This is a genomic window from Dermabacter vaginalis, assembly GCF_001678905.1.
Lineage (GTDB): Bacteria > Actinomycetota > Actinomycetes > Actinomycetales > Dermabacteraceae > Dermabacter > Dermabacter vaginalis.
On the sequence record NZ_CP012117.1, the window covers coordinates 1153432 to 1384117 of the forward strand.

Below are 230686 nucleotides of genomic sequence, written 5' to 3' on the forward strand. Positions count from 1 at the left end.
GTGGCACCTGACGAGCATGACGCCGGAGCAGTCTCAGGCGTGGCTTGAGCGCCAGCGGCGTAAGCGTGAAAGGGAAAACCGTCGGCTTGATTTAGCTTTGGAGCGCTAGAACCCCTGGAAGGCCGGAGGTTGTGAAGCGTCCTGGATTTAGTTCTTACCTCAGCTAAGGAAGGATTGAACTATGCCTAGAAGGTATTCCGTCGAGTTCAAGGAGAAGGCGGTCCATCAGATCATCGAAATGGTCCGCTTGGAGTCTTGCTCACTGCAACGCGCCTACACGGAGGTTGGTGAGCTCCTTGGAGTATCTCACCACACGTTGCGGGCTTGGTACCGTGACAGCGCTTCAGTACGTGATGACTCTGACGCTTCAGGCGGCGAGACAATGGAAGAAGAGCTCAAGCGTCTGCGCCGTGAAAACCGCGAGTTGAAACGAGCAAACGGGATTCTTAAGACTGCTTCGGTTTTTTCGCAGCGGAACTCGACCGACCCACGACCAAATGATCTCCTACATCGACACGTATAAAGATCAGTTTGGGGTCGAGGCCATCTGCCGAGTCCTTAAACAAGCAGATCGTGGATTCATTACTGGCTCTTCAGAGCTGAGTGTGGGCGCGCCGGTGGTGCGGGGTAGCTGGAGGTAGGCGTCGAGGTCCCCGATGATGAGCGGACTCTTACCTCTGCTCGCACCAAGGACCTCGACAATGCTGAACTCTACGTGCGCTACACCCTCATCTGGGAAGAGCCTCTTAAGGGCGTGGAGGTTGGAGGTCTGACGGTGGGTGGGCTTGGATGCCTCGAGCCCGGGGCGCTCGACGCGCCAAAGTCCGCGGCCGCCGGCCTGGATCGCTCACAGGTCACCGGAGCGGACGAGTGCGTAGGGCTGGGAGCGGCCAATGGACATGATGGTCTGCACGCCCTCCAGCGTCATGAAGAGGGGCGTGGCGGTCACCGGCTCTCTGGAGGGCCTGATTACTCGGGGATCTCGCTGAGTTGGGCCTCAATCCGATCCAACCGCTCGGTGATGTTGCTTAGGTGCTCCACGATGAGTTGGTTCGAACCATCGATCGCCGTCGCTGTTTCGCGTCGTGCGCTGGTGACGGTGCCTACCACCCAGACGGTAAGAACAACGAAGATCGCGAGTGGTATTGCGGCGGCGAGGATGACAACAAATACGGTAGTGGTAAGTGTCATGAAGATTCCCTTTCCTATTCTTGATTAATCAGGCGCACAATGTGGTCTGGAGTTATTTCAAGCTGAAACGGAGCGACCCAGTAGTGTTTCCTCACTCGGCTCTCTCCGAGCTGTTCCAGGCCGCTCTCGATGAGTCGAGCAGCTTCCAAGCGGTTGAGGTGCTGGTAGAGCAGTGGCCGAGACATCCCGAGTCGGCGGGCCAGCTCACTGACATGGGTCGACTCCGTCTCTAGAGAGGCGATAATTCGCAACCGAGGCTCACTTCCGAGAGCGCTGAGTATCTGAGCGAGCCGTGCTGCGTCCATTACCCCTCCGGATCGTAATCGAACGATGTCAGGTGTAAGTATATGCTTACAGTCAGCGGTGCGCAAGTTCTGCCGGGTCTGGCGGAGACGCTGGCTGCTCACCCGGGGTGGCCGGTCGGACTGCGGGCCGGCCTGCACCGCCGGCGAGTACGGGAGGGGTCGACCTCATGGGGTCGCCTCCTCCTTGCGCGCGACGAGCTGCGAAGTCTCCTGGGGCCTGACCCTTGTTCGACTCTTCACCGTTGCGGTGGGGAGTGAGGGGTTCGGCGGGTTGAGCGGCGGGTAGGGGTCGAGGTCCCCGAGGATCAGGAGCGACCAAGCTGCCCGATTTGTTCGCGAGGACCTCGACGTGTCTCACGCTACGGGGTGCGCCGACGCGCGCACGACCACCAATCCCTGCGCTCGCTGCGATCTTCTGTTCGGGCTCGATGGCGTTCGAGTCGAGCGGGTTGATCGCGACCCGATCACCATGCGGGTGACGGTCTCGACGCCCTGGCAGCTGGCGTGCTGCCCGGACTGCGGGGTCGTCGTGCTCAGCCGCGGCCGGCGGGTGCGGGTGCTGCGCGACGTGCCGCACGGCGACGTTCGGGTCCAGATCGTCTGGCGGCAACGACGTTGGCGCTGCGGCGAGGTCGAGTGCCCGCGGGGGACGTTCGCCGAGCAGGTCCCGACCCTGGTCGCCGCTCGCGGCGTCCTGACCCGCCGCGCGGTGTGGTGGGCAGTCGGACAGCTGCGCCGCGAGCACGCCACGATCGCTGGGCTCGCCCGCCGGTTGGGGGTCGGCTGGGCGACGCTGTGGCGCGCGGTCAAGCCCGAGCTCGAATGTCTGGCCGGTGACCCGACCAGGTTCGCCGGTGTGACGTCCCTGGGGGTCGATGAGCACATCTGGCACTACGGTGACGTGCGTGAGCGCGGCCCGAAGGAGTTGACCGGGATGGTCGACCTGACCCGTGACCAGGCCGGACGCGTGCACGCCCGGCTCCTGGACTTGGTGCCCGGCCGCTCGAAGAAGGCCTACACCGACTGGCTGCTCAACCGCGGCGTCGACTTCCGCGCGCGGATCGAGGTCGCTGCCCTGGACCCGTTCGGTGGCTACAAGTCCGCGATCGACGCCGAGCTCGCCGACGCCACCGCCGTCCTGGACGCGTTCCACGTCGTCAAGCTCGGCACGCAGGTCGTCGACGAGGTACGCCGCCGAGTCCAGCAGGACACCACCGGGCACCGCGGCCGCAAGGGCGACCCCCTGTTCGGAATCCAGACCATCCTGCGCGCCGGCGCCGAGAACCTCACCGACCGCCAGCTCGCCCGCCTCGAGACCGCGATCTTGGCCGATCCCGCCCACGAGGAGGTCTACGTCGCCTGGCGCTGCGTCCAAGACCTCCGAGCCGCCTACCGCGCGAAGGACACGACCAAGGGCCGTCGCCGCGCCGAGAAGATCCTGGACGCGTTCCACACCTGCCCGATCCCCGAGGTCGCCCGCCTGGGACGCACCCTGCGCCGCTGGCGGCAGGCGTTCTTGGCCTACTTCGACACCGACCGCGCGAACAACGGCGGCGCCGAGGCCGTCAACGGCATCATCGAGCTGCACCGGCGCCTCGCCCGCGGCTACCGCAACCGCGACAACTACCGCCTCCGCGTGCTCCTCGTCGCCGGCGGACTGATCACCTGATCCCTATCGGAACGGCGAAGAGCCTCATTACTTCACGCGGCTACCGCAAAGCCTCTACACGTGTTCCCAGTGCAAGGGCCTTAAGCGATAGCCTGCTTATCCCAGAGATTCAGCGTGTGCATGCGCAGAATTTCTCGGTCTACGGCATCCGCAAGATGTGGCACGCGATGAACCGTGAAGGCTTCCATATTGGCCGCGACAAGACTGCACGACTGATGAAGCTCGCTGGTGTTTGTGGCCGCAGGCGTGGACGAACCCCTGTGACAACGATTAGCCCGAAGGCACCGGATCATCGCCCAGACCTTGTACAGCGAGACTTTCGTGCACAAGCGCCAGGCAGGCTTTGGGTTGCCGACATTACCTATGTTCACACCCCTGTCAGGATTCGCCTACACCGCGTTTGTCGTGGATGTCTACAGCCGAAAAGTTGTTGGTGTTGCTACACGCTCGACGATGCGTACCGATGCGCTGCCCATGGAGGCTTTGGAGCATGCGTTAACGACTGCACGGCGAATTCATGAAAACCAGTTAATTCACCATAGTGATCGGGGCAGCCAGTACGTGTCACTGAAGTATTCCACCGCGCTAGCGGAATCCGGAATCCGTCCGAGTGTGGGAACAGTCGGGGATTCTTATGACAATGCTCTAGCCGAAACAGTCAACGGCCTCTACAAGGCGGAACTGATTCATGCTCAAGGTCCGCGGACGTCGGTCGGAGAAGTCGAATTGGCCACCTTGCGGTGGGTGCATTGGTGGAACACCAAGCGTCTTCACGAAGCATTGGAGTACGCCACCCCACAGGAAGTAGAAACCGAGTACTATCTCACCCAGCCCATCAACACAGGGCCGTAAAAGAAGCGGAACCAAACCCAGGACGCTTCAATCGGGAGCGTACACGAGCCCATTGTTGATGAGGTTGGCACGGGCGGGGCCTTTTGGAACACTGCCGCTACGTCAGAGCCCGAAGGCTCCGCCGCTGACGAGGATCACGATGCCGAGGCCGATGAGAACGATGGGAAAGAGGATGTCCTCCCAGCGTTCGAGCACTTCCGCGATCGGGGGGCGGGTGGCGACGAACTTTGCCAGGGCCACCAGGACCCCAACGAGCACGAGGAAGATAACGATGTAGGTGACCACTGCGAGAGGTTCCACGCTAAGGAATACAGGGGTGTAGACACCGATGTTGTCGCCGCCATTGGCAAAAGTGACGCCTGCGACTGTCCAAACGCCGACCTTCTTGCCGGCAACCTTGGCCTCGTCGTCATCGTCGTCATCGTCTCCGCGCCAGGCTTGCCATGCGGACCAGAGGCCGATGCCCAGCGGGATGAGACCAAAGTATGGAATGACTGCCGGGGGCAGAAATGCTCCGGCGCCGATGGTCACAAGGATCGCGGCGACGAGGATGCCGGCAAATCCGAGGTACTGGCCGGCCAAAATACGGGCGGTGGTGCCGCTCTGGCGTGCCCCTCGCGCGAAGAAGAGGGAGAGCACGATGATGTCGTCGATGTTGGTAGCTGCGAACAGGCCTATCGCCTGCAAGACCGTGGTGAGGTTCATGCGTCCACCCCAGCTACGTTGCATTCGGGAAGCGAGCAGGCGGGGTCGATGCACGGGGCGTCTTCGTCTACTGCCAAGGTGGCATCGACCAATGTAGTCAGCGCCTGCGCCAAGTGTGGATCGGCGATCTCGTATCGTGTCCGACGACCCTCGGGCTCGGAGACGACGATCCCACAATCGCGCAAGCATGCCAGGTGGTTGGACACGTTCGAGCGTGTCAGGTCCAGATCTCGGGATAGTTCCGCCGGGTAAGCGGGATGGTCGAGCAGGGTCAAGATGATCCGGGATCGAGTAGGGTCGGCCAGTGCACGACCCAGGCGGTTCATTACGTCGAGACGCGAAGCAATAGTCAGCATGTACTGAACTATACAGCGAGCACTGAATTAGTCAAGTTCCGGGTAGCGGTGCAGCTGTGTGTGCTGCTCAAGAGACAGTGGAAGGAGCAGAGATGGCAGAGATTCCGGCAAAGTTGCAAAAACTGCGTCGCCAGTTCGAGATTCTAGTTGCGCACGAGCCTGGCGTAGTTCGGGAGATCGGTTTTCAGGCCCCAAGCAATGATACGAACGGGACAAAACTCGATGGCCTCATCATCTTGAACCGGGAAGGCTCGAACAAACTTATCTACCTCATCCGCAGCCTCGACTCGATTCCCGTTTGCAGCGGGGACACCTCGGGGTTCGACGACGGTTCGCGCCGCCAAGGAGAACCTTGCCGGATGGATTGCCGAGAGGGACAACGAGGGAGACAACACTGGCGACGGTGCATACTTGGTTGCACCACGCTCGTTTCTGATGATCGGCCCATGTGCGATTTGTGCCGCGCCCAAGGAAACCGAATTGGCTCGAATTTCCGTAGCTTTGAAAGTTTCCGCTCGAACCGCAAGTCACCGGAGGTGCTCACCTTTGACGAGCTTGTCGAGCGTTCACGGTGGAGCGTGGAGCTTGCCGAGAGGCAGGAAGAGGCGGAAGCGGAATTTCCTGGCTTCCCGTTATAAGGAGCGCTTCTGCTCACGTCAAATAATTGACTTCTGTCGTGTAATCGGAGTCGGAACCCGGTGTGACCGGGGAGTAGTCACGAACCCGGTACAACTGGTCGGGGAGTTTACTGAAAGCTCCCACCGGGGGAGTAGGGGTTTCGTACGGGATCCATCGGTACTCCTCAAAACTAAAGAAATCTGCTCGCTTAAAGCATTTTGCTGCACGAGGTTATGCGCCCTCGTATTTCGGGCTCGGGCTCGGTCTCGGGTGGGTGGCGTGTGCATGGTTCGGGTTATATGCCCACTCAAGGAAAGCCGGTCATGGACGCTAAGACCCTCACGCACGCCAAACGCCTTAGCCGCTTCTCTGTTATCGCGGCGGTGATCTTTGTGCAGCCCTCACACTTGTCATTACTCCGGCGCGGGCGCTTGCCCACGGTGAAGGTGTGCTCCAGATCGGGAACGAAGCGCTCACGGGCGAAGGGCATGGTGGCCGTTGGTGAAAGCACGCCGGTGCTTCGAGGGTCAGATGGGTCGGTCGTCTTGGCAAATGGAACGTTTGATTCGTCCACTTCGACGACCTCAAAGTGCTATGGCAACGTGAGCAGTCAAAACAGGTTCGTGCCGGTGATCCGGTAGACATCCAATAACGCGATCAGGAAGTTCCAAACGAAGCCGCCGAGCGGGTTTTTCGAGGACATTCAAAACACGATCGACTCTGCTCTCTACATGGCCGCGATGATCCCCGCGCTCGTTGGTATACCTGCGCAAATGCGATGTATGCGATTTTGGTTGACTCACACACGGGCATATCCGTCGGTCGCGGGTTCAAGCCCCGCCGGGCCTACATCTCACTCCTCTGTGCGGCGAAAACGGGGCCCGACAACCGTCGGACCCCGTTTTTGTGTGTGTATAAAGTGCGCGAGTTACGCGCTTGCGAACACGACCGACATGTCGTGGCCGCCGAAGCCAAAGGCGTTGTTGATTGCAGCGATGTCGCCGCTCGGAAGTTCGCGCGGCTGGCCGTTCGCGATGTCCATAGTGACGCCCTCGTCGAGGTTCTCGATGTTGATCGTGGGCGGCACCATGCGGTTGTGGAGTGCGAGGATTGAGAAGATTGACTCCACGGCGCCCGCGCCGCCGAGGAGGTGGCCCGTCATCGACTTCGTGGAGGTGACGACGACCTGGTCGGTTTCGCCCTCGAGGGCGATCGAGATGGACTCGAGTTCGTTGAGGTCGCCGAGCGGGGTCGACGTGCCGTGCGCGTTGACGTGGACGACGTCGCGAGCGGTCAGACCAGCATCAGCGAGCGATTCGCAAATCGCGCGAGCTTGGCCTTCGGTGCTCGGGGCGGAAATGTGGTGGGCGTCGGAAGCCATGCCGCGGCCCGCGAGGTAGGCGTAGATCTGGGCGCCGCGGGCCCTTGCGTGCTCCTCGGTCTCGATGACCATGATGCCCGCGCCTTCGCCGAGCACGAAGCCGTCGCGGTCGCGGTCGTAGGGGCGCGAGGCGGTCTCGGGCGAATCATTGCGAGTTGACAGTGCACGGATGTTCGCGAAGCCCGCGAGGGGGAGTGGGTGCACGCAGCCTTCGGTGCCGCCGACGATCGCGATGTCGGCGCGGCCGCTGCGGACGAAGTCGAGGCCGTGTGCGAGCGCCTCGGCGCCCGAGGCGCACGCCGAAACGGGCGTGTGTGCGCCGGCCTTCGCCCCGAACTCGATTTCGATGTGGGCCGCAGCGGAGTTCGCCATGAGCATGGGAACGGTGAAGGGATTGACTCGGCGTGCGCCGCGTTCCTTCACGGTGTCCCACTGATCGAGGATTGTCCACACACCACCGATGCCGGTGCCGACCACAACGCCGAGGCGAAGTGGATCGACCTCGGGGCTACCCGCGTCCTTCCATGCCTCGCGCGCGGCGATCATCGCGTACTGGCCGTTCGGGTCGAGTTTCTTTGCCTCGGGCTTTGAAAGGTGATCGAGCGGATCGCCCGCAACCGTGCAGGCAAAATTCACGGCAAGGCCGTAGCGCTCAGCCCAGTCATTCTCGAGCGTGTGAGCGGTTGAGGTTCCCGCAAGGGCAGCCTTCCAGGAGCTTTCAACGTCGACTCCAAGCGGGTTGAACGTGCCGAGGCCGGTGACAACAACGCGAGGGCTCTCGCTCATGGGTTCTCCTTGCAGGCGTGAGGGAAAAGGGCGAAAAGACTACGGTGCGCACCCGCCGCACAAGGGCGAGCGCGCACCGGCAAAAAATCAGGCCTGAGCGTTCTCGATGAACTTCACGGCATCGCCAACGGTGACGAGGTTCTTGACCTCTTCGTCGGGGATGCGCACGTCGAACTTCTCTTCAGCGTTCACGACGATGGTCATCATCGAGATCGAGTCGATGTCGAGGTCGTCGGTGAACGACTTGTCGAGCTGAACGTCAGCGGTCTCAACACCGGTCTCCTCGTTCACGATCTCTGCGAGGCCGGCGAGGATTTCGTTTTCGGTGTGTGCCATGGAGGCTCTCCTTTGTGCTTTACGAATTAAATCAGCGGCATTAGCCTACAGCGCAAAACCTGAAGGTTCAGGTTCCGACGGCTGCAAGTTTGACGCGTGTCTCGCTACTACCGGTCGCTTCCTGCCCCGGGTTCTTCTTCAAAGAACCTCCTCTTTGGGCGCGGCTTCGACCAAGCAATACGGGGCACGCGTTACGGCAAAACGACGATCTGGCACGCGTAAGCGAGCCCGGCGCCGAAGCCGATTTGCACGCACACGTCACCGGACTTCGCCTGTCCCTCGTCGAGGAGACGATGAACGGCGAGCGGAACAGACGCGGCAGACGTGTTGCCCGTGTCGGCGATGTCGCGGCCGATCACGACGCTCTCGGGAAGCTTAAGCTGCTTGGCGAGTTCATCAATGATGCGCATATTGGCCTGGTGCGGCACAAACACGTCGATGTCGTCAACGGTGAGGCCTGCTTCGTCGAGCGCCTTGCGGACGATCTCGGCGGTGTGCCACACGGCCCAGCGGAACACGGTGCGGCCATCCTGCTCGAGCGTTGGGAAACCGAGCTCCGGCTTGTCCCGATACTCGAGAAGCGAATGGGTCATGCGGATCGTTTCCCAGTGCTCGCCGTCACTGCCCCAAATCGTGGGGCCGATCTTCGGCTCGTCGCTCGCCGAGATGACTGCTGCGCCCGCACCGTCGCCGAGAAGGAACGAGATCGAACGGTCGGTGGGGGAGATGAGGTCCGACAGCTTCTCGGCCCCCACGATGAGCACGTTCTTTGCCGCGCTCGAGCGCACGAGAGCATCGGCCTGGCCCACCGCGTAGCAGAAACCCGCGCATGCCGCCGAGATGTCGTAGGCAACGGCATCCTCAATACCGAGACGAGCGGCAAGCAGAGTTGCCGCCGAGGGAGTCTGATACTCGAACGAGATCGTCGAAACGATGACCGTGTCGATATCCGCAGCGCTGATTCCGGATTTTTCGATCGCCTCGCGCGACGCTTTCTCGGCGAGGTCGATCACGTGGGTGCCTTCACTTGCGCGCTTGCGGGTCACGATGCCCGTGCGGCGACGAATCCATTCATCAGAAGAATCAATCGGTCCGGCGATGTCGTCATTCGTGACAACGAGGTCGCCGCGTGCAGCGCCATAAGCGAGGATCTGGGAGCCCGCAACGGGCTTTGAGGGGCGAAGTGTCACCACCGAAATTACGCCTCCTTTGAGGTCTGGCCGGCGTGCTCGCGGACGAAATCGCGCGCGGCATCGAGCTGGTCGGGAGTATTGAGATCGAAACGCGCGATGGACTTCGCGTCGCGCTTGACGAGACCCGTGAGGGTCCCGGCGGGCGCGAGCTCGAGCATGCCCGTAACCCCCTCGGCCTCGAAGGTGTGCATGCACGCGAGCCAATCAACCGTGTGGGCAACCTGCGTCACGATCGAGTCCAAGAATGCCTGGCCGTCGCGAACCACGGCACCGTCGGCGTTCGAAATCACGGGAATCTGCGGCTGACGTACCGAGTAGTCGCTCATGCGCGCGGCAAGCGCCTCACGGGCACTCGCCATGAACGGCGAATGGAACGCACCGGCAACCTGAAGCGGGATCACTCGCGCCTTAGCTGGCGGATTCTCCCTCAGCGTTTCGAGCTGTGCGAGAGAACCCGCGGCAACGACCTGGGCAGCCCCGTTGATGTTGGCGGGCACGAGACCTGCGGCCTCGATCTTCTCGAGCACCTCCTCGCGCACACCGCCCACGACTGCAGCCATACCGGTTCGTTCCGCGGCAGCAGCTTCGGCCATGGCTTTCGATCGGTCGCGCACAAACTCCATCGCATCGGTCTCCGTCAGCGCGCCGCTGAGGCCCGCGGCGGCGACCTCGCCCACCGAGTGGCCGGCATAGAAATCGGGGCGTGGCACATCGAGAGCGCCGAAGAGAACGCTATGCACAATGAGGCTGGAGGCGACAAGAAGCGGCTGTGCGATAGCCGTGTCGCGGATCGTGTCGGTATCCGACTCGGTCCCGTGCTTCACAATGTCGACGCCCGCGGCCTCACCGAGCGAGCCCGCGTATTCGGCCACGCTATCGATGTCGAGCCACGGGGCGAGGAATCCGGGCTTCTGGGCGCCCTGTCCGGGCGATGCAATGACGAGCACGCCACTGTCCTTTCACATGTCTATCGGGACGAGGCCGCTTCCGTACGGAGCGCGGCCTCAAACATTGCGAGGGAGGCGTCGGACCCCACCCCCGACGAAACTGCCAGGTGCGCGGCGTGCGCGAGAGCCGCCTGAAGTGAGCGTTCCACCTCGCCCCAGGCTTTCACGTGCGTGCCGCGTCGCCCGTCCGTCTCCACAATACCCGCCGCTGCGAGCGACTTGACGGCCTTCGCGGCCGTGTTTGGCGCGACGTTGCAGGCCTCAGCGAGCGCGCGCACGGAGGGCAATCTCTCACCCGGGGCGAGAGTGCCCTCCGCAGCGGCGTTCGCTATCGCATCGTGGAGCTGCGCCGCAGCATTCGGCGCAGAAGCGTCGATGTTCAGCCAGGGCAGATCAGCGGTCACGACGCTCAGGCGTCCCCGCCCGCACCGCCGGACGTGCCGGCATTGACGTTGAGCAGGTCGTACTTGTCGATAGCCTGCTTGACGACCGAAGGATCAATCTTGCCCTGGTCGGCGAGCGACTTGAGTGCGCGCACGACGAGCGACTCGCGGTCGATGTGCAGGTAGCGGCGACCGGCGGCGCGGGTATCGGAGAAGCCCCATCCCTCGGCACCAAGCACGGCGTAGTCGTTCGGGATCCACGGGCGGATCATGTCGGGAACGAGGTAGTCGAAGTCCGTCGTTGCCACGAACGGGCCTTCCGCACCCTTGAGCTTCTCCACCATCCACGGGGTCTTCGGCTCTTCCTCGGGGTGGAGGAAGTTGTGCTTGTCGGCCGCAAGGGCGTCGTTACGCATCTCGCTCCACGACGTCACCGACCACACGGCCGAGCGCACGCCCCAGTCCTCATAGAGCAGGTCGCGAGCTTCGCGAGTCCACGGAACCGCGACACCCGAAGCCATGAGCTGCGCGACAGGGCCATCGCCCTCCTGGACCTCGTCGACCTTGTACATGCCCTTGATGATGCCCTCGACATCAACGTTTTCAGGCTCAACGGGCTGGTGAATCGGCTCGTTGTACACGGTCAGGTAGTAGAAGACCTCCTGGAGGCGCTCCTCGTTATCGCCGTACATGCGCTGGAGACCATCGCGCACGATATGGCCGATCTCGTAACCGTAAGCGGGATCGTAGATGATCGCCGCGGGGTTCGTGTAGGCGAGAAGAGGCGAGTGGCCATCCATGTGCTGGAGACCCTCACCCGCGAGGGTGGTTTTACCGGCGGTCGCGCCGATCACGAAGCCCTTGGCCATCTGGTCGCCCGCGGCGTAGAAGAAATCGCCGGTGCGCTGGAAACCGAACATCGAGTAGAAAATGTAGAACGGCACGAGCGGCACTTCATGCGTCGAATACGAAGTACCCGCGGCAGTGAAGGCAGCGGTCGAACTGATTTCGTTGATGCCCATGTGCTTGATCTGTCCCTGCGCCGACTCCTTGTAGGCAAGGAGAAGATCGCGGTCCACAGAAAGGTAGTTCTGACCCTTCGGGTTGTAGATCTTCGCGGTCGGGAACATCGCGTCAAGGCCGAACGTGCGCGCTTCGTCGGGGATGATCGGCACCCAATACTTGCCGGTCTCCTTATCGCGCATGAGGTCCTTGAGCAGGCGCACAAGCGCCATGGTCGTGGCGACTTCCTGCTTGCCCGAGCCGCGCTTTGCGACGGCCCAGGTTTTTTCGCCCGGAACGGTGAACGTTGCCTTCTTGTGGCGGTTGTCGGGAACAACGCCGCCAAGTTCAGCGCGACGCTCGCGCATGTACTGCATTTCGGGGGAGTCCTCCGCCGGCATGTAGTACGGCTGATCGTAGAGATCCGCTTCGAGTTGCTGATCGGTGAACGGAATATGCAGCGTGTCGCGAAGCTGCTTGAGATCATCGATCGTGAACTTCTTCATCTGGTGCGTGGCATTGCGGCCCGCGAACTTCTTACCGAGCACGTAGCCCTTGATGGTGTGCACGAGAATGACGGTCGGCTTGCCGTTTTTCACGGTCGTCGCGTGCTTGAACGCTGCGTAGATCTTCTTCGGATCGTGGCCGCCGCGCTTGAGACCCCACCAGATATCGGCATCGCTCATGTCTTCGACGAGCGCCTTCGTGCGCGGGTCTCGGCCGAAGAAGTTGTCGCGGATGAAGCCGCCAGATTCGGCGCGGAAGGTCTGGAAGTCGCCATCCGGGGTCGTGTTCATCAGGTCCACGAGCGCACCCTCGGTGTCTTCGGCGAAGAGCTTGTCCCAGCCCTCGCCCCACACGACCTTCACGACATTCCAGCCCGCGCCGCGGAACTGAGCTTCGAGCTCCTGAATGATCTTGCCGTTGCCGCGCACGGGGCCGTCGAGGCGCTGAAGGTTGCAGTTGACGACGAACGTGAGGTTGTCGAGTTGCTCATTCGCAGCGATGTGGAGGGCACCGCGTGACTCGACCTCGTCCATCTCGCCATCGCCAAGGAAGGCCCATACGTGCTGTTCGCTCGTGTCCTTGAGGCCGCGGCTGTGGAGGTAGCGATTGATCGAGGCCTGCTCAATGGCGTTGACGGGGCCAATGCCCATCGACACGGTCGGGAACTGCCAGAATTCCGGCATCGCGCGCGGGTGCGGGTAGCTCGGAATACCGCGTGGGTTCGACTTTTCCTGGCGGAAGCCGTCGAGATCCTGTTCGCTCAGGCGGCCCATGAGGAAGGCACGCGAGTAGATGCCGGGGGAGGCGTGGCCCTGGAAGAAGACCTGGTCGCCGCCACCGCGATGCTCGCGGCCGCGGAAGAAGTGGTTGAAGCCCACTTCGTACACGGTGGAGATCGAGGCGTAACTCGAAAGGTGGCCGCCTACCCCGATCTCGGGGCGCTGGGCGCGATGCACCTGCATCGCCGCGTTCCAGCGCACGGCTCGGCGGATCGACTTTTCGATCTCGAGGTCGCCGGGGTATTCGGGCTCGTCCTTCGCCGCGATCGTGTTGACGTAGTCGGTGTTTTCCACGCTTGGGACGTCCAGGTCCCGCTCGCGTGCGTGCGTGAGGAGGTTGCCGACGATGTGCGAGGCGCGCTCAGCGCCGCCGTTCGCGACGACCGCGTCGAGCGATTCGAGCCACTCCCTCGTCTCTTCGGGATCCACGTCGTTTGCGTGGCTGGGAAGACCGATTCCTTGACGCCCGGTGATGTCGTTCGAGTTCACGCTTTTGTTCTCCCTCATGGTGTGGGTGAAAAAGGGGCTGTGCCTTTGGGCCCGCCTTTGTGTTCATCTAGCGTATAGCGTGCGCCCGAGAGGGACGTGAGCGCGTGAGAGTGAAAGGTGCCGTGGGTCTCACCGAGTACGGTTGTTTCTCGTATCGTTTTTTGTGAGTGACACCGCCATGGACCTTCGGTACAGTTGGAGCGTCCCGAGATCCCCATCTCATTTTCCGACCTCCGAAGGAGTCGCCCCTTGTCACCGGTTGCAGCTTCGAGCGACAACCTTGCCGAAGTTTTTGAGTTCCACGAAGGCCAGCTAGTGCAGGAGTTCGGGTACGACGACGATGTAGACCTTGACCTTCGCGATGCCATCGAGGATCTCATCGATGCTGACCTCGAAGACGAGTATTCACGCGAGATCGTGGATGGCGTCATCATGTGGTGGCGCGATGGCGATGGCGACCTCACCGACGGTCTCGTGGATTGCCTTTCGAGTCTCGTTGCGGGTGGGCCGGTGTGGCTTCTTACGCCGAAGCCCGGGCGCCCAGGTCACGTGGATCCCGCCGACATCCAGGAGGCGGCGAACACCGCGGGCCTTCGCGGCATGAATGCGGTATCGCTTGGGCCGGATTGGTCGGGTACGCGTCTCGCCTCGCGCTCCTAAGTGCTGTGGGGCAGGCGGCGTGATTCTTGGCTGCCTCTCGTTTTGCCGAATCCTGCATGTCGTGGGATGATGTCCCGCGCGGGTCTTTAGCTCAGTTGGTTAGAGCGCCACGTTTACACCGTGGATGTCGGGGGTTCGAGTCCCTCAAGACCCACGTAAGATGAGAAAATCGAAACTTGCCCCGCCTGATGGCGGGGCAGTTTTGTTTCTGCGGTGACGTGCGCCGGGGCGTCGATGCTGGTGTGGGCGTGGACGGTGGGGGTGGTCTGCTCGGGTGTGTAGGTGGCGTTTTCTTCGTCGTCGATGGTGATGCGGGTGAACAGGGCGCGGTTGAGGATGCAGCACCCACGCGTTTGGAGAGAAGGCTGCGAGTAGGGAAGCTCTCCCGAACGCGCTGATGCCAATCTGGAACACCAGCTTGTGTCCGAACCTATCCCCGAGCGTCCCGGTGCCCAGCAGTAGGCCAGTCATGACGAGGGGTACATGTTGATGATCCACAGCGACTCACTTACGCTCGCCGACAACTCGTCCGTCAGAAGAGGCACGACCACGTAGAGAATCGAAGTGTCGACCGTTGCAAGCAGCAAACCGAGAGAGATGGCGGTGAGCACGAACCACCGTGTGCGCTGCGAGGCCGGCGCAGGAGGGGATCTTGAGTCATCTCAGCTTTTCAATATGCCGATACGTCGTCAGAGCGCGGTAGGTCCGGGAGCCGCGTACAGGGCGCATGAAAGTCAGACTCCCGATCATTGGCGCATGTGCTCGGAGGCAAGTCGCGCGAAGGTGAGGGTGTCTGTCCATTCGCCCTTACTGAACCAGTCCTGGACGTGATGTGCTTCGAGCCGGAGCCCGACACGACGAGCCAGTGCTGCCGAGGCGCTGTTGCGGGCATCCATCTGCGCGGTGATGCGGTGGAGCTTGTAGTGGTCAAACCCGAGGGCGAGTACTGCTCGGACGGCTTCGCTGGCGAAACCTTGCCCACCGTGCGCTGGGTCGAGAACCCACCCGATCTCGCCTTGACGGTGCTCGTGATCGGTGAGCCACAACGCGACGTCTCCGATTGGGACGCCGTCATGCTCGATGACCAGCGCAAGCGCGCCAGTCTCGCCATCGATGTCAGTCTTCGCTAGACGTTCGGTGAGCTTGTCGTGGGTGACTTCCGCGGTCCATGGCTCGTCCAGCAGGTAGCGGGCAACGTCGGGTCGCGAGTACAGCTCGTGAAGCCATTCGGTATCGTCGGCGTTATGCGGACGGAGCCGAAGCCGCTCCGTCGCCAACGGCCACTGGGCGGTGGGCTTGAGATCGCGCCGGTAATGGAAAAGTTCCTCGCGCTGTCCTGCGGGCGTGGTCCCGACGGCTCGCTCGACCTCATGGAACCCTGCGTTCGTCAAGCACCGCTGGGAGGCCTTGTTCTCCAGGAGCGTGCGTGCTGTTAAGGTTCGCAGTCCACTGTTGCGTGCGAAGCGCGATGCCAACTCCAGGCCCCGACGAGCGTGCCCTGCTCCCCGCGCATCCGGATGAATCCAGAACCCGACCTCGGCAGCCTCGGAGCTGACGTCGAAGAGCACCAAGGAGCCCACAAACCGGTCCGTCTCGGCGTCGGCAAGTGCGAGAACTGCCAGCGTGCCGGACGACAGACCCTCAGCAACCTCGTCACGGATCATCCGTCGCACGGACTCGGGGGTGTAGTCGGACTCGGGCAGGTGGCCGAAGCGCCGCACAGCTTCATCCTTGGTGCCGGCTGCATACGCGTCTGCGTCCAGCTCAGAGAGGGGACGTAGGCGAGTGTTCTCAAAGGTGATCGGGAGGGTGGTGGCATCCAGCATGCGCTAAACCTAACATAGAATGGATAGCTAACGGAAGCGTGTTTGGTTAGGCTGGTGGGGTGAGCTACTGGGAACATCGCAAACCTGTGCGACGCCTCCGCGCAGTGGACATCGGGGAGGTTGCGAGGGCATCGGTGAGGCTGCTGGACGAAGGCGGGTTGAGGGCCCTCACCCTGCGATCTGTGGCACAACAGGTGGGTGTCGCTCCAGCCAGCCTGTACTCCCGCGTCGAATCCGTCGACGACCTGTTCGACCTCGCCCTCGACACAGCGCTTGCAGACGATCCCGTGATGTCCGAGTCGATCCGCAACGCCGACCTGTCTGCCCTGATGCACGCCTTCTTCGCGCACCTCACGACCCACCGGTGGGCCGGTCAGGTCATCGGTATGCGCGCTCCCAGGGGCCCGGCGTACCTGGCTCTTTCCGAGCGGATGTGCGTCCTGCTCGAACAAGCGGGTACCCCGGATCCGCTGGGAACTGCCTACCGATTGTCCAACCTGGTGATTGGCGCCTCGCTGACCGCACCCATGGCGTCTGACGAGAAGCGCGTCGCCATTGACCCTGACCAAGCTCCTACCTATGCGCGGCTCCACGCGACGCACCACGTCAGCCCACGCGAGATTCTCTCCGACGGCCTCACGGCACTCCTGTCGTGACGGGGCCTTTTGATTCGGGGCCGCCCTGCGTTGCTGATGGCCACGGACTGGTCTCCGTGAGAGTGCGCCCCTTCGCAGTGCGCCGATAGTCGGACTGGCGGATCCCGACATCGTTCGCGATCGCGCGGAGCGCCTCGCTATCGTGATATCGCCGTTCCAGAGACTCGACTGCCTCGCTAGCGATGCTGCGGTGCGGACTTACCGGTTCTGGCTCACGTTGGGTAAGCCGCCCCGCGCGACTGCGGATCGTTCGGTGCAGTGATCTCATGTAGCCCACCGGTGGGGCGAGTTTCTACAAGCTTTCTGCTAGGTCCACCATCGCCACCCTCAATCTTCGCGAAGAGTGAGGGTGTTGTGACGTTGTGTTCTGGTTGCTCAGTCGCGGTGAGCGCACGGCGTGTCGACAATGCGGGCGCAGCGCTTGTATCTTCGCTCCGGACGAAGGGCGGGGCCCGTGGCCCGAACGGCTCGTGTGAGGCTCTGACATATTCCCCACAGATTTGCGCTTTCGGTTTTGCAAAATTCCTATACTGGAGTGCGCACGCTCGATCGGTCGACAAGGAGCATCAATCCATGACACCTGAAGCGCCCATGTCGGGTACTGCTTTCGACGTTGAGGCAATCCGCCGAGACTTTCCGATCCTCAATGAAACTCTCGCGGATCAGAAGCCACTCGTGTACCTCGATTCAGGGGCGACTTCTCAACGCCCGCAAAGCGTGATCGACGCCGAGAGGGAGTTCCTGACTTCGACTAATGCCGCGGTCAAGCGCGGCGCCCATCAGCTTGCCGAAGCGGCAACGGACCGATACGAGAGCGCGCGTGAATCGATCGCGGCTTTCATTGGCGCCACGGACCCACGCGAGCTCGCCTTCACGAAAAACGCAACGGAGGCCCTCAACCTTGTGGCGTACGCACTCGGCAATGGCGATGCTTCGACCCCGGAGCATTTGCGCGTGCGTGAGGGCGACGAGATCCTCGTGACGGAAATGGAGCACCATTCGAACCTCGTGCCGTGGCAGGAACTTGCTCGGCGCACAGGAGCGACGCTGCGCTACCTTCCGCTCACGGACGATTTCGAGCTCGACCTCACCGACTTTGAGTCCCTTCTCAATGACCGCACGAAGGTTTTCGCTTTCACGCATCAGTCGAACGTTCTGGGCACGATCAATCCCGTGCGTGAGTTCGTGAAGCGGGCCCGCGAGGTCGGCGCGCTCACGGTTCTTGATGCCTGCCAATCCACTCCGCACATGCCGATTGACGTGACCGAGCTCGACGTCGACTTCCTCGCTTTCTCGGGGCACAAGATGCTGGGACCCACAGGTATCGGCGCGCTGTGGGGGCGGTACGAGCTTCTCGCAGAGCTGCCTCCATTTATACTTGGCGGTTCGATGATCGAAATCGTCCACATGGATCGCACCACTTTTGCGGAGCCACCAGCACGTTTCGAGGCCGGCACCCCAATGATTTCGCAAGCGGTGGGCCTCGAGGCGGCCGTCGGATACCTCCGGAACCTGGGCATGGCGAACGTTGCCGCCCACGAAGCTGCGCTGACCGCGCGGGCCCTGGACAACCTCTCGCAGATCGACGGCGTACGGATTATCGGCAAGGGGCCGAGTACCGGCCGCGTGGGCGCTGTTGCCTTTAGCGTCGAGGGACGCCACCCGCACGATATCGGGCAGGTTCTCGACTCACTCGGTGTCGAAGTACGCGTGGGGCATCATTGCGCGTGGCCGCTTCATCGTCGATATGGTGTTCATGGAACGACTCGCGCGAGCTTTAGCGTGTACAACACACTCGACGAAGTTGATCGCCTCGCCTCCGCGCTCGAGGAAGCCATCTCGTTTTTCAAAGGATTTGATCGATGAACCTCAACGCTATGTATTCCGAGCTCATTTTTGAGCACGACAAGCGGCCCCAGAACTTCGGGCTGCGCGAACCGTTCCAATCTGAAGTACACCATGTGAACCCCTCGTGCGGCGACGAGATCACGCTGCGAATCGAGCTCGAAGGCGATGCCGATAACCCGACCATCAAGGATCTTTCCTACGACGCGACTGGCTGTGCAATGAGCCGCGCGTCCGCCTCGATCATGAGCGACCTGCTCATTGGCGAGAGCCTTGAGGACGCGCAGAAAACCTACGCTCACTTCGACGAGGTCATGCATTCGCGTGGCAAGAACGAGGGTGATGAGGAGATCATTGGCGATGGCATCGCGCTCGTGGGCGCCGCGAAGTTCCCGGGGCGCGTAAAGTGCGTGCTCATGCCGTGGAAGGCGTATCAGGCGGCGCTTGCCGAAGCCCAGACAGCGCGCGCAGCTAACGCCTGATCCCTTATTCCTCACTGCACCAAGGAGCAACCCGTGACAGCGATCAACCGTGTGACCTCTTTTCTCGAAAATCTCTACCCGCTGGCCTGGGCGGAGGAGTGGGACCGCGTGGGTCTCGTACTCGGGGATCCGGCCTGGGAGGTCGCTCGGCTGCGCCTCGCCGTGGATCCGACGGTTGCCGAGGCTCGTGAGGCTGCTCAGAAGAACGGGACGCTTCTCATCACCCACCATCCACTCCTTTTGAGGGGCGCGAGCTTCTTGCCCGCGACGTGCGGTAAGGGTGCCGTCGCCACCGAGCTCCTGCGCTCCCAGGGCGGCCTGTGGTGCGGGCACACGAACAGCGACCGCTCGCGTCACGGCACCGTTGGGGCATGGATCGATCTTCTTCGCCTCAAGGAAGCGAAGCCTCTTGAACCCGGAAAGCCCGAGGAGAGCGAGTCATTCTTCGGGCTCGGCGCCGTAGGTGAGCTTCCCGAAGCGTCGACGGTAGGCGAAATCGCCGAGCTCATCAGCAGGGCTGTTCCCGCGACGGCGCAGGGCGTTCTTCACACGGGGGATGCTGGGCGAAAGGTGCGCCGTGTCGCCGTGTGCCCCGGCGCAGGTGACTCGTTCCTCGAGACCGCGACGGCCGCAGGCGTGGACCTGTACATCACGTCTGATCTGCGCCACCACCCGGCTCTCGAACATCTCGAATCCCGCGCTGATCATTCTCGCGTGCCCGCGCTCATCGACCTTCCGCATTACGCGAGCGAATCGCTGTATCTTCCACACCTCGCTAGCCTCTTGCGCGAAGAGTTCCCGGAGCTCGAGGTTGAAGTGTCCTCGCTCTCGAGCGATCCGTTCACGGGCGCCGCGCGATGAAGTCCCTCGTGCGTCCCGTTCCCGTGCGCGAGGGTGACAAGGTTGCTGTTCTCTCGCCCGCGTGGGCCGCGCCCGCGTATTTCCCGGCGATCCATGAACAGGCTATGCGCCGGCTCGAAGAGCTGTTCGGTGTGGAGGTTGTCGAATACCCCACGACCAGAGCGCTCGGAGCAAGCCCCGAGGAACGCGCCCGCGACGTCAATGCCGCCTTCGCCGATCCCCACATCCGTGCGCTTTTCTCGACAATCGGGGGCGACGACCAGATAAGGATTCTTCGCTACCTGGACCCGACGCTTCCTCTCGCCGACTCAAAACCGTTTTTCGGCTACAGCGACAACACGAATCTGAGCGCATGGCTTTTCGCGCGCGGGATCGCGAGCTTCTACGGAGGCTCAACCATGGTGCACCTCGGTAGTGGTCCGACGGTCGATGCCGAACACCTCGCCTCACTTCGCGCGGCGCTCTCGGGTGAAGGGGACCTGACCTACGCTCTTCCGGCCGATAGCCAGGACTACGGCTTCGATTGGAGCGAGGAGCGCGCTCTCACGGAGGCCTCTCCTCGGGAAGCGGCAGCCCCGCTGGAATTTTACGGCCCTAAGGTTCGTGTTCGGGGCGGTACCTGGGGTGGGTGTCTCGAAGTACTCGATCAGCTCGCATGGGCAAATCACCTGCCCGATCCCAGCGAGCTCGACGGCGCCATTCTCATTTTCGAAACCTCCGAGGTGCTTCCGAGCCCCGACCTAGTGGGTCGCTGGATTCGGGGCATGGGGGAGAGGGGCTACCTCGAGGCTGCCGCGGGCGTGCTCGTTGCCCGCCCGGTCGTTGATGATCGCGACAATCCCGCACCCGCGAGCGTACGCGCGGCTCGCCGCGCGGCGCAGCGTGATTACGTTTTAGCCGAGCTCACACGCTACGCCCCGGATACGCCCGTCTGCTTTGGCCTTCCCTTTGGCCACACGCGACCCCAATATGTCATTCCCTACGGCGGCGAGATCACGCTCGATTCCGAGCTCGAGACGATTACGGGTCACTACGGCGCTTAGCGCTTAGTGGCGCTCCCAATCGTCCACGACGGTGAGCGTCGAGCGGGCTTTGCCTGAGCTGAGTTCAAACCCGAGGGAGTCCCCGAGGCCATTCATGAGGATCTCGAGCACGTCATCGGCCGTTTCAGCAGGAGAGGTCGCCTCGCAAAGAGCACGCGCCACGAGCCCGCGATAGCGCTTCGCGTCGTGGCTAATGACGCGGCGTTTTCCCTCGCGCACTGCCACGGGGGAGACCTCGAGTACCTGCGCCCCCTTGAGCGGCATCATCGAGCGATAAGCCCCTGAGCGGCAATCGATCACGATCTCGCCGCTTTCCTCGATCGCTTCAGCAATGTGCTTGAGGCGAGGCTTCCACCACGCAGCGACTTTCCCCAGCCTTTCAACTTCGCTTCCTGCCGAAAGCCTGTAGGCCGGAATGGCATCGGCATGGCAGTCCACGATTCCGAAAAGCGCGGAGGCGGCAAGGAGCCGGCAACCGTCGGAAACAGAAGGCTGCCCGAGAGCATCGAAAAGCACACCCGAGTACACCTCGAGCGGTGCTGCGACCGGCTCGTTCTCAAGGTGCGCCATGCGCTCGCGAAGCTCCGGCTGGGAGGCCGGAATCTTGAGTTTCTCCATGGCCACATCACCCCGCGCCGTGCGCCCGGCTGCCGCGATCATCTCTCGTCGAGACTCGGTTAGCTCGGGGAAAGCCATGGAGGAAAGCTCTAGGGTCGGCGCATCCGGAGCATGCGGGCGCGTTTTCGTTTCAGAAGGGGGTAAGAGGATTAACATCTCTCGCGCGCTCCTATCGCTTGGCAGTGGAGTAAAGTTGAGAGCTGGACCAGTCAGCTGGACAGTTGCGAGGCATAGCCTCGAGGAAAGTCCGGGCTCCCCCTGGCACGGTGGTGGGTAACACCCACCCGGAGCGATCCGCGGGCCAGTGCCACAGAAAGCAAACCGCCTGCTACGGCAGGTAAGGGTGAAAGGGTGGTGTAAGAGACCACCGCGGCCCCAGTGATGGGGCCGGCACGGTAAACCCCACCGGGAGCAAGGTCATGCAGGAGGCGCTAAGGCTGCCAGGCCGAGCCTCCGGGTAGGCCGCTCGAGGTCACTGGTAACGGTGATCCTAGATAGATGACTGTCGAAACAGAACCCGGCTTATAGGCTGGCTGGTCCGCGCCTTAGGCGCCTCCCATGCCCCTCCGCCTCAGGCCTCTTCGACCGACTCGGCCGCGAGATCCGCAGCGGAGGCGTTTTTCTTGTCCTTCTTGGCCTTCTTTTCGCCCTTGTCCTTCTTTATTTCGAGCTTGCGTTCGGCGTGAGCGAGCGCGGCCGCACCGATAATGCCGGCCTCGTTGCGAAGTTTCGCAGGCACGATTTCAGTGTTCAGATCGAGGAAGTGCAGGTACTTCTTTGAATCCTTCGACACGCCGCCGCCCACGATAAAGAGGTCGGGGGAGAAGAGGAACTCCACGTGCGAGTAGAACACTTGGAGGCGTTCCTTAGCCCATTCCTCGTAGCTAATGCCAAGCTTGTCAAATACGGAACTCGCGGCGAACTTCTCGATGCTCTTGCCCTCGTAGTTCAAATGGCCGAGCTCTGAGTTCGGAATAAGCTTGCCATCGATAAACATGGCCGACCCGATTCCCGTGCCGAGCGTCGTCATAATGACGAGGCCCGACTTGTCTTGACCGACGCCGAACTCCATCTCGGCGATACCGGCAGCATCGGCGTCGTTCACCACGAACACCGAATGTCCGGTGGCCTCTGAAAGAAGCTGATCAACGTTCACGCCGATCCAAGAATCGTCCACGTTGGCGGCCGATTTCGCCACACCATGCTGGATGATCGCCGGGAACGTGACGCCCACGGGCATGTCGGCGGGAACATCAAACGAATCGATAAGCTCCTTGACAGTCTTCGCGACCGCTTTTGGAGTTGCCGGCTGTGGCGTGGGGATACGCACGCGTTTTGCGGCGAGTTCACCCTTCTTCAGGTTGACGGGAGCGCCCTTGATGCCGCTTCCGCCGATATCGATTCCGAATGCTTCCTTAGCCATGGTGAAATGCTTCTCCTTGCGAGGTGACAACGTCGTTCAGTCTACGCGGAAATTTCGGCATCGGGATCGGTGAGGATCTCATAGCCGTCGTCGGTAATAAGGAACGTGTGCTCGAACTGTGCAGTGTACCCCTTATCGCGGGTTGTGATCGTCCAGCCGTCGTCCCACTGATCCCATGCGCGTGAGCCGAGCGTCACCATGGGTTCAACCGTGAAGATCATGTTGGGCTCGACCACGTCGTCATAGTGGGGCGCGGAATCGTAGTGGGGAATGATGAGGCCGTTGTGGAATCCCTCCGCGACCCCGTGGCCCGTGAAGTCGCGCACCGAGTCGTAACCGAAGCGCCCCACGTACTTCTCGATCACGCGGCCCACAACATTGACCTCACGGCCCACCTTCGCGGCGCGGATGCCGCGGAACATCGCCTCTTCTGTTCGCTCAATGAGCTCGGCAGCTTCAGGCGCGATCTCTCCTACGGGGAACGTCGCGTTGGTATCACCGTGGACACCGTCGAGGTAAGCGGTGACGTCAACGTTGAGGATGTCGCCCTCTTCCATGACAGTCGAATCGGGGATGCCATGGCATACCACTTCGTTGAGGCTCGTGCAGCACGACTTGGGGAAGCTCAGGTACCCCAGGGTCGACGGGTACGCGCCGTGATCGAGGATGATCTCGTGCACGAGAGCATCGATCTCATCGGTCGTCACGCCGGGCTTCGCAGCCTTGCCTGCCTCGCGAAGGGCGATCGCGGCGATCTTTGAGGCGCGGCGCACGCGCTCGATGACCTCGGGCGTTTGCACGTAGGGCCCGCAATTATCGGATTGTGCCTCATCTTTGAACGCATACTCGGGCCGTTCAATCGAGGCGGGAACCGGGCGGAGCGGGCTTATAGTACCGGGCTCGAGCACGGCACGGTTTTCGGGGCGAAGCCAGTGGTCTACAGTCATGACTACCAGTCTTGCAGGTTCTTCTGGATATCGATTAACGAAAGGCCGCGCCGTGAGCGAGTTCTATTACAACACCAAAACGAAACAGATCGAAGAGGGAAGCCAGAGCCCGGCGATCGAACTCATGGGCCCCTACGCGACGCGTGAAGAAGCCCAGCACGCGCTCGAGCACGCCGAGGAGCGCAACGAGGAGTGGGACCAAGCGACCGAAGAGTGGAACGAGTACTACGAAGACGAGGACGACTCCGAAGAAGAGGAGCTCTAGTTCGTTCCCGTGCGCGCCTTGCGCACTATTTTTCAAACGTGTGCTCGGGGGAAGGAAACTCCCCTGCACGAACAGCGTCGCCGTACTCACATGCTGCGCGCATGAGGTTCGAGCGGAGATCGGCGAACGCTTTGACGAAACGCGGCTTAAAACCGCTCAGCCCCGCCATGTCTTGCCACACGAGCACCTGGCCATCGCATCCCGCACCTGCACCGATGCCGATCGTGGGCACGTCAAGCGTTTCGGTCACGCGCGCGGCGAGAGGGGCGGGCACGAGTTCGAGCACAACGGCGAAAGCACCGGCCTCCTGAAGGGCAACGGCGTCGGCGAGGAGAGCGTCGGCCTTCTCTCCGCGCCCCTGCACCTTGAACCCGCCAAGCTGATTGACCGATTGCGGTGTGAAGCCCAGGTGACCGCACACCGGGATGCCCGCGCGCACGAGCGCCTCGACCTGGGGGAGAACTTCGCGCCCGCCCTCGAGCTTGACAGCCTGCGCGCCTGCCTGCATGAGTTCGACTCCGTGGCGGACGGCTTCCTCAACGCTTACCTGATACGTGCCGAACGCGAGGTCGGCAAGCACGAGCGGGCGCTCACATGAGCGGGCGACAGCACCCGTGAAGCGCACGATGTCCTCGTGCTTCGTGTAGACGGTGGAGTCGTAACCGAGAACGGTGTTGCCCGCAGAATCACCCACGAGAAGCACGTCGATTCCGGCCTCGTCAAAGATGCTGGCGCTGAGAGTGTCATAGCTTGTCAGCATCGTGATGGCCCGCCCCTCCTTCTTGAAGTCGCGAAGGGTGTGGGTTCGGATCTTGCGCGGGGTGACGCTCTCGCTCACGTGATGTCCTTTCGTGCGCGCCAAGTGCAGCGCGTTCGTCATCAGCGTATCCGGCCAAGCGCAGGACTTCAGAGGCGAGGCGGAGATGGGGCACAATTGATGTATGGAACGCCACCAGGATTCAGTGCTTCGGCAGGTCGAAGAGCAGGGGATTGACTACATCCGCCTATGGTTCAGCGATGTGGTGGGACGCCTCAAGTCAGTCGTGATCTCGCCGCATGACCTCGAAAAAGCGTTCGATGAAGGCATTGGCATCGATGGCAGCGCGATTGAAGGGCTCACGCGCTCGTATGAGTCAGACATGCTGCTTCGCCCCGATCCCTCGACTTTCCGCGTCATGGGTGCACCGCCAGGCGGTGAAACCGGCGTGATGATCTGTGATGTGTTCACCCCCGATTCAGAACCCGCGGCATCGGATCCGCGCCGAGTCCTTCGCGACGCCCTCTCTCGCGCCGAGGCCAAGGGGCTTGAGTTCCTCACTCATCCCGAGGTGGAGTTCTACCTTTTCAACCGGCGCTATGAAAAGGGAGTTCCCCTTGAGCCCGTCGATCAAGGTGGCTATTTCGACTACGTGCAACGGATCGATGGCAGCCGCTTCCGCCGCGAGGCGATGCAGGAACTCGAACGCATGAACATCCATGTCGAGTATTCCCATCACGAAGGCGGTCCCGGGCAAAATGAGATCGACCTCCGGTACGCTGATGCGCTCACGACCGCGGATAATTTGCTCACCCTTCGCGCCGTCGTCAAAGGCATCGCCCTTGCCGAAGGGAAGTTCGCGAGCTTCATGCCGAAGCCCATGATCGAACACCCCGGTAACGGCATGCACACGCATCTCTCGCTTTTCCATAACGGTACGAATATTTTCCACGAGCCGGGAGCCGAGTACGGGCTATCGCGCACCGCGCGTCACTTCATCGCGGGGCTCCTTGTGCACGCTCGCGAATACTCGATCCTCACGAACCAATTCGTCAACTCTTACAAGCGTTTGTGGGGCGAACAAGAGGCTCCGAGCTACATCGTGTGGGGTCACAACAACCGAAGTGCCCTCGTGCGCGTACCGTTCCACAAGCCAACGAAGGGAACCAGTTCTCGGGTGGAGTTTCGAGGTCTCGACTCGGCAGCGAATCCTTATCTCGCGTTCGCTGCGCTTCTCGGCGCTGGCCTCAAGGGCATCGAGGAGGAATACCCCCTCCCCGAAGGTGCGGAAGACACGGTTTGGGAACTCACCGAGCGCGAACGGCAAGCGATGGGCATCAAACCGCTTCCCTCCGACCTCTTGCGAGCCATCGAAAGTTTCGAGACTTCCGAGCTCATGGCCGAGATCCTCGGTGAGCAGGTGTTCGAGTACATCCTGCGCGATAAACGCCGCGAGTGGGAGGGCTATCGCCGCCAGGTGACCGAGTCTGAGCTCCGCACGACATTCGATATTTAACAACCACATGAGGCTTGAGACCGGCGCGATCGAGGCCCTCCAATCCGGGGAGGCCGGGGGCGAGTTCACGCACTTTGATCTCGCACGCCTTGGTTTTGTTCGAACGGACCGGAGCGCTGCGCTCCTCGCGAGCGCTTCACTCTCGTGTGTTCCGCCACAGCTCGTGCGGGCGATGGGGGCAGCGGCAGACCCTGACGAGGCTCTCCTCGGGCTCACCCGCCTTGCCGATGCGGCTCAGGCGGCGGGCCAGACCCACCAATTCGCGCGCGTCATTGGCGACGAAAGACTCGGGCGCACCCTGGTGCTTGTGCTCGGCAGCTCGATCGCGCTCGGGGATGCTCTCGCGCGGCAGGTGAACGAGCTGGAGGAAATTCTTCAATGTCCGACGCTTGACGGGCCCACGCGCGAGCGTTTTCGCGAGGTGATGCTGGCCGCCGTCGGCTCTGCCCCCTCGGCCGCGGTGCCCGTTGCTGCTCCCGGCCCCGAGCCGCGTAGGGCCTTTCGCCGCGCCTACTATTCTCTGCTCGCTCAAATAGCGGCCCGAGATGTGGGGGCGGAAGCTCCCGCGGACAGCCAAGCCGAGATTTCGAGACTCCTTAGTGACCTCGCCGATGCCGCGCTTGAGGGCGCGCTCGCACTTGCCCGCGCCGCAACCGAGGGGCACGAGGCAGTGCGACTCGCGATCATCGCGATGGGGAAAACCGGGGCGCGCGAGCTCAACTATGCTTCCGACGTCGACGTGATGTACGTTGCGGAGCCGGCACACGAGGGTGTGAGCGAGGATGAGGTGACGAGGGTGGGAAGCGCACTCGCACGGGAACTCGCTCGAGTGTGCGAGGAGCGCACGGCCGACGGCAGCCTTTGGGCGATTGACGCGAACTTGCGGCCCGAGGGGCGCGATGGGGAACTCGTGCGGACGATCGATTCCTACGCTCGCTATTACCGAAAATGGGCCCGGACGTGGGAGTTTCAAGCGCTTCTCAAGGCTCGCGCCTGCGCGGGGGATCGCTTACTCGGTGAGCGATTTGAAGAGATCGCCACGCCGCTTGTGTGGCAGGCCTCCACACGCGAAGGGTTTGTTGACGACACACGCGCGATGCGCGCACGGGTGCTGGCACACGCCGATGCCGAACGCGATCTCAAGCTCGGCCGGGGTGGTCTTCGCGATATCGAATTTACGATTCAATTGCTCCAAATGGTGCACGGCCGCGCTGATGAAAATATCCGTGAGGCTGGAACACTTGACGCCCTCGACGCTCTCACGCGAGGCGGATACGTGGGCCGTGAGCATTCGGCCGCGCTCGCCGAAGCCTATCGATTCTTACGGGTGTGCGAACACCGGCTCCAAATGTGGCGCCTGCGGCGAACCCACATGCTTCCCACCGGGGAGCGCGACATTCGGCGCCTTGCGCGCACAATCGGGGCGCAGCCGGCAAAACTTCCTGCCGAGATCGATACCGTGCGCCGGCGCGTGCGCCAGCTTCATGAGGAGATCTACTATCGCCCTCTCCTTGCGACCTCCGCAGGTCTCAGCGACGGGCAAATCGCCCTCAGTGCCGAAGCTCAGCGCGATCGGCTCGAAGCGATCGGCTACCGCGATCCCAAGCGTGCTCTGCAACACATTGACGCGCTGACGAGGGGACTCAGCCGTGGGGCCGCGATCCAGAAACAGCTGCTTCCGGCCTTCCTCGAATGGTTCGCGGGGGGCGTTGATCCAGATCTGGGCCTACTGTCATTCCGCAGGCTTTCCGAGACTCTTCGCGAAACCCATTGGTTTCTCGGCATGTTGCGCGACTCGGGGGTTGCTGCCGAACGGCTTACGCATATCCTCTCGAGTTCACGCTACGTTGGCGAACAGCTCGAACAGCACCCGAATACCGTGCGCTGGCTATCGAACGATGCCCAGTTGCAACCCCTTACGCGGGCACAGATCACGCAAGAACTCGACTCGATCGCGGGCCTGGCCACGAGCGACGAACACGTGATTGACGCCCTTCGTGGTGTGCGCGCACGCGAGATCGTCAGAATCTGCCTCGCCCACCTCTCGGGCGTCCTTGATCTGCGGGAACTCGCCCGGGCTCTGACTGACCTCGCGGAGGCGATCCTCGCCTTTACCGTGACCCGCGTAAGTGCTGAGGCGGACGTTGCGCTTTGCGTGATAGCCATGGGCTCCTTCGGCGCGGGGGAGATGGGCTATTCTTCCGATGCCGATGTGCAGTTCGTGTGCGAAGGCAACCTCGAGGTCGCGACCCGGATCGCCGCCCGCGTGCAAAAGATCCTCAATGCCCCCGCCTCGGGCATCAACATGCGCGTCAATGCCGATCTGCGACCGGAAGGCCGCTCAGGCCCACTCGTGCGCACGCGCACGAGTTTCGAGGACTATTACGCGCATCATGCCGAGAGATGGGAACGCCAGGCGCTTTTGCGCGCTCGGTGCGTTTCCGGCCCCAAAGACCTCTGTGAAACGCTCACCGCGATCATGGACCGCGAGCGCTATCGCCCCGGTGGGATGGACGCGCACGAGCGCCGAGACTTCGCTCGCATGAAAGCCCGCATCGAAGGAGAGCGACTGCCGCGTGGCGTGAGGCCGAGCCATCACCTCAAACTGGGGCGGGGTGGAACGACCGACGTCGAATGGTGCGTACAGCGACTACTGCTTGAACACGCGGGAAACGACGAGAGCCTGCGTACCGTCGGAACCCTCGACGCCCTCGCAGCCCTCGAGAGCGCCGGGCACCTCACTCCTTCCGATGCACTCGCGCTTCGCCGCGCCTGGCTGCTGGCATGGGAGTTGCGGCGAGCGCTCTTTTTGTGGCGCGGTCGCGAGAGCGATGTTCTTCCTACCGACCTCGTTGACCTGAACGCTATCGCCACCCTCGTCCGCGAGCCCGTGGAGAATGCCCGTGCGATCGAGGAGAGATACCTCAAAGTGACGCGCCACTCGCGCCAGGTCGCCGAACGCCTGATCTTTGACGAGTAGCCTGAAAGGGCTATGACCTCACCCGAACTGAGCGCTCAAACCCCGCGCGGCCGCATGTACCGGATGGAACCCGGAGGGAAACTCGTCCACCCATCCATCACCACTGTCGCCGGGATGCGCGCGAAAGACCACCTTAATGGCTGGTACGCGCGTATGGCTTCGAAACGCGCGCTTGAGATGTTCTCGTATCTCGATCGCAACCCCTCACGCGCCTTTGACGAAATCCGGCGCGTGAACCGCAACAGCTGGACCACCCAAAAGCGCATTGCCGAAGCAGCACCCGACTACACGAAAACAACCGCGGATTTCGGCACCTACGTTCACGCGCTATGCGAAGCATGGGAACGCTCGGGAGAGCGGCCCACCGAGTCCGACATGCGTGAACTCGCGACAGAGATGCGCAGCGGGGGAGACCTCCTGAGCATGGAAACGAACCTCGGTGAGCTCGTGGGGCGAGCGAACGTTCGGCTCGACGGCTTTGCGGGGTTTCTCGAGGATTTCCAACCGGAATTCGTCGAGATCGAACAAACAGTGGTGAACCGCACCGTCGGCTACGCCGGCACTACCGATGCCATTGTGAAAATCGGGAACACGCTGCTCACGGGTGACATCAAGACGTCGAAGAAGGTTCGTGGCGACTACGCTCTCCAGGGCGTTGCCGTCATGAGGGCCGAAAACCTCCTCGACAATGACGGAACCTTGCGCGAGATGCCCGAACTCACGGGCGCGTTCATCATTCACCTGCCGGAAACGGGCGGGTACAGCGCGGTGCCGCTGCGCACATCCGACGCTGAGTGGGAAACGTTTAAAGCCCTGCGAAAAGCGTGGGACTTCGAGCCCGACGACTGCGCGCTCAGCGAAGCACAGAGCCCGAAGGAACTGCTGCTTACGCTCCTAAACGCGAAGCTCTAGCGCGAAGCCCCACTTATCCACTTGCGGTCTAGAGATCGTAGTAGAGCTCGAACTCGTAGGGGTGGGGGCGAAGCCTGAAGGGCTCAACCTCAAACTCGCGCTTGTAGGCGATCCACGTGGTAATGAGATCCTCCGGGAACACATCGCCCTCGGTCAGGAAGTCGTGATCACGCTCAAGCTCATCGAGCGCTTCCTCGAGTGAGGCCGGGAGGGTCTTGATGTCCGCATGCTCTTCCGGCGGAAGCTCGTAGAGGTCTTTGTCGATCGGCTCGGGAGGTTCGATGCGGTTCCTGATGCCGTCGATGCCAGCCATGAGTTGGGCAGCAAAAGCCAGGTACGGATTTGCCGACGGATCCGGGGCACGGAATTCGAGGCGCTTGGCCTTCGCAGAGTTGCCCGTGACCGGGATGCGAATCGCCGCGGAACGGTTCCTTGCCGAATACACCATGTTGACGGGGGCTTCGAAGCCCGGCACGAGGCGCTTAAACGAATTCACCGTGGGGTTGGTGAAGGCCGTGAGAGCGGGGGAGTGCTCGATCAAGCCTCCAATGTACCAACGGGCGAGATCCGAAAGCCCGCCGTAGCCACTCTCGTCGTAGAAGAGTGGCTCACCGTTCTTCCAGAGCGACTGATGGCAGTGCATTCCCGAGCCGTTGTCTCCAAAGATCGGCTTCGGCATGAACGTTGCCGAGCGCCCATTTTCCCACGCAACGTTCTTGATGACGTACTTGAACTTCATGACGTCATCGGCAGCCTGCAAAAGCGTGGAAAAGCGGTAATTGATCTCTTGCTGGCCTCCCGTGCCAACCTCGTGGTGGGCGCGCTCCACCTCGAGACCCACTTCGTCGAGCACGCGCACCATCTCATCACGCAAATCGGCCATTTGGTCTACGGGAGCCACGGGGAAGTAACCGCCTTTCATTGCGGTTTTGTAGCCCTGATTCCCAAACTCTTCTTCGCGGCCCGTGTTCCACGCGGCCTCGTTCGAGTCGATCTCGTAAAACGCGCCGTTCGCTTCCGTCTGATAGCGGATAGAGTCGAAAATGTAGAACTCGGCTTCGGCGGCAAAGAAGGCGGTGTCGGCAATACCGGTTGAACGAAGGTATTCCTCAGCTTTCGCAGCGACGGTTCGCGGGTCGCGGCTGTAAGGAGCATCGGTGAAGGGATCGACGATCGCGTAATTGATCACGAGGGTCTTCTGATCGCGGAACGGGTCCACGTAGGCCGTGCTGAGGTCCGGGATAAGTTTCATATCGGATTCGTGAATGGCCTGGAACCCGCGAATCGAGGAACCGTCGAACAGCTGTCCCTCGGCGATTGCTTCTTCGTCAAAGGTTTTCGCGGGAACATTGAAGTGCTGCATGACGCCGGGGAGATCGCAGAAGCGAATATCAATGAACTTGACATCCTCTTCCTCGATGAACTTCACGGCTTCGCTGGGATTGCTGAACACGTATCCTCCGTCCGTGCTGAGCGCACGTTAACTTTGAGCAGTTGCCTCTCCTAGTTTACGTCCACCCACGTCGGGGTTTGCCTCACGCACGGCCGCGAACGTACGGTTTTGGAATGAATCGCCCCATAAATAGTGACGAGTCAGTCGAAAACGACGCCCAAGCAGGGGCGCATCCCGGCGACGTTTTTGGCCTTCCCGACCGCGGCAGACAATCCATTGCGCCGTTGCCGCGGCGTTTCCTCTCCATGTGTCTCGACTGGGCAGCCGCGGCAGCCGTGTCCTTTCTCGCCTTTCACTATGACCCGCTTGCCACTCTCGCGCTGTTCCTCGCACAGGTCATCGTGATGCAGACACTTTTTGGCGCAAGCCTCGGCCAATTCCTGACCGGGCTTCGCGTTCTGCCCGTGACTGGGCGCTCGCCCATGCTCCTGCGCGCCCTCGTACGTAGTGCCATCATGCTGAGCGTGATCAGCGCGTTCGTGGTGAACGAGAACAGGCAGACTCTCCACGACCTCGTCGCGGGGGTCGTTGTCGTGCGCTCTCAATAAGCATCGCCCCCAGCGGCCTGTGCCGAAGGGGGCGAATACGCAGGTGCCGGTCGGCTCAGCGACCGCGCATAGCCTTGCGATTGGGGCGAGCGCGCATGGGATCGACGCCTTTGGGGATGGCCTGACGAACGGGATTGGGCAAGGCCCGGAGGCGTCGGCCAATCTCGCCGGCTTCCGCTTTCGTGAGCTCATTCTTCATGGCGGTCAGGTGCCGGTTGAGCTTCGGAAGCGGCACTTCGCCCTCGCCGTGGCCCACATACACCGCGTGCACCGGAACGTTCGGGAACATGCGGTTCATGCGCTTGACTTCCTTACTCATGAGCTTTCGCGAACCACCGCCGGAGCCCTCCGACACGAGTGCAATGCCCTTGCGGCCACTCGCACGAAAAAGCATCGAACGACTGCGAGCATCGAATGCCGCAGGATCCTGCTCAACATTCCACCCTCGCGAAATCTGCTGCATCACGGCAATCGCGGCACCGGGCTGATCCTCGATCTTCGAGTACGTGGCTTTCTGTGCCCTGCGGCCAAGGATGATCATCGCAAGGAGAAGGCCGAAACCGAGACCGATGAAGGCTCCGTAGATCGGGTGGCCGAAGGCCCCGAAAATGAGAGCGAGCAGGACGGTGAGGCCCACGATCGAGAGAATCATGAGCGGTGCCGTCGAGCGATCGTACGCCTGAGTTTCTTTGAAGACGTCGATCGTCTGCCGGATGCGGCCGGGCTTCTTCGTCTTAGCGGGGGCGTCGGTCGTGTTCTTGCGTGCCATTAATCCTTGTCCTTAGCGCGGTGCGGGTGGTTCGAAAACCATCCTCAAGCATAACCGGGAAATGAGCCTAAGCCGTTGCCGAAACCTTCCGCTCAGCACGCTCCCTGTCACGCTTTTCACGTGCGGCCTGGCGCTCCACCACGCTCGTGGCTTCCTGGAGGGCGGGCGCCGAGGAATTGAGGTGCGAGAGTTCCTCGGGAATCTCGCGGCCAAGTTTCTCCATCGCCTGAGCCCACAGCCGGCCGGCGCGATACGACGAACGCACCATGGGCCCGGCCATGATCCCCGCGAAGCCCATTTCATAACCTGCCTCGGAGAGTTCGAGGAACTCTTGCGGCTTCACCCAGCGATCGATCGGGTGATGAAGTTTCGAGGGGCGCAAATACTGGGTGAGGGTGAGAATCTCGCAACCGTTGTCGCGAAGATCCTGCATAGCTGAAAGAATCTCGCTCGTTTCCTCCCCCATACCAAGGATGAGGTTCGACTTCGTGATCATCCCGTTCGCCTTCGCATCGGCGATGACGCCGAGGCTGCGCTCGTAACGGAAGGCCGGACGAATCTTTTTGAAGATGCGAGGCACGGTTTCGAGGTTGTGACCGAAGACTTCGGGCTTCGAGTCGTAGACCTGCTGCATCGCGCTCGAATCACCCTTGATGTCGTCGATGAGGAGTTCCACGCCCGTACCCGGGCTGATGGCGTGGATCTGGCGGCAGGTCTCGGCAAAGAGCCCCGCGGCACCGTCTTCGAGATCATCGCGGGCCACCCCTGTCACGGTCGCGTACTTGAGGCCCATTTCCTTGATGGAAGTGGCGACCTTGAAAGGTTCGGCAGGGTCGATCGCTTGTGGTTTGCCGCTTGCGATGTCGCAAAAATCGCAGCGGCGCGTGCACGTGTCGCCGCCGATCAAGAAGGTCGCCTCGCGATCCTCCCAACACTCAAAGATGTTGGGGCATCCCGCTTCTTCGCACACCGTGTGCAAGCCGCGTGAATGCACGCGCTTCTTCATATCGGTGTACTCGGGGCCCATGTTTGCCGTGGTTTTGATCCAGCTAGGTTTGCGTTCGATCGGGGTTTCCGCATTGCGGGCCTCGACCCTGAGAAGGCGTCGTCCTTGGGGTTCAACTGCCACGTCACACTCTCCTTGCGAGTAGGGGTCTCAAGATTCTAGTAGGCGTTGCTGCCAACTCCCGCACAACGCTCATGTGATCTCGACGGGTGGTGATTGTTTATTCGAGGCCGCGTTCGGCTTCGAGTTCCTTCATGGCGTCTTCGACATCAGCGAGCACATCCTTCGGGCGCACAGTACGGCCGCTTTCAACGGAAAGTGAGCTCACACCTGCGTCGTCGATTCCGCACGGGATCACGTTCATGGCCCACGAAAGGTCATTCTCGCAGTTCAGTGCGAAACCATGCATCGTGCAGCGCTTGGCGACGCGCAGCCCAATTGCGCACACTTTTCGGTCCATCCCGAGCTCATCGAGGACCCACACGCCGCTTCGCCCTTCAACAGGAGCCGTAGGGACGCCAGCCTTGGAGCACACGCCCATGATGGCCCGTTCGATGCCCCGTACGAAGCCCACGACATCGATGGGGGCAGGAAGCTTGACGATCGGGTAGCCCACGAGCTGACCAGGACCGTGCCAGGTGATCTTGCCACCCCGATCGACATCAATCACGGGGGCGCCGTCACGTGGACGCTCGACCTCGAGGGTGCGCCGACCAGCGGTATAGACCGGCTGATGCTCGAGAAGAAGAAGCGTATTTGGGCGTTCGCCCGCAATCACCTCCGCGTGGATCTGTTTTTGCACATCCCACGCGGCGTTGTAGTCAACGGGACCGGGCGGAAGATTGAAATCTTCGTGAGCGGATTCAATCCCGGAATCTTCGGAAAAAGCGAGGTGAATGATGTCGAGCACCTCACCATGCTAGTGGTCGACGTGGGTAGGGAAAAGTTTCCGCGGGCGAGAGCACACGTTTGACGAGCGGGTTATCCACAATTTCGGATCAGCCCTGGGATTGGCATCGTCAAAGGGTTGAAATGATCTCATGAGACTTGACACCTCGCGCCTGACATTAGTTTTTGGCACAGGGCTTCAGCCCGTTCGACTGGTTCGCTCGGAAAATGGCCGGCAAGTGTGGCAGGCCCGGGATCACAGGGGCCGACGCTTGACGCTCGTCCGTGCTCGCACACTTCGCGCGGTGAACCAGGTGCGGCGCGAGATCGCGCTGCTTCGAGCCCTCGAAGCGGGCAATATTTCGGCGGTTCCTTCGCTTAAATGGCGCGGCTTCGCGGCCTACGCGTTTGCGGAGGGGCCCAGTGCACTTGCGCCGCCACGCGGCAAAAGGGCCGCGCGGAGTGCGAACACACGAAGTGGCGGCACGGTGGCGGAGATGGCGTCGGACCTCGCAGTTCTCCTGAAAGCACTGCATTCACGAAACCTCACGCTTGGCCTCCCCGGGTTTCGCGGGCTAGAACTTTCGCCGCGCGGCCGTGTTGTCGTCACGGACTTTTCGCACGTGGCGCAGCTGAGTCCAGTGAAAAAGCGCGGTGATGAGCAATGGCTTGCGCGCCTCACAAGTGGTGCGGGAACCTACCGCTACGCGCAGCGCAAAGCTGAAGAGTTGGAGGAGTGGACATGGGAGGCGGGGAGTGAGGCCCCGGCAGCCGTATGCCCTACTCTATCCGGGCGGGGCGTGCCGGCTGGCGCTGCTCTTCGGCAGGGCAAAGGAAAGCCCGGGCGAAACCGCCCCCGAACGCGTAGCAAGCGCTCTTTGACGTTCGTCGCGGTGGCAGCACTCGCGTGCACGGTGCTCGTGGGCGGAGCCATGCGGGCTTCCACCCCTCAACTGGCACCCTCCGAGGCGGCTGCGGTCCCCGCTGAACGCAACGACCCGGTCGAAATCATCACAGCCCTTGCCCACGCCAGGCACCGCTACCTCACCGGAAAAACTGAGCTTAATGACTCAGCGGTTCCTGGAAGTGAAGCGGAACTGGCCGACCGGAAGCTCCGTGCAGCTCTCGAAGGAGTGCAGGTTGAGGGCGGTGAAGTGCGCGTTCTCGAAGCACACACTCTCGAACAGAGCGAGAATGATGCGCGCGTGCGCGCTCGGCTCAAAGACACCCCCGCGCGCATGGGCGAAGGCGTGCACTCTCTAGAACTTGACCAAAGTAGGCCCTATGAAGTTGACATCCGCCTTGAGCGCATCGCGGGGTCGTGGCGGATCGCCTCCACGACGCCCGTCGGTGAGGGAGGGGAGAGCGCTTAAGAAAAACCCGGGCCGGGCTTTCTCGCGAAAGCACGGCCCGAGTTCTTGTCAGAGGAACTCGATCAGAGTCCGAGGTCCCCCTCGAAGGCGCCGTCCTCGAGGCGTTTCTTCATCGTGGAGAGGAAGCGGGCAGCATCGCCGCCATCAACGAGGCGGTGATCGTAGCTGAGGAACAGGTACATCATCGAGCGGATCCCGATCGTCTCATTGCCGTCGGCGTCCTTCACGACAGCCGGGCGCTTGACGATCGTGCCGCAGCCGAGGATGCCAACCTGCGGGTTCGGAACGATCGGGGTATCGAACAGCGCGCCACCCGAACCCGTGTTCGTGATGGTGAACGTCGCGCCCTGAAGATCGTCCGGCGTGAGCTTGTTGCCCTTCGCCTTGGCGCCGAGCTCACCAATCTGGCGGGCAAGACCCGCAAGGTTGAGATCGCCCGCGTTCTTGATGACCGGAACGACGAGGCCACGCTCGGTGTCCGCTGCCATACCGATGTTCTCGACACCGTGGTACTTGATCATGTCGCCCGCAATCTCGGCGTTCAGCTTCGGATGCGCCTTGAGCGCTTCCACAGCCGCCTGCATGATGAACGGGAGGAACGTGAGCTTCGCACCTTCACGCGCGAGGAAGTCGTTCTTCGCCCGGCCACGAAGAGCCGCAATGCGGGTCATATCGACCTCAACGGCGGTGGTGAGCTGCGCCTGTGTCTGGAGCGACTCGACCATGCGCGACGCAACGATCTTGCGCAAGCGGGTCATCTTCTCCTCGGTACCGCGCAGAGGCGACACCTCGACCTTGGGGGCTTCCTTCTTCGCGGGAGCCGCGGCGGACGGTGCCGAAGCGACAGCGGGAGCGGGAACCTCCGCCTTCTTTTTCGCCTCGATAGCTTCCTGCACATCCTGCTTACGGATACGGCCGCCGATGCCCGAGCCCTTGACCGAGCTAAGATCAATGCCGTTATCCGACGCGAGCTTGCGCACGATCGGCGTCACGTACGCCTGCGCATTGCCGCTCGAGGACACCGTTTCCGAAGCCGTGGCGGCGGGAGCAGTGCTCTGTTCAGCCTTGGGGGCCGGCGAAGCGCTTTCCGCAGCGGGAGCGGCGGGGGCCGGGGAGGCGTCGGAAGGAGCACCCGAGCCGATCACGGCAATGGCCGCGCCAACCTCGGCCTCCTCATCCTCCTGCACAAGAATCTTTTGGAGGGTACCCGCAACGGGGGAGGGAACCTCGGTGTCAACCTTGTCGGTCGACACCTCGAGGAGAGGCTCATCGGCCTCGACCTGTTCGCCAACCTCCTTGAGCCAACGCACCACCGTTCCCGAATCAACGGACTCACCGAGTGCGGGCATCTTCACTTCTTCGCCATCGGCGCTACCGGAGTTGCTCGATGAGTCACCGGGCGCTTCGCTTTCACCAATGGGGGCCTCCTGCGTTGTCGAGGGGGCAACCGTAGGATCCGAGGCGAGGTTCTCACCCTCGCTTGGCTCCGCGGAGCTCGATTCAACGCCGGAACCATCGCCGACCACGGCAAGGTCAGCGCCGATCTCGGCGTCCTCATCCTCATTCACGAGAATTTTCTCGAGAACGCCGGCAACGGGGGAGGGAACCTCGGTGTCGACCTTATCGGTCGAGACCTCGAGAAGCGGTTCGTCAACGGCGATTTCCTCGCCCACTTCCTTGAGCCAGCGAACAACGGTGCCCTCGGTGACGGACTCACCGAGCGCGGGCATCTTGACGATTTCAGACATAGGTATCTCTCCTCGTGATCAGGCGTGAGCGTGGAGCGGCTTGCCAGCGAGAGCGAGCGCAGCCTCGCCCATCGCCTCGTTCTGAGTGGGGTGGGCATGGATGAGCGAAGCAACATCCTCAGGCTCCGCCTCCCAGTTGACGATGAGCTGTGCCTCGCCGATCTGCTCCGACAGGCGTGCACCGATCATGTGGACACCGACAATCGGGCCGTCCTTCTCACGCACGAGCTTGATGAAACCCTGAGTGCCGAGAATCTGGGACTTTCCGTTGCCGCCGAGGTTGTAGTCGTAGGTCGCGACGTTGTCGTCGCCGAACTTCTCTTTTGCCTGCTTTTCGGTGAGACCCACCGAGCCAATGTTCGGCTCGCAGTAGGTGACGCGCGGGATGCCCGACTCGTCGATCGGCTGGGGGTCGAGACCCGCGATCTGTTCGGCCACGAAGATGCCCTGCTGGAAGCCGCGGTGAGCGAGTTGGAGGCCCGGAACGATGTCGCCCACGGCGTAGATACCGGGAACGTTCGTTTCGAGGGTGTCCTTGTTGGCGAGCACGAATCCGCGATCCATCTCGATGCCCTGCTCTTCGTAGCCGAGGCCCTTCGTCTGCGGGCCGCGGCCAACAGCGACGAGGAGGTAGTCACCCTCGTAGGTCTTGCCGTTCGCAAGCGTGACCTTGACGCCAGTCTCGGTCTGCTCCGCCTTTTCGAAGAACACGCCGAGCGAGTAGGCGATCTTACGCTTTTTGAACGCGCGCTCGAGATTCTTAGAAATTGCCTCGTCCTCGTTAGCAACGAGGTGGGGGAGGCCCTCGATGATCGTGACCGATTCAGCGCCGAGCGACTTCCACACGGAAGCGAACTCGACACCGATCACGCCGCCGCCAAGAATGATCGGGTTCTTCGGAACTTCGGGGAGCTGAAGAGCGACCTCGGAGTCAATGATGCGGCCGCCGAGTTCGAGGCCCGGGAGGGTCTTGGAGAAGGAACCCGAGGCGAGGATGATGTTCTCACCCGTGAGGGTCTGTTTTGAGCCGTCTTCCGCCTCAACCTCGACCGTGTTCTTACCCGTAAGGCGGCCGAAACCGTTGACGAGGGTCGCACCGGAGGAACCCACGAGGCCCTGGAGGCCTTTGTAGAGGCGCCCGATGACTTTGTTCTTGAAGTCGAGCATCTTCTCGGTGTTGATCGCGGAGGCGGTCATCTCAATACCCACGGCCTTCGCTTCGGCAGGGGTGTCGGCAATCTCGCCTACGTGAAGCAGCGCCTTGGTGGGCACGCAGCCGCGGTGGAGGCACGTGCCGCCGAGCTTGTCTTTCTCGACAAGGGCAACGCTCTTTCCAAGCTGGGTGGCGCGCAGCGCGGCCGCGTAGCCGCCGCTGCCACCTCCCAGAATCACGATGTCGAACTTCTGGTCTGTGGAGGTATCCGCCACGTTCAGCTCCCTAACTGTTGAGGATTGGGGGCATGTCGCCGAAAGTCCCGGCCTCGAACGCTAAGCCAGCCGGTGCGGCATGCACGCCCATTATCGTAAGACACGCCCCTGGATGTCGCCGTGGGCCGACCGTAAGTGGGGCCAGAGTGTGGGAAAACCCCCAACTCCGCCCGCGGGTGCGGGGCAAAAGCGGGGGCTTTCCGACGGTTGCTACGCATGAAGTGCGCAACCTTTTTACTTGGTGGCTTCGCGCTCAATTACTTCGACGAGCGTGCGCATGCTCATGCCGGTGCCGCCGATGTTGTTGTAGCCGAAAGGCTTCTGCGTGAAAGCGGGGCCGGCGATGTCGACGTGTGCCCACTGCGTCTCGCCAACAAACTCCTTGAGGAAGATGCCCGCGCTCAGCGCGCCGCCGGGGCGTTCGCCGATGTTGCTGAGGTCGGCAACGCGGCCGTTCAATCCCTCGCGAAGCTCTCCCGGGAAGGGAAGCGGCCACATGGGCTCGCCCGCGGCCTTAGATGCTTCCCACACCTCGTCGCGGGCTTCGTCGGTCCCCATGACTCCCGCAGTGCGGTTGCCAAGGGCGACGATCGCCGCCCCCGTGAGGGTCGCGACGTCGATCAGGAGGTCGGGCTCAAGCGCCGCGGCATCCACAAGGGCGTCGGCCATGACCATGCGGCCCTCGGCGTCGGTGTTCAGCACCTCGACGGTCTTACCGTTGCGCATCGTGACGACATCGCCGGGGCGCTGCGCTCCGCCTCCGGGGAGGTTTTCCGCGAGCGCAAGGAAGGTCGTGACGTTGACGTCGAGCTCAAGGGCTGCAGCGGTGATGGTCGTGGCGAGCACGGTTGCGGCGCCACCCATGTCCATCGTCATCTCGTCCATTCCGGCGCCGGGCTTCAGCGAAATGCCGCCCGAATCGAACGTGATGCCCTTACCGACAAAGGCAACGTGCCGCTTGGCACGCTTCGGTGCGTAAGAAAGTTTGACGAGACGGGGCGGGCGGGTCGAGCCCTGGCCCACACCCACGATGCCGCCGTAGCCACCGTCGGCAAGGGCCTTCTCATCGAGAACCTCGACGCTCACGGGAAGCTTCTTCGTGAGATCCTTCGCGCGCTTCGCGAAGGAATCGGGGTAAAGCAGGTTCGGTGGGGTGTTCACGAGATCGCGAACGATGTGCACGCCCTCGGCGATTTTCTCGGCGCGGTTCGCGGCACCTTCGAGAGCTTTGAGCTCCTTCTTATCGGCCACGGCGAGAACGATCTCCTCGACGGGTTTTTGATCGTCCTTGAGGTCACTCTTGTATTCGCCGTAGGCGTAGGCGCCGAGAGCTGCGCCTTCGAGAGCGGCGGCGATGTGTGCCTCGGAGGCGGCCGGGAAGGCAAGGGCGATGCTTGTGTGGCCGGTGAGGGTTCGCGAAGCGGAACCAAAGGCGTATCGGATGTCTTCGCACGTGACATCTTCAAGGGCCTCGGCGCCGAGGCCAACGCCGACGATTGCGTGAGCGCGGTAGGCAGCGGGCGCCGGGATCGTCGTGAGCGCACCCTTGGCGCCACTGGCCTTGACGGCAGTGAAGGATTCTTCGAGCGATGAAAGCCCAACCGGGCTTGCCGGTGCATCCTTTGCACCCTTAAGGAGGGGGACCACGAGGACGTCCGTCGTGATCGAGTCAACGTTGCTGATGCTCAGAGTTATATGTGCCATGTGTTTATCGTAGGGGAGTCACTCGAGTTTGAGGTGGGAGTGGGCAAATGCTGATCGCCCTGTACGTTGTTGCGGCTCTCGTAGCCGTTCTCGGCGCGGTCTATGTCATCAAGGACCTTGCAGCAGACCTGTTGCTCATGGGGGCCTCACTCGCCCTAGCGCTCGTGTGGCTCATCGGAGCTCTTGCGTGGTTACTCGCTCCGGTGAGCCCTGGCGATGCCGTGATTTTCTGGGGCTATGTTGCCACCGCAATCGCGCTGCCGATCGCGGCCGTGTACATCTCGTTCCTCGAACGTACCAAGTGGGGGTCGTTCGCCATTGCCGCCATCGCGCTCACATGCGTCTTTCTCGCCTACCGGCTGCCCCAGATCTGGCCCGCGGGGTTCGCGAAATGACGCACGCCGGTTCGACGAAATCGTCGATAACGCAGGAGAATCCACGCGGCTTCCGCATGGCCCTGTTCGTGGTGTACGGGGTGTTTGCCGTATCGGCGACGGCGCGTGCACTCGTGCAGTCGATTCGCGATTTTTCCGAGGCGCCGCTCGCCTTTTCCCTCAGCATTGTCGCTGCGCTTACGTACGTCGCGATCGCGGTCTTGCTGTTTCGGAAGGCTCCCCACTGGCGAGCGATCCTCGCTCTCGTTGGTGTCGAACTCGTCGGCGTTGTCGGCGTGGGTGCTTTGAGCTTCGCGCAGCCCGAGTGGTTCCCGAAAGCGACGGTCTGGTCGCACTTCGGCGAGGGATATGGGTATGTTCCCCTCGTGTTGCCCCTTGTCGCGGGTATCTCGATCATCGTTGCTCGGCGGCGCGAATCCCGCGCGCCCTCGCTACGCTAGACGTGTGGACGACGATCTTTTTTCTCTCAAACCAGGCGTGCAGGCCCCAAAGACTCTCGCGGACCGCAACGTCGATCACCGCGCGCCGCTAGCCGCTCGTATGCGGCCGCGTTCGCTCGACGAGATCGTCGGTCAAGAGAACGCTCTTGCAGACGGCTCACCCCTGTTTCGTCTCGTGGGGGAGGACGATTCACATACTGCCCCGAGCTCAATCATCTTGTGGGGCCCACCCGGAACGGGCAAAACGACGATCGCTTACGCCGTCGCGCGGGAGGGCGATCGCGAGTTCGTCGAGGTTTCAGCGGTGCTTGCGGGAGTCAAAGATATCCGTGCCGTTGTTGATGCCGCGCGGTCCCGCTTGCGCACGACTGGTCGCGAAACGATTCTCTTCGTCGATGAGGTGCATCGGTTTAATAAGTCGCAGCAAGATGCGCTTTTGCCGTCGGTTGAGAACCGGTGGGTGACCCTGATCGCCGCGACGACCGAGAACCCCTATTTTTCAATCATCACCCCGCTGATCTCGCGCTCGATTGTGCTCACCCTCGATTCGCTCGGTGGCGAGGAGATTGATGCACTGCTGACGAGAGCGCTCGCCGAGGAGCGGGGGCTTGGCGGTTCGGTCGAACTTGAGAGCGATGCCCGCGAGGCGCTCCTGCGTCTCAGCGGAGGCGATGCCCGCAAGGCCCTCACAGCGCTCGAGGCTGCTGCTGCTTCAGCACTGAAGACCCCAGAGAAGCGGATCACGGGCGACATCCTCGCCCACGCGATCAACCGTTCGATGTTGACCTACGATCGCGAGGGCGATCAGCACTACGACGTCATCAGCGCGTTCATTAAGTCGATGCGGGGAAGCGATCCGGATGCGGCCCTGCACTATCTGGCCCGCATGATTGAGTCGGGTGAAGACCCGCGGTTCATCGCGCGGCGAATCGTGATCGCAGCGAGTGAGGAGGTCGGCATGGCCGACCCGACCGCGCTTCAGGTTGCCGTTGCCGCAATGCAGGCAGTCCAGATGATTGGGATGCCCGAGGGGCGGATCCCGCTCGCCCAAGCGGTCGTGCACATCGCAACTGCCCCGAAGTCCAATGCGAGTTACGCGGGGATCAATCGAGCGATCGCCGATGTGCGCGAAGGAAAAGGGCGTTCGGTTCCCGCACATCTTCGCGATGGGCATTACAAGGGAGCGGAGAAGCTCGGGCACGGTGTTGGTTACGTGTACGCGCACGACGAGCCTCGCGGTGTGGCGCGTCAGCAGTACGCACCCGATGACCTCGTGGGTGTCAACTACTACGAGCCGACCGATCGAGGATTCGAGGGGCGCGTGAAGAGCTCGCTTGAGATTTTGCGCTCGCTCACGCGCGGCGCGGGTGGGGTGCAGGGGCCGATGGTTGACGCGCGGTGAGCGATCCCACAGAGGCTTGAGTCTCCCAAGCCTCCGAAACGCTTGAGGCTCGGCACTCGGCACGGTAAAGTTTTGCGCTGAATCCGCGGCTGCCAAATGGATTCATCGCATCGAAATTGAGGTAACTTACGTGACCAGTGTCACCAAAGCACGTCGTACCGCACGCCTTTCGCGTGCGCTCGGTATTGCGCTTACCCCGAAGGCCGTCAAGTACTTCGAGAAGCGCCCTTACCCGCCGGGCCAGCACGGTCGTGGCCGCCGTTCGAACTCGGACTACGCGGTTCGTCTGACCGAGAAGCAGCGCCTGCGCGCTCAGTACCAGCTTCGCGAGAAGCAGCTTCACCGCGCCTACGTTGAGGCCAAGAAGCTTCCGGGTCTGACCGGTGAGTCGATGGTCGAGCTCCTCGAGACTCGCCTTGACGCGCTCGTTCTTCGCGCGGGCTTCGCTCGCACGATCCTTCAGGCTCGTCAGTTCGTCTCGCACCGCCACGTTCTCGTGGATGGCGAGATCGTCAACATCCCCTCGTACCGCGTGAAGCCTGGCCAGACCATCCAGGTCAAGCCGAAGTCGCAGACTCTCGAGGCTTTCGCGGATGCCGCTGAGGGTTCGAACTCCGATGTTCAGGCGTCGGTCCCTTCGTACCTCTCGGTCCAGCTCGAGGAACTCAAGGCTCAGCTCGTTTCTCGACCGAAGCGCTCCGAGGTCCCCGTGACTTGCGACGTCGCGCTCGTCGTCGAGTACTACGCTCGCTGATTTCTTTATGAAGGAGGCCTCACGGTCTTCGTGTCAGGCGGCCCCGACCAGTACGAGAACGTACACTTGGTCGGGGTCGTTTGTTATTAAATGCCCAGCCCAGTCCGTGCCCGAGAGGGCTTAGGGAAGGAAGAATCCATGCAGACAGCCGAGGTGTCACGCCGCTGGCTCGACTTCTTCAAAAACAAGGATCACGAGATCGTCCCGAGCGATTCGCTCGTCTCGTCGGATCCCTCGATCCTTTTCACGGTTGCCGGCATGGTGCCGTTCATTCCCTACATTGTGGGCACCGATCAGGCGCCGTGGCCGCGCGCCGCGAGCGTGCAAAAGTGCATTCGCACAAATGACATCGACAACGTTGGCAAGACCACGCGTCACGGCACGTTCTTCCAAATGGCGGGCAACTTCAGCTTCGGCGATTACTTCAAGGAAGGCGCGATCGACTTCGCGTGGGAACTGCTCACGAGCAGCGTTGAGGATGGCGGCTACGGCCTCGAGGGTGACCGCATGTGGATCACCCTGTGGGAAAACGACAAAGAAGCGTTTGACCACCTCACTCGCGTGATCGGCATCGATCCGAAGCACATCGTGCGACTCCCGAAGGAAGAAAACTTTTGGTCGACTGGCCAGCCGGGACCCGCGGGCCCGTGTGCCGAATGGCACTACGACCGTGGACCCGAGTTCGGGCCGGAAGCCGAAGGCGGCAACGTGGATCCGGGTGGCGATCGCTACCTTGAGATCTGGAACCTCGTGTTCGATCAGTTCATGCGCGGCGAAGGCAGCGGCAAGGACTACCCGCTTCTCGGTGAGCTCGACCGCAAGGCTATCGATACGGGCCTCGGCGTCGAGCGCCTCGCTTATCTTTTGCAAGGCAAGAGCAATATGTACGAGACCGACCAGGTCTTCCCCGTGATCGCGCATGCCCAGGAACTCACCGGCCGCCGCTACGGCACTGGCGATGAAGAATCCGACGTTCGCATGCGCGTCGTCGCTGATCACGTCCGCAGCGCGATGATGCTCGCTTCGGATGGAGTACGCCCGGGGAACGAGGGGCGCGGCTATGTCATGCGCCGCCTTATTCGCCGCGCCGTCCGTTCGATGCGCCTTCTCGGTTTTGACAAGCAAGCGATGCCCGAGCTGCTGCCGGTATCGAAGAACGCCATGGTCGCCTCCTATCCCGTTCTTGAGGAGAAGTTCGCGGCGATCGAAGAGGTGCTCTACACGGAAGAGGAGGCTTTCCGCCGCACCCTGTCTCACGGCACGCAGATTTTCGAGGGCCTCAGCTCCAATCTCAAGAAGAGCGGCTCCGATCTCCTCGCGGGCGAAGATGCCTTTACTCTCCACGACACCTATGGTTTTCCCATTGACCTCACTCTGGAAATGGCGGAAGAGGCTGGTCTGCGCGTTGATGAAGCCGGTTTCCGCGCCGCCATGCAGGAGCAGCGTGAGCGTGCCCGCGCCGATGCTCAGGCAAAGAAAGCCGGCCACACGGATACGGCGCTTTTCCACGACATCGTGAATGCGAATGGTCTTACCCGTTTCGTGGGCTACACGGACGACACGGTCTCGACGACAGTGGGTTCGATCCTCGTGAATGGCGCTCTCACCGAACAGGTGAGCGCGCCCGCAGATATCGAGATCGTTCTTGCCGATACTCCGTTCTACGCCGAGATGGGCGGACAGCTTGCCGATCAGGGCACCATTAGCCTCGCCGGAGGCGGCATCATCGAAGTTGACGATGTCCAGGCGCCCGTGAAGGGCCTTTCTGTTCACCGCGGCCGCCTCATCGAGGGGAGCGCCCGCGCCGGCGAGGCGGCGATTGCGCGCATCGACACCGAGCGCCGCGGTGCCATCGCGCGCGCCCACACGGCGACCCACATGGTGCACCAGGCTCTTCGCGAGGAGCTCGGCGACGGCGCAACCCAGGCCGGTTCGGAAAACTCGCCCGGTCGCATGCGTTTCGACTTCCGCTACGGCCAGGCCGTACCTCAGAGCTCCCTCGCACAGGTCGAAGGCAAGGTCAATCAGATGCTTCAGCAGAACCTTGACGTCACCGACGCGCAAATGCCCATCGATGAGGCGAAGGCTCTTGGCGCTCAGGCACTCTTCGGTGAGAAGTATGGCGATATCGTCCGTGTCGTGTCGATTGGCGGCGACTGGTCTCGCGAACTGTGCGGCGGCACTCACGTCCCGATTACGGGCAGCCTCGGCTCGGTTCAGCTCGTGTCGGAATCATCTATCGGTTCAGGCGTGCGCCGCGTGGATGCACTCGTGGGCGAAAGTGCGTACAAGTTCCACTCGAAAGAGCACGCGCTCGTGTCGCAACTCGCGGAAATTCTCAAGGTGGGTGCGGAGGATATTCCCGAGCGCGTTCAGGCGCTCACAAAGCGCGTGAAAGAGATGGAAAAGAACCTCCAGCAGATGCGCGGCCAGCAGCTCCAAGCTCAAGCGAGCTCGCTCGTCCAATCTGCGGCAGTCGTGTCGGGTGTTCGCGTCCTTGTTCACGATGCAGGCGAGGGCGTCGCCGCTGGAGACCTGCGTACTCTCGCCACCGATTTGCGCGCAAGGCTTGGCGAGGCCGAGGCGAGTGTGGTGGCGCTTGCAGGGGAGTCCGACGGTCGCGCGGCTCTCGTCGTGGCCACCAATGCCGCGGCGCGCGAAGCTGGCCTCAAGGCAGGCACGCTCTTGCGTGACGCTGCCGCTGTGATGAACGGCCGCGGAGGCGGCAAAGATGATCTCGCGCAGGGCGGTGGCGGCGACCCCGCGCTCGTGTCTGCCGCGCTCGAGTCGATCACGACCGCGCTTCGTGACCGCGCCTCATGAGTCGTCGCTTTGTGCGAATTGGCGTCGACGTGGGTGATGCCCGCGTCGGCGTCGCTCGAAGCGATGCCGACGGCCTACTCGCGACCCCCGTGGTGACCCTTCCGCGGGAGGACTCCGCGGCTCGGCTACAGGAACTGATCGTTGAACTCGGTGCAGAACGCCTGTACGTGGGGAAGCCTCGCCTCTTGAGCGGGAAAAACGGTTCGGCCGTCGAGAAAGCCAATGCTTTCATTGCGGAACTCGCCGAACTCGAGCCCCTTGCGGAAGAACCCGAGTACGACGTGTACCTTGTAGACGAGCGCATGAGCACCGTGAGTGCGCACCGTGCCCTGAGCGATTCCGGCCGCAAGCACCGCACGCATAGGCCGGTGATCGATCAGGTCGCCGCGGTCATGATTTTGCAGACCGCCCTTGACTTTGAACGCGCGCGCGGCGCAGCGGCCGGAGAGCCGTGGATCCCAGGCGATTCCCACTAAGGAGTATTTGTGCCAGATTCTTCACTTGAGGACCTGCTGGGTTCGTCAGGCGAAAGTCAGTCTCGATCGGGGCATGGCAAGCGTCGGAACGCAAAGCCGAGCAAACTCAAACGTTTCCTGCCCGCCTTTGTGGTGGTCGTGGTGCTCGCAGCGCTCATCGGCGGTGGATGCTTTGCCTACTCGTGGGTTTCACACAACGTGAATGTGGCGAGCGCGTCGAAGGATTTTGATGGCCAAGGTAAGGGCGACGTCGAGATCATCGTCAACAGTGGTGATACCGGTTCAGACATCGCGAGCACGCTCGTCGACGCCGGAGTGATCAAGACTAAAGGCCCGTTTGTGAAGGCGTTCTCGGCGAGCCAGGATGCTTCGAGCATCACTCCCGGCACGTACAAGCTTCGAAAAGAGATGAGCGGAGCCTCTGCCCTGCGCTTACTTCTTGACCCCGCTAGTCGCGTGGGCATTCGTGTGACGTTCCCCGAAGGACTTACCGCCCACAAGATGTACGAGCGTTTGAGCGAAGCCACGGGGTTGCCCGTCGAGGACTTTGAAAAGGCGGGCGCTGACTACGAGGCGCGCGGTGTTCCACGTAATCCGGCGAAGTCGATCGAGGGATACTTGTGGCCCGGTACATATGACTTCCACCAGGGAGATTCCGCCGAAGACATTCTCGATGAGATGGTTTCGCGCATGACAACCCAACTTGAGAAGAAGAGCATCCCGAAAGAGAAGTGGCACGAGACCCTCACGATCGCCTCGATTGCGGAGAAGGAAGCTCGCAACCCTGACGACTACGGCAAGGTCGTGCGAACGCTTGAGAATCGCCTCGCGGGCGTGGGGGAAGCGGGTGGAAGGCCCATGAACCTCCAGCTGGATTCGACCGTGGCCTACTTTACGAAGAGCGAAACGATTTCGACGACCCCCGAGCAGCGTGCGACCGATTCGCCCTACAACACTTATAAGCATCCCGGGCTTCCCGTGGGGCCGATCGCCAATCCTGGCGATGCCACACTCGATGCCGTGGAGAACCCTCCAGAGGGGCCGTGGCTGTACTGGGTGACGGTCAATACCGACACCGGCGAAACGAAGTTTGCGAGTACCAAGGGCGAGCATGATAAGAACGTGCGGGAGTGGCAAGAATGGGCGAAAAACAAGTAGGCGAGAGCGGGCGGCGATTTGCCGTGATCGGCGATCCCATTGCGCATTCGCTCTCGCCCGAACTGCACGCGGCGGCGTATCGTGCGCTCGGAATTGAGGGCGCGAGCTACGAACGAATCCACGTGCCTCGCGGCGAATTCGCGAAGTTCGTGCACGAAACGCTCCCGACGCTCGATGGCGTGAGTGTCACCATGCCGCACAAGGCTCACGCTCACGACCTCGCCGTGGCGCATGGCCCGCACGCGGAGCTCGGCATCGCGAACACCTTGATCCCTCTCGGTTCCGGCCACTCGCGCCGCTACGCTGCCTTCAATACCGACATCGCAGGTATCACCGGAGCACTCGCAGCGGCCGGCATCCGTGCTCTCGAGAGTGCGACGCTGCTCGGATCAGGGGCGACGGCGCTTTCGCTTGCGACGGCCCTGTGCGAGTCCGGTTGCACGCGCTTCACACTCCTCGCCCGCTCACGCGAAAAGCTCGCCGTACTCGAAGGACTCCTCGCGCGGTACGGAGCACAAGTTCACATAGGGGAGTGGGAGCGACCCGAACTGAGCTTCCACTCCGACATCGTGGCGAGCGCGCTCGCACGTGACGGTGCCGAAGCCTTCGCCGAACGCGTTTTCCACAAGATGCACGATGTGGCGCGGGTACCGTCAGCCTTTTTTGACGCCCTGTATTTTCCCGATCCCACCCCGCTGACGCGCATTCGAGACGCGTTTTGCCGTGAACGAGCAGTGCACGAAAAGCCCGCGTTCGCGACCGGCGCCCACATGCTCGCGCATCAAGCTGCGAGACAGGTCGAGCTCATGTGCGGTGTTGAGCATGCACCTGCCGAGGTCATGTACGAGGCCGTCTTTGGGCAGGAGCTCTAGAGCGCTCCCGTGTACCCAAGCTGTCGCCACGCTTCGTACACCGCAATGGACGCGGAGTTCGCGAGGTTGAGCGAGCGTCGTCCCTCGAGCATGGGAATCCGGACCGATTTCGTGATGCGTGGGTGGTCGAGAACCCATTGGGGTAGGCCCGTGTCCTCGCGACCGAAGAGGAGGACGTCGGTGTCTTCGTAATGCACGTTTTGAAAGTGGGCATCGCTGTGACCCGTGAAGGCGAAAATGCGAGAGTCGGGAAGCGCTTCGAGCGCATGATCGAAACTTTCGTGCACAGTCATGACGGCGAGGTCGTGATAGTCAAGGCCGGCGCGCTTGAGGTGAGAGTCATCGAAGTTGAAGCCGAGAGGCTCGATGAGGTGCAGGGGCGCACCTGTCACAGCAGACAGGCGTATGGCATTGCCGGTGTTGCCGGGGATGAGCGGCTCAAAAAACATGATGTGGGGCATGGATTCGAGTCTCTCACGTTGCGCATCCAGGCCCCGTAGAAGGACCGTGCGTGATTCCGTTCACGAATAAGCAAAAAATGGCCTCTCAATTTCCCCCGGAGCAACCACGGTGGTAATCTCATTGAGTCGCAAACGAAGAGCGACAAAAACCCAGTCCGGGTGGCGGAATAGGTAGACGCGCTAGCTTGAGGTGCTAGTGCCCGCTTAAGGGCGTGGGGGTTCAAGTCCCCCCTCGGACACCACAAGACCCCGTGCAGGAGAACCTGCACGGGATTCGTTGTTAATGCACCCTGATAAACAGGCCGACGGCGGGGAGGGCGGCGGCTAGTTCGTCAACGTTTACTCAGAGTTATCCGCAGTTCAGATAAAAGTCTGCCCCTTGTCCTTTTGCTCTGCTTAGTTTGTGATGGGCGTCTCGTGGGGCGGAGAGACGAGTCCCAACCACGCGGAGCGGGCATGCACTAACGCGTATGCAGCAGCGCAGAGGAGGCGGGGGCCTCGCTGCGCCGTCTCAGCCGCGGCATGAATGAAGACTGGTTGGGACCGCGGGCGAAGCCACGCATCGCGATATGCGGGATGCTTCGCCCGCCCCGCCCGCACCACTCGCAAGAATTCTTATGCGCCGGCATCAACGTGACTTCCCTCATGACGTTCGCCACATACCCCCGGATTGCGTGACAGTGTTGCGTTTAGAGGACGTCCGTCCCACGCGAGTGATGACGTTGTTATGGTAACTTCGTTTTGCCCGGCTACTGCCTTACGCCCGCGACGACTTGTAGGCCTCCTCATGAATGCCTTGCGAACCGTGGGGCGCACACGAGCCTGGTTATCCGGTCCCAATCGAGATCGGTCCTTTCCCTAGCTAGGAGAACATCATGAAAGCTCTTTACCGCATGAGCGCGGTCGCTGCTGCCGCAACCCTGACCTTTGGCTTCGGCGCAGCCGCCAACGCTGCAACCGTTGACTGCAACGATCTCACCGCAGAGCAGAAGTCTGAACTCGAGTACGCCAAGATGGGCATCATCGAGGTCCCCGCTGACCTCCAGAAGTGCGTCATGCCGGAGTGGGACACGCCTTCCAGTGACGAAGCTGCTGCCGCCGAGAACGACCACCTCGACGCTGCTGAAGCGGAGTACAACCGCCTCAACGCCGAGCAGGATTGGGACACCCCGACCCGCGATGAGGCTGCCCAGGGCGAGAATGACTACCTCGACGCTGCTGAAGCCGAGTACAACCGCCTCAACGCCGAGCAGGATTGGGACACCCCGACCCGCGATGAGGCCGCTGCCGCTGAGAACGACTACCTCGACGCTGCCGAGGCTGAGTACAACCGTCTCAACGCTGAGCAGGATTGGGACACCCCGACCCGCGATGAGGCCGCTGCCGCTGAGAACGACTACCTCGACGCTGCCGAGGCTGAGTACAACCGTCTCAACGCCGAGCAGGGTGCTGAGGGCGATGCAGATGACGTTTCGGATGACGCGGTGGCCAACGGGGAAGAGGGCACCGCTGCAGCCGATCCCGAAAACAGTGACAACGCTCCTGTTGCCGAGGGTGAAGAGGGCGACGATGCCAGCGAAACTGACGCTGCTGCCGCACACAGCGGTTCGAGCCTCCCTCGTACCGGTGCTTCGGTAGGCATCCTTGCAGCTCTCGGCGCTGGCGTCGCTGCCGTTGGCGGTGGCCTTAGCTACCTCCGCAAGCGCGCCTGATTTCCCGCGCAGAGTTCTTTCCTCACTCTGACTATGAAGGGGCACCCCCGCGGGGGTGCCCCTTCTTCTTTGTCACAAAGCTGCGACGGTGCGGATGTGTGCCAGCGCATCCTTTTGCACGGTCAGCAGACCCGCGACACAACACAGAGTGGAGGGGCCCCGTGGACTTTGCTGCTTTAGAAGATCCCAAGGAGAGTAAGAGCGAGGCCACCGTAGGGCGCACTCAGGATAATGGGGCCAAAGGCAAAGCGCGTTTTTGTACTCTTCGTTCGCATGAGGACCCACAGCGCAGAAATGGCGCCCGCGCCACACACCCAGGCAAGGGCTCCGAGCAGAACTGGTGCGCCGCCTAGGGCCGCGAGGAGCACGGTCGCGGGCGTCACCTTCGCGTCGCCCATGCCGAGGCTCGCGGGGAAAAAGAGAGCGACGCTAAAAGTGAGGGCACCCACGACGAGAGCGATGATGCAGGCGCCGAGCACGCGGGTGTCGAGTTCGGGAACGATAAGGGCACCGATCGCCGCCGTGCTCAGGACAGCCCCGTTAAGGGCGAGGGTGAGCTTGTTCGGAAGACGATGCTCGCGAATGTCGTAATAGGAAAGTGGTACGGCGAACGTGAGGTGCGCGCACGTCACGAAAATAAAATGCATGACCGCGACGGTTGATTCGAAACTGCTGATCACGTCTCACAGTCCATCACATCGGTGGTGAACCCGGGCCTTAAACGGCATGGTGTGGAGAACTTTTAAGGTGCACTCACACGCATGATTCGTCGGCGCAACCACACCTTCTTACCGCCGCCGATGAATTTTTGTGTGCGGGCAAGTTCCCAGCGCCCATACTCCGCTTCATCGGTGAGCGCCTGCCGCGCGAGACCGATCGACGTGCCCTTCGGAATTGTCAGCACCTGAAACTCGTAATCACGCACGGAGCGCCCCCGGGTCACGGGAGCGTCGCTAAGGTTCGAGGGCTTCGAGACCTTCCACTTCGGAGGAAGTACGGAGGTGCGCGAACGATCCGGAATGTTCGTCATGAGAGCTCCTTTCTCAGGGCGAGTCTGCCACCTTGTGCGAGCCTCGGAAAATTGGCGACGAAATCCGGGCAATCGGCTACCGCTCACTTCTTTTTCGGGGTATTTTCGTTCCATGAACACGAAAGATCCTCGCGCCGCACTGACCGCACTGATTGCCGCCCTTGAGCGCCACTACGATGTCATCGCCGCCACCAATGGCGAGGATGAAGATCAACTCGATGTGGCGACCGAACGCCTCTCGATGGCCTTCGAAAATTACGACGACGCGCTCTTCGACGCGTACAGCGTCGCGACCCCGTTTATCATTTTCGACGACGAGGACGATGACTACGACGACGATGATGACTTCGACGACTTTGACGACCTCGACCTGGATGAGGACGACTACGACGATGAGGATGACGAGGACTGAGCCCATGAGGCGCATCCCGTAACCGATCACACACCGCGCGGTGCCTTCCAAGTGGGGAGGCACCGCGTAGTGTCGCTTCGTGGCGCCAATGTCGCGCGCCGCGCATTGAATCGCCGGGCGTGCATGTTCTTAAGGAGTCGTTGAGTTGAGTTTTCTCGATGCGGTTATTTTGGGCATAGTCCAGGCACTCACCGAGTTTCTTCCCGTATCTTCAAGCGCACACGTGCGCGTCGTGGGTGAACTGCTGAATCCTGGGAAGGATCCGGGCGCGGCCTTCACGGCGATCATGCAGCTCGGTACGGAACTAGCCGTACTTCTCTACTTTTTCAAAGATATCGTTCACATCATCGCCCAGTGGGCGAAATCCCTCGTGGGCAAGGTTCCTCATTCGGACCCGGATGCACGCATGGGCTGGTTCGTGATCCTCGGCTCGATCCCTATCGGCATCCTCGGGCTGCTGTTTGAAAACCAGATCGATCACGCGCTGAGGAACCTCTACATCACGGCGGCGATGCTTATTCTTTTTGCCGTGTTTCTTGCGTATGCGGACGCGCGTGGTGCTCAGGAAAAGAGTCTTGACGAACTCACCCTCAAAGACGCGATTTTCTACGGCCTCGCGCAAGCCCTGGCACTCATCCCGGGCGTGAGTCGTTCGGGCGGGACCATCACGATGGGTCTCGTCCTCGGCTATAGCCGCAAAGCGGCAGCGCGATACGCGTTTCTTCTGGCGATTCCCGCCGTCTTTGCGTCGGGCCTCTACAAGGCTTACAAGGAAGTTCCCGCGCTCTTGACCCCCGAAGGGCGTGCTGCAGCGGCCGTAGCGGGAGAGCCCAGCCTCACGGCGATCATTGTGGCAACCCTCGTTGCTTTCGTGCTTGGGTACGCCGTGATCGTGTGGTTCATGCGCCTTATCGAAACCCACTCGTACGCGGTGTTCGTGTGGTATCGCTTGATCGCAGGCACGGTGCTCCTACTGCTGCTTCTCTTCGGAGTCGTCTCTCCGATCGGCGGCGCATAGAATCCCGCACTGTGCATCCGGCAAGACGAAGCTGAATCTAGCCCTCCTTGCCATCTTCGCGGCTGCGCAGGAACTGCTCGAATTCCGAAGCGATTCGTTCGCCTGACGCCTCGGGAAGCTCAGTAGCATCACGCAAGCTTTCGAGCTGTTCAATGTAATGCTTGATGTCTTCTTCCTCGTTGGCCATGGCGTCCATGCCGCGCTCCCACGCTCGAACGTCCTCATCCAGATCCCCGAGAGGGATCTGCATGTCGAGTTCGCGCCCCAAAGTTGTGAGGAGGTACCACGCAGCTTTGGGCACGGGATTTTGGCCAACGTAGTTCGGTACCTGTACCCACACGGCTAGGGTGCCGACGCCTGCTTCGACCGCAATGTCGTTGAGGATCGTGGGGATACCTATCGGACCTTCGTAGTCGTTGGCATCAGCAACCTGTGGCGTGTGAGAGCTCCACGTGACCGTCGTGGGAAGTGGCCTTGTGTGGGGCGTATCGGCGAGGAGAGCCCCCAGGGTGACGAGGAGCGTGCAGCCTTCGATGTCGATGCGGTCGAGGATCTCTTCGCAGTACCCCGTCCAGTTGAACGAGGGCTCTGGACCGGTGATGAGGAGAATGCGGGTGCCCTGATGCGGAAGCAACGGAATGATTTGCGTGTGTGGCCACGTGACTCGACGCTGGCCTTCGCTGTCTCGCGCGATGAGGGGGCGGTTGATCTGGAAGTCCACGTAGCCGTTGGCATCGATGGTGTGAGTGGGGGCGTTCTCGTCGACACCGATCGTGTTCATGAGGTGGGAGAGAGCCTCGCTACTGGCGGTCCCCGCATCGTTCCATCCGCCGAACGCGGCGATGGCAATAGTGCGGATTACCTCGTCGTTCGCGGGCATTTCGGCCACCTTTCCTCCTTCATCAAGCACTGTTACGGCGCGTCGTGCAAGTATAGAACTCGATACTGCAGGCTCGAAAAGAGGTGCGTGTGCAAAAGACGTCAGAACGGTCGATGCCGAAGATCTCGATGGGGATCGGAAGCCTTCTCTTTACCCTATTGCTCGCGGTCATGGTGGAACCGCGATTCGCTCAGGTTCTGCCGCAGGGATATGCGATCGGGGCAGCCGCGATTGTAGCCGTGGTGTTCCTGCTTTCGGTTGCTCTTCACGAGGTCGCCCATGCGTTGGTTGCTCACGCCTTCGGTGCGCGAGTGTGCGAGATCGCGCTCACGGTCTATGGCGGGCACACCACCTATGAAGGGCCGCGCCTCAAGCCCGTGCGTTCCATGCTTATTTCGCTCGCGGGTCCCGGAACTAACGCGATCCTTGCCCTTGTTTTCAGTGCTCTCTCTCAGAGCCTGACCCCGGCTTTCATGAATAGCGGCTCCGCGGCGCTACTGATGGTCGCGATCGCATGCCAGTTTTTAGCGACCCTGAATTGGGCACTCGCGATCTTCAATGTCATGCCGGGGCTTCCCATGGATGGCGGCCGCGCTTTCGAGGCGCTTCTTCGCGCATCAGGGGTCAATTCCGCACGCGCGACCATCATCACGGGGTGGACCGGTCGTGTGATTGCCGTCGCTGTCGTTGTTGTTCCACTCGTGCATGCTCTCCTGAACGGCACGTATCCCTCGCCCATTTGGATCGTGTGGAGCGTTCTGATCGCGCTTTCGCTCTTTCAAGGGGCGTCGCAGGCAATTGCCCACGCGCGGCTTCTTGAGGAGGCGGATATGCTTCACACTTCACACGTTTCACGGGAGGTCAGGAGACTGTCGAATGCAGCGACCGTTGGACGCGAACGCGCGTACGTTGAGCGGGGTGGCCTGTACGTCGATAGTGACAACGTAGTGCTTGCACCGGGTGCCGAGGTTGAGCAAGCCCCCGATGACTACCCGGTCCACGCGGTTCTCACGCCGCTCGTGAAAGCGAGTGTTCTTGAAGGGCGCCCCGAAGGCAGCGATCTGCTCGCGGCCATGCAAGCCGACGAAGCACCCGCTTACCTCGTGCGTAACGACGCCGGTCTGGTCGAGAGCGTGATTTTTGCTGAGGACGTTGCTCGAGCGTTGAACGCTCGCGGGTGACGGTCGGTAAATCCACGTAGACTCACGAGTATGACTTTGCCCGATTCCAACGAAAAATCCGTGACCGCGCGCCTTGACCGCACCGGGCCCTTTGTCGTGGGAGATAAGGTCCAGCTTGCCGATCACAAGAATCGCCTAAACACGATCACCCTTAAAGAGGGCGGGGTGCACCATTCGCACCGCGGGTACGTTCGCCACGATGATCTCATCGGGAAGCCCGACGGCACGGTCGTCGAGAACAGCGCGGGGGTTGCCTTTCAAGCCCTTCGGCCTCTCTACAACGACTACATGATGGCGATGCCGCGCGGTGCCGCGATTATCTACCCCAAAGATTCGGCGCAGATCCTCATGTACGGGGATATTTTTCCGGGGGCACGCGTGCTCGAAGCGGGCGTGGGTTCGGGCGGTCTCACGATCGCGCTCTTGCGCGCGGTTGGTTCCGACGGCTCCTTGCGTTCCATCGAACGCCGCGAGGACTTTGCTGAGGTCGCGAAAGCCAACGTCGAGAATTTCTTCGGGGAGCTTCCCTCGTGGTGGGATCTGAGCGTCGGCGATTTCCAGGACGGAGCGCACGCACTCGCCGCAGCCGGCGGGCGCGTTGACCGGGTTGTCCTCGATATGCTCGCCCCTTGGGAGTGTGTGCAAAGCGCGGGCGAGGTGCTTGAAGACGGGGGAGTCTTCCTTGCGTATGTCGCGACGGTGACGCAGCTGTCGAGAACGGTGGAGGCTCTTCGAGATCACGGTGAGTTCACGGAGCCGTACGCGTGGGAGACGATGATGCGTCCCTGGCATCTCGACGGACTTGCGGTGCGTCCGGAGCACCGTATGAACGCCCATACGGGATTTTTGCTGACGTCGCGGCGTACCGCTCGCGGATCGAAGGCGCTCCTTCGCAAGCAACGCCCCGCGCCCGGATCGCGCGACGAGGCCGAGCTCAACGATCCCGCGAATGAGGGCTTTGGTGGCACGAACAATACATGGACCGGTGAGGATTTCCACGAGCGCAACGTCGCGCCGCGCAAAACGAAACGTGCCCTCCGCGACATTAGACAAGGGAGGACAAGGTGAAGAGTTACCAGGAGCTGAACGAGGAGCTCTCAAAGCTCGCTCGCAGTAACGATCAACTCGTCACATCACTGGCGAAGGCGCGTGAACAAATCGTGCAGTTGCGCAGTGATCTCGAGTCTCTTGCCGACCCGCCGTCGTCGTTTGGCGTCTTTGTCGAGCGTGTGGGGGAGAACCAGATCGATATCCTTCACAACGGTCGCAAACTCCGCGTGCTCGTGGCACCCGAGGTAGACGTGGATGCCCTCATGAAAGGCCAGGAGGTGCGGCTCAATGAGAACCTCATCGCCGTGGAAGCTCTTGCCCACGAGACGACGGGCTTCGTCGCGACCGCTGTCGAGCAGCTCGAGGATGCGCGCGTGCTCGTCCAGGTGCACGCGGATGAGCAGCGGGTGATGAACGTTGTGCCCGCGCTGCGCGAGAGCCGTATCAATCGCGGGGATCACCTCATGGTCGATCCCAAGTCTGCGCTCGTGCTAGAGGTGCTCGAGCGCAAGGAAGTCGCGGACCTCATTCTCGAGCATATTCCCGACGTTTCCTACAGTGACATCGGTGGTCTCGGTGATCAGATCGAGGCGATTCGAGACGCCATCGAAATGCCGTTTCTCCACCAGGATCTTTTTCGCGAGTACGGCCTGCGGCCGCCGAAGGGGGTTCTCCTCTACGGCCCTCCCGGCTGTGGCAAGACCATGATCGCGAAAGCTGTGGCCCATGAACTTGCGTTGAAGGCTGCTCGGCAGCGCGGTCAGGACCCGAGCGAAGTCGTGAGCCGATCGTGGTTCCTCAACGTCAAAGGCCCTGAGATTCTGAACAAATACGTGGGGGAGACCGAGCGCTCAATTCGCCTCGTGTTCGAGCGGGCCCGGGAGAAGGCTAGTTCGGGCAACCCCGTCGTGGTGTTCTTTGACGAAATGGACTCGCTTTTCCGCACCAGGGGTTCTGGTGTGAGTTCGGATGTCGAGTCGACCGTCGTACCGCAGCTTCTCGCAGAAATCGACGGCGTGGAGAGTCTTGAGAACGTCATCGTGATCGGGGCGTCGAATCGCGAGGACATGATCGATCCGGCCATTGTGCGGCCCGGAAGGCTTGATGTGAAGATCCGCATCGAGCGTCCAGGGCCGAAGGCCGGCGCGGAAATCCTGCGGCTTTACCTTACGGATGATGTCCCGCTCGCCGAGGACCTCGATGCTCTCGTGAACTTCGCGATCGAACGCGTCTATGCCCGTGAGGAGGAGATGGCGTACGTCGATCTCGAGTATGCCGACGGCACGACCGAGGTGCTGTACTTTGCGGAGTTCATGTCGGGTGCAATGCTGCGCAACATTGTGGATCGCGCCAAGAAACTTGCGATCAAGGCCGAGCTCTCTGATAGTGAACGCGGCATTACCCGCGCCCACCTCCTCGAGGCGATCCACACCGAGTTCAAGGAGAACGAGGATCTCCCGTCGACCGCGAACCCCGACGACTGGGCACGCGTTGCCGGTCGTCGCGGCCAAAGGATTACGCGCATGACTCCGCGCCGAGCCGGCGCCACCGGTGGTGGTGCGCAGTGACCTCGAAGCTTTCACCGCTCACCACGCGTCGAGCGATGGGAATCGAGACCGAGTTCGGAATTGTCCATACCTCGGCGAGCGACCGCGAGCGCTCCGGTGCGAACGCGTCGATCCGCCTCTCGCACTACGCCGTGGCCGCGTATGCACTGCTCGAAGATTCGAATAAGCGTCGCGTGCGCTGGGATTACGGCGATGAAACACCCCTGCGCGATGCACGTGGTTTTGAGCTGCAGCGGGCTGCTGCCCATCCCACTCAGCTCACGAACGAAACGCACGACGCTCATGTGCCGAGCGTCGATGCGGAGTTCGCAGTTGCCGTCGGTGACGACATCCCCCTCGAACTCGACGACGCCGCGACTCTTCACTTTGCGGAGCGACGCGCGATCGGCAACGCTGTTCTGCGAAACGGTGCTCGACTCTACGTGGACCACGCCCACCCCGAGTACTCCTCACCCGAAGTCATGACGGCCCGCGAAGGACTCCTATGGGATAAGGCCGGTGAAGAGATCGCCCGCCGCGCGATGGCACGCGTGGAGGGGGCCGACGGCATTTCGCCGCTCGCGCTTTTCAAAAACAACACCGATGGCAAAGGCCAAAGCTACGGAACCCATGAGAATTATCTCGTAGAGCGCTCAGTTCCGTTTGATCGTCTTTGCGAAATCCTTATCCCGTTCTTCGCAACTCGGCAGATTCTCGTGGGCGCGGGCCGCGTGGGAATCGGTACCCGGGGCGAAGTTTCCGGCTTTCAGATCAGCTCTCGTGCGGATTTCTTCGAGAACGAGGTGGGCCTTGAGACAACCCTCAACCGGCCGATCGTTAATTCGCGCGATGAGTCGCATGCCGACGCCTCGCGGTTTCGCCGCCTCCACGTCATTATCGGCGACGCCAACGTTTTTGAAACCTCGACGTTCCTCAAGCTCGCGATGACTTCGCTCGTGCTGAATCTCGCTGAGCGCGAGCACGCGACGGGTGAGGTCTTGCTGCCCAACATCACTCTCGTGGATCCAGTCTCGGCCGTGCACGAAATCTCGCATGACCTGAGCCTTTCGAAAGCCTATGAAACCACGGACGGCGGTCAAGCGTCGGCCTTGGACATTCAACGTGCATATGTGAATGCCGTCCACAAAGCCCTCGAAGGTGAACAGCCGGATGCCGAAACGCGCGAAGCCGTGGCGCTGTGGTCCGAACTCCTCGACACTCTGGAGCGTGACCCGCTGGATGCCGCCGACAGGATCGAATGGGTGGGCAAGTATGCACTGGTGAACGCGTTTAAAGAGCGGCACTCACTCACGTGGTCGGATCCGCGCCTTACCGCCCTCGATCTTCAGTTCACCGATCTGCGAGCGGAAAAATCGATATATGAGAAACTCGCGCGGTCCGGGCGTGCCAGGCGCCTCGTGAGTGACGAGGAGATCGCACACGCGGTCACGCACCCACCCGAATCAACCAGGGCCTACCTGCGCGGCGCACTTGTGACGCACCACCGCGAGGATCTTGACTCGGCCGGCTGGGATGTCGTGACGGTCCGCACCAAAGGTGCTGCCATGCGCGTGAGGCTTGCCGACCCGGCGCTCGCGTCACAAGAGTGGTGCGAGGAGTACGAGATTGATCCGAGCGGCGACCTCGAGGCGATCCTCGAGAGGTTCCGTCAGGTTGCCGAGCACTCTCGATGAAGCTGTTCCGCGTTTCGCAAGGCGTGTAGCGTGGAAAACGATGTTTAGAAAGGACGAAACCGCATGACCCAGTCGCATATTCACGGCTCCGGCGGGGGCGATGATCACCAAGATGAACCGCTCGCCGCGCAGGGCTCTGGTCAGATTCAGGCATCGATTGCTTCGAGCGACGATCTGCTCGACGAAATTGACCTCGTACTCGAATCAAACGCCGAGAGCTTCGTGAAGTCGTTCGTGCAAAAGGGCGGTCAGTGACTGAGCTCAATGACCCCCTTACCTCACTTTCGGCGCACCTGAAAGCCGAGGGACTGCTCGCACCGGAACTTACGGCTAGGGGCGACATGGCGGTGAGCACGCCCGAAGCGACAACAATCGTCGCCCTTACGCATTCGCAGGGCGCCGCCGTTACGCTTGCCGCCGATCGACGTGCGAGCGCGGGGCACCGTATCGTCAAGGACGATATGACGAAGCTGTTCCTTGCCGATCGCTTTTCGGCAGTGGGCATTGCGGGAGCAGCAGGTCTCGGCATTGAGTTCGCCCGGCTCTTTGCACTCGAACTCGAGCACGTAGAGAAGATCGAAGGGCGAACCCTCAGCCACGAAGGCAAGGTTCGCAGGTTAAGCCTGCTCGTGCGTGCTCATCTCCAGCTCGCCATGCAGGGACTTGCCGCAGTTCCACTGCTCGCGGGTTTTGATGCACGCACCGGCACCGCCCGACTCCATACCTTCGACGCGACGGGTGGCGCCTACGAAGAACGCTTGTGCGCCGCGATCGGATCGGGAAGCGATATTGCGCGCGCTGTACTCGACTCACAGCGCTCCCGAGCAGAAACGACACAGGAGGACGCACACACACTCGTGCTCGAGGCACTCGCCGCGGCCTCTCGCCGGGATTCAGCAACTTCCGGTCTTCGTGGCGAAGCTCTTCCGGTTCTCGTCGACATCGACATCTCCGGTGCGCGATTCGTGAGTGCCGATCGGGTAAGGCACAGTGCGGAGACTCTCGCATGAGCATGCCGTTTTATATCGATCCCGAGCAGCTCACAAAAGACCGGGCAGATTTCTCTCGGCGGGGCGTGTCGCGCGGACTTCCCGTGATTGCCGCGAGCAGCGCCGAGGGGATCGTGATCATCGCGCTCAATTCCTCGACCTCGCTCATGAAAATTGGGGAGGTGCACGACCAGATCGCTTTCGCTGGAGCGGGGAAGTTCCATGAGTACGAGGCGCTCAGACTCGCAGCGGTGCGCTGGGCGGATACGAGGGCTTACCAATACTCGCGCCGCGATGTCTCGGCTTCCTCGCTCGCCAATGCTCTCGCGCACGCGATCGGGGAGGCATTTGTGTCTGCACCGAAACCACTTGAGATCGCCCTTCTTCTTCCCGAGGTGGGGGAGCACGTGGGTGATGACCGGATTTTTTCGCTGAGCTTCGACGGCTCCCTGAGCGATCACGGTACTTTTGCGGCTATCGGCGGAGTTCCAGAGGGGCTCGCGTCTCGTGCGCTCGGCGCGGATCTCGACAAACGAGGCGCCGATGAGGTCATCGATTTTTGTATCGACGAACTTTCGCACACCCACGCGCATGCCGGTACTCATGCCGAGATTGGTGTCCTCCGGCGTGGCGTTGCACTGCGCGCCTTTGAAAGGCATACCCCTCGAGACATGGGCGGTAAAGAAAGGATGAAGTTGTGAAACGGCGTGTAGGCGGCCTGGAAACGGAGTTTGGCCTCCTTGCTGTCTCGAAAGACGGCCGGCAGGCTCTCGAGCCCGAAGCGGCAGCACGTGAGCTGTTCCGCCCCGTTGTGGCGTGGGGCCGATCGTCGAACGTTTTCCTCACGAATGCGGGCAGGCTCTATCTCGACGTGGGGTCCCACCCCGAGTATGCGACGGCCGAATGCGATGATCCGTGGGAGATCGTTGCGCAAGAGCGAGCAGGGGAGCGGGAACTCCACGCGCTCGTGCAAGAGGCGAATGCTCGGCTTAGTTCCGACGGTTTTGATGCCCGTATCCATCTTTTTAAGAACAATGCGGATTCGCAGGGAAACTCTTTCGGGAGCCACGAAAACTATCTGGTCGAGAGGCGTGGCGAGTTTACGCGCCTTCCCTCACTCCTTGTGCCGTTTCTCATCACACGCCAAATCGTGACCGGTGCGGGCGGTGTTCTCGAAGGCGAAGGCGGGCCGGTATTCGGATTCTCGCTCAGGGCGGATCACATGTGGGAAACCGTTTCTTCTGCAACGACTCGGGCACGCCCGATTATTAATACGCGCGATGAACCTCATGGCGACCCTTCGCGCTTTAGGCGCCTGCACGTGATCTCGGGGGATTCGACCATGAGCGAGGTCTCCACGTGGCTCCGGTTTGCGATGACCTTCGCGGTTTTGCGCTTTATCGAGGACGGCCATGCCTTCCCCGACTTCGAGCTTGCGGATCCGATCAGCGATATTCGTCGCATTGCACGTGACCTCACGGCAAGCGAGCCGTTGAAGCTGAAGAACGGCGGTGTGAGTACGGCGCTTTCTATTCAACGTGCGTACTTTTCCGCGCTCGCGCGCACCTATGACGACCTCGACGAACGCATGATGGACACCTGGGATCGTGGACTTCGCGCCCTCGAGACCGGCGATTTCTCCCTCGTCAATCGTGAGCTTGATTGGGCAATTAAGCACGATCTCTTCACGACGGTTGCTCGCAGGCGAGGTCTTGCCCTCGATGCGCCTGAGATTCAGCGTCTCGAACTCGCCTATCACGACATTGACCCAGAACACGGCGTTTTCTACGCGCTCAAGAGACGCGGGCTTGCCCCGAGCGTGGTCAGCGAGGAACGCGTGGAGAAAGCGTGTCATACCGGTCCTTCTACAACGCGCGCGCACTTGCGCTCCAAAGTTCTCAAGGCCGCACGGGACAGGGGCGTGGATATCGCCGTGGATTGGACGACGGTTCGCCCGAATGCTCCCGGAGCGCTCCCGATCACACTGCTCGATCCGTTTGAGACCGAAAACCCACAAATCGAGGCTCTCCTCGTTACGCTTGGTGAGAATTCATCGGCACCTGCCGAGTTGAAAGGACTCCAGTGATTAACCGCCGCTCGCTGCTCGCCGCAGCCGCATCTACCTCCGCTCTCATCACTCTCGGGGCCTGCTCTGGTTCCTCGTCGCGAGAGGTCAACGGGGCCGCGCAGGCCTCGGATTCTGGCGGGAAAGCCACCTCCGATGGCGGCGGCGACAAGCGCGATGAGGCACACGTGCTCGACGGTGTCAAAGTCACGAGCGGATTTGGTGAAGATCCTGCCCTCGAGTTTGATGCTCCCCTCGAGTTTTCTGAGTTTCACTCCGCCGTTGTCAGCGAAGGTGACGGTGCCGCGATCGTTGAGGGCGATTTCATCGTGACGCGTTCTGCCTACTTTGACCCCGAGAGCGGAGACCTGCTCGCCTCGCAGTGGGAAGAAGGATCGTACTCGCCGTTCAAGGTGGATACTAAGTCGGTGGGGGATACTGCGACTGAATTCTTCACGGGCCTCAAAGAGCATGCCCGCTTCCTCATGGCTGGTGTTGCAGGCACCCAAAAGCAGAAGGTGCTTCAGGTGGGAGATGTCGTGGGGGTGGCACTCAAACGTGCCGAAGGGGCGCGCAAGGATCTCCCCCCGGAAGTCCCCGCCTATACGCTTGCGGAAGATGGCGCCCCTGAGCTTGGCGGCAAACCCGAGGGCGCTGCCCCGGCCTCGATGCTTATTGCACCTGCGATCGAGGGGGCCGGCCCGGCCGCAAAGAAGGGGGACACTCTCGTGATGCACTACCGAGGCTGGGATTGGGAGACTGGCGAGGAGTTTGACTCGTCATGGGGCCGCAGTGCACCGTTCTCCTTCAGGCTCGGCGAAGGTCAGGTCATCAAGGGCTGGGATGAAGGCCTCGTCGGCGCGAAGCAGGGAAGCCAGGTCGCTCTCATTCTCCCGCCCGCCTCTGCTTACGGTGACGCGGGTGAAGGCAACCAACATCCACTCGCCGGCAAGACCTTGTTCTTCGTCGCCGACGTCCTTTATGTCGCTTCACCCGAAGCCTAAAAAGTCATCCACACTACCGAGGAGATCATCATGGAAAAGCCCGTTGTGAGTTTCGAGGGGTGCTCGGCACCCGAGGAGCTCGTCATCATCGATGAGACGGTTGGCGATGGCCCCGAAGCCCAAGCCGGTGATGTTGTTGATGTGCACTACGTTGGTGTGGGCCTAAGCGATGGCAAGCAATTCGATGCCTCATGGGATCGCGGCGAGCCGTTGAGCTTTAAGCTCGGTGTCGGGCAGGTCATCCCGGGCTGGGATCGCGGTGTACAGGGTATGCGCGTTGGAGGTCGCCGACGTCTCGAAATCCCGTCGTCGCTCGCCTACGGCCCCCGTGGAATTCCGGGCGTGATCAAGGGCGGCGAAACCCTCATCTTCGTGTGTGACCTTGTTGGGGTGAGGGGACGCTGACATCTGAGCCACCAGCGCTCTTTGAACCTTCGCCGCGTGTCCGTGAGCCTGAGCGCGGCGAAGGGCGGCCGTTCGAAACGACGTCGGGCTTCACTCTCGCCCCCGAGCGTCCCGTTGTGTCCGTGCACGTGCTGGGGACGCTCGCGCATCTCGATCGGGCTTTCGAATACGCCGTTCCTGACACGCTCGGTGCCGTTGCTCCCGGCATGCGCGTCAGGGTGCGTTTTTCCGGCCGCGAGCACGAAGCGCTCGTGCGGGACCGCTACGAACTTCCGGAAACAACGCGGCCACTCGCCCCTCTCCTCAAGATCGTGAGCGAGGATCGCCTCATCTCCGAGGGCATGTTTCGCGTGTGCGAAGAGGTTGCGAAACGGTACGCGGGCTCTCTCAGCGATGTGTTGCGTCTTGCGGTTCCCGCTCGCAGCGCTGCCGCGGAAAAGGCCCACCACGCACGCCTCGAGCGTGACAGGGACACGAGTGCCCACGCTCCCGGGACTGCACACACCAGAGGCCCCGATCCCCTTCCAGATGAACGCTCCTATCGCGCGAAGTTTGCGGGGCTCGGCGCCTTTCTCGAGCATTCACGCGGAGGGGAGGCCACGCCACGCGCCGCCCTTGTCCTCGACCCCGTTGATTCCTGGATTTCCCTCGTGATCGAAGCGCTAAGAAGCCTCGATTGTGATGCTGGCGCGATCATTCTCGCGAGCGATCAGCGTGATGTGGATCGGCTCGCTCGCGCTCTCACGAAAAGCGCCATTGACCACGTCCAATTCGGTAGCGCCCAAGGACCGCACGCCCGTTACACGGCGTTCCTCTCGGCTCTCGACGGGCGGGCACGCGTGGTGATTGGCACGCGCAGTGCCGTTTTTGCGCCCGTCAGGAATCTCCGCATGATTGTCGTGTGGGACCCGGACGACGATCTCTATGAAGAACCACGCGCGCCATATCCCCACGCGCGCACCGTTGCTCTTACTCGAAGCTTCCAAGAGCGGTGCTCTCTCCTCTATGTTTCGCGGGCCCCGTCGGACTTCGCGCGCTACTTGACCCTTGCGGGAACGCTTGCGGCCCTCGAACCCGTGCCCGCACCCCACGCGAGCACCCACCCCCGCATCGAACTTATGGACGCCTATTTGCGCGAGCGAGAGGGTGCGAGTGGATTTTCTCGCTTGCCTTCGCATGCCCATGCGGTTATTCGTCGCGGGCTTGCTGAGGGTCCTGTTCTCGTGCACGTGCCTCGAGCGGGGTACGCCCCGGCTCTTGCGTGCCGTTTTTGCGGGACGAAAGCCACGTGCGTTCAGTGCCATGCGACCCTCGCCGCTCCGGGGCGAGGCGAGCTCAGCTGCAGTGTCTGCGCGCGCCGGTACGGGCAGTACCGTTGTCACGAATGCGGGGGAGCGGACCTGCGCCCTCTTGTGCTTGGACAGGAACGCACTGCGGCCGACCTCAAGCGATCGTTTCCCCACGCCACACTTCACGTGTCCGGCGGGGCCTCGGGCATCGTGGACGACGCTGACGTCCACGACGGCGACCTCGTCATTGCGACCCCGGGCGCCGAACCTCAAGTGACAGGCAAGTATGCCGCTGCGGTCATCGTCGACGCCTCCGCGTCCCTCGGCCGAGCCGAGTACAACGCCGATACAGAAACAGTTCGGCGCTATTCCCACGTGATCGGCGCTACGCGGACCTTCGATTGTGGCGGGCAGGTTCTCGTGGTGGGGCCGGATCAACATCCGGCACTGCGCTCTCTCGTGCTCGTTCGCTCGAACGCTTTCATTGATCGTGTGCTCGAGGAACGAACCGAACTGGGGTTGCCTCCCTCCTCCAAGGTTATTGAGGTCCGCGGTGAGAGAGCAGCCTGCAGCGATTTTCTTGAGCGATTCGAAGCGCCAAAAAGCACCGAAGTTTTCGGCCCTACGGAGGCCGCTTCCTTCGGCATCGACGCCGAAGCCAGAGTCATTCTTCGATGCCCCGTGAACCGCGCCTCGGAGCTTGTTGAGGCCGCTCGAGCAACGATGCTCGTGCGGAGTGCGAAGAAGCTGCCAGGATCGCTTCGCCTTCAGGTTGACCCGCCGCACGTGTTCTAGACGAGGCCGGTAGACTCGAGGCATCATGCGAATACTTTTTGCCGGAACGCCCGACGTCGCCGCGACGTGCCTTGCTGCACTCGCCGATTCCTCACACGAGGTCGTGGGGGTGCTCACTCAGCCCGATTCACGTGCGAGACGCGGCAATAAACTCGTCCCCTCACCCGTCGCCTCGCTCGCACAGGAGCGAGGCATTCCCACGCTTAAACCCGCGGACGCGAAAAGTGATGAGACCCTCGCCTGGATTCGCGAGACCGGTGCTGAGGTCGCGGCGGTGGTGGCCTACGGCCAAATTCTCGACGCACGCGTTCTTTCGTCTCTCACGCACGGGTTCTTCAACCTTCACTTCTCCCTGCTGCCCGCTTTCCGTGGCGCGGCTCCCGTCCAGCGCGCGATCGAGCAGGGCTTGAGCCAGAGCGGCGTGAGCGTATTTAAACTCGACGAGGGGCTTGACACCGGACCTCTCGCACGACAGGAAGTGCAAGAAATCCCGCCGCTCGCGACGGCTGGCGAGATGCTCGAAAGCATGGGTGCTCACGGCGCGCAGGTGCTCGTCGACGTTATGGAGGCGATTGAAGCCGATTCGCTCACGCTCGTGGAGCAGCCTTCGGAGGGGGCAAGCTACGCACGTAAGCTCCACCCCGATGAAGCCGCGATTGATCCCGCTCGACCCGCGAGTGACGTTGCCGCTCACATCAGAGCATTTGCCCCGAATCCGGGAGCTTTTGCGAGCGTCCGAGGCGCCCGCCTTAAAATTTTGGGGGTCGGTGCTGCCGAGGCTCCGGAAGGCATGATTCTCGCCCCGGGGGAGTTCGGCGTGACGAAAAAGAAAGTCTTTCTTGGAACGGCGACGCGACCAATTGAACTCACGATCGTGGGTCCAGCCGGAAAGAAACACATGGGCGCGGCCGACTGGGCGCGCGGCGCCCGACTTGAAACTGGCGAACGCCTAGACGAGGAGAGCGCGGCATGAGTGAGAAGCCGAGGAAATCCCGCGGGGGACACACGCAGCGGCACAGGAATGATGCCGGCCACGAACGCAGCGGCTCGCGCGGTAAGGGAGGCCCACGTAAAGGCTATTCGCGTCATCGCCCTAGCGAACGCCGACGCCACACAACGCCTTCACGCCTTGCTGCCTACGAGGCTATAAGGCGCGTGAGCAGCGAGGACGCTTATGCGAATATCGTGTTCCCCGCCGTACTTCGTCGTCACCGCATCGAGGGTCGCGACGCGGCTTTCGCCACTGAGCTGTTCTATGGAGCCCTGCGCGCACAAGGCCGGCTCGATGCGGTTCTCGCGCAGTGTGTTGATCGACCTCTCACGAAAATCGAACCGGCCGTCCTCGACGTCCTACGCCTCGGCGCCTACCAAATGCTCGATATGGAAGTCGCGGCGCACGCCGCGGCGTCCGAAACCGTGGGCCTCGCCCGAGAAGTGACGGGCGCCGGCTCGGCCAGCCTCGTGAATGCGGTGCTTCGGCGCGTCGGCGAACGCACTCGTGAGCAGTGGCTCGACATCGTCGTGCCCTCACGCGACGAAAACGCTGATCGCTTCCTCTCGATCACGTATTCGCACCCAGAGTGGATTGTGCGGGCGCTACGCGAGGCCCTCAAGGCACACGGTCGAGATCCACGCGAAATTGACGCGCTTCTGGCGGCCCAAAACGAGGCTCCGTCCGTCAGCCTTGTGATGCGTCCGGGCCTGACGGATGAGAACGAACTCACGAGGTCGGGCGCGAAGCCCGGTAGATGGTCATTGTTCTCCATGGCGTGGCCGGGGGGAGATCCGGGCCAAATCCCCGCGGTTGAAGAGGGGCGTGCCGCGGTTCAAGACGAAGGTTCACAGCTCGTCGCACTCGCCCTTGCGCTGGGCGCGGATACCCTCGTTTCCGAGCCCGATCACCACTGGCTTGACCTGTGCTCCGGCCCCGGCGGGAAAACGGCACTGCTTGCTGGAGCAAGCATTACCCATGACGCCGAGATCATGGCGGTTGAGCTTCAGGAACACCGCACGCGCCTCGTTGAACGCTCGGTCGCCACGCTCGTTGAGGCAGGTGCCGAGGTGGAAACGCTCACGGCCGACGGACGCGAGGTTGGGCAGAGATTCCCGGAGCAGTTCTCGCGCGTACTTGCCGACGTTCCGTGCTCGGGCCTCGGCGCTCTTCGTCGCCGACCCGAGTCACGCTGGCGGAAGAAGCCGGGAGACCTCGGCGGCCTCGCGCGTCTGCAGCGTGAACTCCTCGAGAGCGCCGTGCAGTCCGCCCAAGTCGGCGGGATCATTGCCTACGTGACGTGCTCGCCCCACGCGAATGAGACTCTTCTCGTGGTGAAGGAGGCTCAACGTCGCCATAAAGATCTCGAGGTGATCGATGCACGAGAGGCGGTTCGCGCGGGACTCCGTAGCGATGCGGGCGACATTGATCTTGGCGATGGTCCCTACGTGCAGTTGTGGCCGCACGTGCACGGCACCGACGCCATGTTCCTCGCGCTTTTGCGAAAGACCGATGCCACAACCACCTCGCACGTTCAATAGGAGAGTTCCACCGTGTATTCGACGTCTACGACGACCATCCACCCGTCAATTCTCAATTGCGACTTCATGCAGATCGGTTCCGAACTGGACCGGATCAACAACGCCGAGGCCGCGCACATCGACATCATGGATCAGCACTTTGTGCCGAACATGACGTTTGGTGTGAGCATGGTCGAACAGATCGCGAAGCGGTCGCCAATTCCTCTCGACGCGCACCTCATGATTGATTCGCCCGACCGAGACGCCGTTGCTTATGCGGAAGCCGGAGCCCAGTCGGTCACTTTCCATGTGGAGGCTTCGAGTGCGCCCGTGCGTCTTGCGCGGGAACTTCGTGCCAAGGGGGTGAAGGCCGGGGTGGCACTACGCCCCGCCACGCCCGTCGAACCGCTCATGGACATCCTTGGTGAGTTCGACATGCTCCTCGTGATGACCGTTGAACCGGGTTTTGGCGGCCAGTCGTTCATAGAATCAATGCTTCCTAAGGTGCGCCGCGCAAGGAAGGCGATCAGCGAGCGGAACCTCGAGGTTTCGATCCAGGTCGACGGGGGCATTTCGCGCACCACGATTGAGAGTGCCGCGGAAGCGGGCGCGAATGTTTTCGTTGCGGGAAGTGCCGTGTACAAGGCTCCCGACGCTGCGGCCGAAATCGACGCACTGCGCGCTCTTGCGCGCGCTCACCGCCACGCTTAACCCCCTCCATGAATGCCTCATTGCCGCGCACCGATGGAGGTCCTGACGCCCTTCCGGTGACATTTCGCCCCCGCGCGGTGCGCACGTGGGGGTACATCGTCGCGGGAATCTTCGCCGTCGCGTGCGTTGCTATGGCCCTCACGCTCCCGCTCATCATTCACCGAATTCTTGACTCCTTCGGTTTTGTTGTGCTTGCCCTGCTCGTGGGGTGGTTCTGCCACCGCCACGCGAGCGTGGAGGTCATGGCGAACGCCACCCACGTGCACATACGAAATGCCTTTTCGTCGCGGAGCTTTGAGTGGCCCGAACTCATCGGGGTGAGCTTCCCGGAAGGCGATCCGTGGGCGCACGTGGATTTGGCCGACGGCGACACCTACGCAGTCATGGCTGCTCAACGGGCCGACGGGGCCCGCGGAGTCGCCATGGCACGCGAACTCAATTCACTTATCGAGGAACACTCGCTTACCTCGTAGCCTCCGACGCCGCGAGGGCACCCGCGAGGGCGCTATAGAGAAAGCTCGCGTAATCCTCGTCGAGGCCACGGCCCATGGTCGAGACGCGGATGGGGAGGTTGCGCAGTGCCTGTTCGAGGCCGTCAGGTGAGGTTTCGACAACGTGATGCTGCTGCGCCCCGCGCGCAAGGCGAGCCCTATTGATGCTCGCGTATGATCCGGCGATGCTCTCGTCGATCTCACGCCTGTTCGGCGCCGGCACGCACGGCACTTCGACACTCGGAAAAAGCATGCGTTCGAGCACGATTCGAGAATGATGGGAAAGACCCACGTGGCGTTCGCGGGGATCGGCTTCGGAAACTCGCGGTGCGTGAATCGCGCGGGCACCCATGGCACAGGCGGCGTGGAGGGCATCGGCGATCGCGATCGAGCCGAATCCCCAGCGGGTGCCCGTACCGAGGTTGCCGGGGCCTTGGGCGACGATCACAGCATCGGCTTCAAAGTGAGCGCGCGCGGCGGCGAGCGCGGAAGGGATGGACACCGCTTCGGCATCGCCGCCAAAGGATTGCCCCGCGCTGATCGTGGCCGCGAGGAGGCCTTCCTCGCGCAGGCGCGCATTCGCGCGAGAATACGCTACGGGAAGCGCAGCCCAGTCCGTGTGCACATACACGAGGCGAGCCGCGGGGGAGTGGGCGCGAAAACCTGCAGCGATGGGGCCGACGGCTGAATGCAAACCGGCGACCACCACGCTCATCCCCTCGAGGTCCTCAAGAGCGTCAATGGCGTCGTGAGACTGCGAAGCCGGGTCGTCAAGTGCGTTCACCATCATTTGCTGAGGGGTATAGCGCGCCTTCATCATGTGCCCTTCCGGCAGCGCAGTCTCGCCCTCGGCATCAAGATTGGCGACAACAAAGGCATCCCCGCCTGTCCCGAGACCTTTGCGAAGCGCGTTCGTATTGACAAGGAGTCGATCACCCGGCTTGGGAGTACCAACTATGTCGAGATACGAGAGCGCGCTCACGCGGCTACCGTCGGAATCAAGTGCAACCCACACCCGGCTGACACCCGGCCACGCATCTCGTTTTTCGAGCACCGTTCCTGTTTCCTGCGCGATCATGCCCCAAGCTTATCGAGCCGCCGCGCTAGTCTTAACGCGTGCCACCCACCCATAATGTCGAGCGTCTTTTGAGCCTCGCCCTGACCCTCACGTCGAGCACGAGGGGTCTCACGCGTGAGGAAATCACCGAGTTCGTGCCTGGCTACGACCGCATGAATCCCACAAGCGTTCGTCGCCAGTTCGCGCGTGATCTTGCGCGACTCAGTCGTCTTGGTCTTGACGTGTCCTCTCACCCTGACCTCGTGAATCCTTCGACCCTTCGATACACCGCATCCGTGCGCGAGGGGAGAGCGACGACCGCCTCCTTCACTGAAACAGAACGGCTCATGCTCGCTTCGGCCGCAGCGATGTGGAACGCTGAATCCACCGGGAGCCTCGGTGCGCGTATACGTGCGAAGCTCGCGTCTTACGGGATTTCGACCGCGGCGGAAATGGCGCGCGGCGCGCTCGGTTCTTCTCCGGCAACGACGCCGCTGCTCGAGGCGCTCGAATCGCGGCAGTCAGTTGTTTTTTCCTATCGCTCGTCGACTTCGCAGAACGCACAAAGGCGCAAAGTCGAGCCGTGGGCGCTCGATGTTGTTGACGGCCGCGAGTACCTCTATGGATTCGACCTCGAACGCGAGGCCCCACGCCTGTTTCGTGTGAGCCGCATCGAATCGATTCCCCTCGAAGGTCCCGAGGCAAAGCATCCACGCCACGCTCATCCCCCTATACGAGAGTTGCTCTCCGAATCGGGAAGTCGCGAGGATGATGAGCCTCAAAGCCCTCCCATACGCGTGCGCATTGCCCCCTTCAAGGCCCTTGCACTGCGCACGGCCCTAGGCCTGAGTGCCGCCGAATCCGTGATCGACCTGCCCGCATCGCGCGCGAGGGGACTGCTCGAATCAGCGTGGGCCGAACCCCTGTGGGTGAGCCTCGAAGGAGAGAGTGCGCTTGCCCTCACGTGGGAGCGCACAAGAGCACGCATTGCCGCCCTGCACGCTGGATCGCCTTCACTCACCTGGGAGGAGGCTAGATCCTTTGAAAAAATCAAGCTTAAACGCGCCCGCGACGTGGGAAGCGGCGAAGGCGAACTGACGCGCCTCAGCGCCGAAATTGCTTACCTGCACGCCCACGGCGAGGTCGACACGGCGACGATGGCGAAAGAGTTTGGCCTCACGAACGAGGAACTTGAGGCCGATCTCGACGTCATCTATAACGCGGGGGACTATTCGCGAGGGTACGACGACTTGGTCGACGTGATTCGCGACGACGGGTACGTGTCCATCTCCGGCGCCGAGTCGCTGGCCCATCCCATGCAGCTCAGCGCGAGCGAAACGAGTGCGCTTCTCATGGGACTCGAAGCGCTTTCCGAATCGGGCACGAGCTTCCCGAGTGAGGATCTCAGGGGATTGACCTCCAAGCTGACCGCGCTGCTGCCCGAAGGGACGGCGGTTGCCGAGGTGCCGTCGGATCCAACACCGACCCAAGAAACTGAAGCCCTCCGTCGCGTTCTTCGCGCCCACGCGCGGGGTGGCTCCGTGCGGATCATGTATTCGCCTCCCACCAGAGAGGGCGTGAGCGTGCGCGATATTGCGCCGCTCGAGGTGAGTTCTCGATATGGGATGCTCTACATTCGCGCCTACTGCGAGCTTTCCGAAGCCGAGAGGGAATTTCGATCCGATCGCATCGTCGAATCGTGGGCCCCCGGCGATCCTTACGCCCCTGAGATCGGTGACCGCACGACCCCGCTCTCCTTCCCGCTAGAGGAATGGCCTAGCGTGACGCTCGCCATCGGCCACAAGGCCCGATGGGTCCTCGAGGCGTTCGGGGCGAAGGATCTTCGCGCTGAACCCGATTCTGGGCGGATCATCGCGCGCATCGCGCCGTCCTCACCTCATGCTCTGCTCGCGGCGGTCTTCGAAACCGGGGGCGAGGTAGAAATTCTTGACCCGGATCACATTCGGGAGGCCGTGCGTGGCGTGGCTGAGACCAAGGTCGCGCATCTAGGGGAGTAGGCTGGAGCGGCCGAGACGATCCGGACTGACCGGTGGTGTCTATGCGAAAATATTTTCACGTGTCGATCTCCTCGGCACACACATCACACGCTTTGGATGGTGATTAAACATGGGTACAGGTTTCATTCGGAGCCCTTGGCCGATTCTGATTCTTCTCGTACTGATCGTGCTGCTTTTTGGTGCGAACAAGCTTCCGGGCCTCGCGCGCAACATGGGTGAGTCCATGCGCATCTTCAAGAGCGAGGTTTCTGAAATGCGCAAAGATGATGAAAATGGCGACCACACCGAGGCCTCGATCGACGTCAAGCGTGAGCGCGGCGAGCGTTCGTACGACGCGCGCGACGACCGTGATCGTGACTACCGCCGTGAGGATCGTGATCGTGACTACCGCCGCGACGACCGTGATCGTGACTACCGTCGTGACGATCGCGACCGTGACTACCGCCGCGATGATCGCGACGACTTCCGCCGTGAAGAACCGGTGCGCGAGGCTCGCGATCGAGAGGACTTCCTCGGCGACGGCCGCTCTGACGACCTCTACCGCCGCGACTGAGACGAAACGCATCTAGCGTGCCCGGCCCTCCACTGGCGAGGACCGGGCAGAAACTGAGGGTAGGCGACACACGTGGCAAAAAAGAAGAAACGCCCCCGCGATCCGGAAGGGCGCATGAGTCTTGGCGAACACCTCGCCGAACTTCGTGACCGCATCTTCATCGTCGCGGTGTTCGTGGTCCTCTTCTCGATTGCCGGTTGGTTCCTTTACTACCCGCTATATGAGGCACTCGCCGTACCGTTCCGCGAACTCAAAGGCCTCGGGTATAACGTTGCGATCAACATCGGCGGTGTTGCCGGTACGTTCGAAACTCACTTGAGGCTCGCCGCCTACATCGGTGTCGCACTGAGCATCCCCGTGATCGTCTACCAAGCGTGGGCGTTCATTTCACTCGGTCTCAAAAAGAATGAGAAGCGCTGGGCACTGTCTTTCCTGTTCTCCTCGGGGCCGCTTTTTCTCGCCGGCGCGATCTTCGGATACTTCGCGATCACGCGCGCGATACCGATCCTCATGACCTTCGGGCCGAACAAGGAAGTTCTTCAGCTCGTGGAGTTCCGCGACTACATCGAGCTCGTCGTCAAAACCTGCATGGTGTTTGGGATTGCCTTCATCTACCCGGTGTTCCTTGTTGCGCTGAACATCGTGGGAATTCTCCCGTGGCGCACAATCCTCAAGGGATGGCGCTGGGCAATCCTCCTAAGCTTCATTTTCACCGCGGCTATGGTGCCTACCCCGGAGCCGATCACGCTTTTGCTCGTGACCTCGCCCTTCCTTGTCCTGTTCTTCGGTGCCGTCCTTGTGGCCTACATCCTTGAGACTCGGCGCGAAAAGCGGCTCAAGAAGCAAACGGCCTTCACGGAATCCGGCGAGTACATTCCGTCGGAGATCGCGCTTCCGAAGTCTCTCGACGACGCGTACGCCGACTCCCACAAGGATTCGGGTGGCTCGAACGACTCATGAACCGCCTGCGAGTCGGCGTGATCGCGAACCCATATGCGGCAAAGCGTCGAGCCGGCACCATCGATCATGATGTTTGCGCGCTTCTCAGCGTGGCTGGATTGTCGGTGGTCGATCTCTCCGCCCCCGATGCGCGCACAGCCCGGCGCCGTGCACGTGCGGTTCTCGACACGCTCGATGCGCTCGTAGTCGTGGGAGGAGACGGCACGGTCGCACTCGGCGCCTCTCTCGTGTGCGGGTCCCGCACACGACTCGGCATCGTCCCGGCCGGCTCGGGAAACGACCTGGCCCGTGCGCTCGGGCTTCCTCTTGGTGATCCCGACGCCGCCGTGCGCACCATCGTGTCCGCGCTTGCACGCCCTGAGCAACGCATCGACGCGATTGAGACCCACTTTGAAGCCGAGGGGAAAACCGAGAGCGTGATCGCCCTCGGCAACCTGAACATGGGTTTCGATGCCATCGTGAACGCACGCGCGAACCGCTCCCGCTACGGGTATACGGCTGCGGTTGCGCGCGAACTTCTCGCGTACAGGCCACGCGAGTACTGGGTTGAAATCGACTGTGGTGCCCGCACCGAGTTCGAAGCCTCACTTCTGACGCTCTGCAACTCGGGCTACTTCGGTGGGGGAATGAAATATTGCCCATCCTCGCGCCTTGATGACGGCATACTCGAACTGGTGAGCGTCGCGGGTATCCCGCGCGCTGGACTTGTGCGGTTTTTCCCTCGCGTTTTCTCCGGTACTCATGCGAGTCTCGAGCAATATACGTTCACGCGGTGCACGAGCCTGAGGATCGGCTCGCGCGAGCCGCTGGAGGTATGTAGCGATGGGGAGTCACGTTCGTTCCTCCCGCTTCACGCGCGGGTTTTGCCCGGGGCGGTGAGCATCCTGTCCCCACCCCTTCACGACGACGAGACAGAGGAAGGAACAGTATGAGTGAGCACACGATCGCCAACATCCGCGAGGGCTTCACCGGGCGTTTCTCGTTTGACCTCGATCCCTTCCAGCTCAACGCCATGGACGCGCTCGATCGCGGAAGCTCTGTACTCGTCGCCGCACCTACCGGGGCTGGGAAGACCATCGCTGGGGAGTACGCGGTGCACCGCGCGATTGCCCACGGGGTCAAGGTGTTTTACACAACCCCCATCAAAGCGCTCAGCAACCAGAAATATCAGGAACTCGTCGACTGGCTTGGGCACGAAGCCGTGGGGCTCGTGACGGGTGACGTCAACATCAACTCCGAGGCACAGGTTGTGGTGATGACGACCGAGATCCTCCGCAACATGATGTATGCCGATTCCCCCACGCTTCACTCGCTCGGCTACGTCGTCATGGACGAGGTCCACTACCTCGCCGACCGCATGCGCGGACCCGTGTGGGAAGAGATCATCATCCACCTGCCCCGCAGCGTGCAGCTCGTGGCGCTTAGCGCGACAGTGTCCAATGTCGAAGAATTTGGCGCGTGGCTCGAGGAAGTTCGCGGAAGCACGGAGGTGATCGTCTCGGAGCGCCGGCCAATTCCGCTGTGGCAGCACGTTCTCAGCGATCACGAACTCATCGACGTGTTTCTCGACGAAGATGGCCAGGCGACGCCTTCGCACGGCCCCTTTACGCATAGACGCTACCGCGAGGTCAATCCCTTGCTTGCCGAGATCGGCAAGGACTCGTGGGAGAAGGTCCCCTCCGACCGCCGCCACGGATCCAACCGCCGCGGGCGGGGCCGCAAGCACGGAAGGTCGGGCCGGCGGGGGTATCGTGATCGGCGCCAGGACCAGCGCGGGCACCGACGTTCAAGTCGCCATGACCAGCAGATGCGTCCTCGCGCCATGAGCCGCGCGGATGTCGTTTTCCTCCTCGAGAAGAAGGGCATGCTTCCCGCCATCTTCTTCATTTTCTCCAGAAGCGGCTGCGATCAAGCCGTATCGCAACTCATGCGCGCGAACGTGCGTCTGACCGATGACGCGGAGCGTTCTCAGATTAAGGAAGCCTTTCGGGCCGCGCTCGGCGATGTGCGCGCGGATGACTACGACGCACTGGGGATCGGCAGAATCGAACGCGCAGCCATGAACGGACTCGCCGCTCACCACGCCGGGCAGCTTCCCGCGGTCAAAGCCGTGATTGAGGATCTCTTCGCGCGGGGCCTCGTCAAGGTCGTATGCGCAACGGAAACGCTCGCGCTCGGGATCAATATGCCCGCACGCACGGTCGTGCTCGACAAGCTCACAAAATTCAACGGCACAGAACATGCGCAGATCACCCCGGGCGAGTACACGCAGCTCACGGGGCGCGCAGGGCGCCGCGGTATTGACGTCGAGGGACATGCGGTGGTCGTGGTCGGATCCTCGGTAGCGGCCCAGGACGTCGCCGGGCTTGCCTCAACGCGCACGTACAAACTCCGCTCGGCATTCAGGCCCACCTACAACATGGCCGTCAACCTGCTCGGCCGCTACAGCCTCGAAGAGGCCTACGAAACGCTTGAAAGCAGTTTCGCGCAGTTTCACACAGACCGAAGCGTTGTCGCGCAAGCCCGCAAGGCGCGCGAAAAGCACGACGTGGCCGAGCAGTATCGCGAGGCGATGCATTGTTCGAAGGGCGATATCGCCGAATACGCGGACATCCTCGAAAAAATCTCCGCGAGAGAAAAGGAATTGAGCCGCAACCGTGCCGATAAACAGCGCGAGCGCACCCGTTCAATCGTTGGCAAACTTCGACGCGGCGAGATTATTGCGATCCCCGGCGGGCGCCGCTCGGGATTTGCCGTGGTGATCGACCACGAGAAAACCGTGAAGGGGCCACGAGTATGGGTCGTGACTCGGGAGGGGCAGCTCAGGGATCTCTACCCCGAGGATTTTTCCGCGAGTCCCATGGTTCTCGAAACAATGAGGGTCCCCTCCCTTGACCGCATACGAAGCGCTCGCGTACGTAAGGACACAGCCTCGGCACTGCGCGAAAAGCTTCGCGGTGAAGAGTCGCCCCGAAAGGCTGTGAGGGCCCGTTCAACGGGGAAAACGGCTAACCCCAACCACGATCCTCTTCTGGTAGAACTTCGCGAAGCACTGCGCGCACATCCGTGCCATCACTGCGAGGAGCGCGAGCAGCACATGCGATGGATTTCCCGCTATCGGAAGGCGGCACGCGAGGCGGCCCGTGCCGAGCGAACAGTCACCCAGCGCACTTCTCATCTTGTGCGGCAATTCGACCGCGTGAGGGCAGTTCTTGAAGCGCTCGGGTATGTGGGGGAGGCCGACGCCGCAGGGCACGTCAGCGTGACTTCGAAGGGCGAGCTACTGAAACGCGTCTATTCGGAGCGCGACCTTATCGTGTGCGAGGCTCTCGATCAAGGGGTCCTCGAGAGGCTCTCGCCGGACGCGCTTGCAGCGGTTGCGAGCGCCCTCAGCTACGAGCCTCGACGCGATGATGGCGGGAGCGAGGACCATGACGATCGCGCCGTCACCCGCGCCCTCTATGCCCTCTCCTTCCTCGTCGATGACATCAACGTTCAGGAAAGGCGAGCCGGGCTCGAGCAGACTCCCGCTCCACACCCTGGTCTGTGCTCGGCCGTGTACCGCTGGGCGCACGGGGAAGGATTCGCACAGTCGGTAGGCAATATTCCCGTGGCGCCCGGAGACTTTGTTCGCCACGTTCGGCAGGTCATCGACCTTCTTGACCATCTCGCTCACGTCCCGGGGGAGGCACACACGGGGGTTGCCGCAACCGCACGTAAGGCACGCCTTCAGCTTTTGCGCGGGATCGTGGCTCAAGATATGTAAAAGCGCTGTTTTGAGAAACAGTCTGTGTCGGTCTACCGGTGAAGGCGAGGAATGACGGTTAAGAAGAGGCGTGCGGCGTTCATCTTCGCTCGCTCCTTGGCGCCGTTGTTCGTCTGCGACATCGTGCGAGGAGCCGCGCGTGAAGGCTAAGAACAGCAAAGCCGAAACTGAGACCCGCGAAATCCTCGTACCCCATTTCGAGGGCGAAAAGTTTACGCCCCCAATTTTTGCCCTCGTGAGCGCGGTGATTGGTGGTCTCCTGTTCCACTTCGCGTTTGATCCCTATGGCCTGTGGGGCCTTTTGCCGCTTGCTCTCGGCGCCCTCTTTTTTGCGTCGTTTACGCGACGCGCGAGCGTGGCGTTCGTGAGTGGTCTTGCCTTCGGAATCAGCGCTTTCATCCCTCTTTTCTCATGGGCGAGTATCTACGCCGGGCTTGGTCCGCATCTCGCACTCGCCATCTTCGAGGCTCTGTATATCGCCGTGTTCAGCGTGCTCGCACGGTTTATTCTCGTGCGCCGGGGTATCCGTTTCTCGAGCAGTGTGGGTATTGCCTGCCTGTGGGCGATCACGGAGTTTGCCCGCGCAAGCGTGCCGTGGGGCGGGCTCTCCTGGGCAATGAGTGCCTTTGCCTACGCCGATTCCCCGCTCTTGAATTTCGGACCGTGGCTCGGGGTGACGGGGATCGGGGCCATCTCAGGTTTGCTTGGCGCCTATGCTCTCAGCACCGTGGGTGCACTGACGTTCCGCCGCGCACGCGGCCGCAACGGGGTGCACGCCGTGTGGCCAGCCTCCGTGGCCATCATCATCGTGCTATGCGCGCTCGTGACGCCCAGGCCGGCCAACTCTGTGGATGCAGGCCATCATTCGCTTCGGGTCGCCGGGATTCAAGGAAACATCGAACGTCCCAAAGCCGGTTCTTACTACATTCCCGACACGATGTTCGACAACCACGTCGAGCAAACGCGCGACTTTCTTGCGGGCGGAGGTCATGCACGGCTCATCGTGTGGCCAGAGGATTCAACCGGCTGGGATGTGCAAAACAACCATGAGCGCATGGCCACTCTTCAACAGCTCGCACGTGACGCTGGTGCTCCCCTTCTCGTTGGCACACAGAGCCCTGATGGGGAAAAGGCCCGCATGAACACCTCGATTCTTCTTGACGCCGAGGGACCCACTGGCCAGGAATACACGAAACGACACCCGGTTCCCTTCGGGGAATACATTCCGCAGCGTGAATTTTTCTCGAAGATTACCGACAAGGTTTCGCTGGTGGAGCGGGATATGACCCCGGGCACCCAGGTCGGAGTGCTCGACCTTTCAGGCACCGAGGTAGGCGTACTCATTTGCTTTGAAATCGCCTATGAGCAGAGCGTCGCCGATACCGTCAACGCGGGCGCTGAGCTGCTCGTCGTACAGTCCAACAACGCCCTCTTCCTCGACTCCCACGAGTCCGTCCAGCAACTCGCACAGGCCAAGGTATTCGCCGTTATTTCTGGCCGGAGCGTCGTTCATATTTCTACCGTCGGAGATTCCGCTATCTACACCCCTGAAGGGCGGAAACTCGCAAGCCTCGACCACTGGACCGAGGGGACCATGGTTGCCGACGTCCCCGTGCGTACGGGTCTCACTCCCGCGATGGAACACGGAGCCGTGATCAGAGGAATCATCGCGGCCCTTGCCGGCGTTGTTCTTCTTGCAAGTCTCCTCGCTCCGCCGCGCACGATCAAAGAAAGGCGCTCACGCCCGTGACCACGCTCGTGATCATTCCTACCTATAACGAAATCGACGCGCTCCCGCCGACTCTGACACGGCTGCGGGATGCCGAACCACAGGCTCACGTCCTCGTTGTCGACGATGCTTCACCCGACGGCACGGGAGAGTGGGCCGAGCAGATGTCAACCAACGATGACCACGTGCATGTTCTCCATCGCACCGACAAAGGTGGACTCGGCCCGGCGTATCTCGCTGGTTTCGCGTGGGGACTCGAGCACGGCTACGACGTCTTGTGCGAGATGGACGCCGATTCTTCCCATCGGCCCGAGCAGCTCGGCACCCTCCTCACCGCGCTCGATCGCGGTGCCGATCTCGCGATCGGATCACGCTGGGTCACCGGCGGGGCCGTGCACAATTGGCCCCTGAACCGCGAGTTGCTGTCACGGGGCGCCAATACCTACGTGAATCTTGCCCTCGGTCTCGGGGTGAATGACGCAACGGCAGGCTTCCGCGCGTTTCGTGCTGACGTTCTCGAGACCGTCCTTGCGGGTGAATCTATTGCAAGCCAAGGCTATTGCTTCCAGGTCGATATGACTCGCAGGGTTCGCGCTGAGGGTTTTGTCATCCGCGAAATTCCCATCGACTTTGACGAGCGAGAATACGGAGAATCAAAGATGAGTTCCGCGATCATTCGCGAAGCTATGCTCCGCGTGACGCAGTGGGGCCTTGAGCACCGCCTCTCGCAGGCTCGTAGGTTCGTGAAAGCAGGTGCCCGATGAACACCTCTCAGAAAACTCGCTCGATTCCCGCTTGGGCGCTGCCGGTCGGTGCCATCCTCCTTGGGATCCTCGAAATTGCGCTCCTCATCTGGATCGGTTCAGCCACGCGCTGGTGGATCCCACTGCTTCTTATCGCGCTCGGCTGGGTCGTGGGGTTCGCACTCGTGCTTTCCGCGGGCCAGCAATCGATCACACGCATCATTTCTCTATGGCGTGCCGCAACGGGGCGAGGGGAGCGCAAGAAGCATCTTTCGCGCCCCGCGTTCACCCTCATTTCCGCCGTGCTTTTCTTCTTTCCCGGCGTCCTCACTGACATCGCGGGCCTCATACTTCTCCTCACCCCCGTGCAGGAAAAGACCCTCACCTCAATGGGGCTCGGTGCTGGTTCCTCTCCACGACGATTCCTCTTCACCTCTCATGGTGGGGCGGCTATCGAGAGTGAAATCGTGATCGATACAACCTCGCAGGCGTCGGAGCCGCCAAGGGGTGCATACCAGGGCGGTTCCTCCCACGTGAGCGGAGATACTCCCCAGATCGACACGAGCGATCGCACGCGACGCGACGGCCACGATCACCGAGACGGAAAAACGCCGCCCCCTTACGAGGGCGACGTTCTCTAAATGGCTTTGATCCCGGCCTGGATGGCCGGGCTTGGCTCCTACAGGAAGTGGCGGTTCGAGTGGAGCTTGCCGGCGCGCAGCAACTCGAGGCGCTTATCGAGAAGCTCCTGGAGTTCTTCCTCCGAGCGACGTTCGAGAAGCATGTCCCAGTGCGTGCGCTGAGGCTTACCGGGCTTCCCCTCAGGCTTTTCGTGGTCGCGAAGGACAGCGGTCTCGCCGCAACGGCACTCCCACACGAGGGGCACATCAGCCTCAACCGAGAAGGGGAGAATGATGATGTGCTTATTGGGGCAGTCGTACTTCGCTTCTTGGCGCGGAGCAGCGAGAACGCCGTCATCCGTTTCCATCGAAAGCGAACCGAGTCGGGTGCCTCGCAGTGAGCGAGAGTTCATCGAGCGACCTTCTTCCCTACGTAGTCCAATATAGACGCCTCCGCCGGCTCTGCGCCGGGCATTCACAAGCTTTCAACGCTTCGGCCGGGGGCGATATTCCCCTCCAGGTCCCGTGCGGCGTGCGGCACGGGCCTCGCGAACCTTCACGAGCCGATCAACACGGTTACTTACGATACCATCCACCCCCATGTCCAGCAGTGCGTGCATGGTCGGTTCCTCATCGATCGTCCACGCGTGCACCTCGCATCCGGCGCGGTGAGCGGCAGCAACAAAGCGTGGAGTGATGACCTTGATCCCCCTGAAACGAATGGGGACTTGGAGCGCTGCGTAAGGCGCGAGAATTCTTGCGTTCAGGCGCTCGACACCAAGGCTGGACGACGCGAGAAAGGCAGCCACGGTAGAGCGGGACGCACTCGCCATCACTGGACGCCCGCACTGCCGGCGCGCCAGTGCGACAACCTCACGCGCGACCGCAGGGTCGAAGCTCGTGAGGCACACGCGACGCCCAGCTCCCGTTCTCGCAATGGCCGCCACCGTTGGCGCAATTGCGCGAGCGCTTTTCACATCGATGTTGAAGGGTACATCCGAAAAGGCGTCCAGGGCATCTTCAAGCCGAGTCACCGTTCCTGCGCCTTGAACGCGCAAGGAACTAAGCTCTGTCCAGGACGTTTCAGCTACGGCTCGAGGGTCTCCCTGGGCGATACGAGAAAGACTCGCGTCGTGAATGGTGAGCGCCACGCCGTCGCTACTGGCGCGAACGTCGGTCTCGAGTACGTCGGCTCCTTGCGCGAGCGCCGCTTCAAATGCTTCGAGAGTATTTTCCCCGCCGTGAGGGGCAAAGCCGCGGTGTGCGATGGCACGGGGGAGTGGGCCCGAAAAATATCGACGCTCCATCTCACTCATCACTCTTGCCTTTCTTCGAGAAGCGAATCTTCCTCGTCCTCGTCGGTCCCACGAGACCTGTGGTGGCCCCCGCGAGTAGAACCGTAGCGATGCAACCGTCCGTGTGCGGAAGGCGACGCCTGACCCCCGGGTGCCCCGGGCGCTGAGGAAGTGTCGGGCTCCGCTTCTCTTTCTTCGGCCTCATCGCGCAGTGTACGACGCACCGCGACCACAAAGCCGAGGAGGAAGAACACCGAAAAGATCCACCATTGGAACGCGTACGAGAGGTGGGGTCCAATCGACGTCTCGGGTTTGCTAAGGCCGGCAAGACCTTCCGGCGCGGTACCGTTTTCGCGCACGGCCTCGCCGTACGTGCCTTCGAGGACCTGGGTGAGCCCTGGCGCTTGTGAAACGACATCGGGGGCGTTCACGGAATGAAGCTGCCCTTCGACCTGAGGCCTGTCTGTAAGGCGCGGCTCTGTGGGCCTCAGCCGGGCGACAAGCTCCACCTCGCCGCTCGGAACATCGGGGCGCGTCGAGGGAACCGAATCCGTCTGCCCCGCGACAACCCACCCTCGCACCACGAGAAGGGTCTGCCCCGATACCGCCTTAAAAGGCACGAGCTGCCAAAAACCCACGCTTGAGCCTTGCACGCGGTTTCGAACGTAGAGCACGCATTCAGGCTCCGCGCAATAGTGACCGCGAGCTTTCACAACCGTGTAATCGTCACTCGCTGCAAGCTTCGTCCGTGCCGAGGCTGGAGCGTCGGCAAGGGGAATCGGCTCGGCATCGTAGTGCTGTTCGATCACGTCCGCACGGGCGTTCTTTTCCTCGAACCGATGCCACTGCCAGATCCCGAGGCGCACGCACGTCAAAGTAGCAAGGAGGACAAAAAGAAGGGCGAGCGCCCAGCGCCACGTGACGACGACGCGCAGATTCGCACCCCTCACAGGTGCTCACCACCCCAGGTCTCGCGCACCGTGCCATCGTCATCAACCGTGATAAACGGCTGTGAGGCCTCCGCGGTGAGAACGAAAGGCGCAGGTTGCGAGTCGTGACTCTGAACTCCCGTAGCGCTAGTAGGAACTGCTTGATCGTTGGCGACGAGCACTGCAAAAAGAGGGAGAATGACCGCGCCGATCAGCGCGGCGAGCTTCCACGCGCCAGGCACGATGATGAGAAGCACGAGACACACCATGCGGATCGCCATTGCCACGATGTAGGTGCGCGAACGGCGCGAAACATCAACCGATCGGGCAACGGGAATGGCCGCGGGAGGGGTCGAAAACGACGTGTGGTCACTCGCGGGTGGAAAAGAGCTTTCGAGGCGCTCAGAGGGCATGAAAACCCGTCGTTGGCAAATGGTGCGCGAGTGAAGCCGCCGCGCTTTCCCCCTTGGGGAGTTCATTCATCGCATAAGAGTAGAGCTGCGCAAACCCGTACACACTAGCGGCCGCAAGCACAAGGCCCACGAGGCACAGGCACAGATTCACGATGAGCCTTCTCCTACCGGCGTGCGGATCGTGCGGACCGAAAGCACGCGGTTTCTCGGGAGGAAAACCATTCACGAGTGAGGTATCGGTGTCGCGCATTTCGACGTGCCCGGGTAGCTCTACTCGAGCTGGGTACTGGCCTGGGCGCTCGGCAACAACACCGCTCGCACGGAGAGTTTCACTTCGAGTGACGGGAGCCGGAACAGCGGGGGAAGGTCCGACGGTTGCCGGGTCAAAGTCGAGGCGCCACCCAGCGGGTGTTTCGGGCCATCGCGGATCGGGGCTCCACGACGCGGGGAGATCGCCCGTTCCTTCGGGGGGCTCAGGCCATGACGGAGGCGGATTGAAGCGCTTAGCCATCGGTGCTCTCCTCCCAAGCGCGAATCAGGTCCATAGCCATGCCGTTCCATCGTAGGCTATGCGCGGCCGCACGATCTTTAGCGATAGGGTGGGCGCGAGACTCATTCTTCCACAGCGTGAAAGGGCTACCGTGACCTCACGAAGCGTGTTGATTACCGGCGGCAATCGTGGCATTGGCTACGCGCTCGCCGAACACTTTATTTCCCTCGGCGACAAGGTTGCCGTGACATCGAGGTCGGGCGAGGGCGGCCCCGAGGGAGCCCTCACCGTCAAGGCAGATGTCACCGATCCGGCCTCGCTTGACGAGGCCTTTGCCGAGGTCGAAAAGGAACAGGGGAGCGTTGAGGTTCTTATCGCCAACGCGGGCATTACCGACGATCAGCTCATGCTCCGCATGAGCGATGATTCTTTCGAAAGCGTTGTCAACACCAATCTCAACGGGACGTTCCGCACGGTGAAGCGTGCGATTAAGAGCATGATGCGCAAAAAGCAGGGCCGCATCATTCTTCTCTCCTCTGTCGTGAGCCTCCTTGGTTCCCCGGGGCAGGTCAATTACGCCTCCTCCAAAGCCGGACTTATCGGAATGGCCCGCTCACTCACGCGCGAACTCGGCTCACGTGGCATTACGACAAACGTGATCGCTCCCGGCTACATCGAAACGGAGATGACGAGCCAGCTCGACGACGCACGTAAGAAGCAGTATCTTTCGCAAATCCCCGCGGGGCGCTTCGCCGCACCCGCCGAAGTTGCCAAGGTCGCGGCGTTCCTCGCGAGCGACGATGCGTCCTACATCTCGGGTGCGGTCATTCCTGTTGATGGCGGCCTCGGCATGGGACACTGAAACCACCTCACCACGAGTACAAAACTGACGTCGAACGCGCCTTCGGGGCGCAGAATGGGTGAAATTGCGTGAGTGATGAACCTCCTAGTCGCATCCTCCTCCTGATGCGGCACGGAAAAGCAGAATCGGATGCCGCAAGCGATATGGAGCGCGCTCTTACCGACAAAGGGCATTCCCAGGCCCGGCTCATCGGTGATTACCTCCGCGCTCAAGGTGTGAAGCCGAGTCGTGTCCTCGTATCGACCGCGGCGCGCACGCAAGAAACGTGGAGCGACGTTCATCATTCGCTCGGCGACATCGAGTGCGAAGTGAGTGTCCTCGATGATCTCTACCACGGAGGAGTTCGTGATGTCCTCCGGATTGTCCGTGGAGTCGACGAAACTTCGAAGGTCCTGCTCGTTGTAGGGCACGAACCCACCATGAGCCAGTTGGCCGCCTATCTTGGCAACGATGACCGCTCTGATTCCGCGGCGCTTGCACAGGTGCGTATCGGCGTGCCCACCGGCTCGATGAGTGTTCTCACGTCGAGAGCCGAGACGTGGCAGGACATCGCCGAGGACGAACTCGACCTGCTCACCCTCGTGCGAGGTTAGCCTCGAAAGGACAACGAAAAAGAGGCGCCCCTTCGAGGGCGCCTCTTTTTTCAGGTGTTAGTGCTGTGGCTCGATGATGGTGCCTTTGCCGATCACCGTGATGCCCGAATCAGTCACGGTCCAGCCGCGAGCGAGATCTTCCTCGCGGTTGAGGCCAATCTGCGTACGCGGCGGGATATCAATATCCTTATCGATGATCGCGCGATGAATTTGCGAGTGGCGCCCCACGGTCACGTTATCCATAATGACCGAATCGGAGATCGAGGACCATGAGTGCAACTGCGCACCGGGGCCGATGACCGAGTTCGAGATTTGCGCGCCCGAAACGACGACGCCCGCCGAAACGATCGAATCTACCGCGGTGCCCACGCGGCCGGGACCGGCGTGCACGAACTTCGCGGGAGCAAGTGCCGAGCGCGACTCGGTGAAGACCGGCCACGCGGTGTTGTAGAGGTTGAAAATCGGGTGGATCGAAATGAGATCCATGTGCGCTTCGTAGAACGCATCGAGAGTACCGACATCGCGCCAGTAGTCGCGGTCGCGATCGGTCGAGCCAGGCACATCGTTGCGAATGAAGTCGTAGACGCCCGCGTCATCGAGGTTCACGAAGTGGGGGACGATGTCGCCGCCCATATCGTGCTTGGAGTCGGCATCTTCGGCGTCTTTCGTCACGGCCTCAACGAGAGCATCGGCCGTAAATACGTAGTTGCCCATCGAGGCGAGCACCGAGTCTGGGTCGTCCGGAAGCCCCTGAGTCTCCTTCGGTTTCTCCACAAACTGGGAAATGCGCGTGGGATCCTCGGGATCTACCTCGATCACGCCGAACTGATCCGATTGTTCGATGGGTTGGCGAATCGCGGCAACCGTGCACGAACGCCCCGACTCGATGTGTGCCTCCACCATTTGGGAGAAGTCCATGCGGTATACGTGGTCGGCGCCAACCACGACGATGTAGTCGGGCTTTGAATCGCCAATGATATTGAGGTTCTGGTAGATCGCATCGGCACTTCCGAGGTACCAGTGCTTGCCCATGCGCTGCTGGGCCGGCACGGGAGCAACATAATTGCCGAGAAGCGAGCTCATGCGCCACGTCTTCGCAATGTGCGTATCCAGTGAATGCGACTTGTACTGCGTGAGAACCACGACCTGGAGATACCCAGAGTTCACGATGTTCGAAAGCGCGAAATCGATGAGTCTGTAGGAGCCGCCGAACGGAACGGCGGGCTTTGCGCGATCGAGTGTGAGCGGCATGAGGCGCTTGCCTTCACCGCCGGCGAGAACAATTGCGAGGACCTTCGTTGCGACCATGCTTCCATCCTAATGCACAGTTAGCTGCATCACGTCATCGTTCACCCTGTGCTCACCTGGAGGCCGCTGAGCTTTTATTTCGCTGGAAGATCCGGACCACGCGCGGCACGATGAGTGTGACTATCATGACAGTGGGGCTGCGCTCAACGAGCGAGTCGATCAGTGCATCCCTATCACCCGAGAGGATTTCCCACAGTGAGGCAGACCGGCATGCGCGTTGATATCTTGACGAAGGAGTACCCGCCAGCGATTTACGGAGGTGCCGGCGTTCACGTCGATGAACTCAGCAAAGTGCTCCGCAATCGCGTTGACATACGCGTACGGTGCTTCGGGGAGAAACGCGAGGCCCCCGGTGTTCAGGCCTACTCCGTGCCTGCTACGCTCGCCAACGCCAATTCCGCTCTGCAAACCTTCGGCATTGACCTTGCGATGGCGGAGGATTGCGCGGGCGCAGACCTCGTGCACTCACACACGTGGTACGCGAACTTTGCCGGGTTTGCCGCCCAACAGTTGCACTCAATTCCGCACGTGCTCTCGGCGCACTCTCTCGAACCGCTGCGCCCGTGGAAGGCCGAACAACTCGGCGGCGGCTATAGGCTCAGTTCTTTCGCGGAGAAGACCGCTTACGAAAATGCCGATGGCATCATCGCCGTCTCCGGTGGCATGCGCGAGGATATTCTGCGCTCGTACCCCAACGTTGACCCCTCACGCGTTCATGTCGTCCACAACGGGATCGACGTGACCGAATGGAAGCCCAATCCGGCAACCGATGTGCATGAGCGCTACGGGATCGACCCCACAGCACCGACCGTCATCTTTGTTGGTCGCATCACCCGTCAAAAAGGCCTGCCGTACCTCCTGCGTGCCTTGCGCACGCTTGATCAGGGAGTTCAAGTCATCCTTTGCGCTGGGGCTCCTGACACTCCTGAGATCGCTGCCGAGGTGGAGAACCTCGTCACGGACCTCAAAACCGCTCGCGAAGGAGTGTTCCTCATTTCCGAGATGCTCCCGCGCCACGAACTTACCCAGCTGCTTTCACACGCCACGACCTTTGTGTGCCCCTCGGTCTACGAACCCCTCGGCATCGTCAACCTCGAGGCGATGGCCTGCGGCATCCCCGTAGTGGGGACGGCGACCGGGGGCATTCCCGAAGTAATCGTTGACGGTGAGACCGGAGTCCTCGTGCCGATCGAACAGGTGAGTGACGGCACCGGCGCCCCGGTCAATCCCGAGAAGTTCGTGGGCGACCTCTCCGATGCCCTCAACGACACGATCGCCAACCCCGAGCGTGCTCGAGCCTGGGGTAAGGCCGCGCAGCAGCGCGCCCGCGATCACTTTTCATGGGAGTCTATTGCTGACCGCACGCTCGAGGTTTACAACGCCGTGCTCCGCGGCGACGCATAGCTGAGCGTCTGCGCCAACACCGCACGCCCCTCGCGTGCAAGAAATCGCAATTCCTCGAGGGCCCGTTGTGCACTCGGCTCACCGGAGGCCGTCGCTTGCGTGATCCCCGCTTCCGCAAGCGACACCACCCGCCCCGCAAGCCTTGCCGCGTGAGCGTGGGTCGCGGGCATTCCACGCGGAGGTTCGATGAGCACCCATCCTTTCGGAAGAGCATCGGGGCGAACGGGTTCTTCAGGAATCATGTCGTATTCACGAAGCCTTTCATGGCTTCCCGACAGGGCGCGATAGAGCCGCTCTCGGGCATGCGCGGCTTCCGAGCCCGCTACGTGGGTTGAAGTGCCAGGCACATCCGTGCGCACAAGATCGAGCGTCGTGGCACCCTCGTAGCGCGGCGAAGCAATGGTGAGCTGATGGGAGGCATGAACACCGTCGCCCACCGTGAGTGCTTGGCCACCCGCGAGCGCAGCCATGACGGCTCGGGGACCGCCCACGAGCCCCGCAATCCTCCCGGGCTCGGGCATGACGAGTGTGAGCGCGGGAGAGGTGAAAGCGCGCACTTCAAGTAACCAGGCGAGAGTGTCGAAGTGTGCGCCTCCAAAGGTTCCTTCGTCCGCATCAAGGAGATCAGCGGCCTCCTCAAGAGAAATGTCTCGGCGCAAGGCAGCTCCCGCAAAAAGCGAGAGTGCCCCGAGGTAAGGGGCCGCAATGAGATTCCCCAGAGAGGAAGGCGCGTGCGATGTCGCAGCGATGATTCTCATGCAGACGTCGGACCCTGCCCCTCACTCGCGTGGCCCGGGCGCCCCGAGCTGACCACCGAGAATTCAGCCCAGTTCCTTTCCTCATCGACGCTTTCGAGCCGCGCCGTGACGCGGGTGCCAATCGGTAGCCGGGCGCCGTCAATCCACCGCGCGACCGGCGGGTTACTGAACTGCACCTCAATGCGGTCGGGCCGAGCATTGGAGGGATTCGAGCCACCATCGGTTTCAGGGCGGAAGTCGAGCACCGTGCCCTCAAATTCGGTTCCCACAAGGGTGGAAAGCACGCCGATCTCGGCGATCTCCCGCGCCTTCTTTTCCAGCATCGAATTGCGTTGCTGAGCCCCCTGCATCAGAGAGGGGAGTTCAGGCAGCGCCGCTCGGATACGCTCATCAAGCGGAGCGCCGGTGATGAGGCTGTGACACACGTGAAGCACGAAACGATCGACGAGTCGGCGTAGGGGCGCGGTCGTGTGCGCGTACGGGGCCGCGATTGCCGATTGTTCAAGAACCTCGGGCAGGGTGCCGTCGAAGGCTTCGTATCCCGCGCCACGGAAAAGTGAGGTTGCCTGGTCGAGAAGGGCGAGATGGCGGCCCTTGCGCCAATCGAGGGTACGCAGAAACTCCCCATAGGGCTGATCCTGAGGCCACGGCTCCTTGAGGGCCGCGGCTTGCGCGCGGAAGCGATCGATCGCCTCTGGAGTCGCGGGCGGCATCGTGCGCAAGATCCCAAGCTTGCCCTCGATCATGATCTTCGCCGCTGCCATGCCCGTCATGAGGGAGATTTGCGCATTGTGTTCCTCGATGGGTTCGGGAAGGCGCCACTGAAGGTGCACCGTATCCTCATCGGTCACGACTTCTTGCTCGGGGGAACTGAGCGAGGCACCACCGCGTTCGATTTCGAGCGCGGCCCGTTTTTCGCCCACTTCAACGAGGAGCTGCATGACCTCTCCAGCCTCCCCTTTCTCGAGTGCATGCTGCACCTCGGTGTAGGCGAGCTTCTGGCGGTTGCGCACGAGCGCGCGCGTGAGATTGACGTTCGTGACGCGTGCGCGTTCATCGAGAGTGAAATCCCATACGAAGGCGGGGGTGTCCTTGTGTGGAAGCAGCGAGGCTTCATCCTCGGAAAGTACTACGGGGTGAAGAGGAATCCGTCGATCGGGGAGATAGAGCGTGAGGCCCCGTTTGCGTGTCTCGCCGTCGAGCGCGCTTTCGGGCTCGACGAAAAGGGGAACATCAGCAATCGCGTATCGCACGCGATAGCCCTCGCCCTCGCGTTCGATATGAAGCGCCTGGTCGAGATCAGTCGAACTCTCCGGGTCGAGGGTGACGAACTCGATCGAGGTGAGATCCGCGTGCCCCGCCGTGTGTTCGCGCCACGTACGCGCCGCGTGCTCGGCTTCTGCGAGGGCCGCCTCGGGGTAGTCGGTGTCGATATCGGACTTCTCGAGTGCCTCATCGATCCTTGCCGCGAGCGTATCGAGTGGTGCTTTTTTGCGGTCGCCGGGCATTGAGAGGCGTTGTACGGGCACAGCTCACTCCTAGGGATAACGGTCCGTTTTAGTCTAGTGAGCACCTCCTGCCGTAGGCTGGAGACATGGTTGCTGTGTGCTCATTGAGCGATGTTGTGGTGCGCCGAGGCGCGAAGACTCTCCTTGATCATGTCGACTTTTGCGCGCGCGAGGGGGAACGTTGGGCGGTGCTTGGCCCGAATGGCGCGGGCAAGTCCACACTCATCCGCCTCCTTTCCTCGCGCCTGCACCCCACGAGCGGGAACGTCCAGATCCTCGAGGAAAAGCTCGGGCGCGTTGACGTATTCGAACTGCGCCCCCTCATCGGTCTTTCGAGCCAGGAGCTGGCCGAGACCATCCCCTCCGAGGAGACGTGCCTCAACGTCGTCATGACCGCTGGTTACGCGGTCGTGGGGCGCTGGCGGGAGCGCTATGACGAGGAGGACGACCAACGTGCCCGGCTGCTTCTTGGCGCGTTTGGCGTCGCCCCGCTTGCCGAGCGCCCTTTCGGTTCGCTGTCGACGGGGGAGAAGAAACGCGTGCTCTCGGCCCGCGCGCTCATGACCGATCCGGAGCTTCTCCTCCTTGACGAGCCCGCCTCCGGCCTCGATGTGGGTGGGCGCGAAGAGCTCGTGCGCTCGCTTAGCACCCTCGCGAAAGACCCCGCCACTCCCGTGACGGTCATGGTCACCCACCATCTCGAGGAAATCCCCGAGGGATTCACTCACGCGCTTCTGCTGCGCGAGGGGCGCGTCGTGGCGTCGGGACCGATCGCGAAGACCCTCACTTCGCAGAATCTCACGCGCACATTTGGCCTTCCGCTCGCACTTGAGGAGCGCGCCGGCCGGTACTTTGCAACGGCGGTTCCTCTTTCGCGATGAATCTTGTACCGATGGGCGCGCATGCGGATCACCCGCTGCTCGCCGATTACGTGTCGATGACCGACGTGAAGCTCCGCTCGAGCCTCGAGGTTGAACGCGGCCTTTTCATGGCGGAGAGCTATAACGTGATCGAGCGCGCCCTCGACGCAGGTGCACAGCCGCGCTCGTTCATGATGAGCGAGAAGTGGCTCGAAAAGTTCTCACCTCTCTTTTCCCGCTTCCCGGATGTGCCGGTATTCGTGGGCACCGAAGGTGAACTCGAGGCGTCGACGGGTTTTCACGTGCACCGAGGCGCGCTTGCCTCGATGCAGCGCCCCGTGAGTCGCTCCGTTGACTCGGTCCTCGAGGGCGCACGCACGGTGGCCGTACTCGAGAACATCGTGGACCACACGAACGTGGGGGCCATGTTCCGAAGCGCTGCCGCTCTTGGGGTGGACGCGGTTCTCGTCACGCCCTCGGCGGCAGACCCTCTTTACCGGCGCGCGATTCGCGTGTCGATGGGCACCGTGTTCCAAGTGCCGTGGGCGCGCATGGAATCGTGGCCGCACGGGGGAGTGGAGATCCTTCGTGCACACGGCTTCAACACGCTTGCTCTCGCGCTTACGGAAAACTCCCGCTCGCTTCATGACGTCGATCTTTCGGCTTCGCGCAAAGTTGCGTTTGTGCTCGGCACCGAGGGGCACGGCCTTACCGCCAGCACGCTTCGTGCCGTGGATGAGAGCGTGATTATCCCCATGAGTGGAGGCGTCGACTCCCTTAACGTGGCTGCGGCAAGTGCGGTGGTGTTCTGGCAACGCGAGGTATGCATGCGCGCGTGAGACGCGTGCGAGTTTAAATGTCCCACCCCTCCCCATAATGAAAACAAGTGTTCGATTATGGGGTGAAACGCTTGTAAATCTCCCTTGATTTCTCCCTCTTTCACTCCTACTATTCGAACACGTGTTCTAGTTCGTGGTGTGGGAAGGAAGAGCGATGTCCGCACAGGCTTCGGCGACACCGCGCGTTGCGGCGGATCCGCAACGCCTCGCGCTCGCGCACTCCATCCTCGGAAAAGCGGAGGCGAAAACCAGGCGTGAGCACAGCCCGCGGCATGAGGAGTGGTCCTCGTGCGAAGGGCGTCAGTTCGCGATCCCCGAGGCCCTTGCCTCACTCATGCCTCAAGGCAAGGTGCGCGCGGGCAGCAGTATTGAAGTCACGGGACCGTGCGGAACCTCTCTCGCACTCGCGTTTGCGGCAGCGGCCATGGGGGAGGAGTCCTGGTGTGCCCTCGTGGGGATGCCACACGTGGGGCTCGCCGCGTGTGCGGATATCGGCATGGACCCGCAGCGCACGGCCCTCGTACCTGCCCCCGGGGTGCAATTGTCGCCCGTACTCTCCGCGCTCATCGATGGAATCGACGTGATCGTTCTCGGTGCAGACCTTGACCTCACACCTGCCGAGTGGCGAGCGGCGGAAAACCGTGCACGCACGCAGGGAACGCTCCTCATTCGCGTGGGGAAAGCACGCTGCGATCTCACCGTGCGCTCCTCCTCTCCGCACTGGCTGGGGCTTGCGCGGGGCTCGGGGAGGCTCAGGCTTCGAAACGCTCGCGTGTCGGCGTGCGGTCGGGGCGTTGAGGGAGCCGGCTCGAGTGTGGGCGTTCGGGTTCCGACGCCCGCTGGGGCACTCTCGAGCGCACCCTGCACAGGGTCTTCCACCCCACACGTGAGTGAAGCACAAACCGAGGCGCGCGCAAGGCTCACGCTCGTGCGATCGGGGGCGCAGTGAAACCTCAGGGCACGCGTACGACGTGCGTATTCATCGAGAATTGGCCCGTGCTCACCGCGGTTGAGGGGTATGAGCGCGCAAACAAAGAAGCACCGAGCGAGATCGCTGTCATGGAGCACCATCGAATCGTGGCCGCAAGCACCGCGGCCAGGCAGAGCGGGGTGGCGCTCGGCATGAAGAAGCGTGCCGCCGAGGCGCTATGCCCGCGTATTGCGATTGTGGAGCGTGACCTCGATGCCGAGTGGCGCGTGTTTGAAAGCGTATGCTCAGCCGTCGACACGGTCGCGTCCGGGATCGAACCTCTCTCACCAGGAACACTCTTGCTTCACACGCGAGGGCCTGCACGACACGCGGGGGGAGAGGAGCCGCTCGTGCGCGCCCTGATCGATGCCGTCGCCGATAACACGGGTTGGGAATGCTCCGTGGGGATCGCCGATGGTCCACTCGGGGCGATTCTCGCCTCCCGCTCGGGGCGTATTGTGCTTCCGGGTGAGTCGGCGCGTTTCCTCGCGCCTTTCCCCATCGACTCACTTGCACATGCCCCCGTGGGCGCTGGTCAGCGGTTTCGGGTACCGGGGGGAGGCGAGGGGGTCGCGCGCGTGAGTGAGCTCATCGACGTGCTTCGCCGCCTCGGTATCAGCTCTCTCGGTGCGTTCGCCGATCTTCCTCGTGCCTCGGTGAGTGCGCGGTTTGGAGCCCTCGGCGTTCTTCTGCATACTCTCGCGTGTGGAGCCGAGATCGGCGAGGGCAAGCGTGAGCGGCCAGCTCAACCGATCCTCGTGGAACGGCACCTCGAGCCGCCACTCGAACGCATCGATCAAGCAGCGTTCATCGCGCGTCCCCTCGCCGAAGAGCTCGAGGAAGAGCTGCGTCAGCGCGGCCTTGCATGCATGGGCTTGCGCATCGTCGCACGCGGCGAAAACGGAAGCGAGATTGAACGCACGTGGCGCCACGAGGGCGCCCTAAGCATTCGCGATGTCGTGGACCGCGTGCGTTGGCAGTGCGATGGTTGGATACTTGCGGCTGAACGCGAGGCTTCCCGTCCCGGCGGGCCCCGTCATGGAGCTCCTTGTGCGGGATCCATCGTGCACATTCAGCTCATCCCTGTGCACACCGAGAGCGCGGGGGAGTATGCGCCGGGGCTGTGGGGGCGTGCGAGCACAGCCGAAAAGCGCGCCGCGCGCGCCCTCACACGCGTGCAGTCGCTCGCGGGGGAGCGGTCCGTGCTTGTGCCCGCCGAAAAGGAGGGGCGTTTCTTGCGCGAGGCAATCGCGGTGCGCCCCTTCCGCACGGCGCCCGCGCGCGAGCGCCGCGAGGGGCCCTGGATTGGATCTCTACCGCGTCCACTGCCCGCCACGGTTTTCACCCAGCAGATTGCGGCGCAGCTTATGGGCGAAGGGCGAGCGGTCTATGTGAGTGCGCGTGGCCTTCTCACGGGCGTGCCTGCTCATCTCGTCCTTATGCGCGAGGAAAGAAGCAGCTGCGAGATGAGAAGCGAGCGCGCGGCGGATACAGCAACCGCAGCAAATCTTCACACCTGCGCACGCGATGTCGCGGCCGTGAGGAGTTCTCGAACGGGTGCGAGCCACGGCGATGAGCACCGTGAGGGTGAGGAGTGCGCTCCCCTTCCCGCGGCACTGCGCCACTTCGGCTACGAGAGGCTTCTCCCTATCGCACACTACAGCGCCCCCATGCTCATCGATCAGCGGTGGTGGAGCGAGGGAGAAGGAAGCCGCAGGGGAGCGCGGCTTCAGGTCGTGCTCGAAAGCGGTGAAGCGCTCGCGCTGCTCTCGAGGGAGCGCACGTGGGAAGTAGAGGCGATCTATGACTAGGTACAGCGCGGGGAAGCGGGATCGCAAGAAAAGAGGCGGGCATGAGTAAATGGTTTCTAGGGCCGCCCTCGTGGCGCGATCTCGAGGCGGTTCTCAGTGATCGGCCCACACCCGTGCGCCCCACGGTGCGCGTCATCCGTACCGGGGTAGGCGAGAAGCCTGAGCATAGCGGCGAGGGCGAAGAGCAAACACGCCCTCGCCAGGCGGGAAGTAGGCACGAGATCCCCTTCGCCGAGCTCCACGCACACTCACACTTCAGTTTTCTCGACGGAGCTTCGAGTCCCGAGGACATGGTTGAGGAAGCGGCTCGGCTTGGGCTTCGCGGTCTGGCCCTCATCGATCACGATGGGTTTTACGGGGCGATTCGCTTCATGAAGGCAGCGTCCGAAGTTTCGCTTCCCACCGTCTACGGCGCGGAGCTCACGCTTCCCGCGGGGTTTACGGCTGCCCTCACGGGGGAGTCCTCGACCGCCACGCCGGCTCATCCCGCCGTTGCGAGCGCCGCCCGGACGGGAAGCGCCGACCCCGAGGGTGAACACCTCGTGCTTCTCGCTCGCGGAATCGCGGGGTATAGGCGGCTTTCTTCCCTTATGGCGCGCGCACATCTCGCCGGTCCCGGCAAGGGCGAGCCGCTTTATCGTTTCGAAGCTGTGCGGGAGGCCCTCGCGAGCGGGGATGTCGTCGCGCTCACGGGCTGCCGAAAATCACCTTTTGTGCAAGAGGCTCTAGCGGTTCTGCCGCAAGGGGATATGGAGGCTTCGGCATGTGCTGCCGCGCGAGGAATCGAGGCTGCGCTCCAGGCAACCGGAATGCTCCACGCGGGGGATGCCGTGCCTTCTCACATGCCTCGGCCGCCGCGCGTGATCATCGAGCTTCCGCTCACGGGTGAGGCTCTCGAATCAGAGCTTCACGACGCCCTCGCTCAAGGCGCGCGCATCGTGCGCGAAGAGCACGGCCTAAGTGAAGCCGAACTGCCCGTTGCTCTCACCACCAACGCGCACTACGCACGCCCGGAGAATAAGCACCTTGCGGACACCCACGCCGCGCTTCGCGCACGGCGAAGCCTCGCCGACGCCGACCCCTACCTCCCCTCGCGGCTTGCCCATCTCAGGAGCGGGGCGGAACTCACCCAGCTCGTCCCGCGCTATCCGCGCGCGATCACCACCGCCGCGAGCCTTGCGTCAACGCTTGCCTTCGATCTTTCACTCGCCGCCCCCAACCTTCCACCAGCCCCCACCCCCGAGGGGCACGGTGAGGAAAGCTGGCTTCGATCCCTCACCGAGCGCCTCGGCGAGAAACGCTACGGCCCGCGAGAAAATCCCCGTGTTGAGGGGGCGTGGGAGCAGGTCGACCACGAGCTTCGTGTCATCACTGATCTGGGCTTTCCGGGGTACTTCCTCATCGTCTACGACATCGTCGAATTTTGCCGCACCCATGGCATCCTGTGTCAGGGGAGGGGCTCCGCCGCCAACTCCGCCGTGTGCTACTGCCTCGGCATCACGTCGGTCGATCCCGTTTTTCACGGACTTCTCTTCGAACGTTTCCTTGCACCCGAGCGGGACGGCCCTCCGGACATCGACGTCGACATTGCCGCCGATAGGCGAGAGGAAGTCCTTCAGTATGTTTTCGAGCGGTACGGGCGCGAGAACGCCGCGCAGGTCGCGAACGTCATTTCCTACAAGGCGAGGCTCGCGGTACGCGACGCGGCGCGCGCGCTCGGCTATAGCGTGGGGCAGCAGGATGCGTACGCGAAAACAATCGAACGTTCCTTCTCTTCGCTGAGCGATGCGAACATTCCACGCGATGTGAAAGACCTCGCGACTCAGCTTCGCGATGCCCCGCGCCACCTCGGCATTCACTCGGGCGGAATGGTGCTGTGCGATCGTCCCGTGATCGATGTCGTCCCGGTCGAACACGCACGCATGGAGGGCCGAACCGTCGTGCAGTGGGACAAAGACGACTGCGCCGATGCGGGGCTCGTGAAGTTCGATCTCCTCGGCCTCGGTATGCTCACGGCTCTCGATCACGCCTTCGAGATCGTCGCGCGCGTTCACGGTGAAGCGTTCACCCTCGCGAGCATCCCGCAAGAGGACCCCGCGCTCTACGACATGCTGTGCAGCGGAGACGCGGTGGGCGTGTTCCAGGTCGAATCTCGTGCGCAGATCGCGACTCTTCCACGCCTCAAGCCGCGCGAATTTTACGATCTCGTTGTCGAGGTCGCACTCATCCGCCCCGGTCCTATCCAGGGTGGGAGCGTCCACCCGTATCTGCGCAGGCGCTCCGGAGCAGAAGATGTCACCTACCTCCACCCGCTTCTCGAAAAATCCCTCGGCCGCACTCTCGGGGTGCCGCTCTTCCAAGAACAGCTCATGCAGATGATGATCGACCTCGCGAGCTTCACGCCGTCGCAGGCGGATCAGCTTCGCCGCGCGATGGGATCGAAACGCTCGACACGGAAAATGGCCGCGATGCGCGAATCGATGTTTGAGGGCATGGCCGCAAACGGCCTTACGCCTGAACAGTGCGAACTCGTGTACCGCAAGATCCTCGCGTTCGCGAGCTACGGCTTTCCCGAGTCACACGCGTACTCTTTCGCCTATCTCGTGTACGCGAGCGCGTTTCTCAAATGTCACTTTCCCGCGGCATTCACGGCCGCGCTCCTTCGGAGCCAACCGATGGGCTTTTATTCGCCGCAGTCCCTCGTTGCCGACGCTCGCCGACACAGCGTTGAGGTGAGGGGCGTGGACATCACCCGCAGCGACGCGTGGGCGAACCTGGAGCTCGATGCCGAGCATGCGGCTTATACCTTCGCTGCGCGCGCGAAGGCGCACGACGGCGCCCACCCACCACAGGTACGGGGGAGTGAGGCGACGAGTGGCCCCGTGATCCGGCTCGGGCTCGAATCGGTGCGAGGGATCTCCCGCACGCTCGCAAAGCAGATTTGTGAGGAGCGCGCACGCGCACCCTTCCGCTCAATCGCGGATCTCGCGCACCGCACGGGCCTCGATACACGTCAGCTCGAGGCACTCGCCACGGCGGGGGCGCTCGACGCACTCGCGCCTTCGAGGCGCGCCGCCCTCTGGAGCGCGGGCACGGCGGGAGCCGTGAAGCCCGGGATGATCCCCGGACTCGCATTCGCGCAGAAGGCCCCGACGCTGCCTGGGATGAGCGACGCCGAGCTCGTGGCCGCCGATACGTGGGCCACGGGAGTTTCCCCCGCGCGCCACCCGTTCACGCTTGCCCGCGAAAGCGCGCGCGAGGGGGGTGTGCTTCGCATCGAGGACGCCAAGAAAGTCGCGCATGGCACGCGTGTGTGGACGGCCGGCATAATCACCCATCGCCAGCGACCCGCGACCGCCACGGGCATCACGTTCCTTGGTCTCGAGGATGAAACGGGCATCCTCAACGTCGTGTGCTCGCACGGTTTCTGGAGTGCCAACAGGGCACTTCTTCGTACCGCGCCCGCGGTTCGCGTGCGCGGCCTCGTCGAGCGCAACGAGGACGGCGTTGTCAGTTTCCTCGCCGATGCCGTCGAGCCGCAGTCGCTCGAGGCGACCACGACCTCGAGGAACTTTTGCTAGCCCGCGGCCCGTGCAACCCCTATGCTCGGCGCCTGTCGCGGGGCCGAGGAAGGCTTCACTCGGCGTGCCCCGCGCGAGAACACGAGCGTGAGGGCAAAACTCACGGCGGCGAAGAGGGCGAGTTCCGCGAGAGTCGTTCCAGTCGAGACGATCGCACCGCCGAGGGCAGCACTCACGAGACCCTGGGATGCAACGGTGAGCGGCATGAATGCAGTGAGGGACTGCAAGAGCGAGGGGGCACTCTCGAGCGGGAGGATCCCCACGAGGGCAACGACTTGAAGCACGAGGACGATGATTGACACCACTCGCCCCACTCGCACACCACACACGGTCAGAAGCATTTGATGCACGATCGCGAAGCACAGGGCCGCGGCTACCGTAATGGCGGCCACCGAGGCAAGCGACGCCACGGGCACGCCGAAGGCCACGAGCAAGCCGATCACCAAGAGCGCCTGGCAAGCGGCAACGACGAGCGGCCACAGAAGCGACCGCAAAGCCACCCGCCACATGGGACGGGCCGAATCGAGGAACCTCTCACGAAGCGCCGGCCACACGAGGAAAATCCCGAAGGCGCCAAGCCACAGGCCGAGTGCCGCGACGAAGGGGAACGTCGCGACGGCGCCGCCATCGGCTTCGTTTTCGCGCGTCGTCGAAAGCGTCACGGCTTTCGTGCTCACCTCGGAGAGGTGCTTGCGTTCAGTTTCGGAATAGCTCGGGACTTCCTCGGCGCCGTCCCGAAGGCCGCTCGCGAGTTCGCCACTGCCGTCCGCGAGGCCGCGAGTGCCGTCCGAAAGCTGAGTGGTGCCGTCGGCGAGGCCATGTGCGCCCTCCACGAGAGGCGCGGTGCCCGAGGCAAGCTTGGATGTGCCGTTCGCAAGCCCATCAGCACCCTCGGCAAGCTGCCCCGTGCCCGAGGCGAGCTCGCTCGTCCCTCCCGCGAGTCCCTTGGCACCCTCGTCGACCTGGGCTGCGCCGCTCGAAAGCTTTCCGGCGCCATCGGCAAGCTGCGTTGCCCCGTCGCGAGAGGCATCGATGCCATCAGCGACTTGCGCCGCTCCCGGGGCCAGCTGCGCCGCACCATCTCCGAGCTTCGCGATCCCACCGTTCAGCTGATTGATGCCGTCCACGAGTTGCGGAGCGGCGTCGGCGGAGGCCGATGCGCCGTCGGCAAGCTTTCGCGCGCTCGGCGTAAGGCCCGGGTTCTCACGCGACCCGTCCCCCTCGAAGACGGTGTCGACGGCCTGGGGAACAACCTGCTCGGAAAGTGCTGATCGCACGCCATTCACGCCTTCCTCGCTCATCTGGGTGAGCCCGCCGCACATGTCGTCGAGACCCAAGACACGCGGGTCCCCGCTAAGGCGAGGATCAGCGCTAAAGGCCTGTTCGAGTTCCGTACAGCTCGCGGCGAGTGTGCTCATCGATTCCGCGAAGCCCGGTTGACCGTCGCGCCCCGTGTCGAATGCTTGATCGATACCATGCTGAAGACCCTGCGTGAGTCCCTCTTGGGCTTGGGGGAGTCCTGAAGCGTACTGCTCGAGGCCTTCCGCCAGCTGCTGCGCGCCGCCCGCGAGTCCGGGATTTTCCGCGCTCCCGTCGCCATTGACCCCCGACGCGAGCTTTTCGGCGCCCTGGCGAAGCCCGGGCTGCGCGTCGGTGCCGTTGAGTCCGTCGGCAAGCTGGGCAACACCTCCAGAAACCTTATGTGCGCCATCGGAAAGCGCACCGAGGCCCGTCGAGAGGTCGTGCGCGCCACCGGCGAGCCCGTCCGTTCCGGACGCAAGCACGCCCGTGCCGTCCGCGAGTTTGTGTGCACCGTCGGAGAGTTTCTTCGTTCCCTGATCAAGACCGCGCACGCCATCGGCGAGTTTCCCCGCACCGTCGTCGAGCGAGACCACGCCGCCATTCAGTTCGTCAATTCCTGTGGCGAGCTTACCGGCGCCGTCGTCGAGGCCTTTCGCGCCGTCGGCGAGTTCGTGGGCACCGTCGGACAGTTCACCTGCGCCATCGGCGGACTTGGTGAAGCCGTCTTTGAGGCTGTTGAAGCCCACGTACATTCCCTCGAGGTACTGCTTTGTCATCGTTCCGTTGAACTCGCTCGCAACGACCTGGGTAATGGCCTGGCCCACCATCGAGTCGAGCATGCCCGAGGAGTCATTCGTGTTGACGATCACGGTGGCCTGGCGAGCATCGGTCTTGCCCATGGTTCCCAGGTTGTTGCTGAAGTCCTTGGGGATCACGACGACCGCGGAATAGGTGCCGTCCTCGAGTCCGGCTTCGGCGTCTTTCTGCGTCGTGAGTTGCCAATCAAAGCCCGTGGAGTCGAGGTTTACCGAGCTGCCGTCGGAACCATCTCCCTCCATGGTGCCCGGCTGCGTGAGCGCCCCCGCGAGAAGCCTTCCGAAGGGGACGGTTTGCGTGTGCCCGTCCACCTCCATTTCCGTTCCCTCATCGAGGTTGACCACGGCTGCGGGCACATTTTCGAAGCCCGACGCGCGGTCTTTGAGCGCCCATATGCCGACCCCCGCCACGAGGAGCGGCAAGAGCACAACGACGAGAAGGGCTTTCGGGAAGCGAGCGAGGGTTTTCATGCGTATGCCTCCGCATCCGTGTGTAGTGGCAGGGGATCGGTGTGGTCGGTGACGAGGTGTGCGAGGGGGAGGACCTCGACGCGTGCGGGGTCCCGCAGACGTTCGGCAAAGCCCTCAGTCAGGGCGTCCACGCCGATGACGATTGTTGTTCCGTGTGAGGCAAGCAGTTCGAGTCGGTCAAGCGCCGTGTCGCCTGCTTCGAGAAGGTCGGAAAGGGATGCGATGACAACAATCCGCGTGTCGCGTTCTCGCACGAGCGCCTGGCCGCATGTGCCACCGCGGCCTTCGGGGTAAAGCTCAACGTGTGCTTGCGCCGCTCCCGTTTCGCCGGGAACCTGACGATCGTGTACGAAGAGTGTGCCGGTTGAGGGCTCGAGGCGCGCGGAGAAAAGTGCGAGGACGCTTGCGCGCGCGTCCGCGTCTTCACTTGCGAGAAGCGTGATGGACCCGGGGGCCAGAGCCCCGGAGAGTGGGCCGAGCGTTCCGCGGCCGCTCACGCGCGGGATTTCGACGTCGCGAAGCCGCAGCGCGCTGGCGCCGTTCGCCGCCGTCCACTCGCGGTGCTCCAGGGCAATTCCTAGCCCTTCGCCTTCAACGTCGAGGTGGGGGAGGAGGCGGTCGAGAACAGCAGGGAATCGCCACGCGCGATCGCCGAGGAGGGCGAGAACGGCGGGCACGAGCGTCATGCGCACAACGAAAGCATCCACGAAAACGCCGACGGCGAGGGAAAGAGCGATCGGCTGAATCATGTACTTCGACCCGGGAATGAAACCCGCAAAGATGAAGATCATGATTGCCGCGGCCGCGATCACCACGGGCGCCGATGCCGTGAACCCTTTAATGATGGCCTGGCGAGGATCGCGGGTATGCATGTACTCCTCGCGCATGCGCGTCACGAGGAAGACCTCGTAATCCATGGCGAGGCCGAAGAGTACGCCGAGTGTCATGATCGGCAAAAATGGAATCACTGGCCCCGTGGCTTTCGCTTGGAGGAGGTCCGCGCCCCACCCGTAGGTGAACACCATGGAGGTCACGCCGAAAGCAGCCCCCGCGGAGAGAAGGAAGCCGACGGCTGCTTTCAGGGGAACCCAGATACTTCGGAACACCATCGCGAGAAGCACGAGGGAGAGCCCCACGACAAAAATTGTGAAGGGAAGGAGGGCCTTGTCGAGGCGGTCGGCAATGTCGATCGCCACGGCGGTGGCACCCGTAACCTTGATATCGGAGATGCCGAGGTCCTTTTCCCACTGAGGCGCATCGGTGCGGAGGGTGTCCACGACGTTCTTGGTGAGCTCTGAGGTGGGGCCTTCGGTAGGTCGAAGCACAACGACGCCCATGTCGGCGCCCATGTTGGGGGTCGCAATCTGCACGCTGTCCACGCCGTCGATCGCGAGAACGTCCCGCTCGAGTTCATCCATGACGCCGAGCGGATCCTTCGTGTTGATAATGTCGGCGGTCAGCATGATCGTCGCGTTGTGGCCCGCGCCGAATTTCTCGGCCACGATGTCGTAGGCTTCGCGACCGTAGGAGCCCGGATCTTCCGTGCCCTGGTCGGGAAGCGCAAGTTCGAGGTCTTTGAACGGAATGGCCACCGCGCCGAGCCCCACCGTGACCACGATGATCGTCACGAGGGGGAAGCGAATGGCGGCGCGCACCCAGCGTTCAAGCAGGGGAGTGCGGGCAGCGCGGGTGGAGGGGTCCGACGCTTGCTGGGCGGTGCGTTGACGCTGGCGTTTGGGGCGGATTTTCTCGCCGAAGAGTCCAAGGATTGCGGGCAGGAGCGTGAGCGCGGCGAGCACGTTGCACGCGACCGCCACTGCGGACACAACACCCATGACGGTGATGAAGGGGATGCCGGTGATGAGCAGCCCCACGAGGGCGATCACGACCGTGAGGCCCGCGAAGATGACGGCGCTACCGCTCGTGGCGGTTGCGCGCGCGATGGATTCATACGGGTCGAGACCGCTTCGAAGCTGGTCGAGGTGCCGCGAGACGATGAAGAGCGAGTAGTCGATGCCCACGGCGAGGCCCAGCATGAGGGCGAGAGTTGGGGTTGCCGAGGAGATCGTGAAGATGCTCGTGCCCATGAACATGACGATCATCGAGACGATGATGCCCGTGATCGCAGTGACGATGGGAATGAAGGCGGAGCGCACTGCGCGGAAGACGATGCTGAGCACGATGAGGGCGGCGATCACGCCGAGGACCTCCATGATGCTCATCCCCATTTCGGGGGTCATCGTGACCTGACCACCGATGTAGGCGTGGAGGCCATTGCTCGTGTGAGTTGTGTCGTCAACGATGTCCGTGAGCCCGTTCAAGGTTTCTTTGGGGACGACGTCGAGCTCGGGGTCGAGCTGGATGTTCGCGATGATGGCCGTGCCGTCCTCGCTTTTTTCGCCCGGCATGTCCTTGTCGAACGGATTTGTTGCGGTTTCGACGCCCTCGACCTCGCGGGCGCGGTCCATCGCTTTGATGATCTGGTCCTCGTGGGCGGTGATGGGGGAGTCGTCTTCGCTGACGAAAATTATCTGGCCACCCGTGCCACCGAGCTGCGGGAAGCGCGTGGCGAGGGAGTCGAGGCCTTCTTGAGATTCGGTTCCGGGGATGCTGAAGGCGTCGTCAAGGCCTTTCCCGAGGGTGAGCGCGCCGGCGGCGGCGAGGAGGATGATCGCGAACCACGTGCCGAGAACTTTCCAGGGCGAGCGTGCGGCGCTGAGGCCGAGGCGGTACAGGGTCGATGACACGAATGCTCCTCGCTACTCTCGAGACACTGAATACACTTTCGTATCGAGTTCGATACTAAGATGTCTCGAGTAGGACCCGTAAGGCCAACAGGAGCAATATCGTGGACGTCACAGCCTCGGAGAGCGCGCAGCCGGCGCGATCCAAGGAGAACACCCGCCGAAGGCTCGTCGACGCCTCCATCGACGTTTTCACGCAAAAGGGCGTTGAGGGGGCCACGGTCGATGACCTCACTCGGGCCACGGGCTTCACGCGCGGCGCTTTCTATTCAAACTTTTCCTCGAAAGACGAGGTCTTTTGGGAGGCCTTCACCGAGGTCACGACGCGGGCGCTAGCGGCCACGCAGCCCTTCCCGAATGCAGAAGACCAGGGGAGCAGCGCCCCTGAAAGCGCCGGCGAACCAGATCTTCTCGAGTCCCTCGAGTCACTTCGTCCGCTCGGCCTTGCCTGGTACCTCATGCACACCGAGGCCGTGTCACTCTCCCTTCAAAACATCGACGCTCGTACACACCTCGGGCGCGAGCGTGATCGCCTTATCACGGGGATCGCGCAGATCTTCGAAGAGCTTTCGGCGAGATACCCGATCACCCTCACCGTTCCGGCAGAAACACTTGCGGAAACACTTCTCGGGGTCTATCTCAACCGCATGGTCGCTGAACTCGCCACGGGGGAGAGACTCGAGGAAGACACCTCCCGCATTCTCGAAGCGATCCTTGATGCCTTCGTTGAAGGACGTGGCACACACGCTCCCGCAGTGCCTTGGAAGCAATGAGGAGGGCGAAGCGGCTCTAAGGTAGGCGCATGGGAGAAAACACCACGGGCTCACCAAACACCAAGTCGCGCAGCAAGGCCGCGTACGCGACGCGAGGAAATTCGCATTACGACCTTTTGAGCGCACTCATGGCGGTCGTCGTCGTCATTTCCGGCATTGGCGCCGCCAAGGGCGTCACGATCGGATTCGTCATTACCGACGCGGCGTTCTTTCTTTTTCCTCTTGCCTATATCCTTGGCGACATCATCACCGAGCTGTATGGACCGAGTGCTGCGCGCCGCGCCATCCTGACGTCCTTCGCGCTCAATATTTTCGCGGTCGTGTGTTACGCCGTGATCATTTGGCTTCCGGGCTTCGATGACGATTACGGAGTTGCGAAACAGGGAGCGCTCGAGCTGGCGATCGGGCCGGTATGGCAAATCGTTCTTGCCTCGCTGTGCGGTTTTCTCGCGGGTCAAACGCTCAACTCGTTGATCGTGAGCCGAATGAAGCGCCGCACGGGCGAGCCTGGCATCGTCGCTCGACTACTCATGTCAAGCGGCACGGGCGAACTGGTTGACACGATGATTTTCTGCACGATTGCCGCGCCGGTGCTTGGGATCACGACAGTCGGCCAATGGCTCAACTACACGGCCTTCGGCTTCCTGTACAAGGTCATCGTGCAATACGCGGCCATTCCCGTGACGGCTCACGTGATCGCACGACTCAAAAAGGCTGAGCCTAGCTACCAAGAAGCCCTCACGCGAATTGCATAGAGGTTGTGGAGGTTATAGGCATCGGCGCAGTTCCGCCTCGCCACACGTATTACGCCGATAATGTACGTTATGTAAAGTGAACGCTGGGAGCGCCACCCACTTCAGTCCGACGGTTGCCGATCTACCGTCGGACCCACTCCCCGCACACCAGCACCACGACCGGATACGAAAATCGCGCCCCTAGGCTCCGCACGCGCCGCAATGAGGGGCAAGCCCCTTGTCCGTGCACGCTTCGCACCGCAAAAATTGCGTGCGGCACGAGGGATTTTCACAGTTGACGTAAACCGGCGTTTTCTCGCCGCACGAGACGCACGACCCGAGAGATTCCGCGCCGTCACCGAACTCCATGTGCATACGGCCGTCAAACACGTAGAGCGAACCGTCCCACAGCCCGTCATTGCCGTATTTTTCGCCGTAGCGAACGATTCCGCCGTCGAGCTGGTACACATCCGTAAAGCCGCGATTTTTCATGAGAACCGTGAGAACTTCGCAGCGGATACCGCCCGTGCAGTACGTCACGATCGGGCGGTTCTTGAGGTCGTCATACATCCCCGATTCAAGCTCGCCCACAAAGTCTCTCGTTGTTTCCGTTTCGGGCACGATCGCCCCGCGGAAGCGCCCAATTTCCGCCTCCATACGGTTGCGCCCGTCGAAAAAGACAACCTCTTCTCCGCGAGAATCCACGAGCGCATGCAAAGCCTCTGGGCTTAGGTGCTCTCCCCCGCCAATCACGCCCTCGGCACCCACCTTAATTTCCTCGGGAACGGTGAAGGTCACGAGTTCTTCTCGAACCTTCACGGAGAGCTTCGGGAAGTCAGCACCAGTTCCCTCAGACCATTTAATGTCGGCTCCGTGAAATGGCGCGTAGGCCTTCGTACGCTTGACGTACTGCTTGACAGCGCCGATCTCACCTCCGACGGTCGCGTTGATGCCATCTTTCGAGATGATCACTCGCCCTTTGAGGCCAAGCGACTCGGCGAGGGCAAACTGCCAGAGTTTCACTGCCTCCGGATCGGCGAGCGGAGTGAAAACATAGAAGAGAACGATTTTGTGAACGGCCACGTCACAAGTCTAATCTGCCGAGGAATAACTCTCCGACGACTTGGCGTTCAAGGAAGCATTAGCCGTGCACATTAGGAGGTTTTCGTGCTCGATCCCACCACGCTCTTCACCTATGAGCGCGATGTCGACTCGCGTTCGCTCCACGCGAGCACGCTCGTCGTGACTCTCGGCTCGTTTGTGGACTCCGGGCGTGTCCAGGAGAAACTCGACGAGTTCATCACGGCGAATCATCCGAACCGCCTCGTGGGCACGTTCGATTCCGATCAGGTCATCGATTACACCGCTGTACGCCCTCCCATCTCCCTTGACCAGGATCATCTCACCGGGTACTCCTCCCCTGCGCTGACACTTCGTGAGGTCACGCCCGAGGGCGAGAAGCCCTTCCTTCTGCTCAGTGGTCCCGAACCGAACTTTCAATGGGAACGCGTTGCGCACGCCGTGCGCATTATCGTTGAGCAGCTCGGCGTGACGCGCACCCTTGTTGCCACGAGTTTCCCCGGCGCAACACCGCACACACGACCCGTGGCCGTGAGCCGCTACGCCGGCGACCCCAAGGACCTCGTTCTTGCGAGCCCGTTCCCCGGCACGATCGAGATGCGGGCCTCCTTCCCCGCTCTGCTGATCGTTCGCATGGCTGAAGCAGGTCACCCCATCATTGGGCTCGCCGCCCATGTGCCGTCCTATGCACATGAAATCGAGTACTACCCCGCGCTCCCTGCACTGTTCACGGCACTTGACATCGAGGGCGGTCCGGCGTTCACGCCCACAAAGGAACTCGAAGAGAAAATCGCCGAGGTGCGCGAGGCGCTTGACCACAGCGCAGCGGAAAATGAGCAGCTCTCCTCTCTCATCAAAGGGTTTGAGGAAAACTATTCGCGCATGGACGGGATGGTGCAGCACCTCTCCCCCGGCACCGACACTCCCCTGCCTGGCGCCGAAAAGCTCACCGACGAAGTCGAGGACTTCCTCAAGGAAATTTCTGATGAGCCGGAAAACACGGACGGACGAAGCGATGACCGCGGCCCTGATTCGGTAGGCTAAATTTCGTGTTTGTCGTCAGCGTATATTCACTCAAAGGTGGCGTAGGAAAAACCTCCGTCACTCTCGGCCTCGCATCCGCCGCCCTCAACCAGGGCGTCAATGCCCTCGTTCTGGATCTCGACCCTCAGGGAGATACGACCCTCGGTCTTCTTGGACACCCTGGCGGCGAACCCGATATCGCTGAAGTGATTGCGTCTGCGCGCACCGAGACCGTCGATCGAGCTATCGTTCAAACACCGTGGGTTCAGCGCGAGGAAAGTACGGCCTCCGCTTCGAGCCACCTCGACATCATCCCTGGAAGCCACCGGTCCTCGCGTTTGGACTCCCCCGCGCTCGCCCGCCGTGGCGTTCGGCGCCTGCGCGAAGCCCTCGACAAGCGATCCTTCCACTACGACATCGTCTTGATCGATTGCCCGCCTTCTCTCAACGGTCTCACGCAAATGGCTCTCGCGGCCTCTGATCGCTCGATCGTGGTTTCCGAACCTGGCTTTTTCGCGGTGTCGGCCGCCGATCGCGCTCTCAAACTCGCTGATGAGCTCCACGAAACCGGTATCGCGCCACGCCTACGTCCGCTTGGCATCCTTGTGAACAGGTATCGCCCTCGCAGCGTCGAGCACCAGTTCCGCCTCAATGAATTGCGTGAACTGTTTGGCGACCGCGTGCTCACGCCGGTTCTTGAAGAACGAGTAGGCCTTCAGCAGGCTCAGGGCGGCGCGATCCCTCTTCACGAGTACGAAGGTGCGAGCGCAAAACAGCTCACTCACGACTTCGATCGTTTACTCGCGACGATTATGGATTCACGCCAGGATTCCTAAGCCCAGGCTGTGGCATGGGAGTCGCCCAACCTCGCGGCCGGCTCCCCTCTGTCATGAAAAACTGACGCCCCTCCCGCATGTCGATGATCCCGACGTGACGTGCGAAAAGGGGCGTGAGTTAACGAGGAAACTTGAGGTACGACTTAGCGCCGAGGGGAAAGGCCTCAGCTTGCCTTTCGCGCACGGCGTGCGGCGAGTTCGTCTCGAAGAGCCTCCGCTGCATCGTGCTGCGGGTCAACGCTCGGAAGAATGGCGAGATCGGTCTCGACCTCGCGGGCCACGCGACCAACCGCGATACCAAAGACGCCCTGGCCACCGGAGACGAGGTCGTAGACATCTTCGGCGCTCGTGCATTCATACACCGAGGCACCATCGCTCATGAGGGTGATTTGCGCGAGGTCTTCCACTCCGCGTGCGCGCATGGCATCCACGGCGACGCGGATCTGCTGGAGCGAAACTCCGGTGTCGAGGAGACGCTTGACCACTTTGAGAACGAGGATGTCACGGAAGCCGTAAAGGCGCTGCGAGCCCGATCCGGTTGCGGAACGCACGCTCGGCTCAACGAGGCCGGTGCGCGCCCAGTAGTCGAGTTGCCGATACGTGATGCCTGCCGCTTTGCATGCCGCCGGTCCGCGGTAGCCGAGTTCGCCGGGCGTATCAACGAGATCGTCGAAAAGGACGCCCTGGGCTTCGGTCGCCGGGACGGTGCTCTGTGCACCAAAGGTGCTTTCGCGCTTGCTCACGGTTGCCTCCAGATGGACTTTCGTGTCGGGGAAGGGAGAAAGTCTCGACGACAGAATACCCACCCGGATACGCATCCGGGATTAAACGCGCCGAAATGTGGCGAGAATTTTTTGCGTGCCGCCCCTCACGAGGGGGTGAAGAAGGTGAAGCGGTACTTGCCGATCTGGATCTCGTCGCCGTTGTTCAAGCGCGCCTCGTCGGTAAGTTCGCGGTTGACGTAGGTGCCGTTAAGAGAGCCCATGTCGAGGACGAGGAAGCCGCCTTCGCCGCGCACGAACGTGGCGTGCTTGCGGGACACCGTGACATCGTCGAGGAAAATCTCCGATTTCGGGTTACGGCCTGCCACCGTACTCTCAGAGTCGAGGAGGAAACGGGCCCCCATATTGGGGCCTTTCCGCACGATCAAAAGTGCCGTACCTGCCGGAAGAGCTTCGACGGCTTGGCGATCCTGCGGGGATAGGCCGTGTTCGGCATCCTCCGTGAACTCGACCCTGCCGTCGATCGGAGAGAGTTTCGTGGTCTGCTCGGGGTTCGAGTCAAACATGTGTTCATTCATGACACAGACCTTCTTTCCACGCTCACCCATTGCACAAAACGGCATGAGAGTTCATTGCTTCCGCATCTATTTTGGCACGTTGTTTTGGGCAAGCCCGCGTTTTTTGGCCGATCGCTGCGAACCCTTTAGTTCCTCTTGACCAATTTTGGGCGTGGCGCGCCTCACCCTCCTGAATTCGCGCTTCGGCATGCACCTCCGCTATAGTTGACAGGGTCGAAAACCGCGGGCTGTGGCGCAGTTTGGTAGCGCACACGACTGGGGGTCGTGGGGTCGCAGGTTCAAATCCTGTCAGCCCGACGCGGATAAATGGGCGAGGCATCTCATGGGTGTCTCGCCCATTTTCTTTATATTCACCCTTATGTGACTGCCCTATAGTCGAGGGCTGAATGAGGCCTACGGAGGTTGATGCGATGTCCACATTTTTCGGTCATGTGTCCTTTGACGGAGACACTAAGGCGTGGCCCGAGGGTACCGGTAGCGAGTGTTGTGCGCTCGAGGGCTATGTTCTCCCGGTCGGCTCGCAAGAAACCCTTTCGGGCGCCTCGGGTTCCGACGCCTGCATGCGCATTATCGAGTCTGAAGGTCTTTCAGGGCTTGCCACGCTTGACGGCGAATTCGCGGTGGCCTTTCGCGACTCGGACTCTTCGCTCGTGCTCGCGAGGGACGTCCTTGGATCGCGGCCTCTGTACTACGCAAAGACCTCGGCGGGCGTAGCTTTCGGGACGTCGATTGCGACCATCATCGACAAGGCCGAGCTTCCGTGCGAACCCCACCTCGATGTGGTGCGACAGTACCTTCTTGGCGAAGACCGCCGCGGTGTCGAGACATTTTTCGCAGGGATTTCCCGTGTGCTTCCGGGCGAGGTTGTGCGTATTTCGCGGGGCGAAGTGGAACGCACCGTGTTGACGAAGGAAAAGGACCAGTTTTTCTCGGTTCCCTCGAACCCACGACGCGCCGACCACACGTGCGTTGAGGAGTTTCGCTCGCGCCTCAGCGATGCGGTCGCACGCCGTGCAGGCGAAAGCGCTGCACTTCTTCTCACTACCGTGGATCCCGTCGCCGCGGCTGCCCTGGACGGCGCCGCTCGGGCCTCTCATGCACCCCTTGACTCGCTTTCTCTCAGCGCTTCTACGGGCGGTCCTGAGCTCGATTCGGGGCACGAGGGTGAAGTGAGGGCGACCCCTCAGGGTTTGAAGAACGATCTTCCGCGTATGCTTCGCGTGTTCGAAGAACCGCCCACGTCGCTCACCTCGTACTTTATGTGGCTTCACCTGCACGCATGTCGGCAGGAGGGCCGTTCTCTCGCGATCGATTCTTACGGTGCTCGCGCACTTCGCGCTCCCGCAAGAGCCCACCGGTCGGTTCTCTCGCGCGCGTTCGCTGCCGCCCGGCGGCGCGAAAAAGCCGTTCCAGCATCCCTTCTCGGCTCTGCACTGCGCCGTGATCATGCGGGTCAAAGGGTCGCACCCGAGCCGCTTCCCGAATATGCGGGCCCGCTCGCCCCGCTCGGCTATGCGGGGAGCGTCGAAGCAGAGCAACGAGCTAAGGCCGCACAGGCTTTCGGCTCGGGCGTTGCGGTGTGCTCACCGTTCACCGATCGCGCTTTTCTTCGTTTCTACGCGTCTCTCGATGACACTGCATTCGGTGCGGGAGCGCGCCCATCCCTGATCGAAGCAGCCGCTGATGTATCGCATGGTGAAGGGACCACTCTCACCGACGGTGAGCGTGAAACCGCGTGGTTCAAGCGCCTCAAGGGCACGTACTTTGCGCTGTTTTCGTCGCAATCCTTTGGCACGCGCGGCTGGTTCAACCAGGCGGAGATTCTCAAGGCCTATGACGCGCACATCAATGGTCGTCCGAGCCTGAGCGCCGGTCAGCTTTGGCGCTTCGCGTGCGCTGAGCTGTGGGCGCGCCTCTTCTTTGACGCGGATGATCTTCGAGAGCAACACGAGTGGGAGGACTCCGCACTCCTTGCCGACGATAACGGCCAGTCGCTCCCGCCGGATCCCCACACGCCGCTCACGGCGAACGCGGGTAAGCAGCTCGACCTTGCGCTCGATGGCGACGTCGTCGCTCGCCGCTATCCCATCCAAACGGAGAAGTTCTCGAAGGAATCCCGTATGGACGAGGAGATTGCCGGCTACGTGAAGGGCTTCTTTCAGGAGCTCGACGAACGCGGCACCGACGATGATCGTCATGCGACCGAAGGACGCCGATGGAATTTCACGGTCTCGGAAAAGATCATTGCGATCATGCAGGGCCGCTCGTGGTTTGTTTGGGAGATCAAACCTTCCTTCGCCGCGAAGCAACTGTCAAAGTTTGTGACCCGTACACCCGCGGGCATCGGTCTCGGTGACCCGGTAACGATGCAGCTCGCGATCAATGAGGCGGGGCTTGCGCGCATCACCTATGCGGCCGCCCTCGGCGCACTTGGCAAACTGCGAGGCAAGCGAGGAGTGTTCTACGAACTCGCAGGTGCCGATGTGCGGGCGATCGACGGCCCCACCGAATACTCGGTGTATCCGTCGAATGTGTCGGCGAAGCTCCCGCCTAAGGATCCGGATCAGGTCGCGGAGCATCTCGTGGGTGTGATCCGCGACGTTGTTCCCGCGCGTTTTGCCGAGACCTTCGACGGCGTGGTCGTCATGGATGCCAACGACATTGGGCGGAACGTCCTTGGTCTTTCTGCCACCCGGGAGCGCGCGCACTACGAGGCGCAGTTCGCTGATAATCCGCTTGGCCAGGGGTCGCAGCAAACGCCGATGGCGGTCGTGTTTGAACGCCCTGCACGCGAGCGCTGAGAGGGTCGTTAACGCTCGAATTTCGTCACGTGCTCGCCGCTTTTCATCTGGGCGAGTGCGTGGCGGAAACCCTGTGCAAAGCGCTTATTGAGCGCGGGAGGCTCGCCAATCGCGAACCATGCGGCCTGCAGGTTTTCGCCGTCGGCGGGATGGGGATCGCCGCCCACGTGGGTTGCCACGAACGCGAGATCGAGATAGCTCGCGCGGTCGCCATTAGGGTGGGTGACGGGTCCGACGGTGCCCACATTTGAGAGGAACTCAATTTCGCACGTGCATCCCGTTTCCTCGAGAACTTCGCGCACCCCCGCCCGTGCGGGTGCCTCCCCGGGATCGATGATGCCCGTGACGGGAGTCCACTGCAGATTGTCGGCCCGTTGCACGAAAAGACAGTGCGTGCGCTCCTCATTGAAGACGAAGACCGTGACGCCTGAGAGCCACAGGTGGTCGTGGCCGATCTTTTCACGCAGAGCAATCACAAAGTCGGGCGCGGGCACGTTCTCTCCCCTCTAACGGTTCTTTCTCTTTTCGCGCACGCGCACGCTGATCTCCACGGGCGAGCCGTCAAAGGAGAAATCCTCGCGAAGGCGACGCTCGATGAAGCGACGGTAGCCGTGTTCGAGGAATCCCGAGGCGAAAATGACGAAGCGCGGTGGCCGCGTGCGCGCCTGTGTGGCGAAGAGAATGCGAGGCTGCTTCCCGCCGCGCAGGGGGTGCGGGTGCGCCGCCACGAGCGTTCCAAGGAAGGCGTTGAGACGCGCTGTGGGGATGCGCGTATCCCACGACTCAAGGGCGAGGTCGAGCGCTGGAACAAGCTTGTCGGTGTGGCGCCCCGTGAGCGCGGAGATGTTCACACGCGGCGCCCATCGCACGTGGGAGAGATCCTTCTCGATTTCCCATTCGAGCTGTGCGCGGCGCTCCTCATCGAGGAGGTCCCACTTGTTGAATGCGAGCACAAGGGCGCGGCCTGACTCGAGCACCATGTCGATGATCTTGAGGTCTTGGGTCGAGATCGGTTCGGTGGCTTCAAGGAGAACGACGGCAACTTCGGCGCGGTCAAGCGCGGCCTGGGTACGGATCGAGGCGAAGAAGTCGGCGCCTTCGCTCTGGCGGATGCGGCGGCGAATGCCAGCGGTATCCACGAACGTCCATTCACGGCCGTCGAGTTCGATGACTTCGTCAACGGGGTCACGCGTTGTGCCCGCTGTCGAATCCACGACAACGCGATTTTCCCGCGCGAGCTTATTGAGCAGGGAGCTTTTGCCCACGTTGGGGCGGCCGATGAGTGCGACGCGGCGAGGCCCACTCGGTTTCGCGCGCGTTTGCCCATCCTCGGGGAGGATTTCAAGGATGCGATCCAGCACATCACCCGAGCCCCGACCGTGCAGCGCGGAGACCGGATGCGGCTCACCGAGGCCAAGGTTCCATAGCGCGGCAGCTTCGAGCTCACCTCGCTGATCATCGACCTTATTCGCGACGAGAAGCACGGGCTTTTGGGAGCGGCGAAGCACCTTGACGAGCTGCTCGTCGGTGTGGGTGATGCCCACGTTCGCGTCGACGACGAACATGACGGCGTCAGCGAGCCCAATCGCGAGTTCAGCCTGTTCGGCCACGCGGTAGGCGATTCCCTCAACCTTGTCTTCCCAGCCGCCCGTATCGACGAGCATGAAGTCGCGTCCCGCCCAATTAGCCTCGTAAAACACGCGGTCACGGGTCACGCCCGGGGTGTCTTCGACGACCGCTTCGCGGTGACCGAGAATGCGGTTCACGAGGGTGGATTTTCCAACGTTGGGTCGACCAATGACGGCGAGCACGGGAAGCATGCGCTCGTCTTCGGCGGTAGCGATCGGCGCGTACTCCTCGGTCAGGAGGTGTTGATCGTCCTCGTCCAGGCCGTACTCCTCAAGGCCCGCTCGCAGCGAGGCCGTGCGGGCCTCATCACCGAGCGACTCGAGGTCGTGAGCGTCGTGCGGCTCCTCAAGTTCAAGGTCGTCGTCCACGAGCTCAATACCGGGAACGAGCTCGAGAACCGCGTTGATCACATCGTCAATACCGAGGTTGGTCGTATCGATGAGGGCGACGCCTTCGGCCGCTTCGGTGAATTCGGAAACTGTCGAGTCGTCGGCATCGCGACGAAGAACTTGGTCGCGCATACGCTCGCGCACGCTTTCCGACTCCTCGAGTCCCAACTGGCCGGCGCGGCGTTTCAGGCGCGCCTCGGCGCTTGCGGTGAGGAGCACGCGAACGTCGGCGTCCGGCGCCACGACGGTCGTGATGTCCCGGCCCTCAGCGACGCAGAAGCCCTCCGTATTCGCCGTGCGGAAGAGCACAGCGCGCTGGCGCTCTTGGAGGATCGCGCGCACATCGGTATTCGTCGCAACGCGGCTCACGCATGTTGAGATTTCCTCGCTGCGGATCTGCTCAGAAATTTCCGTGCCTTCAACGAAAATGTAGGGCTCGTCGGGGTCGGTCGACATCACGAGGTCGAACTCCGCCACGTGCTGCGTGACGGCCTCGCGGTCATCGAGGTCAACCCCTTCGTTGAGGCACGACCACGCCGCCGCGCGATACATCGCACCCGTATCGAGATAGCCGCCTTCAAGAGCGCGTGCCACCTCTTTCGACACCGTGGACTTCCCCGAGCCTGCGGGGCCATCGATCGCGATGGTGACGCCGTTCATGCCTTTACCTCCCCTGTCGCTGGTCATTTTCTCACCCTAATGGTGGGTTGCTCGCGCGCGGCGTGCTCGCCTTCACTCGGTGCCCGCGCGTGCCCAACCTCTCTTTTCTAGCATCGCAGTGAGCCGCTGTTCGTCGGCCCTCATCACACTCACGTGGGCAAGGCCCACGCGCTGCCCAAGCGAATGCTCAAGGCGCAAATCCTCGAGGTTAATCTGCTCCTCCCCCATATCGCCCAGAAGTCTCGCCAGCTCACCGGGCTCATCGGGAACGAGAACCGTGAGTTTGCAGAAATTCTCCGCTCCCCCGCCGTGCTTACCGGGGATGCGCGCCACGCCGTCGTTTCCCGAGGCGATGGCCCGGGCAATACGTGCCCGCGACCCGGGCTGCGGGTCGGGCTCGTTCAGTACCTCGAGGGCTCGCGTGAGCTCGGCAAGATCCTCGCCGAGGGCGCGGAGAATAGGGGCAATGCGCCCGGCGTTTGCCGAAAGAATTTCCACCCACAGTCGCGGATCGCTCGCGGCAATGCGGGTCGTATCTCGAAGTCCCTGACCCGAGAGCCCCAGGGCGGCCTCGCTCGCGCTCGTGAGCCGGCCTGCGAGAAGACTCGCAACGATTTGCGGCACGTGCGAAACATACGCAACGGCCTCGTCGTGCGCATCGGGGTCGATCTCGACCACGGCCGCACCCAGTTCGATTCCGAGCAGCTTTGCGAGAGCGTAGCTTCGTGGCGAGGTAGCCGGCGTCGGAACGACAACGAAGGCCCTCCCCCGGAACAGGTCTCCACGGGCCGCGACCACCCCGGCGACCTCACGGCCCGCCATGGGATGCGTCCCCACGTAACGCGAGGAATCAAGCCCTCGCGCCCTCGCTCCCGCAAGGATCTCCTCGGCGATGTGCTGCTTCACGCTTGCCACGTCGAGCACGCATGCCTCGGGAAACTCCTCGAGCGCCTCGAGAACGATCCGGGCGGAAACATCTGGTGGCGTCGCGACGACAACGAGCTGGGGTGAATCGTCGCGCTCCTCCTGGCGTCCAGCGCCCAGCTCGCACGCGAGAAGCGTGGTGCCCGGCGACGAGTCGCGCACGAGAACGTCAAGACCCGCATGCGCGAGCGCCATGCCGATCGAGCCGCCGATAAGTCCCGCGCCAATCACGAGGATCGGACCTTCGAGCGCGATAGTTTCGCGCTCCGCCTCGGTACTCACAGACCGACCTCCGCCATGAGGGTTCCGAGCTCTTTCGCCGTCAGCTCGCGCGTGGCGCCCGGGGCAAGATCAGCAAGCACGACCGGGCCAATGCGGGTGCGCACGAGGCTCGTCAGCTCATATCCCAGGGCGGAAAACATTCGGCGTACGATGCGATTACGCCCCTCGTGAAGTATGACTTCAACGATCGCTTCTTTCCCGTCATGCGCGACGAGACTCGCGCGATCGGCCTTCGCGGGGCCGTCATCAAGATCGAGCCCTGAACGCAGTTTCGCGAGAATCGATCGCGGGAAGGATCCCGGGCAGTCGAAACGACACACATACGTTTTTGAAACCTCAAAACTCGGGTGCGTGAGGCGATGGGTGAGTTCACCGTCGTTACTGAGCAGCAAAAGCCCTTCGGTTTCGTAATCCAGCCGTCCCACGTGGTAAAGCCGCACGGGGTAGCGCTGCGCAAACTCCTCGAGCGTTCGGCGCCCCTGCGGATCTTCCATCGCGCTCATGACCTTGCGAGGCTTATTGAGTGCGACGGTGAGCTTTTTCTCGTCGAGCTGCACACGGCGGCCATCGACGTGAATCACCGCCGAGCGTGGATCCACGCGCACGCCCTGTTCCTGAACGGTGTGCCCACCGACCGCCACACGGCCCTGCGCTATGAGAGCTTCGCATGCGCGGCGCGAACCGAACCCCGCCTGCGCGAGCACCTTTTGAAGGCGCTCCCCGTCGCTGGCGGTGCCTTCCGACGGCGACTGCGAATGATCGCCGCTGGCAGTGCGCGGCGTACCGTCGGACTCTCGGAGCCGAACATTTTTCGGGGCGGTGAAATCGCTTTTACGCCGTTGCGGCCCACGCCCTCGCCGGCGCCCCCGTCCTCGCGCGGGCGTCAAGCTGCGGCCCCGCGCGCAATGAGCTCGCGCGCAAGCTGGCGGTAGGCGTCGGCGCCCTTGTTGTTCGAGGCGAATGTCGTGATCGGCTCGGCCGCCACCGAGGCATCCGGGAATTTCACGGTGCGGTTGATCGCTGTGTGGAAGACCTTGTCAGGGAATGCCTCCACCACGCGACTCACGACCTCCCGCGCATGCAGCGTGCGCGGGTCAAACATGGTGATGAGAATGCCGTCCATTTCGAGGCGCGGATTGATGCGGTCCTGCACCTTCTCGATGGTCTCGACGAGAAGCGCGACGCCGCGAAGCGCGAAGTACTCTGCGCCGAGGGGAATGATCACGCCGTCGCTTGCGGCGAGAGCATTGACGGTGAGCAGGCCTAGCGACGGCTGACAGTCAATGAGAATGACATCGTACTCGCCCACGACAGGGCGCAGCACGCGCGCGAGCGCCATTTCGCGGGCGACTTCGTTCACGAGCTGCACCTCGGCAGCGGAGAGGTCGATGTTCGCCGGGAGAATTTCCATGTTCTCCGTGGTCGTCGCCTGGATGGCCTCGCGGATGTCATGGTCGCGCTCGAGAAGGAGGTTATACACCGTAAGATCAAGTTCGTAGCTGTTGATCCCCGTGCCTGCACTGAGAGCGCCTTGAGGATCGAGATCCACGAGGAGAACCTTGCGGCCCAGCTCGGCGAGCGCGGCGCCGAGATTGATCACCGAGGTCGTCTTGCCCACACCGCCCTTCTGATTCACCATCGAGATGATGCGCGCGGGACCGTGGGAGTCGAGCACCTTTGGCTCGGGAAATTCCGGCAGCGGGCGCCCCGTGGGGCCGAAGTTCAGCTTGAGATCAAGCTCGCTCTTTGTCACGTGTACCTGTCCCTACGTCGTTGATGTTCGTGGGGTTTTCGTGCGCGCAGAGCGCACACCACCCTTGGGCAATATCCTAACCGGCAGCCCTGAACACGGCCGCCACCCTCGCCCGTTCACAGCGCGCGCGGATGAGAAGTCGCGTGGATCTCGCGGAGTGCTTGGGCTCCAAGGTGCGTGTAACGCTGGGTCGTGGTGATCGACGCATGGCCGAGAAGTTCCTGAACCGTGCGAACGTCAGCCCCACCTTCCAGCAAATGCGTCGCGTAACTGTGGCGGAGGGTGTGGGGGCTCACGTGCGACAAAATCCCTGCGTCAGCAGCCGCGGTTTTGACGATGGCAAAGGCCGCTTGCCGTGTGAGGCGCGTGCCGCGGTTGCCGAGAAAAATCGCGGCGCTGCCTTTCCCCTTCGCGAGAAGAGTTGGCCTCGCACGCGTCATATACGCTTCGAGCGCCTCGAGAGCGAAGCGGCCTAACGGAATGAGCCTCTCCTTTTCGCCCTTGCCGCGCACGCGCACGAGGGCATCGGCGAGTCCCGTGTCATCCACGTCAAGGGCGAGAGCCTCGCTAATGCGACAGCCGGTGCCGTAAAGAAGCTCCACGAGAGCGCGATTACGCAGGGCGCGTTCTGTCGCGAAGGGGCCGGTGAAGGGACCCGACGCCGCCTCAATAAGCGCGGAAACCTCAGCAATACTGAGGGCGTCCGGCAAACGCAACGGACGGGAGGCTTCTCGCACCAGGGCCGACGGGTCACCGGTACGCGCTTCACCCTCCTCGTCGAGAAAACGATGAAAAGCACGGATGGACGCGAGCGATCGCGCGGCGGATGAGGCCGCAAGGGGAGCCCTTTCGGCGGTTCCCTCGCGCAAAGAGCCCACATAGCCCGCAATCGTGGGCGTATCAACATCGCGCACATCGATGCCACGAGAGTGAAGGTAGGCGAGGTAGCGATGAAGATCGCGGCGATAAGCCGCGACCGTGTTGGGGCTCAAGCCGCGTTCGATGCGGATATGAGTGAGGAAGGATTCTGCGAGTCGCGAACCGCTTCCGGCGCGCTCGGGCATGCGTTCTCGCTAGAGCGCCACGAAGGGATCGATCGCGAGAGCGACGAACACGAGCGTGAGGTAGGTAATCGACGCGTGGAAAACGCCCATGGGGTTGAGCTGTTTTCCTTCTGCACCGCGGCGCACACGAATCGCGTACCGCACCACGAGGTACAGGAACCACCCGCCGAACACGATCGAACTCACGGTGTACACGATGCCCGTGGGAGCGAGCGGAATGATCGCGAACGAGCTCGCGAGCATCATGAGCGTATGGAACACCATCTGGTTCGCCACGTTCTTGCGTGAGCTCACGACGGGGAGCATCGGCACCTCGGCTCGCGCATAATCCTGGGTGAAGCGTTCCGCAAGGGGCCAGTAGTGCGGCGGGGTCCAGAAGAAGATCACGAGGAACAGGAAGAACGCCGTCCACGACACGCTTCCCGTGACGGCGGACCACCCGATAAGAACGGGCATGCAACCGGCGATTCCACCCCACACAATGTTTTGACTCGTGCGGCGCTTGAGGATCATCGTGTAAAAAACGACGTACAGAAGGATCGCGCCGAGAGCGAGAAGGGCCGACGGCGCGTTCACAAAGGCCCACAGGTATGCCACCGAAAGGGCACTCAACACGAGACCGAACGTGAGCGCCGCCTGCGGGGATACTTCTCCCGTGACGAGCGGGCGATTCTTCGTGCGCTTCATCTTCGCGTCGATATCGCGATCGAGGTACATGTTGAGCACGTTCGCGCCGCCGGCAGCGAGGTAACCGCCCACCATCGTGTTCAGGATGAGCAGCCACGAGGGAAAGCCGCCCGCCGCAAGAAACATCGTGGGGATGGTCGTGATCAGCAGGAGCTCGATGATGCGGGGCTTGGTCAGCGCAACGTACGCGAGGACGGTTCGGCGAAGCGAAGGCTCCTGCGACTTCCCACGCTGCGCCGTCGCTTTGTGGGAGAGGGTTGTCGTGCCGGGGCTTTGATTCACTCGCGTTCCTCGATTGCGTGGAGAAGACTGTGGAGGCCGGGAAAAGTGGGAAAGGGCCTAACGTCCCTCCACAATAACCGGCACGACGCGTCCGGGGCCAGGAACTTGCGGGTAAGTCACGCCACTAGAAACTCGGTTCCGACGTCTCCCGGGCAAGCGTCGGAACCGTGACTTCCAAAGATCCCGGCGCCCGCCCCGTCGGCGCACCCCGGATCCCCGAACCTCCCTGCGTTTCCTGAGACAGCAGTCACCTTTCGCCCAAATTCGCGCGATACTATCGACACGATTTTGGCCCCTCGCGCCGAAATGGTGATTCGCCATCGGCGCTCGAGATGGATCAACCGATGGAAGGGAAAAACTTTCGTGAGTAGCAATTTCGTAGCCCCCGAGGGCTGGAGCGATCTCGACAAGCGCGCTATCGACAACGCGCGCATCCTCGCCGCCGATGCCGTGCAGAAGGTCGGCAACGGGCACCCGGGCACTGCCGTGAGTCTCTCCCCCGCCGCGTACCTCCTGTACCAGGACATCATGAACCACGACCCGAAGGACCCGGAGTGGTTCGGTCGCGATCGATTCATCCTTTCGTGCGGGCACACGAGCCTCACTCAGTACCTTCAGCTTTTCCTCGGAGGCTTTGGCCTCGAGCTCGAGGATCTTCAGGCCCTCCGCACCGAAGGTTCGAAAACCCCGGGCCATCCCGAGAATTTCCACACCGCTGGTGTTGAGATGACGACCGGCCCGCTCGGCCAGGGAATCGCCTCCTCCGTTGGCTTCGCGATGGCACAGCGTCGCGTGCGCGGCCTCCTCGACCCGACTGCCCCTGCCGGCGAAAGCCCGTTTGACACGTTCACCTACGTTCTCGCTTCCGACGGTGATCTGCAGGAAGGCGTGAGCAACGAGGCCAGCTCGATCGCGGGCACCCAACAGCTTGGCAACCTCATCGTCATCTGGGACGACAACGAGATTTCGATCGAGGGCGACACGAACATCGCGTTCACCGAGGACACGGCCGCGCGCTATCAGGCGCTCGGCTGGGACGTGCGCACCGTTGACTGGACGAACGGCGGCACGGACTACGTCGAGAACCTCAAGGAGCTCAAGGACGCGATCCTCGCGGGCCAGAAGGTCACCGACAAGCCGACTTTCATTCAGCTTCGCACCGTGATCGCATGGCCCACCCCGGGCAAGTCGGGCGACCACGCCGCTCACGGTTCTGCACTCGGCGATCAGCCGGTCTCGGGCCTCAAGGACATCCTCGGCTTCGATACCGAGAAGACCTTCGAAATTGACGAGGACGCCCTCGCTCATGCGCGCAAGCTCATCGAACGCGGTGCCGAGAAGCACCGCGAGTGGGATGCGAAACTCGACGAGTGGCGCAATGCCAACCCGGATGCCGCGGCGCTCTACGACCGCCTGACCGCTCGCGAACTTCCCGAGGACCTCGACGCGGCGCTCCCGGTGTTCGAGGCGGACGCCAAGGGCATCGCCACCCGCGCCGCTTCGGGCAAAGTTCTCGGTGCCCTCGCCTCGGTCATGCCCGAGCTATGGGGCGGTTCCGCTGACCTCGCCGGCTCGAACAATACGACCATGAAGGGTGAGCCGTCGTTCATCCCCGAAGCCAACCAAACCAAGGATTTCCCGGGTAACCCGTACGGCCGCACGCTTCACTTCGGCATCCGCGAGCACGCCATGGGCGCGATTTTGAGCGGTATTTCGCTCTTCGGTCTTACACGCCCCTACGGCGGCACGTTCTTCCAATTCGCCGACTACATGCGCGGCTCGGTGCGCCTCGCTTCGCTGTGCAAGACCCCGGCAACCTACGTGTGGACGCACGACTCGATCGGCCTCGGCGAAGACGGCCCGACCCACCAGCCGGTCGAGCACCTCGCGGCCTACCGCGCGATCCCGAACCTCTCGGTTGTGCGTCCGGCCGACGCGAACGAGACGGCCCAGGCATGGAAGGCCATCCTCAAGCGCGACGAGGGTCCAGCGGGTCTCATCCTTACGCGTCAGGGCGTTCCCACGTTCGATCGCGACGAGTACGCAGCCGCGGAGAACCTCGACAAGGGTGCCTACGTCATGAAGGACGCCTCGAACGGTGAGCCCGAGGTCATTCTCATCGCCACCGGCTCCGAGGTACAACATGCTGCCGGCGCACAGAAGCTTCTCGAGGAAGAGGGCATCCCCACGCGACTCGTGTCGATGCCGTGCGTGGAGTGGTTCGACGAGCAAAGCGAGGAGTACCGCGAATCGGTTCTCCCGAGCTCGGTCAAGGCGCGCGTCAGCGTCGAGGCGGGTATCGCGATGCCCTGGTACCGCTTCCTCGGCGACGCTGGTCGAGCGGTCTCGCTCGAGCACTACGGCGAGTCCGCCTCGGGTGCGCTCCTGTTCGAGAAGTACGGCTTTACCGCCGAGAACGTTGCGGCAAAGGCAAAAGAGTCCCTCGCCGCAGCCCGAAAGTAGAACAGTCCATCGGAATATCGCGCAAGCAACCTCTTAACGAAAGGTTTTGCCATGACCGAACTGACCCAGAAACTGAGCGACCTCGGCGTCTCGCTGTGGCTTGACGATCTCTCGCGCGCTCTCATCGAGAGCGGCGACCTCGAAAAGCTCATGAGCGAGCGCAACATCGTGGGCGTCACCACGAATCCCGCGATCTTTAAAGCGGCTATCGCCGGAAAGTCGGATTACGACGCGGCGATTGCCGACGCAGCCTCGCGAGGCCTCGATGTCGACGACACCATCACCGAGCTCACGACTGCGGACGTGCGCAGCGCGTGCGACGTGTTCAAGCCGACCTACGAGAAGTCGAGCGGCTTTGACGGTCGTGTGTCGATCGAGGTTGATCCTCGCCTCGCCCACGACGAAGAGCGGACCGTCGAGCAAGCGAAGTCTCTCCACGCGCTCGTGGACCGCGAGAACGTCATGATCAAGATCCCCGCGACTGATGAGGGACTCCCGGCGATCACTCGCGCCATCGCCGAGGGCATCAGCGTCAACGTCACGCTGATCTTCTCGCTCAAGCGCTACCGCCAGGTGATCGATGCCTACCTCGCTGGCCTCGAAAAAGCCGCCGAGAACGGCGTTGATCTTTCCCGCATCCATTCGGTCGCCTCGCTCTTCGTGTCCCGTGTGGACAGCGAAGTCGACAAGCGGCTCGAAGCCATCGGCGGCGATGCCCTCGAGCTTCGTGGCAAGGCTGGCCTTGCCAACGCGCAAGCGGCATTTGCCGAATACCTCGAGTACGTGAATTCCGAGCGTTTTTCAGCGCTCAAGGCGAAGGGCGCCAACCCTCAGCGCGCGCTGTGGGCTTCCACGGGCGTCAAGAACGAGGCCTACCCGGACACGATGTACGTCGACCGACTCGTGGCCAACCCGGTCGTGAACACGGTTCCGGGAAAGACTCTCGAGGCGGTCGCCGACCACGCTCGGGTCGAAGGTTCGCTGACTGAGAGCGACTTTGCAGCCGCGCGCACCACGCTCGAGAAGATCAGCTCCGTTGGCGTCGATCTCGACGATGTCTTCGCGGTTCTCGAGCGCGAGGGCGTCGAAAAGTTCGAGACCGCGTGGGAGGAACTCCTCTCGGCAGTCCGGGACGCCGCTGCGTCCACCAAGTAAACCTTGAAGCCTCGTGCCCGCGTGCCCTTTCTTGGGTGCGCGGGCACGGGTGCGACACACACATATCCCTACACAAAGGACCACAGTGAGGCAGAACGAAGCTGCACCCGGCAACCCCTTGCGCGACACGCGCGACCGTCGCCTCCCCCTCATCGCTGGACCGTGCTCGGTCGTGATGTTCGGTGTGACGGGCGATCTTGCCCGCAAAAAACTGCTCCCCGCCATCTATGACCTCCATAACCGCGGTCTCCTCCCCCCGGCCTTCGGTCTCGTGGGCTTCGGCAGACGCGAGTGGAGCCACGACGACTTCGCGACGTACATGCGGGAAAGCGTAGAAAAGTACGCGCGTACCCCCTTTAACGAGCATGCCTTTGAACAGCTCCGGGGCGGCCTGCGTTTCGTCACGGGTGCCTTCGATGACACGGAGGCTTTCGAGGAACTCACGCGAGTGGTAAGCGAACTCGACGAGTCCCGGGGAACGGGCGGCAACCACGCCTTCTATCTCTCCATTCCCCCGAGCGCCTTCCCCCAGGTGGCCGAGCAGCTCGCACAGTCCGGACTTAACACGCCCTCGGAAAACTCGTGGCGCCGCGTCGTGATTGAAAAACCCTTCGGGCACGATCTCGACAGCGCACGCGAACTCAACGACATCGTCGAAAAAGTCTTTAAGCCCGAGGAAATCTTCCGCATCGACCACTACCTCGGCAAGGAGACGGTGCAAAATCTCCTGGCGTTCCGGTTCGCGAACCAAATGTTCGAACCGGTGTGGAACTCGCGCTATGTCGATCACGTACAAATTACGATGGCCGAAGACATCGGCATCGGCACCCGCGCCGGGTACTACGACGGCATCGGCACGGCTCGCGACGTCATCCAGAACCACTTGCTTCAGCTCCTCGCTCTCACGGCGATGGAAGAGCCCATTACGTTCGATGCCGCCGAGCTTCGAAATGAAAAAGAAAAGGTGCTCTCCGCGATCGAACTGCCCGAGAACCTCGCCGAAGGCACGGCGCGCGGTCAGTACGTGGGTGGATGGCAAGGCGGCGAGCAGGTCAACGGGTACCTCGAGGAAGACGGCATTTCCCCAGATTCGACGACCGAGACCTTTGCCGCGATTAAGCTCATGGTCAACACGCGCCGATGGGCTGGTGTGCCGTTCTATCTCCGCGCAGGCAAGCGCCTTGGCCGCCGCGTCACAGAGATCGCAATCGTCTACAAGCAAGTTCCGTTCTTGCCGTTCCGCGATACCGACACGGTCGATCTCGGCCAGAACGCGGTTGTCATCCGCGTTCAGCCAGACGAGGGCGTGACGATGCGATTCGGCTCCAAGGTGCCCGGCACGCAAATGGAGGTACGCGACGTCAATATGGACTTCGCGTACGGCTCGACGTTCACGGAAGAGTCACCTGAGGCGTACGAGCGTCTGATTCTCGATGTTCTGCGTGGCGCTCCCCCGCTCTTCCCGCGGCAAAAAGAGGTCGAACTTTCATGGCAGATTCTCGACCCCATCCTTGAATTCTGGGATGAACACATGCCGCCAGCCCCGTACCGCTCCGGCACGTGGGGGCCGCAGACCGCACACGACATGATGGCCCGCGACGGCCGCACTTGGAGGCGTCCATGATTTCCACCCTTGAGAACACCACCGCTTCGCAAATCAGCGCGAGGCTTCGCGATTTGCGCGAGGAGGAGGGGCTCATCTCCCTCAATCGCGTCGCGACCCTCGTGATCGTGACACACACGGGTTCGCTCGATGACCCGATCAAAGCGGCCGTTCGCGCGAGCCAGGAGCACCCTGCCCGCATCATCGTGATCGTGACCGAACACGGCTCGACGCGCGACGCCCTTGACGCGGAGATTCGCGTTGGCACCGACGCGGGTGCGGGAGAGGTCATTATTCTCCGGGCACACGGGCGCGTGAACGCGGGTCTCGACACGCTCATCACACCGCTCCTCCTCCCGGATGCGCCGATTGTCACGTGGTGGCCGTACACGCCTCCAGCTTCACCGTCCCAGGACCCGCTCGGGGCGATCGCCCAGCGTCGCATTACCGACGTCTACCAGTGTGAGAACCCGAAATCTTCGCTTTTGCGCTTGGCTCGCGGCTATAAGTCCGGAGATTCCGATCTCTCGTGGTCGCGCATCACCAACTGGCGCGGTCTCGTTGCTACCGCGTACGACTATCCGCCGGCACCTACGCCCACCGCAATTACGGTCGAGGGGATCGAGAACAATCCGTCTTCGCTGCTCATGCAATCATGGCTGCAGAACTCGCTCGGAGACGATGTGCCCGTGGAGTTCAAGGCGGTTGAGGCCGATCATGGCTTGAGTGCCGTGACACTGCATCGCGCGGACGGCGATATTCGCCTCATGCGCTCAAGCGAGGAGGGCATCACGATGAGTCTTCCCGGCAACAATGACGATCAGTTCGTGACGATGCCCAAGCGCACGATGTATGACCTCTTGAGCGAGGAATTGCGTCGCCTCGATCCCGATGACGTCTACGGCGACGTTCTCAAAAAAGCGTTCCCCCTCACGGGCGATCCGGGCAGTTTCGCCGTTGGCAAGCCCGAACCTACCGACGTTTTCACGGCCGATATGGATGCCGTGGTGAAGGCCGTGGCGAAGGACGCTGTTGCGCGCATCGCCGCCGCGATTGAGGAACGCGGAATCGCGCATCTCGTGCTCACCGGCGGGCGTGCGGGTACGGCGACAGCCGAGCGCATCGCCATTTCTCTCGAGTTCGCCGAGGTGGATACGTCAAAGCTCCACGTGTGGTGGGGCGATGAAAGGTTCGTCGCGGCGAAGTCCTCGGATCGTAACGATCGGCCCGTGATATCGGCCCTGACGACCGGCGCGGGAATCCCCGTGTACAACGTCCACACGATTCCCGGGGCCGACGCGGGCATGAGCCTCGACGAGGCTGCCGCGTGGTACGGCCAACAGCTGACCATTCAAGGTGGTGACTCCGCTTTTACTACCCAGGGCGAAGCGTATTTCGATGTGCTCCTTCTCGGTGTCGGACCCGACGGCCACGTGGCTTCGCTTTTCCCGGAGCACCCCGATGCACGCGCAACCTCGGCCTACGCGGTTCCCGTGCGTCAGTCCCCGAAGCCTCCTTCGGAACGCATTTCGCTTTCCTGGCCGGTTCTCAACAGCTCGCGCCACGTGTCATTCCTCGTGGCGGGCTTCGATAAGGCGCAGGCCGTGAAGACCGCGCATACGAAGATCGATGCGGCACAGTGCCCTGCCTCCGCGGTGCGCGGTACCGAATCAACAACGTGGTTCCTTGATAAGGAAGCCGCGCACTTCCTCTGAGCAATCATCGGCCCCGCACTCGTCGAATGCGGGGAAACATAGATGGAGATCCCATGACAACGGGCGTGATGATCGGTAATGTTCCGCTTGGCGCGGAGCACGAGACGGCGATCATCGCGCCCGTCTTGGGGTCAACGCTCGATGAGCTTAAGGCCGAGGCTCACGCGGCTCTCGATGCTCCCGTGGAAATTCTCGAGGTGCGCCTCGACCACGTCCTAGCCGCTTCCCAAGCTTCCCCAGCTACTGCCAAAGAACGTGCCTACGCCGCACTTCAGGGCGTTAGTGAGGTCGCTTCCTCACTGCCTCTCCTCGCCACGATACGGACCGCAGGCGAGGGCGGTGAGTGGGGTGTTTCCGACGACGTGTACGCCGAGCTGCTCTGCTCGATTACGAGCTCCGGCCTCGCGCATGCCATCGACGTGGAAGTGGCGCGTCACCCCGCCGCCACCAGCGCCGTTCTCGACGCGGCTGAAAAGTCGGGCCTCCCCGTCGTTCTCTCGCGTCATTTCTTCGATGCCACTCCTACGCGTGAAGAAATGCTCGCCATGCTCGAATACATGGCGACTCTCGCGCCTGCCGATCGTGCCGTCGCCAAGCTCGCCGTCATGCCTCATACCCCCGAGGATGTTCTCGCGCTCCTCGGTGCTGGCCTCGAGGCAAGAAACAGGCTTGAGCATGCGCTCATGGCGATTGCCATGGGGCGCCTTGGCAGGGTGAGCCGGCTTGCCGGCGGAGTTTTTGGTTCCGACGCCTGCTTTGCCACCGTCGGACCCGAATCCGCCCCCGGGCAGCCAAGCGCCCGTGCCCTCGCTGCTCTCCTTGAGCGGTAGCGCGCCCGAGGGGCGATTACCCTAAGCGTTCGAGCACGGCGATGCCGATCGCACAACCGAGCCACACCACGCCGACGATGGTCGTGATGATATTAAGGTTGCGTTCGGCAACGCCCGAAGAACCCGCGCCGGTCGAGATGCCGCCGCCGAACATGTCGGAAAGGCCGCCGCCGCGCCCCTTGTGCATGAGGATGAACATCATGAGCAGGAGGCTCGTGATCGCAAGAAGAATGAAGAGTGCGATCTTCAGAATTTCCATGACCGGGCGATTCCTTCGATTGAAAAACGGGCAACGACGTTAACAATACGCTACGCGGCCCAGCCTATGGCCGAGCCGCGTAGCACACTACTTCGTTCGTGAGGGAAATCAAGCAGCCACGTTGTAGGTGGCGATCCTCGCGAACTCATCGGCCTTAAGCGAAGCGCCGCCCACGAGGGCACCGTCAACATCGGCCTGCTGCATGAGGTCCACGATCGACGAGGACTTCACCGAGCCGCCGTAAAGCACTCGCACGGCGTCTGCCACCTCGTCGCCGAACTTCGTCTGGAGAAGATCGCGAATCTCGTGACACACTTCCTGCGCGTCTTCACTCGTCGCGACTTCGCCGGTGCCGATTGCCCACACTGGTTCGTACGCGATGACGACCTTCTTGACCTCCTCTGCCGAGAGGCCTTCGAGACCGCCCTCGACCTGAGCAAGGGTGTACTCGACATGCTTGCCAGCCTTGCGCTCTTCGAGCGGTTCGCCAACGCACAGGATGGGCGAAAGCTCATTCGCGAGGGCGGCCTTGACCTTAGCGTTGGTCACCTGCTCGGTCTCACCGTGGTACTGACGACGCTCCGAGTGGCCAACAGCGGCGTAGGTCGCGCCGAGAGCCTTGAGCATCGTGCCCGAGACCTCGCCCGTGTACGCGCCCGACTCGTGCTCGGAAATATCCTGGCCTCCGAAAGCGATGCCGGAATTCGAGCCATCGAGAACGGTCTGCACGGTGCGGATGTCCACGAACGGGGGAAGAACCGCGACCTCCACGGCATCGGCCTTGTGGCCGGCTTCCTTGAGGTTCTCAACGAGATCCTCAAGAAGTGCCTGCGCCTCGATGTGGGTGAGGTTCATCTTCCAGTTACCTGCGATAAGCGGTGTGCGAGTCATAATCACTTCTCCTCAAGAATGGCGATACCCGGCAGTTCCTTGCCCTCGATGAGCTCGAGGCTGGCACCGCCGCCGGTGGAAATATGGGAATAGCGTGCTTCGTCAAAGCCGAGGTTGCGGATTGCGGAAGCGGAGTCGCCGCCGCCCACAACCGTGTAGCCCGGGCACTCGGCGAGCGCCTCGGCAATAGCCTTCGTGCCGTCGGCGTAGAGCTCGAACTCAAACACGCCCATGGGGCCGTTCCAGAACACGGTGCCTGCATCGCCGAGCTTCGAGGCGAACAGTTCGCGGGTTTTCGGGCCGATGTCGAGGCCTTCCTTTTCGGCCGGGATTTCGTTCGAGGGAACGACGTCGGCGGGGCCGTCCGGCCCGAAGTTCTCGGACACGACGTTGTCGACCGGAAGGACAATCTCAACGCCCGATTCCTCGGCGCGCTTGAGGTAGCCCTTCACGGTCTCGACCTGGTCTTCTTCGAGAAGCGACTTGCCGACCTCGTGCCCAAGCGCCTTCTGGAAGGTGTAGCTCATGCCACCGCCGATGAGGAGGCGGTCGGCCTTGCCGAGGAGGTTGTCGATAACGCCGAGCTTGTCGGAAACCTTCGAGCCACCGAGGATCACGACGAACGGGCGTGCCGGCTCATCGGTGACCTTGCGCAGCGAAGCAACCTCCTTCTCGACGAGCGAGCCTGCCGCGGCGGGCAGGAGCTTCGCCACGTCGTAGACCGAGGCCTGCTTGCGGTGGACAACGCCGAAGCCGTCGGAAACGAAGGCGTCAGCGAGTGCAGCGAGCTCCTTCGCGAACGCTTCGCGCTCGGCTTGGTCCTTGCTCGTTTCGCCAGCGTTGAAGCGGACGTTTTCGAGAACGGCGACTTCACCGTCCTTGAGATTCTCGACGGTCTCCTTGGCGCTCTCGCCGACCGTATCGGTCGCGAAAGCGACGGGTGCTTCGAGGAGCTCGCTCAGGCGATCCACGGCGGGCTTCAGGGAGAACTTGGGGTCCGGTGTGCCCTTGGGGCGGCCGAGGTGAGCGGTCACGATGACGCGCGCGCCCTTCTCGCGCAGCGCATTGATCGTCGGCAACGAGGCACGGATACGGCCATCGTCCGTGATGGTCGTGCCGTCGAGCGGAACGTTGAGATCAGCGCGCACGAGAACGCGCTTGCCGGCGAGGTCGCCGAGCGAATCGATGGTCTTAAGCATGGGTCACATCCTTATGAAAAGGGGCGGGGCGGCGATTGCACGCCCCGTGTGGGGCATGATGCCCCGGGTGGACGAAGGGCCCGCGCCCACAGCCGTGCCGTGACGCGGACCCTTCATCGAGGTACTCAAGAGTGAGCGTTGGGGAGAATCAGAGCTTCTCGCCCATAAGGACGGTCAGGTCAACGAGGCGGTTCGAGTAGCCCCACTCGTTGTCGTACCACGACACAACCTTGACCTGGTTGCCGATGACCTTGGTGCAGCCAGCGTCGAAGATCGAGCTGTGCGGATCGGTCTCGATGTCCTTCGACACGATCGGATCCTCGGTGTAGGCGAGAACGCCCTTGAGCGGGCCCTCAGCGGCCTTCTTCACGGCAGCATTGATGTCCTCGACGGAAACCTCGCGCTCAGCCTCGAAGGTGAGGTCCACGACCGAGCCGGTCGGCGTGGGAACGCGGAGTGCGTAGCCATCGAACTTGCCCTTGAGCTCGGGGAGCACGAGAGCAACGGCAGCAGCAGCACCGGTCTTGGTCGGGATGATGTTGAGGGCTGCGGCGCGGGCGCGGCGCAGGTCCTTGTGGGGCGCATCAAGGATGCGCTGGTCGCCCGTGTAGGCGTGCACCGTGGTCATGAGGCCCTTGACGATGCCGAATTCATCGTTGAGGACCTTCGCGAGCGGCGCGAGGCAGTTGGTCGTGCACGACGCGTTCGAGACCACGTGGTGGTTGTCAGCGTCGTAGTCGCCCTCGTTCACGCCGACGACGAAGGTCGCGTCAACGTTCTTGCCCGGAGCCGAGATGATGACCTTCTTGACGGTGTCACCGAGGTGTGCCTTAGCCTTCTCAGCGTCGGTGAAGAGACCAGTCGACTCCACGACGATCTCAGCGCCAACCGACGCCCAGTCGATCGCTGCCGGATCCTTTTCCGAGAACACCTTGATCGACTTGCCGTCAATGGTGATCGAATCCTCGGTGGACTCAACGTCGCCGTTGAAGCGGCCGAGGATCGAGTCGTACTTCACGAGGTGCGAAAGGGTCTTGGTGTCGGTGAGGTCGTTGACGGCAACGATCTCGATGTCCGCACCCTGCTCAAAAGCAGCGCGCGCGAAGTTACGGCCGATACGACCGAATCCGTTAATACCAACCTTTACGGTCACAGTTCCTCCTTGGTGCACGGCGGCGTTTCCGCCGTGTGGGACTGGGCTTCGCGCACCTCGTTGTACGCATGGATCCCGCATGCGCGGGTTGCCTTAATCCTATCAACGCTGTGATGCGAGGCTCACAGGAACCTGGACGAAAAACCGGGCTCAAAAGCGATTTTTTATTCCCCATCTAACAATTCGGGACTAATGTTGGCCTCAGTTCCCGGAATGCCGCGCTCTTCGGCGGTCTTGTCGGCAAGGGCGAGAAGGCGTCGAATCCTCCCCGCTACCGCGTCCTTTGTCATGGGCGGGTCGGCAAGTTGTCCCAACTCCTCGAGGCTCGCCTGGCGATGCTCGATCCGCAATTGGCCCGCAGCGCGCAAGTGATCGGGAATGTCGTCTCCCAGAATTTCAAGCGCCCTCTCGACCCGCGCACCTGCGGCCACGGCGGCTCGTGCGGAGCGGCGCAGATTAGCATCGTCAAAGTTCGCGAGCCGATTTGCGGTGGCGCGCACCTCGCGCTTCGAGCGCTTGTCGTTCCACAGTGCCGCGGTTTTCTCCGCTCCCATGAGCGTGAGCATCTGACCAATGGCCTCGCCGTCGCGAATCACCACCCGATCGGTGCCGCGGACTTCCTTCGATTTTGCCTGGATCCCGAGCCGACGTGCCGAGCCCACCATGGCGAGAGCGACTTCGGAGCCAGGGCACGTGAGTTCAAGCGCCGCGCTTCGGCCGGGTTCGGTGAGGCTTCCGTGGGCGAGGAAGGCCCCGCGCCACGCGGCAGCCTGATCCTCAGCGCTACCGCCAACGACGAGCGGCGGAAGCCCACGAACGGGCCGTGAACGCGCGTCGAGAAGGCCGGTTTGTTTCGCAAACATCGCCCCATCAGAAAGAACGCGCACGATGTAGCGAGTCGAGCGTCGGATACCCGATGCCGCGAGTACGGTCACCTCACTTGCGTGACCGTAAAGATCAGCCACGTAGGTTTTGAGCCTGCGCGCGCTCGCCGACTGGTCGAGTTCGGCTTCAATTGACACGCGACCGCCCACGAGGTGAAGCCCACCCGCAAAGCGCAAAAGGGTTGCCACCTCCGCTTTACGCGCACTTACGCGCGTCACGTCGAGATGGGAGAGCTCCTCCTTGACATCGGCAGTCAGGGCCATTTCAGTCCTTCCGTGGGTGGGTGAAAACGCCATTAAACACGTCGCGATACGCGGTCGCGAGTCGAAGTGGATCGTGTGTGGGGGTTCCATCGCCGGTCGACACCATGCGCATGAGAACGTCAATTCCACGTTCGTGAGCGACGCTCGTCAGTGCTTTCCCGCCGTCTCGTTCGGCGGAAGGGTCGGCAATGAGGGCGTCGAACGCGAGGCCTGGCGCCGCATCACACACGATGTTCAGGAGGTCAACCCCGGTGAGTCCGACGGTTTCCGAGCGCCCCGCCGCAAGATTCATCGTGAGAATTTTCCGTGCTTTCGTATGCTCGATCGCCTCGCGCAATTCGGGGATTTTCACGTGCGGGAGAACCGAGGTGTACCAACTGCCGGGGCCGATCACGAGCCAATCGGCCTCATCGATGGAATCAAGGACCTCGCGTGCGATGGCGGGCTCGGGCGGGATCACGCGCAAGGTTTCGACGTGGCCGGTGGTCGCGGCAACATCCGCCTGTCCACGGATTGTCCGTGTCCCCTCCCCCGGGAACGACACGAGAGCTTCAATGTCGAGAGGCTCGAGCGCCATGGGCAGCACACGCCCAGAGGTGCCGAGGAGCTCGCCCACGTAGTCGAGCGCGGCGATAGGGTCGTCCAGGAGCTGCCAAAGGGCAACGATGAGGAAGTTGCCGAGAGAGTGGCCATCCATGTCGCCCTCGGAGGTGAAGCGATGCTGTACGACATCGCGCCATGTCACTCCCCATTCCGAATCTTCACACAGGGCGGACAGCGCCATGCGGAGGTCCCCGGGCGGAAGGATCGGCATTTCAGCTCGGAGCCTGCCCGAAGAGCCTCCGTTATCGGCGACCGTGACGACGGCGGTGAGGTCGCGCGTGAGGTGTCGAAGCGCATTGAGGCTTGCCGAAAGGCCGTGCCCACCGCCGAAGGCCACGACTTTGGGCCCACGTGTGCGGCTGCGAAGAGGCGTGGGCATGAGTGAGGACGTACGCCTCGGAACATTCGCACTCACGGTCATTACTCCCGGCCGAGGTCGCGGTGGCGCACGCGCACGGGGTAGCCGAGCTTGCGAAGTTCATCCCCAACGGTTTCCGCGACTGCGACGGAGCGATGTTTTCCACCGGTGCATCCGATCGCGACAGCCGCAAATTGTTTGTTTTCCTCACGATACCCACGAAGGACGGGAATGAGCATGTCGACGTAGCGGGCGATGAACTCTTGCGCGTTGGCCTGTTCAAGAACGTAATCCGCGACCTCTTTATCGATGCCGCGCTTGTCGCGAAGCTCCGGGACCCAGTACGGGTTCGGGAGGAAGCGCACGTCGGCAACGTAATCCGATTCAATGGGAATTCCGTACTTGAAGCCGAAACTAAGAACGTTAACGGTAACGGTGTGGTCGTCACCTTCGCCAAACTCTTTGCGCATGCGCATCGAGAGCTGATGGACGTTAAGAGGCGAGGTGTCGATGACGATGTCAGCCATGCGACGAAGCGGGGCAAGCTGCTCACGCTCACGGCGGATGCCTTCGAGCACTCCCTCCTCTCCCTGAAGAGGGTGAGGGCGGCGCACCGAGTCGAAGCGGCGCACGAGGGTATTTTGGTCGGCACTCAAGAAAACGAGGCGCGTGCGGACTTCTTGCTCACGCAGATCCTGAATCACCTCGGGCAAATCGTTGAAGAACGGGCCCGAACGAGGATCGGTGACGACCGCAAAGCGATTGGCGCGACCTACAGCCTGCGACTGAAGATCGAAAAGCGTGCGAATCAACTGTGGCGCAATGTTGTAGACGACGTACCAGCCCATGTCTTCAAGGGCGTGTGCGGCGGTTTCACGCCCCGCTCCGGCAAGTCCCGTGATGATGACAATTTCCGGAGACACACCGCTTTGGTCCGACGCCTGCTGAGCCTCGGCGTCGCTCAGGTCTTTCGTGTGATCACTCAAGAATCTCTCCCGTCGTCATGTTTACCGCAGGGGCCCGCTCTTCGGATTGTAGTGTGCCGTGGATCGTTGCCGCGAGTGAAGGGCCAATCCCGGGAACACTCTCGAGATCCTCGACGCGGGCCTTACGAATAGCGTCGACCGTGGTGAACCGGTCGAGGAGGGCCCTGCGTCGGCTCGGTCCGAGGCCCGGAATTTCGTCAAGCACGCTCTCGTGCATGGAGCGTCCTCGCTTTGATCGGTGGAAGGTGATCGCGAATCGGTGTGCTTCGTCGCGAAGGCGTTGGATCAAAAAGAGTGCCTCGGAGGTGCGCGGGAGAATGAGGGGGTAGTCGTCATCGGGCACCCATACCTCTTCGAGGCGCTTCGCGATGCCAATGAGGGCAATGTCGCTGATGCCCATCTCCTCCATGACGCGTTTCGCAGCGTTGACCTGTGGGAGACCGCCGTCCACGATCATGAGATTAGGCGGGTACGCGAAGCGCGTTGCGGAGGGGTCAACAGCCTCGCCGCTCGCGCGGGCTTCCTTGTGTTCGAGGTGGTGGCGAAGCCGGCGCCGAATCACATCCTCGATGCTCGCGGTATCGTCCCTTGCAGCATCGCCCGAGATTGAGAACCGTCGGTATTCGCTCTTGCGCGGGAGGCCGTCTTCGAACACGACCATCGATCCCACGACGTTCGTGCCTTGCGAGTGGGAGATATCGAAGCATTCGATGCGCAGCGGGGCGTCGTCCATACCGAGCGCTTCACCAAGTTCTTCGAGCGCTTTAGAGCGCGCAGTGAGGTCCCCCGTGCGGCGGAGCTTGCCAAGCCTCATCGCTTCCTTCGCATTAGCGCTCACCGTCTCGAGAAGAGCTTTCTTTTCGCCCCGCTGGGGCACCCGTATATCGATGCTTTGACGGTCAAGGAGCGCGCGAATCTCATCGGGTCGGGACGGCATGTGTGTCACGAGAATCTCGTGAGGAGGCTTCGTGTCGGTACCTTGATACAACTGGGTGAGAGCGCGCTCCATAAGCTCCGCGGGACCCGAATCATCGAGCAGCTCGGCAACCCACCCGCGCTGGCCGCGAATACGCCCCCCGCGCACGTGGAACACCTGCACGCTGGCTTCAAGCTCATCGAGTTCGAGAGCAACAAGATCCGCATCGGTCGCGTCCGACAGCACGACCGAGTTTTTCTCCATGACCTTCTCCAGGGCGGCGAGATCATCGCGGTATCGGGCTGCGGCCTCGTAGTCCATCTCGGCCGCAGCGGCTTTCATTTTGGCGCGTCGATCCCTCACGAAAGCGCCCGTATTGCCGTCCATAAAGGCGACGAGGTTCTCGGCAAGTTCGCGATGCTCGTCAAGGCTCACGTTGCCCACGCACGGCGCCGCGCACTTCCCGATGAAACCGAGAAGGCACGGGCGGCCCGAGCGTTCCGCGCGGTTATAGACGCCCTGAGTGCACGTTCTTACGGGGAATACTCGCAAGAGGAGATCGAGCGTTTCGCGGATGGCCCACACGTGAGCGTACGGTCCGAACGAGCGATCGGATTTGTGGCGTTCTTTGCGCGTGATCATCGCCCGTGGAACCTTGTTGCCCATCGTCACGACGAGGAACGGGTAGGACTTATCGTCGCGGAACTTGACGTTAAAGCGCGGGTCGAATTCTTTGATCCACGTGTACTCGAGCGTGAGCGCCTCGACGTCGCTAGTCACGACCGTCCACCGCACCTGGCTCGCGGTCGTCACCATTTTTTGGGTGCGCGGGTGAAGATGCGTGAGGTCCTGAAAGTAATTGCTCAGACGCTGGCGAAGGTTCTTGGCCTTCCCCACGTAGATGACCCTCGAATCGGGATCGAGGAATCGATAAACGCCGGGATCCGTCGGAATAGACCCCGGCGCCGGACGGTACGTCGCCGGGTCAGCCATTACAAAAGATCCCTGAGGAACTGCCCGGTGAAGGACTCCTCGACCTTGGCGACTTGCTCGGGCGTCCCCGTGGCGATCACGCGACCACCACCGCTACCGCCTTCTGGACCGAGGTCGATGAGGTAGTCGGCGCTCTTGATGACGTCGAGATTGTGCTCGATGACGACCACGGAGTTCCCCTTGTCCACAAGTCCCTGGAGCACCGCAAGAAGCTTCTTGATGTCCTCGAAATGGAGACCTGTAGTCGGCTCGTCAAGCACGTAAATCGTGCGGCCCTTCGAGCGCTTATGAAGTTCCGCCGCGAGCTTCACGCGCTGCGCCTCACCACCCGAGAGCGTGGTGGCGGACTGCCCGAGTCGCACGTAGCCGAGCCCCACTTCCACGAGGGTCGCAAGCTGACGATGGATGGCAGGAACCGCTTCGAAGAACTCGACGGCTTCGGCGATGGGCATGTCGAGTACCTCAGCGACGTTCTTGCCCTTGAAATGCACCTGGAGGGTCTCGGAGTTGTAGCGGGCCCCGTGACACACTTCGCACTTCACATAGACGTCCGGAAGGAAGTTCATTTCGATCTTGATCGTGCCGTCGCCGGCGCAGTTTTCGCAGCGCCCTCCCTTGACGTTAAAGGAGAAGCGCCCCGCCTTATAGCCGCGAACCTTCGCCTCGGCCGTCTGCGCAAAGAGCGTTCGAATGCGATCCCACACGCCCGTATACGTGGCGGGGTTCGAGCGGGGCGTGCGACCAATCGGCGATTGGTCGACGTGCACGACCTTGTCGAGGTTCTCAAGTCCCTCCACTCGCGTGTGACGGCCAGGAACGACGCGTGCACGATTGAGGTTTTTGGCGAGCACACGGTAGAGGATGTCGTTGACGAGCGTGGACTTCCCCGAACCGGAGACGCCCGTGACCGCGGTGAAAAGACCGAGGGGGACGGTGACGTTCACTCCCTGAAGATTGTTTTCCCGCGCGTTCACCACTTTGAGCACGCGACCGCGATCCACCTTGCGTCGTTCCTTCGGCACCTCGATCGCACGCTCACCGCTCAGGTACTGACCGGTGATCGATCGCGGTTCCTCAAGGAGCCCTTCGTAGGCCCCCGAGTACACCACTTCGCCACCGTATTCGCCTGCTTTGGGGCCGATGTCCACGATCCAGTCGGCTGTGCGAAGAGTATCCTCGTCGTGTTCCACCACGATGAGAGTATTGCCAAGATCGCGCAGCCTCACGAGGGTGTGGATGAGACGCTGGTTATCACGCTGGTGCAAGCCGATCGACGGCTCGTCGAGAACGTACAGCACGCCCACAAGCCCCGATCCGATTTGGGTCGCAAGACGGATACGCTGGGCTTCGCCGCCGGAAAGGGTTCCCGCAGCGCGCGAGAGGTTGAGATAGTTGAGGCCAACGTCCACGAGGAACCCGAGGCGTGCGTGAATCTCGCGGAGGATCTCCTCGGCGATCGTCAGATCGCGCTCGGAGAATTCGACCTCCTCGAGAAACTTCTTTGCTTCGCCAATGGGGAGATCAGAGAATTCCGCAATTGACTTTCCCCCAACGGTAATGGCGAGAACCTCAGGCCTCAGCCTGCGGCCCTGGCACACGGGGCAGGGAGCGTTCCTCATGAACTGCTCATAACGCTCGCGAGCCCAATCGGATTCCGTGTCCTCGTGCCTCCGCTTGAGGTAGTGCATGACGCCCTCGAAGCCCGTCGAGTATCGGCGTTCACGCCCGAAGCGATTGCGGTAACGCACGTGAACTTTGAAGTGATGGCCGTTGAGCAGAGCGTCCCTCGCTTCGCGAGAAAGATCCTTCCACGGCGTATCCATGGAAAATCCAAGCTCGCCGGCGAGTGCGCTCATCACCTGCTGATGATGATCAGCGCTGCCGAGTGTCCACGGCGCAATTGCCCCTTCCGCAAGCGTCGCCGATTCATCGGGAACCACAAGTTCGGGGTCAATCTCGAGCCTCGTCCCAATGCCCGCGCACTCCGGGCACGCGCCGTAAGGAGCGTTAAACGAAAAGGATCGAGGTTCGATTTCTTCGAGCTCAAGCGGATGTTCATTGGGGCAGGCCCGCTTCTCGGAGAACCGACGAATACGCTCGGGGGAGCCTTCCTCTTCATCGACGAAGTCGGCGACCACCACACCGCCCGAAAGTCGGGTCGCAGTTTCCACCGAATCGGTCAGGCGCGTCCGTGAGCCGTCCTTGACGGCGAGGCGATCAACGATGACCTCAATCGTGTGCTTCTTCGTTTTCGCGAGCGAAATCTCGCTCGAAAGGCGCGTGACCTCGCCGTCGATGCGCGCGCGAGAAAAACCCTGCGACTGAAGTGAGCTCAAAAGGTCGGAGTGCTCGCCCTTACGCCCCTTCACCACTGGTGCGAGCAACTGGAAGCGCGTTCCTTCAGGGTAAGCGAGGAGAGCGTCGACCATTTGCTCCGCACTTTGCGAGGAAATCTCTGCTCCACACGTAGGGCAGTGCTGGATCCCCGTGCGCGCAAAAAGGAGGCGCAAGTAGTCGTGAATCTCCGTGATTGTGCCGACCGTGGAGCGGGGGTTGCGGTTGGTCGATTTCTGGTCGATCGACACGGCGGGCGAAAGCCCCTCAATGAACTCCACTTTCGGTTTGTCCATCTGCCCGAGGAACTGCCGCGCATAGCTCGAAAGCGATTCGACGTATCGGCGCTGCCCCTCCGCGAAGATGGTGTCGAACGCGAGGGAGGATTTCCCCGATCCCGAAAGTCCCGAAAAGACCACGAGCGCATTGCGGGGGATCTCGAGGTCGATGTTCTTGAGGTTATGTTCGCGCGCACCGCGCACAATCAATGCTTCACTCACCCTCACAATTCTAGGAGTCGGCTCTGAAAAGCGAAGGGCGCCGCCGTAGCATGGTGAGCATGAGCACCCTCAGAAAGCAGTACACGGGAAGCGTGACGGTCGGCGGAGAAAGCGACGTGCGCACCCTCGGTTCACTTGTGATTCGCAAGGCCTCCGTCGGCCCGCTCGACAATAATGCCTACCTGCTCACGTGCAGAGTTTCCGGCGCGCAATTGCTCATCGATGCAGCTGCCGACGCCCCGCGCCTCATGCGCCTCATTCGGGAGGGCTCCCCCACCTCACGCCTCGATTCGATCCTCACGACCCACTCCCACCACGACCATGTGGGCGCCCTGGCCCAGATCCGCGCGGCGACTCAGGCAAAAACCTTTGCCGGGGCGAAAGACGCTCCGGAGATCCCCACCCCCACCGATGTGCCGCTCTCGAACGGCGACACGATCAGGGTGGGCGTGAACGACCTCGAGATCGTCAGCCTTCGAGGCCACACGCCGGGTTCCATCGCGGTCATCTATTGGGGGCAGGCCGACGGTACCCACGTGTTCACCGGAGACTCCCTCTTTCCCGGGGGTGTCGGCGCGACACAGGGAGATTCGGAGCGCTTCACATCGCTCATCAACGACGTTGATACGCGACTCTTCCAAGTGCTGCCCGACGAAACCTGGGTATACCCGGGCCACGGTGAGGACACGACGATCGGTGCCGAGCGCCCCCATCTTGACGAGTGGCGCGAGCGCGGCTGGTAGCGAAAGTGCTCAGGCAGCCTCGGGGGCGAGCTGGAAACGGCCCGTGAGGCTCACCGAATCGATCTGATTCGCAAAGATCGCAAAGCGTGCCTGGGCCTGAGTCGCCTCCGCGGGCACGTCAAGCTTTTCGCATGAAAGCGCGTGCACGGTGTGGATGTAGCGATGCACACGGCCCTCGGGCGGGCATGGGCCACCGTAGCCCTCATATCCGTAATCGTTCACCCACTCGCGCGCGCTGCCTGGAAGGTCTTCACCTTCCCCGATGCTCGCGACGCTCGCGGGAATATCGAAAGCGATCCAATGCCAGAATCCCGAGCCGGTCGGGGCATCTGGATCGAAGACGGTGAGCGCGAAAGATTGCGTGCCCTCCGGTGCCTCCGACCATGAGAGATCGGGGTGAATGTTTTTCCCGTGTGCGGCGTTCTCGGCAAAGCGAACGGGAATGGCCTCGCCCTCGGCGAAGGCGTCGGTGTGAATACGCATGGCGGTGTCTCCTTGCAAGCGATCGAAAACGGAATAACCGAGCGGCGCTGCACGGAGTGATCCGGCAATGCTACTCGGTTATGCGTTCATCGCGATCTAAGCACCCGTGAACTGCCGCAATTCCCTTTTGAGCTCCGTCACTTCGTCACGAATACGCGCGGCTACCTCGAACTGGAGGTTCTCGGCCGCCGCATGCATGTTCGCGGTCAGTTCCTCGATCATCTCGCGCAACGCTTTTTCAGGGTTATCCCCCAGGTCAAGGGCACGATTACCCGTCGTGCCTCCGCGCTCGGGCGAGCTCGAGCCCTTCATTCGCTCCTTGCCCTTGCGGTAGTCAGTCGCCAGCAGCGATTCGGTGTCGATATCCTCACGCGCGAGCATGTCTGTGACATCCGCAATTTTTTTGCGCAAAGGCTGCGGATCGATCCCGTTCTCCTGGTTGTACGCGATCTGGATCTCACGGCGACGGTTCGTCTCATCGATCGCCTCTCGCATCGAATCGGTGATCGTATCGGCATACATGTGTACCTGACCGGACACGTTTCGCGCAGCACGGCCAATGGTCTGGATGAGAGACGTGCGCGAACGGAGGAAGCCTTCCTTGTCGGCATCGAGAATCGCGACGAGCGAGACTTCGGGTAGGTCCAGGCCCTCACGCAGCAGGTTAATTCCCACGAGCACGTCGAATTCACCCTGGCGGAGCTCACGCAGCAGCTCAACCCTTCGAAGCGTGTCGACATCGGAGTGCAGGTATTGCACGCGCACGCCGTTTTCCAGCAAGAAGTCGGTGAGATCTTCGGCCATGCGTTTCGTGAGCGTCGTGACGAGGACACGTTCGTTCTTGCCGACTCGTTTTTCAATCTCCGCACGAAGATCATCGATCTGCCCTCGCACGGGTTTGACGATGACTTCGGGATCCACGAGCCCGGTGGGGCGAATGATCTGCTCGACGTAGCCGTTCGAGCGTTCTAGTTCGTACTGGGCGGGCGTCGCCGAGAGGTACACGGTCTGTCCCGTACGTTCGATGAACTCATCAAAGCGCAGTGGCCTATTGTCGAGCGCCGAGGGCAAACGGAAGCCGAAATCGACCAACGTGCGTTTGCGGGAACGGTCCCCCTCGAACATCGCACCAATCTGCGGCACGGTGACGTGCGATTCGTCGATGATGAGCACAAAATCTTCGGGGAAGTAGTCAAGGAGCGTGTTCGGCGGCGTGCCAGGCCCACGACCATCGAAATGACGCGAGTAGTTCTCGACGCCGTTCGTCGTGCCTGTCTGGCGGAGCATCTCAATGTCGTGCGTCGTGCGCATCCGAAGACGCTGTGCCTCGAGCAGCTTGTTCTCGCTCTCGAGCTCTTCAAGACGCTCGGCAAGTTCGGCCTCGATGTCCTTGATCGCGCGGTGAAGCCGTTCGGGACCCGCAACGTAGTGGGACGCAGGGAAGATATGGATCTGCTCTTCTTCCCGGATCACCTCACCGGTCACGGGATGGAGCGTGTAGAGCGCATCGATCTCATCGCCGAAAAATTCGATGCGAATCGCGAGCTCTTCGTACATGGGGATAATCTCGACCGTATCGCCGCGCACTCGGAAAGTGCCGCGCACGAACGCTACATCATTGCGGTCGTACTGCATGTCGATAAATTGGCGAAGAAGATCGTCGCGCTCAATCTGCTGGCCAACCTTTAAAAGCACCATGCGGTCCACGTACTCTTGCGGAGTACCGAGGCCGTAAATGCAGCTCACCGAGCTCACGACGACCACATCGCGACGGGTCAGTAGCGAGTTCGTCGCGCTGTGGCGAAGACGCTCCACCTCGGCGTTAATCGAGGAGTCCTTCTCGATGTAGGTATCCGACTGCGGAACGTACGCCTCTGGCTGGTAGTAGTCGTAGTAACTCACGAAGTACTCGACCGCGTTGTTCGGGAGAAGCTCGCGAAACTCGCTCGCCAGCTGCGCCGCGAGAGTTTTGTTGTGCGCCATCACGAGGGTCGGGCGTTGAAGCTTTTCGATCAGCCACGCCGCGGTCGCGCTCTTGCCGGTGCCGGTCGCGCCGAGGAGTACCACATCTTGTTCACCGGCATTGATGCGAGCGGCAAGTTCTTCAATGGCCTTCGGCTGATCGCCGGCGGGCTTGTACTCGGATACAACTTCAAAGGGCTTGAGCGCACGGGTCAGTTCAGTCACGGGACGCATGGCTTAAGCCTAGCGCTCGCCCCCTAGTCGGCGGCATGGAGTCGATCGTCGATGATGTCGCACGCCTCGGCGAAGGCAGCGTCGGCACGCGTCTCGAGGCCCTCGGGTGCCCCCGCATTGTCGATGAACACATCGCCTCGGGCCTGGCGTTCCTTATCGCAAACTTGCGCCCGAATCACCCCCTCAACGTACTCGCGGGTCTTGCCGCGCTCGCGGACGACCCGGTCAATGCGTTCCTCTTCGGGGGTAAGTACCACAACAATCGCCTCGTAATGAGCGTCGTGTCCGAGTTCGAACAGCAAAGGTGAATCGTGGACGACAAGGAGCGATGCCCCCGCGGCTGTCGTCTTCGCCAAGTCCTTTTCGAGCCTTGCCACCTCGGCCCACAAGTGGCGATGAACGATCTCTTCGAGTTCGGCGCGTGCACGGGAATTGTTGAACACGAGGGTGGCGAGTGCCGCACGGTCAGCCCTTCCCGTAGCCGAGTCACGGTATTCCTCACCGAAGTGGGCAATCGCCTCTTCGAGCCCGTCCCCCGGTTGGTCGAGAACAGCGCGCGAAAGGGCGTCTAAATCGATCACGTGGTGCCCTTCTCGGGCCCAGATTTTTCCGACGGTGGACTTGCCCGAACCGATGCCCCCCGTGAGGCCGATGCGGTGCACTCCGGGGGGAGCGTCGGGAACGGAAACGTGCGTCATGTGAGTTCACTCCTAGCCTTGGGAGAGTTGAGCAACAGCCTGCTTCAGGACTTCGCGCCCACTCCAATAGATTAGAGGAGTGAACACCACGCCCGATCACTTTCTCCTCACGAATCAGCTGCTCATTGCCATCGACCTCATCGGCGTGTTTGTGATGGGTATCGTCGGCGGCTCTCTTGCGCGCCGCCTCCAGTTCGATGCTGTGGGGTACGCCGTTCTCGGAGTGATCTCGGGCCTCGGAGGCGGCATCATCCGCGACCTCATTCTCAACTACGGCATTCCCGCGGCCTTCGCTAATCCCCTGTACCTTACGGTCAGTCTCGCGGGCTCGGCAATCGCCTACGTTGCGTCATCCGAAGGCCCCATGTGGCGTCACACGACAACCGTGCTCGACTGCATTGCGCTCGGCCTCTGGGCAGCGATCGGCACCGCAAAATCGATGCTCGTTGGCCTCTCCCCGCTGCCCGCGGTGATGCTGGGCGTCACGACTGGTATTGGCGGTGGCGTCATCCGCGACATGGCCGTGGGGCGCATCCCGGTCGTGTTCGGCGGCGGTCCCCTCTATGCCACTGCCGCTCTTCTCACGTCGGTACTCACGTGGCTCGTCTACTACTTTGATCTTCCCGCCTGGACAGTGCTCATCGCCGCCGGGTGCGGCACACTTCTCGCGATCTTCGCGCAGTGGAAGCAGTGGAGCCTCCCCACGAAAACTCCCGACCTGACTGTGACCATGAGCCCGAGCCAGCTTCGTGCTTTTGCTCGGCGCGTGCGGAAGGCTGAACGGCGCCGCGTAGCGATCGAGACGGGCGCGATTCCCGTGGTGAACCTCGAAAACGATGACCTTGCTCGCGACATCCTCGAAAATCCTCCCGAGGCCGAGCCTTAAGCACGAGCGCAGATGCGCGCCCACCACATCTTCCGGGCGCTTTCACGCGCTAATCGCGTCGTAGCACTCCTCGAGCAAGTCCTCACTTGGCCCTTCGAGGCGGACGGGCTTCTCCGTGTCCTCGAGGATCACGAAACGCAGCGTGGCCCCACGCGCCTTTTTATCGCGCGCCATCGCCTCCCGGAGCTCGGCAAACTGCCCCTTTCGGTAGCGCGTGGGAAGGTCGAGCGACGTGAGAACCGAACGATGGCGAGCGAGGACGTCTGAGCTCAAATAACCGGCTCGGTGGGCGAGCTCGGCCGCAAACACCATTCCGACGGCGACCGCGTCACCGTGACGCCACGTGTACTGTTCGTGGCGTTCGATCGCGTGAGCCAGGGTGTGCCCATAGTTGAGGATCTCGCGGCGGCCCTTCTCGGTAAGATCCTCGCTCACGACATCGGCCTTGAGACGGATCGCCCGGGTCATGATTTCGGCAAACTCTGACGCGCGCGTGTCGAGAACACGACGCGGATCGGCCTCGATGATCTCGAGAATACGTTCATCGGCAATGAAACCCGCCTTCGCGACTTCCGCGAGGCCCGCTGACACATCGTGCCCGGGCAAGCCGTCGAGTGCCTCAAGATCCGCGATCACCGCGAGCGGCGTGTGGAACGCCCCCACGAGATTTTTCCCCTCCGCGGTGTTGATACCCGTCTTGCCTCCCACCGCGGCATCGACCATTCCCGCCACCGTTGTTGGCACGTGAATGACGTCGATTCCCCGAAGCCACGTCGCCGCCGCGAACCCCGCTAGATCAGTCGCGGCGCCGCCGCCCACCCCGATGAGGAGATCGCTTCGTGTGAAGTCCTGCGTCCCGAGAATACGCCAAAGCTCCGAGAGAGTTTCGACTCCCTTGGCCTGCTCCGCGTCCGGAATTTCCACGGTGAAAGCCTTGCGACCGTCGGACTCTAGTGCCTTGGCGAGAGCACGTGCCCTGCCCGCCACCGGTTCTTGGTGAACGATGAGCACGCGAAGGACGCTTTCAGGGATCGCGGTGAGGATCGTGCTGTCGAGGCCGCGGCCGACCGTCACGCTGTAGGAGTGCGTTCCCTCCCCCACTTTGATGACCGTGGCGGCCGTACCGTCATGACTCGTCATGTGCTGTCCCTTCGCTCTCGAGGAGTGTTGAACGCTTGCAAAGTTCACGCACAAGCACCGACGCGAGGTCCTTGGGAGCCGCGCCATTCGTATCAAGAACCCAGGTGGCAACCTCGGTGAAGAACGGTTCACGGGCGCGGCTCACCGACACCCAGCGCGCGTGAGGGTCACCCCCCGCGAGAACGGGCCGGCCACCACCGCTACCGATGCGCTCGGGGGCATGAGCGGAATCAAGCGCAAGGTACACAACGGTGACATCGCGCAGGCGCTCGCGGGTCGCGGATGACGTCACTGCCCCGCCACCAAGGGCGAGTACGCCGCTATGGGAGGTGAGAAGACGCGCGATCACGCGCTCTTCCAGGGCACGGAAATGTCTCTCTCCATCGGTCGCAAAGATTTCGGGAATCGCACGGCCTGCTTCACTCTCGATCTCGGCATCAGAATCCCGAAAAGCGACGTCAAGGGTTTCTGCGACGAGCCGCCCCACCGTGCTTTTCCCCGCGCCCATGGGGCCTACGAGCACAAGCCTAGGGCCCTGATCGTTCAGCTCGGGCGAACGAAGCCGCGTCAGCCGCGCACCCGTGTGCGGAGCACTCATGCCGCACCCGCGCCGGAAGTTTCGGCGCATGTGCGAATCGCCTCGACGCGAGGCGCAATCTCGCCGACACTATCGCCGCCAACCTTTTCGAGAAGTGCCTCAGCGAGCGTGATCGCCACCATTGCTTCCGCAATCACCGCGGCAGGGGCCACCGCACACACGTCGGAGCGCTGGTGGTTTGCGGTCGCTTCAGCGCCCGTTACCGTATCGATCGTTCGCAGGGCCCTTGGCACCGTAGAGATGGGCTTGAGGGCACCGCGCACAGAGATAATCTCGCCGTTCGAAATTCCGCCCTCGGTGCCGCCCGCCCGGTTTGAGGCGCGGCGTGTGCCTGCCGGACCATGCCCACCGGAAAGGATTTCGTCGTGGGCGAGGCTTCCACGTCGCCCCGCATTAGCGAAGCCCTCCCCGATTTCTACGCCCTTCATCGCCTGGATGCTCATGACAGCCTGGGCGAGGCGACCGTCGAGCTTGCGATTCCACTGCGTGTGTGAGCCGAGGCCCACGGGAACGTCGTACGCGAGCACCTCAACGATGCCACCGAGTGTGTCGGCGTCCCTCTTCGCGGCATCCACCTCAGCGACCATGGCTTTTGACGATGCAGCGTGGAAGCAGCGCAAAGGATCGTCGTCAAGCGCGGGGGCGTCAGCGGGGGTCGGAAGCGCAGCGCCATCTGGAACCCGGGCGCCACCCACCTGCAGCGTATGGGATACAAGCCTGATGCCAGCGGCTTGCGCGAGAAGCGCCTCGCACAAGGCACCGATAACAACGCGTGCGGCGGTCTCTCGCGCGCTCGCACGCTCAAGCACGTTTCGCGCATCCTCGTGGCCGTACTTCGCCATGCCGGCAAGATCCGCGTGACCGGGGCGGGGACGCGTCAGAGGTTTGTTGCGTGCAATTTCGCGCTCATCGCCCGTGCCGGCGTCGATCAGGAGATCCTCGCGTGACACGGGATCAGCGCTCATGACCTTCTCCCATTTCGGCCACTCGGTGTTCTTAATTTCTACCGCGATGGGAGAACCGAGGGTCACGCCGTGACGCACGCCCGAGAGGATGCGGATCTCATCCTGTTCGAACTTCTGCCGTGCTCCGCGCCCATAGCCGAGGCGCCGCCGCGCAAGGGCGGAGCGCAGTGTTTCGTGCGTGACCTCAACTCCAGCCGGGAAACCGTCAATTGTTGCCACGAGCGAGGGGCCGTGTGACTCCCCCGCGGTCATCCAATTCAGCACTGGTGGCCTTTCTGGTATGAGGTGGGCGTGATGCGAGCGCCCGTTGCCGACGCCATTCAGGTTAAAGGCGAAAGCGCCCCCCGCAAAACGAGGAGCGCTTTCGTGAGATCGCTAAGCGATCACTTTGTTCAGTTGTTGCCCGTGAGCTTCTCGCGAAGCGCCGCGAGGGCCTCGTCGGAAGCGAGGGTGCCCTCGTCACTCGAGGACGACTGGAACGAGGTCGGTGCGGCCTCGCTAGCCGCCGGAGCGGCTGCCTGAGCTTCGGCGTCGGCCTTCGCAGCCTCGGCAACCTGGGCCTTGTGCTGGGTCCAGCGCTCGTAAGCACGGGCGTAGTCGGCCTCCCAGGCCTCGCGCTGTGCCTCGTAGCCCTCGAGCCACTCGTTGGTCTCGGGATCGAAGCCCTCGGGGTACTTGTATTCGCCGTTTTCGTCGTACTCCGCGGCCATGCCGTAGAGAGCAGGATCGAAGGTCGAGTCGTCACCTTCGGGATCGACGCCTTCGTTGGCCTGCTTGAGCGAGAGCGAAATGCGGCGGCGTTCGAGGTCGATGTCGATGACCTTGACGAAGACCTCCTGGTCAACGCTCACAACCTGCTCGGGCAGGTCAACGTGGCGCTGGGCGAGCTCGGAGATGTGCACGAGGCCCTCGATGCCGTCCTCGACACGAACGAACGCGCCGAAGGGAACGAGCTTCGTGACCTTGCCCGGCACAACCTGGCCGATGGCGTGGGTGCGGGCGAAGAGCTGCCACGGGTCTTCCTGGGTGGCCTTGAGCGAGAGCGACACGCGCTCGCGATCCATCTCGACCGAGAGAACCTCAACCTTGACGGGCTGGCCAACCTCGACAACCTCGCTCGGGTGGTCGATGTGCTTCCAGGAAAGCTCGGAGACGTGGACGAGACCGTCGACGCCACCGAGGTCCACGAACGCACCGAAGTTGACGATCGAGGACACGTGGCCCTCGCGGACCTGCCCCTTCTGCAGGGTCTGGAGGAAGTCGGTGCGAACCGATGCCTGGGTCTCTTCGAGGTAGGCGCGGCGCGAAAGCACGACGTTGTTGCGGTTCTTGTCGAGCTCGATGATCTTCGCTTCGAGCTCCTGGCCGATGTACGGCTGGAGGTCGCGCACGCGGCGCATCTCAACGAGCGAAGCGGGGAGGAAGCCACGAAGGCCGATGTCAACGATGAGGCCGCCCTTGACAACCTCGATGACGGTACCGGTGACGACACCCTCGTTTTCCTTGATGTCCTCGATCGAGCCCCACGCACGCTCGTACTGCGCGCGCTTCTTCGAGAGGATCAGGCGACCTTCCTTGTCCTCCTTCTGGAGAACGAGTGCCTCGACCTCGTCGCCAACCTCGACAACCTCATCGGGGTCGACATCGTGCTTGATCGAGAGTTCGCGGGAAGGAATGACACCTTCGGTCTTGTAGCCGATGTCAAGAAGAACCTCGTCCCGGTCAACCTTGACGACGGTGCCCTCGACGATGTCGCCATCGTTGAAGTACTTGATGGTCGAATCGATCGCGGCGAGGAGTTCCTCTTCGCTACCGATATCGTTGATGGCGATCTGAGGTGCGTTGTTCGTGGTCATGTAGTAAATGGCTCCGTCGGGACAGGTAGTAGTTGGTACAGAAACACGTGTGGGCATAGCGCACACACCCGGTCTAGCCTAGCGGTCTGCATACGCGGGGGTCAACGAAATCCCCACTCATAAGCGCCCTCTGCGCCGCGAGGTGACTAATTCAACACTCACGCCCCCGCACTTCTGAATTGCAGAGGGGTTGTGGGGGTTTGAAACCACAGGGTTTGGGGGATATTGGTCCCTAAGTCTGTGGGGCTTTGACTCTATAGAGCCCAGGAGTTGTGATCCCAGCGCACTTGCGCGACATAGGCCACCTCATGAGGGTGGAGAAAAACGACGAGAGGATTTCCGAAACGGTGCCGCCTCATTTTCTCGCCGCTCGCCTTACCCCACGGGAGGCTAAAATTTAGTTTTTCTTGCGCGGTTTCGTGAGCGTTTTCTTCTCCGCGTCCGGGTTCAACGGCCCGAGCGTTTCCTTACCCCGTTCTGGAATATCGAGATACTCCTCGGGGACCTCGTCCCCCACAAGGCGCGCCTGGCGAAGATCCGAATACATCCACTTCGGTTCAGACCTCAACTGGACAGTGCCATCAATCGGCTGCCACGCACCCCCACCAACCGAAAACTCCCCACTAAAAACCGTCACCAACGACACCTCATACCATCCTTCGAATGCATACCCCATCGACACATCCTTATTCGGAAACGGCCTACCGGGAAACGAGGTCGTGAGCACCGTCCCATCACCAAAATCCCAGATATATTTCACCGGCGTCGCCCGCACACTCACAGCTTGACCGAGCATCTCCACTTCAAAAGTCTGCACCCGAGACTCCGCCCACACCACCATGTCCAACCCAATCGGGATCCACTCTCCCGGCGGCCCCAAATGCGCCACAAGCGGCTCCACACCAAGCGACCGAAAATCCTCCTGCGACACCACCGGCATCACAGGACCACCACCACCCGAGCTCGAAGACGGCGACGAACACCCCGACACACGCTCCGTCCCCAAAATCGGCGCCCCCGTCGACACCTCCACCTCACGCCCCACCACCACTGACGCCCCCGGAAAAGCAACCGGACACGCTGCCCGCGCAACGCGACAAAACGACGTCACAGCAAGCAACCGAAACACATCAGGCCCACCACTACGACAACCCAAATCCCGATCACTCGCCGACACCCACACCCGCCGCGGGCCATCCGTCACCGCATCACGCTTCCCCGGCGACATATCCACAGGCCGCTCAACAGAATCACCACGACCACGGCCAGGCTTCGGATCCCGCCAGGCACGTATGTCAACTACCCCGGAACCGGCCTCGCCGGAAAATTCATCAGTTTCTTCGTCCGCTAAGCTGGCATTAAATGGCACCACCAACAGGGCGAAAACTGCAATGAAGGCGCCTAGGAGTTTAGCTTTGGGCATTTTTATCGACCTTTTCCCAAGCGCAATCGACTACCGACCATTGCCCGTTAGCGAACTTCACCCGAAAAATCGCTCTATACCTGGTCTCTGGGTAACTACGTTCAACGTTTTCCCCGGAGACGACGTCGAGTGAACTCACAACGAACTCATATTGGACGTTGGCCCGACCATTCGTACGCTCAACGGTTTCGAGGCTCACCGCGGTCACTTCTGAAGGCGTAAGGAACTTCCCCTTCGCACTCCATTCGACAATTTGCTCTGACTTTTTTGCACAAGCCGGACATTCGGAAGACTTTGCGACGCGTTGGAAAGGTGAGATATCACCGGTGGCATACCCGTAATACATCGCATCGAAGAAGAACCGAACCGTCTCCTGGGCGCCCTGATCGGTCTCGTAAGTAATCCCCGTATAGTCCTTAAAATCAGGAGCCTTGAGAGCCGCATTCTCCGCAGGAAGATTCGGCGTGCGGGCGGAAGGTTCACCACCGCCATCACTGCCACCAACCGAATCTGCACCGCCATCATCACTGCTCAGAGGAGAACTGGATGACTGCGCGGCAGGCGTCGGACCACCCGCAGACTCACCACCACAGCCCACGAACCCAGCCGCCACCACAACCGCGACACCCAACGCACCAAAAACTCGTGCCCGCCTACTCCGCATACACTCCCCCATCCAGGTCACCGCCACCCCACTCCCCCGAGCGAGGCCCATGTCACATAGCCAACCAGAACGCTACGACCTGCGCAACAGGTGTTTGGACATTGTGGAAACTCTTCAGAGGCGAGAAGAATCTGGCGAGCCGGCATACGCTCGACCTAGCGATGCCTCGCCCAAGCCAGGCGCGTCAATGGCGATCGGACGGCGGCTCAGCATGGAAACGGGGGCCTGGGCGGGCCACATGCACCGCGCCAAACCCCCACAACCCCTATGCAATTCGGAAAGGGAGATGGGGGAAGCTAGTGCGCGGCCTCCAGCCAGGAGTGGCCCACGCCCACCGAAACGTCCATGGGCACGGAAAGCTCATAGGCACCTTCCATGCCTTCGCGCACGATGTCTCGCACGAGATCGATTTCGCCGGGGGCGACATCGACGATGAGCTCGTCGTGAACCTGGAGCACGAGACGCGAGGCGGCGCCCGTCTTCTTCAGCGCATGGTCAACGCGCAGCATCGCGAGCTTGATGATGTCGGCAGCACTCCCCTGAATCGGCGAGTTAAGGGCGACACGCTCGGCATTTTCTCGCCGCTGCCGGCTATCGCTCGTGAGTTCGGGAAGGTAGCGGCGGCGTCCGAGAAGAGTTTCCGTATAGCCGAGTGAACGCGCCTTCTCCACACTTTCGTTGAGATAGTGTTGCACCCCGCCAAAGCGCTCAAAATACTGTTCGCGCAGTGCCTTTGCTTCGGCCTGGGAGATGTGCAGCTGGCGGGAAAGACCGAAAGCGGAAAGTCCATAGGCGAGACCATAGCTGATCGCCTTCGTCTTCGAACGCTCTTCGCTCGTCACCTGATCGACCGGGGTGCCGAACACTTGCGAGGCGACGAAGCTGTGGAGGTCTTCGCCGTCACGGAAAGCTTGGATGAGCCCCTCGTCGCCGGACAGGTGCGCCATGATGCGCATCTCGATCTGGGAATAGTCGGCCGTGAGCAGCGACTCGAAGCCTTCGCTCGCGTGGAAGGCTCCGCGGATCTGACGGCCGGCCTCGGTGCGCGCCGGAATGTTCTGCAAGTTCGGGTGAGACGAGGCAAGGCGTCCCGTCGCCGCGACGTTCTGCGAAAGAGTCGTGTGGATAAGCCCTTCCTCGGTCACGGATTTGCGCAGCGTTTCGATAATCTGACGCAATTTCGTGACGTCGCGGTGCTCGAGAAGCGCCTGAAGGAAAGGGTGCCCAGTCTTCGCGTAAAGGTCGGTGAGGGATTCGGCGTCAGTCGAATGACCCGTCTTGGTTTTGCGGGTCGGCGGCATCCCGAGCCGATCAAACAGCACGGTTTGAAGCTGCTTCGGTGAACCGAGGTTAATTTCCTCGCCACCGATTTCCGCGAAAGCGCGAGCGGCAACCTCAGACTGCCGTTCGGCATGCACCGCATCGAGCCGGTCAAGCTCGCTCGCGTCCACGGCGATGCCCGATTCCTCCATCTGCGTCAGCACACGCGCAAGCGGCAGTTCGAGGTCATCGTGAATCGCGCGGGTCTCATGCGCATCCATGTCCTTCACGAGGAGGGGGGTCAGACGGTACTCCGCCCTCGCACGTCCCAAAAGATCCTCGTGTAGCGCCTGCGCGGAGGGCTTCTTGTCGAGTTTCGGGAATTCCTCGTGGAGGTGGCGCATCGCGAGACCGGCCACGTCCGCGGGGCGCTGCCCAGGCCTGCACAGGAACTCCGCGAGAGAGAGATCAACGTCGAGCCCGCGAATGGCGAAGCCCGCACCGCCAAGAATATGCGCGAGCTCCTTTGAGTCGAGCGTCCACTTCGGAATCACCGAATTACGCAGCCACCTCGCAAGCTCACGCCGGTCGTCGTCGTTCATCGACGACTCAGCAATATCCAGGCTCGCACTTCCCGTCGCAATGACAAGGCCGCGGAATTCAGCGGCGCCGTGGGCCCAGGTACCGTCGGCCTCAAGGGCGCCTCCCAAAGCGGCATACTCCGCAAGAAGCGCGCCAAGCTGCCCGGTTTCCGGTTGAATCACGGGAAGGGTGGGGTTCGCAACGATCGGCTGGGTACCGGCATCCTCCGCGGCATCGGCGGGCAAAAGCCCCGCGGGAATATCCCGACGGATGCCCGGCCCAAAGGCGAGTTCATCAAAGCGCGCGTTGATGGCGACCCGGTCGCCGCGTCCAAGAAGATAAGCGTCGAAATCCTTCGGCAGATCCAGGTCACGCACGGCCTCGTTCATGCGGCGATTGCGCACCACATCCTCGACGTGATCGCGAAGCGACTGCCCCGCTTTGCCTTTGATCTCATCGCGGTGCTCAAGGATGCCGTCGAGTGAGCCGTAGAGCCCAAGCCATTTCGCGGCAGTTTTAGGTCCCACGCCGGGCACACCCGGAAGATTATCGGCGCTCTCCCCCACAAGCGCAGCGAGATCCGGGTAGAGCTTCGGCGGAACGAGGTACTTCTCTTCGACAGCCTCGGGGGTCATGCGGCGAAGCTCCGTGACGCCCTTCACCGGTTGCAAAAGCGTGATCCTCTCATCAACGAGCTGGATCGCATCGCGATCACTCGTGACAAGCAGAGGCTGTACCCCGGCATCCTTCGCATACGTGGCGATGGTGGCGACGATGTCATCGGCCTCGTAGTCCTCGACGCTAAAATGCGCGATGCCCATGGCCTCAAGTACCTGCTGAATAAGGGCGACCTGCCCCTTGAACGCCTCGGGAGTGGCCTCACGGCCGCCCTTGTACTCGCTGTAAATACGATCACGGAAGGTGCCGCCCGGCAGATCGAAGGCGACCGCCATGTGCGTGGGCTTCTCGTTCTTCACGATGTTGAAGATCATGCGGCAGAAACCGTACACCGAGTTCGTCGCCTGCCCCGCGCTGTTCACGAAGGACTCGGGTGGCAGGGCAAAGAACGCGCGGAAGGCCATCGCATGGCCATCGATCACAACGATGCGCCTCTCAGGGGCGTTTTCGATCTCGCTCATGCGTCAAGTGTGTCACGCTAGGCGAATGGACACGAACGCACGCGCAACAACCGCGACCCAGGATACTCTCACACGCCTACGCGAGGAGCTCAAGGGAACACTGTGCGAGCGCATGGGAATGGACGTGCTCTCACTGACCGCGAGGGAAGCACACCTCAGTATGCCGGTTGCTCCAAATCGGCAGCCGCACGGTCTGCTTCACGGTGGCGCCACGATCGCGCTCGCCGAAACCGCTATATCACTCGCCGCACAGCTCCATGCGGAAAGTCTCCACGGTGAAGGCGCAGCAGCCGTCGGAACCTCCTTCAGCGCAACCCACCACGCGCCCGCACGCGAGGGCTTCGTTCACGTGACCGCTCACGCACAGCACCTGGGCCGCACCCACGCGAGCTATCTCGCCGAGATACGACACGCGGACGGCACTCTCGTGAGTACCGTCCTCGGAGCCGCGCGTCTCTTCCCGCCGCGAGAAGAGATTTCTGCGCGCTAGTCCTTATGCGGGCCGAGCTGGTCGATCACCGCGTCGGCAACCTCGCGCATCGTCAGACGGCGATCCATCGACGTCTTCTGGATCCAGCGGAACGCATCCGGCTCGCTCAGATTCATGTTGGTCTGCAGAAGCCCCTTCGCGCGGTCCACGCGCTTACGAGTCTCGAAGCGCTCCTCAAGGTCACGAATCTCCTCATTAAGCGACGTAATCTGCTGATAGCGCGAAAGCGCGATCTCAATCGCGGGAAGCAGATCGTTAGGGGTGAAGGGCTTGACCACGAACGCCATGGCGCCGGCATCTCGCGCACGCTCCACGAGTTCCTTTTGCGAGAACGCCGTCAGCATCACGACGGGAGCAAGGTGCTCCTTGCCGATAGCCTCAGCCGCGGACACGCCGTCCATCTGCGGCATTTTTACGTCCATCACGACGATGTCGGGGCGAAGCTCGCGCACTTTCTCCACAGCGCTCGCGCCATCGCCCACAGCGGCGACGACCTCGTAGCCCGCTTCAGTGAGGGTCTCGACAATATCCATGCGAATGAGGCTCTCGTCCTCAGCCACAACAGCCGTGCGCGCCACGAGACCGGAATCCTGTTCGTTCTCGGCGATCTTTTCCACAGCTTCGTTCTCGTTCATGGCATCCAATCTTTCGCCTGTGTCTTTGTGGTTGTGCGGCAAACGCACCCCACATCCATAGTGCAGCACATCGGCTACCAAAGCGGCATTTGTCGCTCCCCTGAACGATATTACTCACGTACACCGGGCAAGGAACGGCTCGTGCCAGTTAGGCAAGCGCGAACTCGTTGGTTATTCTATAGGGCGTGCCTCAAGACGAGCACATGGCCGGGTTGGCGGAATTGGTAGACGCGGCGCACTCAAAATGCGTTGTCTTCGGACGTACGGGTTCGAGTCCCGTACCCGGTACAGAACAAGGGTGGGGAGCAGCATGCTCCCCACCCTTTCTATGCGCAGCTACGTGAGGCTCAGGCCTCCGGAATAGCCTTGCCCTTTGCAATGCGGTCGGCTTCCACGCGCGCAGCCTCGGTGCCGTCAAGGTCACCGATGCGGTGGACGCGCAGCGTGTTGGTCGAGCCGTGAACACCCGGGGGCGAGCCTGCAGCGATGATCACGAGATCGCCGGGCTGCAGACCCTTCTTCTCACGCAGCAGCTCGTCGACTACCTTCACCATCTGATCGGTGTCGGTCTGCATGTCAACGAGGTGCGCCTCGATGCCCCAGCTAAGGGCGAGCTGATGCTGGACCTTCTCGTACGGGGTCAGCGCAAGAAGAGGAATGGTGGGACGCAGTCGCGAAAGACGGCGAGCGGTGTCACCCGACTCGGTGAAGGTCACGAGATACTGCGCCGAGAGCTGATCGCCGATCTCGGCCGCCGCACGCGTGATCGCACCACCGCGAGTGTGCGGGATGGTGCCGAGCTCAGAGATGCGGTCCGCACCGTTTTCCTCGGTGTTCGTGACGATGCGCGCCATGGTGCGCACAGCCTCGAACGGGAACGCGCCGACGGAGGTCTCGCCCGAAAGCATGACGGCGTCTGCACCGTCGAGGATGGCGTTCGCACAGTCAGAGGCTTCGGCGCGAGTCGGGCGCGGGTTCGTAATCATCGACTCGAGCACCTGGGTCGCAACGATGACGGGCTTAGCGTTGCGGCGGGCGAGCTCGATCGTGCGCTTCTGCACGAGCGGGACCTGCTCGAGAGGAAGCTCCACACCGAGGTCGCCGCGGGCCACCATGATGCCGTCGAAAGCGCCGACGATACCGCGCAAAGCACGCACGGCCTGCGGCTTCTCGATCTTGGCAACCACGGGGAGGCGAATGCCTTCCTCGTCCATCACGCGGTGCACGTCTTCGATGTCGTGCGCATCGCGCACGAAGCTCAGGGCGATGAGATCCGCGCCGAGGTGGAGGCCCCAGCGAAGGTCAGCGATGTCCTTCTCGCTCATCGCGGGAACGGAAACGGCAACGCCAGGGAGGTTGATGCCCTTATTGTTCGAGACGGGACCGGGCACTTCGACGACGGTCTTGACGTCGGTGTCAGTCACCTCGACAACGCGGACGCCGACCTTGCCGTCGTCGATGAGGAGAGTATCGCCGGGGCGGCAGTCACCAGGCAGTCCCTTGAAGGTCGTGCTCACACGGTCTTTCGTGCCGAGAATGTCGTCGGTCGTGATCGTGAAAATATCGCCGACAGCGAGGTCGTGGGGGCCATCCTCGAACTTGCCAAGGCGGATCTTAGGGCCTTGAAGGTCCACGAGAACGGCAACGTTTTTACCGAGGTCCTCGGAAGCCTTACGAATGTTGGCGTACACAGCTTCGTGGTCCGCGTAGGTGCCGTGGCTGAGGTTCATACGGGCAACGTTCATGCCCGACTCGATAAGCGTGCGGATCTGCTCGTACGAGTTCGTTGCAGGTCCCAATGTGCACACAATTTTTGCTTTACGCATGTCTACCCATCTGTAGCTATGAGAGGCGGGACCCACGCGCACCGTGTGCTCGGGAGCGAGCGCACGAGGGGCGCGGGTCGCATCGCCGAGATCCACCTATCACCTTACAATTAAGTAATCGGCGCCACTCCCAGTTTGCCCCTTATCTCGTGGGGTTTTAAAGATTTTCTCCCTGCTCCGGGGCTTTTGCTTCCTCATGACCGGTGTGGCCGGCTTCGCGCTGCGCGAGCGGTTCGCCGTTAATAGTCTCGTACGCCCCGCGTGCTTCTCCCTTGGTCTTCGCTCGCCTGGTGAGCCACAGGAACACGCCGATCGCGATGAGCCCCGTCACGATGTAGATCACCATGTGGATGCGGAGCCCAAACACCATCGTCGAAGGTTCTGTTCGCATGGTTTCCATGAGTGTGCGACCGGCAGAATAGGCGATGATGTACATCGCGAAGATGCGGCCGCCCGCAACTTTGAACCGTTTCGCGAGGAACAGAACGATCGCGCACGCCGCGAGATTCCAGAGCGCTTCGTAGAGGAAGGTCGGTTGATAGGTGCCGGGAACGCACCCGAGGATCGTTCTGCCGTTGGTTTCGCACGTAATGTCGAGGGCCCACGGCAAAGTGCTCGGTTCGCCGTGAAGCTCCTGGTTCGCCCAGTTTCCAAGACGACCGATCGCCTGCGCAACGAAGAGAGTCGGGGCGATCGAGTCGGCCAGCGCGAGGAACTGCACGCCTTTGCGCCAGGTCATAAAGAACGCCGCGAGGCCGCCGACCGCGACCGCGCCCCAGATTCCAAGGCCACCCTCCCACATGCGCAGCGCGCTGAGCGGATCTTTCCCGGGCCCAAAATAGTCCGGGATATTCACACCCACGTGATACATTCGCGCACCAATAATTCCCGCGATGATCGTCACGAAAGCGATGTCAAAGAAGTCGTCGCGGTCACCGCCACGCTCGCTCCAGCGCTTGAGCGACCACGAGTACGCGATGGCGATACCGGTGAGGATAAAGAGCGCGTAGAAGTGAATGGTGATAGGGCCGATGCTGAACGAGCTGACAGGCGGGCTAGGGATGGTCGCGGAAATCATGCGCATGCCTCCTCAATTCCGTTGCGCAATTCTGTTGCGAGCGTTTCAAGGGCACGGAGCCCTTCCGACGGTGTCTGTGCTTCGAGGAGTCTTCTCACAAAGGCGCTCCCCACGATGACCCCATCGGCATAGGTTGCCACTTCCGCGGCCTGCGCGCCATTCGAAACACCGAGCCCCACGCACACCCGCTCGGCGCCCACGGCGCGCGTGCGTTCGACGAGGGTTTTCGCGGCATCGCCCACGTGTGTGCGAGGCCCCGTGACTCCCATGGTGGACGCGGCGTACACAAAACCAGTGCTTGATTCAGTCACGAGCCGCAACCGTTCTTCGGGAGAGCTCGGCGCGGCGAGGAAGATCCGTTCGACATCGTGCGTGCGCGACGCTTCGATCCACTCGCCCCCCGAGTCGGGCGTGAGATCCGGGGTGATCACACCGGCGCCACCTGCGGCAGCGAGGTCGCGTGCAAAGGCGTCGGGCCCGTATTTGAGGATCGGATTGTAGTAGCTCATGACGAGGAGCGCCGCATCGAGATCGCTCAGGGCGTCGAGTGCCCGCATCACATCGGCGGGGCGCGTGCCTTGGGAAAGCGCGAGATCCGCGGCCTCTTGGATCACCGGGCCATCCATCACGGGATCCGTGTAGGGGATCCCGAACTCGATTGCATTGACGCCCGCGCCTACGAGGGCGCGTACTGCCTCCACACTCCCCGCAAAGCTTGGGAAGCCCACGGGAATATACGCGACGAGCGCAGCGCGCCCCTCCCCCTTGGCACGGTCAATAACCTCTGCTGAAAGATGCCTCATGTCAGTTCTCTTCCTCGCTCGCAAGCACCGCGCGGATCCGATCTTTGATCTCTTCAAGATCTGCCTGCTTCTCGTCCCCGATGAGTCCGAACCAGGTCGATGCCGTCGTGACGTCCTTATCGCCGCGCCCCGAAAGGTTCGCGACGATCACCGCGTCTTTGCCGAGTTCACGGCCGAGGGCGAGAGCTCCGGCAAGGGCGTGCGCGGATTCAAGCGCGGGCATGATGCCTTCCGTCATGGAGAGCAAGGCGAAGGCTTCCATGGCGTCGGTATCGGTAATTGCGCGGTATTCCGCGCGGCCCGTGTCGGCGAGGTAAGCATGCTCTGGGCCAACGCTCGGGTAGTCGAGGCCTGCACTCACGGAGTGGGATTCGATGGTTTGACCATCTTCATCTTGCATCACGTATGAGCGTGCCCCGTGTAGGACACCGGGGCTGCCTGCCCCGATCGTCGCGGAATGCTTGCCCGACTCGATGCCCGACCCTCCGGCCTCACAGCCAACGATCCGCACCGAAGAATCTTCGAGGAACGCGTGGAAGAGCCCCATCGCGTTCGAGCCCCCGCCCACGCACGCGACGATCACGTCGGGAAGGCGACCCGCCTGGGCGATGATCTGCTCGCGTGCCTCGCGCCCAATCATCGAGTGGAACTGCCGCACCATCGTGGGGTACGGATGCGGCCCCGTGACCGTTCCAAGAAGGTAGTGCGTTGTGTGAACATTCGTGACCCAATCGCGGAAGGCTTCGTTGATCGCGTCCTTGAGGGTTCGTGAACCGTGGGTCACGGGGATCACTTCCGCGCCGAGAAGTCTCATGCGGGCAACATTGAGGGCCTGGCGTTCCGTGTCGACTTCGCCCATGTAAATGCGGCATGCGAGGCCAAGGAGCGCTGCGGCCGTGGCGGTAGCGACGCCGTGCTGGCCAGCACCTGTTTCGGCGATTACGCGGGTCTTGCCCATGCGCTTGGCGAGAAGGGCCTGCGCGAGCACATTGTTGATTTTGTGACTGCCCGTGTGGTTGAGATCTTCACGCTTGAGGAAAATCCGCGCACCGCCCGCGAGGGCGGAAAAGCGCGGGACCTCAGTGAGGAGCGACGGTCGCCCCGTGTACTCGCGATGAAGTCGTTCGAGCTCACGAGTGAAGGCCGGATCATCGTCGGCCGCGTGCCACGCCTTCGTGAGTTCATCGAGCGCGGGAATGAGAGCCTCGGGGAGAAACCTCCCGCCGAACTCACCGAAAAACGGTCCGTCCTCAGGGGTAAAAGTGTCGGTCAATGTCACTTCTCCTATTCTCCTCCACACGCGTCAAATCCGTGCGCGTCCTTGTCGCTTGACACTACGAAAGTCGCGCGCGGCTTTGGTGGGCTCTGCGTGGCGCACGAGCGCTTCTCCCACGAGGACCGCGTCTGCGCCCGCGCGGGCATAGGCTTCCACGTCTGCGAGCGTTGCGACCGCCGATTCTCCCACGGCGAGGCGCTCCTCGGGGATCTCGCCCAGCAGAGAGCACGCGTAGTCCAGATCAACCTCAAGAGTCTTAAGGTTGCGAGCGTTCACCCCGATAAGTTCGGCCTTGCTTGCGAGCGCCCGGTCGACTTCCTCCGCCGTATGTGCTTCGACGAGCACACGCATGTCGAGGGAGCGTGCAAGGGCGTAAAGATGCTGAAGCTGGAGGTCGCTCAGGGCCGCGACAATCAGCAACACGATGTCGGCCCCGTGGGCACGTGCCTCGAAGATCTGGTAATCCTCGACCATGAAGTCCTTGCGCAGCACGGGAATCTCCACGCATGAGCGCACTGCGTCAAGGTCGGCGAGGGATCCGGCAAACCGGCGCTCCTCCGTGAGAACACTAATCGCCGTCGCCCCACCGCTTTCATAAGCATCGGCGAGCAGTGCGGGGTGAGGAATGTCGGCGAGCGCACCTTTTGACGGGGACGAGCGCTTCACTTCGGCGAAAAGCCCAAGTGTCGCATGCGAGCGTAGACGTTCGACCACGTCGATCGCGGGAGCCGCCTCGCGCGCACGGTGCTCAATATCGGCTGGGCAGACGTCGGACTTACGCCGCTCAAGATCCTCACGCACCCCCGTGATGATCTCGTCCAGAATGCTCACGTGGCACCCTCCTCGAGTGCTCGAACCCATCGTTGGTAGCAAAATGCCCTGCACGAAAAGACTCTCCTTCGCGCAGGGCGGTAAAAATTCAGGTTAGCGCTTGACCTTTTGACCAAATCCCGCGGTGCGGAGAATGAACCCGACCACGATGGCGAGCACCACGGCCCCAATTCCGACGAGAAGAAGAACGCTCTGGCCGGTGACCATGCCAAGCGCGAAGAGGATCGCGCCGAGCAGCACGAGAGCCGAGAAGGTCCATGCGGCAACGGTTTTGCCTTCATTCTGCGGCGGGGCGGGGGGAACGAGATAGGTCTTCGGCATTCTTCACTCCGGTAAAAATTGACTCTGAGGCTTCTTGGCGAATTTTCGCGTCATTCCGCGAGAATCATTGTGCCACGTTTCCGCGGGGGATTGCGCGACCACTCACCTCTCAAAACGCGCATCGCTCGGATCCTCACCAAGGCTTAGCATGTCCCAGGCCTCTGCGTCCGTGCGCTCACTCAGCTTCGCACTTCCTGCCTCATCAGTCGGTGCGTGTCGGGTATAGCGGGTCCGGGTTGCCCCGCCACCACCCGCCACGCGCGTGCGCGCCACGAGTAGTCCGCCCGCAATCGTCACGAGCACCCCGCACACGATCGTTGCCACTACGGGCCATGACGCCGATACGTCGACGGGCGCATTCACATTTCCCGTGGCCTCGAGTGCGGCACTTGAGGCAGCACGAGCCGGGTCAAGCAACACCAGTACGCCGCTCACTGCAATGCCGATCCCCGCAAGCAAAGACACGAATGCGCACGCGAGAGCCAAGCCGCGCCGAGAGAGGCTGAGGGCGCCCGCGGCTGCAAGAGCCACGAGCGCGCACGCAAGCGAGAGCGGTGACGCCTTCGCGCCCGCGATACTGAGTTCGGCAATGTTGCCCGCGAGCCCCACGGCTTCTCCCTTGACCCACGTCGGTTGCGTGAGCATAGCGGCCACTCCCCCGGCCACAACAAGCACGAGCAGGAGCGGGGTGCGGAAACCGGTTGATGCCGACGTTTGCCTTGCCATCACTGACTCCTGAGAGTTTCGGCACTCGCCACGGCCCGTTCGGCGGCCGCCGCTTTGGAAAGCGACTCCCGGTGCTCCATCGTGGGGGATGAATCCGCGACAACGCCGCCGCCAGCTTGAACATGTGCGCGGCCGTCCTTCATCACTGTCGTGCGAATGGCGATGGCCATGTCAAGATCACCCGCGAAGTCGAGGTAGCCTACGGTGCCGCCGTAGATCCCTCGTGAGACGGGTTCGAGTTCGTCAATAATCTGCATCGCCCGCGGTTTCGGCGCCCCCGTGAGTGTGCCCGCGGGGAAGGCCGCGGTGAGCGCATCGAAGGCGGTCATGCCGTCCTTGAGCGTGCCCGTCACCGACGAAATCATGTGCATGACGTGCGAGTACTTCACGACGCTCATGAAGTCGCGCACAATCACGCTTCCCGCTTGGCACACCTTGTGCAGGTCGTTTCGGCCGAGATCCACGAGCATGAGGTGTTCAGAGCGATCTTTGGGATCGGCCAGCAGCTCATTCTTGAGGCGCTCATCATCCTCGGCATCCACTCCGCGCGGGCGTGAGCCCGCGATCGGGTGCGTGCTCGCCTGACGGTCTCGCACCGTGACGAGAGTCTCCGGGCTCGCCCCCACAATGTCGATCGGCTTCCCATCGCCGTCATGCGCTCGCACGAGGAACATATACGGCGAGGGATTGAGCCTGCGAAGAACGCGATACACCTCGAGGGGGTCGGCGTTCGTGACCTGCGTGTGACGCTGCGAGGGGACGACTTGAAAAATTTCGCCATCGATAATGTTCTCGATCGCAGTTTCGACCGATTTTTCGAATTCTGTTTGGCTTGTCCGCGCCGTACTCAACGGCGACTCCACGCTCGAGTAGACGACGGGGGTCGTCTCGATCCTCGCCCGAAGCGCTTCTCGCATCGCCTCGATCCGTACGAGTGCCGCGTCGTAGGCCTCCTCCGCACCGCTTTGGTGGCCGTTGAGGTTGAGAGCGTTCACGACGAGAAGGACCGTGCTATCGGTGTGGTCAAAGACGGCAACGTCCTCAGCGAGGAGCATGCATAGTTCTGGCGTGCCAATCTCGTCAATGGGCTGATGCGGGAGCTTTTCGATCCTGCGCACCACGTCGTAGCTCACAAAACCCACGAGTCCGCCGGTGAACGGCGGTAGGTGGTCGAAGCGCGCGGATTTAAACGCCGTTGCCGTGGCCCTGAGCGCCTCAAGGGGATTGCCCGAGGTGGGAACACTCGCGGGGACGTCCCCGTACCAACGTGCTTCGCCGTCCTTTTCGGTGAGGGAAGCACGAGCCTTGACTCCGATGATCGACCAACGCGAGTCCTCGCCCTGGCCGGCAGATTCGAGCAAGAAACTGCCCGCTGGGCCCGAGGGAGCCGTGAGCTTCCGGTAGAGGGAAATCGGCGTGTCTTGATCGGCGAGGAGCCGAATCACGACGGGAACGATGCGCTGCGAGCGAGCGAGCTCGAGAAAGGTCTCGCGATCCGGCCATACTTCGCCGAGCTTTGCCCCCTCGAGGCCGCGCACCTTTTCGGGGTAAATAACGCGCCTGGACATGCGCTCTCCTTTCCTCATCGCCCCCGAAAACTTCGTGGGCTCAGCCAGCTAGAGCGCTCGCGTAAGTTCTTCGGCTCTGTTCGTCTTCTCCCACTCGAACTCGGGAAGAGGCCGGCCAAAGTGACCGAAAACCGAGGTCTTCCGGTAGATCGGGCGCAAAAGATTGAGCTCCTCAACGATCGCCTGAGGGCGAAGATCGAAGACCTTTTCGATCGCGCGTGCGAGCTGGTGTTCGGGCACCTTCCCGGTTCCGAAGGTTTCCACATAGAGTCCCACGGGGGCTGCTCGACCGATCGCGTAGGCCACCTGGATCTCGCAGCGATCGGCGAGACCCGCTGCGACGACGTTCTTGGCCACCCATCGAAGAGCGTACGCTGCGCTGCGGTCGACCTTCGAGGGGTCCTTACCCGAGAAAGCGCCGCCGCCGTGGCGCGCCATACCGCCGTAGGTATCGACGATGATCTTACGGCCCGTGAGGCCCGCATCGCCTTTGGGCCCGCCCACAACGAAGCGACCGGTGGGATTGATGTGGCGCTTGACGTCGTCGATTGCGAGGCCCAACTCCGCGAGTTCGTCGAGGACAGGCTGGATCACCACGCGAGAGATGGCCTCGGTGAGTTGCCCGGAAACATCGACGTCCTCCGCGTGCTGGCTCGAGACCACGACAGCGTTGACGCTGCGCGCGACGAAATCATCGTCATAACCTATGGTCACCTGAGATTTTCCGTCGGGGCGCAGGTACGGCAGCACGCCGTCGCGGCGTGCGTTCGAAAGGTTCTGGGCGAGCTTGTGGGCCGCATAGATGGGAAGCGGCATGAGGTCCTTCGTATCGGTACACGCGTAGCCGAACATCAGCCCCTGGTCACCGGCCCCGAGCTGGAAGCCCTGCTCAACGCTTCCGCCCTTAAACTCTTCAGAGTGATCCACACCCAGGGCGATATCGGCAGATTGCGCACCGATCGAGACTTCAATCCCGCAAGAATCCGCGTCGAAGCCCTTCTCAGAAGAGTCATAACCGATCGAACGAATGACCTCACGAACAATCGAGTTCACGTCGCTGTAGCCCTCGGTTCGCACCTCACCGGCGACGTGCACGAGGCCCGTCGTCACAAGCGTCTCAACCGCGACGCGTGACTGAACGTCCTGGGCAATCATGTCGTCGAGAATCGCATCGGAAATTTGATCGCAAATTTTATCCGGGTGTCCCTCCGTAACGGATTCGGAGGTGAAATACCGCAGGTCACTGAGAGTCATGTACTGCCTTTTCGACGATATCTAGTGGAGAGAATGAGGGCGCACCACACGGCTAGCCGTGCTCACGTGTAAGGAGCGCAGCAACGTGATCGAGCATCGCGTGAGAGACCTCGTCTTTCGACCCTGACGCCGCGCCGAGAATCTCACCGCTGGAGCCGAGAAACGTGAGTTCGTTGTGATCGGATCCGAAACCGTTTTTACTCACGTCGTTAAAGGCAAGGAGGTCCGCGCCTTTCGCTTGAGCTTTGCGTTTCGCGTGCGCGAGGGCGCTCGAGTGCTCATCTCCGGTCTCGGCTGCGAAGCCGCAGATTGCACGCGGCCGGCGGCCTGGGACTCGCCGCTCCGTCAGGCCACGCAGGATGTCTTCGGTTTCCGTCAGGTGCAGCGTGAGCCCCGATTCGCCCTCACGCTTCTTGATTTTGCTGCCTGAAGCCTCCGGGGTGAAGTCGGAGACGGCGGCGGCCATGATGAGTGCGTCAGCTTTTCCTTCGAGCTCGCGCACGGCCGAGGCCAGGTCAGCCGCGCTCACGGCTCGCACGACCTCAACCCCCGCGGGCGGCACGATATTCGAACCTGCGAGGACAAGCGTCACACGAGCCCCACGCACGCACGCGGCACGCGCGAGCGCAGCACCTTGCTTGCCGCTGGAACGATTGGTGAGCACTCGAACCGGATCGAGTGCCTCGCTCGTACCACCGGCGGTAATCACGATGTGCGAACCTTCAAGATCGCGCTCACGCTCCCCCGCCGCGAGAACCGATTGGGTGAACTGCACGATCGCCTCGGGCTCGGGAAGACGCCCCACACCGGTATCGGCACCCGTAAGGCGACCACTCGCGGGCTCGATCACGTGCACGCCACGAGAACGGAGCACGTCAACGTTGTCGCGAGTCGCGGGGTGTTCCCACATTTCGGTATGCATCGCGGGAGCGAGAATCACCGGGGCTCGCGTGACGAGAAGCGACGCCGAGAGGAGGTCATCCGCTCTGCCCATGCGCACACTCGCCATAAAATCCGCCGTCGCAGGAACGACGAGGATAGCGTCGGCCTCCTGGCCGAGCCTCACGTGCGCCACCGAATCCACGTCCTCGAAAACCGAGGTGCGCACGGGATTGTGACTGAGCGCTTCCCACGTGGCCGCCCCCACAAACTCGAGTGAATTTTTCGTGGGAACTACGCGCACGTCAGCGCCGAGCTCGGTGAGAGCGCGCACCACATGCGCCGCCTTATATGCAGCGATGCCCGCACACACTCCCACGATGACGCGAAGGCCCTCAAGAGGACGCGGCGGCATTGAGGAAGGCGATGCGGGCATCGTCAAAACCTCGTGCTTAGAGGTTAAAGTCGATCGGTACCTCGGGGGCGTCATCCCCGAGCGTGAGAGGTTCGCGCGCGGGAGGCTTCGGAGCGTTTTCATCGATCTCCTTCGCCTCAAGCAGACCTTCGTCGATCTCGCGAAGTGCGATCGAAAGCGGCTTCTCCTGAGGCTCGGTGTCCACGAGCGGACCGACGTGCTCGAGGAGGCCATCTTCGACCTGCGAGTAGTAAGCGTTGATCTGACGCGCACGCTTCGCCGAGTAGAGCACGAGGGCGTACTTCGAATCGACGGTCTCGAGCAGACGATCGATCGGTGGGTTGGTGATGCCTTCGGGCTGGGCTACGGTTCCAGGCACGAAACGTCCCTTCCTAGTGTGAAGTCAGATGTCGGCACTCGTCCATGACGAGCGCGCAAGGACTCAGTTTACCCGAAACAGGCCCCTAGCGGCAGCGGCAAGCGGTGATGTCATTCACGCGACGCCGAGCCCGGCCTCACGGGCGAGTGCATCGACAGCCTCATCGAGGTCGTCGTTCACGATCGTCACGTCGAATTCATTCTCCGCCGCCATTTCGACACGTGCGGTTTCGAGTCGGCGCTGCTGCTCCTCCGGAGTTTCCGTGCCGCGTCCCACGAGACGCTCCACGAGGACGTCCCAGCTCGGTGGGGCGAGAAACACGAAGCGCGCATCGGGCATCGTTCGGCGCACTTGGCGGGCGCCATCAAGGTCAATCTCGAGGATCACGGGCCGCCCCTCGGCGCACGCCTCTTCGACCGCGCTTCTGGGGGTGCCATAGCGATTTTGGCCGTGCACGAGCGCCCATTCGAGCATGTCGCCCCGCTCGATCGCGTCGTCGAACTTCTCAGGGCTCCAAAAGAAGTAGTGAACCCCATCAGCTTCACCGGGGCGTGGACTTCGCGTGGTTGCCGATACCGACAGGTACACGTCGGGGTAGCGCTCGAGAAATCTGCGCGTCACGGTCCCCTTACCCACGGCAGTGGGGCCAGCTACCACAACGACCCGAGCGCGCTTCACCCCGGCCGGATCGGAGGGCATCACTCTGCGAAGTGCTGGATGAGCTTTTCCGCCTGGTGGCGGCCAAGGCCCCGCATCTTACGAGAAGGGGAAATGCCGATTTCCTCCATGATCTGGGCGGCCTTCACCTTGCCGATGCCCGGGAGCGATTCGAGCATCGCGGAAACTTTGAGCCTCGCGACGGCTTCGCTCGTCTTTGCTTCTTCGAGAAGCTTCGCGATTTCTTCGCCGCGGTTGCCGGTCGAATTCTTGAGGCGGTTCTTCACCTGTGCACGCTCCTGGCGGAGCTGTGCGGCCTTCTCGAGAGCGGCTTTGCGCGCTTCGGGGGTCAAAGTGGGGAGAGCCACGTGTTTACCTCTTCAATCTATCGGTGGGTTTTCACCCATTCTCGTGGGGTTCCATAAGAAACACCCAGCAAACCTTCGAGTGCCCCCCACCTAGCGGACTGCACTTAACTGGCAGACCGCCCGGCTCGGAGCTACGTATAGAGTTACCCACCAAGTTGATAAAGTCTTGAAGAACGCTGAATTATTGCAATTCCATGACCTAAATGCCACCTTGAGCAGCCCAATCGCCGATAATTCTCGGGCCCGCCATCACCTCGATCAGGCGATCACTGGTTTTTCAAGAACAATGGAGTCCACGCCATCGACTTCCTCGAGCAGCACGCTTACGCGCTCACGTCTCGACGTAGGAAGGTTCTTTCCCACGAAATCTGCGCGAATCGGGAGCTCCCGGTGGCCACGATCAACGAGAATTGCGAGCCGCACGGCAGCCGGACGCCCGAGGTCGCTCAACGCATCGAGGGCCGCACGCACGGTACGCCCCGAATAGAGAACGTCGTCAACAAGCACGACCGTACGCCCTTCGATACCGCCGGCTGGGAGCCGAGTCTCGCGCTCTGCGCGCACGGGATGCGATGTGCGATCGTCGCGAAAGCGCGTAATGTCAAGCTCTCCAACGATGTCCTCGGGATTGCGTTCGGTGTTGCCTGCCCGCGCAATAGCCTCGGCGATGCGGCGAGCGAGTGGCACACCACGGCTGTGGATTCCCATGAGCACGAAATCATCGGCGCCTTTTTCGCCTTCGACGATCTCATAGCCGATACGAGTGAGGGCGCGGCGAATATCGCCCGCCTTGAACACTTCCGTGCGCAGATCCTCGGCCATGGAGGGCTCCCTTCCTTATCCGAGCAGGTCCTTCGCGTCGGCCACGCGTTGAAGAAGCGCGTTGACGAACGAGGCCGAATCCTCGGTGGACAGTTCGGAGGCAACGCTCGTGTATTCCTTGAGCAGCACGGGTGAATCGACGCCGACACCGTGAAGGATCTCAGCGGCCCCCATGCGCAGGATCGCACGGTCAACAGCCGGCATGCGTTCGAGCGTCCAGGCTTCCGAATGAGAGGCGATCGTGTCGTCAACATCGGCGGCGTGCGCGGCATACAGGAGCGCGAATTGCTTTGCGGCTTCCGGCAGCGGCGTCTGCGCAGTCGAGGTGACCGTGCGCTGCTCAGCGAGGTCCTCAACGCCGACCTGGCGAGCGTCGGCTTCAAAGAGCACGTCGATCGCGCGCACACGCGCCCTGGTCTTGGCCCCAAACTTCCCCGCCCGAGACGGGAGGGTCTTGACGAGTTCGAACTCGTCGCCCTCGCGCCCCGGGAGCGGCAGATCCAGCGGATCGAACGGCATCTCAGGCGCGCCCGAGGTAGTCGCCCGTGCGGGTGTCAACCTTGACCTTGGTGTTCTGCTCCAGGAAGAGCGGCACCTGAATTTCGAGTCCGGTTTCAAGCGTCGCGGGCTTCGTCCCACCCGAGCTGCGGTCGCCCTGGAGGCCCGGCTCGGTGTGGGTGATCTCAAGAACAACCGAGGCGGGAAGCTCAACGAAAAGCACGGTGCCCTCGTAGAACGCGACGACCGCATCCTGCCCTTCGAGCATGTAATCCGCGGCTTCACCAACGACCTCGGCGGTCACGTTGACCTGCTCCCAGGTTGTCGTGTCCATGAACACGAAGAGGTCGCCATCCTTGTACGAGTACTGCATGTCGCGGCGGTCGATCGTCGCCGTCTCAACCTTGACGCCCGCGTTGAAGGTCTTGTCCACGGTCTTGCCGGAGAGAACATTCTTGAGCTTGGTGCGCACGAACGCCGGCCCCTTACCGGGCTTGACGTGCTGGAATTCGACAACGCTCCAGAGGTTGTTGTCGATCTTCAGAACCATTCCGTTCTTGAGGTCGTTAGTGCTTGCCATGATTCTCCGTTCGAGGTTGCTGTTGCGCACGCGCCCCTTCGAGGGCGCGCACAATCCTTAATTTTAGCGCCCTTCGGGCGCGGAGTTTTCCGACGGTTGCCGGATTCCCCTTGATCCTTCTCACGCGAGCGCGATCAGTTCTTCGTATTCGGCGTTCCAGAGGTCCTCGACCGCATCGGGCATCATGAGCACGCGCTCGGGGTTGAGCGCGGCGACAGCGCCGGGATCGTGACTCACGAGCACGATCGCTCCCTCGAAGGCACTGAGGGCGCCGAGGATTTCTTCGCGGCTCGCGGGGTCGAGGTTGTTCGTGGGCTCGTCGAGAAGCAAGACGTTCGCGCTCGAGACCACCAGGGTCGCGAGGGCGAGGCGAGTCTTTTCGCCACCGGAGAGCACCCCGGCGGGCTTATGCACGTCATCTCCCTGAAAGAGGAAGGAGCCGAGGATCTTACGGACCTCAACTTCGGGAAGATCGCCCGCGGCGCGCTGCATATTGTCGAGAACGGTGCGCTCGAGCTCGAGGGTGTCGTGCTCCTGCGCGAAATAGCCGAGCTTCAGCCCGTGCCCGGCGACCACCTCACCCGTGTCTGGTGTTTCGACGCCCGCGAGCAGACGCAAAAGCGTGGTTTTCCCCGCCCCGTTGAGGCCGAGAACAACAACGCGCGAGCCACGATCGATCGCGAGGTTCACGTCGGTGAAAATCTCGAGGCTCCCGTAGCTCTTCGAAAGCCCTTCGGCGCTCAGTGGCGTCTTTCCGCTCGGTGCGGGCTTCGGGAACCGGAGCTTTGCCACTCGCTCAACCTGGCGTTCGTCCTCGAGGGAATCGAGGAGTTTTTCAGCTCGACGCAACATCTGCTGAGCGGCAACGGCCTTCGTCGCTTTCGCGCGCATCTTCTCGCCTTGCGCCTGGAGGGTCGCGGCTTTCTTCTCGGCGTTCGCACGTTCGCGCTTACGGCGCTTCTCGTCGTCCTCACGCTGGCGCAGATAATTCTTCCAGCCCATGTTGTACACGTCGATGACCTGGCGGTTTGCATCAAGGTAGAACACCTTATTGACCACGTGTTCGACGAGTTGAATGTCGTGCCAAATGATGATCATGCCGCCCGGGTACTGCATGAGAAACTCGCGAAGCCACACGATCGAGTCGGCATCGAGATGGTTCGTGGGCTCATCCAGAACGAGTGTCTCTGCTTGTGAGAACAGAATGCGCGCGAGTTCAACGCGGCGACGCTGCCCGCCTGAGAGGGTGCCAAGCTCAGCCTCGAGCAGCCGGTTATCAACCCCAAGGTTGGCCGCGAGTTGCTTGGCCTCTGCCTCGGCGGCGTAACCACCCTGGGCCTCGAGCTCGTTGTTGAACCGCACGTAGCGATCCATCGCTTTCTCACGCTTGCTTTCGCTGAGGCTCATGTCGGCCATGTCATGCTCGCTCTGCGCGAGTTTTTCGAAAATGCGCGCGAGGTTGCGGGCCTCGAGGATGCGCGCAAGCACCTTTTGCTTCGGATCCCCCTCAGTCGTGTCTTGAGGCAAGAAGCCGATCTGCCCGCGAATATCGATCGATCCAGCCGCAGCCTCACGTTCGCCCGCGAGGGTACGCGTGAGCGTCGTCTTGCCCGCGCCGTTGCGCCCCACGAGACCTACACGATCGCCTTTCACCACCTGAAAGTTCACGCCGCTCATCAGCATGCGTGCACCCACGCGAATCTCGAGGTCATGGACCGTGATCATGGTGTCCTTTGCAAACAGATGGTGGTAGGGCTTGGCCGTTGTGAGCCGCGCACAAGTCTAATCAGGCGCGTGCGCTGAAGGCCGTGCAACCGTCGGACTCTGCCTCACCGGGTAGCGGATTCCACATGCGCCCTCCGGAGCCTCAGACTTTTCCTCGTGTCCCTTGAGCGCGGGGCCCTCGTGCGTCACGATGGGTGTAGACAATTGGCGGCGCGACGGCGCGCTGCGGAACAGGTGATGAAGCGCCATGAAGATCGGCATCGTCAGGGAAATTAAGAACAACGAATACCGCGTGTCCATGCACCACGCTGGCGTTGAAGAATTGATTCGCTCAGGCCACGAGGTCATCGTGGAAACGGATGCGGGCGTAAACGCGGGCTTTACGAACCGGGACTACGAGCAGGCAGGCGCCCGTATCGCGACCACGGCAAAGGAGGTGTGGGAAGAGGCCGAGTTGCTCCTCAAGGTGAAGGAACCGCTCGAGAGCGAGTACGGCTTCCTCCGCGAGGATCAGCTCCTGTTCACGTACCTGCACCTCGCGGCCTCGCGCCCACTCACGGATGCCCTGCTCGAGGCCAAAACACCGGCGCTTGCGTACGAAATGGTGCGCGGATCCGACGGTTCCCTGCCTCTGCTCGCGCCCATGAGCATCATCGCCGGGCGGCTCGCCGCACAGGTCGCCGCGCACCAACTCATGTCGCCCTTTGGCGGAACCGGCGTGCTCATGGGTGGTGCGCCCGGAACGGCAAGAGCAAAGGTTCTCGTCGTGGGAGGAGGCATCGTCGGCGAACAGGCCGCGCTTGTGGCCGCAGGCATGGGCGCGAGCGTGACCGTGCTCGACATCAATTCCTCTCGCCTCGCCGATCTCGACCGCATCCACGGCACACGTATTTCGACGGGGTTCTCCAACGCGCAAGCGATCGATACCTTCGCTCGCGATGCCGATGTTGTGGTGGGCTCGGTTCTCCTACCTGGCCGTGCAGCCCCGAAACTCCTCAAACGAGAAACGATCGAGGCGATGCGCCCCGGCTCGATCGTCATTGACGTTGCCATCGACCAGGGCGGCTGCACCGAGGTTTCTTCGCCCACGACCCACGATGATCCAACCTTCCGCGTGGGAAACGCCACCGTGTACGGTGTCGCGAATATGCCGGGCGCCGTGGCCCGTACCGCGAGCGTTGCCCTCGCAGGGGCGAGCCTCCCGTATGTCCGTGCTCTCGCGAACGGTGGAATCGCCGGCATTGCGGGCCACGCTGGGCTCCTCTCCGGCTTTTCGACGTACCGCGGAGAACTGCTGCACACGGAAGTCGCCGAGAGTCACGGACGTGAAAGCCGCGATGCACGCACCATGCTGAGTTAGCGTTCGGCTCGCGCGTCAAAGGTCGGGGGTGGGCTGTGCGGAACATCCCAGCCCACCACGCCCTCAATTCCGCTTGTAGCGGGCCAAAGCTGGGATAATGCACGCATGCTGCGAAATTATCGATTCCCCCTCATTATTCTCACGTGCGTGATCCTCGGCGCAATCGCCGGACTCGTCTTCGGCCCCGATGCCGCCGTGGTGAAACCCTTCGGGGTGGTGTTCGTGAACATGATGTTCACGCTCGTGGTGCCGCTCGTGTTTTTCTCCATTGCCTCTTCGGTTGCCGCCATGGAATCAGCAAAGCGCCTCGGGAAAATCATGGGTTCGATGATGCTCGTGTTTATCTCCACCGGCATCCTCGCGGCCATCATCATGCTCACCGTGCTGTGGCTGTTCCGCTCAAGCGAGCCGCTCAACATCACGCTTACGGATCCCGGCGCGGTGGAAAAACCGGAATCGATCAGCGACCAGATCGTGCAGACCCTCACCGTGAGCGAATTCGGTGAGCTCCTCTCCCCCTCCAACATGCTCGCGCTCATCATCTTTGCCGTGCTCGTGGGCTTCGCGACGAGCGGAATTGGCAAGGCTGGTGACCCCTTCCGCGAATTTCTCAAGTCAGCGAGTGCCGTGTTCTTGAAGCTCGTCTCGCTCGTGATGTACTACGCGCCGATTGGCCTTGGTGCCTATTTCGCCGCTCTCATCGGTGAGCTCGGCCCGCAGCTCGTGGGCGGGTATGTGCGCGCATTCGTCATCTACTTCCCCGTCACAATCGTGTATTTCTGCGTGGCCTTCACGCTATACGCTTACATCGCTGGTGGGACCAAGGGCATCAAGCGCTTTTGGAGCAACATCCTCGAGCCCACCGCCATCGCGCTCGGCACCGGTTCCTCCGTTGCCTGCCTTCCGGCCAACCTCAAGGCTGCGCAGCGCGCCGGCGTTCCTCGCGATATTCGCGAAACGATCATTCCTATCGGCGCGACGATCCACATGGAAGGCTCCGTGCTTTCCGCGATCCTTAAAATTTCGTTTCTCTTCACGCTCTTCCAGCGAGATCTCTTCACGGTCGAGAACATGCTCATCGCCGTGGGCATCGCTCTCCTCAGCGGAATGGTGATGAGTGGCATCCCTTCGGGTGGCTTCGTCGGTGAGCTCATGATCATCACGCTCTACGGGTTCCCCACCACGGCCCTGCCGGTCATTTCCATCATCGGCACCATCATCGATGCCCCCGCAACGACGATCAACGCCGTTGGCGACAACTCCTCCTCGATGCTCGTTGCCCGCATGATCGACGGCAAAGACTGGATGGACAAGGGAGATCGCGAGCGAGCTGAAGATGAGGCCCTCGCCGCAGCACCCCGCGCCGAAAGCCCAGCGCGGTAGGTTCCGACGCCTCCCGCACACGAAAAGGGTGGCCAGCTCCACACGAGCTGGCCACCCTTCTTTTGAGTCGCGGCGCTGCCGCAACATTTTTAGATATTGAAACCGATCGCGCGAAGCTGATCCTTGCCGTCCTCGGTGATGCGCTCCATGCCCCACGGCGGCATCCACACCCAGTTAATGCGGTGCGTCTCCGTAATCGGGTCGAGTGCGGCGAAGGTTTGGTCTTCGAGCACGTCCTGAAGCGGGCACGCGGCGCTCGTGAGCGTCATGTCGATCACGGCGTTGCCGTTCTCGACCGTGACCCCGTACACGAGGCCAAGGTCCACAACATTGATCCCGAGTTCGGGATCGATGACATCCTTGAGAGCTTCGGTGACGTCCTCAGCGGTCACATCCTTGGATTCGGACATTGCTAAGCCGTCCTTTCAGGTAGTCGCAGTCGTGCGGCGCTCAGGCCGTAAGGAAGCGGTCGTAGCCCTCGGCCTCGAGACGCTCAGCGAGCTCGGGGCCGCCCTCTTCCGCGACGCGGCCGTTCACGAACACGTGCACGAAATCGGGCTTGATGTACTTGAGGATACGCGTGTAGTGCGTGATGAGCATGACGCCGAGGTCGCTCTCCTCCTTAACGCGGTTCACGCCTTCCGAGACGACGCGAAGCGCGTCGACGTCGAGGCCGGAGTCGGTCTCGTCAAGGATCGCGATCTTCGGGCGAAGGAGCTCCATCTGGAGAATCTCGTGGCGCTTCTTCTCGCCGCCCGAGAAGCCTTCGTTCACGTTACGCTGCGCGAACTGCGGGTCCATGCGAAGCTTCTCCATTGCGGAGTTCACATCCTTGACCCACTCGCGAAGCTTCGGAGCCTCGCCGGCAACGGCGGTCTTCGCGGTGCGCAGGAAGTTTGAGACGGTCACGCCGGGAACCTCGACCGGGTACTGCATCGCGAGGAAAAGCCCGGCCTTCGCGCGTTCGTCAACGCTCATCTCGAGAACGTCTTCCCCGTCGAGGAGAACCTCGCCGGAGGTGATCTCGTACTTCGGGTGACCCGCGAGTGAGTACGCGAGCGTGGACTTACCGGAGCCGTTCGGCCCCATGATGGCGTGGGTCTCCCCCGAGCGGAGCGTGAGGTTCACGCCCTTCAGGATCTCTTTCGTACCTTCGGGAGTTTCCACGGTTGCGTGGAGGTCCTTGATTTCAAGAACGGACATGATGTTCCTTTCGAGTCAGGAAAGTTCGATGGGGTCGAGCGAGACGCTGATCGCGCCGCTCGCCTGGTCGATCGTGACGGGATAAACGGGTGTTGCAACATGTGCGGGAAGTTGCCGAGGCACGCCGGTGCGAAGGTCGAACTGACTGCCGTGCTTCCAGCACTCAAGGGCGCCGTCTTCGACGTCGCCATCGGAGAGGTTGACACTGCGGTGGGTGCACAGATCGCCAAGCGCGTGGACAGTTCCATCTGTATCGCGCGCCAGAGCAATCTCGACCCCTTCGACCTCTATGCCCATGACCGTTCCAGGGGCAAGGTCTTCGAGGTGTGCAACCGTGTGTGTCATGGACATTTAGTTCATGCTCCGCTGCAGCTCGACCTCGATCTGCTCCGTGAGGTACTCACGCACCTCAGGAACCTCGATCCTCTGGATGAGCTCCTGGAAGAAACCGCGCACAACGAGACGGCGAGCCTCGATTTCGGAGATGCCGCGTGCCATGAGGTAGAACAACTGCTCATCGTCGAATCGACCCGTCGCGGCGGCGTGTCCTGCGCCTTCAATTTCGCCAGTCTCGATCTCGAGGTTCGGCACCGAATCGGCGCGCGCCCCTTCGGTGAGCACAAGGTTGCGGTTCATTTCGTAGGTCTCGGTGCCTTCGGCCTCCTTGCGGATGAGCACATCGCCCACCCAGACACTGCGCGCGCCGCGGCCCTGGAGTGCGCCCTTATAGAGCACGTTCGAGGTGCAGTTTGGCGCGGCGTGATCCACAAAAAGGCGGTGTTCGAGGTGCTGGCCTTCGTCGGAAAAGTACAGGCCGTCCTGTTCAACTTCGCCGCCGGGGCCCGCGAAGGTCGCGGTCGAGTTGACGCGCACCGCCTTGCCGCCGAGCGTCACGACGATGTGCTTGAGGCGCGCGTCCTTACCGATCTTTGCGACGTGGGTCGAAACGTGTACGGCGTCATCGGTCCAGTCCTGGATGGCGATCACGGTCATCTCGGAGCCCTCGTCGAGAATCATCTCGACATTCTGGGCATAGAGCGCCGAGCCCGTGTGGTTGACGACGTAGGTCGCGCGGGCGTTCGCTTCGGTGTGCAACACGATCTCGCCGTGGCTCGCAACCGAGGCATCGTGTCCCCCGATCTCGACGCGCGCCGGCTCACTGATCTCGGCGTTCGAGGGAGCCTTGAGGTAGAGCGCGTTCGCGGTGAGCTCGGCGGCTGCCGCGGCGATCCGGTCCTCGGGGAGGATCGCCGTGTGCCGGGGGGCTTCCTTTTCGCCGAGCGAGTCGACGACGATGCCCTCGGGAGCCTCGACCTCGTAGCTCACGACGCTTTCTTCAACGTGGGTCTCGCGAGCTTCGAAAAGCGGGGCGAGCTGGCGGAGGCTCGCAAAGCGCCACTCTTCCTCGCGGCCGGTCGGAATCTCGTGATTCTCGATTCCGAATGCGGCGTGACGGGTCGCGCGCGAGAGGAGGCCGCTGCGCTCACCGGGAAGAGCGACGCCTTCGGATTCGAGCTGTGCTTTCGAATGATCCGTCGTGGTCATTAACCCACGGCTCCTTCCATCTGCAGTTCAATGAGGCGGTTGAGCTCGAGCGCGTACTCCATGGGGAGCTCACGCGCAATCGGCTCGATGAAGCCGCGCACGATCATGGCCATGGCTTCGGTCTCTTCGAGACCGCGGCTCATGAGGTAAAACAGCTGCTCTTCGCTGACCTTGGACACGGTAGCCTCGTGGCCCATCTGCACGTCATCGACACGAACATCGACGTACGGGTAGGTATCGGTGCGAGAAATCTGGTCGACGAGGAGGGCGTCACACAGCACGTTGGAAGCCGCGTGGTGCGCGCCGTCATTGACCTGAACGAGACCGCGGTAGGACGAGCGACCGCCACCGCGCGAGACCGACTTCGAGACGATCGAGCTCGAGGTGTGGGGGGCCATGTGCACCATCTTGGAGCCGGTGTCCTGGTGCTGACCTTCGCCCGCGAACGCAATCGAGAGGGTCTCGCCGCGCGCGTGCTCACCCTGGAGCCACACCGCGGGGTACTTCATGGTGACCTTCGAGCCGATGTTGCCATCGACCCATTCCATCGTGCCGCCCTCTTCAACGGTCGTGCGCTTCGTGACGAGGTTGTACACGTTGTTCGACCAGTTCTGGATGGTCGTGTAACGCACGCGGGCGTCCTTCTTCACGACAATCTCGACGACGGCCGAGTGCAGCGAATCCGACTTGTAGATCGGCGCCGTGCAGCCCTCGACGTAGTGCACGTACGAGCCTTCGTCGGCGATGATGAGCGTGCGCTCGAACTGGCCCATGTTCTCGGTGTTGATGCGGAAGTAGGCCTGGAGCGGAATCTCCACGTGGACGCCCTTCGGGACGTACACGAACGAGCCGCCCGACCATACGGCGGTGTTGAGGGCCGCAAACTTGTTGTCGCCCGCGGGGATGACCGTTCCGAAGTACTCCTCGAAGATCTCGGGGTAGTCGCGAAGGCCCGTGTCGGTATCCACGAAGATGACGCCTTGCTTCTCGAGGTCCTCGCGGATCTGGTGGTACACAACCTCGGACTCGTACTGGGCGGCGACGCCCGCGACGAGGCGCTCCTTCTCGGCTTCGGGGATACCGAGGCGGTCGTAGGTCGCCTTGATGTCTTCGGGGAGGTCTTCCCAGCTCTTCGCCTGACCCTCGGTCGAGCGCACGAAGTATTTGATGTTGTCGAAATCGATGTCGCTCAGATCCGCACCCCACGTGGGAAGCGGCTTCTTTTCGAAGAGCGAGAGGGCGCGCAGTCGGCGCTTGAGCATCCATTCCGGCTCGTTCTTCAGGTGCGAGATGTTCCGAACGACGTCCTCGCTCAGCCCTCGCTGAGCGGCGGCGCCGGCGGTGTCCGTGTCGTGCCAGCCATATTCGTAGCTGCCAATCGACGCGATGATCTCGTCCTGACTGAGCTGCTCTGGTGCAGTCGTCATGGCTTCCTTCCTTCTGTGAGCAAATCTGTGGTGACGTCCGAGGCGAGTTCCCCTTCCGCCATGGACTCAGCAATCGCTGCGCTCATGGCGGGGGTCAAGTGGGTCGTGCATACGTGCGCGCCTGCCGCTCGGGTGGAGAGGCGCTGGACGGGGACGCCGAGCATACGCGAGAGCGCTGCGGTTTCCACCTCGCACAGCTCCGGGTGCTTGGCCGCGATGTCCTGGACGGGGCAGCGCCCCTGGCACATTTGCACGGTTGTGAGGGTACGCGTCGAGGCGCCGCCTTTCCCGGGTGGGCCAACGGTCACCGTCACGGGCCTCAGTGACGCGGCGTACCCGAGTTCCTTGAGAAGGTCGATGACGAGGCGCACGCGCTTGGATGGGGGCACTTCTCCCCTCGCATTTTCGCGCTCGTACCGCCTCTCAAATTCGGCTTCCCACTCCGAAGTTCGTGCCTTTGCGAGCGTCACGAGTGCCTCGTGACCGCCTGCGCGCTCGAGTTCCCTCATCGCGAGAAGCGCGAGGCTTTCGCATTCGCGTGAGTTCGCATCGGTGTCGGGGGCTTTCGCGGCGAGCACGAACTCTTTGCGGGGCCGTCCACGACCACGGGGGCGATTAGGTGCTTCCTTTTCCTCAATAATGCCTTCGGCGTGTAATTGGGAGAGGTGCCGACGGATGGCCGCGCCCGTGAGGTGGAACCGTTCGGCAAGGTCGCCAGCGGCGATGGGGCCGTCGACGCTGATGGCCTCGATGAGACGTTCGCGCGTTGAATCCGATGCGTGCGCATCAGTGCGAGCATTCACGACATCCTCCTCTCGCCGAAACGGTGGACGCTCCGATTCTACAAACCGCAAGTTTCGAAAAGATAGGGAGGGTTACCTAAGTCCCGCGAAGGCGCGGTGTAAGTCACACCACGCATCGATCGCCGGGCAACCGTCGGCCCCGGGCCTCGCCGCCCGGAAGCGCGCGGAACAGTACGATGGAGAGCCATGGGCAAGAACACCACCACAGTGAAGGGTTCACCGAAGGCGGCGCCAGCGTCGGCCCTCGAGATCGCGAACCTGAGGAAACAATTCGGAGACGTGACGGCGTGCGAAAACGTCAGCCTCACGGCAAATTTTGGTGAGATCACCGCCCTTCTTGGCCCCAATGGCGCGGGAAAATCGACGACCATTGCGTGCGCCACCGGGCTCCTCAACCCCGATGGCGGCGAAGTTCGACTCCTTGGAAGCAACCCCCGCACTCACGACGCCGAGACTCGCGCGCGCGTGGGCGTGATGCTTCAGGACGGCGGGCTCACCTCCGGTGCCACTGCGAAGCATCTTCTCGAATACGCTTCCTGCCTTTATTCGCACCCTCGAAACTGGCGAGTGCTCTCGAGCGAACTGGGCATCGACGCGTTTGCCTCAACGCTCGTGCGTCGCCTTTCCGGCGGGCAACGCCAGCGCCTCAGCCTCGCGCTCGCACTGCTCGGAGAACCGGATGTCCTCTTCCTCGACGAGCCCACCGCGGGCATGGACGCGGCCGTCAAGCGCCGCACGCGTGAATTGATCCGCGCGGAAGCTGAGCGAGGGGCAGCAGTAATTCTCACCTCCCACGCGCTCGACGACATCGCCTCACTTGCCGATCGCATCATCGTGATCGCCGGTGGCGTCGTGCGGGCCGACGGCACCCTCGCCGACGTCGAAAATACCCTCGGGAATGGCACAGCGCTCGCGCTCGACGTCTCGGCGACAGCCCCAGCACAAGAGAATCTCACGGGATTCGAGCGTGCCGTGCGCGAGGCCGCGACGGCGCACGGGGTTTCGCTCACGGTCAATCGTGGCCCCGCCTCGCTCGAGGACATCCTCGTCACGCTCTCCACGCACTCAACGAAGGAGCAAAAGTGAGCATCGCCGATCGTCATTCGCCCAGTGTGAGCGGTAGCCGCGCCGCACGAGCACCGCAGCGAATCGCCGCACACGCGAAACTCGAAGCCCGGGCACTCCTCACGAACGGCGAACAGCTCATGGTTTCGCTCATGCTGCCCGCCATGGTGCTCCTCGGTCTTCGGTTCATTCCCGTATCGCCCGCGCTTTTTGGTGGCCACACTCCTTCGATTTCCGACGCGGTTGCTGCGACGGCCGTCACGGCGATCATCGCGACTTCACTCACCTCCCAGGCGATCTCCACGGGTTTTGACCGCCGTAATGGTGTGCTGCGCTGGATTGCCACAACACCGCTCGGCCGGGGCGGGTACATGCTCGGCAAACTTGGCGCCCTCTCCCTCGTCCACATCCTGCAGATCGTCGTTCTCGGCGTGCTGTCACTCGCACTCGGATGGCGTCCCACAGCAAGCGAAATCCTGTGGTCGATCCCTGCATGGATTCTCGCGACGTGCGCATTCGGAGGCCTCGGCCTTTTGATCGCCGGTACGCTCCGTACGGAGGCTGTGCTCGCGCTTTCCAATATCTTCTTCCTCCTCTTCATTGCCGTGGGCGGTGTCGCTATTCCCGCGAAGAGTTTCCCGGCTCCCCTGGACGCCATCGTCGCGCTCTTACCGTCAGCGGCGGCCACGAATGCCCTCACCGCTGCGCTTTCGGGCCACGCGCCCTCCCTATGGTCACTCGCGCTCCTTGCGATTTGGGCCGCCCTCTTTGGCGGCCTGACGGTGAGATTCTTCCGCTGGACGAGCAGCTGAGCCGCGGGTCCCGGCCGGGGTTTCTTACACTTGGCGCATGACCTCTCCGAAGAGCACACCACGCGCCGTTGCCGAGCGCCACAATCGCTGGATTTACGTCATTTTTTGGATCAATCTCGCGTGCCAAATCGGCATCATCGTGACGGGCGGCATCGTGCGCTTGACGAAGTCGGGGCTCGGCTGCTCCTCGTGGCCGCACTGCGAACCGGGACAATTCACGCCGCGGTATCACCCCGAATCGGGACTGCGCCCCTTCATCGAATTTGGCAACCGTGCGCTCACGCTCGTGTTGCTCATCTTCGCGATCCTCGTGCTCGTCGCCACCTATAAGCACCTTCGCGCCAAAGGCGCGGGATTCGTGCGCCTTTCGTGGGTGCCGCTCGCGCTGACGCTCTTCCAGGCGGTGTGGGGCATGCTCGTCGTCTACCTCCACCTCCACCCCTTCTTCGTGTCGGTGCACTTCATCGTCTCGCCGATCCTCGTGGCGTCCTCCGCGGTTTTGGTCTACCGACTTTACGAGGGCAACGGTTCTGCAAGACTTGCCGTGAACCGCGGCGCTCAATTCGTTTTTTGGCCACTTGCTGCCGTCGGGTTTGCGGTGCTGATTCTTGGAACTCTTACGACCGGCTCAGGCCCGCACTCCGGTGACGCCAACACCCCGCAACGCTTCCCGTTCAACCCGGCGAGAATCGCGTGGCTTCACGCCGATTTCGTATGGCTTTTCTGCGGGCTTCTGCTCGGTGTCGCCATCATCCTTATGATCACAAAGGCGCACACTCGGGCGAAGAATGCTCTCATTGCCCTCACGGTCGTGACGCTCCTCCAGGGCGCGATCGGGTACATCCAATATTTCACCGGCCTACCCGAGGCTCTCGTGGGGTTGCATATGTTTGGCGCGGCCCTGCTCTCCGCGGGCATCGCGTGGCTCGGCGCAAGCCTGTTCACGTGGTACCCGATCGGGGAAGGCACGGCACCGCACGACCACTCAAAGGAGGCGCAGCAATGAGCCTGTTCCGCACGAAACGTTACCCAACCCCCGAAGAAATCAAACCCGCGGGCGAGTTCGTGGCGGGCGTGCTCGCAGCGCTTGAGAAAACCGTCGCCGTGGGCGACAACCTCCTGGAGATCGACGCCGAAGTTCACCGCATGATCCGCGAAGCCGGCGCGACCTCGTGCTACCTCGACTACCACCCGAGTTTCGGCGGCTCGCCCTTCGGCAAAGTCATATGTTTGAGCGTGAATAACGCGGTGCTCCACGGCCGCCCCTACGACCGCAACCTCGAGAGCGGAGACCTGCTATCCATGGACTTCGCTATCGAACTCGAGGGATGGGTTGCCGATTCTTCGCTCTCGATCGTTGTGGGTGAACAGCGCGAAGACCACCTGACACTCATTCGCGACACCGAGAGCGTGATGTGGGCGGGAATCAACGCTGCCCGCGCCGGCAACACGGTTGGCGATATCGGTCACGCCGTTGAGACCCGGGCCGCGGAGTTGGGCTACACGATTAATCATGAGTTTGGCGGCCACGGCGTTGGCCGCACAATGCACGAAGCTCCCTTCGTACCGAACTACGGCGCCCCGGGGTCCGGATCGCGGTTGCGCGAAGGTATGGCACTGACCGTTGAACCGTTCCTTACCCCCACGACCGACGTTATGCGCATTACCGAGCGAGACGGCTGGACGGTTGAGTCGGGTGACGGCTCGACTGGCGCGCACGCAGAGCACACTCTCATCGTCACGAAGGACGAGCCCATCATCGTCACGGCTCGCACCCCTGACCTCCCCCGGATTGCATAGTCGTTGTGGGGGTTACCCCTGCCCTGCACCTGTCCGCGCTACGCGAGCCCGTGGGCGGTGAATTCCGACGGTTGCCAGCGCTCATTCGCGCCTCAAACCCCCAGGGACCCTCCCCTTCTAGCCCCCTCGCGCAAAAATTCACCGAAATGTAACATTTTGGTAACGGCATGGTCGCTCCCCGCCTTCGTTCGAAACGGCGTAAGTAGTAGTATCCGTAGCGGCCCAGGCCAGATCCCGGTCCGAAAACACTGCCCACCGCCCTCTTTCCCTCAGTGGCGAACAGCGATGGCAACAGTGGCCGAGACACTCGAGCACAGAAAAGAGACTCTCCATGACCCTCACCCGTAAGAAGCTTGGGCCGGTCCTCGGCCTTGGACTCTCCTTGTCGCTCCTCGCTGCGTGCTCCGGCGGCAGTGCGTCCAACGACGCCGCGCAGTCGCCGTCTTCAAGTGTGACGGCCAGTGCGGATTCGTCTTCGAGCTCCTCCACGAGCACGGATGACACGGAGGACAGGCTTCCGGGTTCCGTGGATTCGTCCCCCGCGTCCTCGGAAGAGGAAGACCATTCTGGGGAGTCCCTCGCGCAGCAGTGGGCCCGGAAGAGGAACCGTGCTTCCGGCCAAGATTCCAATGTGAACGCCGAGAGCGATGCAAGCTCGGACAGCAGCGGGCGTCGACGTGCCCAGGGTGACTCCGAGTTGAGTGCTGGCCGTACGCCCGAAAATACTCGCGAAAATGGCTCAGGCCAGCAAAGGCCGGCCTTTGAAGTCACGCCTGATACCGCACTTGCTCACGGAGAATCCGATGCGCCGATTCCGCCCGCACAGGATCCCTCGAACGGCCCGGGTCCCTTCCCGGGCAACGTGGTGGCGCAACCGGCGGAGCCGAAGCCCGCGCAGCCGAAGCCACATCCCACACCCGAAAAACCTGGCGACGGTACCGGTAAGCCAGCTCCGAAGCCGCACAAGCCGGGCAAACCGAGCAATCCCGCTCCGGAGCCCGGAAGCCCCAAGCCCGGAAAGCCGGGCAACTCGCACAACTCCGGCACCGTCACGATTGCGGCCTTTGATGAAGAGGGCTACAACTCCGCACTCGCAAGCTGGAAGCGCGACCGAGATGAGGCTCGCAGTGAGGCTGAGCGTTCGAACCGAGCCCTCGACGATGCGCGCCGCACTGTCGAGGCAGCACGTGACAAGGCTGATGCCTCGCAGCGCAGGTACGAAGAAGAAAAGGCGAAGCTCGATGAACTCGTCGCTGCCATGCCCGGTACGGGCGATCTCGCCCAGAAGCGCGACCTCGCGGCGAAGCTGAAGGTCGAAGCGCAGAAGGCCGCCGCCGACGTTGAGACCGCTGAGAAGAAGGTCACCGACGCTGAGAAGAAGAAGCAGGATGCCGATCGCAAGCTCGAGCAGGCCACCAAGCAGCTCGAGGTGCTTTCCGACAAGCGTGACAACATTGCGATTCAGAGCAACCTCGAGTTCGCACAGCTGAATTCGGAAGACCAGCTTCGTGCCCTCTCCGACGCCCTCGCGGAGCGTGTGAACAACTACCGCGTGAAGAACGGTCTGAACGAACTCGTGTACGCACCGGTGTTCAACGACAAGGCCGCAGACTGGTCCACGACTATGGCCACGAGCAAGGACTTCACGCACTCGAATAGGGACGAAGAAGGCTACAGCAGCGAGAACATCGTCGCCGCGACCTGCAGCACGGAGATGGAGACCGTCGACGAGTGCGCCGATGCTTTGTTCGAGCAGTGGCAAAAGTCGGATGACCAGAACAAGAACATGCTTGACGAGACCTTCTCGCATGCTGGTATGGGCCTTGCAAAGGGCGACGACGGCCAGGTGTACGGCACCAACATGTTCTTCATCAAAGATGACGTCCACGAGGCTAACTCCACCACCGTCGTCCCGAAGTCGAAGGGCATGCCCGAAAATCTTGACGGCGAATACGTGCCCGAGGGTGCAATCGCGGTCACGGGTGGCACGAAGCTCGCCCACACGGTTGACGATCGCAACACCGCCGCGTACGACAAGTGGGAAGGCGGCAAGGACGGCCTCGACTACACGAAGGGCGTGCGCCGCGGTGTTGATAAGCGGATTTCTGAGCTTGAAGAAGCCCCGCGGGTCGATGAATTGAAGAACCTCGATTCGGACATCAGCGAAGCGCAGGCCAAGGTCGACGCGGCCCAGGCCGAAGCCGACCAGAGCAATCAGGACCTCGAAGACGCCAAGAGGGCTAAGGGCGACGCAGACATTCGGAAGACCGAGAGCGAGGATGCCTCCTCTAAGGCTCAGGCTGACCTCGCCGAGGCCGAAGCTGCCGCGCCTGAGGCCGACACTGCACGCAAGCAGCAGCAGGCCAAGGTCGACAATCAAAGTAAGATCGTAGGCGAGGCAGAATCAAACGCCGCTCGCGACAACAAAGCGGCGTCGGATGCCGAGAACGAGCTGAATGAAGCGCAGGCGAAAGCTGACGACGCGAAAGCAGAGCAGCAGCGCGTTGAGGCTCAAGAGCCGACGAAGAAGGATTACACCACGACTATCGAGGTTCCCGCGGAGTGACCTCGCCGCTCCCGTAATCCCAAGGAGGGGCTGCCTCATCCCGAGGCAGCCCCTCCTTCGTCGATTGCATAGGGGTTGTGGGGGTTTGGGAAATCAGCAATGTGCCCGGGCCCGTGCGAAGCGGCATCACTTTCGAGCCATGCGACGCCACAAGCCCGCGCATCAGGCGATACGCGGGCTGCGGAACAGTGAAGCGGCTCCGGCTCTCCCCTACTCGGCGAGCGAGCGCAGGACGTACTGCAGGATACCGCCGGCACGGAAGTAGTCGGCTTCGCCGGGGGTATCGATGCGCACGAGCGCCTCGAACTCGATGGGTTCTTCACCTTCGCGCGTTGCGCGTACGGAGACGGTTTTCGGGGTGACGCCTTCGTTGAGAGCGCTCACGCCAGAAATGGAGAAGGTTTCTTCGCCCGTGAGTCCGAGGCTTTCAGCCGACTCGCCAGCGGGATACTGCAGAGGCAGCACACCCATACCGATCAGGTTTGAACGGTGAATACGCTCGTAGCTCTCGGCGATAACCGCGCGCACGCCCAGCAGCTTCGTGCCCTTGGCTGCCCAGTCGCGAGAGGAGCCGGTGCCGTACTCCTTGCCGGCGAGGACGACGAGCGGAATTCCCGCTTCGGCGTAGTCCTGGGCGGCGTCGTAAATAAAGCTCTGCTCACCGGTGAGGAAGTTCCTCGTGTCACCACCTTCGACGCCGTCGAGAAGAAGGTTCTTGAGGCGAATGTTCGCAAAGGTGCCACGGATCATGACCTCGTGATTGCCACGGCGCGAGCCGTAGGAATTGAAGTCTTTACGGTCCACGCCGTGCTCGCGAAGGTACCGCCCGGCCGGCGAGTCGGCCTTGATGGCACCCGCGGGCGAGATGTGGTCGGTTGTCGTCGAGTCGCCGACCTTCACGAGTACGCGCGCATCTTCGATGTCACGAATTGACTCAAGCTCCATGCTCATCCCCTCGAAATACGGGGGTTTGCGCACGTAGGTCGAATCTTCGCTCCACGAGAACGTGTCGCCGTCGGGAGTGTCGAGGCCGTGCCAACGCTCATCGCCGGCGAAGACATCGGAGTAGTCGTTTTCGAACATCTCTTGCGTGATGTTCTCGGCGATCGTGTGTTCGACTTCGGCGGGAGTCGGCCAAATGTCGCGAAGGAACACGGCGTTGCCCTCGGCATCGTGCCCGAGCGGGTCGGAGTCGAAGTCAAAGTTCATCGTGCCGGCAAGCGCGTAGGCGATGACGAGGGGCGGCGAGGCCAGGTAGTTCATTTTGACGTCGGGGTTAATGCGCCCCTCGAAATTGCGGTTGCCCGAAAGCACAGCGGTCACGGCAAGGTCGCCCTCGGCAATGGCTTCGGAGATTTCGGGGGCGAGAGGGCCGGAGTTGCCGATGCAGGTCGTGCAGCCGTACCCGACGAGGTGGAAGCCAAGCTTCTCGAGGAACGGCCACAGGCCGGCTTTCTCGTAGTAGTCGGTGACAACCTTCGAGCCAGGTGCCATCGACGTTTTCACCCAGGGCTTCACGTCGAGGCCACGTTCAGCCGCGTTCTTCGCCAGCAGCCCCGCGGCCATCATGACCGATGGGTTCGAGGTGTTGGTGCACGACGTGATGGACGCGATCGAGACGATGCCGTGGTCGATCGTGTAATCGGTTCCCTTGACCGCTGTGGGGTTCGAGGTGTTCTCGGCATAGGCCGGCAGGGATTTCGCGAAGCTTTCTTTCGCTTCGGTGAGCACGATGCGATCTTGCGGGCGTTTGGGCCCGGCGATCGAGGGGACGACGGTTGCCAGGTCTAGCTCGAGGTATTCGGAGTATTCCGCTTCCCTCTTAGGGTCATGCCAGAGCCCCTGACGCTTGGCGTAAGCCTCGACAAGGGCCACTTGATCGTCGTCACGGCCCGTGAGGCGCAAGTAGTCGAGAGTGACATCATCGATCGGGAAGATCGCGGCGGTCGAGCCAAACTCGGGGCTCATATTGCCGATCGTGGCGCGGTTCGCAAGGGGGACCTGCGAAACGCCTTCGCCGTAGAACTCCACGAATTTGCCCACGACACCGTGCTTGCGGAGCATCTCGGTGATCGTGAGGACAACGTCGGTAGCGGTTGCGGCGGGCGGGATTTCGCCAGTGAGCTTGAAGCCCACGACTCGCGGGATGAGCATTGACACGGGCTGGCCGAGCATGGCCGCTTCCGCCTCGATCCCGCCAACGCCCCAGCCGAGCACGCCGAGACCGTTGACCATCGTCGTGTGCGAGTCGGTGCCGACGCACGAATCGGGATAGGCGCGCACAACGCCGTCAACCTCGCGAGTCATGACGGTGCGGGCGAGGTACTCGATATTGACCTGGTGGACAATGCCCGTGCCCGGCGGGACTACCTTGAAGTCATCGAAGGCGCCCTGACCCCAACGAAGGAACTGGTAGCGTTCGCGGTTGCGCTCGAACTCGAGATCCATATTGAGCTCGAGTGCGTCAACGCGGCCGGCGACATCGATCATGACGGAATGGTCGATCACCATTTCCGCAGGAGCAAGGGGGTTGATCTTGGAGGGATCGCCGCCGAGGTCGCTCATAGCTTCGCGCATCGTCGCAAGATCCACAATGCAGGGCACGCCGGTGAAGTCCTGCATGATGACGCGCGCTGGCGTGAACTGGATTTCCTCACTCGGCTCGGCCTGGGGATCCCAGTTGGCGAGCGCCTGAACGTGGGCGGCGGTGATGTTTTCGCCGTCTTCAGTGCGCAGAAGGTTTTCAAGGAGCACTTTGAGGCTGTAGGGAAGCCGACGGTACCCCTCAACAGCGTCGAGTGCATAGATCTCGTATTCGCGCGAGTTGACACTCAGGGAGGTCTTCGCGCCGAAAGAATTCACCGTGCTCATCGAGGCTCCTATCGCAAGTGCGGTCGATCGTTGTCAGTAATTATCGTGCGGCCCGTTCGAGCTTCACAACGCATTCCATGTGGTGGGTGTGGGGGTACAGGTCGAAGACTTGGAAATCGGTGATGGCCCAGCCCTCGTGCTCGGCAACTCGCAGGTCGCGCGCGAGAGTTGAGGGTTCGCACGAAACGTAGACCATGCGCTCGCGAGTGAGCTCGGCAAGGCGCGCCATGGCCTTTTCGCCAACGCCCGCGCGGGGCGGGTCCATAATGACGCGGTCAGGCCCTTCATTCGCTTCCGCGAGGAAGTCGCGGACATCCGCGGTGACGGCTTTGGCCTGGGGGTAGGCCGCGAGGTTCTCGGTGGCGTCGGCGCTCGCGCGTTCCGCTCCCTCGACGCTCACAAGTGCACCTGTGCCGCCGACTGCGCGGGCTGCGGGGACCGAAAAAAGGCCCGCCCCGCCGTACAGATCCCAAATCCGCTCACCTTCGTGCGCGTCAAGAGCGTGTCCGACGGCGGCGGTCAGAAGGCGCGGCGCATCAACGTGCACTTGCCAGAAACCGCCCGCGTAGAGAGTGAAAACGTCATCGCCGACGATTTCCCGCACCGAGTCGTCGCCGCGCAGAGCAGTGGTACTCGTGCGCGTGGCGAGCACGATGCTCGCATTGTCGCAGGCGGCAGGAAGATTGAGATCGTCGAGGGTCAAATCATTCTCGGAGCGCACGATGATCGCGGGCGCGCTCCCGCTTGGAGCGACGACATCGACTGCAACGACGCCGCTCGGGGCCTTCCACACGTCGATGCCGAGTGCTTGGATTGCGGGATGAGCGAGAGGATTTGACCCAACGGCGTGAATTTCGTGGGAGCGCCAGCCGTGCATGCCAACCTTGCCATGATCGACGGCGAAGCGGACGCGCGAGCGCCAACCGAGCCCCGTGTGGTCGTCCCGAGCGGGCTCGATTTGGATGTTTTCAATCGGGTACGTGCCAATTCGGGCGCGCGTCATGAGCTCCTGAAGAACTTCGGTCTTGATACGACGTTGCGCTTCGATGCGAATATGGGCATAGTCGGCTCCACCGAGTCCCTCGTATCCGCATTCAGGCCACGCACTGGGGACGCGATCGGGCCCAGCCTCGATCACGTCGATCGTTTCGGCACGCCAAAAGCGCGCGTTCGCCTTCGAGTCGGGAAGCACTTCAGCAACGACGGTTTCTCCCGGGCACGCGCCACGCACGAAGACAACGCGACCTTCGTGACGCGCGACGAAGGTGCCTCCATGTGCCGGCTTATCGACGGTCAGGGTGATCAGCCGCCCTTCCCCTGCGAGCTCCTGCACTTCTTTTGGTCGCTCGGATGCGGGACGGGTCATGGGGCTAGCTCCTTGACAACGGGATTCGTGTACGACGCGATCGATGCTTCCTGCTCGGGACCATCGAGATCCCAAGGGACACGGCGGACCGTGACGCGCTCATACTTTTCGAGTCGGGTCGTGACTCGCCTCAGCACGTGGTTGTGCATGATCGACTCCCACCAGTGTCCCACGAGAAATTCAGGAATGTAGACAACCACGGCGTCACGGGGGTACGTGCGTGTAAAAGATCGCACGTAGTCGTCGAGCGGCGCGAGGAGGGCGCGATACGGCGAATTGATCACGCGTAGCGGGATGGGGATCTTGCGCCTGAGCCACTCCGTGCTAAGCGTGTCGATCGCGGAATCGTTGGTCTTCACGGCCACGGCTTGGAGGCTCAGGTGCGGTGACGCCATCGCTTCCTTGATCGCTCGAATGGCGGGTCGGTTCAGTTGCGTGAGCAGAACGATGCCCCGTGTGGGATCTTTACCGTCGAGGGGGGCGGGTGCAGCGATCGGCCAGCGGCCAAGATCCTCGTCGTGGCCGAGGGCGAGTTTCGAGAAGATCCGAGAGTAGTAGCGGCTGATGATCGTCATCGCTGCCCACATAAGCGCCACGGCAGCGAGTGTCACCCATGCGCCGAGGAGGAAGTTGGCGGTGGCCACGGTCAGAAGAACCAGGGCCAGGCACACGGTGGCAACGAGACTGACCGCGCGTTTGCGGGCAAAGCGCTGGCGTTCCTTGAGCCGCACTGCCACGCGGTGTTTTTTCGTGTAGTGGCGGAACATCCCCAGCTGCCCGATCGTGAAGGTCATAAAAACGCCCACGACATACATGTGGATGAGCAGCGTAATGTTCGCGCCCGTCGCGAGAACCACGATTTCCGCAAGCCCCGCGAGGAGCAGAATGCCATTGGAGTACACGAGCCTGTCGCCCCGTGAGGCGAACACGCGGGGGATGTAACCGGTGCGGGCGAGCGCCGCCGTCAGTACCGGCAGTCCGGTGAAGGCGGTGTTCGCGGCAATGCACAGCACGAGAGTGGCCATGGCGAGCATTGCGAGCGACATGAGCGATCCGGCCCCGAAAATGGCCTCCGCAATCTGGCCGAGCACTGGTGTCGCTTCGCTCACGCGCGCGCCTTCCGCCTCGCGGGGCGAAAGGCTCACGCGCGTCGCGAGCGCGAGTAGCATGACCCCGAGGAAAAGCACCGCCGTCATCGCGCCCGAAATGACCAGCGTGATGCACGCATTGCGGGCTTTCGGGGGCCGGAAAACAGGCACGGTATTCGTGATGGCCTTGACACCGGATACCACGGGAAGGCCGCTCGAAAAAGCTCGCGCAAGAACGAGCGCGCCGCCGAGCGCAGTGAGAGCCACAGGCTCCCCCTCCCCCGGTTCCGGATAGCTTCCCGCATGTGGGGATAGCCCGAGCGTCCCTCGCCATGCCTCAATTCCGCCCCACACGAGCGTGATGGTGATCAAAGCGATGAAGGTATACACGGGAAGGCTCACGAGCCGCGCAGATTCCCGCGCACCTCGAAGATTCACGAGTGCAAGGAGTGCAATAATCGCCATCGTCATGCCGATTTGAAACGGTGCAAGAGGGCTTATCGCACCCCCGATATAGGCGCCCGCTTGCGAGGAGGCGACCGCGACCGTAAGTACATAATCGGTCACCAGAGCCGCACCTGCGAGTCGGCCCGCGTTCGGACCAAGATTGGTTCGCGCGACAACGAAGTCGCTTCCCCCGCCTGGATATTCCTCGATCACGTTCAGGTGGGCGGTCACGACGATCGCCATGACAAAGACGACGGCGATTCCTACCCACGGGCTCCATGCGAAAAGGCCGATTCCGGAAAGGCCGAGCGTGAGAATGATTTCATCGGGGGCATACGCGAGTGCACTCACCGTATCGGCCGCAAAGGAGGGAATAGCGAAGCGCTTCGGGAGGCGCTGGCGCGCGAGGCGATCGGAGCTGAACGGACGCCCGATCACAATGCGTTTGACGGAAGCGAGGGGGCGGGACACACGGATAATCTACTCTCCGCCCGGGCACGGCGCACATCCTCATCCGCGCGCACGCTTCGCCGCGCCCCTCACACGTTAGGCTGGATTTATCGTCCGGGCCAGCTCCGGCGCGCACCACACCAACCGCATCAGGCGAGGATCAGCAATGCACATCGTCATTATGGGCTGCGGCCGCGTAGGCGCAACGCTTGCCACAAAGCTCCAGACAAACGGACACTCGGTGGCGATTATCGATCGCGACGAGAAGGCGTTCCGCATACTCCCCGATGACTTCGAGGGGATCAAAGTCCACGGAATCGGCTTTGACCGCCGCTCGCTTGAGCGCGCTCGTTGCGACGAAGCCATCGCCTTTGCCGCGGTCGCCGGCGGCGATAACTCCAATATCATCGCGGCCCGCGCCGCGCGGCAGCTCTACGGCATCCGCAATGTCGTCGCGCGTATCTACGATCCGAAACGCGCCGAGGTGTATGAACGCCTTGGTATCGCAACCGTGCCCACGGCGCGGTGGACCACGAATCAGATGCTTACCCGCCTGATCCCGGGCCAGTCAGCTCGTGAGTTTCAGGATATTTCCGGCAACGTGTCGATGCTCGCCTGCGATTTCCACCCCAGTTGGGTGGGCACAACGCTCGCAGACCTCGAAAAACTCACCGCCTCGCGCGTCGCTTTCGTGACCCGCTACGGCGAAGGGTCGTTGCCGAGGCGCGACTACCGCATACAGGAAGAGGACATCGTGCACCTCACGCTCGAAACAGAGCGAGAGGCGGAGGTTTCCGCACTGCTCACCCACCATTTTGAGGAGGACGCCGAATGAAGATCGTCATCGTGGGTGCAGGAAGTGTGGGGCGAAGCATCGCTCGGGAGCTTCTTGACAAGGGGCGCACGGTCACCCTGATCGACCGGGAGGGGGCACGTCCCGGTCTTGACGAAGTCACGTGGGTGCAGGGCGACGCCGCCGAACTCGATGTTCTCGAAAAGGCGAAGCTTGCCGAAGCCGACGTGGTCGTCGCCGCCACGGGCGATGACAAGGTGAATCTCGTCGTTTCCCTCCTCGCCAAAACCGAGTTCGGAGTTCCGCGAACCGTGGGCCGCGTCAACCACCCTCGCAACGAATGGATGTTCGACGATGCCTGGGGCGTCGACGTTGCGGTCTCGACCCCGCGGATTATGACTTCCCTCGTCGAAGAGGCCGTGAGCATCGGCACTGTCGTCACGATGTTCTCTTTCGCGAAGTCCGAAACGAGCATGGTCGAGATCACCGTCCCGGAAACCTCGCCGATCGTTGGCAAAGACATCGGTGATGTGGCGTGGCCGAGGAGCGCGACCCTCGTTGGCGTCGTGCGCGAGGGGCATCCGCGCCCACCTGCCGAATCCGAGGCCCTCGAGCCGCGCGATGAGCTTTTGTTCCTCGCTCACCGCTCATGTTTGACGGCTCTTCAGCGCACGGTGGTGCCAAGGGGACTCGAGGAAACGACCGCAGCGCTGCCCGTTGTGCGGGTTAGTGACGAGGACGAGGACTAAAAACCCTCCAATTTCGCCCTACGAACGCTTGGACTCCTTGAGGGACGTCGCATCTATGTGAGCGCTGGTGGCGTCGGAAAACCACCGCTTCACAAGCGCGCGGTGCTGCAGAAAAACCACATACGTGACCGCCACGAATGCCGGGATCCCCATGAGGAGCTTGGCGATACCGAGCGCGTCTGTGAACCCCGCGAAATACAGGGGCGCTTGCACGGCGACCTTGAGCGCAAAGAGCCCTGCGTACCACAGCGTGGCATACGTGTAGGTGCGCCTGCCCTCGCGAGAGGTGCGCCAGGCTGAAACTCGCGGGTCGACGAGTGCGGCCACGTATCCCACTGCAGGGTGTTTCACAAGGATCGAGACGCTCAGTACCACGGCATAGACGGCGTTGGTGATCAGACCGGGAAGGTAAAAGCCGCTGCCGTCGCCGCTTTTCACGGCGATGAACGCGCCGAGAGCAATCCCGATCGCACCGCTGATGGCGGGTGTGACCTGACTTTTCGTGGCGATGCGCCACACGAGTGCGAGAACGACGACGCCGAGCGAAGCGACACTCGCGAGCACGACGTTGCGCGTGAAGAGAAACAGCACAACGAACAGGAGTGTCGGGAGGACCGATTCGATGAGCCCCCTCACGCCACCGATCGCGTTCATGACGCTGTAGTCATCAGAGGTAAAGCTCGCTTTGAGCCCGGTTGCAGGTGGTTCGGGGGCTGACGAAGGTGAGGTCACTGGCCGTCGTCCTTCGCACCGTGGATCGCGTATCGGGGGTTGTACATGATGCGCTTACGGCCTCGCAGGCCTACGAATCCTTCGACCTCCAGGCGCGCACCAGGTTCGATACCGGCGATCGACTGACGCCCGAGCCACACGAGGGCAAGCCTGCCCGTACCATCGTGGAGATCAACGTCGAGCTTCGGATCCTGGCCTGCCGGCTGGACGACGATCGAGCTGACCGTGCCAAGGCAATGCGCCGGGCGGCGGGACGTGATGGACGCAATCTCGTCAAGATTCTCCACGCCGCTCTCGTCGTCGTCATTGGTCGACGCGGACGCAGTCAACAGATCCCTCGCCTTCGTGAGGACGCTCACGGCCTACCTCACCTCGGCGATTGTGGGCCCCTGACCGAGCGGATCCGCGTCGTCCGGAAGCGGTGAAGCATTCCCCTCACCGGGAACCTTCAGTTCGAGAACCTCACGGGGGGCCTTCGCCATGGAGCCACGCACGACAACGATCGAGCGAATGATGTCTTCGACCTCTTCGCGCACCGTACCGGTTTGAAGCGCTGCTCCGGAGATCACGGCGCGCAGAAACCAACGGGGCCCGTCAATGCCAACGAACCGCATGGGCCTGTGAGCGCGCGCGTTCGATCCCTTAATGGCGAGCGGAATGCGCGCGTAGAGTTCGGTGCCAAACGCCCCTTCACGTGTTTCCGTCGTGCCGCCTTGCGACGCGACTGATTCGCGCAGCGACTTGCGGATGTCATCCCATAGCCCTTCGCTCTTCGGCGCAGCGAAGGCGTTGATCTGAATTTGCGACTCACCGTACGTGAGAGTGAGGCCCGTGACGGCCCTCGAGCGTTTTTCTACCTCGACGGCGATGCTCATGCCTTCGTGTGCGGGAATCTGAATCGATCCGAAATCGAGACGTTCGGTATCGGGGGCATCCTTGATATCGAAGGGGCCCTTGACTTCCTCTTCCTCCGGTGAAGGAGTGTGCGCGAGCGGCGCGCTGTCAGTAGCGGAAGCTTTCTTTTTCGAGCGTCCAAAAAGTCCCATGTTTACCCCTCGTGTCCTTCGCCATTGGTCGTGGAAGAAAAACCGCCGCTTGAACCGAAACCAGCTTCGCCGCGCGCTGCCGGGTCGAGAGAGTCGACCTCCACAATCGTGGGGCGCAGGATCGGCACGATCACGATCTGAGCGATGCGATCACCACGCGCAATGTGCAGAGTTTCGGTTGTGTCGGTGTTGAGCAGCGCAACCTTAAGTTCACCCCGGTAGCCCTCGTCTACCACTCCCGGTCCGTTCACGATCGTGATGCCGTGCTTTGCGGCGAGTCCGGAGCGTGGGCACACGAGCCCGACGGTGGCCGGCGGAAGAGCGATCCTGACTCCCGTGGGAATGAGGGCTCGCTCACCGGGGGCGAGGTCAAAGTCAATGGCGCTCGTGAGGTCGAGTCCTGCGTCGTCAGCGTGCGCACGCGAGAGCGCAAGCTCGGGCGCCTCGCACACCGTTGGCAATTCGACGGGGCGCGGGGCGCCGGCGGACGGCGTGGGCGCGGTGGCGTTTTCACTCATGGGCTCAGCCTATCGCCGCTTGAGCTCTTCGTGCGGATACTTGCACGGTTGCGCCCCTCGTGTGTGGGGGATCTTGCGCGAGTGCGGGCGCGGCTCGAAGTGCTGTGTGAGACGATGGCAGCTATGTCTTCCCTGTTTCAGGAGCGCCTGCACCCGGGTCCCTTCGTCACACTCATTGCCGTTATCTTCGGTGTGCTGCTCGGGGCAATCCTCATGCCTCTTAGCGAAATCGTCAGCATCGTGACCGCGCTCGCCCTCGGAATCCTTTTTCCCGTTCTCCTTTTCGCGGCATCCCCGGTCGTCGAGGTTCGCGAAGATGTGGTCGCCGCGGGACCGGCACGGATTGAGGTGGATGTCCTCGGCGAGCCGCGAATCCTTGCGAAGTCCGATTTCGCCAAGATCCTCGGACCCGATATTCGCCCGCTGGATTTTCGTGTGGTGCGAGGGTGGATTTCGACCGGCGTTGAGGTGCCGATCCTCGACCCTGAAGATCCGACCCCCGCTCTCGTTCTCTCGCTTCGGCGCCCCGAGGATTTTGCTCTCGCACTCAAGGCGGCAAAGACAAAGCGGGTGCGCGAGGACGATTCCTCGCACACCCGCTAAGGGTCGGGCGCGTCAGTCGCCCGAGCACTCCTTGCAGATAATGAGCTTTCCTTCAACGTGGTCAATTTGGCTGCGATGCTTCACGAGGAAGCACGAACCGCACGTGAACTCGTCGACTTGGCGAGGCAAAACGGTGACCGACAGTTCCTCATTGGAGAGGTCGGCGCCGGGGAGCTCGAACCCCTCCGCGGCTTCGGCCTCGTCCTCATCGACGGAAGGTGAGGCGTTGTCGTTCCGGCGCCCCTTGAGTTCTTCAATCGAGTCTTCGCTCGAGTCGTCGTCCTTCTTGAATGGGGCGTCGTAATCGGTAGCCATGGTTCTCTTTCACGGGGATCTGGGGCGCTGGGGTCCGCGCCCGGTGCGGTGTTCAGCAACGGCGGGAATTCTCGCAGTTTGCCTCGGACTTTGCAAGCTGTGCGAAGAAACTACCAGAGTTCGATACCTCGCGCCCGCATAACCCGCACGGGGGGTGGACGAGTGTTCCTCGAAGACTGTCCCGCCGTGTCAGCAGCGTTTTTCGAGTCTCGCGTTTTAGTATTGGCAGCACGCGAGACCTCGATAGAGAAAGAAGGCCGTTAATGCGCGAGCTCACACTCGGCGGGTTGCACGAGAACTCCGATCACCTCATTTTGCTCGACGCTGAGGGCGAGCGATACACGGTGCGCATTGATGAAGCCCTGCGTGCAGCGGTACGCCGCGATGCGTCGTCCGTTGGACTCATCCAGCAAAATCACTCGTCGGCTCTCAAACCCAAGGACATCCAGGCGATGCTGAGGGGCGGATCGACCGTGGAGTCGATCGCGGAACTCGCGGGGATGGAAGTTGAGCACGTGAAGCGCTACGAGGGGCCCGTTCGTGCCGAACGTGACCACACTGCGCGCCGCGCACAAGACTTCCGCACCTCGAAGGGCGGGACCGAGAAGCTCATTGACGTCGTGGAGCCTCGCCTGCGCGCACGCGGGGTTGACGAGGATCTCGAGTGGGATGCGTGGCGCCGCAGTGACGGCACGTGGACCCTCCAGCTCACCTTCGTCGCCGGTGGCCGTTCGCGCGTCGCCACGTGGCAGGCAGATCTTCCTAATCGCGTCGTGACGGCCGAGGATAACGAAGCACGCTGGCTTTCCGACTCCGAGACCCAACGCGAGGATTCTCCCGCGCGCACGCGCTTCAAAACGCAGCGAGCAAATGTGTTCAACATCGAGGAGAGTACGGCTAATCCCTCGAGCGAGCCGCCTGCCGCCTCCTCGCCAATCTCGGAACGAGAGCTCGACGAACTCAACGCACGCCGTGGGACGCCGGTTTCTGCTTCGGCACCCGTAGAAACCGTTCCGGAGCCCTCGGCGGTGCAAGCTGAAACTCCGGCTCCGGCCTCGCCGTGGCAGAGCCTCGAAGAATACGAGCCTGAGGCACGCGACAACAACGAGAGCACCGAAGAAGAGGCGCTCGCGGCTCCGGGGGAAGAGCGCCCTGCTCCCGTGCGGATTGTCCCGATCAGCGCCCACCATCACAACCGCGAGGTTCGCGCCGATACCTTTGATACCGAAGAGGTCTCCTACATCGACGGCCCGGACGATCTGAGCGAAGCGCCCGACCCCGCTCACGATCCGTCAGCCTCTGAGGACGACACCCACGAGGGCACCTCGACCGACGCGGATATCGCCGCGAAAGAGGACCTCGAGGAATCCGCGCCCGCCAACGAGGGAGAAGACTCACCGGCAGCGGGCGAGGCTGAAGACGAGAACCTCACGCCTCTGCCCGGCTTTGACGCGGAGCCGAAAAAGCCTCAAAAGAAGACGAAGCGCCAGCGTGCGTCCATCCCGTCGTGGGATGACATCGTGTTCGGCCACAAAGATTGATCGCAGCGAGGCCGCTGCCTTCTACACCGTGAACTGAAGAAACGGCACCACGAGTTCAGCATCGCTGAGCGAACCGTGAACTCCTCGTTGCGTGAGGGAGGCTGCGGTGACGAAGCCCGTATGGGTGAACTGGTGGCGACCTCGAGCGAAGATGAGCGCGTCACCGAGCCGCTGCGCAACGATTGCTCGCTCCGACCCGCGCGCCTCTCCCAGAAGCCCGCTCGAAAGCATCTGGTCGGTATCGAGAACGTCCCCCCGCTCCCCTACCCACGACCGAAGCTCGGCGAGGGGCGGGTGGCCGTCGGCATCCCCGAACCGGACCATGAGTGCGCGCCCCTCACCCGCGACGGCACTGCATCGTGAGAGCATGCCGGGGGCGTGTGCGAGGTCCATGATCTGCTCAAAATCGGCTTCGACCATGCCGTGATCCGCGGTGATGCTTACGCGCGTGCCTTCAGGGACGGAACGCATGAGTGTGTCAAGAAACCTGTCGGTGTCTTCAAGAGCGTCTAGCCACGCGGTCGAGCCAGGACCGTAGCGATGACCCGCTTTGTCGATATCCGGGACATGGAGGTAGCACGCGCCACCGGCACCGACGTGAGAGAGTGCCTTTCGCACGGCGCCAATTCTCCCGCCGGGCGAGGAGTAGCCGAAAAAATCCCAGCGTTCAGCGGGTTGAAGCATGCCCGTGAGGAAGCTATTGCGGTAGCGCGCCGGCCCCACGTGCGCGACGCAGCGCTCAGAGCCCTCGGCGTATCCGCGGGCGCGTATCCACTCGCGAGGGTCAAGGTTCTTTGCTCCCCTGAGGTTGTTCACGCGAGTGCCGTTCGACGTGAGCCCTTCGTAACCGAGAATCCCGTGCGCGAGTGGTGACACTCCCGTAAAGAGGGAGGCGAGCACGCTGGTCGTGGTGGCCGGCGCGATGGTCGTTTCTCGCTCGAGAGAGTTCGCGTGCGTGCGAAAAAACCGTGTGTGGCCTCGATAGCGTTCGAGGTCCTCAAGGCCCAGGCCATCGACGAGGATCAGGAGGTCGCGGCCGCTGCGCGCCTCGAGCGCGTCGCGCCATCGTCGCACGAGGCGTGGTTCGCCCTCGCGCCAATCAACGGGATCGGTCACTGCGTTGCGTCGTAAAGGGAATCGAAGAATGCGAGCGCGTCGGCGATGGCCTGTTCGCCGTCGGCGATGGCGCTCACCCGCAAAACGAGGTCCGCTTCGCGGCTCTCACCCGTATATCCGTGATCGGCGCTGCACTGCGGGTCGTCGCACCAGGCAGGTTGCACATCGAGTCGTCGGGTCGCACCCCAGTTCAGGCCGAGTGTCACTTCCGCCTCACGCGGCGCGATTGCGGCGCCATCGGCGTCGTACGCTTGCGCAAGCGCAAGATTGCCCACGCGCGCGAGCTTGACGCGTTCGGTGGAGACGATCACCTGGGTGGGGTTGAGCGCGTCCGCGCTTTCGTCGTCGAGGTGCACGATGACCAGGTGCTCGTCGGTGAGCACGAGAATCGTGAGGTGGCGGCGTACTTCCGGCCCATCGAAGGTTGTCTCGGGTCGCACCAGGTAGCTGCGAATTCGGCTTTCGCGCACGGCGCGCTCGAGGGCTGCGCGGGCCGTGTCGGGGAAATACCCGGCAAGCTCGAGTTCCGTGAGGAGTGTCGGTGGAAGGCTCATGGCTCCAGTGTAGTGAGGTCCGGTGAAGGGCCGTGAGGCGGTCCGACGGTTGCCTCGCATCCGCCGATCTCGAGCCCTTTGGCGTGCACCCGCACGGGATTCAACGTGAGTGAGGTGAGAGAGTCAAGGTGCAAGAATGCAGCGGCGAGCGTGTCGAGTGCCTCGACGAGCCGGGCGCGGCCTTCGCAGTCGCGTGGGACGTGAGCGTCGAGAACAGGCGCCGCCTCGAGCTCCTCGAGCATGGCTTCCGCCGTTCCCTGCCGGAGTGGAAGGCGCGCATAGGAAGCGTCGGCGAATACTTCATAGGCAATTCCGGTGAGGGCGAGTGTGAACACTGGGCCGAGGGCATCGTCGCGTTCGAAGCGAAGGCGAAGCTCGCATTCGCTCTCGCGGGTGCGGCGGGAATCGTTGAAGGGAAGGCCGAGTGCGCCGAGGAGAGCCCCTTGCGCGGGCGTGGGGGAAAGCGCGGCGCGAGCGTGCTCGAGCTGGGTCTCGGTGAGGGCGCGAGTAGCCGGTACCGGGCGGGGTCTCCGAACACGCGAGTGTGCGGCGCGCAGGGAGGTCGCGAGTGCTTCGCTCGCGCGTGAGGCGGTCGCGAAGACCGGCGGGAGGCTCGGATCCTCGCGTAATGCTGACCGCAAAACACGTACGCGGGGTTCATCACTCACGACGACCATGAGGACCTGAACGGCAGAGCCTGACGCGAGGGTTGAAAGCGCCTGGGCAAGGTGTACGAGATCCACCCGTTGTGTGTCGAGGATCGCGGCGATCACACAGTCGACGCCGCCCGGGGCGGCCATCGCGGTGAAGGCGCGCGAGACGAAACGATCATCGCCGACGATCGGCACACGGAAATTCTCGCGTCGAACGTCGAGCCCCGCCTCGTGGGCGGCCGCCCTCAACGTGGCGCCTAGCGCACTCGAATTGGACAGAAGGCCCACTCGAGTGCCGTGAGCACGACCCTCGCGAGAAAGGAGAGCAAGGGTATCGAGCAGGTGGTCGACGCTCTTGGTACGAAGCGCACCGGCGCGATCCAAAATCTGGTTGATGGCGCGATCAGGAAGAGGTGAGGCCTCACGCGCGGTGTCGGCGGGGCCACGTTCCGGCTCGTTGGGCGGGCGAACAATGAGAACGGGGACTCGTGCCGAAAGAGTCTCAATGTGGGACACGAGTCTCGCCGGATCACCGAGGGATTCGAGAGAGAGCGCGACGAATTCGATGTCCTCGTCGCTGTGCCAACGCTCCAGTGCGCTCGTGAGGGAGAGATCCGCGCGATTACCTGCGGAGAGGAACTCCTTCACGCGAAGGCCGCGCGAGTCAGCTCCTGCGAGAATCATGGCACTGAGGGCCGTCGACTGACCGGCCAGTGCGATCGTTCCCCGCTCGGACGTGCGCGGGGCGAGCGAAACGTTGAGAGGGTTCTCCCCCGTGCGGAAGAAGCCGAGCGAGGAGGGGCCAAGAATGCGAATGCCGTGTGCACGCGCAGCGGAAACGAGCGCTTCCTGCGCGGCGAGCCCCTCCTCGCCCGCGTCCGCGAAGCCCGCACTCACCACGACTACGGCTTTCACGCCGCGCTCCGCGAGAGCTTCGAGCGCCGAGATACACCGATCGGGGCGAAGGGCGAGGACCGCGAGGTCCACGGGACCGGGGACATCGGCGATGCTTCCGAAGCTTTTAAGACCATTGATTTCATAGGCCTCGGGGTTCACGGGGAAGATCGCACCGCTAAAGCCACTCGCGATGAGCCCGCGAATGATCTGGGCTCCCACCTGGTCCCGGCGACGGCTCGCCCCCACGACCATGATCGATGCCGCGTCGAACAACAGCGCCATGGATGCGGCCTCAGCTCGACGCACACGCTCGCGCTGCGCCGCGAGGGTGGCGGGCGTCGGAACTGTGCTCCAGGAAAGGGCCACGGCCCCTTCCTCGATTTTTCCTCGCTCAAGCTCGACGCCCGTGCGCTCAAGAACGCGGAACATCGCATCGTTATCGGCGAGCACATCCGCCGTGAACGTTTCAATACCCACCGAACGGGCGATAGCCGCCAGGCGTTCGATGAGGATGGTGCCGATTCCCTGCCCATGCAGACGATCCGAAACGACGCACGCGATGTCGGCAACACTCGGCGCTGTGCGGGTCAGGCGCGAAACCCCCACGATGGCCCCGCCCCTCAACGCCACGAGGGCGATGCGGTCACGGGCGTCAACGCGTGAGAGACGCTTGAGCTCCTCACGCGAGAGAGTGCGCTTCGAGGTGAAGAAGCGTTGATACCGCGTGCGCTGTGAGAGGCCCGAGTAAAAAGCCTCGAGTGCCCGGGAATCCGAGGCTGCGAGGGGGCGCACGAGAACGCCCATGCCGTTTGCCGCGCACTCGTACGAGGACCACCACTCGGGGTAGTGACCATCGTGTGCGCGCCCTTTTGCGCCTCGCCGTCCTCGTGCCATGTGACGATTCTACGTTCGCCACCTCCCCCGTATATGGGATTGACGCTGGCACAATGGTGCGCATGGCCTCACGTACATCCACGCCCGCACCGGAGCCGATTAAAGAAAACATCGTCGACATCGACGTCACGAGCGAGATGGAGACGTCCTTCCTTGAGTACGCGTATTCGGTGATCTACTCCCGCGCGCTCCCCGATGCGCGCGACGGGCTCAAACCGGTCCAGCGCAGGATTCTCTACACGATGGACAACATGGGGCTCCGCCCAGACAAGGGGCACGTGAAGAGCCAACGCGTCGTTGGCGATGTCATGGGCAAACTCCATCCCCACGGTGACTCCGCGATTTATGACGCCCTCGTGCGTCTCGCCCAAGACTTCAACATGCGCCTGCCTCTCGTCGACGGCCACGGCAACTTTGGCTCGCTCGACAACGGGCCCGCGGCGGCACGCTACACCGAGGCGCGCATGGCGAAGGCCGCGCTTCTGATGACGGCCTCCCTCGACGAAGACGTCGTCGACATGGTGCCGAACTACGACAACCAGCTTCTCCAGCCGGAAGTTCTTCCTGTCCAGTACCCAAACCTGCTCGTCAACGGCGCCTCGGGTATCGCGGTGGGCATGGCCACCAACATGGCTCCCCACAACCTCGTAGAGGTCATCGCGGCAGCGCGGCACCTCCTCGATCACCCCGAGGCCACGCTCGAAGATCTCATGCGCTTCGTTCCTGGCCCGGACCTCCCAAGCGGCGGGCGCATCGTGGGGCTCGGGGGCATTCGCGATGCCTACGAGACCGGACGCGGTACCTTCAAGATTCGCGCAACCACGAAGGTCGAAAACGTCACGAGTCGCAAAAAAGCGATCGTCGTGACCGAACTTCCCTATCAGGTTGGCCCCGAGAAAATCGCGGAGAAACTTCGCGACGCCGTTCAGGCGAAGAAAGTCCAGGGCATTAGCGACTACCAGGATCTCTCCGACCGCAAGCACGGAATGCGGCTCGTGCTCACGCTCAAGAGCGGTTTCAACCCGGAGGCCGTTCTTCAGCAACTGTATAAGCACACGCCCATGGAGGATTCTTTCGGCATCAACAATGTCGCGCTCGTGAACGGGCAGCCCCGCACCCTCGGGCTCAAGCCGCTCCTTCGCGTGTTCCTCGACCACCGCATCGACGTTGTTCGTCGCCGCACCGAGTTCCGTCTTGGTAAGCGCCGAGACCGCCTCCACCTCGTTAAGGGCCTCCTCATCGCGATCGTCGACATTGACGAAGTTATTCAGATCATTCGCTCCTCCGACACCGTCGAGAGCGCACGCGAGCGTCTCATGACGGTCTTTGACCTCTCGAGTGCCCAGGCTGAGTACATTCTTGAGCTGCGCCTTCGCCGCCTCACCAAGTTCTCGCGCCTCGAGCTTGAGGCGGAGCGAGACGAACTCGAGCGCGACATCGCCGAACTTCTCGAAATCCTTTCCGAAGAGTCCGCACTGCACCGCGTCGTCAGCGCCGAATTGCAGCAAGTCGCAGAGGAACACGGCACGGCGCGCCGCACGATCCTCCTTGAGGCCGATGCCGCAAAGGCCAAAGCCACCCCCGCGAGTCTCGAGATCGAGGACTCACCGTGCGACGTCCTCCTCTCCGGGACAGGCCTCGTGGCCCGCGTCCCCCAACGCACGCCCCTTGGCGCCGACGCCCACACACGCTCCCAGCACGACGTGATTCTCGCGCGCGTCAGCACGACGACGCGCTCGGTCATCGGGGCCGTTACCGACCTCGGCCGGCTCCACCACGTCGACGTCGTGGACCTCCCCGCGCTCGCTCCCTCGGCGGGCTCGTCTTCCATCGCGGGTGGCACGCGTCTCGCCGACCTCCTCTCTCTCGAGAAGGACGAGAAAGTCGTGGGCCTCGTGCGCCTCGAACTTCCCGAGGGCGAAACCGATAGAGGCGGCATCGCGCTCGGTACCGCGAACGGCGTCGTCAAGCGTGTCAACAGAGACTTCCCTAAGTCGGACGGTTTCGACATCGTGACGCTCAAGGGCGGCGACCGCGTCGTGGGCGTCGTCGACATGCTCGACGATGCCGACATGGATCTGGCCTTTATCACCTCTCACGCGCATCTCTTGCACTTCCCCGCCTCGGGTGTACGCGCCCAGGGCCGTGGAGGTTCCGGCGTGGCAGGCATCAAGCTCGGCGAGGGCGATAGGGTCATTGGCTTTGGTGCTTTCGATGTCACGAAGCCCGGCGAGGTCGTGACCGTCGCCGGTTCGTCGAGTGCGCTCGACGGTGTGCAATCGGGCTCCCTCAAGGTCTCCGCCGCATCGGAATACCCCGCAAAAGGACGCGCGACGGGCGGTGTTCGCTGTCATCGCTTCCTGCGCGGGGAAGACACGCTTATCTCCGCGTGGATCGTCAATGCGCCCGCACTCGCCTGTTCCGATGCCGGCGCACCGATCGACCTCCCCTCCCCGATCGCACGGCGAGACGGCTCCGGTTCGCCTCTCACGCTTCCCATCGCGGCGGTTGGTTCACTCTCATGACGGCCCCCATGCACCTCCCCGAGGGAGTCTCGCTACACGAGCGCGAAGGCGCCCGAGTGCTGAAGGCTCACACCCCCGCATGCGAACTCGAGATTTCTCTTTCGGGCGCACACGTGACGAGTTGGATACCCAAAGGGCACAGCGAGACCATGTGGCTTTCCCCGCTCGCCACCTTCACCCCCTCCTCTCATATCCGCGGCGGAGTACCCCTCATTGGCCCGTGGTTCGGCCACGGTCGCTCAGGCAACGAAGAGCCACAACACGGCTGGTTCAGGCGGGCACAATGGGCACTCACAAGCCTTCATGTCGATCCGAACGGAGTCGTGACCGCAGCTTTCGACCTTGAGGAGCGACGCCACTACCCCGGTTTCGAGATCGGCGCGGCTCGCCTCCACGTGCGGGCGAGCGCGACCCTCGAACTGAGCCTCACCGTGACCGCTGGCGAACTGCCCCTCGAACTCGAAGCGGCATTCCACACGTATTTTCTTGTGCATGACGTACGCGAGGCTCGCCTCGAAGGGCTCGCGGGTGTGCCCTTTACGGATGCGGCGCGGGGTCGCGCGGCAGGCGTCGGAACCGAAAACCAGACCTTCGCCGCACACACGGACCTCGTGTTCGAGGCGGCTCCACCGCTCGTTCTTGCTGATCCCCGCGCTAATCGGCGCATCGAAATCGCACAGAGCGGGGCGAACCGCACGGTCGTGTGGACGCCGTGGCGCGAAGACGTCGCCTCCACGGCGGACATTCCCGATGAGGAGTGGACCCGCTTCGTGTGTGTTGAAACCGCAGTCAGCGAAGGCGGTGCGGTGCCTCTTGCCCCCGGTGAAGCGCACACGCTCACGGCGCACTACAGCCTCACGCACGGCTGACGCATTCGCTCTTCTTGAGGCAGGCCCCTACGCGTCGATCCTCTCGACGTCGAGCTCTTCGGCTCCCTCGACGATGAACTGCTTGCGCGGCGCTACTTCGGACCCCATGAGCAGCTCGAACACGCGGTCCGCCGACTCGGCATCCTGAATGGTCACTCGGCGAAGCAAACGCTGTGAAGGGTCCATGGTCGTGTCCGCGAGCTGATCGGCGTCCATCTCGCCAAGACCCTTATAGCGCTGGATCGGCTCCTTATAACGTTTCTTTGAACGCTCGAGCTTCTTCAGAAGCTGATGCAGTTCCTTCTCCGAATACGTGTACACGAACTCGTTCTTCTTCGCTCCACCGTGGATGATTTCCACCCGGTGCAGCGGCGGTACGGCGGCATAGATACGCCCCTCTTCGATGAGTGGACGCATATAGCGGTGAAAAAGCGTGAGCAAAAGCGTACGGATATGGGCTCCGTCAACATCGGCGTCGGTCATCATGACGATCTTGCCGTAGCGCGCCTGCTCGATATCGAACGTGCGTCCCGATCCGGCGCCGATCACCTGGATGATGTTCGCGCATTCGGCGTTCTTCAGCATGTCCGTGATCGAGGCTTTTTGGACGTTGAGGATTTTTCCGCGGATCGGCAAGAGCGCCTGGAACTCCGAATCGCGGGCACTCTTTGCCGTGCCGAGCGCTGAGTCGCCCTCGACGATGAAAAGCTCGGAGCGGTCGATCCCCGTGTGGCGACAATCCGCAAGTTTCGTAGGCATCGTCGAGGATTCGAGCGCGTTCTTACGACGCGAAACCTCCTTGTGCATGCGGGCGGCGACACGTGCACGCATCTCGCTCACGACCTTGTCGACGACGAGCGCGGCCTGCTCTTTTTCACCCTTTTTGGTCGAGCTGAGGAAGGCGCCGAGTTCGCGCTCGACGACCTTGGCGACGATCTGCCGGGCGGCGGGGGTGCCGAGCACCTCTTTCGTCTGGCCCTCGAACTGCGGTTCATCAACGCGTACGGTCACGACGGCAGTAAGGCCAGCAAGCGTGTCGTCCTTCTCGATCTTGTCCTTCTTCGAGTTGAACTTCACCCGGCGCGACTGCGCCTCGACCGCCTTGCGGATAACCTTCGCGAGAGCCTGCTCGAAGCCTGCGACGTGCGTTCCGCCCTTCGGCGTCGAAACAATGTTCACGAAGCTACGCACGGTCGTGTCGTAGTCCGCGCCCCAGCGCAGGGCGATATCAACCTCGCATGTACGCTCGACGTCCTTGGAGACCATGCGCCCGCTCTTATCGAGAACGGGAACGGTCTCGGTGTACTCCCCCGAGCCGCTCAAACGGATCACGTCGGTGATCTTCTGATCCTTCGCCAGATACTCGACGAACTCCGAAATACCGCCTTCGTAGTGGAAGACGGTGCGTTCACTTTGCTCGGGGGTGCGTTCCTCGCGCTTGTCAAGCAGCACAATCTTGAGCCCCGGGACGAGGAACGCGGTCTGGCGTGCGCGACGTTGGATCTCATCGAGAACCACGTGCGCACCCTTGATAAAGATCTGAGGGTCCACCCAGTAGCGCACGCGTGTACCCGTGACGCCCCGCTTGACCTTGCCTATCTCACGCAGCTCGCCGGCTCCCGTGAACTGCGTAAACGGCGCGTTGGGATCCGGGGCGTCGGCATCGTCGAACGTGCCCGGGATACCGCGCTGGAAGCTCATCGCATACGTTTTCCCGCCGCGATCAACTTCGACATCCATGCGAGAGGAAAGGGCGTTGACGACGGAGGCGCCAACGCCGTGAAGGCCGCCCGAGTTAGAGTACGAGCCGCCGCCGAATTTTCCACCGGCGTGGAGCTTCGTGTAGACGACTTCAACGCCCGTGAGGCCGGTGCGCGGTTCCTTATCGATCGGCACGCCGCGCGCCTTGTCGCGCACTTCGATCGAGCCGTCGGGGTGGAGGATCACCGTGATCTCGTCGCCGAAACCGCCGAGGGCCTCATCAACCGCGTTATCGAGGATCTCCCACAGGCAGTGCATGAGGCCGCGCGAATCGGTCGAGCCGATGTACATACCTGGGCGTTTACGGACGGCTTCGAGCCCTTCGAGAACCTGGAGGTTCGCTGCGTCGTAGGCAGCCGTTTGGGAGTTTGTCTTTTGTGCCACGCCCCGATTTTAGGCGGGAGAACTCCCCTTTCGGTGGATTTGAGATTCCGACGATTGCCCCGCGTTAGGCGTGCCACAGGTGATTGCGCTGCGAGCGAACCACGGTGGGCACTGCTCGCTTCACGCGCGCGTAACGGCCACAATGGGGGCATGGAAACGATGCTAGAAGAACGCACTTTGACCGCGCACGATCGCTGCGATCGCTGTGGCGCGCAGGCTTACGTGAAGTTCGAACTCGAGGTGGGCGGCGAGCTTCTCTTTTGCGCCCACCACGCACGTGCCAACGCCGCGGCCCTCGAGGGGATCGCGACCCGAGTCGTCGATGAGACCGAGCGCCTGACTTCCGCGCAGTAGCGCGGGTGAGCTACGGGGAGCGCCCGTAGCTCCTTACAGCACGAAAAAGTGGCCGCGCCCTCCGGGGCGCGGCCACTTTATGCTCACCTCAAAGCGAGTGCTGCTCGCGTCCACGTGGAGGGACGCGAGCAGCGCTTAGATAACCATACGGTTTAGTCGAGGTAGTCGCGGAGCACCTGCGAGCGCGAGGGATGGCGCAGCTTGCTCATGGTCTTCGACTCAATCTGGCGAATACGCTCGCGCGTGACACCGTAAACCTTGCCGATTTCGTCGAGCGTCTTGGGCTGGCCGTCCTCGAGGCCAAAACGCATGGCCACAACCCCCGACTCGCGCTCACTGAGCGTGTCGAGAACGGAGTGGAGCTGCTCCTGCAGGAGGGTGAAGCTCACCGCATCGGCGGGCACGACTGCTTCGGAGTCCTCGATGAGGTCGCCGAATTCGCTGTCGCCATCTTCGCCGAGCGGGGTGTGGAGCGAGATTGGTTCGCGACCGTACTTCTGCACCTCGACGACCTTTTCCGGGGTCATGTCGAGTTCCTTCGCCAGTTCCTCGGGGAGCGGCTCGCGGCCGAGATCCTGGAGCATCTGGCGCTGCACGCGCGCGAGCTTATTGATGACCTCCACCATGTGAACCGGGATGCGGATCGTGCGCGCCTGATCAGCCATCGCGCGCGTAATCGCCTGACGAATCCACCAGGTCGCGTAGGTCGAGAATTTGTAGCCCTTCGCGTAGTCGAACTTCTCCACCGCGCGGATGAGGCCGAGGTTACCTTCCTGGATGAGGTCAAGGAAGAGCATGCCGCGGCCCGTGTAGCGCTTGGCGAGCGACACGACGAGGCGCAGGTTAGCTTCGAGGAGGTGATCCTTTGCTGCTCGGCCATCGGCAACAATGAGTTCGAGATCTCGCCCTTCGATTCCCTTCTTGAGCGAGGGATCCTGCTTGAGCTTGTGTTCGGCGTACAGGCCTGCTTCAATGCGCTCGGCAAGCTCGACTTCCTGAACCGCATTGAGCAGCGCAACCTTGCCGATCTGCTTGAGGTAGTCCTTGACGGGATCGGCGGTAGCTCCGGCAGTGACGACCTGCTGAGCGGGCGAGTCGTCCTCGTCGTTGGTAAGAGCAAACCCCTTGCTCGGATCGTCGTCGTCAGAGGAGTCCTCGCCTTTGGCGTCTCCCGCCTCTTCCGCGGCGGATTCTTCTTTCTTAGTGCCGCGCTTACCGGCCTTCTTGGCGGAGGAAGCCTTAGCGGCTTTCTTGCGTGAAGCCTTCGATTCTACGGTCTCAGTGCTTTCAGCTTCGTGCGAGGAATCTTCCGCCTCCGAGGGAGCCTCAGCGCTCTTGTCAGTCGAGGTGCTCTTCTTCGCGCTGCTCCTCTTTGCCGAAGAGGTCGCGGCTTTCTTAGACGAGTCGCTCGCCTCGGCGGAGTCGTTGCTGCGCGCTTCGGCGCTCTTCGCACTCGACTTCTTCTTGCGAGAGCCGCTCGGGCGATCGAGAATCTCGATGCCGCCTTCCTCGAGCTTCTTCGAGAGCGAGGCAACCTTGTAGGGAGAAATGCCAAGATTCTTGGCGGCGGCTTTGAGTGCCTCGTAGCTCACCGAGGTTTCACCGTCGAGTGCCTTCGTGAGCGACTCAAGGTTCTCGGCGACTTCTTCTTTCTTAGACGTGCTCGTCGACACAGGCTTCCTTCAGTTGGGATCCGAGGGTGGCGTGCGGGCTCAGCTCTCGCACCAGGTGACTGGCGGGCGAATTGCGCACGGACCATACAATTATAACGGCCCTTGCCCCTCATCTATTCCAACTGAGGCTAGTCCTTCGTCACGAGAACTGGGCAGGGCGACTCGAGTAGCAGCCGCTTGACGGTTTGGCCAAGCATGAGCCGACCTACCGGCGCGCTGTGTCGAAGGCCAATCACGATGAGGCTCGCCTTTTCTTCCCGCACGACGCGCAAGAGAAAATCACCGATATCGCGCGAGCTTTCCAACCCAGCCTCACGCACGCGAACCTCGAGAGTCTCAAGGTAGGCCCGCTCTTCATGGCTCATGTCCGCGGACACGCGCTTGATCGCTTCGTTGACTTCCTCTGCATCGGCGGATCGGGAGCCCTCAAGCGGATCGGAATAGGGGAAGGACGCAACGAGCAGCTCGCGGTCGGTCATGGCAACATCGCGAATGGCCGCAGCGAGCGCGGCATCTCCCTGCGAGGTCGAGGCGTAGGCGGCAACGACAACCATGACGGTCCTTTCGACGGGCAGCGTGTGCTGCGCAGACGGTGCGCGTGTGGCGCTCAACGATCGTGCGTTCAAGTCTAATCGCTGCGCCCGTGCAGCGTCACGTGCCCCTTTCCTACCCCACGTGTGCGTGTGCCTGTCCGTCGCACGGCGCCCTCCTTCACCTGCTCGGGGGAGCGTATGCCTCCTCAAGCCACAGTGGGCTCACTCCACCGGCCCCGAGACCGACGACGAGCTCGGCCATTTCGGACGAGTCCTCCACCGCGATAATGTCGCTCGCAAGCTGATGGGCCTCCCCCATGCGCCCGCTGAACCACAGGAGAAATGCGGCAATCGCCGCCAGGTTGGCGAAGGCAGCACGATAGCGGGCCGAGCAGTCCCACCCGTTCGAGCGCCGCCAAATCTCTGCCAGGGCGTTGATGAGACGGTCGCCCTCTCCACCGGGCATCAGATGTGCTGCGGGGAAAAACTCCGGATCTTCGAAGACGCGTTCGATGGCGTCGGACGGGCTGAGCGGCTCCTCTTCGTCAAGGCCAATCACGCTCGCGATGATGTGGTCGCGGCCCGGTCCTAGCACGGCGAGCGACGCGAGCGTGAGGACAGCCTCGCGGTAGCGTTCCGCGATGCCGGGGTCCAGCTTCTGCTCTCCCTGGCCGGCGAAGGCATGTGGTGTGAGCAGATCCGCGAGGGCCTCGCGGCTTTCATACTCGAGGCACCTGAGCGAAGGAAAATCCACGTCGCTATCGCACAGTGGTTTCACCGCAGCAATGAGCGCGTCATGGGAGCTAGGCTTTTCGATCTTCGAGCGGAACGGAATTCCGCTCGCCACCACACTCGCCGCAAAGGCGCTCTCTTCGAGCTCCCCGAGATGGGAGACGCGCCAGTACTCGGCATCAACGGTTGAGCTGAACGCCCACAGCCCTTCGTAAGCGTGAAGAGCACACGGGATTGTGACCCCGCTCATGAGACACGCCTCGGCAACGAGGTCGCAGAGTGTAATCAGCTGGCTCGTCTCGGCCATGTCACGCCAGTGACCATCGAAGCACTCGACCCGCGCCCCCGAACACTCGCCACACTCACCGGGGGTTGGGGTGCCCGTTGCGAGGAGCGCAAGGTGCGTGGCGCCGAGCTCCTGCAGGTTGCGCGCGAGGCGACCAATCTCGCGGGCAAGAAGTTCTGCCTCCGCGCATTCCTCAAGGCGCATGCGGCTAAGGATCACACCAGAATCGCCGTGAAGGCTCGCCCCGCACCCGAAAATGATGAAAGAAGAGTTGAGGTCGAGGTGGGCGAATTGCATGGCGACTGCCGCGAAAACCTCTCGTGCATCGAGGAGATTGACGGTGGGAGCAAGCTCCGTGGATCCTGGCGAAAACTGCTGTGTGTTGTGTGTCATGCCTCCACGATCACCTGCGCAGTCCCCGCATGCGAGCCGCGCTGTCGGATATGGGGAGGCGCCACAGCTGTGGAGCGCGAGCCGCCACGAGTTTTGCTGTGGCACGATGGAAAAGCACAGCAGAACGACGAGAAAACAACGCCCCCGCGCCAAGGAGGATCCGCGTGCAACACCCCCCTTTCGACGACGTCCGCGAAAGCGTGACCGCGATTCTCACGCGTTTCCTTCAAAGTGAACAGGAGAGACTTGCCGCCCTAGCGCCGGAGCCCGCAGCACTCAGCTCCAAGCTCGAAGGATTCCTCGAAGGCGGCAAGTGCCTACGCCCCATGTTCGTGCGCGCGGGAGCGCTCGCGGCCGCGGGCGACCTCGACGACACGACAGAACACGACATCGCGCAGCTCGGCGCCGCAGTCGAGCTCGTCCAAGCGGCAGCACTCATCCACGACGACGTCCTCGATCATTCCCCTACGCGCCGGGGCCGCCCCGCGATCCACGTCGCCGCCACGGCCCAGCACGAGAAGCACAACCTCAAAGGCAACGCCGAGGACTTCGGGGTGGCGACAGCAGTGATCCTCGGTGACCTCGCACTTTCGCTCGCCCACCAACTCGCTTCCTCCGCTTTTGCGGGCGAAGCCGACCGCGCACATTTCCACGCACTGTGCGCGGAAGTCATGGCCGGTCAGTACCTCGATATTCTCAACCAGGCAGGCGCCATCACCTCCACCGACTCCGCAGCTACTTCCGCACGCCTCGTGACTCGGTGGAAGACAGTTTCCTACACGGTGCACCGGCCCCTCATGATCGGCACCACCCGATGTGGCGCCTCCCCGGAGCTCCTCACCGCCCTCAGCGACTACGCGCTTCCCGCAGGCGAGGCGTTTCAGCTTCGCGACGATCTCGACGGAGTATTTGGCGACGAATCTGCGCTCGGCAAATCCACGAGCTCCGACATCCTCGAGGGGAAGCGCACGATGCTCCTCGCTTTCACGGAAGAAGGCTCAACCGAAGCTGAGCGCCGCGTACTGGCGGCCACCGTGGGCAATCCTCAGGCCACCGCCGAAGAGGTCGCCCATGTGCGCGACATCATGGAATCTACGGGAGCGCGCGAAAGCGTCGAGGGCCTCATTCGCACCCGGGAAGACAACGCGCGCGATGTCGTTGCCAGGGAACTCTCAACGCTGACATCGAGGAAGGCGTGCGAACTCCTCGACTCACTCGTGCGACAACTTGCCCGAACGGGACGCTAGAAACCGAGCGACTGCGCGCGCCGACGCACCTCTCCTCGCTGGCCACGACGCAAATGATCGATCGGGCGACCAGGCAGGGAATCATCCGAGGTGAAAAGCCACTCGAGGATCTCGGAGTCGGAAAGGTGTTGATCGCACAGCACCATGATCGTGCCACGAAGGTGCGCAATGACCTCGCCCTCAAGAAGGAAATCCGCGGGGACAGAGCGGACCTTAGGTGTCCCGCGACGCATTTCAACGAGGTGGTTATCCTCGATAAGGCGCTGAACCTTCGTCACGGAAATATCGAGAATCTCGGCAACGTCCGGAAGGGTAAGCCACTGACCGACGAGCGAGTCGAGGCGGGAAATGTCGTCTTCTGAGATATTCACCCCTTCAGCATATTCCAGGGTGTCGCGCGCGGGCACGCGAGAGGGGCGCGCATAGACTTGCGGCGTGAGTACCGAGTCTTCTTCCCCAGACATCGGCCTCGTCCTTAGCGATCGCTATCGCATCGAGCACTTGATTGCGCGTGGCGGCATGGCCACGGTCTATCGAGGCTTCGACGAGCGCCTGCATCGCCCCGTCGCGCTCAAAATCATGCACCCGCATCTCGCGGATAACCCCGAGTTCATCTCGCGTTTCTCACGCGAAGCGCGAAGTGCCGCTCGACTCACCCACCCTCATGTCGTGAACGTCTACGACCAGGGCGAGGACCAGGGGTGCGTGTACCTCGCGATGCAACTCGTTGAAGGCGAAACCCTTCGCGACGAACTCCGACGTGAAAAAACCCTCACGCTCAAGCGTGCTCTGCGTGTGGGCCGCGACGTGCTTGCCGCTCTCGACGCCGCCCACCGCTCAGGCATCATCCACCGCGATATCAAGCCGGAAAACGTGCTCGTGAACGCCGAGCGCGACATCCTCGTCGCTGATTTCGGCCTCGCGCGCGCCGTAGGTTCCGCGACAACCTCCGCGACGGGCACGATGCTCGGCACGGTCGCCTACGTGAGCCCAGAGGTCGTCACGCGCGGCGTCAGCGACGCGCGCAGCGACCTGTACTCATGGGGCATCATGATGTTCGAGATGCTCGTGGGCCGCACGCCTTTCCAGGGCGACTCGGCGGTGCACATCGCTTACCAGCACGCGCACGAAGACATCCCCGCTCCCTCGCAGTTCGCGCCGGGCGTCCCCGCCTCCGTCGATTCGATCATCACGTGGGCAGCCTCGCGCCTTCCCGCCTCACGCCCGACACGTGCACACGAAGTTCTCCTTGCCCTCGACGACATCCTCGATACGCTGAGCGCCACCGAGCTCGCGTATCGCGCGCAGCCCGCGGTCGAAGCAGCCGCAGACGACGCCACGGCTAATGTTCCTCGACTTACGCGCCAGATTCCCCCCGACGCCAAGCGCGCCGCGGCCCCCTCGTCACCAGCATCACCACCGTCGCCTTCGCACGCGTCACGGGGTGGTGCGTCGCAAGCGGAATGGTTCTGGGAGAAGGGTACCTCCAGTCCCTTAGGCAACGGTGCTTCGGGCAGCACGGGCGCGACCGCACGCAAGAGTTTCACTCCGAGCGAGAAACCGTCGAACCCTACTGATCCCGATGAAAGTATCCGCGAAGTGGCTCTCACGGGCCCCCACCGTTCACGAGGCGCCCATACCCGCGATTCGCATCCTTCGCCTCTCCTTAGCGCTCTCGCGATTGTGAGCATCCTCGCGCTCCTCGCGGCTTCGATTTTCGGGGCGCTGCGCTGGTACGACACCGAGGGTCCGGGCGGTATGCGGACCGTTCCGCTCGTTGCGGGCGCTCCCCTCAGCGATGCCGAGGCTGCGCTCCAGGCGGAGGACCTCGACGTCACGACCGCCAAGGCCTATAGCAACGACGTCCCCGTGGGGCGCGTGATCTCCTCCGACCCCGCAACAGGGGCCGAAGTGCACAAAGGCACGCTCGTGCGTCTTACGCTCTCGCTGGGCCAAGAACTATTCGATGTGCCGCAGGTGCAGGGACAGCCAATTTCCGACGCCACCTCGGCCCTGGCAGACGCAGGATTCGAGAGCACCGAAACCCGCGCATATTCCTCGGATGTACCGAAAGATTCCGTGATCAGCCAGGAGCCCGCCGACACATCGCTGCCCCACGGAGCGACCATCACGCTTACCGTCAGCGACGGCCCCGAGCCCGTTGAGGTACCGAGCGTCGCGGGAAGCGAACGCAAAGCCGCCATCAAAGCACTCGAAGACGCGGGGCTCGTCGCGAAAGTCACCGAGCAGTACAACTCGAAAGTGCCGGCGGGGCAAGTCATCTCCCAGGACCCGGCGGGGGCCACTTCCGCGCTTCCCGGTAGCGAGGTGAAGGTTTCGATCTCGCTTGGCCCGAACCTCGTGGACGTGCCCGACGTTTTCCGCAAGAGTGAAGCGGATGCCCGTGCGGCGCTCGAGGGGGCCGGCCTCAAGGTCGAGGTCGTGTACGAGCGCGGAACCCCCGTGTTCGATCTCGTGTCGCAACAGTCCCAGCCGGGCGGCACGAAGGTGCCACGCGGCTCGACCGTCACGATTACGGTCTACTAAAGCCGATTAGCTCGGGCGGTTGCCAAGCATATCGGCGACGAGGAACGCGAGCTCAAGCGACTGCGAGTGGTTGAGACGGGGATCCACGAGAGTCTCGTAGCGATGCTGCAGCCCCTCTTCATCAAGCTCGCCTGAGCCACCGAGAACCTCGGTGACATCATCGCCCGTAAGCTCCATGTGAAGCCCGGCGGGTACGGTTCCGACCTCCCAGTGCGCTTCGAAGAAGCCCCGCACCTCGTCCATGATGTCGTCGAAGCGGCGAGTCTTGTAACCGTTCGAGCTCGTGATGGTGTTGCCGTGCATCGGGTCGGTTACCCAGACGGCCTCGATTCCCTCGCTCTTTGCGGCCTCGAGGAGCACGGGAAGCTTCTCGCGCACGTGTGCGGCACCCATGCGGCTCACGAAGGTGAGGCGGCCTGCCTCGCGCTCGGGGTCAAGAACATCGGCGAGGCGGAGCATATCTTCGACACTTGCGTTCGGGCCGAGCTTCACCCCAATCGGATTGCGCAGTTGCGACATGAAGTGCACGTGCGCGCCATCGAGCTGACGTGTACGTTCCCCAATCCAGAGGAAGTGCCCCGAGCAGCCGTAAATCTCCCCCGTGCGCGAATCAACGCGCGCAAGTGCTTCTTCGTAATCCAAAAGAAGCGCCTCGTGCGAGGAGTAGAACTCGACCATGCGAATGGGATCGAAGTCCACGCCGATCGCCTCCATGAAGCGCACGGCACGCTCGATGTCGTCCGCGACGCGCACGTACTTCGAGTAGGCGTCGGACTCCACGAAGCCCTTGTTCCAGGCCTGCACCTGCCTGAGGTCGGCGAAACCGCCTCCCGTGAACGCTCGCAAGAGATTAAGAGTCTGCGAAGCGGTCGTGTACATCTTCCACAGGCGTGAAGGATCCGGCACGCGGGATTCGGGCGTGAACTCATACCCGTTGACGGCATCGCCGCGGTAGCTCGGGAGGCTCACGCCATCGATCGTCTCGGTATCGCTCGAGCGAGGCTTCGCGAACTGTCCCGCCATGCGCCCCATTTTGATTGTGGGCAGGGACGCGCCATAGGTGAGGATCGCTGCCATCTGGAGGATCGTTTGAACCTTGTTCTTGATGCGATCTGCGGTCGAATCGGCGAAGGTCTCGGCGCAGTCGCCGCCCTGGAGCAAGAATGCCTCACCACGAGCTGCCTTCGCGAGATGCGTGCGAAGCAGGTCGACCTCGCCGGCGAACACGAGTGGTGGCGCTGCGCGAAGCTCATCAAACACCCGCGCGCGCTCCTCCTCATTCGGCCACGTGGGCTGCTGGATGCGCGGATATTCGCGCCACGACGAGAGTGCCTCAAGGTGGGCTGACGATTCGGAGAGCTCAAAGGGGTGGAAGCTCGCGGCAACGTTTCGGTTCTGGTAACTCACCCGGTCATAGTAGGCGAAACCTGCGTGCGGAGCATGTGCAGTCCACACGCGGTCGCGCTCAAACGCGCTCGTGCGCCTTCGCGCGCGAAGCCTTGAGGCTCTTCTTCACCTCGGAAGCGTACTCATCCACGTACTCTTGGCCGGACAAGTCGCGAATCGCCTCCATGAGAATATGCGCAAGGGCACGCAGCTCATCGCGCGAAGCGGGGGCATTGCTCGACACCCCGCCCCTGAGACGTGTCAACTCAGCGCGCATATCGAGCGTGGGGCCGATCGTCGTGTGCAGCGTCGCCCCTAGTTTCGGAAGAATGGATTTCTTCGAGCGCTGGGCCTCAAACGCACCAATTTCAGCAACGGGAAGAATAGGCGCCCCGGTCGCGAGCGCGAGACGAATCGCGCCAGTCTTGCCGCGGTACATGCGACCATCGGGGCTTCTCGTGCCCTCGGGAAAAACCCCGAGTGCGTGCTCGCCTTCAAGCACGGCAATCCCCGCGTTCAGCGCCGCGCTCGCGCCTGCCTGCCCCGAACGGTCCACGGGGATGACATTGACAGACCGCATGAGCCACGCGAAAAACTTTCCCGGCAGTCCCTTGCCTTTAAAAAGAGCGTCTTTGCCGAGCCAGTGAATCTCGCGCGGAATCATGCACGGCACAACATAGGTTTCAAACGCGGAGACATGATTGCAGGCCATGATCATTCGCCCCGAGGACGGAACGTTTTCGAGGCCCGAGACTGTCGGGCGCCACACGATTGTCAGGAGGAATTTCACGATGGGCTGCAAGGCGGAATAGAGATGCACGGGGACAACCTTATAGGGCAGCGACCAGCGTGAGAGAACGAACGCGCCACGACGGCCTGCCAAGGAGGCCCAATCCATCGAAGGCGCGTACACTCGACTTCAGCGCCGCCTAGCAGTCAAGGAGCATTCCCCCGTGTCACGCGAGTTCGAAACACCTCAGATCGCTGAGTCGAAACCCGACGAAAACATCACTGATTTCCTCCTTCTACGCCGCACCAAGTACGCCGACATTCCCCTGTGGGAGCGTCAGCTCACCCCCGGCACGTGGTCGCCCATGTACGCACCCGAATTCATCACGCTCGTGAAGCGTCTCGCGCAAGGGCTTATCAACGAAGGCGTCCAGCCAGGCGACCGAGTTGCGATCATGTCTCGCACGCGCTTCGAATGGGTACTCATCGACTGGGCATTGTGGTTCACCGGGGCGATCAGCGTACCGATCTATGAAACGTCCTCCCCCGGGCAAATCGAATGGATTGCCTCTGACTCCGGTGCACGCTTCATTTTTTGCGAAAACGCCGGCCATGCGCAGGATATCGACGAAGTTCGCCCTTCGCTCTCGGACCTCGAGCAGGTGTGGGTCATCGAAGAGGGCATCATCGAGCAGCTCTCCGTTGCCGAGAGCGACGTTGACGACGAGGCTGTCGAAAAGGCTCGCACGAGCCGCCACAAAACCGACACCGCGACAATCGTCTACACCTCCGGCACGACCGGCCGGCCCAAGGGCGTGGAGCTCACGCACGCAAACTTCATGGATCAGTCCCTCAACGCAGTGGGCCTTCTGGGTGAGGCGGTTATGCCCCCTGGCTCGCGCCTGCTGATGTTCCTTCCGCTCGCGCACGTGTTCGCACGCGACATCACGTTCATCACCATCGTGTGCGGGTGCACGACAGGTTTCTCCCCCGATGCGAAGCACCTCCTCGACGATCTCGCCTCGTTCAAGCCCACTTCCCTGCTCGCAGTCCCTCGCGTGTTCGAAAAGGTCTACAACGGTGCCGAGCAAAAAGCTGTTGGCGACGGTAAGGGCAAGATCTTCCGCCGTGCCGTCGAGGTGGCCATCCAGTACTCGAAGGGCCTCGACACGGGCAAGATTCCCCTGCACGTGAAAGCCCAGTACAAGCTGTTCGACCCACTCGTGTACTCGAAGCTGCGCAATCTCATGGGTGGAAAGCTCACCTACGCAATCTCGGGTGGTGCACCACTTGGCGACCGCCTCCCCCACTTCTTCCGCGGCATCGGTGTCACGATCCTGGAAGGCTATGGCCTCACGGAAACGACCGCCCCCGTAGGCGTCAACAATCCGTGGAACGTGAAGGTCGGCACCGTCGGCCCCCCGTTCCCAGGCGCCAAAGTCAAGCTCAACGACAAGGGCGAGCTGCTCGTCAAGGGCGTCATGGTGTTCAAGGGGTATTGGAACAACCCCGAAGCAACAGCCCAGGCACTCCAGGATGGCTGGTTCAACACGGGCGACACCGCTACGATCGACGAAGACGGCTACATCACGATTACCGGCCGCTCGAAGGAGATCATCGTGACGGCGGGCGGCAAGAACGTCTCTCCCGCGCAGCTCGAGGACGTCGTGCGCCAGAGCCCGGTGGTGAGCCAGTGCATCGTTCTTGGTGACCAGAAACCCTTCGTCTCGGCAATCGTGACGCTCGACCGCGAGATGCTTCCACGGTGGCTGAAAAACAAGGGACTTGGCTCGGTTCCAATGGCCGAAGCGATTTCCCACGAAGATGTCATCGCCGAAGTCCAAAGGGTCGTCGACGAGGCTAATACTTCGGTCTCGCGCGCCGAGTCGATCCGCAAGTTCGAGATCATCGATGCGGATTTCACCGAGGAGAACGGCTACCTCACCCCGTCGTTCAAGCTCAAGCGCGCCGCCGTGGTCAAGGATTTCTCCGACGTCATCGACCGTATTTATACGAAGAAAAAGTAAGGCGGAAGCGCAATCGCTCACGTAGCGCAGCGAGCGTTTGAGGATCTCGGCCCCGAGCTGGTCGATGTCGAATTCGTCGTCGTCGACCTCGAAACAACCGGGACTAACGCTGATCTCGACGCGATCACGGAAATCGGCGCCGTTCGTGTGGTGGGCGGCGAGGTCGTCGAAGAATTTCAAACCTTCGTCAACCCCGAACGTCCTATCCCCGCGTATATCGCCGCGCTGACCGGTATTTCCGATCACATGGTGAGAGAGGCGCCCACGGCCGAAGCCGTCATCCCCGCGTTTCTCGAGTTCGCGCGTACCTCCGTGCTCGTTGCCCACAACGCGCGCTTCGACATCGGCTTCCTCAAGGCCGCGGCACTGAGGCTCGAGTACCGTTGGCCTCCCTTCGAGGTTGTTGACACTCTCGCTCTCGCCCGCAGGGTCTTTGGCCGCGACGAGGTGAAAAACCACAAGCTCTCAACGCTCGCAAGCACCGTGGGGGCGATCACAGTCCCGAACCACCGGGCACTTTCCGATGCGCGTGCGACAGTCGATGTGCTCCACGAAATCATCGCGCGCCTCTCCACGAGTGGAGCGAGTCACCTTTCCGATCTCACCACGAGCGGCAAGAAGGCGAGTCCCGCGCAGATTCGCAAACGACACCTCGCCGCCAATATTCCCCCTGTCCCCGGCGTCTACTCGTTTATCGATGCGCACGGCTCCGTGCTGTATATCGGGAAATCCGGCAACCTCCGCTCACGCGTCCGTACCTACTTTTCGCCGCACGAAACCAGGCGTGCCGTTCTCGACATCATCCCTGCGACCGAGCGCATCGACGTGGTGCAATGCTCGAGCGAATCCGAAGCCGCGGTGCGCGAAATGCGCGCGATCGCCCGCACGCGCCCTCTCGCGAACCGCCAGGGAGTGCGGCGATCGCTCGGCAATTGGTTGCGTGTGAATCAGGATGGTCTGCGCCTCGCGCGCAAAGTTCATGAAGAAACCGCCGTCCATGCCTATATCGGTCCGCTGCGCTCGCGCCACGATGTCGAACCAATTCGCTCGCTCGTCTACGCGGCCTTGGGCTCGGCGGTCGGGAGCGAGCAAACTCCCGGCTCTGAGGCGGGCCCGCTTGAGAGCGAGGGTCCGACGGTTGCCGAGGGACCGTCGGACCGCCTGTGCGAACACCCGGGCTTCCACGCGCGCATGCACCGAGCCCTCACCGAGGACCCACGCGATGTTTTCTCATATGCGGCGGCGAAGATGCGTGTCCTCGTGGAGCGCGGACTTTACGAAAACGCCGAAGCGCTCCGCTCCCGAGTGGAGCTCTTTACGCATGCGGCACGCCGCGCGGCGCGGCTGCGCTCCATCGCTGCCGTGCCGCTCATTGTCGCTGCTCGTAAGGTCGCCTGCCCGGGAGCAGAGGCAGATACGCCATGGCAGTGGGAGATTTTCGCGGTGCGCCACGGGCGTCTCGGGGCCACTCGCACGATGCCCGCGTGGATGGACCCGCTCTCTGCGGTCGCGGAGCTCTCACGCGAAAGCGAACCGGAAAGCGACCTGCGCGCGCCAATGTGCTTCGGCTATCACCACGAGGCCGAGCTCATCCTCGAGTGGCTCGCCGAACCGGGGATGAGGATCGTGCACGTTGAGGGCGAATGGTCGATGCCCGCAACAGCGCGCTTCACCCTCGAGGAATTTCAGCGCACGTTCACGCGCTCTGCGACGCCGTAACCCAGCGATCAAGCGCAGCCTGAGCGGCGCCGGAATCGAGTGATGCTTCTGCGCGCTTCACCGCGATACGCATGCGGTCCATGAAAGCAAGGCAGGCGTCGGAATCTTGTTCAAGTCCTTCGGCTGCGACGATGCCCGAAGCGGCATTGAGCACGACGGCATCGCGAACCGGCCCCGTTTTGCCCGCGAGAAGATCGCGCGCGACTTGCGCGTTATAGGAAGGATCGCCTCCTCGAAGTGCGTCGATGCTCGCACGTGAAAGTCCGAAATCCTCGGGCTTGACCACGTGTGTGGTGACGATACCGCCGTGGACTTCCCAGACATCGGATTCGACGGCGATACTCAACTCATCGAGACCGTCCCGGCCCCGCACGACGACAGCCGAAGCCCCGCGGTCGGCAAAAACTCCAGCGATCACGGGGGCCATCTCCTCAAAAGCAACCCCCACCGAATGTGCCCGAACGCCCGCGGGATTCGTGATGGGACCGAGAACGTTGAAGACCGTGGGGAGCTTGAGGCCGCCGCGTGCGGGAGCCGCGTGTTTCATCGAAGGGTGGAATACCTGCGCGAAGCAAAACGAAATTCCTGCTTCGTCAAGGACGCGTTGAACATGTGCAACGGGAAGGTCGAGACGCACGCCCAACGCTTCGAGAACGTCGGCGGAACCCGATTTCGAGCTCACGGCCCGATTGCCGTGTTTCGCGACAGGGATTCCGGCGCCACGAATGACAAGCGAGGCCATAGTCGAGACATTCACCGTATGCGCACCATCGCCGCCGGTACCCACGATGTCGACGGCACCTTGCGGCGCCGTGATGGTTGTAGAGTGCTCGAGCATCGAGGAGGCAAGCGCATTCGCTTCATGCACGACAGCGCCCTTGGCTTGGAGTGCCACGAGGAATCCCGCGAGTGGGACCGGATCAACCTTCCCCCTCATGACCTGACCCATGGCCCACCACGCCTCATCGCTCGTGAGATCACGCCCCTTCGTGAGGGCGGTCGTCAGTGCCGGCCAGGTATAGATTTCTTGATCCGTCATAGCGCCCATGCTAAGCCGCAACGACTCGTGACGTAGGGCATGCTCACCAGGCGGAACAGGGCTTAGATCACGCAAAAAACCGGGACAAAAGCCCCCATTCGATTCAACAATCACGCTCCTAGCGGGTATGCTGAAAAAACCTGCGCACGGACTTTTGTCCCAGCAGGGCCGCGAGGGCTCCTGCCCCACGGCCGAGACCATGTGCCGTGCATGGCCTCGCTTCCCGACCAACGACGAATGAGAACCGTGACAACAGCGACTCTTTCCTCCGCCCCTCGCACCTCCCCCGTGAGCAGGCCGAACACCACTCAGGTCGGCACCATCGTGTGGCTCGCGAGCGAAATCATGTTCTTCGGTGCGCTCTTTGCCATGTACTTCACGCTGTACGGCGTTGTGCCTGAGGTGTTCTACGAGGGCCAGAAGAACTTCACGCTCAACTTCGCGATTACCAACACAATCATCCTGGTCACGAGCTCGATCACGTGCCAGATGGGCGTCTTCGCAGCCGAGAAGCGCCGTAAGCGCCGCACCGGTTCGATCGTCAACATTGCCGGTTGGGGCCTTATCGAGTGGTACACACTCACGTTCGTACTCGGCGCGATTTTTGTCTCCGGCCAGGTCTTTGAGTACGCCGAGCTCATCCACAAGGGCCTCACGATTTCGAGCACGCCGCACGGTTCGATCTTCTACCTCGCCACGGGCTTCCACGGCCTCCACGTCCTTGGCGGGCTCATCGCCTTCCTTTTTGTTCTCGCGCGCGCTTACGCCGCGAAGAACTTCACGCACCACGAAGAAGTCAGCGCGATCTGCGTGTCGTACTACTGGCACTTCGTCGATGTCATTTGGGTAGCACTCTTCTTCGTCGTCTACCTCCTCGATCCACTCGTCCTGCATACCGTCGAAGGCAATTGGGTCTTCTTCTAAAGTTTCCCTTGCTCGGATTCGCACCCTTTACCGAAACGAGGTCCTCACAGTGAAGGCTTTGGCCACACACCGCCATCACCCGATGGCGCTCCTTGCCATCATCCTGATGGCGTTGATCGCCACGGGCGGGTTGTTCGCCGTCCTCTCCCCCAAGGATGCGTCCGCCGAGGCCTTCTCGGCGTCGGATGTCGCCGAGGGTAAGAAGCTTTTCGTGTCGAACTGCGCGACGTGCCACGGCATGAACGGCGAAGGCCGTAAGGACGGCGACGGTAATACAAATGGCTCGTCGCTCATCGGCGTCGGTGCCGCAGCCGTCGACTTCCAGGTCGGCACGGGTCGTATGCCCATGCAGGAATCCGGCCCCCAGGCGCAGCGCAAGCCCGTGCAGTTCACTGACAAGCAGATCTCGCAGCTTTCCGCTTATGTCGCTTCACTCGGCCCCGGCCCGTCGATTCCCACTGAGGAGCAGCTGAGCAAGGAAGGCGCCGACGTCACCAAGGGCGGCGAGATCTTCCGCATCAACTGCGCCATGTGCCACAGCGCGTCTGCTGCCGGCGGCGCACTTACGGAAGGCAAGTGGGCCCCGACTCTTCGGGGTGTCGAGGACAAGCACATCTACGAAGCCATGGAATCCGGCCCGCAGAACATGCCGGTGTTTAACGACAACAACCTGAGCCCCGAAGACAAGCGCGACGTCATCGCCTACCTCAACCAGCTCGAAGAGAACGGCTCGCCCGGCGGCTACTCGCTCGGCGCGCTCGGCCCGGTCACCGAGGGCCTCTTCGCCTGGACGGCGATTCTCGCGATCCTGCTCGGCTGCGCTATCTGGTTGGGAGCTAAGGCAAAGTGAACGAACTGACCCACAACATCGACGGCACCTCACCGCGCAAGGGCGTAAGCACCGTCGCGCGCGCTGACGAAGGTGGTTTCCGTAACCCCGGTATTCCTCCCCACGAATATCGCCAGGCGGACCTCGACCCGAAGGCCGAAAAGCGTGCCGAGCGAATCGTCTCGCTGCTCTTCCTCCTCTCGATCTTTGGTACGGCGTTCTTTATCGCCTCCTACTTCCTGTTCAGCCCCACGGGCACAAACCTCCTTGCCGAGGAAGGCACGCTTTCGGCCGTGCACTGGTCGACACTCGCCATGGGCGTTGGCCTCGCCGTGGGCGTGTTCTTTATTGGCGCGGGCGCGATTCACTGGGCGAAAACCCTCATGCCGGATCACGAGGTCACGGAGGAGCGCCACGCGCAGCGCGGCGATGAGGAGACCCGCGAGGCGGCCTCGAACATTCTTGTCGAGGGCATCAACGAATCCGGCATTGCCCGCCGCCCCCTCGTGGTGGCGTCGCTCGTCGGTGCGCTTGCGGCGCTTCCGATCGCGGTGCTCTTCCCGATCTCGACTCTCGGCCCCTTGCCCGGGAACAAGCTCCACCACACCTACTGGGGCCGTGCGACCGAAAACAAGAAGCGCGTGCGCATCGCACGTGACCACGACCAGACGCCCATCAAGGCCTCCGACGTCACGGTCGGCTCGATCTTCCACGTGATGCCCGAGGGCCTCACGGAAGAAACCCCCGACTGGATCGAAGAGCGTGCGAAGGCCGCGGCCGTTCTCGTGCGTATTGACCCGGCTGATGGCAAGAGCGAAGCATCGCTTGAGGCGGGGCACGAAGGCATTCTCGCGTTCTCGAAAATCTGCACGCACGTTGGTTGCCCGGTTGCTCTCTACGAGCAGCAGACCCACCACATGCTCTGCCCGTGCCACCAGTCGACCTTCGATGTCACTGACGGCGCAAAGGTCGTGTTCGGTCCCGCGCACCGCCCGCTTCCGCAACTTCCCATCGAGGTTGACGACGAGGGCTACCTCGTGGCGACCGGCGATTTCCCCGAGCCCATCGGTCCCAGCTTCTGGGACATTCACAAGGAGAAGTAATTCCTCATGAGTGACACCCAGACCACCGGCCTCGACCGCGACTCGAAGACCTTCAAACTCGGTTCAGTTGGCGCAAGCTGGCTCGACGAGCGCACGAGCGGCGCCAGCATCGTCAAGGGCTTCGCACGCAAGATCTTCCCCGACCACTGGTCGTTCATGTTCGGCGAGGTCGCGCTTTACAGCTTCGTGGTGCTCATCATCTCGGGCATCTTCCTCACGATGTTCTTCGTTCCTTCGATGAACGAGGTCGTCTACGACGGTTCGTACACGGCGCTCCAGGGAGCGCACATGTCAGCAGCGTTCAACTCGACGCTGCACCTGTCATTCGACGTATGGGGCGGCCTTCTGTTCCGCCAGATCCACCACTGGGCTGCGCTCACGTTCATGGTGGCGATCTTCGTGCACATGTTCCGCGTGTTCTTCACCGGTGCATTCCGTAAGCCGCGCGAGCTCAACTGGCTCATTGGCTTCGGCCTCATGGTTCTCGCGATGCTCGCGGGCTTCTCGGGCTACTCGCTTCCCGACGACGTCCTCTCGGGTAACGGCCTTCGCATCGCCGATGGCGTCATGAAAGCGATCCCGATCCTCGGCACCTACATGTCGATGCTCATGTTCGGTGGCGAGTTCCCGGGCCACGACATTATCCCGCGCCTCTTCACGGTGCACATTCTCATCATCCCGGGTGCGATCCTTGCACTCATCGCGCTGCACATGTTCTTCCTCGTGATGCACAAGCACACGCAGTACCCGGGCCCCGGTCGCACCGACCGCAACGTTGTGGGCTACCCGCTGTTCCCCGTGTACACGGCAAAAGCTGGCGGCTTCTTCTTCATCGTGTTCGGTGTGCTCACCCTCGTGGGCGCGACGGTGGCGATGAACCCGGTATGGAACTACGGTCCTTACGACCCCTCCCCCGTGTCCGCTGGCTCACAGCCTGACTGGTACATGCTGTTCCTCGAAGGCTCGCTGCGTCTGATGCCGGGCTGGGAGCCCACGATCTTCGGCTACCCGATCTCACTCAACATCATCATCCCCGGCATGGTCTTCCCGGGCATCATGTTTGGCAGCCTCGCGCTGTATCCGTTCATCGAGCAGTGGGTGACGGGCGACGATCGCGAGCATCACGTGCTCGACCTGCCATACAACACTCCGGTGCGTACGGGCTTCGGTGTGGCGTGGATCGCCGCGTACCTCGTGTCGATTCTCGCCGGTGCGAACGACCTCATGGCCGTGGCGTTCCACATGTCGCTCAATAACCTCACGTGGTTCTTCCGCATCGGCATCTTTGCCATCCCGATCATCTCGTTCATCGTGACGAAGCGCCTGTGCCTTTCGATTCAGAAGCACAAGAAGCAGCTCGCCCTCCACGGCGTTGAAACCGGCAAGGTTGTGCGTATGGAGAACGGTGAGACGCTCGAGATCCACGAGCCGCTTAGCGAGTACGACCGCTGGGTACTCGTCAGCTACGACAACCACCGCCCGCTCCAAAAGGGCGAGGGCGTCTCGTCGCTGCGCGCAAAGGCTTCGAGCTTCTTCTTCAAGGATCGCGTGGAGCCTGCGACGCCTGCGGAGCTCCGCGAGGCACTTGAGCACTCGGGTCACGAGGAGCATAAGATCAAGGCTCTTATCGGCAGCTGATCGAGTACCCTCCTCGAATTCCATAGAGGTTGTGGGGGTTTGCCCCCGAGCGTTTGGCTCGAGGCAGGCCCCCACTTCTGTGTGTCAGGGCTTCTTCTGCTTCACCTCTTGCTTCCCTACCACGCCTCTGTTCCCTTTTCTTCTGTCCCTCTCTTCCCTCCTATCCGGATTGAGGGCAGTCAAACTTCGTTAGTTCGCGTGGTGGTTTTACGCCGGCAGTCCGACGGTCGCTGGGCTTTCATGTATGGGCGCCTCGCGCCACGAAACCGGCCACACGTCCAGAAGAAGCGCAGCCATTTCACACGCACCACAGCAAATGAACTCAGGTCTGCCCGAGCATCCACGTGTACTTTTCTACTCCCTATCCCACCAGAAGAGAGTTCGTCGCCCCCTGCCCTGAGCGCCCCACGCTTTACACAAGCACAGCGCTCAACCGGAAAATCGGATCCCCCAGCCAACGGCAAGAAGTCTCGCATTATTGCGTTAGAGCGCCCAAATCAATCACGTATCCCAAGTCTAGGCCCGCCGCCGTGCTTCTAGACGCCAGCGCGAGACCTCAAATCGCCCGAATGGGGTGGCGTCAATTCACTGACAGCGCTCGGAATCGTGCAGTGATTCCTGTACGATATTCGTGCAGCAATTCTTGCACGATTCATGGAGGTACGATGACACCCCGCAAATATCACCACCCGAATCCTGACGAAATCAGTTTGCCTAGGGTGCTTGCCGCCCTGAGCGACCCTACGCGGTTGGAAATGATCTGCCGCCTGGCCGACGGTCAAGAACATGACAGCCTCGAGCTCGCGGACGACCTCCCCCGTTCGACACTGACGTACCACACGCGCATGCTGCGAGAAGCAGGAATGACGTGGACGAGGAGCGAGGGCCGCGCATGCCTAATCCGGTTACGGCGCGAGGATCTAGATGAGCTGTTCCCAGGGGTTCTCGCGGCAGTACTCGCAAGCGCAGACTCCAGGGAGGCACAGGAATGATGCGTCGACTGTGGCCATTCGTGTTGGGCAGCGTCGCCCTCGGCTTAGACGCCTATGTTGTGGCGGGACTTCTACCCGACGTCGCATCTTCATTGGGAACTAGGGAAGCCGATGTTGGGTTAAGCGTTGCGGCATTCACGGGTTCTTACGCAGTCTCGGGCCCCTTGCTTGCGGGACGCGCTGGGCAGCGGTCACGACGCAGTTTGGTTACAGCCTTGCTGGTATTCACGGTAGCGAACCTGACCACGGCACTGTCACCAACGATTGAGGTCTTCCTGGCCACTCGTATAGTCGCTGGCGCAGCAGCAGGCGTGTATTCGCCACTGTCGTCCGCGGTAGCCTCAGAGGTTGTCGATCAAAAGCGTCGAGGCCGTGCGGTGGCTTTGGTCCTTGCCGGTCTGGCAGTCGGTACCGTGTTCGGCGTGCCCATCGGACTTCTCCTGGCCCGACTGTGGGGGTGGCGCGCGGCGATACTATTGATCGTGATGATTGGCTGCGCTGCACTAGCAGGCATAACGCTGCGCGGCGGCGAACTACCGTCAATTCCTGCGTCTAGCGCTGCTGACCGACTGCGATCCATCACAAGCCCACGCAATCTCCTCACGATTTCAGTAACTCTTCTCACCGCAGTGGCGTCCTTGGGACTCTACACCTACCTGACCGTCGTGTTATCCGCCGGAAGCCTAGCGTCGCATCAGAGCCTGGGGATTTGGGTCTGGGGACTCGGTGGGGCGCTCGGAGCACTAGGCATCGGACGGCTCGTGGACAGGTGTGACCCCTTGCGCTTGAGCGCTGTCATCCTCGCCGGCCTGACATGCGCGCTGATCGGCATGACTCAGGGGCATCTGCCAGGGGTCACCGTGGTGAGCCTGTTCATTTGGGGGCTGTGTGGTTGGTCATCCCTCGCGCCCCAGCAGCATGTGCTCCTGCAGGCGAATACAGCAGATGGTGCTACGGCCGTGGCTGCTAACGCATCAGCCAACTACCTAGGATCGGCACTAGGGGCGACTCTTGGCTCGCTGTTGGTGGCTGCGCACGTGGCGCCGGACGTGCTATGCGGTTCCGCAGCGGGTGTTGCCGCACTCGCACTGCTCTGTCAGATTGTTCGACAACGGGTGGGGTTCCAAAGCGTAGACGTGTAACCCTACACGTCTTCAAGCCGCTCCATCACTTCTCGATTCAACAGCCCTGGCTCTACTAGGACTCGCCCAGCGTCCAGGCTCCCCCAACAACTGCCAGGGAGCCTGGCCGACAGCGAAGCGCTAGCGCACCACTCGCGCCTAAGGCAGTCCAAGTGGAACCGCAGCTGACGCCCCACCAACACTCGCGGCACGGCGGCGACAGACCTGCAAAGCTGGGGGCGTGACGCACGCGCATTCGGGTCATGGCGAACCAAGCCCAATCAACAATCGGACCTTTCCACAAGAATCCAGCCAGTATGTGGCAAGGGTTACGCTCGTACCGCAATAGCAAGGATAAGTAGCGCGATGGTGTCGTGGGCGGATTGCACAATTCCCAATCTCCGAAATCAACGCCATCCACGCTAGCCCGGCCACTCCACCTTGCGTCCAACCACCTATCGGCGATCTCGGCCACGAGCCGTCGCGGTGTTCGCGATACACAGCAAAGTGCCCGGCGGACTCTTGCGAGCCAACCGGGCCTTCACTATGGAGCAGATGCCTGCGCCCTGTTTCAGGAGCGCCTAGGAGCCTTACTCTCAGTGGTTGTTGTGCCCCACGGAGTAGGCCATCACCCACATGACGACGCCAATCATGCCAATCACGATTCCGAGCGCGGTGATCCAGTGGGCGATCGGGAACCCGCCGAACGCGAGGGAAGCTCCGACTGCACACACGAGGGGTGCCCAGCTGTATGGGGCGAAGATGCCCTTGTGGCCAGCCTCTTCGTGAACCTCAGCATCGTCGTCGTCCTGGGCGCCGCCGCCGAAGCGGCGTTCGTTCATCCACACGTAGATGGCGATCATCCAGCACATCGCCGCGAGGGCAAAGAGTGCGGGAACACCGACCCATTCGATCCCGCCGGGATCGACATTGAGGGTGAGGAGGGTGTAAACGACGCCGACGACGGTCACGAAACAACCGATGAGGGCGAAGATGATGACGTTGGTGCGCATTCTTACT

205 protein-coding genes, 4 tRNA genes, 1 other RNA gene and 2 pseudogenes (2 of these 212 running past the window's edge) are annotated in these 230686 nt (G+C 62.2%); 100 read left to right on the forward strand and 112 right to left on the reverse strand.

Annotated elements, in window-relative coordinates:
* Positions 1-109, forward strand: the 3' portion of a protein-coding gene (locus DAD186_RS04955; protein ID WP_065247751.1) for a hypothetical protein. 173 nt of this gene lie to the left of the window's left edge; 109 of the gene's 282 nt are visible here — the last part of the coding sequence; the start codon falls outside the window, past its left edge; the stop codon is at positions 107-109.
* A gap of 72 nt (positions 110-181) precedes the next feature.
* Positions 182-626: pseudogene (locus DAD186_RS04960) on the forward strand (transposase); the annotation flags it as partial.
* A 343-nt stretch (positions 627-969) separates the two neighbouring features.
* On the opposite strand, the gene DAD186_RS04965 reads toward DAD186_RS04960, so the two are convergent.
* The gene (locus tag DAD186_RS04965) at positions 970-1191 is read right to left on the reverse strand and encodes a hypothetical protein (RefSeq protein ID WP_016664486.1); all 222 of its coding nucleotides are present in this window, start codon (positions 1189-1191) and stop codon (positions 970-972) included.
* 14 nt (positions 1192-1205) lie between these two features.
* Complete coding sequence (locus tag DAD186_RS04970) at positions 1206-1496, reverse strand: ArsR/SmtB family transcription factor (RefSeq protein ID WP_016664487.1); 291 nt, start codon at positions 1494-1496, stop codon at positions 1206-1208.
* A gap of 349 nt (positions 1497-1845) precedes the next feature.
* On the opposite strand from DAD186_RS04970, the gene DAD186_RS04975 reads away from it, so the two are divergent.
* Positions 1846-3165: an ISL3 family transposase gene (locus DAD186_RS04975; protein ID WP_157457088.1), complete on the forward strand. Its 1320-nt coding sequence runs from the start codon at positions 1846-1848 to the stop codon at positions 3163-3165.
* Positions 3166-3182: 17 nt separating this feature from the next.
* Positions 3183-4017 (forward strand): annotated as a pseudogene (locus DAD186_RS10830) (IS3 family transposase); the annotation flags it as partial.
* 102 nt (positions 4018-4119) lie between these two features.
* Here the strand turns inward: DAD186_RS10830 and DAD186_RS04985 are convergent.
* Both DAD186_RS04985 and cmtR read right to left on the reverse strand, forming a co-directional pair.
* The gene (locus tag DAD186_RS04985) at positions 4120-4722 is read right to left on the reverse strand and encodes a cadmium resistance transporter (RefSeq protein ID WP_065247752.1); all 603 of its coding nucleotides are present in this window, start codon (positions 4720-4722) and stop codon (positions 4120-4122) included.
* Positions 4719-5078 carry a Cd(II)/Pb(II)-sensing metalloregulatory transcriptional regulator CmtR gene (cmtR, locus tag DAD186_RS04990; RefSeq protein ID WP_065247753.1) on the reverse strand — a complete coding sequence of 120 codons (360 nt, stop codon included), beginning with the start codon at positions 5076-5078 and terminating at the stop codon, positions 4719-4721. Before cmtR ends, DAD186_RS04985 begins: the two co-directional genes overlap by 4 nt.
* 92 nt (positions 5079-5170) lie before the next feature.
* On the opposite strand from cmtR, the gene DAD186_RS11145 reads away from it, so the two are divergent.
* Positions 5171-5716 (forward strand): hypothetical protein, encoded by a 546-nt coding sequence (locus DAD186_RS11145; RefSeq protein WP_236886293.1) that lies wholly within the window; start codon positions 5171-5173, stop codon positions 5714-5716.
* Positions 5717-6624: 908 nt separating this feature from the next.
* Here the strand turns inward: DAD186_RS11145 and DAD186_RS05005 are convergent.
* The 6 genes from DAD186_RS05005 to aceE all read right to left on the reverse strand — a co-directional run bounded on the left by DAD186_RS05005 (position 6625) and on the right by aceE (position 13517).
* Entirely contained in the window at positions 6625-7863 is a 1239-nt protein-coding gene (locus DAD186_RS05005) for a beta-ketoacyl-[acyl-carrier-protein] synthase family protein (RefSeq protein ID WP_065247755.1), read from the reverse strand.
* Between the two features lie 87 nt (positions 7864-7950).
* A complete protein-coding gene (locus tag DAD186_RS05010) occupies positions 7951-8199 on the reverse strand; it encodes an acyl carrier protein (RefSeq protein WP_055087801.1) in 249 nt (82 codons plus the stop codon).
* Positions 8200-8390: 191 nt separating this feature from the next.
* Complete coding sequence (locus DAD186_RS05015) at positions 8391-9392, reverse strand: beta-ketoacyl-ACP synthase III (RefSeq protein WP_065247756.1); 1002 nt, start codon at positions 9390-9392, stop codon at positions 8391-8393.
* Positions 9393-9397: 5 nt separating this feature from the next.
* Positions 9398-10339, reverse strand: coding sequence for an ACP S-malonyltransferase (locus tag DAD186_RS05020; RefSeq protein WP_065247757.1), 942 nt, complete (start codon positions 10337-10339; stop codon positions 9398-9400).
* A 20-nt stretch (positions 10340-10359) separates the two neighbouring features.
* A complete protein-coding gene (locus tag DAD186_RS05025; protein ID WP_065247758.1) occupies positions 10360-10743 on the reverse strand; it encodes a GntR family transcriptional regulator in 384 nt (127 codons plus the stop codon).
* Positions 10744-10748: 5 nt separating this feature from the next.
* Positions 10749-13517 carry a pyruvate dehydrogenase (acetyl-transferring), homodimeric type gene (gene aceE, locus DAD186_RS05030; protein WP_418235826.1) on the reverse strand — a complete coding sequence of 923 codons (2769 nt, stop codon included), beginning with the start codon at positions 13515-13517 and terminating at the stop codon, positions 10749-10751.
* Between the two features lie 231 nt (positions 13518-13748).
* Between aceE and DAD186_RS05035 the strand changes: the two genes are divergently transcribed.
* Positions 13749-14159, forward strand: coding sequence for a DUF3052 domain-containing protein (locus tag DAD186_RS05035; RefSeq protein ID WP_065247759.1), 411 nt, complete (start codon positions 13749-13751; stop codon positions 14157-14159).
* Between the two features lie 80 nt (positions 14160-14239).
* Positions 14240-14313, forward strand: a tRNA-Val gene (locus DAD186_RS05040).
* A gap of 313 nt (positions 14314-14626) precedes the next feature.
* On the opposite strand, the gene DAD186_RS10840 is transcribed toward DAD186_RS05040, so the two are convergent.
* Positions 14627-14770: a hypothetical protein gene (locus tag DAD186_RS10840; protein WP_157457089.1), complete on the reverse strand. Its 144-nt coding sequence runs from the start codon at positions 14768-14770 to the stop codon at positions 14627-14629.
* Between the two features lie 135 nt (positions 14771-14905).
* The gene (locus DAD186_RS05045) at positions 14906-15985 is read right to left on the reverse strand and encodes a GNAT family N-acetyltransferase (protein WP_065247760.1); all 1080 of its coding nucleotides are present in this window, start codon (positions 15983-15985) and stop codon (positions 14906-14908) included.
* A 134-nt stretch (positions 15986-16119) separates the two neighbouring features.
* Here DAD186_RS05045 and DAD186_RS05050 point away from each other — a divergent pair, with 134 nt between their 5' ends.
* The 5 genes from DAD186_RS05050 (at position 16120) to DAD186_RS05070 (ending at position 20872) form a co-directional block, all read left to right on the forward strand.
* Positions 16120-16641: a TetR/AcrR family transcriptional regulator gene (locus tag DAD186_RS05050; RefSeq protein ID WP_065248736.1), complete on the forward strand. Its 522-nt coding sequence runs from the start codon at positions 16120-16122 to the stop codon at positions 16639-16641.
* A 573-nt stretch (positions 16642-17214) separates the two neighbouring features.
* Entirely contained in the window at positions 17215-18507 is a 1293-nt protein-coding gene (locus tag DAD186_RS05055; RefSeq protein ID WP_065247761.1) for an aminotransferase class V-fold PLP-dependent enzyme, read from the forward strand.
* Entirely contained in the window at positions 18504-18968 is a 465-nt protein-coding gene (sufU, locus tag DAD186_RS05060; protein ID WP_065247762.1) for a Fe-S cluster assembly sulfur transfer protein SufU, read from the forward strand. The genes DAD186_RS05055 and sufU overlap by 4 nt, the downstream gene beginning before the upstream one ends.
* A 33-nt stretch (positions 18969-19001) precedes the next feature.
* Complete coding sequence (locus DAD186_RS05065) at positions 19002-19829, forward strand: Nif3-like dinuclear metal center hexameric protein (RefSeq protein WP_065247763.1); 828 nt, start codon at positions 19002-19004, stop codon at positions 19827-19829.
* Positions 19826-20872, forward strand: a complete 1047-nt coding sequence (locus DAD186_RS05070; protein ID WP_065247764.1) for a S66 family peptidase — start codon at positions 19826-19828, stop codon at positions 20870-20872. Before DAD186_RS05065 ends, DAD186_RS05070 begins: the two co-directional genes overlap by 4 nt.
* Positions 20873-20875: 3 nt before the next feature.
* Here the strand turns inward: DAD186_RS05070 and DAD186_RS05075 are convergent, their stop codons facing one another.
* Positions 20876-21646 (reverse strand): YaaA family protein, encoded by a 771-nt coding sequence (locus tag DAD186_RS05075; protein WP_065247765.1) that lies wholly within the window; start codon positions 21644-21646, stop codon positions 20876-20878.
* A gap of 49 nt (positions 21647-21695) precedes the next feature.
* Between DAD186_RS05075 and rnpB the strand changes: the two genes are divergently transcribed.
* Positions 21696-22031: RNase P RNA component class A (rnpB, locus tag DAD186_RS05080), an RNA gene on the forward strand.
* 30 nt (positions 22032-22061) lie between these two features.
* Here rnpB and ppgK read toward each other — a convergent pair.
* Together ppgK and map (DAD186_RS05090) are read right to left on the reverse strand one after the other, a co-directional pair.
* On the reverse strand, positions 22062-22913 hold the full coding sequence (ppgK, locus tag DAD186_RS05085) for a polyphosphate--glucose phosphotransferase (RefSeq protein ID WP_065247766.1): 852 nt from the start codon (positions 22911-22913) through the stop codon (positions 22062-22064).
* Positions 22914-22954: 41 nt separating this feature from the next.
* On the reverse strand, positions 22955-23860 hold the full coding sequence (gene map / locus DAD186_RS05090; RefSeq protein ID WP_065247767.1) for a type I methionyl aminopeptidase: 906 nt from the start codon (positions 23858-23860) through the stop codon (positions 22955-22957).
* On the opposite strand from map (DAD186_RS05090), the gene DAD186_RS05095 reads away from it, so the two are divergent.
* Entirely contained in the window at positions 23859-24125 is a 267-nt protein-coding gene (locus DAD186_RS05095) for a hypothetical protein (protein WP_065247768.1), read from the forward strand. The two genes, map (DAD186_RS05090) and DAD186_RS05095, sit on opposite strands and share 2 nt — an antisense overlap.
* A 25-nt stretch (positions 24126-24150) precedes the next feature.
* Here DAD186_RS05095 and panB read toward each other — a convergent pair whose 3' ends face one another.
* A complete protein-coding gene (gene panB, locus DAD186_RS05100) occupies positions 24151-24963 on the reverse strand; it encodes a 3-methyl-2-oxobutanoate hydroxymethyltransferase (protein WP_082991093.1) in 813 nt (270 codons plus the stop codon).
* Positions 24964-25066: 103 nt separating this feature from the next.
* Here panB and DAD186_RS05105 point away from each other — a divergent pair, with 103 nt between their 5' ends.
* From DAD186_RS05105 to DAD186_RS05115, 3 genes are read left to right on the forward strand one after another with little or no spacing between them, the layout of a single operon-like run.
* The gene (locus DAD186_RS05105; protein WP_065247770.1) at positions 25067-26398 is read left to right on the forward strand and encodes a glutamine synthetase family protein; all 1332 of its coding nucleotides are present in this window, start codon (positions 25067-25069) and stop codon (positions 26396-26398) included.
* 7 nt (positions 26399-26405) lie between these two features.
* A complete protein-coding gene (locus DAD186_RS05110; protein WP_082991094.1) occupies positions 26406-29378 on the forward strand; it encodes a bifunctional [glutamine synthetase] adenylyltransferase/[glutamine synthetase]-adenylyl-L-tyrosine phosphorylase in 2973 nt (990 codons plus the stop codon).
* Between the two features lie 12 nt (positions 29379-29390).
* Positions 29391-30290, forward strand: coding sequence for a hypothetical protein (locus DAD186_RS05115; protein ID WP_065247771.1), 900 nt, complete (start codon positions 29391-29393; stop codon positions 30288-30290).
* Positions 30291-30318: 28 nt separating this feature from the next.
* Here the strand turns inward: DAD186_RS05115 and glnA are convergent, their stop codons facing one another.
* Positions 30319-31743 carry a type I glutamate--ammonia ligase gene (gene glnA, locus DAD186_RS05120; protein WP_065247772.1) on the reverse strand — a complete coding sequence of 475 codons (1425 nt, stop codon included), beginning with the start codon at positions 31741-31743 and terminating at the stop codon, positions 30319-30321.
* A 113-nt stretch (positions 31744-31856) separates the two neighbouring features.
* On the opposite strand from glnA, the gene DAD186_RS05125 reads away from it, so the two are divergent.
* Entirely contained in the window at positions 31857-32291 is a 435-nt protein-coding gene (locus DAD186_RS05125; protein WP_065247773.1) for an RDD family protein, read from the forward strand.
* Positions 32292-32346: 55 nt separating this feature from the next.
* Here the strand turns inward: DAD186_RS05125 and DAD186_RS05130 are convergent, their stop codons facing one another.
* The 3 genes from DAD186_RS05130 to lipB all read right to left on the reverse strand — a co-directional run bounded on the left by DAD186_RS05130 (position 32347) and on the right by lipB (position 34976).
* A complete protein-coding gene (locus tag DAD186_RS05130) occupies positions 32347-33060 on the reverse strand; it encodes a DUF4191 domain-containing protein (RefSeq protein WP_065247774.1) in 714 nt (237 codons plus the stop codon).
* A 67-nt stretch (positions 33061-33127) separates the two neighbouring features.
* Positions 33128-34189, reverse strand: coding sequence for a lipoyl synthase (lipA, locus tag DAD186_RS05135; RefSeq protein WP_065247775.1), 1062 nt, complete (start codon positions 34187-34189; stop codon positions 33128-33130).
* 97 nt (positions 34190-34286) lie between these two features.
* A complete protein-coding gene (gene lipB / locus DAD186_RS05140) occupies positions 34287-34976 on the reverse strand; it encodes a lipoyl(octanoyl) transferase LipB (protein ID WP_065247776.1) in 690 nt (229 codons plus the stop codon).
* A 283-nt stretch (positions 34977-35259) separates the two neighbouring features.
* Between lipB and DAD186_RS05145 the strand changes: the two genes are divergently transcribed.
* Positions 35260-36327 carry a hypothetical protein gene (locus tag DAD186_RS05145; RefSeq protein WP_126845936.1) on the forward strand — a complete coding sequence of 356 codons (1068 nt, stop codon included), beginning with the start codon at positions 35260-35262 and terminating at the stop codon, positions 36325-36327.
* Between the two features lie 62 nt (positions 36328-36389).
* Here DAD186_RS05145 and sucB read toward each other — a convergent pair whose 3' ends face one another.
* The 3 genes from sucB to DAD186_RS05160 form a co-directional block, all read right to left on the reverse strand.
* Complete coding sequence (gene sucB / locus DAD186_RS05150) at positions 36390-38075, reverse strand: 2-oxoglutarate dehydrogenase, E2 component, dihydrolipoamide succinyltransferase (protein WP_065247778.1); 1686 nt, start codon at positions 38073-38075, stop codon at positions 36390-36392.
* 18 nt (positions 38076-38093) lie between these two features.
* A complete protein-coding gene (gene lpdA / locus DAD186_RS05155) occupies positions 38094-39503 on the reverse strand; it encodes a dihydrolipoyl dehydrogenase (protein WP_065247779.1) in 1410 nt (469 codons plus the stop codon).
* A 234-nt stretch (positions 39504-39737) separates the two neighbouring features.
* A complete protein-coding gene (locus DAD186_RS05160; RefSeq protein WP_065247780.1) occupies positions 39738-41207 on the reverse strand; it encodes a leucyl aminopeptidase in 1470 nt (489 codons plus the stop codon).
* A 47-nt stretch (positions 41208-41254) separates the two neighbouring features.
* Between DAD186_RS05160 and DAD186_RS05165 the strand changes: the two genes are divergently transcribed.
* The 8 genes from DAD186_RS05165 (at position 41255) to DAD186_RS05200 (ending at position 49527) form a co-directional block, all read left to right on the forward strand.
* The gene (locus DAD186_RS05165) at positions 41255-41602 is read left to right on the forward strand and encodes a hypothetical protein (RefSeq protein ID WP_065247781.1); all 348 of its coding nucleotides are present in this window, start codon (positions 41255-41257) and stop codon (positions 41600-41602) included.
* Positions 41599-42042, forward strand: a complete 444-nt coding sequence (locus DAD186_RS05170) for a hypothetical protein (protein WP_065247782.1) — start codon at positions 41599-41601, stop codon at positions 42040-42042. Before DAD186_RS05165 ends, DAD186_RS05170 begins: the two co-directional genes overlap by 4 nt.
* A gap of 4 nt (positions 42043-42046) precedes the next feature.
* Entirely contained in the window at positions 42047-43444 is a 1398-nt protein-coding gene (locus DAD186_RS05175; RefSeq protein ID WP_065247783.1) for a replication-associated recombination protein A, read from the forward strand.
* Positions 43445-43574: 130 nt separating this feature from the next.
* A complete protein-coding gene (rpsD, locus tag DAD186_RS05180; protein WP_065247784.1) occupies positions 43575-44198 on the forward strand; it encodes a 30S ribosomal protein S4 in 624 nt (207 codons plus the stop codon).
* A gap of 138 nt (positions 44199-44336) precedes the next feature.
* On the forward strand, positions 44337-47021 hold the full coding sequence (gene alaS, locus DAD186_RS05185; protein ID WP_065247785.1) for an alanine--tRNA ligase: 2685 nt from the start codon (positions 44337-44339) through the stop codon (positions 47019-47021).
* Complete coding sequence (gene ruvX, locus DAD186_RS05190) at positions 47018-47497, forward strand: Holliday junction resolvase RuvX (RefSeq protein ID WP_065247786.1); 480 nt, start codon at positions 47018-47020, stop codon at positions 47495-47497. The genes alaS and ruvX overlap by 4 nt, the downstream gene beginning before the upstream one ends.
* A gap of 9 nt (positions 47498-47506) precedes the next feature.
* Positions 47507-48655 carry an endolytic transglycosylase MltG gene (gene mltG / locus DAD186_RS05195; RefSeq protein ID WP_065247787.1) on the forward strand — a complete coding sequence of 383 codons (1149 nt, stop codon included), beginning with the start codon at positions 47507-47509 and terminating at the stop codon, positions 48653-48655.
* Positions 48637-49527: a shikimate dehydrogenase family protein gene (locus tag DAD186_RS05200; RefSeq protein WP_065247788.1), complete on the forward strand. Its 891-nt coding sequence runs from the start codon at positions 48637-48639 to the stop codon at positions 49525-49527. The genes mltG and DAD186_RS05200 overlap by 19 nt, the downstream gene beginning before the upstream one ends.
* Here DAD186_RS05200 and DAD186_RS05205 read toward each other — a convergent pair.
* The gene (locus tag DAD186_RS05205; protein ID WP_065247789.1) at positions 49524-49988 is read right to left on the reverse strand and encodes a tRNA (cytidine(34)-2'-O)-methyltransferase; all 465 of its coding nucleotides are present in this window, start codon (positions 49986-49988) and stop codon (positions 49524-49526) included. The two genes, DAD186_RS05200 and DAD186_RS05205, sit on opposite strands and share 4 nt — an antisense overlap.
* Before the next feature lie 153 nt (positions 49989-50141).
* On the opposite strand from DAD186_RS05205, the gene DAD186_RS05210 reads away from it, so the two are divergent.
* A tRNA-Leu gene (locus DAD186_RS05210) sits at positions 50142-50230 on the forward strand.
* Positions 50231-50863: 633 nt separating this feature from the next.
* The gene (locus DAD186_RS05215; protein ID WP_065247790.1) at positions 50864-51700 is read left to right on the forward strand and encodes an LPXTG cell wall anchor domain-containing protein; all 837 of its coding nucleotides are present in this window, start codon (positions 50864-50866) and stop codon (positions 51698-51700) included.
* A gap of 176 nt (positions 51701-51876) precedes the next feature.
* Here the strand turns inward: DAD186_RS05215 and DAD186_RS05220 are convergent, their stop codons facing one another.
* Positions 51877-52380 carry an A24 family peptidase gene (locus DAD186_RS05220; RefSeq protein WP_082991095.1) on the reverse strand — a complete coding sequence of 168 codons (504 nt, stop codon included), beginning with the start codon at positions 52378-52380 and terminating at the stop codon, positions 51877-51879.
* Between the two features lie 62 nt (positions 52381-52442).
* Positions 52443-52730 (reverse strand): DUF5703 family protein, encoded by a 288-nt coding sequence (locus DAD186_RS05225; RefSeq protein ID WP_065247791.1) that lies wholly within the window; start codon positions 52728-52730, stop codon positions 52443-52445.
* 112 nt (positions 52731-52842) lie between these two features.
* Here DAD186_RS05225 and DAD186_RS05230 point away from each other — a divergent pair, with 112 nt between their 5' ends.
* Positions 52843-53142: a DNA primase gene (locus DAD186_RS05230; protein ID WP_065247792.1), complete on the forward strand. Its 300-nt coding sequence runs from the start codon at positions 52843-52845 to the stop codon at positions 53140-53142.
* Between the two features lie 145 nt (positions 53143-53287).
* The gene (locus DAD186_RS05235; RefSeq protein WP_065247793.1) at positions 53288-54160 is read left to right on the forward strand and encodes an undecaprenyl-diphosphate phosphatase; all 873 of its coding nucleotides are present in this window, start codon (positions 53288-53290) and stop codon (positions 54158-54160) included.
* A 37-nt stretch (positions 54161-54197) separates the two neighbouring features.
* Here the strand turns inward: DAD186_RS05235 and DAD186_RS05240 are convergent, their stop codons facing one another.
* The gene (locus DAD186_RS05240; RefSeq protein WP_065248739.1) at positions 54198-55040 is read right to left on the reverse strand and encodes a proteasome assembly chaperone family protein; all 843 of its coding nucleotides are present in this window, start codon (positions 55038-55040) and stop codon (positions 54198-54200) included.
* Positions 55041-55129: 89 nt separating this feature from the next.
* On the opposite strand from DAD186_RS05240, the gene DAD186_RS05245 reads away from it, so the two are divergent.
* The 15 genes from DAD186_RS05245 to DAD186_RS05315 all read left to right on the forward strand — a co-directional run bounded on the left by DAD186_RS05245 (position 55130) and on the right by DAD186_RS05315 (position 70754).
* A complete protein-coding gene (locus DAD186_RS05245) occupies positions 55130-56221 on the forward strand; it encodes a M50 family metallopeptidase (RefSeq protein ID WP_065247794.1) in 1092 nt (363 codons plus the stop codon).
* A 30-nt stretch (positions 56222-56251) separates the two neighbouring features.
* A complete protein-coding gene (locus DAD186_RS05250) occupies positions 56252-57289 on the forward strand; it encodes a tRNA (adenine-N1)-methyltransferase (protein ID WP_065247795.1) in 1038 nt (345 codons plus the stop codon).
* A complete protein-coding gene (arc, locus tag DAD186_RS05255; RefSeq protein ID WP_065247796.1) occupies positions 57286-58839 on the forward strand; it encodes a proteasome ATPase in 1554 nt (517 codons plus the stop codon). Before DAD186_RS05250 ends, arc begins: the two co-directional genes overlap by 4 nt.
* Positions 58836-60512 (forward strand): depupylase/deamidase Dop, encoded by a 1677-nt coding sequence (gene dop, locus DAD186_RS05260; protein ID WP_082991097.1) that lies wholly within the window; start codon positions 58836-58838, stop codon positions 60510-60512. The genes arc and dop overlap by 4 nt, the downstream gene beginning before the upstream one ends.
* 63 nt (positions 60513-60575) lie before the next feature.
* Entirely contained in the window at positions 60576-60767 is a 192-nt protein-coding gene (locus DAD186_RS05265) for a ubiquitin-like protein Pup (RefSeq protein WP_065247797.1), read from the forward strand.
* On the forward strand, positions 60764-61522 hold the full coding sequence (prcB, locus tag DAD186_RS05270; RefSeq protein ID WP_065247798.1) for a proteasome subunit beta: 759 nt from the start codon (positions 60764-60766) through the stop codon (positions 61520-61522). Before DAD186_RS05265 ends, prcB begins: the two co-directional genes overlap by 4 nt.
* Complete coding sequence (gene prcA / locus DAD186_RS05275; RefSeq protein ID WP_082991098.1) at positions 61519-62202, forward strand: proteasome subunit alpha; 684 nt, start codon at positions 61519-61521, stop codon at positions 62200-62202. The genes prcB and prcA overlap by 4 nt, the downstream gene beginning before the upstream one ends.
* Positions 62199-63587, forward strand: a complete 1389-nt coding sequence (gene pafA / locus DAD186_RS05280) for a Pup--protein ligase (protein ID WP_065247800.1) — start codon at positions 62199-62201, stop codon at positions 63585-63587. The genes prcA and pafA overlap by 4 nt, the downstream gene beginning before the upstream one ends.
* Positions 63584-64570 (forward strand): FKBP-type peptidyl-prolyl cis-trans isomerase, encoded by a 987-nt coding sequence (locus tag DAD186_RS11085; RefSeq protein WP_065247801.1) that lies wholly within the window; start codon positions 63584-63586, stop codon positions 64568-64570. The genes pafA and DAD186_RS11085 overlap by 4 nt, the downstream gene beginning before the upstream one ends.
* A 30-nt stretch (positions 64571-64600) precedes the next feature.
* Positions 64601-64975, forward strand: coding sequence for an FKBP-type peptidyl-prolyl cis-trans isomerase (locus tag DAD186_RS05290; RefSeq protein WP_065247802.1), 375 nt, complete (start codon positions 64601-64603; stop codon positions 64973-64975).
* Between the two features lie 116 nt (positions 64976-65091).
* Positions 65092-67059: a primosomal protein N' family DNA-binding protein gene (locus tag DAD186_RS05295; RefSeq protein WP_065247803.1), complete on the forward strand. Its 1968-nt coding sequence runs from the start codon at positions 65092-65094 to the stop codon at positions 67057-67059.
* Positions 67060-67084: 25 nt separating this feature from the next.
* Entirely contained in the window at positions 67085-68032 is a 948-nt protein-coding gene (gene fmt, locus DAD186_RS05300) for a methionyl-tRNA formyltransferase (protein WP_065247804.1), read from the forward strand.
* Positions 68029-69591, forward strand: a complete 1563-nt coding sequence (locus tag DAD186_RS05305; RefSeq protein ID WP_065247805.1) for an RsmB/NOP family class I SAM-dependent RNA methyltransferase — start codon at positions 68029-68031, stop codon at positions 69589-69591. The genes fmt and DAD186_RS05305 overlap by 4 nt, the downstream gene beginning before the upstream one ends.
* Positions 69592-69603: 12 nt before the next feature.
* A complete protein-coding gene (gene rpe / locus DAD186_RS05310) occupies positions 69604-70281 on the forward strand; it encodes a ribulose-phosphate 3-epimerase (RefSeq protein WP_065247806.1) in 678 nt (225 codons plus the stop codon).
* 8 nt (positions 70282-70289) lie between these two features.
* A complete protein-coding gene (locus DAD186_RS05315) occupies positions 70290-70754 on the forward strand; it encodes a PH domain-containing protein (RefSeq protein WP_065247807.1) in 465 nt (154 codons plus the stop codon).
* On the opposite strand, the gene DAD186_RS05320 is transcribed toward DAD186_RS05315, so the two are convergent.
* Positions 70744-71850, reverse strand: coding sequence for a DUF3866 family protein (locus DAD186_RS05320; RefSeq protein WP_065247808.1), 1107 nt, complete (start codon positions 71848-71850; stop codon positions 70744-70746). The two genes, DAD186_RS05315 and DAD186_RS05320, sit on opposite strands and share 11 nt — an antisense overlap.
* Positions 71851-71888: 38 nt before the next feature.
* Here DAD186_RS05320 and DAD186_RS05325 point away from each other — a divergent pair, with 38 nt between their 5' ends.
* The 8 genes from DAD186_RS05325 to DAD186_RS05360 all read left to right on the forward strand — a co-directional run bounded on the left by DAD186_RS05325 (position 71889) and on the right by DAD186_RS05360 (position 82239).
* On the forward strand, positions 71889-73847 hold the full coding sequence (locus DAD186_RS05325) for a WYL domain-containing transcriptional regulator (protein WP_157457090.1): 1959 nt from the start codon (positions 71889-71891) through the stop codon (positions 73845-73847).
* Between the two features lie 109 nt (positions 73848-73956).
* Positions 73957-74400 carry a twin-arginine translocase TatA/TatE family subunit gene (gene tatA / locus DAD186_RS05330; RefSeq protein ID WP_065247810.1) on the forward strand — a complete coding sequence of 148 codons (444 nt, stop codon included), beginning with the start codon at positions 73957-73959 and terminating at the stop codon, positions 74398-74400.
* Between the two features lie 72 nt (positions 74401-74472).
* Positions 74473-75360 carry a twin-arginine translocase subunit TatC gene (gene tatC, locus DAD186_RS05335; RefSeq protein ID WP_065247811.1) on the forward strand — a complete coding sequence of 296 codons (888 nt, stop codon included), beginning with the start codon at positions 74473-74475 and terminating at the stop codon, positions 75358-75360.
* A complete protein-coding gene (locus tag DAD186_RS05340; RefSeq protein ID WP_065247812.1) occupies positions 75357-76292 on the forward strand; it encodes a diacylglycerol/lipid kinase family protein in 936 nt (311 codons plus the stop codon). The genes tatC and DAD186_RS05340 overlap by 4 nt, the downstream gene beginning before the upstream one ends.
* Positions 76289-79126 carry a DEAD/DEAH box helicase gene (locus DAD186_RS05345; RefSeq protein WP_065247813.1) on the forward strand — a complete coding sequence of 946 codons (2838 nt, stop codon included), beginning with the start codon at positions 76289-76291 and terminating at the stop codon, positions 79124-79126. The genes DAD186_RS05340 and DAD186_RS05345 overlap by 4 nt, the downstream gene beginning before the upstream one ends.
* A 139-nt stretch (positions 79127-79265) precedes the next feature.
* The gene (gene lnt, locus DAD186_RS05350; RefSeq protein ID WP_236886204.1) at positions 79266-80876 is read left to right on the forward strand and encodes an apolipoprotein N-acyltransferase; all 1611 of its coding nucleotides are present in this window, start codon (positions 79266-79268) and stop codon (positions 80874-80876) included.
* Entirely contained in the window at positions 80873-81619 is a 747-nt protein-coding gene (locus tag DAD186_RS05355; protein WP_065247814.1) for a polyprenol monophosphomannose synthase, read from the forward strand. The genes lnt and DAD186_RS05355 overlap by 4 nt, the downstream gene beginning before the upstream one ends.
* Positions 81616-82239 carry an FxsA family protein gene (locus DAD186_RS05360; RefSeq protein ID WP_065247815.1) on the forward strand — a complete coding sequence of 208 codons (624 nt, stop codon included), beginning with the start codon at positions 81616-81618 and terminating at the stop codon, positions 82237-82239. Before DAD186_RS05355 ends, DAD186_RS05360 begins: the two co-directional genes overlap by 4 nt.
* Before the next feature lie 38 nt (positions 82240-82277).
* Here DAD186_RS05360 and DAD186_RS05365 read toward each other — a convergent pair whose 3' ends face one another.
* The 5 genes from DAD186_RS05365 to DAD186_RS10845 all read right to left on the reverse strand — a co-directional run bounded on the left by DAD186_RS05365 (position 82278) and on the right by DAD186_RS10845 (position 85366).
* The gene (locus DAD186_RS05365; protein WP_016664563.1) at positions 82278-82631 is read right to left on the reverse strand and encodes an RNA polymerase-binding protein RbpA; all 354 of its coding nucleotides are present in this window, start codon (positions 82629-82631) and stop codon (positions 82278-82280) included.
* 72 nt (positions 82632-82703) lie between these two features.
* Positions 82704-83534, reverse strand: a complete 831-nt coding sequence (locus DAD186_RS05370; RefSeq protein WP_065248742.1) for a glycerophosphodiester phosphodiesterase family protein — start codon at positions 83532-83534, stop codon at positions 82704-82706.
* A complete protein-coding gene (locus DAD186_RS05375; RefSeq protein ID WP_065247816.1) occupies positions 83534-84463 on the reverse strand; it encodes an SURF1 family cytochrome oxidase biogenesis protein in 930 nt (309 codons plus the stop codon). The genes DAD186_RS05370 and DAD186_RS05375 overlap by 1 nt, the downstream gene beginning before the upstream one ends.
* Positions 84460-84855: a DUF3099 domain-containing protein gene (locus DAD186_RS05380; protein WP_065247817.1), complete on the reverse strand. Its 396-nt coding sequence runs from the start codon at positions 84853-84855 to the stop codon at positions 84460-84462. The genes DAD186_RS05375 and DAD186_RS05380 overlap by 4 nt, the downstream gene beginning before the upstream one ends.
* Positions 84845-85366 carry a hypothetical protein gene (locus DAD186_RS10845; protein ID WP_065247818.1) on the reverse strand — a complete coding sequence of 174 codons (522 nt, stop codon included), beginning with the start codon at positions 85364-85366 and terminating at the stop codon, positions 84845-84847. The genes DAD186_RS05380 and DAD186_RS10845 overlap by 11 nt, the downstream gene beginning before the upstream one ends.
* A gap of 58 nt (positions 85367-85424) precedes the next feature.
* Between DAD186_RS10845 and fabG the strand changes: the two genes are divergently transcribed.
* Together fabG and sixA are read left to right on the forward strand one after the other, a co-directional pair.
* Complete coding sequence (gene fabG, locus DAD186_RS05390) at positions 85425-86207, forward strand: 3-oxoacyl-ACP reductase FabG (RefSeq protein WP_236886205.1); 783 nt, start codon at positions 85425-85427, stop codon at positions 86205-86207.
* A gap of 68 nt (positions 86208-86275) precedes the next feature.
* Complete coding sequence (gene sixA / locus DAD186_RS05395) at positions 86276-86800, forward strand: phosphohistidine phosphatase SixA (RefSeq protein ID WP_236886206.1); 525 nt, start codon at positions 86276-86278, stop codon at positions 86798-86800.
* 57 nt (positions 86801-86857) lie between these two features.
* Here the strand turns inward: sixA and glgC are convergent, their stop codons facing one another.
* Complete coding sequence (gene glgC / locus DAD186_RS05400; protein WP_065247820.1) at positions 86858-88108, reverse strand: glucose-1-phosphate adenylyltransferase; 1251 nt, start codon at positions 88106-88108, stop codon at positions 86858-86860.
* Between the two features lie 210 nt (positions 88109-88318).
* On the opposite strand from glgC, the gene glgA reads away from it, so the two are divergent.
* Positions 88319-89512 (forward strand): glycogen synthase, encoded by a 1194-nt coding sequence (gene glgA, locus DAD186_RS05405; RefSeq protein WP_065247821.1) that lies wholly within the window; start codon positions 88319-88321, stop codon positions 89510-89512.
* Here glgA and DAD186_RS05410 read toward each other — a convergent pair.
* Together DAD186_RS05410 and DAD186_RS05415 are read right to left on the reverse strand one after the other, a co-directional pair.
* Positions 89482-90270, reverse strand: coding sequence for a hypothetical protein (locus tag DAD186_RS05410; RefSeq protein WP_065247822.1), 789 nt, complete (start codon positions 90268-90270; stop codon positions 89482-89484). The genes glgA and DAD186_RS05410 overlap by 31 nt on opposite strands.
* Positions 90267-91799 (reverse strand): RNB domain-containing ribonuclease, encoded by a 1533-nt coding sequence (locus tag DAD186_RS05415; RefSeq protein ID WP_236886207.1) that lies wholly within the window; start codon positions 91797-91799, stop codon positions 90267-90269. Before DAD186_RS05415 ends, DAD186_RS05410 begins: the two co-directional genes overlap by 4 nt.
* Positions 91800-91864: 65 nt before the next feature.
* On the opposite strand from DAD186_RS05415, the gene DAD186_RS05420 reads away from it, so the two are divergent.
* From DAD186_RS05420 to DAD186_RS05440, 5 genes are all read left to right on the forward strand, one after another.
* Complete coding sequence (locus DAD186_RS05420; protein ID WP_065247824.1) at positions 91865-92659, forward strand: ABC transporter ATP-binding protein; 795 nt, start codon at positions 91865-91867, stop codon at positions 92657-92659.
* Positions 92656-93477, forward strand: coding sequence for a TrmH family RNA methyltransferase (locus tag DAD186_RS05425; RefSeq protein WP_236886208.1), 822 nt, complete (start codon positions 92656-92658; stop codon positions 93475-93477). Before DAD186_RS05420 ends, DAD186_RS05425 begins: the two co-directional genes overlap by 4 nt.
* A 154-nt stretch (positions 93478-93631) precedes the next feature.
* Positions 93632-94426 (forward strand): hypothetical protein, encoded by a 795-nt coding sequence (locus DAD186_RS05430; protein ID WP_065247826.1) that lies wholly within the window; start codon positions 93632-93634, stop codon positions 94424-94426.
* Positions 94427-94473: 47 nt separating this feature from the next.
* Complete coding sequence (locus DAD186_RS05435) at positions 94474-96258, forward strand: DNA polymerase Y family protein (RefSeq protein WP_157457091.1); 1785 nt, start codon at positions 94474-94476, stop codon at positions 96256-96258.
* Positions 96259-96299: 41 nt separating this feature from the next.
* Positions 96300-99839, forward strand: a complete 3540-nt coding sequence (locus DAD186_RS05440) for an error-prone DNA polymerase (protein ID WP_065247828.1) — start codon at positions 96300-96302, stop codon at positions 99837-99839.
* On the opposite strand, the gene DAD186_RS05445 is transcribed toward DAD186_RS05440, so the two are convergent.
* Both DAD186_RS05445 and DAD186_RS05450 read right to left on the reverse strand, forming a co-directional pair.
* A complete protein-coding gene (locus tag DAD186_RS05445) occupies positions 99836-102427 on the reverse strand; it encodes a YhgE/Pip domain-containing protein (RefSeq protein WP_065247829.1) in 2592 nt (863 codons plus the stop codon). The genes DAD186_RS05440 and DAD186_RS05445 overlap by 4 nt on opposite strands.
* Positions 102424-105174, reverse strand: coding sequence for an MMPL family transporter (locus DAD186_RS05450; protein WP_065247830.1), 2751 nt, complete (start codon positions 105172-105174; stop codon positions 102424-102426). Before DAD186_RS05450 ends, DAD186_RS05445 begins: the two co-directional genes overlap by 4 nt.
* A gap of 101 nt (positions 105175-105275) precedes the next feature.
* Between DAD186_RS05450 and DAD186_RS05455 the strand changes: the two genes are divergently transcribed.
* Both DAD186_RS05455 and DAD186_RS05460 read left to right on the forward strand, forming a co-directional pair.
* A complete protein-coding gene (locus tag DAD186_RS05455; RefSeq protein WP_208854247.1) occupies positions 105276-105944 on the forward strand; it encodes a TetR/AcrR family transcriptional regulator in 669 nt (222 codons plus the stop codon).
* A 29-nt stretch (positions 105945-105973) separates the two neighbouring features.
* Complete coding sequence (locus DAD186_RS05460; RefSeq protein WP_065247832.1) at positions 105974-106699, forward strand: queuosine precursor transporter; 726 nt, start codon at positions 105974-105976, stop codon at positions 106697-106699.
* 180 nt (positions 106700-106879) lie between these two features.
* Here DAD186_RS05460 and trhO read toward each other — a convergent pair whose 3' ends face one another.
* Complete coding sequence (gene trhO, locus DAD186_RS05465) at positions 106880-107761, reverse strand: oxygen-dependent tRNA uridine(34) hydroxylase TrhO (protein ID WP_065247833.1); 882 nt, start codon at positions 107759-107761, stop codon at positions 106880-106882.
* An 84-nt stretch (positions 107762-107845) separates the two neighbouring features.
* Here trhO and DAD186_RS05470 point away from each other — a divergent pair, with 84 nt between their 5' ends.
* On the forward strand, positions 107846-108802 hold the full coding sequence (locus DAD186_RS05470; RefSeq protein ID WP_065247834.1) for a PAC2 family protein: 957 nt from the start codon (positions 107846-107848) through the stop codon (positions 108800-108802).
* A gap of 5 nt (positions 108803-108807) precedes the next feature.
* Entirely contained in the window at positions 108808-109617 is an 810-nt protein-coding gene (locus DAD186_RS05475) for a ParA family protein (RefSeq protein WP_065247835.1), read from the forward strand.
* A gap of 164 nt (positions 109618-109781) precedes the next feature.
* Here DAD186_RS05475 and DAD186_RS05480 read toward each other — a convergent pair whose 3' ends face one another.
* Both DAD186_RS05480 and DAD186_RS05485 read right to left on the reverse strand, forming a co-directional pair.
* Positions 109782-110360 carry a MerR family transcriptional regulator gene (locus tag DAD186_RS05480; RefSeq protein ID WP_065248744.1) on the reverse strand — a complete coding sequence of 193 codons (579 nt, stop codon included), beginning with the start codon at positions 110358-110360 and terminating at the stop codon, positions 109782-109784.
* Between the two features lie 125 nt (positions 110361-110485).
* Entirely contained in the window at positions 110486-110917 is a 432-nt protein-coding gene (locus DAD186_RS05485; RefSeq protein ID WP_065247836.1) for an FHA domain-containing protein, read from the reverse strand.
* 223 nt (positions 110918-111140) lie between these two features.
* On the opposite strand from DAD186_RS05485, the gene DAD186_RS05490 reads away from it, so the two are divergent.
* Both DAD186_RS05490 and DAD186_RS05495 read left to right on the forward strand, forming a co-directional pair.
* A tRNA-Pro gene (locus DAD186_RS05490) sits at positions 111141-111214 on the forward strand.
* A gap of 113 nt (positions 111215-111327) precedes the next feature.
* On the forward strand, positions 111328-113718 hold the full coding sequence (locus tag DAD186_RS05495) for a hypothetical protein (protein ID WP_065247837.1): 2391 nt from the start codon (positions 111328-111330) through the stop codon (positions 113716-113718).
* 8 nt (positions 113719-113726) lie between these two features.
* On the opposite strand, the gene DAD186_RS05500 is transcribed toward DAD186_RS05495, so the two are convergent.
* From DAD186_RS05500 to DAD186_RS05530, 7 genes are all read right to left on the reverse strand, one after another.
* The gene (locus tag DAD186_RS05500) at positions 113727-114212 is read right to left on the reverse strand and encodes an NUDIX hydrolase (RefSeq protein WP_065247838.1); all 486 of its coding nucleotides are present in this window, start codon (positions 114210-114212) and stop codon (positions 113727-113729) included.
* A 12-nt stretch (positions 114213-114224) separates the two neighbouring features.
* Positions 114225-116423 carry a bifunctional cytidylate kinase/GTPase Der gene (der, locus tag DAD186_RS05505; protein ID WP_236886209.1) on the reverse strand — a complete coding sequence of 733 codons (2199 nt, stop codon included), beginning with the start codon at positions 116421-116423 and terminating at the stop codon, positions 114225-114227.
* A 45-nt stretch (positions 116424-116468) separates the two neighbouring features.
* Positions 116469-117602: a prephenate dehydrogenase gene (locus DAD186_RS05510; protein ID WP_065247840.1), complete on the reverse strand. Its 1134-nt coding sequence runs from the start codon at positions 117600-117602 to the stop codon at positions 116469-116471.
* A complete protein-coding gene (locus DAD186_RS05515; RefSeq protein ID WP_065247841.1) occupies positions 117599-118306 on the reverse strand; it encodes a pseudouridine synthase in 708 nt (235 codons plus the stop codon). The genes DAD186_RS05510 and DAD186_RS05515 overlap by 4 nt, the downstream gene beginning before the upstream one ends.
* A gap of 179 nt (positions 118307-118485) precedes the next feature.
* Positions 118486-119355, reverse strand: coding sequence for a ParA family protein (locus DAD186_RS05520; protein ID WP_065247842.1), 870 nt, complete (start codon positions 119353-119355; stop codon positions 118486-118488).
* A 116-nt stretch (positions 119356-119471) separates the two neighbouring features.
* The gene (locus tag DAD186_RS05525; protein WP_065247843.1) at positions 119472-120419 is read right to left on the reverse strand and encodes a site-specific tyrosine recombinase XerD; all 948 of its coding nucleotides are present in this window, start codon (positions 120417-120419) and stop codon (positions 119472-119474) included.
* A gap of 9 nt (positions 120420-120428) precedes the next feature.
* Positions 120429-121388 carry a heme o synthase gene (locus tag DAD186_RS05530; RefSeq protein WP_065247844.1) on the reverse strand — a complete coding sequence of 320 codons (960 nt, stop codon included), beginning with the start codon at positions 121386-121388 and terminating at the stop codon, positions 120429-120431.
* Between the two features lie 363 nt (positions 121389-121751).
* On the opposite strand from DAD186_RS05530, the gene tkt reads away from it, so the two are divergent.
* The 5 genes from tkt to aroD all read left to right on the forward strand — a co-directional run bounded on the left by tkt (position 121752) and on the right by aroD (position 129154).
* On the forward strand, positions 121752-123851 hold the full coding sequence (gene tkt, locus DAD186_RS05535) for a transketolase (RefSeq protein WP_065248745.1): 2100 nt from the start codon (positions 121752-121754) through the stop codon (positions 123849-123851).
* Between the two features lie 51 nt (positions 123852-123902).
* Positions 123903-125006: a transaldolase gene (tal, locus tag DAD186_RS05540; protein ID WP_065247845.1), complete on the forward strand. Its 1104-nt coding sequence runs from the start codon at positions 123903-123905 to the stop codon at positions 125004-125006.
* Between the two features lie 85 nt (positions 125007-125091).
* A complete protein-coding gene (gene zwf / locus DAD186_RS05545) occupies positions 125092-126630 on the forward strand; it encodes a glucose-6-phosphate dehydrogenase (protein WP_065247846.1) in 1539 nt (512 codons plus the stop codon).
* The gene (gene pgl / locus DAD186_RS05550; protein WP_065247847.1) at positions 126627-128324 is read left to right on the forward strand and encodes a 6-phosphogluconolactonase; all 1698 of its coding nucleotides are present in this window, start codon (positions 126627-126629) and stop codon (positions 128322-128324) included. Before zwf ends, pgl begins: the two co-directional genes overlap by 4 nt.
* A 53-nt stretch (positions 128325-128377) precedes the next feature.
* Positions 128378-129154 (forward strand): type I 3-dehydroquinate dehydratase, encoded by a 777-nt coding sequence (aroD, locus tag DAD186_RS05555; RefSeq protein ID WP_065247848.1) that lies wholly within the window; start codon positions 128378-128380, stop codon positions 129152-129154.
* Between the two features lie 16 nt (positions 129155-129170).
* Here aroD and secG read toward each other — a convergent pair whose 3' ends face one another.
* From secG to uvrA, 9 genes are all read right to left on the reverse strand, one after another.
* Positions 129171-129413 (reverse strand): preprotein translocase subunit SecG, encoded by a 243-nt coding sequence (gene secG / locus DAD186_RS05560; protein ID WP_065247849.1) that lies wholly within the window; start codon positions 129411-129413, stop codon positions 129171-129173.
* Positions 129414-129521: 108 nt separating this feature from the next.
* Entirely contained in the window at positions 129522-130304 is a 783-nt protein-coding gene (gene tpiA / locus DAD186_RS05565) for a triose-phosphate isomerase (RefSeq protein WP_065247850.1), read from the reverse strand.
* A 2-nt stretch (positions 130305-130306) separates the two neighbouring features.
* A complete protein-coding gene (locus DAD186_RS05570) occupies positions 130307-131503 on the reverse strand; it encodes a phosphoglycerate kinase (RefSeq protein WP_065247851.1) in 1197 nt (398 codons plus the stop codon).
* Between the two features lie 148 nt (positions 131504-131651).
* Positions 131652-132656, reverse strand: a complete 1005-nt coding sequence (gene gap, locus DAD186_RS05575; protein ID WP_065247852.1) for a type I glyceraldehyde-3-phosphate dehydrogenase — start codon at positions 132654-132656, stop codon at positions 131652-131654.
* A 164-nt stretch (positions 132657-132820) separates the two neighbouring features.
* A complete protein-coding gene (gene whiA, locus DAD186_RS05580; protein WP_065247853.1) occupies positions 132821-133804 on the reverse strand; it encodes a DNA-binding protein WhiA in 984 nt (327 codons plus the stop codon).
* 1 nt (position 133805) lies between these two features.
* The gene (locus DAD186_RS05585) at positions 133806-134828 is read right to left on the reverse strand and encodes a gluconeogenesis factor YvcK family protein (protein ID WP_082991102.1); all 1023 of its coding nucleotides are present in this window, start codon (positions 134826-134828) and stop codon (positions 133806-133808) included.
* On the reverse strand, positions 134828-135730 hold the full coding sequence (gene rapZ / locus DAD186_RS05590; RefSeq protein ID WP_065248747.1) for an RNase adapter RapZ: 903 nt from the start codon (positions 135728-135730) through the stop codon (positions 134828-134830). Before rapZ ends, DAD186_RS05585 begins: the two co-directional genes overlap by 1 nt.
* A gap of 13 nt (positions 135731-135743) precedes the next feature.
* On the reverse strand, positions 135744-137660 hold the full coding sequence (gene uvrC / locus DAD186_RS05595; protein WP_065247854.1) for an excinuclease ABC subunit UvrC: 1917 nt from the start codon (positions 137658-137660) through the stop codon (positions 135744-135746).
* Positions 137660-140494 carry an excinuclease ABC subunit UvrA gene (gene uvrA, locus DAD186_RS05600; RefSeq protein WP_065247855.1) on the reverse strand — a complete coding sequence of 945 codons (2835 nt, stop codon included), beginning with the start codon at positions 140492-140494 and terminating at the stop codon, positions 137660-137662. The genes uvrC and uvrA overlap by 1 nt, the downstream gene beginning before the upstream one ends.
* A gap of 50 nt (positions 140495-140544) precedes the next feature.
* On the opposite strand from uvrA, the gene DAD186_RS05605 reads away from it, so the two are divergent.
* Positions 140545-141237 (forward strand): MBL fold metallo-hydrolase, encoded by a 693-nt coding sequence (locus DAD186_RS05605; RefSeq protein WP_082991103.1) that lies wholly within the window; start codon positions 140545-140547, stop codon positions 141235-141237.
* 9 nt (positions 141238-141246) lie between these two features.
* On the opposite strand, the gene DAD186_RS05610 is transcribed toward DAD186_RS05605, so the two are convergent.
* From DAD186_RS05610 to coaE, 3 genes are all read right to left on the reverse strand, one after another.
* The gene (locus DAD186_RS05610; RefSeq protein ID WP_065247856.1) at positions 141247-141720 is read right to left on the reverse strand and encodes a YbhB/YbcL family Raf kinase inhibitor-like protein; all 474 of its coding nucleotides are present in this window, start codon (positions 141718-141720) and stop codon (positions 141247-141249) included.
* Between the two features lie 96 nt (positions 141721-141816).
* Positions 141817-143916, reverse strand: a complete 2100-nt coding sequence (gene uvrB / locus DAD186_RS05615; RefSeq protein WP_065247857.1) for an excinuclease ABC subunit UvrB — start codon at positions 143914-143916, stop codon at positions 141817-141819.
* A 23-nt stretch (positions 143917-143939) separates the two neighbouring features.
* Positions 143940-144614 carry a dephospho-CoA kinase gene (coaE, locus tag DAD186_RS05620; protein WP_065247858.1) on the reverse strand — a complete coding sequence of 225 codons (675 nt, stop codon included), beginning with the start codon at positions 144612-144614 and terminating at the stop codon, positions 143940-143942.
* A 79-nt stretch (positions 144615-144693) separates the two neighbouring features.
* On the opposite strand from coaE, the gene DAD186_RS05625 reads away from it, so the two are divergent.
* Positions 144694-145500, forward strand: coding sequence for a trimeric intracellular cation channel family protein (locus DAD186_RS05625; protein WP_065247859.1), 807 nt, complete (start codon positions 144694-144696; stop codon positions 145498-145500).
* A 42-nt stretch (positions 145501-145542) separates the two neighbouring features.
* Here DAD186_RS05625 and aroB read toward each other — a convergent pair whose 3' ends face one another.
* The 7 genes from aroB to polA form a co-directional block, all read right to left on the reverse strand.
* Positions 145543-146640: a 3-dehydroquinate synthase gene (gene aroB, locus DAD186_RS05630; protein WP_065247860.1), complete on the reverse strand. Its 1098-nt coding sequence runs from the start codon at positions 146638-146640 to the stop codon at positions 145543-145545.
* Positions 146627-147238, reverse strand: coding sequence for a shikimate kinase (locus tag DAD186_RS05635; protein WP_082991229.1), 612 nt, complete (start codon positions 147236-147238; stop codon positions 146627-146629). The genes aroB and DAD186_RS05635 overlap by 14 nt, the downstream gene beginning before the upstream one ends.
* Complete coding sequence (gene aroC, locus DAD186_RS05640; protein WP_065247861.1) at positions 147235-148467, reverse strand: chorismate synthase; 1233 nt, start codon at positions 148465-148467, stop codon at positions 147235-147237. Before aroC ends, DAD186_RS05635 begins: the two co-directional genes overlap by 4 nt.
* Positions 148468-148595: 128 nt before the next feature.
* Positions 148596-150059, reverse strand: coding sequence for a 30S ribosomal protein S1 (rpsA, locus tag DAD186_RS05645; RefSeq protein ID WP_061211984.1), 1464 nt, complete (start codon positions 150057-150059; stop codon positions 148596-148598).
* A gap of 397 nt (positions 150060-150456) precedes the next feature.
* The gene (locus tag DAD186_RS10850; RefSeq protein ID WP_157457092.1) at positions 150457-151482 is read right to left on the reverse strand and encodes a hypothetical protein; all 1026 of its coding nucleotides are present in this window, start codon (positions 151480-151482) and stop codon (positions 150457-150459) included.
* Positions 151469-152113 carry a DUF6318 family protein gene (locus DAD186_RS05655; RefSeq protein ID WP_157457093.1) on the reverse strand — a complete coding sequence of 215 codons (645 nt, stop codon included), beginning with the start codon at positions 152111-152113 and terminating at the stop codon, positions 151469-151471. Before DAD186_RS05655 ends, DAD186_RS10850 begins: the two co-directional genes overlap by 14 nt.
* Positions 152114-152442: 329 nt before the next feature.
* Positions 152443-155127: a DNA polymerase I gene (gene polA, locus DAD186_RS05660; RefSeq protein WP_065247864.1), complete on the reverse strand. Its 2685-nt coding sequence runs from the start codon at positions 155125-155127 to the stop codon at positions 152443-152445.
* Positions 155128-155152: 25 nt separating this feature from the next.
* Between polA and DAD186_RS05665 the strand changes: the two genes are divergently transcribed.
* The gene (locus DAD186_RS05665) at positions 155153-155617 is read left to right on the forward strand and encodes a PaaI family thioesterase (protein ID WP_065247865.1); all 465 of its coding nucleotides are present in this window, start codon (positions 155153-155155) and stop codon (positions 155615-155617) included.
* On the opposite strand, the gene DAD186_RS05670 is transcribed toward DAD186_RS05665, so the two are convergent.
* Positions 155614-156252, reverse strand: a complete 639-nt coding sequence (locus DAD186_RS05670; RefSeq protein ID WP_065247866.1) for an ANTAR domain-containing response regulator — start codon at positions 156250-156252, stop codon at positions 155614-155616. The genes DAD186_RS05665 and DAD186_RS05670 overlap by 4 nt on opposite strands.
* 206 nt (positions 156253-156458) lie before the next feature.
* Here DAD186_RS05670 and DAD186_RS05675 point away from each other — a divergent pair.
* A tRNA-Leu gene (locus DAD186_RS05675) sits at positions 156459-156540 on the forward strand.
* A 59-nt stretch (positions 156541-156599) separates the two neighbouring features.
* Here the strand turns inward: DAD186_RS05675 and pyk are convergent.
* From pyk to DAD186_RS05760, 17 genes are all read right to left on the reverse strand, one after another.
* A complete protein-coding gene (pyk, locus tag DAD186_RS05680) occupies positions 156600-158078 on the reverse strand; it encodes a pyruvate kinase (protein ID WP_065248750.1) in 1479 nt (492 codons plus the stop codon).
* Positions 158079-158235: 157 nt separating this feature from the next.
* Positions 158236-159156, reverse strand: a complete 921-nt coding sequence (gene lgt / locus DAD186_RS05685; RefSeq protein ID WP_065248751.1) for a prolipoprotein diacylglyceryl transferase — start codon at positions 159154-159156, stop codon at positions 158236-158238.
* Positions 159153-159959 carry a tryptophan synthase subunit alpha gene (gene trpA, locus DAD186_RS05690; RefSeq protein ID WP_065247867.1) on the reverse strand — a complete coding sequence of 269 codons (807 nt, stop codon included), beginning with the start codon at positions 159957-159959 and terminating at the stop codon, positions 159153-159155. Before trpA ends, lgt begins: the two co-directional genes overlap by 4 nt.
* Before the next feature lies 1 nt (position 159960).
* On the reverse strand, positions 159961-161232 hold the full coding sequence (gene trpB / locus DAD186_RS05695; RefSeq protein WP_065247868.1) for a tryptophan synthase subunit beta: 1272 nt from the start codon (positions 161230-161232) through the stop codon (positions 159961-159963).
* A 30-nt stretch (positions 161233-161262) separates the two neighbouring features.
* Positions 161263-162096: an indole-3-glycerol phosphate synthase TrpC gene (trpC, locus tag DAD186_RS05700; protein WP_065247869.1), complete on the reverse strand. Its 834-nt coding sequence runs from the start codon at positions 162094-162096 to the stop codon at positions 161263-161265.
* Positions 162097-162159: 63 nt separating this feature from the next.
* Complete coding sequence (locus DAD186_RS05705) at positions 162160-162387, reverse strand: HGxxPAAW family protein (protein ID WP_065247870.1); 228 nt, start codon at positions 162385-162387, stop codon at positions 162160-162162.
* Between the two features lie 102 nt (positions 162388-162489).
* Positions 162490-163113, reverse strand: coding sequence for a Trp biosynthesis-associated membrane protein (locus tag DAD186_RS05710; protein ID WP_065247871.1), 624 nt, complete (start codon positions 163111-163113; stop codon positions 162490-162492).
* The gene (locus DAD186_RS05715; protein WP_065247872.1) at positions 163113-164681 is read right to left on the reverse strand and encodes an anthranilate synthase component I; all 1569 of its coding nucleotides are present in this window, start codon (positions 164679-164681) and stop codon (positions 163113-163115) included. Before DAD186_RS05715 ends, DAD186_RS05710 begins: the two co-directional genes overlap by 1 nt.
* Before the next feature lie 48 nt (positions 164682-164729).
* Positions 164730-165935, reverse strand: coding sequence for a methionine adenosyltransferase (metK, locus tag DAD186_RS05720; RefSeq protein ID WP_065247873.1), 1206 nt, complete (start codon positions 165933-165935; stop codon positions 164730-164732).
* A gap of 52 nt (positions 165936-165987) precedes the next feature.
* Positions 165988-167250, reverse strand: coding sequence for a bifunctional phosphopantothenoylcysteine decarboxylase/phosphopantothenate--cysteine ligase CoaBC (gene coaBC, locus DAD186_RS05725; protein WP_082991105.1), 1263 nt, complete (start codon positions 167248-167250; stop codon positions 165988-165990).
* A gap of 16 nt (positions 167251-167266) precedes the next feature.
* The gene (gene rpoZ / locus DAD186_RS05730) at positions 167267-167608 is read right to left on the reverse strand and encodes a DNA-directed RNA polymerase subunit omega (RefSeq protein WP_055088047.1); all 342 of its coding nucleotides are present in this window, start codon (positions 167606-167608) and stop codon (positions 167267-167269) included.
* A gap of 114 nt (positions 167609-167722) precedes the next feature.
* Complete coding sequence (gene gmk / locus DAD186_RS05735) at positions 167723-168307, reverse strand: guanylate kinase (RefSeq protein ID WP_065247875.1); 585 nt, start codon at positions 168305-168307, stop codon at positions 167723-167725.
* The gene (mihF, locus tag DAD186_RS05740; protein ID WP_065247876.1) at positions 168307-168633 is read right to left on the reverse strand and encodes an integration host factor, actinobacterial type; all 327 of its coding nucleotides are present in this window, start codon (positions 168631-168633) and stop codon (positions 168307-168309) included. Before mihF ends, gmk begins: the two co-directional genes overlap by 1 nt.
* Positions 168634-168891: 258 nt before the next feature.
* Positions 168892-169455, reverse strand: coding sequence for a bifunctional pyr operon transcriptional regulator/uracil phosphoribosyltransferase PyrR (gene pyrR, locus DAD186_RS05745; RefSeq protein ID WP_065247877.1), 564 nt, complete (start codon positions 169453-169455; stop codon positions 168892-168894).
* A 15-nt stretch (positions 169456-169470) separates the two neighbouring features.
* Positions 169471-170013 (reverse strand): transcription antitermination factor NusB, encoded by a 543-nt coding sequence (nusB, locus tag DAD186_RS05750; RefSeq protein WP_236886212.1) that lies wholly within the window; start codon positions 170011-170013, stop codon positions 169471-169473.
* Positions 169976-170533 (reverse strand): elongation factor P, encoded by a 558-nt coding sequence (gene efp / locus DAD186_RS05755; protein WP_065248752.1) that lies wholly within the window; start codon positions 170531-170533, stop codon positions 169976-169978. The genes nusB and efp overlap by 38 nt, the downstream gene beginning before the upstream one ends.
* A gap of 120 nt (positions 170534-170653) precedes the next feature.
* Positions 170654-172258: an ABC-F family ATP-binding cassette domain-containing protein gene (locus tag DAD186_RS05760; protein ID WP_065247879.1), complete on the reverse strand. Its 1605-nt coding sequence runs from the start codon at positions 172256-172258 to the stop codon at positions 170654-170656.
* A gap of 247 nt (positions 172259-172505) precedes the next feature.
* Between DAD186_RS05760 and ald the strand changes: the two genes are divergently transcribed.
* A complete protein-coding gene (ald, locus tag DAD186_RS05765; protein WP_065247880.1) occupies positions 172506-173618 on the forward strand; it encodes an alanine dehydrogenase in 1113 nt (370 codons plus the stop codon).
* Positions 173619-173723: 105 nt separating this feature from the next.
* Positions 173724-175001, forward strand: coding sequence for a dicarboxylate/amino acid:cation symporter (locus DAD186_RS05770; RefSeq protein ID WP_065247881.1), 1278 nt, complete (start codon positions 173724-173726; stop codon positions 174999-175001).
* Between the two features lie 89 nt (positions 175002-175090).
* On the opposite strand, the gene DAD186_RS05775 is transcribed toward DAD186_RS05770, so the two are convergent.
* From DAD186_RS05775 to DAD186_RS05800, 6 genes are read right to left on the reverse strand one after another with little or no spacing between them, the layout of a single operon-like run.
* A complete protein-coding gene (locus tag DAD186_RS05775; protein ID WP_055088062.1) occupies positions 175091-175411 on the reverse strand; it encodes a metal-sulfur cluster assembly factor in 321 nt (106 codons plus the stop codon).
* A gap of 40 nt (positions 175412-175451) precedes the next feature.
* Positions 175452-176204: a Fe-S cluster assembly ATPase SufC gene (sufC, locus tag DAD186_RS05780; RefSeq protein ID WP_065247882.1), complete on the reverse strand. Its 753-nt coding sequence runs from the start codon at positions 176202-176204 to the stop codon at positions 175452-175454.
* A 15-nt stretch (positions 176205-176219) separates the two neighbouring features.
* Complete coding sequence (locus tag DAD186_RS05785) at positions 176220-176555, reverse strand: Rieske (2Fe-2S) protein (RefSeq protein ID WP_065247883.1); 336 nt, start codon at positions 176553-176555, stop codon at positions 176220-176222.
* Positions 176556-177749: a Fe-S cluster assembly protein SufD gene (gene sufD, locus DAD186_RS05790; RefSeq protein WP_065247884.1), complete on the reverse strand. Its 1194-nt coding sequence runs from the start codon at positions 177747-177749 to the stop codon at positions 176556-176558.
* Entirely contained in the window at positions 177749-179176 is a 1428-nt protein-coding gene (gene sufB / locus DAD186_RS05795) for a Fe-S cluster assembly protein SufB (protein WP_065247885.1), read from the reverse strand. The genes sufD and sufB overlap by 1 nt, the downstream gene beginning before the upstream one ends.
* Positions 179173-179979, reverse strand: a complete 807-nt coding sequence (locus DAD186_RS05800) for a helix-turn-helix transcriptional regulator (RefSeq protein WP_065247886.1) — start codon at positions 179977-179979, stop codon at positions 179173-179175. Before DAD186_RS05800 ends, sufB begins: the two co-directional genes overlap by 4 nt.
* A gap of 186 nt (positions 179980-180165) precedes the next feature.
* On the opposite strand from DAD186_RS05800, the gene DAD186_RS05805 reads away from it, so the two are divergent.
* The 5 genes from DAD186_RS05805 (at position 180166) to DAD186_RS05825 (ending at position 186222) form a co-directional block, all read left to right on the forward strand.
* Complete coding sequence (locus DAD186_RS05805) at positions 180166-181065, forward strand: ABC transporter ATP-binding protein (RefSeq protein WP_065247887.1); 900 nt, start codon at positions 180166-180168, stop codon at positions 181063-181065.
* Positions 181062-181856, forward strand: a complete 795-nt coding sequence (locus tag DAD186_RS05810) for an ABC transporter permease (RefSeq protein WP_236886213.1) — start codon at positions 181062-181064, stop codon at positions 181854-181856. Before DAD186_RS05805 ends, DAD186_RS05810 begins: the two co-directional genes overlap by 4 nt.
* Before the next feature lie 37 nt (positions 181857-181893).
* Positions 181894-182862 carry a COX15/CtaA family protein gene (locus DAD186_RS05815; RefSeq protein WP_065247888.1) on the forward strand — a complete coding sequence of 323 codons (969 nt, stop codon included), beginning with the start codon at positions 181894-181896 and terminating at the stop codon, positions 182860-182862.
* The gene (gene map, locus DAD186_RS05820; RefSeq protein ID WP_065247889.1) at positions 182859-183656 is read left to right on the forward strand and encodes a type I methionyl aminopeptidase; all 798 of its coding nucleotides are present in this window, start codon (positions 182859-182861) and stop codon (positions 183654-183656) included. Before DAD186_RS05815 ends, map (DAD186_RS05820) begins: the two co-directional genes overlap by 4 nt.
* Before the next feature lie 331 nt (positions 183657-183987).
* Positions 183988-186222, forward strand: a complete 2235-nt coding sequence (locus DAD186_RS05825) for a CAP domain-containing protein (RefSeq protein ID WP_065247890.1) — start codon at positions 183988-183990, stop codon at positions 186220-186222.
* Positions 186223-186432: 210 nt separating this feature from the next.
* Here the strand turns inward: DAD186_RS05825 and acnA are convergent, their stop codons facing one another.
* The 3 genes from acnA to DAD186_RS05840 are packed head-to-tail and all read right to left on the reverse strand — an operon-like array spanning position 186433 to position 192465.
* Positions 186433-189093 (reverse strand): aconitate hydratase AcnA, encoded by a 2661-nt coding sequence (gene acnA, locus DAD186_RS05830; RefSeq protein WP_065247891.1) that lies wholly within the window; start codon positions 189091-189093, stop codon positions 186433-186435.
* Positions 189094-189133: 40 nt separating this feature from the next.
* Entirely contained in the window at positions 189134-190459 is a 1326-nt protein-coding gene (locus DAD186_RS05835; RefSeq protein WP_065247892.1) for a class I SAM-dependent RNA methyltransferase, read from the reverse strand.
* Entirely contained in the window at positions 190456-192465 is a 2010-nt protein-coding gene (locus tag DAD186_RS05840; protein ID WP_065247893.1) for an APC family permease, read from the reverse strand. Before DAD186_RS05840 ends, DAD186_RS05835 begins: the two co-directional genes overlap by 4 nt.
* Before the next feature lie 145 nt (positions 192466-192610).
* On the opposite strand from DAD186_RS05840, the gene DAD186_RS05845 reads away from it, so the two are divergent.
* Complete coding sequence (locus DAD186_RS05845) at positions 192611-193279, forward strand: potassium channel family protein (protein WP_065247894.1); 669 nt, start codon at positions 192611-192613, stop codon at positions 193277-193279.
* Positions 193276-193986, forward strand: coding sequence for a potassium channel family protein (locus DAD186_RS05850; RefSeq protein WP_065247895.1), 711 nt, complete (start codon positions 193276-193278; stop codon positions 193984-193986). Before DAD186_RS05845 ends, DAD186_RS05850 begins: the two co-directional genes overlap by 4 nt.
* Positions 193987-194004: 18 nt before the next feature.
* On the opposite strand, the gene DAD186_RS05855 is transcribed toward DAD186_RS05850, so the two are convergent.
* Genes DAD186_RS05855 through dut form a run of 4 tightly spaced genes read right to left on the reverse strand, consistent with a single transcriptional unit; the run spans position 194005 to position 196282 of the window.
* A complete protein-coding gene (locus DAD186_RS05855; protein WP_065247896.1) occupies positions 194005-194718 on the reverse strand; it encodes a DUF3159 domain-containing protein in 714 nt (237 codons plus the stop codon).
* A complete protein-coding gene (locus DAD186_RS05860) occupies positions 194715-195077 on the reverse strand; it encodes an OB-fold nucleic acid binding domain-containing protein (protein ID WP_236886214.1) in 363 nt (120 codons plus the stop codon). Before DAD186_RS05860 ends, DAD186_RS05855 begins: the two co-directional genes overlap by 4 nt.
* A gap of 3 nt (positions 195078-195080) precedes the next feature.
* Positions 195081-195764 carry a DUF3710 domain-containing protein gene (locus tag DAD186_RS05865; protein ID WP_065247897.1) on the reverse strand — a complete coding sequence of 228 codons (684 nt, stop codon included), beginning with the start codon at positions 195762-195764 and terminating at the stop codon, positions 195081-195083.
* Positions 195765-195766: 2 nt separating this feature from the next.
* A complete protein-coding gene (dut, locus tag DAD186_RS05870; RefSeq protein WP_082991107.1) occupies positions 195767-196282 on the reverse strand; it encodes a dUTP diphosphatase in 516 nt (171 codons plus the stop codon).
* A 123-nt stretch (positions 196283-196405) separates the two neighbouring features.
* Here dut and DAD186_RS05875 point away from each other — a divergent pair, with 123 nt between their 5' ends.
* Complete coding sequence (locus DAD186_RS05875) at positions 196406-196885, forward strand: DUF3093 domain-containing protein (protein WP_167550764.1); 480 nt, start codon at positions 196406-196408, stop codon at positions 196883-196885.
* A 12-nt stretch (positions 196886-196897) separates the two neighbouring features.
* Here the strand turns inward: DAD186_RS05875 and DAD186_RS05880 are convergent, their stop codons facing one another.
* On the reverse strand, positions 196898-197200 hold the full coding sequence (locus tag DAD186_RS05880; RefSeq protein WP_055088108.1) for a DUF4193 domain-containing protein: 303 nt from the start codon (positions 197198-197200) through the stop codon (positions 196898-196900).
* 263 nt (positions 197201-197463) lie between these two features.
* On the opposite strand from DAD186_RS05880, the gene sepH reads away from it, so the two are divergent.
* Complete coding sequence (gene sepH, locus DAD186_RS05885) at positions 197464-198741, forward strand: septation protein SepH (RefSeq protein ID WP_065247898.1); 1278 nt, start codon at positions 197464-197466, stop codon at positions 198739-198741.
* A gap of 21 nt (positions 198742-198762) precedes the next feature.
* On the opposite strand, the gene DAD186_RS05890 is transcribed toward sepH, so the two are convergent.
* From DAD186_RS05890 to DAD186_RS05900, 3 genes are read right to left on the reverse strand one after another with little or no spacing between them, the layout of a single operon-like run.
* Positions 198763-199857, reverse strand: a complete 1095-nt coding sequence (locus DAD186_RS05890) for an alkaline phosphatase family protein (RefSeq protein WP_065247899.1) — start codon at positions 199855-199857, stop codon at positions 198763-198765.
* Positions 199854-200411 (reverse strand): DUF5998 family protein, encoded by a 558-nt coding sequence (locus DAD186_RS05895; RefSeq protein WP_065247900.1) that lies wholly within the window; start codon positions 200409-200411, stop codon positions 199854-199856. Before DAD186_RS05895 ends, DAD186_RS05890 begins: the two co-directional genes overlap by 4 nt.
* On the reverse strand, positions 200408-202855 hold the full coding sequence (locus tag DAD186_RS05900; RefSeq protein ID WP_065247901.1) for a GNAT family N-acetyltransferase: 2448 nt from the start codon (positions 202853-202855) through the stop codon (positions 200408-200410). The genes DAD186_RS05895 and DAD186_RS05900 overlap by 4 nt, the downstream gene beginning before the upstream one ends.
* A gap of 62 nt (positions 202856-202917) precedes the next feature.
* Here DAD186_RS05900 and DAD186_RS05905 point away from each other — a divergent pair, with 62 nt between their 5' ends.
* Together DAD186_RS05905 and DAD186_RS05910 are read left to right on the forward strand one after the other, a co-directional pair.
* Positions 202918-205380: a DNA gyrase/topoisomerase IV subunit A gene (locus DAD186_RS05905; protein WP_208854248.1), complete on the forward strand. Its 2463-nt coding sequence runs from the start codon at positions 202918-202920 to the stop codon at positions 205378-205380.
* Positions 205377-206249, forward strand: a complete 873-nt coding sequence (locus DAD186_RS05910; protein WP_065247902.1) for a D-hexose-6-phosphate mutarotase — start codon at positions 205377-205379, stop codon at positions 206247-206249. The genes DAD186_RS05905 and DAD186_RS05910 overlap by 4 nt, the downstream gene beginning before the upstream one ends.
* 27 nt (positions 206250-206276) lie before the next feature.
* On the opposite strand, the gene DAD186_RS05915 is transcribed toward DAD186_RS05910, so the two are convergent.
* Positions 206277-208394 (reverse strand): DNA gyrase/topoisomerase IV subunit B, encoded by a 2118-nt coding sequence (locus DAD186_RS05915; protein WP_065247903.1) that lies wholly within the window; start codon positions 208392-208394, stop codon positions 206277-206279.
* Between the two features lie 150 nt (positions 208395-208544).
* Here DAD186_RS05915 and DAD186_RS05920 point away from each other — a divergent pair, with 150 nt between their 5' ends.
* Complete coding sequence (locus DAD186_RS05920) at positions 208545-208748, forward strand: DUF7455 domain-containing protein (RefSeq protein WP_065247904.1); 204 nt, start codon at positions 208545-208547, stop codon at positions 208746-208748.
* A 152-nt stretch (positions 208749-208900) separates the two neighbouring features.
* Here the strand turns inward: DAD186_RS05920 and DAD186_RS05925 are convergent, their stop codons facing one another.
* From DAD186_RS05925 to DAD186_RS05935, 3 genes are all read right to left on the reverse strand, one after another.
* Positions 208901-210421, reverse strand: a complete 1521-nt coding sequence (locus tag DAD186_RS05925; protein ID WP_065247905.1) for an RNA polymerase sigma factor — start codon at positions 210419-210421, stop codon at positions 208901-208903.
* 128 nt (positions 210422-210549) lie between these two features.
* Positions 210550-211032 (reverse strand): universal stress protein, encoded by a 483-nt coding sequence (locus tag DAD186_RS05930; RefSeq protein WP_236886215.1) that lies wholly within the window; start codon positions 211030-211032, stop codon positions 210550-210552.
* 100 nt (positions 211033-211132) lie between these two features.
* The gene (locus DAD186_RS05935) at positions 211133-212365 is read right to left on the reverse strand and encodes a hypothetical protein (protein WP_065247907.1); all 1233 of its coding nucleotides are present in this window, start codon (positions 212363-212365) and stop codon (positions 211133-211135) included.
* A gap of 164 nt (positions 212366-212529) precedes the next feature.
* Between DAD186_RS05935 and DAD186_RS05940 the strand changes: the two genes are divergently transcribed.
* Complete coding sequence (locus DAD186_RS05940; RefSeq protein WP_065247908.1) at positions 212530-213612, forward strand: polyprenyl synthetase family protein; 1083 nt, start codon at positions 212530-212532, stop codon at positions 213610-213612.
* Here the strand turns inward: DAD186_RS05940 and DAD186_RS05945 are convergent.
* Entirely contained in the window at positions 213609-213983 is a 375-nt protein-coding gene (locus DAD186_RS05945; RefSeq protein ID WP_236886216.1) for an Rv2175c family DNA-binding protein, read from the reverse strand. The genes DAD186_RS05940 and DAD186_RS05945 overlap by 4 nt on opposite strands.
* A 64-nt stretch (positions 213984-214047) precedes the next feature.
* Between DAD186_RS05945 and pknB the strand changes: the two genes are divergently transcribed.
* Positions 214048-216159: a Stk1 family PASTA domain-containing Ser/Thr kinase gene (pknB, locus tag DAD186_RS05950; RefSeq protein WP_065247909.1), complete on the forward strand. Its 2112-nt coding sequence runs from the start codon at positions 214048-214050 to the stop codon at positions 216157-216159.
* A 6-nt stretch (positions 216160-216165) separates the two neighbouring features.
* On the opposite strand, the gene DAD186_RS05955 is transcribed toward pknB, so the two are convergent.
* Positions 216166-217566 (reverse strand): class II 3-deoxy-7-phosphoheptulonate synthase, encoded by a 1401-nt coding sequence (locus DAD186_RS05955; RefSeq protein ID WP_074297005.1) that lies wholly within the window; start codon positions 217564-217566, stop codon positions 216166-216168.
* Between the two features lie 58 nt (positions 217567-217624).
* Positions 217625-218365, reverse strand: a complete 741-nt coding sequence (locus tag DAD186_RS05960; protein ID WP_167550765.1) for a lysophospholipid acyltransferase family protein — start codon at positions 218363-218365, stop codon at positions 217625-217627.
* 133 nt (positions 218366-218498) lie between these two features.
* Here DAD186_RS05960 and DAD186_RS05965 point away from each other — a divergent pair, with 133 nt between their 5' ends.
* Both DAD186_RS05965 and DAD186_RS05970 read left to right on the forward strand, forming a co-directional pair.
* On the forward strand, positions 218499-220301 hold the full coding sequence (locus tag DAD186_RS05965) for an AMP-dependent synthetase/ligase (RefSeq protein ID WP_065247910.1): 1803 nt from the start codon (positions 218499-218501) through the stop codon (positions 220299-220301).
* A 12-nt stretch (positions 220302-220313) separates the two neighbouring features.
* A complete protein-coding gene (locus DAD186_RS05970) occupies positions 220314-222020 on the forward strand; it encodes a DEDD exonuclease domain-containing protein (protein ID WP_065247911.1) in 1707 nt (568 codons plus the stop codon).
* Here the strand turns inward: DAD186_RS05970 and trpD are convergent.
* The gene (gene trpD / locus DAD186_RS05975) at positions 221998-223068 is read right to left on the reverse strand and encodes an anthranilate phosphoribosyltransferase (protein WP_157457096.1); all 1071 of its coding nucleotides are present in this window, start codon (positions 223066-223068) and stop codon (positions 221998-222000) included. The two genes, DAD186_RS05970 and trpD, sit on opposite strands and share 23 nt — an antisense overlap.
* 228 nt (positions 223069-223296) lie before the next feature.
* Between trpD and ctaE the strand changes: the two genes are divergently transcribed.
* The 5 genes from ctaE to DAD186_RS06005 all read left to right on the forward strand — a co-directional run bounded on the left by ctaE (position 223297) and on the right by DAD186_RS06005 (position 229687).
* Positions 223297-223983 carry an aa3-type cytochrome oxidase subunit III gene (ctaE, locus tag DAD186_RS05980; protein WP_065247913.1) on the forward strand — a complete coding sequence of 229 codons (687 nt, stop codon included), beginning with the start codon at positions 223297-223299 and terminating at the stop codon, positions 223981-223983.
* Positions 223984-224032: 49 nt separating this feature from the next.
* Positions 224033-224833: a cytochrome bc1 complex diheme cytochrome c subunit gene (qcrC, locus tag DAD186_RS05985; RefSeq protein WP_065247914.1), complete on the forward strand. Its 801-nt coding sequence runs from the start codon at positions 224033-224035 to the stop codon at positions 224831-224833.
* Between the two features lie 5 nt (positions 224834-224838).
* Positions 224839-225915: a cytochrome bc1 complex Rieske iron-sulfur subunit gene (gene qcrA, locus DAD186_RS05990; protein WP_065248761.1), complete on the forward strand. Its 1077-nt coding sequence runs from the start codon at positions 224839-224841 to the stop codon at positions 225913-225915.
* A 6-nt stretch (positions 225916-225921) separates the two neighbouring features.
* On the forward strand, positions 225922-227553 hold the full coding sequence (qcrB, locus tag DAD186_RS05995; RefSeq protein WP_065247915.1) for a cytochrome bc1 complex cytochrome b subunit: 1632 nt from the start codon (positions 225922-225924) through the stop codon (positions 227551-227553).
* A 991-nt stretch (positions 227554-228544) separates the two neighbouring features.
* Entirely contained in the window at positions 228545-229687 is a 1143-nt protein-coding gene (locus tag DAD186_RS06005; protein WP_236886300.1) for an MFS transporter, read from the forward strand.
* Between the two features lie 575 nt (positions 229688-230262).
* Here DAD186_RS06005 and ctaF read toward each other — a convergent pair.
* Together ctaF and ctaD are read right to left on the reverse strand one after the other, a co-directional pair.
* Positions 230263-230679: an aa3-type cytochrome oxidase subunit IV gene (gene ctaF, locus DAD186_RS06010; protein ID WP_065247918.1), complete on the reverse strand. Its 417-nt coding sequence runs from the start codon at positions 230677-230679 to the stop codon at positions 230263-230265.
* Between the two features lie 2 nt (positions 230680-230681).
* A protein-coding gene (ctaD, locus tag DAD186_RS06015) for an aa3-type cytochrome oxidase subunit I (RefSeq protein WP_065247919.1) crosses the window boundary here: on the reverse strand, positions 230682-230686 show its 3' portion. The gene runs 1708 nt beyond the window's last position; 5 of the gene's 1713 nt are visible here — the last part of the coding sequence; the start codon falls outside the window, past its right edge — the gene reads right to left on this strand; its stop codon occupies positions 230682-230684.

Bases quoted from the DNA above. Each gene is read 5' to 3' on its own strand.
- DAD186_RS04965 (WP_016664486.1), bottom strand. From the start codon at position 1,191: ATGACACTTACCACTACCGTATTTGTTGTCATCCTCGCCGCCGCAATA.
- DAD186_RS04970 (WP_016664487.1), bottom strand. From the start codon at position 1,496: ATGGACGCAGCACGGCTCGCTCAGATACTCAGCGCTCTCGGAAGTGAG.
- DAD186_RS04985 (WP_065247752.1), bottom strand. From the start codon at position 4,722: ATGAACCTCACCACGGTCTTGCAGGCGATAGGCCTGTTCGCAGCTACC.
- cmtR (WP_065247753.1), bottom strand. From the start codon at position 5,078: ATGCTGACTATTGCTTCGCGTCTCGACGTAATGAACCGCCTGGGTCGT.
- DAD186_RS11145 (WP_236886293.1), top strand. From the start codon at position 5,171: ATGGCAGAGATTCCGGCAAAGTTGCAAAAACTGCGTCGCCAGTTCGAG.
- DAD186_RS05005 (WP_065247755.1), bottom strand. From the start codon at position 7,863: ATGAGCGAGAGCCCTCGCGTTGTTGTCACCGGCCTCGGCACGTTCAAC.
- DAD186_RS05010 (WP_055087801.1), bottom strand. From the start codon at position 8,199: ATGGCACACACCGAAAACGAAATCCTCGCCGGCCTCGCAGAGATCGTG.
- aceE (WP_418235826.1), bottom strand. From the start codon at position 13,517: ATGAGGGAGAACAAAAGCGTGAACTCGAACGACATCACCGGGCGTCAA.
- DAD186_RS05045 (WP_065247760.1), bottom strand. From the start codon at position 15,985: ATGCTGGATGCCACCACCCTCCCGATCACCTTTGAGAACACTCGCCTA.
- DAD186_RS05055 (WP_065247761.1), top strand. From the start codon at position 17,215: ATGACACCTGAAGCGCCCATGTCGGGTACTGCTTTCGACGTTGAGGCA.
- sufU (WP_065247762.1), top strand. From the start codon at position 18,504: ATGAACCTCAACGCTATGTATTCCGAGCTCATTTTTGAGCACGACAAG.
- DAD186_RS05070 (WP_065247764.1), top strand. From the start codon at position 19,826: ATGAAGTCCCTCGTGCGTCCCGTTCCCGTGCGCGAGGGTGACAAGGTT.
- DAD186_RS05075 (WP_065247765.1), bottom strand. From the start codon at position 21,646: ATGTTAATCCTCTTACCCCCTTCTGAAACGAAAACGCGCCCGCATGCT.
- ppgK (WP_065247766.1), bottom strand. From the start codon at position 22,913: ATGGCTAAGGAAGCATTCGGAATCGATATCGGCGGAAGCGGCATCAAG.
- DAD186_RS05095 (WP_065247768.1), top strand. From the start codon at position 23,859: ATGACTACCAGTCTTGCAGGTTCTTCTGGATATCGATTAACGAAAGGC.
- map (WP_065247767.1), bottom strand. From the start codon at position 23,860: ATGACTGTAGACCACTGGCTTCGCCCCGAAAACCGTGCCGTGCTCGAG.
- DAD186_RS05105 (WP_065247770.1), top strand. From the start codon at position 25,067: ATGGAACGCCACCAGGATTCAGTGCTTCGGCAGGTCGAAGAGCAGGGG.
- DAD186_RS05110 (WP_082991094.1), top strand. From the start codon at position 26,406: ATGAGGCTTGAGACCGGCGCGATCGAGGCCCTCCAATCCGGGGAGGCC.
- DAD186_RS05115 (WP_065247771.1), top strand. From the start codon at position 29,391: ATGACCTCACCCGAACTGAGCGCTCAAACCCCGCGCGGCCGCATGTAC.
- DAD186_RS05125 (WP_065247773.1), top strand. From the start codon at position 31,857: ATGAATCGCCCCATAAATAGTGACGAGTCAGTCGAAAACGACGCCCAA.
- DAD186_RS05130 (WP_065247774.1), bottom strand. From the start codon at position 33,060: ATGGCACGCAAGAACACGACCGACGCCCCCGCTAAGACGAAGAAGCCC.
- sucB (WP_065247778.1), bottom strand. From the start codon at position 38,075: ATGTCTGAAATCGTCAAGATGCCCGCGCTCGGTGAGTCCGTCACCGAG.
- DAD186_RS05160 (WP_065247780.1), bottom strand. From the start codon at position 41,207: ATGGCACATATAACTCTGAGCATCAGCAACGTTGACTCGATCACGACG.
- DAD186_RS05165 (WP_065247781.1), top strand. From the start codon at position 41,255: ATGCTGATCGCCCTGTACGTTGTTGCGGCTCTCGTAGCCGTTCTCGGC.
- DAD186_RS05170 (WP_065247782.1), top strand. From the start codon at position 41,599: ATGACGCACGCCGGTTCGACGAAATCGTCGATAACGCAGGAGAATCCA.
- alaS (WP_065247785.1), top strand. From the start codon at position 44,337: ATGCAGACAGCCGAGGTGTCACGCCGCTGGCTCGACTTCTTCAAAAAC.
- ruvX (WP_065247786.1), top strand. From the start codon at position 47,018: ATGAGTCGTCGCTTTGTGCGAATTGGCGTCGACGTGGGTGATGCCCGC.
- DAD186_RS05200 (WP_065247788.1), top strand. From the start codon at position 48,637: ATGGGCGAAAAACAAGTAGGCGAGAGCGGGCGGCGATTTGCCGTGATC.
- DAD186_RS05205 (WP_065247789.1), bottom strand. From the start codon at position 49,988: ATGCCCCACATCATGTTTTTTGAGCCGCTCATCCCCGGCAACACCGGC.
- DAD186_RS05215 (WP_065247790.1), top strand. From the start codon at position 50,864: ATGAAAGCTCTTTACCGCATGAGCGCGGTCGCTGCTGCCGCAACCCTG.
- DAD186_RS05225 (WP_065247791.1), bottom strand. From the start codon at position 52,730: ATGACGAACATTCCGGATCGTTCGCGCACCTCCGTACTTCCTCCGAAG.
- DAD186_RS05230 (WP_065247792.1), top strand. From the start codon at position 52,843: ATGAACACGAAAGATCCTCGCGCCGCACTGACCGCACTGATTGCCGCC.
- DAD186_RS05240 (WP_065248739.1), bottom strand. From the start codon at position 55,040: ATGCCCGCGAACGACGAGGTAATCCGCACTATTGCCATCGCCGCGTTC.
- DAD186_RS05250 (WP_065247795.1), top strand. From the start codon at position 56,252: ATGACTTTGCCCGATTCCAACGAAAAATCCGTGACCGCGCGCCTTGAC.
- DAD186_RS05265 (WP_065247797.1), top strand. From the start codon at position 60,576: ATGACCCAGTCGCATATTCACGGCTCCGGCGGGGGCGATGATCACCAA.
- prcA (WP_082991098.1), top strand. From the start codon at position 61,519: ATGAGCATGCCGTTTTATATCGATCCCGAGCAGCTCACAAAAGACCGG.
- DAD186_RS05290 (WP_065247802.1), top strand. From the start codon at position 64,601: ATGGAAAAGCCCGTTGTGAGTTTCGAGGGGTGCTCGGCACCCGAGGAG.
- fmt (WP_065247804.1), top strand. From the start codon at position 67,085: ATGCGAATACTTTTTGCCGGAACGCCCGACGTCGCCGCGACGTGCCTT.
- DAD186_RS05305 (WP_065247805.1), top strand. From the start codon at position 68,029: ATGAGTGAGAAGCCGAGGAAATCCCGCGGGGGACACACGCAGCGGCAC.
- DAD186_RS05315 (WP_065247807.1), top strand. From the start codon at position 70,290: ATGAATGCCTCATTGCCGCGCACCGATGGAGGTCCTGACGCCCTTCCG.
- DAD186_RS05320 (WP_065247808.1), bottom strand. From the start codon at position 71,850: ATGATCGCGCAGGAAACAGGAACGGTGCTCGAAAAACGAGATGCGTGG.
- tatA (WP_065247810.1), top strand. From the start codon at position 73,957: ATGGGTACAGGTTTCATTCGGAGCCCTTGGCCGATTCTGATTCTTCTC.
- DAD186_RS05340 (WP_065247812.1), top strand. From the start codon at position 75,357: ATGAACCGCCTGCGAGTCGGCGTGATCGCGAACCCATATGCGGCAAAG.
- DAD186_RS05345 (WP_065247813.1), top strand. From the start codon at position 76,289: ATGAGTGAGCACACGATCGCCAACATCCGCGAGGGCTTCACCGGGCGT.
- DAD186_RS05360 (WP_065247815.1), top strand. From the start codon at position 81,616: ATGAACACCTCTCAGAAAACTCGCTCGATTCCCGCTTGGGCGCTGCCG.
- DAD186_RS05365 (WP_016664563.1), bottom strand. From the start codon at position 82,631: ATGAACTCTCGCTCACTGCGAGGCACCCGACTCGGTTCGCTTTCGATG.
- DAD186_RS05370 (WP_065248742.1), bottom strand. From the start codon at position 83,534: ATGAGTGAGATGGAGCGTCGATATTTTTCGGGCCCACTCCCCCGTGCC.
- DAD186_RS05380 (WP_065247817.1), bottom strand. From the start codon at position 84,855: ATGCCCTCTGAGCGCCTCGAAAGCTCTTTTCCACCCGCGAGTGACCAC.
- DAD186_RS10845 (WP_065247818.1), bottom strand. From the start codon at position 85,366: ATGGCTAAGCGCTTCAATCCGCCTCCGTCATGGCCTGAGCCCCCCGAA.
- fabG (WP_236886205.1), top strand. From the start codon at position 85,425: ATGCGCGGCCGCACGATCTTTAGCGATAGGGTGGGCGCGAGACTCATT.
- glgC (WP_065247820.1), bottom strand. From the start codon at position 88,108: ATGGTCGCAACGAAGGTCCTCGCAATTGTTCTCGCCGGCGGTGAAGGC.
- glgA (WP_065247821.1), top strand. From the start codon at position 88,319: ATGCGCGTTGATATCTTGACGAAGGAGTACCCGCCAGCGATTTACGGA.
- DAD186_RS05410 (WP_065247822.1), bottom strand. From the start codon at position 90,270: ATGAGAATCATCGCTGCGACATCGCACGCGCCTTCCTCTCTGGGGAAT.
- DAD186_RS05420 (WP_065247824.1), top strand. From the start codon at position 91,865: ATGGTTGCTGTGTGCTCATTGAGCGATGTTGTGGTGCGCCGAGGCGCG.
- DAD186_RS05425 (WP_236886208.1), top strand. From the start codon at position 92,656: ATGAATCTTGTACCGATGGGCGCGCATGCGGATCACCCGCTGCTCGCC.
- DAD186_RS05430 (WP_065247826.1), top strand. From the start codon at position 93,632: ATGTCCGCACAGGCTTCGGCGACACCGCGCGTTGCGGCGGATCCGCAA.
- DAD186_RS05440 (WP_065247828.1), top strand. From the start codon at position 96,300: ATGAGTAAATGGTTTCTAGGGCCGCCCTCGTGGCGCGATCTCGAGGCG.
- DAD186_RS05445 (WP_065247829.1), bottom strand. From the start codon at position 102,427: ATGAAAACCCTCGCTCGCTTCCCGAAAGCCCTTCTCGTCGTTGTGCTC.
- DAD186_RS05460 (WP_065247832.1), top strand. From the start codon at position 105,974: ATGGGAGAAAACACCACGGGCTCACCAAACACCAAGTCGCGCAGCAAG.
- DAD186_RS05485 (WP_065247836.1), bottom strand. From the start codon at position 110,917: ATGAATGAACACATGTTTGACTCGAACCCCGAGCAGACCACGAAACTC.
- DAD186_RS05495 (WP_065247837.1), top strand. From the start codon at position 111,328: ATGTCCACATTTTTCGGTCATGTGTCCTTTGACGGAGACACTAAGGCG.
- der (WP_236886209.1), bottom strand. From the start codon at position 116,423: ATGACCAGCGACAGGGGAGGTAAAGGCATGAACGGCGTCACCATCGCG.
- DAD186_RS05525 (WP_065247843.1), bottom strand. From the start codon at position 120,419: ATGCCCGAGCGCGCCGGAAGCGGTTCGCGACTCGCAGAATCCTTCCTC.
- tal (WP_065247845.1), top strand. From the start codon at position 123,903: ATGACCGAACTGACCCAGAAACTGAGCGACCTCGGCGTCTCGCTGTGG.
- pgl (WP_065247847.1), top strand. From the start codon at position 126,627: ATGATTTCCACCCTTGAGAACACCACCGCTTCGCAAATCAGCGCGAGG.
- aroD (WP_065247848.1), top strand. From the start codon at position 128,378: ATGACAACGGGCGTGATGATCGGTAATGTTCCGCTTGGCGCGGAGCAC.
- secG (WP_065247849.1), bottom strand. From the start codon at position 129,413: ATGGAAATTCTGAAGATCGCACTCTTCATTCTTCTTGCGATCACGAGC.
- tpiA (WP_065247850.1), bottom strand. From the start codon at position 130,304: ATGACTCGCACACCGCTTATCGCAGGTAACTGGAAGATGAACCTCACC.
- DAD186_RS05570 (WP_065247851.1), bottom strand. From the start codon at position 131,503: ATGCTTAAGACCATCGATTCGCTCGGCGACCTCGCCGGCAAGCGCGTT.
- whiA (WP_065247853.1), bottom strand. From the start codon at position 133,804: ATGGCCCTGACTGCCGATGTCAAGGAGGAGCTCTCCCATCTCGACGTG.
- DAD186_RS05585 (WP_082991102.1), bottom strand. From the start codon at position 134,828: ATGACCGTGAGTGCGAATGTTCCGAGGCGTACGTCCTCACTCATGCCC.
- uvrC (WP_065247854.1), bottom strand. From the start codon at position 137,660: ATGGCTGACCCGGCGACGTACCGTCCGGCGCCGGGGTCTATTCCGACG.
- DAD186_RS05605 (WP_082991103.1), top strand. From the start codon at position 140,545: ATGGTGAGCATGAGCACCCTCAGAAAGCAGTACACGGGAAGCGTGACG.
- DAD186_RS05610 (WP_065247856.1), bottom strand. From the start codon at position 141,720: ATGCGTATTCACACCGACGCCTTCGCCGAGGGCGAGGCCATTCCCGTT.
- uvrB (WP_065247857.1), bottom strand. From the start codon at position 143,916: ATGCGTCCCGTGACTGAACTGACCCGTGCGCTCAAGCCCTTTGAAGTT.
- coaE (WP_065247858.1), bottom strand. From the start codon at position 144,614: ATGACGCACGTTTCCGTTCCCGACGCTCCCCCCGGAGTGCACCGCATC.
- aroB (WP_065247860.1), bottom strand. From the start codon at position 146,640: ATGACGAGTCATGACGGTACGGCCGCCACGGTCATCAAAGTGGGGGAG.
- DAD186_RS05635 (WP_082991229.1), bottom strand. From the start codon at position 147,238: ATGAGTGCTCCGCACACGGGTGCGCGGCTGACGCGGCTTCGTTCGCCC.
- rpsA (WP_061211984.1), bottom strand. From the start codon at position 150,059: ATGACCACGAACAACGCACCTCAGATCGCCATCAACGATATCGGTAGC.
- DAD186_RS10850 (WP_157457092.1), bottom strand. From the start codon at position 151,482: ATGCCCAAAGCTAAACTCCTAGGCGCCTTCATTGCAGTTTTCGCCCTG.
- polA (WP_065247864.1), bottom strand. From the start codon at position 155,127: ATGAGCGAGATCGAAAACGCCCCTGAGAGGCGCATCGTTGTGATCGAT.
- DAD186_RS05665 (WP_065247865.1), top strand. From the start codon at position 155,153: ATGGACACGAACGCACGCGCAACAACCGCGACCCAGGATACTCTCACA.
- DAD186_RS05670 (WP_065247866.1), bottom strand. From the start codon at position 156,252: ATGAACGAGAACGAAGCTGTGGAAAAGATCGCCGAGAACGAACAGGAT.
- pyk (WP_065248750.1), bottom strand. From the start codon at position 158,078: ATGCGTAAAGCAAAAATTGTGTGCACATTGGGACCTGCAACGAACTCG.
- lgt (WP_065248751.1), bottom strand. From the start codon at position 159,156: ATGATTTCCGCGACCATCCCTAGCCCGCCTGTCAGCTCGTTCAGCATC.
- trpA (WP_065247867.1), bottom strand. From the start codon at position 159,959: ATGAGGCATCTTTCAGCAGAGGTTATTGACCGTGCCAAGGGGGAGGGG.
- trpC (WP_065247869.1), bottom strand. From the start codon at position 162,096: ATGGGTTCGAGCACTCGAGGAGGGTGCCACGTGAGCATTCTGGACGAG.
- DAD186_RS05705 (WP_065247870.1), bottom strand. From the start codon at position 162,387: ATGCCGAAGACCTATCTCGTTCCCCCCGCCCCGCCGCAGAATGAAGGC.
- DAD186_RS05710 (WP_065247871.1), bottom strand. From the start codon at position 163,113: ATGGCAAGGCAAACGTCGGCATCAACCGGTTTCCGCACCCCGCTCCTG.
- DAD186_RS05715 (WP_065247872.1), bottom strand. From the start codon at position 164,681: ATGTCCAGGCGCGTTATTTACCCCGAAAAGGTGCGCGGCCTCGAGGGG.
- metK (WP_065247873.1), bottom strand. From the start codon at position 165,935: ATGACTCTCAGTGACCTGCGGTATTTCACCTCCGAATCCGTTACGGAG.
- coaBC (WP_082991105.1), bottom strand. From the start codon at position 167,250: ATGCCCGCATCGCCTTCCTCAATGCCGCCGCGTCCTCTTGAGGGCCTT.
- gmk (WP_065247875.1), bottom strand. From the start codon at position 168,307: ATGCCCTCCGATCCGGCCGGGGTGAAGCGCGCTCGGGTCGTTGTGGTA.
- pyrR (WP_065247877.1), bottom strand. From the start codon at position 169,455: ATGGCCGAGGATCTGCGCACGGAAGTGTTCAAGGCGGGCGATATTCGC.
- efp (WP_065248752.1), bottom strand. From the start codon at position 170,533: ATGGCAAGCACTAACGACCTCAAGAACGGAATGGTTCTGAAGATCGAC.
- DAD186_RS05760 (WP_065247879.1), bottom strand. From the start codon at position 172,258: ATGATCACGGTCCATGACCTCGAGATTCGCGTGGGTGCACGCATGCTG.
- ald (WP_065247880.1), top strand. From the start codon at position 172,506: ATGAAGATCGGCATCGTCAGGGAAATTAAGAACAACGAATACCGCGTG.
- DAD186_RS05770 (WP_065247881.1), top strand. From the start codon at position 173,724: ATGCTGCGAAATTATCGATTCCCCCTCATTATTCTCACGTGCGTGATC.
- DAD186_RS05775 (WP_055088062.1), bottom strand. From the start codon at position 175,411: ATGTCCGAATCCAAGGATGTGACCGCTGAGGACGTCACCGAAGCTCTC.
- sufC (WP_065247882.1), bottom strand. From the start codon at position 176,204: ATGTCCGTTCTTGAAATCAAGGACCTCCACGCAACCGTGGAAACTCCC.
- DAD186_RS05785 (WP_065247883.1), bottom strand. From the start codon at position 176,555: ATGTCCATGACACACACGGTTGCACACCTCGAAGACCTTGCCCCTGGA.
- sufD (WP_065247884.1), bottom strand. From the start codon at position 177,749: ATGACCACGACGGATCATTCGAAAGCACAGCTCGAATCCGAAGGCGTC.
- sufB (WP_065247885.1), bottom strand. From the start codon at position 179,176: ATGACGACTGCACCAGAGCAGCTCAGTCAGGACGAGATCATCGCGTCG.
- DAD186_RS05805 (WP_065247887.1), top strand. From the start codon at position 180,166: ATGGGCAAGAACACCACCACAGTGAAGGGTTCACCGAAGGCGGCGCCA.
- DAD186_RS05815 (WP_065247888.1), top strand. From the start codon at position 181,894: ATGACCTCTCCGAAGAGCACACCACGCGCCGTTGCCGAGCGCCACAAT.
- map (WP_065247889.1), top strand. From the start codon at position 182,859: ATGAGCCTGTTCCGCACGAAACGTTACCCAACCCCCGAAGAAATCAAA.
- DAD186_RS05825 (WP_065247890.1), top strand. From the start codon at position 183,988: ATGACCCTCACCCGTAAGAAGCTTGGGCCGGTCCTCGGCCTTGGACTC.
- acnA (WP_065247891.1), bottom strand. From the start codon at position 189,093: ATGAGCACGGTGAATTCTTTCGGCGCGAAGACCTCCCTGAGTGTCAAC.
- DAD186_RS05835 (WP_065247892.1), bottom strand. From the start codon at position 190,459: ATGACCCGTCCCGCATCCGAGCGACCAAAAGAAGTGCAGGAGCTCGCA.
- DAD186_RS05845 (WP_065247894.1), top strand. From the start codon at position 192,611: ATGCACATCGTCATTATGGGCTGCGGCCGCGTAGGCGCAACGCTTGCC.
- DAD186_RS05850 (WP_065247895.1), top strand. From the start codon at position 193,276: ATGAAGATCGTCATCGTGGGTGCAGGAAGTGTGGGGCGAAGCATCGCT.
- DAD186_RS05865 (WP_065247897.1), bottom strand. From the start codon at position 195,764: ATGGGACTTTTTGGACGCTCGAAAAAGAAAGCTTCCGCTACTGACAGC.
- dut (WP_082991107.1), bottom strand. From the start codon at position 196,282: ATGAGTGAAAACGCCACCGCGCCCACGCCGTCCGCCGGCGCCCCGCGC.
- DAD186_RS05875 (WP_167550764.1), top strand. From the start codon at position 196,406: ATGTCTTCCCTGTTTCAGGAGCGCCTGCACCCGGGTCCCTTCGTCACA.
- DAD186_RS05880 (WP_055088108.1), bottom strand. From the start codon at position 197,200: ATGGCTACCGATTACGACGCCCCATTCAAGAAGGACGACGACTCGAGC.
- sepH (WP_065247898.1), top strand. From the start codon at position 197,464: ATGCGCGAGCTCACACTCGGCGGGTTGCACGAGAACTCCGATCACCTC.
- DAD186_RS05895 (WP_065247900.1), bottom strand. From the start codon at position 200,411: ATGAGCCTTCCACCGACACTCCTCACGGAACTCGAGCTTGCCGGGTAT.
- DAD186_RS05900 (WP_065247901.1), bottom strand. From the start codon at position 202,855: ATGGCACGAGGACGGCGAGGCGCAAAAGGGCGCGCACACGATGGTCAC.
- DAD186_RS05905 (WP_208854248.1), top strand. From the start codon at position 202,918: ATGGCCTCACGTACATCCACGCCCGCACCGGAGCCGATTAAAGAAAAC.
- DAD186_RS05910 (WP_065247902.1), top strand. From the start codon at position 205,377: ATGACGGCCCCCATGCACCTCCCCGAGGGAGTCTCGCTACACGAGCGC.
- DAD186_RS05920 (WP_065247904.1), top strand. From the start codon at position 208,545: ATGGAAACGATGCTAGAAGAACGCACTTTGACCGCGCACGATCGCTGC.
- DAD186_RS05935 (WP_065247907.1), bottom strand. From the start codon at position 212,365: ATGACACACAACACACAGCAGTTTTCGCCAGGATCCACGGAGCTTGCT.
- trpD (WP_157457096.1), bottom strand. From the start codon at position 223,068: ATGGGCGCTATGACGGATCAAGAAATCTATACCTGGCCGGCACTGACG.
- ctaE (WP_065247913.1), top strand. From the start codon at position 223,297: ATGAGAACCGTGACAACAGCGACTCTTTCCTCCGCCCCTCGCACCTCC.
- qcrB (WP_065247915.1), top strand. From the start codon at position 225,922: ATGAGTGACACCCAGACCACCGGCCTCGACCGCGACTCGAAGACCTTC.
- DAD186_RS06005 (WP_236886300.1), top strand. From the start codon at position 228,545: ATGCGTCGACTGTGGCCATTCGTGTTGGGCAGCGTCGCCCTCGGCTTA.
- ctaF (WP_065247918.1), bottom strand. From the start codon at position 230,679: ATGCGCACCAACGTCATCATCTTCGCCCTCATCGGTTGTTTCGTGACC.